We start from the raw sequence: 228392 nt of genomic DNA, 5'->3' as shown, positions 1-228392 counted from the left end.
GACCTGACGATCCCGGGGAACCTGATATGTCCGACCCAAATGCGCCGGCCCTGGAGCTGATCTCCTTCTGCATCGGCGAGCAGGAGTTCTGCATCGACGTGAAGACCGTCCGCGAAATCCGCGGCTGGACTCCGGCGACTCCGATCCCGCACGCGCCGTCCTATCTGCGCGGTGTCATCAACCTGCGTGGCGCGATCATGCCGGTCATCGACCTGCGCAACCGCCTCGGCCTGGGGGTCACCATCCCCGAGACCCGCCACGTGATCGTGGTGGTCGAGTGCCAGGACCGCCTGGCCGGCATTCTGGTCGACGCCGTCAGCGAGACCTTCACCGTCTCGCGCGAACACCTGCAGCCAGCCCCTGACCTCGGCGTCGAGGAGCTGCGCTTCATCCAGGCGATCATCTCGATGGAAAACCGCCTGATCACCTATCTGCGCATGAACGACGTCTTCCCGGCCCTGATCAGCGAAGCAGCCTAGGCGCTTTCGGTCTTCCGGTTTCGAAAAGCCGCCGTCCGCTCAGCGGGCGGCGGCTTTTGCGTTTCCTATCCCTTCCGCACGATCATCGCGGCCGCAGCGTGGAAGCCCGCCTCGGCCTCGGCTGCTGCGGCGACGCCGGCGTGGCGGTCGGCGGCGACGCTCATGGCGGCCCGGCCGGTCGTGGGGGCGGCATAGCTGGCCGAGACCTTGCGGGCACCTTCAGCGCGGAGGGTGGCGTTGGAGGCCTGGGTCTCGTGCCAGGTGGCCAGCTGCTCGGCGGTCAGCTTGGCTTCGGGCGAGGCGTCGGCATGGGGCATGACCTCGCCAAAGCCGATGGCCACGAAGCCGTGGATGACGCCGTAGTCCTCTTCCGAGAGCAGGAAGGTGATCTGCCGCTCTTCGACCTGGCCCGTATAGGTGTCGCTGTCGGGATCGAACTCGCGCAGGACCAGGATGTCGCCGACGGCGAAGTCGCGGTCATTGCGGCGGATCTCAAAGCGCTTCTTGCCCGAGCGGACGGCGGCGAAATACTGCGGCCAGGTCTTTAGTTCGTGGCGGTTCATGATCAGGGCCTTGGTCTGCGCGGCGAGTCGGGGGAGGTCAGGGCGCGGGTGTCGGACACCAGACCCTAGCGGAGGATTAACTCCACCGCACGCGACTGTGGACCGTCCTTGACGCAGGGGAGCCGTTTGACGGCCGGACCAAGGCTGATAGGCTTTCCTGAACAACGATAAGTCAGACGGGGCGGATATGGCGGGCAAGCTTCCCAAGGCGTGCATCATCGGCGCGGGCTGCAGCGGCTTCACGACCGCCAAGCGGCTGAAGGACTACGGCATCCCGTATGACTGTTTCGAGATCTCAGACGACATCGGCGGCAACTGGTACTTCAAGAACCCCAACGGCCTCTCGGCCTGCTACGAGAGCCTGCATATCGACACCTCCAAGTGGCGACTGGCCTTCGAGGACTTCCCGGTTCCGGCCGAATGGCCAGACTTCCCGCATCACGCCCAGCTCCTGCAGTACTTCAAGGACTATGTGGCCCATTTCGGCCTGCGCGAGACCATCACCTTCAACACCCGGGTCGAGACCGCCAGGCGCACGGATGACGGCCTCTGGGCAGTGACCCTCTCCACGGGCGAGACCCGGTTCTATGATGTGCTGTTCGTCTGCAACGGCCACCACTGGGACCCGCGCATCCCCGACTATCCCGGCGAGTTCGACGGGGCGGCCTTCCATGCCCACGCCTATAGCGATCCGTTCGACCCCATCGACATGCGCGGCAAGAACGTCGTGGTCGTGGGCATGGGCAATTCGGCCATGGACATCGCCAGCGAGCTGGCCCAGCGCCCGATTGCCAAGACCCTGTGGGTCTCGGCCCGGCGCGGGGTCTGGGTGTTCCCGAAATATCTTAACGGCAAGCCGGCCGACAAGTCGGCCCTGCCGGCCTGGATGCCGCGCAAGCTCGGCCTGGCCCTGACCCGCAAGGTACTCAAGAAGACCATCGGCAGGATGGAGGACTACGGCCTGCCCAAGCCCGACCACGAACCCCTGGAAGCCCATCCGTCGGTGTCCGGCGAGTTTCTGACCCGGGCCGGCTGCGGTGACATCAAGTTCAAGCCGGCCATCCAGGCCCTGGAGGGACCCAATGTGCGGTTCGCCGACGGCAGTGTGGAACAGGTGGACGCCATCGTCTTTGCCACCGGCTACAAGATCAGCTTCCCGTTCTTTGACGATCCGGCCATTCAGCCCGGGGACGATCATCGCTTCCCGCTGTTCAAGCGGATGATGAAGCCCGACGTGCCCAACCTGTTCTTCATGGGCCTGGCCCAGCCCCTGCCGACCCTCGTGAACTTCGCCGAACAGCAGGCCAAGCTGGCGGCGGCCTATCTGGCCGGGACCTATGCCCCGCCCCCGGCCGACGAGATGGACCGCATCACCACGCGGGACGAGGAGCGCCATCTGGGCCAGTTCTATGCCTCGGCCCGGCACACCATTCAGGTGGATTTCAACGTCTATTGCGCCGACCTGAAGAAGGAGATTGCAAAGGGCGAGAAGCGGGCGAAGGCGGCGGGTAACCGCCTGCCGGTAGCGGCGCGGGCGGCAGCGCCAGCCTGAACACTGGCCCCCTCCTGACCTGCTGCGCAGGTCGTCCTCCCCCATAGGGGGAAGATGGGTTCGTGCCGCCTCATCTTCCCCCTCCAGGGGAAGACGATCGCGAAGCGATCCGTAGGGGGCAAGTGGCTAGACTGTGCCCATCCAAAGAATCGGAGACCGCCCCATGGCCAAGATCGACCTCGACAAGGACACCCGGGCCAGGCTGACCGACGGCCTGTCGCGCTATCTGAAGGATGAGCTGGATCTGGAGGTCAAAGGCTTCGACGCCCAGTTTCTGCTCGACTTCATCACCGAGCGCCTGGGCCCCTTTTACTACAATCAGGGCCTCCATGACGCCCAGGCCCTGTTCGCCAGCAAGATCGAGAGCATCACCGACGCGGTGTACGAGCTGGAACAGCCGATCAAGGGGTTCTGAGGTCCATGGACCTCGAAGGCCTTGCCCCCTGCCGTGGAATGAGGCTCAAATCATGACGGGGCGTCACGATCGCCTGGTCCATGAGTCGCGTTTGATGTCGAATATCGCCTATTTTCCGAATTCGCCGGCTCAGGATGACCGGCCGGGCAAGCGGGAGCGGACCAAGGTCGCCAATCGGCAGGCCATTCTGGACGCGGCCCGGGAGGTGTTTGGGGACCTCGGCTACGACGCCGCCACGGTGCGCGACATCATCCGCCGCACGGGATTGGCCTCCGGCACCTTCTACAACTACTACAAGTCGAAAGAGGAAGTGTTCGACGCCCTGGCCGATGACGGGGCCCGCCGCTTCCGGCCCCTGCTGCGGGCCGAGATCGACAAGGCGGTCGATTTCCAGTCCTTCCTCAACGGGGCCATCCAGGCCTATTTCGTCTTTGCCGCCACCGAGCAGGAGACCTGGCGCCTGAACCGTCCGGCCGGGGAGCCGGTCCCCCAGGCGCGCGCCACGCCCGAGATCGTCGCGGTGTTCAATGAGGTCCGTGAGGGCTTTGCCAAGGTCCTCGAGCTGGAACATGCCCCGGCCGTCGATCTGGACTATCTGACGGCGGCCTGTATCGCCGTGGCCCGTGACGTCGGCGACAAGATGCTGGAGCGCCGGCCGGTCGATACGGCCGGTGCCGCTGACTTCGCCGTCAAACTGATCCTGGGCGGTCTGACCGCCCTCCCGAAACTCTAGTTCCCGCCAGGAGCCCCCATGGCCGACGTCGCCGTCCAGAAGTTCATTCTGAAGACCCTCCTGTCCCTGCCCAGTCCGATCCTGCGGACCCTGTCGGGGGGCGGTGTCGTCTATCGCGGCGGTCGCACCCTGGACCCGCGGTTCCAGTTCTTTACCCATGCGGCCAAGAAGATGCCGTCGATCACGACCCTGCCGGCGGACGTGGCCCGGGCGGCCAGCGCCCAGGGCCTGCTCGCCGTGTCCGGACCGTCAGAGCCGGGCGTGACCTCCGAGGCCCTGACCATCGACGGTCCGGGTGGATCCCTGCCCCTGAGGGCCTATCGTCCGACCGACCAGGACCCGTCAGCCCCCCTGATCGTATTTGCCCATTTCGGCGGCGGGGTGATCGGCGACCTTGAGACCTGCCATGCCTTTTGCGGCATCCTGGCGCGGGTGGCCCGCACGGCGGTGCTGTCCGTGGACTATCGCCTGGCCCCCGAGCACCGCTTCCCGGCCGGCCTGGATGACGTGCTGGCCGCCTACCGCTGGGCGCGCGACAATACCGGCAGGTTCGGGGCAGCGGCCCTGCCGCCCGCGATCGGCGGCGACTCCATGGGCGGCAATTTCGCGGCCATCATCGCGCAGGAACTGCAGCGGGCCGGCGAGCCGCAGCCGGCCCTGCAGCTGCTGATCTATCCCGCCGTCGACGTGGCCAGCGAGACGGCCTCGATGACCACCTATGCCGACGCCTATCCGCTGAGCCGTCCGATCATGGAGTGGTTCATGGGCCACTATATGGGCCCCGACGCCGATCCGGCTGATCCGCGTCTCTCGCCCAACAAGACTGCAGACCTGACGGGCCTGGCCCCGGCCGTGGTGATCACCGCCGGCTTCGATCCCCTGGTCGACCAGGGCGAGGCCTATGCCAAGCGCCTTCAGGCCGCCGGGGTGCCGGTGACCTATCGCTGCTATGACAGCCTGGCCCACGGCTTCACGGCCTTCACCGGCGCGGTGCCGGCCGCCGACGCCGCCTGCCGCGAGGTGGCGCGGCTGGTGCGGGCGGCTTTTGAGTCGGCAAAGGCCTAACCACTTTCCGTTCTCCCCGGCGAAAGCCGGGGCCCAGATTCAGTCTGAGCGTCTGGGGATGATGCGCCTTCGGTCTGAGTTAGGCGCGCCGACCGCTTCGGGTTCGATCTGGATCCCGGCTTTCGCCGGGAAGAGCGGGGAAAGAGAGTGCCGATGAGCCCTACCATGCGCGCCCTCGTCGTCGAGAGCCTCGCCCCGGACTATGCCGGCTGCACCGTGCTGGAAGTCCCGACGCCCACGCCTGGCCCGGGCCAGGTGCTGGTCCGCGTCTGCGCCGCCAGCGTCAACTTCCCCGACCTGCTGATGACGCGGGGCGAATACCAGTTCAAGCCGCCTCTGCCCTTCACGCCCGGCCTTGATCTGGCCGGCGAGATCGTGGCCCTGGGGCAGGGGGTCTCGGGCTTCTCCGTGGGCGACCCGGTCGTGGGCGGAGCGCGCCTGGGGGGCTTTGCCCAGTATGCGGTGCTCGACGCCGAGGCCCTGAAGCCCAAGCCCGACCGTCTGTCCTTTGCCCAGGCCGCAGCCTATGGCGCGGCCTATCTGACCGCCTATGTCGCCCTGGTGCGCCGGGCGCGGATCGAGCCAGGCGACTGGGTGCTGGTCCATGGCGCGGCCGGCGGGGTCGGGCTGGCGGCGGTCGACCTGGCCAGGGCCCTGGGCGCGCGGGTGATCGCGGCCTCGGCCTCTGACGACAAGCTGGCGGCCATCCAGGCGCTCTATGCCCCCGACGCGGTGGTCAATGTCACCGGCGGGTTCAGGGACCAGGTCAAGGCCATCACCGGCGGGCGCGGGGCCGACATCATCTATGATCCCGTCGGCGGCGACATCTTCGACGAGAGTGTGCGCTGCATCGCCTTTGACGGCCGGCTGCTGGTCATCGGCTTCACCTCGGGCCGGATCCCGACGGTCTCGGTCAATATGCCGCTGATCAAGGGCTTCTCGGTCATGGGAGTGCGGGCCGGGGAGTATGGCCGGCAGTTCCCGGAGAAGGGTCGCGAGAACGGCGAGACGGTGTGGCGGATGGCCGATGAGGGCGTGATCTCGCCCCATGTCCATGCCGAGCTGCCCCTGGAGCGCTGGCGCGAGGCGTTTGACCTGCTGGCGGAGCGCAAGGTGGTTGGGAAGGCCGTGATCGTGCCCTAAAACCCTCGGCATCCCCCGCTTCATGCGGAGGACCCAAGCCGCGTTGGTCGTGCCAGCCCTGGCCTTCAGCCTGGGTCGTCCGGATGAACCAGGTGAAGACGGGGGAGGGGACGGGTTTTAGCGAAACCCCTGAACCGACTCAGGTTGACAGCCGCAGCCCGTTCCCTTATCCACCGCCCCTCACTCGCGGAGGCCTTGCGGCCGTCGCGTCCCATTATTATCGGAGCCACCTCGTGAAGCGGACATTCCAGCCGTCGAAGCTCGTGCGAGCCCGCCGTCACGGCTACCGCGCGCGTATGGCCACCAAGAACGGCCAGAAGATCGTTGCGCGTCGCCGCGCCAAGGGCCGTAAGCGCCTGACGGCCTAGGAGCGGCTTACCCCGCTCTTTGCTCCCGCTCGCGGGAGGCTTGAGACCATGACAAAAGCCGCCCTTTCCAAAGACCTGATCCCAGGTTTTCGCCGGAAGGGCGGCTTTTTTCATGCCTGATCTCCAGCCGCTGAAGATCGAGCGCCTGAAAAAGCGCCCCGACTTTCTGAAGGCCGCCAAGGCCCCGGCCCTGTCGCGCGGGGCAGTCTTCATGCAGATGCGGGCCCGGTCCGACGATGACCCCCTGATCCGGGTGGGGTTCACCGCCACCAAGAAGGTCGGGGGCTCCGTCGAGCGCAATCGGGCCAAGCGCCGTCTGCGCGAGGCCGCGCGGCTGATGTTACCCCTTCATGGCCGCCCCATGTACGACTATGTATTCATCGCGCGCGGCGGCACCCGCACCCGCGAATGGGGGCGTTTGCTTGACGATGTGAAAACCGCGCTGATAAGCCTCGCGGCCGAACATGATCGCGCGGAGGCCCGGGCCAGACTGGCTCAATCCACCGATCTTCCTGAAGTCACACCCATCGACGCTAAACCTGCTAATCCAGGCGCGCCCGACCCCTCCGTTTCTGGTTAAGTCATCCATGCAGAACGACAACAAAAACACGTTGATGTTCATCGTCAGCGCGTTCGCGATCCTGATCGGGTACCAGTTCTTTATCCTGGGTCCGCAGCAGAAGAAGGCCGAGGCCGAACTGCGCGCCAAGAAGATCGTCGAGGCCCAGACGGCCGCGACCCAGCCGGGGATCGTGCTTGGCCCCGACGGCCGGCCTGCGCCCCTGAAGCTGTCGCGCGACGCCGCCAAGGCCCAGAGCCCGCGCCTTGTCGTTGATACGCCGGCCCTGTCGGGTTCGATCTCGCTGAAGGGCGGCCGGATCGATGACCTGTGGCTCAAGCAATATGCCCAGACGACCAAGAAGAATTCGCCGCCGGTCGAGCTGTTCCGCCCCGAGGGTGCCGAGCACGCCTGGTTCGCCGATTTCGGCTGGGCCGGTGCCAATCTGCCGGGCCTGCCCGACAGCCGCACGGTCTGGACCGCCGCCCCTGGTCAGGTCTTGCGTCCGACCTCGCCGGTCGTCCTGACCTATGACAACGGTCAGGGCCTGGTCTTCACCCGCACCATTTCGGTCGACGCCAATGCGATGTTCACCGTCGCCGACAGCGTCAGAAACCAGGGCACCCAGACCCTGTCCCTCGCCCCCTATGCCACCGTCCAGCGCCAGGGCATACCGGCCGACCTCGGCAAGAACCAGATCGTCCATGAAGGCGCGATCGGCGTCTTCGGCATCGACGGCGGCAAGAGCCACGAGCTGAAGCAGCAGAAGTACGGCAAGTGGAAAAAGGACAAGCCGCTTGAAAACTTCGTGTCCAAGGGTGGCTGGGCCGGCATCACCGACAAGTACTGGCTGACCGCCCTGATCCCGGATCAGGCCCAGGACATCACCGCCCAGTACCGCGTCACCCAGGCCGGCCCTGTCGACATCTATGACGTCAATTTCGTCGGTCCGGTGAAGGCCCTGGCACCCGGCCAGACCCTCGCCCAGAACACCCGCCTGTTCGCCGGTGCCAAGACCGTTCCGCTGCTGCGCAACTACGAGTTCGGCGGCCAGCCGCCGGCCTGGTGGAAGTTCTGGGACGAGAAGAAGGCCGAGGTACCGCGCTTCGACGACGCCGTCGACTGGGGCATGTTCCGCTTCTTCACCCGCCCGATCTTCAACATCATGGAGATGTTCTTCCAGCTGGTCGGCAACTTCGGCGTCGCCATCCTGCTGCTGACCGTCGCGCTCAAGCTCGTTCTCTATCCGCTGGCGGACAAGAGCTATGAGTCCATGGCCAAGATCAAAAAGATCGCGCCCGAGGTCGAGAAGCTGAAGGCCAAGTTCAAGGACGATCCGGCCAAGCAGCAGCAGGAGATGATGGGCCTGTACGCCAAGGAGAAGATCAATCCGATGATGGGCTGCCTGCCCATGCTGATCCAGATCCCGGTGTTCTACTCGCTCTACAAGGTGCTGACGGTGACCATCGAAATGCGGCATGCGCCGTTCTTCGGCTGGATTCAGGACCTTTCGGCCCGCGATCCGTCCACTTTCATGAACCTGTTCGGTCTGATCCCCTGGGATCCGGCGACCGCCCCGCTGATCGGCGCCTTCCTGTCGGGTCCTCTGCATATCGGCGTCTGGCCGCTGCTGTACGGCTTCACCATGTGGCTGACCACGGCCATGAACCCGCCGGCCGCTGATCCGATCCAGCAGAAGATCTTCCAGTTCTTCCCGATCATCTTCACCTTCACCCTGTCGCAGTTCTCGGTGGGCCTGGTGATCTACTGGTGCTGGAGCAACGTCCTGACGATCTTCCAGCAGTACATCATCATGCGCCGCTACAAGGTCGAGAACCCGATCGACCAGATCATCGCCCGGTTCCAGGGCAAGTCCGCAACGGCGACCTGATGACCGAACCCAACTTCGCGCCGCCTCCCGGTCCTGTCTTCAGCGAGGAAGAGATCGAGGCGGCGCGCGTGCTGTTTGCCCAGCCCGTGGCCTTCATGATGGGGGCCGTCAATATGGACGGCCTGCCCCATCCGATCGCCCCGGAAGTGTGCTTTGCCGGCCGCTCCAATGTTGGCAAGTCCAGCCTGATCAACGGGCTGGTGGGGCAGAAGTACCTGGCCCGAGCCTCCAATGAGCCGGGCCGCACGCGGGAGATCAACTTCTTCCTGCTGGCCGAGAAGCTGCGCCTGGTCGACCTGCCGGGCTACGGTTTTGCGCGGGCTTCGAAGACCACGGTCAGCAAGTTCCAGGACCTGGGCCGGGCCTATCTGCGCGGCCGGGCCACGCTCAAGCGCGTCTATCTGCTGATCGACGCCCGCCACGGCCTCAAGAAGGTCGACGGCGAGGCCCTGGATGCCCTCGATACGGCGGCGGTCTCCTACCAGATCATCCTGACCAAGGCCGACAAGATCAAGCCGCACGAGGTCGAGAAGGTCACGGCCGAGACCCTCAAGGCCATCGCCAAGCGTCCCGCCGCCTTCCCGCGCGTACTGGCCACCTCGTCGGAAAAGGGCCTGGGCATGCCGGAACTGCGGGCCGAGATCTCGCGGGTCTGCCTGGACGAATAGGGGGCGGGAAGGACGGGGCTCGCCCTCAGGATCCCTGCCGCCTGTAGGTCGCCGTACAGCGTGCCGTGCACTGGGCCCACTGGCTGGGGCAGATGTCGTCGTCGCCCGCCTTGCAGAAATAATAGCTTCGCGCGCAGGCGGCCCGGCACTGGCCCGCATCACCGCCCGGCCGGCTTGAGGCCAGCGGGATCAGCGGCTGCAGGGTGGTCTGCGGACCCACGGTCGCGGCAGCCGGCGGGGCCTTGGCCTTGGAGGCAGGCGTCGGGTCGGCACCGGCCGGTGAGGCCAGGGCGAGGGACACAAGCAGCAGGGTCAAAGCGCGGCGCATGGGCGTAGCCTAGGGCCTGGCGGTTAAGGTTTGGCTAACCATGTTTTGGCGGCCGGCGCCGGAACGCCCCCTCCGTCACGTCGCGTATCCGCGCCGCCTCCCCCGCAAGCGGGGCAGGAGGTTCCCGCTGCTCTTCTGCTGCGCCGTAGCGAAGCGTGCGGGGGAGGTGGCGCGCTGCGAACACGCAGCGTGACGGAGGGGGCGCTACGGGGCTTGCCGCGCTACTTCAGCTTACCGATCAGCGCCATCGCCGCCGCCGGGTTCCTGACCTTGGCCCCCGAGATGAAATAGGCGAACACGTCGCCGCGACGGGCCCAGGCGCGGGTCTGGTCGACCACGCCGTCCAGCTCCCCGGAGGTCATGCCGGTGGGTTCGTCCTCGCGGCTGCACATCAGCCGGGCATAGGTGAAGTCGGCGGTCGGCTGGTCGATACAGGGCCAGGTCGGCTCCTCGTCATCGACGGCATAGACGATGGCCGCGCCGTACCGCGCCGCGAGATCATAGAACTGCGTCGTGGCGAAGGTCGGGTTGCGAACCTCCAGGGCATGGCGGGCCGGGCGGCCGCCGATCTCGCGCGGCAGCAGTTTCAGGAAGCCCTCGAAGTCCTCCGGTTCGAACTTCTTCGTGCCCATGAACTGCCAGTTGATCGGTCCCAGCTTGTCGCCCAGCTCGGTCATGCCCTGGCCGAGGAACTTCTTCAGCGACTCGCCATTGGCCGACAGCACCTTGCGATTGGTGCAGAACCGGCTCGCCTTGACCGAAAAGACAAAGTCGCTCGGGGTTTCGTCATGCCACTTGCGCCAGCTGTCAGGCTTGAAGGTCGAATAGTAGGTGCCGTTGATCTCGAGGCTGGTCAGCCGGGACGACGCGTATCGCAGCTCGTCCTTCTGCTTGACCGTGTCGGGATAGAAAACGCCGCGCCAGGGCTCGAAGGTCCAGCCGCCGATGCCGGTTCGAATGACGCCTGCGGACATTTTTGTTCCCTTTTTGTTCAGGGTGAACCTAGGGGAGGTTTTGATGGGCGTCGAGAGGCGACTTGCCCCCTCCTGGCTGCTTCGCAGCCGTCCTCCCCCGTAGGGGGAAGACGAGATCATCTTCCCCCTACGGGGGAGGAGCGCCATCGGCGCGGAGGGGGCAAGTGATCAGCACTCCACCCGGTTGACCGACAGGCCCACAGCCAGGCCGCCCATCGAGGTTTCCTTGTAGATCTCGTTCATGTCCTCGCCGGTGCGCTTCATGGTGGCGATCACCTTGTCGAGGCTCACCGAGTGCTGGCCGTCGCCCAGCAGGGCCAGGCGGGCGGCGTCGATGGCCTTGATGGCCCCCATGGCATTGCGCTCGATGCAGGGGATTTGCACCAGGCCGCCGATCGGATCGCAGGTCAGGCCCAGATTGTGCTCCATGCCGATCTCGGCGGCATTTTCGATCTGGGCATTGGTCCCGCCGAGGGCAGCGCACAGGCCGGCGGCAGCCATGGAGCAGGCGACGCCGACCTCACCCTGGCAGCCGACCTCGGCCCCGCTGATCGAGGCATTGCGCTTGTAGAGGGCACCGATGGCGGCGGCGGTCAGCAGGAAGGTGCGCACCTGGTCCGGCGTGCCCTGATAGAAGCGGACGAAGAAGCGCAGCACCGCCGGCACCAACCCGGCCGCGCCATTGGTCGGGGCGGTGACGACGCGACCGCCGGCGGCGTTCTCCTCATTGACGGCCATGGCCCACAGATTGACGAAATCCATGGCGGCCAGAGGGTCACTGATCTGCCGCTCCATGCGCCCCTGCAGGGTCTGGTGGATCTGCCGGGCGCGGCGCTTGACCGAAAGCCCGCCGGGCAGGATGCCGTCCTGGCGCATGCCGCGGTCGATACAGGCCTCCATGGCCCCATAGATCCGGTCCAGGCCCGCATGCATCTCGTCCTGGCTCATGCGCGCCAGTTCATTGGCCCCCATCACCCCGGCGATGGTCAGGCCGGCATCGGCGGCGCGCTGCAGCAGGTCAGCCCCGCTCTCGAACGGAAACGGGATGGCGGGACCCTCCTCGGGCGGCGCGTTGCGGCCCATCTCGGACTCGTCGCGCACAAAGCCGCCACCGACCGAGAAATAGGTCCGTTCGGCGATCAGGGTGCCGGCGGCGTCGAAGGCGGAAAAGGTCAGGCCGTTGGGATGCTGGGGCAAACGCTCATGGCCCAGCCAGACGATGTCGCGGGCCTCGTCGAAGGCGATCCCGGTCTCGCCGCCCAGGGACAGCCACTGGCTGGCGCGCGCCTCGGTCAGGGCGGCTTCGCCTGCATCGGGATCGAGCTCGGCGGGGATGAAGCCCATCAGGCCCAGCACGACCGCCCGGTCGGTGGCGTGGCCGTGGCCGGTCAGGGCCAGGGACGCATAGAGGCGCGTCTCGACGCGGGCGACGTCGGCAAGCCTGCCACTGTCACGCAGCCGGCCGACGAACAGCACCGCCGCCGTCATCGGGCCCATGGTGTGGCTGCTCGACGGGCCTACGCCGAGTTTGAAGAGGTCGAAGACTGAGGCTGTCATGGGTGTATCCCGCTCGACCGCATCGCGGTCGGCGCTATCCGGTTCAAAACAGGCTTGTCATCACTGCCGCCCTCCGGCGAAGGCCGGGGGAAAGCCGGGACCCAGGGCGCAGCGCGATGCGCCGGCCCATGGGTCCCGGATAGCCTCTGGGAGGCTTCCGGGATGACAGGATTGAGCTGAGGCCTACTTGCGCTCTGCCTTCGAGGCGTCGCGGGTTCCCTTGAACTCCGAACCCTCGCCCCATTCGGGCCAGCGGGTGGAGTTGGCCAGATCCGCACCCAGGCCCTGGATCAGGCTGATGTCAGCGGTCATGCCATCCAGTCGCCAGCTGGCGTTCCACTCGTCGGCCGGCTGGTGATAGGCATTGATGCGGTAGGCGTCGGCGAAGGCCTTGCCGGCCGCCACACCGCCCTCGACCAGATCCTCGCCCGAGCCGAACGAGATGGCCGGCACGCCGCGCTTGGCGAACGGGAAGTGGTCCGAGCGATAGAAGTAGCCGGCTTCCGTGGCCGGGTCAGGCGTATAGGTGCGGCCGACCTTCTTGCCGTGGGCGATCAGGTCGTCCAGCAGGCCCAGCTTGGCGCTGCCCGAGATGGTGAAGTCCTTGGCCGGGCCGGCTGGATCCAGGGCGTCGGTGTTCAGCACGCCGACGGTCTTGGCCAGAGGATAGAGCGGGTTGGCCGCATAGTACTCCGAGCCCAGCAGGCCCTTTTCCTCGGCGGTCACGGCCAGGAAGACCAGGGTGCGGTCGGCGCGGGGGCTCTTGGCGAACACCCGGCCCATTTCCAGCATGGCCGCGATGCCGGTCGCGTTGTCGACGGCGCCGTTATAGATCGTGTCGCCCTTGGCATCGGCCAGGCCCACGCCCAGATGGTCCCAGTGGCCGGTGAAGAACACCGTCTCGTCCGGACGCTTGGCACCGGTCAGCTTGCCGACCACGTTCTTGGAAATGATCACCTTGGGCTCGACGGCATAGGCGGCCGAGAAGGTCGCGCCCTTCAGTTCCACCGGTTTGAAGTCGCGGCTCTGGGCCTGCTTCTTCAGGGCGTCAAAATCCAGGCCGGCCGCCTTGAACAGCTCCACGGCGGTGTCGCGCTGGATCCAGCCTTCCAGGGCCGGGTGCTGCTTGGTCGGCTCCTTGCGGACGATGTCGAACATCGTGTTGGTGTTGGAGTTCTTGACCGTGGCCCAGCCGTAGGAGGCGGGGGCCGTCTCATGCACGATCAGCAGGCCGGCCGCACCGAGGCGGGCGGCTTCCTCGAACTTGTAGGTCCAGCGGCCATAATAGGTCATGGCCTTGCCGCCGAAGTCACCGGACCCGGTCTCGAAGTCCGGGTCATTGATCAGGACGACGACGATCTTGCCCTTGACGTCCAGGCCTTTGAAATCGTCCCAGTTCCGTTCCGGGGCCTTGACGCCATAGCCGGCGAAGACGATCGGGGCGTTCTGGATCGACACCTTGTCGACATTGGTCATGGCCGCACGGATGGCGATCTGTTCACCCTGATTGAGGGCGATGTGGCTGTTGCCGACCATCATGTGGGCGCTGACCGGGCCCTTGATCTCGAACATGCCCAGCGGCACGTCCTGGGTCCAGGCGCGCTTGCCATCCTTCAGGTCGCCGCCGGGCTCCAGGCCCGCAGCCTTCATCTGTTCGACAATATAGGCGACGGTCTTGGTCTCGCCGGCCGTGGCGGGGCTGCGACCCTCGAAGGCGTCCGATGACAGGGTCTTGATGTGGGCGGCCAGATTGGCGGGGTCGATCTTCGGCGCATCCGCGGCATGGGCCAGCATGGGGGCCGTGAACAGGGCAGTGGCGAGCAGAAGGCGTTTCATCTTTGTCACTCTTTGGAGCAAATCTTGTCGTTGGGGCGGGACCGTATCCGGGGTCTTCCGTTAGGGGAAGGGGCCAGTGGCGTCAGGCCCTGGAGATCCGTCGCCCATCCACGGCCCAGCGCTCCAGCATCGCGCCATCCCAGACATGCAGGGCGTCATAGAGATTGATGGTCGGATCGCAGTGGCCCGGCTGCAGCCAGACGATGTCGCCCACCTTGGGGGCGTCGGGCGGGAAGGCCCGGGCCGGGTCGGCATCGGCCGCGCTGACCGCGCGGTCGAAGCCGAGCGGATCGCGGCCGGCGGCCTTCAGGACGTCGATCATGGCCGGGTGGGCGATCATGCCATGTTCGTCGCCCATCGGTCGCCACAGCGAGCCAGAGGCGGCACCGGAGACCATGCGCGCCGGCGGGCCGTCCATTGACACCGCCTTGAAGCCGGCATCGACGACGACATGGCTCTTGTGACGGGCCGAGACGACACTGGCGGCGATGAACAGGGACGGCTCGAACGGCCAGTCGCCGCCGCCCGGGGCCCCGCAGGCGTCGTACTCGACATCCATCACGCCATAGGAGCCGGCCTGCAGCTCGGTGAAGACGCCCGAGGCCAGGTCAAAGGCATGGGTGCCGGTGCCGCCGCCGGTGACCACGGGCGGCGGCAGGCCGGCGGCGGTCAGCTCGGCGACCAGGGTCTTGAGGGTGGCGAAGGCGGCCTCGTCGGCGGACCGGCGCAGGGCCCCGTCGTCCAGATGCTGCAGGTGGCCGAGATAGGCCTGGATCCCGGCAAAGCGCAGGCCCGGCGAGGCGTCGGCGGCCCGGGCCAGGGCCAGGGCCTCGTGCGGATAGGCCCCCGTACGATGGGTGCCCAAGTCCAGGTCGACGACCAGGTCCAGCAGGGTCCCGGCCGCCACGGCGGCGTCCGACAGGCGGTCGATCTGGCCGGCATCGTCGGCCGTGACGCCGATCCGGGCCCCGGATCTCGCCAAGGCCGCCAGACGCTGCGCAGCCCAGGGCGGTGGGGCGGCGGTGACGAGGATGTCGGTGATCCCGCCGGCCACGAAGGCCTCGGCCTCGCCGACAGTCTGCGCGCAAAGGCCGACCGCCCCGCGCTCGACGATCAGCCGGCCCAGGGTCGAGCACTTGTGGGTCTTGCCATGGGCCCGCAGCCGCACGCCGGCCGCGTTACAGAGGGCCTGCATGCGATCGAGATTGCGCAGCAGGGCGGCCTTGTCGACCACGAGGAGCGGGGTCTGGGGGAGGGCGTCTGCGCCTGGAAAGTTCATGCTGATCCCATTCCCGATCCAATCCGTCATCCCGCGCTTTATGCGCGGGACCCATCTGTCCGCCTTGGGGACGATGCCACGCTAGCGCGCACGTGCGAGCTGAACCATGGGTCCCGCGCATAAAGCGCGGGATGACGTGATGGGGCGTTAGATCTCGCCCGCCAGCACCCGCGCGAACAGGGCCGGATCGACATTGCCCCCCGACAGCACGATCGCTGCCGTCTGGCCCTTCAGGTCGATCTTGCCCGTCAGGGCGGCCGTCAGCGCCACGCAGCCGCCCGGCTCGACCACCAGCTTCAAGGTCGAGAAGGCGTAGCGCATGGCCTCGGCCACCTCGGCATCGGTGACCGCGACGATGCCGGCGAGGTTGGCCTGGTTGATCGGAAAGGTCAGCTCGCCGGGGATCGGGGTCAGCAGGGCGTCGCAGATCGAGCGGGCGTCCTTGTCGATGGTCTCGCGCTGGCCGCTTGCCAGCGACCGGCGGGTCTCGTCGAAGCCGGCGGGCTCGACGCCCCAGATCGCGGTGGCGGGCGACAGGGCCTTCACGGCCGTCGAGGTTCCGGCGATCAGACCGCCGCCGCCGACGCAGCAGATCAGGGTGTCCAGGCTTGCGCCAGCCGCCGTCGCCTGCTCGACGATCTCGAGGCCCAGCGTGCCCTGGCCCGCGATGATATGCGGATCATCATAGGACGGCACCACGACGCATCCGCGCTCGGCGGCGATCTCGTCGGCGATCGCGACGCGGTCCTCGGTGAAGCGGTCATAGAAGCGGATCTCGGCCCCGAAGCCCCGGGTGCCTTCGACCTTCACGGTCGGCGAGTCGGAGGGCATGACGATCAGGGCGGGGCAGCCGACGAGCTGGGCCGCCAGGGCCACGCCCTGGGCGTGGTTGCCGGATGAAAAGGCGACGACGCCGCGCCGGCGCTCATCGGCGGTCAGCTGGCTGAGCCGGTTATAGGCCCCGCGGAACTTGAAGGCCCCAGCCCGCTGCAGGGTCTCGGGCTTGAGCAGGACCCGGCCGCCCAGGCGCTCGTTGAGGGCCGGGCTTTCGAGGAGCGGAGTCACGACCGCCTGGCCCTTCAGGCGTTCGGCGGCGGCCTGGATATTGGAAAGCGTGACAGTCATGACCAAGGTCTAACCTGCGCGCGCCCGCATCGAAACCCTTTGCGAGGCTCGCTGTTCACGCCATAACCAGCGCGGGGTTGGGCTGTTGAGGGAATCCACATGAAGACCGCACTGTTTGCCGCCGCCGCTGTCGCGGTGCTGGGTTTCGCCGCGCCGGCCCTGGCGGGTGAGGTCTTTGTCGGGGCCTACAAGCATGATGTCACCTTCATCGGTGAGGCCGTGGGCCTGGGGGCCGCCGGTCGCGAGGACGGGGTCGACATCCATCTGGGCTATCGCACCGGCCGCATCGAGAGCCTGACCTGGCTGGGCAAGCCGCAGGTCCACACCTTCGTCTCGATCAACAGCGAGAACACCTCCAACTTCGTCGCCGCGGGCTTCAACTGGAAGCTGGATCTGGGCCAGTCGGGCGGCTTCTATCTGCGCCCCGGTATCGGTCTGGCCTATACCGACGGCGAGGCCGGTCTGCCGGCTGCCAATGCCCCGAACCTGACCCCGCAGGAACGCGCCCGCCGCACCAAGCTCTACTACACGCGGATCGACTTCGGATCCCAGGTGCTGTTCGAGCCCGAGATTGCCCTGGGCTACCAGTTCAATGACCGCTGGTCAGGTGAGCTCAGCTACACCCACCTGTCGAACGGCCAGATCTTCCACCAGGGCAAGAACCAGGGGCTTGACGACGTGGGGGTTCGGCTGGTCTACGCCTTCTGACTTCGCGGGGGCCGGCTTTGACCGCTCCCGTGTCGCCGCCCACAATCGACTAAGCGTCTGCGGCCGAGTCCTGTCGAAGGGCCGCGTGACGTCACCGGGCAGGTGACAAGGCATATCTCTACCATGGCCAATGTGACCGTCGTCGGCGCCCAGTGGGGCGATGAAGGCAAGGGCAAGATCGTCGACTGGCTGTCCAACCGGGCGGACGTCGTCGTGCGCTTCCAGGGCGGCCACAATGCCGGCCACACCCTGGTGGTCGACGGCAAGGTCTACAAGCTGGCCCTGCTGCCCTCGGGCGTGGTGCAGGGCAAGCTGTCGGTGATCGGCAACGGCGTGGTCGTCGATCCCTGGCACCTGCTGGGCGAGATCGCCAAGATCGCCGAACAGGGCGTGATCATCGGCCCGGACCTGCTGGTGCTGGCCGACAACGCCACCCTGATCCTGCCGCTGCACAAGGACCTGGACCAGGGCCGCGAAGCCCAGTCGACCCAGAAGATCGGCACCACCGGTCGCGGCATTGGTCCGGCCTATGAGGACAAGGTCGGCCGCCGGGCCATCCGCGTCGCCGACCTGGCCGACCCCGAGGCCCTGAAGCCCAAGATCGAGCGCCTGCTCAGCCACCATGGGGCCCTGCGCCGGGGCCTGGGCCTGCCGGAAGCCGACGGTGCGGCCCTGTTCGACCAGCTGATGGAGATCGCGCCGCAGATCCTGGCCTATGCCCAGCCCGCCTGGCGTCTGCTGGACCAGGCCCACAAGGCCGGCAAGCGGATCCTGTTCGAAGGAGCTCAGGGCGCCCTGCTGGATGTCGACCACGGCACCTATCCGTTCGTCACCTCGTCCAACACCGTCGCCGGACAGGCCGCCGCCGGATCGGGCATGGGTCCCAAGGGCCCGGGCTATGTGCTCGGCATCGTCAAGGCCTATACGACCCGGGTCGGCGAGGGCCCGTTCGCCTGTGAACTGGATGACGAGGTCGGCAAGCACCTGTCGACGGTCGGCCGCGAGGTCGGGGTCAATACCGGCCGCGCCCGACGCTGCGGCTGGTTCGATGCGGTGCTGGTGCGCCAGTCGGTGGCCATCAATGGCATCGACGGCATCGCCCTGACCAAGCTGGACGTGCTGGACGGCCTGAAGACCCTGAAGATCTGCGTCGGCTACAAGATCGGCGACCGTGAGGTCGACTATCTGCCGGCCGGCATGCGCGACCAGGCTGCCGCCGTGCCGATCTATGAAGAGATGGAAGGCTGGAGCGAAAGCACGGCCGGGGCCCGCTCGTTCAAGGATCTCAACGCCAATGCCATCAAGTATGTGCGCCGGGTCGAGGAACTGATCGGCGCGCCGGTGGCCTTGCTGTCGACAAGCCCCGAACGGGATGACACCATCCTGATGCGTGATCCGTTCCAGGGTTAGGGCACCGGCTAAGGTTGAGCCTAAAGGTTCCTGAAACCCGTCATGGCCTAGCGTGATACAGCTAGACGTTGCGAGGGTGTCGGCCTTGGGTCTGCGTGAGTTCCTGAATGACGGGTTGAACGGCGCGGCGCTCGAGATGAGTCGGCGCAGTGCCTCGGCTCGTCTGGCGGCAACAGGCCTGGCCGGCGGCCTGCTGGCCTTTCATTTCGGCCCTCTGGCCTGCCTCGCCTGGCTGGCGACGATCGGCGTCCTCGAAGGGCTGTTGCGGATCCTGCATCGCTTTATCCGGGCGCATCCCGGGAAGTTGGTCGTGCCGCTGCGGCTGGGATTCCCGGCGGCCTACAGCATGGCCTGGGCGACCATGGCGGGTCTGAGCTGGGCCCATGGTCCGCCAAGCATGAAGTTTGCGGCCATTCTCCTCCTGTTTGGCCTGATGCTTGACGCCCTGAAGTATTCGGCGATCAGCCGTTCGGTCATGCTGGCCATGGCCCCGCCGCCCTTCATTGCCTTGACGGCCGCCCCCCTGCTGACCGGCGGCTTCAAGGCCTGGGACCTGGTGATTGTGGCGGTCACCCTGGCCGCCCTGCTGGCCTATTTCCTGGATACGTCGCGCCGGGTGCGCGCCAATGCCGTGGCCCTGGAGCAGGCCCAGGCCGAGGCGACCGAGGCCAGCCGGGCCAAGTCAGCCTTCGTGGCCATGATGAGCCATGAGTTGCGTACACCGATGAACGGCGTGCTGGGTCTGGCCCACGCCCTGGGCTCGACCCGGCTGGATGCCCGGCAGGCCGACTATCTCGAGATGATCATCCAGTCCGGCGACGGCCTGATGACCATTCTCAACGACATCCTCGACCTGTCGAAGGTCGAGGCGGGCAAGCTGGAACTGGAGGCCGAGCCTTTTGAGATCCGTCGTCTGGCCAGCCAGATCCATCTGGTCTGGAGCCAGACGGCCCAGCAGAAGGGCCTGGCCCTGACGCTCGACGTCGCGCCCGAGACACCAGCCTGGCTGCTGGGTGATCCGATGCGGGTGCGGCAGATCCTGCTGAACCTTGTTTCCAATGCCCTGAAGTTCACCGAGGCGGGACGCGTGGAGATCCGCATTGCTCCGAGCGAGGCGGGCGGCGTGGACATCACGGTTGTCGATACGGGCGTCGGCCTCAGCGTCGAGCAGCAGCTCAGCCTCTTCAGTCCCTTCAGCCAGGGCGACCGGTCGACGGCGCGACGGTTCGGCGGCACGGGCCTGGGCCTGGCCATCAGCCGGCACCTCGCCCAGTTGATGGGCGGCGAGATCACCGTGACCAGCGCACCCGGGCAGGGTTCCGAGTTTCGGGTCCATCTGGCCTTGACCCCGACCCAGGCCCCCGTTGCCTCCGACCCTGCCGCCCCCGCCCTCAGCCTTGAAGGGATCCGGGTGCTGGTCGTCGACGACAACCAGGTCAACCAGGCCGTGGCCCGGGCCATCCTGGAATCGGTGGGCATTGTCATCGAGACCGCCAATGACGGCCGCCAGGCCCTGGCCCGTTTGCGGATCGAGGATTTCGACGTCGTGCTGATGGACGTCCACATGCCCGAAATGGATGGGGTCGAGGCCGTGCGGCGCATCCGGGCGGGGGAGGGCGGCCGGCCCGACATTCCCATCCTGGCCCTGACCGCCGATGCCATGGCCGGTGAGGCCGAGCGCCTGTTGGCCCAGGGCTTTGATGACGCCCATCCCAAGCCTATCCAGCCGGCCGGTCTGCTCGCGGCCGTGGCGCGGATGAGCCGGTCATCGGCAGGGCCTGGAGGCCGGGCCGGGCCGGTGCATTTCGCCCCAATCTGAGTTTTCTGACCAAGTATAGCCGCCGAATTAGCGAAGCCTTAGCTCTGGAGCCTTAGAGCCAACAAGGTCTCCAGAGGGTCCTGTTCTTGTCAGCGCGTCGAAACCTCAAGCCGGTGCGCACCAATGATCGGGTGACCCGTAGCCTGCGCGCGCTGGAACGGACGGCCTCGACCAGTCGGGTTCTGAACCTGCTGGCCATTCAGGCGGCCAGTGGCCATCGTCCGGAGCATGGCCAGCATCCGCTGTTTCGCAACCGCGTGCTCAACAACGCCTTGATCATCAAGCACCGCCTGCGCAGCGACGACATCTTCCTGTTCGACGACGCGCGGCCGATGGCCACCAAGATCATCATCCCCTTCGACCGCAGCGATCTGGGTCTGGGCGGTCAGTCGTTCTTTGTGGGCCAGCGTGGCTGGGCCGAACTGCTGCGGGAAGCCTGCAACGATACCACCGACATGGTGCGCGACACCGCCACCCTGCGCATGATCGACATGCTGCCGTCGCTAGATCCCTTCCTGCTGCGCGAGCACCTGCGTCGTCACGGCATGAGCGTCGCCGACTGCTATTTCGCCCTGTCGGCAGCCGATCTTGACCAGATGCAGGGCTTTGTCGGCTTCGAGATCTCGCGCCTGATCGAACTGGCCTATCGCGACACCGGACGCGCTTCGGGCGCTCACGCCGCCCGCCTGGTGGAAGCCCTGCTGTCGACCGATGTCGACGAGCGCCTGGAGCCGCTGCGCGAGACCCTGGTTCTGGAGGGCGAAAGCTTCAAGGAAGGCGTCTTCAGCTGGAAGGGCTTCCTCTACTACAAATGGATGCTGACCCACCTGTGGCCCCAGCTTTCGGCCGTCAGCGCCGAGATCGGTCAACTGCTCATTCCCGGGGTACGTGACAGCGAAACCTCGCGCTATCTCGACGAGACGCGCAAGCGACTCCAGGCGGGGATCATGGTCGAGCGCAGGGCGGTGCAGCGCACGCTCAAGGTCTATGACGATGCCTTCGAAGACCTGATCGAGAACGGAAAGCCCCAGGCTTTCCGGGCCTTCCTGCTGCGCGCGCCGGAGATGTTCCTCTCGCTCGGTGAAAAGGTCGGGGTGATCTCGCACATCTCAAGCTACTGGCGCTATCGCTTCCCGGAAGGGCGGCCGATATCGGCTCAGGTTGAAGAAGCTATTGATATATTTCAGGATTTCGAGAGTGGACTCAGTGTGGCCCCGACAATCTAAGTGGGTCGCTCCGCAATCGTTATCAAGCGGATTTTTACCAATGGTTGCTAGGCTCTTGGCCCAGTAGCCCAGTCAGGAGTCAGTTTTCCCGTGTTCGACGGCAATCCCCGCACCCTGCAGAGAGTGGCCGCGAAGATTCAGCGGGTGCTGGTCGTTGACCCCAATCCGGCCACGGCGCGGTTGCTGGCCGACCAGCTGAGGCAGCTGGGCAATGTGCAGATCTATCCGGCCCCGAACCTCGACAAGGGCTATGCCATGGCCCGCACGGTCGACCCGCAGCTGATCTTTGTCGAGCATGCCAGCGCCGGCATGGACGGCCTGCTGCTTACCCGCAAGATCCGTCGCAGCGAGCTGGTCTGCCGCCACGCACCGATCATCATGTGCACGAACGAGGCGACCGCAGAGACCATTTTCGGGGCTCGCGACGCCGGCGTGCATGAGTTCATGCGCAAGCCCTTCACCATGGGCGACCTGGAGCGCCGGCTGGAAGCGGTGACCCTGAAGCCGCGCGACTGGATCGAGGCCGTGCAATATGTCGGGCCGGATCGCCGTCGCTTCAACTCGGCCGAATACAAGGGCCCGCGCAAGCGCAAGGTCGACGCCGCCGGATCGGTAGCGGCGCGGCTCTCCCAGGCCCTACGCATTGTCCGTTCGGCCGCCCAGGCCCTGGACACCGATCCCGCCCAGGCCCGTCGCGCCCTGGCCGTTCAGGCCCTGGAACTGCGCAAGGTCGGCGAGGCGGTCAAGGAACCGCGTCTGGTCGCCGCCGCCGAGGCGCTTGAAGAGTGCATGGTCAGCAATGCGCCCGGCCCCCAGGCGCGCACCGACCTGCTGAAGCGTATCGACGCCCTGATGAGCTTCATGGCCCCCGAGGCCGACACTGGCCGCGGCGCCGCCTAGCCAGGCTAGACCGCGCCCGATCTGCCCGATCCGGGGTAGGGCGAAGGGCTTCCCGCCTGAATGGGTGTCGCCTGAGCGACAAGCTTCAGCATTCCGGCCGCTGTCACAATTCGACAATCTAACTCCTGAAAATATTTCACAGAGCGCCTCTAACCGTCCCCCCAGCTAACCGAGGGGACGACTATGAATTTCCGGGCTGTATTGATGGGTGCCGTTTCGGCGCTTGGACTGGCGTCGATGGCGAACGCCCAGACCGCCAACACCGAAACCGCCGAGGTCAGCGAGCTGGTGATCACCGCCCGTCGCCCCCTCGCCGAGAGCGAGGCGACCGCCCTGCAAGTGCAGCGCGCTTCGGACTCCCTGGTCAGCGTCCTGTCGGCCGATGCCGTCGGCGACCTGCCCGACCAGAACATCGCCTTTGCCATCGGCCGCCTGCCGGGCGTCGCCGTCCAGCGCGACCAGGGCCAGGCCCGCTATGTCAACCTGCGCGGCGCGCCGGTCTACTGGACGACCCTGTCGTTTGACGGCCTGAGCGTGGTCAGCCCGCAGGGCCGCGACTCGCGCTTCGACAACATCCCCTCGGCCATCGCCAGCCAGATCTCGGTGCAGAAGGCCATCGTGCCCTCGATGCCGGGCGACACGGTCGCCGGCAATGTCGACATCCGTACGCGCCGCGCCTTTGACCACAAGGGCCAGAAGATCACCGGCAAGATCGGCGTCGGCAAGGTCGAGCTGGGTGGCGGCACCGAGCTGGACACCAGCCTCGTCTATTCGAACATCTTCATGGACGGCAAGCTGGGTCTCGTGGCCCAGGGCTCGTACTACAGCCGCGACATGGTGACCAATAACTGGGAAACCGATCCCTACATCACCAATACGACCGATCCCAGCAAGCACTTCGCGCGCGAGCACGAGAACAAGCACTATCGTCTGAACCGTTCGAACTTCTCGGGCTCGACCCGGATCGACTACGCTTTCGACGACAACAACACGGTCTTCGCCAGCACGATCAACACCTTCTTCCGTGATGATGAGTGGCGCGACAACTTCATCTTCCGGCTTGATCAGGGTACGGATGCTGCGGGTAACGGCTACAACACGCCCGCCTTCATCAATGCCAACAACCCGACCTTCGGCACCGTCTACGGCGCCCGGATCAATGGCCGCGTCGACTATCGCGACACCAAGGAATTCATGACCACCAATACGGTGGGCGGCGAACACACCCTGTCGGGCTGGAACCTGTCCTGGCGCGCCAACTACACCTTCACCGACGACGGCCGCGACACCCCGGTCACCGCCGCCTTCCAGAGCCCGTCGACCTTCAGCCTGCGTCCGACCGTCGAGTATGATTTCCGCAACGGCGACGTGAACACCATCAAGCTGTTCACCACCGGCGGCACGACCACGGCCCGCACCAAGGGCGCCCAGGTCACCAATATCGAGGCCTTCCAGTTCCCGTCGACCTCGATCGGCAACGTCGAAGGCGGCGACATCACCAGCGCCTGGACCGGCAAGTTCGACCTCGACCACGAAGGCCAGCTGTTTGGCCTGCCGACCCGCTTCGAGTTCGGCGGCCTCTATACCGACCGCACCAAGAAGTCGCGCGAGACGGCCTACAACCGGTCCTTCACGTCCACCAACGCCGTGCCGTGGTCCTTCTTCGCCATCGACGACGCCTATATGGGCACCCAGAACCTGAACTACAGCTTCCGCTACACCAATGCGGGCGCGACCACGGCCTATATGGACAATCTGGTGGCCACCGGCGTCGCCACTCGCAGCGATACCCGCGGCAACTTCTGGAAGGTGTCGGAAAAGATCACCGCCGCCTACGGCATGGCCACCACGACCTTCGACTGGGGTAACCTGGTCTATGGTGCCCGCGTCGAGATGATCGAAAACACCGGCCAGGCCTATGTGAACTTCCCGGCCGTCGGTGCGACCCCGGCTGCGACCCGTCTGGTCAATACCTCCAGCGACGAGACCCTGGTCTATCCGAGCCTGCACCTGAACTGGAACGTCCGCGAAAACGTCAAGCTGCGGGTCGGTCTGACCACCTCGGCCTCGCGCGCTGACTTTGACGACCTGCGTCCCAACTTCTCGATCAATGACTCCAGCCAGACCATCTCGGGCGGCAACCCTCTGGCCAAGCCTGAGAAGCAGATCGGCCTCGACACCTATGTCGAGTGGTACATGACCCCCGAGGGCTTCTTCTCGGCCGGTCTGTTCTACAAGGACATCTCGGACGTGCTGGTCCAGAAGGCTGACACCTTCGGTCTCGACACCCTCGACGTGCCGGGCCTCGACCGCTCGAACTACCTGTTCACCAAGGTCGACAACGGCGGCGACGGTCACCTGCAGGGTGTGGAAGTGTTCTTCTCGGGCACCGCCAAGAAGCTGGTCAGCGACCTGAACCTGCCGGAATGGATGGAAGGCTTCGGTACCCGCCTGTCGGGCACCTGGACCTCGTCGGAAGTCACCCTGCCGACCGTCGGCGGCGTGCCGGCGCGCAAGATCAGCGTCCTGGGCACCTCGGACGCCGTCTACAACCTGCAGGCCATCTACGAAAAGTACGGCCTGACCGTTCGTCTCGCCTACCAGTACCGCACCCCCTGGGGCGAGTCGGTGGGCAGCTACCGGGTGACCAATGGCGTCGTTAATCCGGCCGACAACGGCGACATCTTCTGGGATGCCGACGAGGAACTCGACCTGTCGGTTCGCTACCAGGTCAACCAGCACTTCGAAGTCTATCTCGACGGCGTCAACCTGACCGACCAGGGTGCCCGTCGCTATGGCGATCAGAAGCGCTATCCGATCGAGTACGAGACCTTTGGTCGCCGCTATGTCGCGGGTGTCCGCTTCAACTTCTAAAGCTGGAGAGCTTGGGGTCGCTTCGGCGATCCGTGCGACGGGAGCCGGCTGAGCGATCAGCCGGCTCTTGGCCTTTTTTGCGATCCGTGGCCGGACTATCTCTCGCCGGCGGGGCGTTGTAGCCAGTGCCGCAAGGCCTCATTGACCGCTTCGGGGGCTTCCATCGGGGTCATGTGGCCGGCGCGGGGGATGACCACCAGCGGCGCGCCCCCGATCGCCTCGGCCATGGCGCGGTGCCCGGCGACCGGGGTGATCTGGTCGGTCTCGCCGCAGAGGGTCAGCAGCGGAACCTTCAGGGCCTTCAGGGCCGCCTCGCCGTCCTGGCGTTCCAGGCTGTTCTGGCGGATGAACACCTCGCGGCCCAGGCGCTGGGTCATGGCGACGATGCGGCCGGTCAGCTCGTGGTCGTTCAGGCGTGAGGGGTCGATATAGCTTTTCAGGATCGCTTGGCTGATGCCCAGAAAGTCGCCGGGCCGCCGGGCGGCCTCGGTCAGGGCCCGTCGCCGGGCGGCGCGCTCGGGGGTGTCGACGCGGATCGAGGTGTCCAGCAGGGCCAGGCGCTCGAGACGCCCGGGCGCGATCCGGGCGATCTCCTGGGCGACATAGCCGCCCATCGAAAAGCCCGCCAGGGCGAAGGTCGGTTCGGCCTGATCCAGAACGCCCTGCGCCAGGTCTCTGATGGAGTCGCCGCGCGTCAGATCGGGCACCCAGGGGCGGGCGACATCGGCCAGTCCGCTGATCTGGTCGCGCCACAGGCCGGCATCGTTCAGCAGACCGGGCAGGAGGATCAGCTGGGGGAGGGGCATGCCCGAACCTATAGCCCGTGATCCCTTACTCCGCTCTCCCCGGCGAAAGCCGGGGCCCAGATTCAGCCTGAGCGCTTGGGAATGATGCGCCAAACGCTGGAGGTCCGGCGTAATAGGCTCAGGGTTAGATCTGGGTCCCGGCTTTCGCCGGGAAGAGCGGATTTAAGGCGTCAGGCCTCGACCATGTTCTTGGCGATGGCCGCCTCGCGCATGGTCTTCTGCAGCTTCTCGAAGGCGCGGACCTCGATCTGGCGAACCCGCTCGCGGCTGACGCCATAGTGGCTGGCCAGGTCTTCCAGGGTGGTCGGGTCGTCTTTGAGGCGACGCTCGGTCAGGATGTGACGCTCGCGGTCGGTCAGTTCGACCATGGCCTCCTGAAGCAGCCCCATGCGCAGGGACTTTTCTTCATTCTCGGCGACCACGGTCTCCTGGCTGACCTGTTCGTCATCGGCCAGCCAGTCCTGCCACTCGCTTTCGCTGTCCGAGCGCAGGGGCGCGTTCAGCGAGGCGTCGGGGCCCGACAGGCGGCGGTTCATCGAGATGACCTCGCTGTCCAGCACGCCCAGCTTGGTGGCGATGGCGCTGACCTGATCGGCGCGCAGGTCGCCGTCCTGGAAGGCCTCGATCTGGCTCTTTGCCTTGCGCAGATTGAAGAACAGCTTCTTCTGCGCCGCAGTCGTGCCCATCTTCACCAGCGACCACGAGCGCAGGATGTATTCCTGGATCGAGGCGCGGATCCACCACATGGCATAGGTGGCCAGGCGGAAGCCCTTGTCGGGCTCGAACTTCTTGACGGCCTGCATCAGGCCGACATTGCCCTCGGAGATCACTTCGCCGATCGGCAGGCCGTAGCCGCGATAGCCCATGGCGATCTTGGCCACCAGGCGCAGGTGCGAGGTGACCATCTTGTGGGCGGCTTCAGAGTCCTGATGCTCCTTCCAGCGCTGGGCGAGCATGAACTCCTCGTCCTTCGGCAGCATCGGGAACTTGCGGATCTCGGTGAGGTATCGCGACAGGCCGCCGTCAGGCGACATCACCGACAAAGAGCTAGCGGCCATAAAAACACATCCCCTTGGGCCGGCGGATCGCCCGCCTCGTCCCATCACAACAGGTCAGATAGGAAGCGGTTGCGGTCAAGTTAAGGCCTATGACGCATTTGTAATCTCCCAGCCATCCACTCAGGTATTGTCCGGACCGGTCGAGGCCTTGAACGGGCGCCACTTCGCGGCGATCCTGCCGCTGTTATCTCACACAGGACTGGGTCCAGTATGCTCCGTTTCGTCTTTCGCGTCCTGTTCGCCGCGCTCGGCCTGTGGCTGGCCGATCGCCTGCTCGGCGGCATCTCGGCCGACGGCTGGCCGACCCTGATCCTGGCGAGCCTGCTGCTGGGCGTCGTCAATGCGGTGGTCAAGCCGGTGGTGGTGCTGCTGACCTTTCCGATCACCATCGTCAGCCTGGGCCTGTTCCTGCTGGTGGTGAACGCGGCCATGCTGGGCCTGGTGGCCTGGCTGCTGGATGGCCTGACCGTGCACGGCCTGGTGTCCGGTGTCCTCGGCTCGATCATTGTGGGTGTGGTCAGCTGGGCGGGGCAGGTGATGATCGGCGACGGCAAGGCGCGCGAGGACGCCTGATCCGCCTGCCGCAAAGGCAGCCTGCCCAGGACCGTGATCCTGCTCTAGTCTCTGCTCCATGACGCCCCGGCCACGGGACCGAGGCGCGGGAGGAGAGCAGCGATGAGCATCGCCGGCGTAAATCACCTGGCCCTGGTCTGCCGCGACATGGCCGAGACCACCCGGTTCTATACCGAGGTCCTGGGCATGCCGCTGATCAAGACCGTCCAGTTGCCGGACGGCGGCCAGCACTTCTTCTTCGACTGCGGCGGGGGCTCTAGCCTGGCCTTTTTCTGGTGGGCCGACGGGCCGCCGGCCGCGCCGGGGATCGCCTCGGTGAAGGCCTTCCCGCTGGAGGCCCGCACGGCGGTCGGCTCGATGAACCACATCGCTTTCTCTGTTCCTGAGGACGAGCTGGAAACCTGGCGGCAGCGCCTGGTCGAGGCCGGGGTCGAGACCTTTCCGATGGTGGTCAATCACGACGACAGCGAGATGGGCGTAGCCCGCAAGAGCCATGAGGGCGTCTTCGTGCGTTCGGTCTATTTCACCGACCCCAATGGGATCATGATGGAGCTGGCCGCCTTCACCCGACCCTTTACCCCCGCCGATGTCCGCCACGCGCCGGGCTCGGCGCGCACGCCGGCGGAGGTCTGAGCCATGCCGCGCCTGCGCCAGATCCCCAGGGCCGAGGTCTCTGATCCGAAGGTCCTGGCCCTCTATGACCAGCTGTTCGGCGACCGCGATCCGGTCAGCCAGCCCGGCACCGCTACCGGCACGCGGGGCGACTGGTGGACCGTGTTCGCCAACAGTCCCGACGTGCTGATGCATGCAGCCCGCGGCTTTGGGCTCTATCGCGATCCGGCCCGCAAACTGGATCCGGTCCTGCGCGAACTGGCCCAGACCCGGGCCGGCTGGGCGCGCGGCAGCCAGTTCGTCTATTCCCAGCACTGCAAGTCCCTGCGGGGTCTCGGCGTCTCCGAGGCCAGGATCGCCGCCGTGCCGGCCTGGCCGGTGTCGGACCTCTTCGATCGTCGCGAGCGCGCGGTCCTGGCCTATGCCGACGCCCTGGTCCTTGACGGCGGGCGGGTGGCTGACGGCGTGTTCGAGGCCCTAAGGGCCGAACTCGACGACGAGCAGATCCTGGAACTGACCTACATCACCTGTCTCTACGAGATGCATGCGGTGATGAGCCGGGCCCTGCGGCTGGAGTTTGATGACCGGCCCGAACCGGTCGTCGAGGTCGCGGCTCCGGAGGGCTTTGCGGCCCGCGATTTCATGGATACGGGCCGACCGGCCGATACCGCCGCGCCGCCGGCCAAGGGGCCTGAAAGCGCAGGGTAGAGGCCGGGAAGGGGAAGCTAAGTCCCTCTAAAGCTTGCGGTAATCACTGTGACGGCCGCGTGAAGTTTTCGCGAAATCACGCCCCTGAAGCGGCACCATTAGCCCGCTGTTAGGTCTGAAATGGTCCCTGCTTGCGCAGTGGAGGCGTATCCGATGTTCACCCTGCGAGACACCGTTTCATCCCTGCAGCCGGCGCGCGCCGACGATCTGGGCAAGACGCTCTATGAGCGGTTCCGCGAGGAGCCCGACAGCCTGATCATCCCCGTGCTCGATGCCGAGGACCGCCCCATCGGCCTGGTCGAGCGCAATGCCTTCTTCCTGCGCATGGCCGCCGAATATGGCCGGGCCCTCTATGCCAATCGTCCGATCTCCGTCCTGATGGATGTCGAGCCCCTGGTGGTCGAGGCCGACATGGCCCTGGCCGAGTTCACCAATGACAGCCTCTCCTACCGGGCCTCGGATCTGCTGCGCGGCTTCATCGTCACCGACGGCGGTCGCTATCTGGGCGTCGGTACGGTCCTGGCCCTGTTGCAGGCCGCCAGCGCCAGCAATAGCCGCGCCCTGGCCCAGCTGGCCTCGGCCAATGAAACCGCCGAACGGGCCGAAAACTTCATGACTGCGGTGGTCGAGGCCATGCCCTCGATGGTCTTCGTCAAGCGGGCTGAAGATCACCGCTATGTCCTGCTCAACCGGGCCGGCGAAAAGACCCTGGGCATGTCGCGCGAGGAGATGATCGGTCGGACCGACGCCGACTTCTATTCCCCGGAACAGGCCGAGATCTACGCCCAGCGCGACCGGGACCTGGTGGCTTCCGGCGAGGTCCGGGTGATCGAGGAAGACCTGGTGCCGCGCAAGGATGGGACCATGGCCATCCTGCGGACCAAGAAGATCGCCATCTTCGATTCCGAGGGCAAGGCCGAGTACCTGGTGGGCGTTTCCGAAGACATCGCCGACCGCAAGCGGGCCGAGGCCCAGATCGCTCGCCTAGCCCACTATGATCCCCTGACCGAACTGCCCAACCGGGTCCTGTTCCAGAAGGACCTGGGCGAGGCCCTGTCGCGCCGGGCGCGATCGGGTGACAAGCTGGCTGTGCACTTCATCGACCTGGACCGCTTCAAGTCGGTCAATGACACCCTGGGACACCCGCTGGGCGATGCCCTGCTGCGCATCGCCGCCGAACGCCTGCGTGGCTGCGTGCGGGATGGCGACACCGTGGCCCGCCTGGGTGGCGATGAGTTTGCCGTGGTCCAGACCGGTCTTGCCGACCTGACCGGGGCCACAAGGCTGGCCGAGCGGGTGGTCGAAGCCATGGCCGCCCCGTTCGACCTGCAGGGCCATCAGGTGATGATCGGGGCCAGTGTCGGGGTCTCCGTCGCGCCGTCGGACGGTGACGATGCCGACGAGCTGCTCAAGAAGGCCGACATGGCGCTCTATCGCGCCAAGGCCGACGGCCGCGGGGCCTTCCACTTCTTTGAACGGGCCATGGACGAGGAACTGCAGGCCCGGCGGGCCCTGGAGCTCGACCTGCGCCGGGCCCTGACCGCCGGCGAGTTCCAGCTCTACTACCAGCCGCTCTATCATCTGGGCGACGACCGGGTCACCGGCTGCGAGGCGCTGCTGCGCTGGAACCATCCCGATCGCGGCATGGTTTCGCCGGCCGACTTCATTCCGATCGCCGAGGAGATCGGCCTGATCGTCCAGCTGGGCGAATGGGTCCTGCGCCAGGCCTGTGCGGAAGCCGCGACCTGGCCCGATCATGTGCGACTGGCGGTCAATCTGTCACCGGCCCAGTTCCGCGACCGGGCCCTGGTCAGCACCGTGGTCTCGGCCCTGGCGGCCTCAGGCCTTCCGGCCCAGAGGCTGGAGCTGGAAATCACCGAGTCGGTCCTGCTGCAGGACAATGTCGCCAACATGTCGATGCTGCATGATCTGAAGGCCCTGGGCGTGCGCATCTCGATGGATGACTTCGGCACCGGCTATTCGTCCCTGAGCTATCTGCGCAGCTTCCCGTTCGACAAGATCAAGATCGACCAGACCTTTGTCCGCGACATCCTCGAGGACAGCGACGCCATGGCCATCATCAAGGCCGTTCTCGACCTCGGCTCGAGCCTCGGCATCGTCACCACGGCCGAGGGCGTCGAGACCGTCGAACAGCTCAACGCCCTGCGCGACCAGGGCTGCGCCGAGATCCAGGGCTATTTCATCAGCCGGCCCGCGCCGGCCAGCGAGATCGCGCGCCTGCTCGGCGTCGAGGCGCGGGATCTGCGCACGGGCGATCAGGCGATCCGCTTCAAGGCTGCGCCCAGGTCCTCAACCATTTCCGGGGTCGTGGCCCAGGAGCACATGAAGCGGGCCGTGCCGTCCAGGAAGCGGTAGACGAACCAGCCCTCGCCGCGCAGACGCTCCAGGGTCGGCTCGTCCATGTCGACGAAGACGCCGTTGGCCTCGACCGGGTGGCGGATCGGGAAGGGCATCAGGGCCGCCAGCTTGCGGGCCATGGCATTGGCGTGGGCGGCGCGCCGGGCCCAGGGGCCGCCGTCATTGGACTCGCCCAGCAGTCCCAGCCAGGGCGCGGCCAGGAAGCGGCCCTTGCTGACCAGCTGGCCGGCATGTTTCAGCCGCGCATCCAGCCGGCGGGCGTGGTCCGGATTGAGGAAGACCACGGCCTCGGTCGGGGTCGAACCGGCCTTGGTGCCGCCCATGACCAGAATGTCGACGCCCATCTTGGCGACGGTTTTCAGATCAAAGCCCGCCGCCACGGCATTGGCCAGACGCGCGCCATCCAGGTGGACGCCGTAGCCTTTTGCCTTCACGGGCGCGATCAGGGCGGCCAGGTGCGAGGCCTCATAGACCGTGCCGTATTCGGTGGCCGTGGTCAGGGACAGGGCCGCGGCCGGCTGGTTGTAGGACACCTCAGGCCGCGCCAGGGCTGCTTCCAGTCCGGTCAGGTCGATCTTGCCCGAAGCCCCCGGCAGGCCGATCAGCCCGACGCCCTGGCCGAAGAAGCCGGGCGCGCCGGTCTCGTCGGTGCAGATATGGGCATGCTCGTGGGCCAGGACCGCCTCGTGCGGCCGGGCCAGAACGGTCAGGGCAAAGGCATTGGCCGCCGTGCCCGAGGCGGTGAAGCGGACCTCGGCATCGGCATCCAGCAGGGCGCGGATCCGGTCAGCCGCGGCGGCGCTGACATGGTCGGTGCCATAGCCAGAGGCCGTCCCGGCATTGGCGGCGAGCATTGCCTCCATAACCTCTGGCATGGCCCCGGCGACATTGTCGGACGCGAAATCGTAGCGGGCAGAAGACATCAGAACGGCGGACTCTCTGGAAAGCCGGGCGTGGCAGGGTCGATCACATGCCATGCCGGGGCCGAGCGGGTCCAGATGCGGACGCCCGGCTTGAGGTCGGCGGACTCGTCCAGCCCGCCCAGCTTTACGGCCAGGAAGGGCGCGCCGATATCCGACAGCAGGGGCGTGCCGCAGTCCGGGCAGAACACCCGCCCGACATTGGCCCCGCTGCCGCCGGGGCGGTCATACTGGCGGGGCGTGCCCTCGACAAAGCGCACGCTGTCGCGCGGAGCCATAGCGATGAAGTTGGGCCCGCCGCCCGAGGCATACTGGCAGTCCCGGCAATGGCAGACGGCCACGCCCAGGAACTCGGCGTCGATCTCGTAGCGAATGGCACCGCAAAGGCAGCCGCCGGTCTTGAGGGTCATCACAGTGCTCCGTCTTGAGGATCAGGCCTGGCGGCCCCAGGCCCGTACGTCGTCGACAAACAGCCCGGGTTCTTCCATCGCCGCAAAGTGGCCGCCGTGCGGCATGTCGGTCCAGCGGGTGATGTTGTAGGCGCGGTCGCACCAGCTGCGGGGCGGGGCGGAATAGAGCAGCTCGCCGGGGAAGTTGGCGAAGGCGGTGGGGGTCTCGCAGCGGGTCCCGGCCGGCAGGACAATGCCGCCTTCCTCCATCAGGCCCCGATAGTACCAGGCCCCGGTCGTGAAGCTGCCGGTCATCACATAGAGCATGATGTTGGTCAGCAGCTGGTCGTCGCTGAACACCTGCTCGAAGGGCTTGCCGGACAGATCGGCCCAGTCATGGAAGCGCTCGAGGATCCAGGCGGCCTGACCGACGGGATTGCCCGCGCCCAACCAGGCTAGGGACTGGGGCTTGGAGGCCTGCAGCCGGAAATAGGCCCCCATGACGTCCATGGCAAAGCCGGTGCGCTGGATCCAGGCGATCTCGGCCTCACCCTGCGGCGGACCGGCCGGCCGGAAGCCGATCATGTTCAGGTGGATGGCCTTGACGTGTGCGGCATGGTCCAGCCCCAGCCACGATGTCACCAGCCCGCCCCAGTCGCCGCCCTGGGCGAGGTAGCGGTCATAGCCCAGCACCTCCGTCATCAGGCTGTTGAACAGCCTTGCGGTCGCCCGCTGGCCGATCGGGGCCCTGGGTTTTCCCGAAAAGCCAAAGCCCGGCAGGGACGGGATCACCAGATCGAAGGCGTCGGCCGGGTCGCCGCCATGGCGTGACGGGAAGGCCAGGGGCTCGATGGCCTCCCAGAACTCGAAATGGCTGCCCGGCCAGCCATGGGTCAGCAGCAGGGGCCGCTTGCCTCCCGCCTCGCCGACGACATGGACGAAGTGAAGGTCGAGGTCCCCGACCCTGGCGGTGAACTGCGGATGGCGGTTGAGGGTCTCCTGCGCCTTGCCGACATCGAAACCGTCGGCCCAGTAGGCAGTCAGGCGCTTGAGTGTGGCGGCGTCACAGCCATGGTTCCAGCCGCCGCCCTCCGGCGCAGGCGGGAACTCATAGGCCCGGACCTGGGCCATGACCCTTTCGACGGCTTCCTGGCTCCACTCGACCCTGAACGGCGTGGCCATGGCGTCCTCCCTGTTTTGCGGAGAGGGTCAGGCGGGTGACGTGGGGGAGGTCAAGACTAACTCCGCTCTCCCCGGCGAAAGCCGGGGCCCAGATCAAACCCTGAGAAGTGGGCGTCTTCACACCGTCCGCAGGCGCATCATCCCGAGACGCTCTGGCTGAATCTGGGCCCCGGCTTTCGCCGGGGAGAGCGGAAGTTTTGCTAGGCCTTCACCACCCCGATCCCCTCCCGCACCTTCGGCCACAGCACGTTCACCGCCAGCCCCGTCAGCACCAGGCCTGCGGCGATCAGCTTCCAGGCGGGCAGGCCCTCGTGCAGCAGCAGGGCCGAGGCCCCCATGCCGAACACCGGAACCAGCAGGGCCATCGGGGTGACCGTGGCGGCCGGGTGGCGGGCCAGCAGCCAGCCCCAGGCGGCATAGCCGAACATGGTATTGCCCACCGCCTGCCAGAGGACGGCCGCCCAGGTCAGAGCGTCGGCATTGCGAACACCCGCGACCATGGCCGGCCAGCCTTCCAGCCACAGCGACATCGCAAACAGCGGCGGGATCGAGAACAGGCTGGCCCAGACCACATAGCCGAGCATGTTCACGCTGCCGGCCTGACGGGCGACGATATTGCCGCCCGACCAGCTGGCGGCGGCCAGCAGCACCAGCCCGACGCCCAGGGGGGTAGCCGAGCCGCCGCCATGCGCCGCGATCAGCACGATGCCCGAAGCGGCCAGCAGCAGGGCGACGACCTGGAAGGGCTGCACCCGCTCGCCGTTGATCTTCATGGCCATGCCGATGGTGAAGAACACCTGGGTCTGCACCACCAGCGAGGCCAGGCCCGGGGAGATGTGGCCCTTCATGGCCAGGAACAGCATGCCGAACTGTCCGGCCCCGATCAGCACGCCATAGGCGGCCAGGTTGCGCCACGGCACATCGGGCCGCCTGACGAAAAACGCCATGGGCAGTAGCACCAGGGTGAACCTCAGGGTGGCGAACAGCAGGGGCGGCAAGTGATCCAGCCCGATGCGGATGACCACGAAATTGGTGCCCCACACCGCCACCACGGCCAGGGCCAGCAGCAGATGGCGCAGGGGCAGGGGCGCAGCGGTCATCGGCGGGTCCTTTTCGGGCGGGCCATCCGCCTTTGATCCCTGACGTGCGGCGCTGCAACGGAAACATTGTCCCGGTGACAATCCGGAGGCGATGCGGGCGGAATCAGGGCTCCGGCAGGCCGAGGCCGCGCAGCAGGGTGGCAAACATCTGTCGCCGCAGGGTCTGGGGATCGATGGTCGGGGCCAGCTTGCCGGTGATCTGCAGCATCAGCATGCCGTGCAGCACCGACCAGAACATGTGGCCGATCATCTCGGCGTCGCCCTCGAGCAGGCCAGCCCGGATCATGCCCTCGACGTGGACAGTCATGGTCCGGCGGGCCCGGGCGACGGCCGCCTGCAGGTCGGGATAGTCGGCCTCGGTCGGCTGGTTGAGGTCGAACATCAGCCGGTAGGCCTGGGGCTGGGCGAGGGCAAATTCGATATAGGCCATGCCGGCCTGGCGTGACCGGACGATCGGGTCGCCCGCCTGACCCATCCCGGCCTCGAGGGCTTCGGCAAAGCGGGTAAAGGCGGCGGCCCGCACGGCGGCGAGAATGGCGTCCTTGTCCTGGAAATAGCGATAGGGGGTCATGGGGCTGACCCCCATGGCGGTGGCCAGCTCGCGCATGGTCACCGCCTCGGGGCCGCGCTCGGCGAACAGGCCTTCGGCGGCCACGCACAGGCGACGACGGAAATCTTCGACGTCTTCGGAAGACAGGACGCGGGGCACTGACGAATCCCAGTTGACGAACTCATTTTCTTACAACATAAATTTACAACGTAAACAATAAGCCATCACGACCACAGCCCGGAGACCGACCATGGACGGCGAGGTTCGCATCAACCCCTATCTGACCGGCAATTTCGCACCGGTGCACAGCGAGGATGATTTCGAGCTGGTGGTGGAGGGGGTCCTGCCCCCCGGCCTGACGGGCACCCTGTACCGCAACGGGCCCAATCCCCAGTACGAGGCGCGCGACGGCAACTATCACTGGTTCGTCGGCGACGGCATGCTGCACGCCTTCACCCTGGACGCGGGCCGGGTGCACTACCGCAATCGCTGGGTCCGTACGAACAAGTGGACGGTCGAGCATGCGGCGGGCCAGGCCCTGTTCGGCAGCTGGGGCAATCCGATGACCACCGACCCTTCGGTCATGGGCACCGACAGCGGCGTGGCCAATACCAACATCGTCCAGCATGCCGGCCGGCTGCTAGCCCTGGAGGAGGCCCATGCGCCGTTCCAGCTGTCCGGACCCGAGCTCGACTCCATCGGGCCCTATGACCTGGGCGGCAAGGTCACCGCCCACCCCAAGACCTGTCCGCTCACCGGCGAGATGGTGTTCTTCGCCTATGCCGATGATCCGATGCCGCTGTCGAGCAAGGTCAGCTGGGGCGTGGCTGACGCCGCCGGCACCCTGCTGAAGCGCGAGACCTTCGAGGCCCCCTATTGCTCGATGATCCACGACTTCGCGGTCACCCGCGAACATGTGGTCATTCCGGTCCTGCCCCTGACCGGCAGCCTGCAGCGGGCCATGGGCGGCAAGCCGGTCTTTGCCTGGGAGCCCGAAAAGGGCGGCCAGCTGGCGGTGCTGCGCCGCGACCGGGGCGTCGAAAGCCTGCGCTGGTTCGAGGCCCCCAAGGGCTATGTCTTCCACGTGATGAATGCCTTCGATGAGGGCCAGACCGTCATCGTCGACGTCATGCGCTACGCCTCGGCCCCGCTGTTCCCCAGGGCCGACGGCACGCGGGGCGAAAACGCGGCGGCCTATCTGGTGCGCTGGACGATCGACCTGGCCAGCGGGTCGGTGACCGAAACCCAACTCGACGATCTGGCCGGCGAGTTCCCGCGCTTTGACGAGCGGCTGGCGGGCCTGCCCTATCGTCACGGTTGGTTTGTCGGCCAGAGCCTCAAGCCCGGAGACTTCCGCACCCACATCATCGCCCATATCGACCTCGAGACGGGCCGTCGCAGCGAATGGAGCGTGCCGGCTGGGGATGCGGTGTCCGAGGCGGTCTTCACCCCGGCCTCACCGACTGCGCCGGAGGGCGAGGGCTGGCTGACGGCGGTGGTCTATCGCGGCCAGCTGAACGCCAGTGAGCTGGTGGTTCTGGATGCCCAGGATGTGGCTGCCGGACCGGTGGCCACTGCAAAGGTGCCGAGGCGCGTGCCGTTCGGTTTCCACGGCAACTGGGTGAACGCCTAGCGTCCTTCTCCCGCAAGGGGAGAAGGAGGGCGAACAAGTGTTTGACTTGATCGCGGAAGCTCCTGTTACCTCACCGCCAACAACCAAGGGAGCGCCGCCATGGCCTGGGATTTTCTGGTCGCCAAGACCGACCTGAGACAGACACAGTTCCAGCCCGCGACCCTGCCGGACCTGGGCGAGGGCGAGGTCCGGCTGGCCGTCGACAGCTTTGCCCTGACGGCCAACAACATCACCTATGCCGTGTTCGGCGAGGCGATGCGCTACTGGGACTTCTTCCCGGCGGCCGAGGGTTTCGGCCGCGTGCCGGTCTGGGGCTTTGCGACCGTCGAGGCCTCGAACCACCCTGACATCAGCTTGGGCCAGCGCTTCTACGGCTACTATCCGATGTCCAGCCACCTGACGGTCCAGCCGCGCAAGACGCGGGGCGGCTTCGCCGACGCCGCGCCCCACCGGCAGCATCTGGCGGCGGTCTATAACCAGTATTCAGCCGTCGGCGCCGAGGATGACCTGGAGGCGGCCCGGGCGATCCTGCAGCCGCTGTTCATCACCGGATTCCTGATCGACGACTTCCTCGACGAGCACGCCATGTTCGGAGCCGGCTCGATCATCCTGTCCAGCGCCTCGTCCAAGACCGCGATCGGCCTGGCCTTCCTACTCAAGCAGCGGGGCGGGGCCAAGGTGGTCGGCCTGACCTCGTCGCGCAATGTCGCCTTCGTCGAGGCCCTGGGCTTCTACGACCAGGTGGTGACCTATGAGGATCTCGCCACCGCCCCGATGGCGACGCCGGCGGTCTTTGTCGACTTTGCCGGCGATGCGGCGGTGCTGGGCACGGTGCATCGGCGGTTCGGGGACGACCTGGCCTATTCCTGCCTGGTGGGCGGCACCCACTGGGAGGCGCCGCGCGGAGCCGGTGACCTGCCGGGCCCGCGTCCGATCCTGTTCTTTGCCCCCGACCGGGTGAAGAAGCGTCAGGAAGACTGGGGCCCCGGCGGCTTCGAGACCCGCTACGGCGCGGCCTGGAGCGCCTTCGTTGGCGATGCGCCGCGCTGGCTGAAGGTCGAGACCGGTCAGGGCCAGGCGGCCCTGGCCGAGACCTATCTGTCGGTCCTGGAAGGCCGGGCCACGCCGGAGACGGGGTGTATCGTCAGGCCCTAGGGCTCCGTCTTTCAACCGCTCTTCCCGGCGAAAGCCGGGATCCAGATCGATCCCAGAGCGGCTGTTGTTCTGGCTCCGTCAGAAGGCGCGCCATCCCCAAACGCTCAGGCTGAATCTGGGCCCCGGCTTTCGCCGGGGAGAGCGGAGATTTTTACCGCCCCGCCATCCGGTCGATCACCGCCACGATCCGCGGCCAGGCCGCCGAGGTCGGGTCGATCAGTTCAAAGTGTCCGGCCTCGGCGATCGTGATCTCCTCGACCCGGTCGCCGGACGCCTTTGCCCTGGACGCGAAGTCGACACCGAAGGTCGGCGGTACGATCGGGTCCAGCGCGCCGGAGATCACCGCCACAGGCGTCCTGATCGGCAGCAGGGCCGGCGGAGAGGTGTCGGCATAGCGGTCAGGAAGGGCAGAGCCGGCGGTCAGCCGGTCGATGGTCTCCGGCCCCCCGCAGGCGTCAGGCCCGGTGGCGCGATAGGCGGCCAGGTCATTGATGCCGGCCAGGCTGATCGCCCCCCGGATCTTCAGCGGCTTGCCCACGCGCAGGGGACTGGCCTTGGGCAGGCGGGGGCGCGCCGCGGCCCAGGTGGTCAGGTGGCCGCCGGCCGAGTGTCCGGCCACGACGACGCGCCGGAGATCCAGATTATGGACCGGTGCCAGGGCGCGCAGCCTGTCCAGGCCGTTCGCCACATCGACGAAGGTGCCCGGATAGCCGCCGCCGGGCTCGCCCAGCCGGCGATAGGCCAGGTTCCAGACTGCATAGCCGCGACCCTGCAGGTCCCTGGCCATATAGGCCATCAGCTCGACGCTGGGATATTTGGCCTGCCAGCAGCCGCCGTGGATCAGCACCACCACGGGATGCTTGCCGGCCCCGGCGGGCAGCCAGAGGTCGCCGAACTGCTCGGGCTCGGCCCCATAGGGGATGTGCGCCGTCGGCTGGGCGCGCGGCATGTCCAGCAGCTGGCGGAAGGTCTTGGGCGCGGCGGCGGCGGAGCTGGCCGTGATCAGGGCGACGGCAATGGCGAAACAGGCAAGGCGCATGAGTGGGCTTTCGTCGATCGGACCGCCAGCTAGCCCCGCGCCGGCGGGGCGCGTCAACGGTTCAGGCGGCGCGCAGGCGAGAGCAAGAAGTCGTGACCTATAACCTCCGCTCTCCCCGGCGAAAGCCGGGGCCCAGATCGAACCCACGATCACGTCCGCACGGGCAAGACTTTTGGCGGATCAGCCCCAAACGCACCGGATGAATCTGGGCCCCGGCTTTCGCCGGGGAGAGCGGATATCTTATAACCTTAGATTGAATTTAACAGAAAATCTCTTTAAGGTTACACCATGATGTTCCACGTCTACATCATGGCCAGCCGCCGCAATGGTACACTCTACACGGGCTATACCGACGACCTCGGCCGTCGCGTCTCAGAGCATCAGTCGCGTGAAAGCGGCTTCACCGGGCGATATGGCTGCACAATGCTGGTCTGGCATGAAGCCCATGAGACACGGGAAGGCGCTTGGCGGCGCGAGCGCCAGATCAAGGAGTGGCGACGGGTCTGGAAGCTGCAACTGATCGAGGCTGATAACCCGGAGTGGCGGGATCTGGCTCTGGAGTTTCTGGGTTAGAGGACCTCCAGCAAGCCGCTCTCCCCGGCGAAAGTCGGGGTCCAGATTCATCCAGTACGTTTGGGGCTGGCGCGCCTAGGACACAGCCAAATCAGCCACGCTCAGGGTTCGATCTGGGCCCCGGCTTTCGCCGGGGAGAGCGGGCTTTAGGGATCCAAAGCAAAGCGCCCGCCCCGGTTTCCCGGGACGGGCGCTTCAAACTCAGACTGCAGAGCCTGATCGCTAAACCAGCGACCCGTGGCACTGCTTGAACTTCCGGCCCGAACCGCAGGGGCAGGCCCCGTTGCGATTGGTGTTCTGCCAGCCGGCCGGCAGGGCCGAGGTCGGCAGGGCCTGGCGCTGGGCCGGGGTCAGGCCGGACGGAATGCCCCCGGCCACGGCGACATTTTCACCGGTCAGAGGATCGAGGTGGATCTCGATCAGCTCTTCCGGCGCCCGCAGCGGCTCGGGTTCGGCATAGGCGATCTCGACCGTCATCAGCCAGCGGGTGGTGTTGGTGCGCAGGTCGCCCAGCAGCTTTTCGAACAGGCTGAAGGCTTCGGTCTTGTACTCATTGAGCGGATCGCGCTGACCATAGCCGCGCAGGCCGATGACGTTGCGCAGATGGTCCAGGTGCATCAGGTGCTCGCGCCACTGCAGATCGATCATCTGCAGCAGGAAGCTCTTTTCCACCTGGCGCATCTGCTCGGGCGTGATGATCTCTTCGCGCTGGGCGGCATAGTCATCGGCGGCCTTGGTGATGCGTTCGCGCATCTCCTCGTCGGCGATGCCTTCCTCGGCGGCCCACTCGGCCAGGGGCAGGTCGAGCCCGAAGACCGACTTGACCCGTTCGGTCAGGCCCTCGATGTCCCACTGCTCGGCATAGGCCTTGGGCGGCAGGTGACGCAGGACGAGGTCGTCGACCACGTCGCGGCGCATTTCATGGATGATGTCCGAGAGGTCGCTGGACTCCATGAACTCCTGGCGCTGCTCGAACACGGCCTTGCGCTGGTCATTGACGACGTCGTCGTACTTCAGGAGGTTCTTGCGGATCTCGTAGTTGCGCTGCTCGACGCGCTTCTGGGCGGTGGCGATGGCGTTGTTGAGCCACTTGTGGGTGATCGCCTCGCCTTCCTGGACACCGAAGGTGCGCATGATCGCGTCCAGGCGCTCGCCGGCAAAGATGCGCAGCAGGTCGTCTTCGCACGACAGGAAGAACTTGGAGTGGCCCGGGTCGCCCTGACGGCCGGTACGGCCGCGCAGCTGGTTGTCGATGCGGCGGCTTTCGTGGCGCTCGGTGCCGAGCACGAACAGGCCGCCGGCCTCGAGGGCCTGTTTCTTGGCGGCGGAGATCTCGGCTTCGAGGCTGGCCCGCTGGGCGACTTCGTCCTCATGGGTCGGGACGATGCCCAGGCCCTTCTGCTGCTGCCGCCAGGTGGACAGGCGCATGTCGATATTGCCGCCGAGCTGGATGTCGGTACCGCGGCCGGCCATGTTGGTGGCGATGGTCACCGCGCCGGGCACGCCCGCATCGGCGACGATCAGGGCTTCCTGCTCGTGGAAGCGGGCGTTCAGCACCTGGTGCGGAATGCCGTTGTGCTTCTTGCCGTCATGTTCCCAGGCATAGGTGGCCAGGAGCTTGGACAGGGCTTCCGACTTCTCGATCGAGACCGTGCCGACCAGGATCGGCTGGCCGCGCATGTGGCAGTCGGCAATCTGCTTGAGGATCGACTCGTTCTTCTCGCGCTCGGTGCGATAGACCTCATCGTCGTCGTCGATGCGCAGGACCGGACGGTTGGTCGGGATCTCGCTGACGGCCATCTTGTAGATGTCGTCAAACTCCTGGGCCTCGGTCGAGGCCGTGCCGGTCATGCCTGACAGCTTGGTGTAGAGGCGGAAATAGTTCTGGATGGTCACCGAGGCCAGGGTCTGGTTCTCGGGCTGGATCTCGGCGCCTTCCTTGGCTTCGATGGCCTGGTGCAGGCCTTCCGACAGGCGGCGACCTGTCATCATGCGGCCGGTGAACTCGTCGATCAGCACGACCTCGTCGCCCTTGACGATATAGTCCTTGTCGCGCGTGTAGATCACATTGGCGCGCAGGGCCTGGTTCACGTGGTGGACCAGCGAGATGTTGGCGGCGTCATAGAGGCCGGCCGTGTCCTCGGCGAGATGACCGCCGGCCATCAGGATCTCTTCGATGCGCTCCTGGCCCTCCTCGGTGAGGATGACCTGCTTCTGCTTCTCGTCGAAATCGTAGGTGGCCTTGTCCTTGATGAGCTCCTTCACCAGGACGTCGATGGTCTTGTAGAGCTCGCTGCGGTCCTCGGTGGGGCCCGAGATGATCAGCGGCGTGCGGGCTTCGTCGATCAGGATCGAGTCGACCTCGTCGACGATCACGAAGTGGTGGCCGCGCTGGACCATTTCCTCGACGCTGTAGACGAGGTTGTCGCGCAGATAGTCGAAGCCGAATTCGTTGTTGGTGCCGTAGGTGATGTCGCTGCGATAGGCCCGCTGGCGCTCGCCCTGGCTCAGGCCGTTGACGATGACGCCATAGCTGAGGCCGAGGAAATTGTAGACCTGACCCATCCAGTCGGCGTCGCGCTTGGCCAGATAGTCGTTGACCGTGATGACGTGCACGCCCTTGCCGGCCAGGGCGTTCAGATAGGTGGGCAGGGTGGCGACCAGGGTCTTGCCTTCACCCGTGCGCATTTCCGAGATGCCGCCGAAGTGCAGCACCATGCCGCCGACCATCTGGACGTCGAAGTGGCGCATGCCCAGCACGCGCTTGGAGGCCTCGCGGACGGTGGCGAAGGCTTCATGCAGCAGGTCGTCGAGGGTCTCGCCCTTTTCCAGCCGGGCCTTGAACTCGGCGGTCTTGGCCTTCAGGGCCTCGTCGGAGAGCGCGGCGAGTTGCGGCTCAAAGGCGTTGATCTTCGCCACACGGGCGGTCAGCGTCTTGACCTTGCGGTCGTTGGAAGAGCCGAAGAGCTTTTTGGCGAAGCCGAGCATGAAGTCGAGATTCCGATGAAGTGTTAGGCGCAGCGGGCGTCGGAGTTCCTGCAAGGTAACGACCAGGCACGACGATTTCCGTCTTTACAGCGCGCGGGAGACTTAAGCAGCGACCCTTCCAGTGTCAACGCGAGGGCCCGCCATAGAGCCCGGCAAAGGTGTCGGTTTCAGGCCTTTTCAGCATTTCGAAGACGACTGCGCCAAAAATGCCGGAAACCCCTGCTGTGGAAGTGGCGGACTTGCATTCCCCTGATGCCGAAACCGCGCTAGAGCCGTCCCGAAGGTTCGCCGGAGGTTCGCCCCTTGATCAAGTTCCCTCACAGCCGGATCTGGGCCCTGCTGGCCGTCACGGTGGTGGTGGCCGCCTGCGGCCAGAACCAGAGCGCCGAGAAGCCGCCGGAGCCGGGTGATACGGCCGTGGCGCGGGTCAATGGCCATGCGGTCTGGGCGTCCGACGTCAAGCGCGAGGCGGTGGCCCAGGGCCTGATCAGCGAGGGGGAGCCCCTCGACATCTCCAGCGACCTGTTCCGCCAGCGCCTGGATGAGGTCGTCGACCAGAAGCTGCTGGCGGCCGAAGCCCTCAAGCGCAAGCTGGACAAGGACCCCGTCGCCCAGCGCCGCCTGGCCGCGGCCCGCGAGCGGATCCTCGGCGACATGCTGGTCGAGAGCGTGGTCGAGAAGGCCGTCAACGAAGACGCCATCCGCCGGCTCTATGCCGAGCAGCAGAAGCTGTCCAAGCGGTCGGAAGAGATCCGCGCCCGCCAGATCCTGGTCGCCAGCCAGGCTGAGGCCGAGAGCATCAAGAAGCTGCTGGCGACGGGCGCCTCGTTCGACGCCCTGGCCATGGAGCGCTCGACCGACCAGGCCACCCGCTTCAACGGTGGTGACCTCGGCTACTTCACCGTCGACGTCATGCCGGAGGCCTATGCCGGTGCCCTGAAGACGGCCCAGAAGGGCCAGCTGGTCGGTCCGTTCGCCACCGAAGGCGGCTGGGCGATCCTGCGGGTCGAGGACAAGCGCATGGAAGAGCCGATCACGCTGGAGGCGGCGCGCCCGCAGATCGTGCGCTTCCTGACCTATGATCAGGTCCGGGACCTGCTGGAAAAGCTGCGCGGCGGGGCCAAGGTCGACATGCTGACCAGCAAGACCCAGGACCTGCCGGGCGAGCCGGAGGAGCCGGCCTCGGCACCGCCGGTCGAGCTGCAGGGCTCGGCACCGGCCGCCGCGCCCCAGCCCGCGCCGGCCACGGCCAACCCAGCCCCCGGGGCCCCCGCGAAGAAGTAGTCGAGACGACCTGATGCCCCGCAAGACTGACAAGACCGACGCCCAGACGACCTCTGACGCGGAGGCTGCGGCCTCTGTGCCCGGTGCCGTCGAACGGGTGGGCCAGAGCCTGGAACGGGCCCTGGACCCGCTGGCCTCTGTCCTGAAGCGCGCCACTCGCAGGCTCAGCGAGGCCCCGGCCGCCTCGACCCCGGCCGCCGCGCCGGGCAAGCCGGGCTTGGCGATCTCGCCCTTGGCCGTGCCGTTTCCGCTCATCCCGCCGATCGCCGGTGTCGAGATCGCCACCGGTCGCGCAGGCTTCTACAAGCATGAGCGCGAGGACCTGCTGCTGATGCGCTTCGCCGAGGGCACCTCGGCGGCGGGCGTCTTCACGCGTCACGGCGTCGGCTCGGCCCCGGTCGACTGGTGCAAGCGCCAGCTCAACGCCTCGGGCGGCGCCGACGTGCGGGCCCTGGTGGTCAATGCCGGCTGCGCCAACAGCTTCACCGGCAAGCCGGGGGCAGACGCGGTCCGCCGGGTGGCCACCGCCGTGGGCAAGCGTTTCGACTGCCGCCAGCGCGACGTGATGATGGCCTCGACCGGGGTGATCGGCGTGATCCTCGACGATACCAAGATCACGGCCCGCCTGGCCGAGGTCGAGACCCGCCTGACCGAAGATGCCTGGGCCCAGGCCGGGGCGGCGATCATGACCACCGACACCTTCCCGAAAGGGGCCTATGCGACGGCCCTGATCGACGGCCACGAGGTGAAGATCGCCGGCATTGCCAAGGGCTCGGGGATGATCGCGCCCGACATGGCCACCATGCTGGCTTTCGTGGCCACCGACGCGGCCATCGCCCCGGCGGCCCTTCAGACCCTGGTCAGCCTCTATACCCGCACCACCTTCAACTGCGTGACGGTGGACGGCGACCGGTCGACCAACGACACCCTGCTGCTGTTCGCCACCGGCCAGTCGAGCGCGCCCAAGATCCACCGGGCCGGCGACCGGCGCCTTGCCGACTTCCGCGAGAAGCTGGAAGGCGTGCTGCTGGATCTGGCCCTGCAATTGGTCAAGGACGGCGAGGGCGCGACCAAGTTCGTCAAGATCACCGTCAATGGGGCCGAGAGCCCGGCCAGCGCCCGCAAGATCGCCCGCACCATCGCCGAGAGCCCCTTGGTCAAGACCGCCTTCGCCGGTGAGGACGCCAACTGGGGCCGGATCGTCATGGCCGTGGGCCGGGCCGACGAGCCGGTGGCCCGCGAGAAGATCAATGTCCGCTTCGGCGAGCTCTATGCCGCCCGCGACGGTCTGGTCTCGGCCGAATATGACGAGGCGGCGATGAGCGCCTACGTCAAGAACCAGGCGTTCGAGGTCAGTGTCGATGTCGGAGTCGGCAAGGGCTCGGCCACGGTCTGGACCTGCGACCTGACCAAGCAGTATGTGGCGATCAACGGGGATTACCGGAGCTAGATCCTCCCCCATCGGGGGGAGGATTTGAACATGGACTTTCAGCCTCATGGCCGACGAAACGCACGCCCTCTCCCTTAACCTCGCCGAAATCGCCGAGGCCTGCCGCGAGGCCGGTTATGTCGTCAGCGAGATCGACAACGGCCTGGAGGTCTCCGGCGGCGACGACGGCGGGGCCTTCTATCTGCTGCCGGAAGGCGGCTGGCTGCAGGTGCGCTGCCAGGTGCTCGACCCGCAGGACCTGGATCAGGCCCGCGACCTGACCGCCCTGTTCGAGACCGTGGCCCGGGCGCAGTTTCGCCTGATCGGCTGCCGGTTCGGCTTCGATGTCCTGACCGGCCTGTGGCTGATCGAGGACGCCTATCCGGGCTTCGACCCCGAGGCTGTTCCGGCCCTGCTGGAACAGCTGGCCTTTGTCTGGGGTGCCCTGCAGGCCGTGCTGGAGGCCGCTCTGCGGGGGGAGGTGCCTACGGACGACGGGCTGGATGCGGCGTTTGAACTCGAGGCGATCGCGCCCCCGAACTAGAGCGCTTTCTGGAGCCGAAGGGGCTCTGGAATGGAACCTGCGGCGAGGCTTGCCGTTCCGGTCCGGCGGTCTGTCGACCGGAATCTTGAGGATGAAACATGGACGGATCGGGTTTTCGGTTTGGCTGTCTGGCCCTGCTCGGCGGACTGCTGCTGACCGGCGTCGCCCAGGCGCAGACCGGGCGTAGCGACGACAAACCCAAGGCCGAAGCCCCGGCTCCGAGCCGCTGGGGCGAAACCCGCAAGCGGGCCCTGGATATCGGGGCCCAGCCTGTCCGCGATGTCGGGGTGATGCGGCGCGAGGCTCCGGCCATCCTCGAACAGGCCCTGGCTGATCCCTATTCGCTGAAGGGCCTGAAGACCTGCACCCAGCTGGCCGCCGAGGTCCGCAGGCTCAATGAGGCCCTGGGTGCCGATTTCATCGTCGGCAATGAGGTCAAGGAAAGCCGGGTCGGCAAGCTGGCCGAGGCCGGCGGCAAGACGGTGATCAATTCGATCATCCCGTTCCGCGGTCTGGTCCGCGAAATCTCAGGTGCCGCCCCAGCCGAACGCCACCTGGACGCGGCCCTGGACGCGGGCCTGGCACGGCGCGGTTTCCTGCGCGGGGTGCACTACAAGCAGGGCTGCAAGACGAAGTTCTGAGGGGGCGGTTCGGACGTGGCGAATGGCGGCTTAGGGTGGTGAGCGGACATTGGCTCCGCTGATCCTCCCCCTCTGGGGGAGGTGGCCCGGAGGGCCGGAGGGGGCAAAGCGGCGCTGACCCAGATAGAGATCTGGTCAACGCCCGCCGGTGCCGCCCCCTCAGTCGCTCCGCGACAGCTCCCCCAGAGGGGGAGCATCTGACGTCTGCTCAGGGTCGAAAGCGGTCTTTGGCTTCCTTCCAGAAAGCGGACGCCCCGCGTCCCGCTCATCCTTAAATCTCCTGGAGGCTGCAGCGTGCCTGTCTGACCAAGTTGGTCAAGGACTGGCCTGCGGCCAGCCGCTTGGCGGCGGCGCGGAGCGCCGTCCTTGAGCAACCTGGACAGACAGGCGATCGTCTCGCCGTGAGACTTAAGGATGGCTCCCTTCGGCGCGAAGGCGGGCGCGACGCCTTTCCAGCAAATCACCGTCATTCCCGCCCTTGTGGCGGGAACCCCTCGCACCGCCGCAGGTGCGGGAGAGGCGAAGTGCGTACGCACTTCGCTTGCGCTTCACGTGTCAGCTGAACCAGGGGTTCCCGCCACAAGGGCGGGAATGACGGGCGGTATGGGGATTGGCCGTCCTGAATCCCCGTTGATCCCAGAACAGACCTAAGCGAAATCAACCGCTTGTAAGAAACTTGATCGCGCCAATCCGACGCGCTGAATCCACCCGCATAATGGTCCCACCTGACAGCACGGGAAGGGCGTCCGGCCGGCGACTGAGGCGGCTGTCAGGGGTGATCGAGCGGGCTACCGTTCGGGCGACTGCCCGGGCGGCGGTTAATGCGAGGGCAGGGGACGTAAACCTGCCCATCGGGGGTCTGCCAGGGCCTCCGCCCGTCCGAAGGTTCGCTCCGGGTCCCTCCGGAATCGGCGTGGCTTGCAGCCCAAGGCTCAAGTCCGTCGCGAGGAGGACAAGGCCCGGGTGGGGTGAAGGGTTGAACCAGACCCGCGCGCCCCGGCCAGAGGGATAACGGTCACGCGGAGCGTCTGTCTTCGTCGAAACGGTACTTGCACATCCCCTCATCCGGGCGAGGCCCGGACGCTCTGCGACCCTTCCCATCCCCATCGCAGCGAAAGCGCGAGGCTGTGAAGCCGTGTTCGCCAGACTTGCCCCCTCCGCGCCTGCGGCGCTCCTCCCCCGGAGGGGGAAGATGAAGCGCGCAGCAGCCCGCAGGGGGCCAGTGCGGCGCTTGCCACAGGTCTCCCAATCAAGTTCACATGCCGGCCTTGCGTCGTGACCCGGGGACAGACTTGACCGAAGCCTTGATCGTGCGGGGTCTGAACAAGACCTTCGCCAAGCCTGCCGTGGCCAATCTCGACCTGACGGTTCGGGCCGGCGAGCTCTATGCCCTGCTCGGGCCCAATGGCGCGGGCAAGACCACCACCCTGCGGATGGTGGCGGGCCTGACCAAGCCCGACAGCGGCGAGATCAGCATCTTCGGCGTCGATGCCCGCCGCGACCCGGCCGGAGCCAAGGCCCTGGTGGCCTGGGCTCCTGACGAGGCGATGATCTATGACCGCCTGACGCCGCTCGAATATCTGGAATTTGTCGCCGGCCTGTGGAGTGTCGATCCCAAGCTGGCCAAGACCCGGGCCGAACAGCTGCTGGCCCAACTGGGCCTGGCGGATGAGGCCCGCCGCCGTTGCGAGGGCTTTTCGCGGGGCATGAAGCAGAAGGTCGCCCTGGCCGGGGCCCTGATCCATGATCCGCGCCTGCTGATCCTTGACGAGCCCCTGACCGGCCTGGACGCGGCGGCCGCCCGGCTGGTCAAGGACATGCTGCAGGCCAGGGTCGATGCCGGCGGCACGGTGATCCTGACCACCCATATTCTCGAGGTCGCCGAGCGCATGGCCGACCGTATCGGCATCATCGCGGGGGGGCGCCTGCTGGCCGAGGGGCAGCTGGAGGACCTGCGGGCCCAGGCCGGTGGGGCAGGCGGCAGCTCGACCCTCGAAGATGTCTTCCTGCAGCTGACCGCCGAGAGCCAGCCCGCGTGAGCCTGCTCCCTCCTGGTTCCACCCCTTGGCTCCTGGCCCACGAGATGCGTCTGGCCTGGCGCGGCTTTCGCGCCGGTCGCTCCGGCAAGGGGCCTGGGGCCCTGATCGGCCTGGCCATTCTGTTCGCCTTCGCCAGCATAGCCGGGGTTTTTCTGGCCCTGGCCGTGCATGGCCATGAGGTCCCGATCCATCCCCTGGCCGTGCTGATCGCCGACATCATCTGTGCGGTGACCCTGACCCTGATGCTGTCCCAGACCCTCAGCGCCTCGGCCGAGGCGCTGTACGAGCGGGGCGATCTGGATCTGCTGTTCTCGTCACCGATCGCGCCGCGCAAGGTGCTGCTGGTCCGGTCGCTGGGCATCGCCACCGGGGTCGCGACCATCTTCATGGCCTTCGCCGCCCCCATCCTGCTGCCGCCGATCCTCTATGGTCATCCCGGCTGGCTGGGCGTGTTCGGCGTGCTGTTTGCCCTGGCCCTGACGGCCACGGCCGTGGGCCTGGTCCTGGCCATGGTGCTGTTTGCCCTGATCGGACCGCGCCGGACCCGCACCGTGGCCCAGGTGCTGGCCGCCCTGGTGGGCGCAGCCTTTTTCCTGGCCAGCCAGTACCGCAATCTGATGGGCAAGGCCGCCAGTGAGAGCCTCTATGCCACGATCGTTCGTGAGGCGATGGACGGCCGACTGACTCCGCCGCCCTGGGCCAGCCTGCCCCTGCGCGCCATGCTGGGTGAGCCCCTGCCTCTGGCGGCCATGATGGCGGCGAGCGTGGTCCTGTTCTGGCTGGCGACGACCGCGCTGGGCCGGCGGTTCTCCGACTCCGCGGCGGCGGCCCAGGGCGCTGCCTCGAAGCGGTCGCGCGGCCCGGTCAAGCCCGCCAGGGCCTTTGCCGCCGGGGCTTTCCGCGCCACCGTGCGCAAGGAGCTGCGCCTGATCGGTCGCGACGCCGCCCTGCTGTCGCAGGTGCTCCTGCGGGTGCTCTATCTGATCCCGCTGGCCCTGGTTCTGGCCCGCTCGGCCGCCAAGGTCGATGCCATAGCCCTGGCGGGCGGGGCCGGGATCGTCGCCTTCATGGCCGGGCAGGTGGCCGGCAGCCTGGCCTGGATCACCCTGTCGGCCGAGGACACCCCCGACCTGCTGGCCGTTTCGCCGACGCCCATGGCCACCCTGCGCCGGGCCAAGCTGGCGGCCGCCCTGATTCCCGTTGCCATCCTGCTGGTCGGCCCGATTGCGGCCCTGACCTGGTTCCAGCCCCTGACCGGCCTGATCACCGCCGTGGGTGCCGGACTGGCGGCCCTGTCCAGCGGCCTGATCAATATGTGGCATCAGAAGCCGGGCAAGCGCGCCGACTTCCGCCGGCGGGGCAGCTCGTCCTGGCTGGCGACCCTGATCGAGCTTTTGATCGGCAGTCTGATCGCGGGTGCCACCACCCTGACGGTGATGGGTCTGGCCGGCTGGGCCGCCCCCCTGCTGATCATCGCCCTGACAGCCTTGATGCTGATGCGGCGAACCGACGAGCAGATCACCCGGACGCTGAGAACGGCGGCGGCCTAGGTGTCGAAGCTATGAAGGTTGTTCACCCGGGGAGCGGCTGAGAAGCTGGGGTTGCGAAGCACCAACCTTGGCCGGAGGTCTCCCCGGATGAACGTCCACAAGAATGCGCGGCTGACACCTGTCGGTCGAGCCCTGATGATCAGCCGCATCGAGCAGGAGGGCTGGTCGGTGTCGCGGGCCGCTGAGGCGTCGGGAGTTTCACGGCGCACGGCCAGCAAGTGGCTGCAACGGTATCGGCGGGGCGGCGAGCGAAGGCATCACGACCGCAGCTCGGCGCCGCGCCGATGTCCGCGCCAGACGCCAGGCGGGGTGATCGACCAGATCCAGTTGCTGCGTCGCCAGCGAATGACCGGGCCGGCCATCGCCCAGGCGCTGGGCCTGGCCCGCTCGACAGTGGGGCTGATCCTGCGTCGTCTGGGCTTGGGCAAGCTGTCGGCCCTGGATCCCAAGATCCCGATCGTCCGCTACGAACGCGCCGCGCCCGGCGAGATGATCCACCTGGACATCAAGAAGCTGGGCAAGTTCAACGTCGAAGGCCATCGGATCACCGGCGATCGCCGCATGGGCCGGTCGCGCAAGGCCGGCTGGGATTTCCTGCACGTCTGCGTCGATGACGCCTCGCGCCTGGCCTATACCGAGATCCTGCCCTCCGAAGGCCAGAGCGATACGACCGCCTTCCTGGAGCGCGCCGTGGCCTGGCTGGCCGGTCAAGGCGTCGCCGTCCAGCGGGTGATGACCGACAATGGCTCGGCCTATCGCTCCAGGCTCTTTGCCAAGGCTCTGCAGGCGGTCGGTGCCCGCCATGTGCGAACCCGGCCCTATACGCCACGCACCAACGGCAAGGCCGAACGCTTCATCCAGACCAGCCTGCGGGAGTGGGCCTATGGCCAGCCCTATGCCTGCTCGGATGATCGCGCCAAGGCCATCAAGCCTTGGACCGACAGCTACAACCTCACCCGACCTCACTCCGGCATCAAAGGCCTCACGCCCTGGCAGCGTGTGAACAACCTTCTTGGAAACGACACCTAGGCCTCCAGCAGGGCCCGGATGTGGCAGACCACCCCGCCCGGGTCGAACTGGATCGAGGCTTCGCCCGAAAGTTCCGCGGCCAGGCCCCGTTCGATCAGGCGTGAGCCGAAGCCCCTCTGGGTCGGCGGACTGACCGTGGGTCCATCGCGCTCGGTCCAGGTCAGGTCGAGGCGCCCGGCACCGGGGCTCGGTGCCTGGGCCCAGTGGATCGTGATCCGGCCTGAGGACGTGGATAGAGCGCCGTACTTCACCGCATTGGTGGCCAGTTCGTGCAGGGCCATCGACAGGGACAGGGCCGTGCGGGGGGACAGCCGGATGGCCGGGCCCGCCAGATCGAACCGGGCCGGACCGCCGTACAGGGTCGCGACGCGGTCAGCGACATCGTGCAGGTCGGCGCCTTCCCAGTTCTCCCGGGTCAGAAGGTCGTGGGCCTCGGACAGGGCGACGATCCGGTTGGTGAAAGCCTCCTGGGCCTCGGCGAGGGGACGGGAGGCATTGAAGCTCTGGGAGGCTAAGGCCTGGATGGTGGCCAGGGAGTTCTTGACCCTGTGGTTCAGCTCATTGACCAGCAGCCGCAGGTGGGTTTCAGCCCTTTTGCGCTCGGTGATGTTGACGGTGGCACCGAGCAGCCGTGTTGGCTTGCCCTCGGGCGAGAAAAAGGCCTGGCCCTTGGCGGCGATCCAGCGCTCCTGACCGTCGTCACCGCCCAGGGCGCGGAACTCGATGGCATAGTGGCCGCCCTTTGTCGGGTCCAGAGCACGGCTTATTGCGGCGCGGGTCGGCTCAAGATCGTCGGGGTGGAGGCGCTCGTAAAAGGTATCGATGTTGACCGGCTTGCCAGGGGCCACGCCGAACATCGCATAGCAACGATCCGACCAGGTCAGCAGGCCCGACTTGACCTGCAGCTCCCAGATCCCGACATCGGCGGCATCGACGGCCAGGCGCAGGGTTTCTTCCTGTAACTGCAGATGGGCCTCGGTCTCCTTGCGGGCCGTGACGTCCGAGACCACACCGACGAAGCGGACGCACTTGTCGTCCTCGAAATAGGCCCGGCCGAAAGTCTCGAGCCAGCGCAGCGCGCCGTCGCTGGCCCGCCGGATGCGGTATTCGTGATTGATGCGGCCTTCACCGGCGGGGTCCAGGGCCGCCTTGATCGCGGCGCGAACGCCGGCGACATCATCCGGATGAACCCGTTGCTCGAAGGATTCGAAAGAGTTCAGGCCCTCCTCAGGGAGTCCGAAAATTTGTCGGGCCCGGGCATCCCAGTAGCGCAGGCCGATGCGCATGTCGTGATCCCAGCGCCCCATCCGGGCGGCATCGACAGCCAGGTCCAGATCAGACTGGGCTGCCTGCAGGGCGGCGGCGACCGCCTTGCGTTCGGTGATGTCGACGACGACACCGGAATTGCGCAGAGGCCGGCCGTCGGCATCGAGGTAGCAGCTGCCGCGCGTATAGACCCAGCGGATGGAACCGTCGCTCTGCACGAGCCGATACTCGTCCTCGAAGTCACCGCCCGTCTTCATGGCCGCCAGGCTGATCTGGCGGACCCGTTCCCGGTCCTCCGGGTGGACGGCGGGCGTGAAGCTGTGGACCGGCAGACCGGCTTCGGCGTAGTCCGGCGAGAGGGAATGCAGGGCGGCATAGCCGGCGTCGGCATAGACCTTGTCGGCCTGGATATCCCAGTCCCAGGCCCCCATACCGCCGGCCGCCTCGATGGCGAGGCGATAGCGGCGCTCGGTTTCGCGCAGGGTCCTTTCGGTTTCCACCGCCTCGGTCAGCTCGACCGCGGTGATCATCACCCCGCCGACGCCGGTTGGAGCGCTGGTGTCGGGCACGGGGCTGAAGCTGATATTGAAATGGCCGGTCCGCGTACCGGCCTCGCCGTCGCGCTTGAGACTCAGGGGCAGTTTTTCAAGGGCATAGCCACCGCTCTGTCCGGACAGAATGCTCTCGTGCATCGACCGCAGGCTGGCCTGGTACTCCTGGGAGTGCTGGTTGAAAACCATGCCGAGGGCCGACGGGTGCAGGTCGTGCAGGGCCGGCGCATAGGCGTCATTGTAGATCAGGCAGAGCTCGGGACCCCAGCGCAGGGCCATCGGAAAATTGGTCGCCAGGATCATGTCGACGGCCAGACGCAGGCTCGGTGACCAGGCCTCCATCGCGCCGATCGGTGTCTGGGCCCAGTCGAAGGCCCGGACCCGCCGGCTCATTTCGCCGCCCGCGATCCGGGTTGGCATAGGCATGGCGCGCGGCTCTTGCTCCGCCATCGCGGCTGTCCCCTCCCACCGGCCATTGACCGGTCCCTTAACCAAGGTGAACCCATAGCCGAGCTTGATTCAAGGCCTCTCTGGCCGGAACCGGTTGCGTTAGGCCGGGAAAGCCCCGACCAACGAAAAAACGGCCGCTTTCGCCCCGTGGAGGGTGAAAACGACCGTCGATTCAGTCAGATGCCCGAAGGTCTCGATACCCGTTATGGGGATCAGTCGATCGGGTTCCAGCGCTTTTCAGCGGGGGCCGCCGCGCTGTTGCGCTTGGGCCCGCGATAATCGCCGCCGGCCGGCTTGGCCGAGGCGTTGCCGCCGCCGTTGCGACCACGGGCCTGGCCCTGGCCGCCACCCTTGGCCTGTTCGCCATTGCGCGACGGACGGTTGCGCTGGCGGCGCAGTTCGGCCGGGACGTTGTTGCGCGGGTCGGCGCGACGCGGATCGACGTACTTCTCAGGCGGGGCCAGCTTGTCGGCCACAGCGGCCGCAGCGGCCAGGCTCTTGTCATTGCGACGATCGAAGGTCGGGATCGTCTGGCGGGTGGCCTTCTGGATGTCGCGCAGCAGGGTGCGTTCGTCATCAGCGCAGAAGCTGATGGCGATGCCGTCCTTGCCCTTGCGGGCGGTCCGGCCGATGCGGTGGACATAGGACTCCGGCACATTGGGCAGTTCGAAATTGAAGACGTGGCTGACGTCGTTGACGTCGATGCCGCGCGCCGCGATGTCGGTGGCGATCAGGGCCTTGACCTCGCCGGCCTTGAAGGCGGCCAGGGCGCGTTCGCGCTGCCCCTGGGTCTTGTCGCCGTGGATGGCGGCCGCTTCGATGCCGCTGGCGACCAGATACTTGGCCACCCGGTCTGCGCCGCGCTTGGTGCGGGTGAAGACGATGGAGCGTTCGACGGCGCTGTCGGCCAGTAGTTCGGCCAGAAGCGGGCGCTTGCGCTGGGCTTCGATGAAGATCAGCGACTGTTCGATGCGCTCGACCGTGGTGGCCTGGGGCGTGATCGAGACCTGGGCCGGGTTCTTCAGCAGTTCACCGGCCAGCTTGCCGATTTCGCTGGGCATGGTGGCCGAGAAGAACAGGTTCTGGCGTTCCTTGGGCAGCTGGCTGGCGATCTTGCGGATCGGCACCACGAAACCCAGGTCCAGCATCTGGTCGGCTTCGTCGAGCACGAAGATCTCGACACCGTTCAGGTGGGCGGATTTTTCACCCAGATGGTCCATCAGGCGGCCCGGGGTGGCCACGACCACGTCGACGCCGGCGGCGAGGGCCTTCATCTGCGGGCCGTACTTCACGCCGCCGAACACGGTGGCGACGGTCAGGCCCATATGCTTGCCATAATCCCGGAAGCTGTCGGCGATCTGGGTGGCCAGTTCGCGGGTCGGGGACAGGACGAGGCAGCGGAAGCCGCGGCGCGGGGCCGGCTTCCTGTCTTCGGCCAGGCGGTGCAGGATCGGCAGGGCGAAGGCGGCCGTCTTGCCGGTGCCGGTCTGGGCGATGCCCAGCAGGTCGCGGCCGGTCATGACGGTGGGGATGGCCTGGGCCTGGATCGGGGTCGGGGTGGTGTAGCCCTTGTCGGCCAGAGCCTTGAGGAGCGGCTTGGCCAGGCCAAGGTCAGTAAATTGAGTCAAGTGGGCTGTCTTTCAGACAAAGCCGCATGACGGCGCGCGCGGTCCTCGCGCGGCTCGCCCATGAGGCGGGTCGGTTGGGGAGCGCCCCGCGTGGCCCGGGCGGTCTATGGACGTTTTCAGGGCGCTCGACAGGCTGATCCGAAATCGGACCTTCACGCGGCTGGAGCACCGATAGCGCCTAGGGGCGCAGGCTCCATATCCTTTGTTGCAGGTGCGAAGTCAAGGGGCGCGGGGACGCACCCCCCGCGCAGAGCCCTTTGGTGTCTGGATTTCAGGGCTTGGGCTTGGGCCTGGAGTCGACGATCTTGTTGACGATTCTCCAGCCCTCGGGCGTCTTCAGCAGCTGCATGTAGTCGGTCAGGACGGCGTTGGGATAGTCCAGGACGATCTTGGCGCTGGCGGCCGACCCGGTGACGTCGATCGACTCGATCCAGCGCTTGCGCAGAGGCTCGTCCGCGGCAGGCTTGCCGCTGGCCCCTGCGATGTAGTCATCGTCGCTGCGCTGTCCATAAACGCCGTCACGGATCCACTGAAGACGCGCCTCGTCGTGGAAGGCCTGACGAAATTCCTGGGGCTGGCCGGTAGCATGGCCGGCCAGATAGTGCTCCAGCGTCGCGCGGACGGCGGCTTCCTCAGGGTGTGCCTGGGACTGGGCGAGGGCGGGGGCAGCGGTCAGCAGGCCAAGCCCGGCAACGACGGTCGCGATCAGTCGATACATATAGTCTTCTCCGGCTTCTTTGGTGAAGCTAGGGGTGCAATATGGCGACGATGCGACCGAGGCCTTGCCAGCCGCAGCGCCCCGCGTCAAACCCAGCGTCATGAGCAAACCCACCGTCCTTGTTGCCGCCGCTGCCATGATCGATGTCGATGGTCGGGTGCTGATCTGTCAGAGGCCCCAAGGAAAATCGTTGGCAGGTCTGTGGGAGTTTCCCGGCGGCAAGGTGGAGCCGGGCGAGACGCCTGAAGACTGCCTGATCCGTGAGCTTCAGGAAGAACTCGGCATCAGGGTCGCCCAGTCCTGCCTCGCGCCCTTTGTATTCGCGTCGCACAGTTACGAGTCTTTTCACCTCCTGATGCCACTCTACCTGCTGCGCCGCTGGGAAGGCCTGGTTACGCGCAAGGAGCATGAGGCGCTGGCATGGGTGAAGCCGGACAAACTCGCGGACTATCCGATGCCCCCGGCGGACGTCCCGCTGGTGGCCTGGTTGCGCGATCTGCTCTGAAACGCTTTGCCCGCAACCAGAGCGGCGCCACCGCCATTGAAGTGGGCCTGCTCGTTGCCTGCATCTGCATCGCCATCATCAGTGCCGTTTCCATGCTGAGCGGCAGCATCAAGACCAGCTTCGACAAGACCTCGACTGCCGTTGCATCGACGCAGGGCAGCTAAGGCCCCTTGCGATCCGAAAGAGACTTCACACCCATCGGATAATGCTCCAGTCAAGCCCAGCCACCCAGACCGATGCTGCGGCGAACATGGTATGGCGGGGTCTTGAAGCCAGTTCTGCGTTCGAGTGTTAAATGTCTCACGTCGTTTACTGTTTTGACGCGAACTACCAGCAGCATTTTGCGGCCTCTATATCCTCTCTGGTCGATCACTATGGCGCTGATCCGGCGTCACTCACCGTGCATGTCATAACGGACTCTCCCGATCCGACCCTCGATGCTTTTGCTGAGGATTTCTCCACACGAAAAGGCGTCAATGTAAGAATTAATCGCATATCAGACGATCAAATCTCGTTTCTGGAGCTCGTTCCGAGAAAGTACAGAGACGTAAAAGACTATATAAATATATCAACATATTTCAGAATTTTAATACCTCAGGTTATTTCTGAGGATATTGATAGGGTTGTATATTTAGATTCAGACACCGTTATTTTAAGTGATTTGTTGGAATTATTCTCATATCAGATGAATGGCAAATCGATCGGCGCTGTCCTCGACATCGATGATAAAATTAATGCGACGCGCCACGGGTTGAGTCATTATTTCAATGCTGGCGTGTTGTTGATGGACCTTTCGGCTTTGAGGGCCAAGAAATTCACCCAGAAATGCATTGAGTATATGTCCTCTGAAGACTGCGATGCTATCATGGGGGATCAGTGCGCCATCAATATTGTCATGCAAGGCGACATTAAACCCCTGCCACGGCGATGGAATCGCTACGTTACAAACTTCGACGACTCGATTTCCCGCGCCAGGGACGTCTTCGCGGATGCGGCGATCATCCATTTCATCACCGGCCAGAAGCCGTGGCACGCCTGGTACGAGAATGAACTCGGCGAACACTACTGGAGCAGCCTCAGGGCCTCGCAGTGGCCCAATCCCGTCCTTAAAACGCCGCGGTCATTCGGCGAGCACCACAGGATGGCGCGAAAACTGACGAACCAGGGCCAGTATCCGGATGCTGTCTCAATCTATGAGACCCTGGTGGGGCATCTGATGAAAAAGGCCGGGGATCTCCCGCCATCCTCTTGATTAGGTGCGGCCACAGTCGGGCTTGGCTTCGAAGAGGATGAGTGGACGTCAGGGGGCTGCACAAGGTCCGCAAGGCGTGAACCCACCCGGCGCAGCTTTTCGCTGTAGCGGCCTTTTCACGCCGGCTGGAAAATGCTCTTGCCTGTGCGAACGGATCTCTGAGGCCTGCCATGCACCATGTCGCCTATTGTTTCGATGCGAACTATCAGCAGCATTTTGCGGCCTCCCTTTCGTCACTTGTCACGACTTACGGTGGAAAATCATCAGACCTGAAGGTCCATGTCGTTACTGATGTCGCCAATGACAAGCTCGAACAGTTTCTAAGAGATTTTTCAGCGCGAACCGGCATTGCCTATGAGATTCACTATCTGACGATTGAACATCGGTCCCTGCTGGCGAAAATTCCCGCCAAGTTCCTGAACTCGAAAGGCTACCTGAACCTGGCGGCCTATTTCAGGATCATGTTGCCGATCCTGGTCGGGGATAAGGTTCAGAGAATCCTCTATCTCGACTCCGACACCATCGTCATGTCTGACGTGTCAGAGCTTTTTGACCTCGATCTCGGTGGCCTGGCCCTTGGCGCGGTGCTTGATGTCGACAACGAGGCCATGTGCCGAGACCATGGCTACAAGGCGTATTTCAACTCGGGGGTCATGATCCTGGATCTGGCCCTCTGGCGTGCGCAAGACCTGGCGCAGAAATGTCTCGACCATGTCTGGGACGAAAACAGCAATCTCCTGATGGCTGATCAGTGCGCCATCAACCGAGTCCTGTCGGATAACATCTTCATTGTTGACGCCAAGTGGAATCGGTTTGTTTCGAACACGCCTTTTTCCCAAAGTCAGTCTGACGAAGTCATTCAGAATGCGGCCGTGATTCACTTCATTACGTCGCAAAAGCCCTGGTTCGCCTGGTACGAAAACAAGGTCGGCGATCTCTATTTGAGCAGTTTGCGGGCTTCGCAATGGCCAAGCCCGGTTTCCAGGATGCCCAAGACGGTCAATGAGCACCTGTGGACGGCCCGCAAGCTGAACAAGCAAGGCAAGCACAAGGAAGCCATCTCGTTTTACGAGATTCTGGTTGGGCATTTGCTCAAGAAGGTCGACGGGCCGGCGAGCGGTGCCTGACTGCCCCGGTCAGCCGCCGGCGGCATCCCCCGCAGACTGTTCCTGAACACCGAGGGCGTCGGCCAGACGCATCTTGGCCGAGCCGGGGCGCAAGGGCTTTTGCTGGCTTTCGTGCGGTGCCCAGCCGGTGACGGCAACGATCTCGAAGGTTGCCGGGATACGGCCGTCGGCCTCGGCGAAGCGTTCGACATAGATTTCCATGGCGCGGGTGAGCACCCGTCGTGTCAGGGGCTTGCGCGACCGGTCGAGCAATACGCTGGTCTCGCCCATCCGCCTCAGGTCACGCAGCAGTTCGATAGGGTGGCCATAGCGGACCTTGACCCGGTCCACGTCCGCCACCGGCAGGGCAAACCCGGCCCGCTGCAGCAGGCCCGCCGCGTCAATGGCGTCGGCGAAGGGCGAAACGCGGAAGGAGGCGCCGCCGCTGACCTCGTCTTCGGCCTGCAAAAGCGCCTGGCGAAGTTCGGTCAGGGTGGCCCCGCCGAACAGGGCCCCGATGAACAGCCCGTCGGGCCGCAGGGCGCGGCGGATCTGGATCAGGGCTCCGACCAGGTCATTGGTCCAGTGCAGGGACAGGGTCGAGACGGCCAGGTCCAGCGTCGCGTCGCCGAACGGCAGGCGCTCCTCGTCGGCCACAGCCTTGAGCCCATCACCGGCCGCCAGCATGCGCGTCGACAGGTCGGTCTGGAACAGCACGTCGATATTGGCCGCCGCGTCGCTGGCGGCCAGGGCCTGCGAGAAAGCGCCGTTTCGCGCTCCGAGATCGACGGCGACCGGAAAGCGTCGCAGGATCGTCTCCAGCCGCATGACCACATCCTCGGCCGCGCGGCGCTTGAGGAAGTCAGCGTTACCGTAGTCTGCGGCGGCGCGATCGAGGCGGGCCCTGAGCAGGGCGCGGTCAAAGAGGAGGGGTGGGGTGGTCATGCCGGCGGACCATGGCGATTTCGGATGGAAATGGAAAGCCGGGCCTCATCTGGCCGGTCTGGCCAGAGGGCTGCTCGACATTGCCCTGCCGCCGCGAACCTTTGACGGCGTTCCGGCCCTGTCCCGCGGCCTGTCGGCCGAGCGCTGGGGGCACATCACCTTCCTGGATGACCCGGTCTGTGATGGTTGTGGCCTCGCCATGCCCTTTGACAGTGGCGGGCCCCAGCACTGTCCGGCCTGCCAGGCCCGCCCGCGCGCCTATTCCCGGGCCCGGGCCGCCTGCGTCTATGATGAGCATTCCCGCGACCTGATCCTGCAACTCAAACATGCCGATCGCAGCGACCTGGCCGGGCTGATGGCCCTGTGGCTGTCGCGGGCGGCCATGCCGCTGCTGGACCAGGCCGATGCCCTGGCTCCCGTACCCATGCATCCGGGCCGCCTGCTGCGTCGACGCTACAACCAGGCGGCCGAGATCGCCCGCCCCCTGGCCCGGCTCAGCGGCCTGACCTATCTGGCCGATGCCCTGGTCCGCCGTCGCGACACCGACAGCCAGGGTGGCAAGTCGGCCTCCGGCCGTCGGCGCAATGTCGCGGCCGCCTTTGTTGTCCCCGAGTCGCGGCGACACCGTGTGATCGGGCGCAGGATCGTGCTGGTCGATGATGTTCTGACCACGGGGGCCACAGCCGAGGGCTGCGCCCGGGCCCTGAAAGCAGCCGGGGCGGCGGAAGTGACCCTGGCGGTCGTGGCGCGCGTTACAGAAATGCAAGCGCGCCCTATATGAGGTTCATCAGGAGAGAGTCGTCACCCCCATGGCCAAGGTCACCATCTATACCCGCCCGTTCTGTGGCTACTGCGCCCGAGCCCTGAAGCTGCTCGGCGAGAAGAGCGCTGATTTCACCGAGATCGAAGCCGGCATGGACCCGAAGCTTCGACAGGAAATGATGGAGCGGTCAGGGCGCAGCACCTTTCCGCAGATCTTCGTGGGCGACCAGCACATTGGCGGCTGTGACGACATGATGGCCCTCGAGCGCGACGGCAAGCTGGACGCCCTGCTGACCGCATGACCTCTTCGTCGTCCCTCAGGGTCGGCCTGGTCCAGACCCGAACCCCTGCCACCCACGCGGCGGCCTTGGCCCATGTCGCCCCGCTGGTGCGTGAGGCTGCCGCCCAGGGTGCCCGGTTCATCCTGACGCCCGAAGGGACCAATGTCCTGCAGAAGGACCGCGCCCGCCTGCTGCCGGCCCTGCAAAGCCTGGAGGACGACGTCGTCGTGCTCGGCCTTCGCGACCTGGCCGCCGAACTGGGTGTCTGGATCGATATCGGCTCGGCCCTGGTGCTGCGCGAGGACGGCAAGGCCGCCAATCGCCAGGCGGTGATCGATCCGACCGGGGCGATCGTGGCGACCTATGACAAGCTGCACATGTTCGATGTCGATCTCCCGACCGGTGAGACGGCGCGGGAATCGGCAACCTATGAGCCCGGCGACCGGGCCGTGACCGTCGAGACCCCGCTGGGCGTTTTCGGCCTGACGATCTGCTACGACATGCGCTTTCCGGCCCTGCACCGGGCCCTCGCCCTGAAGGGCGCGACGATCCTGACCGTCCCGGCCGCCTTCACCCGTCCGACGGGAGAGGCCCATTGGGAGATCCTGCTGCGGGCCCGGGCCATCGAGACCGGCTCCTTCGTGCTGGCCGCCGCCCAGGGCGGGTTCCACGAGGACGGACGCGGCACCTGGGGGCGCACCCTCGCCATCGGGCCCTGGGGCGAGGTCATCGGCCTGCTTGACCATGACGAGCCCGGCGTGCTTGTGGCCGACCTCGACCTGGACGCCGCCCCGAAGGCGCGCGCGGCCATCCCCGCCCTCAAGAACGCCCGCGCCTTTACCGGGCCCTGACCGTCCCCATCTTCAGATCATGATCAAGTACGCCCTCCAGTGCGATGCCGCCCATGCGTTCGAGGGCTGGTTCGGCTCGTCGTCCGACTATGACGATCAGAGCGCGCGCGGTCTGGTCGCGTGCCCGATCTGCGGGTCCAGCGGTGTGACCAAACAGATCATGTCGCCCGCCATTGCCGGCACCAAGGCCCAGAAGGCCGCGCCGGCTGTGGATCCGAAGATGCGCGAGATGATGATGACGGCCATGGGTGAGGTCCGCCGCCATGTCGAGGACAACTTCGACAATGTCGGCGACGCCTTCGCCAAGGAGGCCCGTGACATCCACGAGGGCAAGTCCGAGGAACGCGGCATCTATGGCCAGGCCACGCCGGCCGAGGCCAAGGCCCTGATCGAAGACGGCATCAAGGTCGCGCCCCTGCCGCCGGCGGTGCCCAAGAAGACGGACGTGAACTGAGAACCTGCCTCGGGCTCAGCGCTCGGCAGGGTCGGTGTGAGGGGGCGGCCTGTTGGCGGCCTGGCCCTCGCCTAGATGGCGTTGATCGGCAGCTTCAGAAACACGCGCCCACTTGCCGAGGCCGGGGGCAGGGCGCCAGCGCGAATATTGACCTGCAGGGCCGGCAGAATCAGAGTCGGGGCTGGCAGAGTGGCGTCACGGGCCTGCCGCATGGTGACGAAGTCGGTCTCTTTCACCCCGTCATGCACGTGGACATTGGCGGCACGCTGTTCGCCAACAGTCGTTTCCCAGGCGAAGGCTTGCCGCCCGGCCGGGAGGTAGTCGTGGCCGACGAAAATGCGGGTCTGCGGCGGCAGGGCCAGGATCTTGTGGATCGAGCGATAGAGGGTCGCCGCGTCGCCTCCCGGAAAGTCGGCCCTCGCCGTGCCGTAGTCCGGCATGAACAGTGTGTCGCCGACAAAGGCGCAATCCTCGATCAGGTAACTCACGCAGGCGGGGGTGTGACCCGGCGTTTGCATGATCCTGATCACGCGATGGCCCAGGGCGATCTGGTCGCCTTCCGCCACCAAGAGATCGAAATCCCCGCCGTCAGGCGCGATGTCCTCGGCCTCGAACAGGTTGCCAAAGCCCTTCTGGACCTCCGTGATTTGCTGACCAATCGCAATCTGGGCCCCGGTGAGATTTCGGAGATGATGCGCCGCCGACAGGTGGTCGGCATGGGCGTGTGTTTCCAGGATCCAGGTCAGGGTGAGCGCCTCAGCGGCGATGGCCGCGAGCACGCGATCGGCGGACGTCGTCGACAGCCGCGCCGACCTGGGATCGAAGTCCAGGACGGGATCGATGATCGCTGCCGCGCCTGTGTCAGGGTCGGCCAGCAGATAGGTCACGGTGTTGGTGGCTTCATCGAAGAAGGCTTGCACCGAGAGCGGCGACGGCGTGTGCTGGGCTTGGATCATGGCTATATATTAGACTTTGTTATATTAGTATCAACTGATATATGGTTCCGCTGTTCGATCCGGGTCCTGCCGGCCTCACCCCGCTTATGGTCAGTGCGGCAGGCATCCATGGGAGGGCGCGGCCCCTGGCGATCTTGCCCTTGAACCAGACGGAAAAGCGATAGGCACCAGAGGATGGAACCGAGCGCTCTGCTGGCCGCCGCCATGGGCGGTGCCCTGATTGGTCTGCTGCTGGCCGTCTTCGGCGGCGGCGGATCTGTGCTGGCCACGCCCTTGCTGCTCTATGTGGTCGGCGTCCGTGATCCGCATGTCGCCATCGGCACCTCAGCCGCAGCGGTCAGCGTCAACGCCCTGGTCGGCTTGAGCCTTCAGGCCAGGACGGGTGCGGTCAAGTGGCCCTGTGCCCTGACCTTTGCCGGGGCCGGCCTGGCCGGTGCCCTCATCGGGGCGGATCTGGCCAAGCGGCTCGACGGCGGCATCCTGCTGCTGGGCTTTTCTGGCGTCATGGCGGCCATCGCGGTCTCGATGCTGCTGCCGCGCAAGACGGCCGGAAATCCGGATGTACGGCTTACGCCCGCCATGACCCTCAAACTGGCTCCTCTGGGCCTGGGGACAGGCCTGGCCGCAGGCTTCTTCGGGATCGGCGGCGGCTTTCTGATCGCGCCGGGCCTGATGGCGGCGACCGGCATGACCCTGGCCAATGCCGCGGCCTCCTCGCTGGCTTCGGTCGCCCTGTTCGGCGCAGCGACCAGCTTCAGTTACGCCCTGGCCGGTCTGGTCAACGTGCCGCTGTTCCTGACGCTCATTGCAGGTGGTGCGGTCGGGTCGGCCGCGGGCGTGCCGATCGCCAGGATTCTGGCCGGGCACGCCAACCTGGCCCGACGCGGATTCGCCATTATGGTGTTGCTGACCGCGGTCTATGTGGCGCTCAAGGCGCTGGGGCGGGTCTGATCAAATTGAAAAAACGCCCCGGCTTTCACCGGGGCGCTCTGGTCGGCCGCTGGGTTAGAGCCTAGCGGCGATAGCGGTATTCGTAGTGGCACTTCTTCTTCTTGGCGATCTGGTTGCCGGCAATGGCGCCGACCACACCGCCGAGGACGGCCCCTTCGGTCTTGTTGCCGCCGCCGGCGACGGCGGCACCGAGCGTGCCCCCGGTCAGGCCGCCGATGACGGTGCCCTTGCCGCCCTTGGTCTTGCTACAGATCTTGACGCGATAGCGGGTGCCGGAATGGGCCTCAGCCGCTGTGACGGCGAGGGTGGATGTGGCAAAGCCGAGCGAGAGGGCAAGGATGAGGGCTTTGGTATGGGCGCGCATGGCGGGCTCCGATGGTTTGTCTGATGTCCCTGTCCTGCACAGCGTCTGGGACGCGTGCCGGGTCTAAGGCGTCGGTCGGGCGTGCGACGCTGAAGCGGCGACGGGGGGCTTCAGCCCTCCGCCGCCCGCCGGAGCCCTAGCCTTCGACGCGGAAGCGGCCGTCGGCGTCGGGACAGACGCGGATGTAACGCGTCTCGGTGCGGCCATCGTATTCCGCAGGCGCTGGGGCCAGCCGGCAGCGTTCGTCGCTGCGGCTGCTGTAGGTGCCGCCGTTATAGACCGCCTCGCGATAGGGCACCGTCTCGTCATAGGTCCAGTAGGAACCCCGGGTGTCGCATTTGGACTTGGCCGAGGCATTGCCGATGGCCGCGCCTATGCCGGCCCCGACCAGGGCACCGAGGACCGTGCCTTCCGGCCTGGCATTGCGGGCGGCGGCATTGGAGCCGATCACGCCGCCGGCCAGGGCTCCGATGACACCGCCGACCGTGGCGTTGCGCTTGGCGTCCTGACGGCAGGGCTCGGTATAGGCGGTATTGGTCCCATACTGGCCGCCGGCATAGGGCGCGTTGAACCGCGTTCCGGAGTCGGGATAGCGACGATCGTAAGACCCGCCGCCATAGCGACGGTCATAGTCAGCGCGGGCCTGGTCGTAAGCGGTATGGTCGCGATCCCATTGGGCGCGCTGGGCGTCATACGAACCGTTGCCGGCATAGGCCGGGCCGCCGTAGTTGAAGCGTGCGGCGATCTGCGGGTAGCGGCGATCATAGCGCCCGGTGCCATAGCGGCGGTCGTAGTTGCGGCGGTTACGCTCATAGGTGTTGCGCTCGCGCTGGAAGGCGGCCTGCTCGGCATAGTAGGCGCTGCTGGTCTGATAATTGGCCGAACCATAGCGGGTCGCATATTGCGGGTAGCGACGGTCATAGGCCCCTGCGCCATAGCGGCGATCATAGTTCAGGCGCGAGCGTTCATAGGCGGCGCGGTCATTTTCATAGGCGCGCTGCTTGGCGTCATAATCGGCGATCTGGCTGCGGTAGTCGGCCCGCTGGTCCTGATAGGTGTCCATGCGTTGCTGATAGGTCGTCTGGGCACTGGCGCTCTGGGCCAGGGCTGGAGCGACGGTGCCGAAGGCGACAGTGGTCGCCAGCAACACGGCGATGGATCTTGAGGTCATGGGTGGTGGTCTCCGCTCATTCGAACGGATCAACGGCCTCCCCCGAGGGGGTCGCCAATCCTTCACAGGGTCCCTGTGCCGAACATAAGTCCCGGCGACGCCACAGGTTCCGAGTCTCAGGCCTTGGTGACGGTCATCATGTAGTTGATGTCGCTGTCGCTGGACCGGCTCCAACGGCCGGTCAGGGGGTTATAGGTCACGCCGAACGGGCCCTGCATCTGCACCGGTTCGCCGGCCAGGAAGGCGCGCAGCTCGTCGGGTTTCAGGAACTGTTTCCAGTCGTGGGTGCCCGGCGGCACCCAGCGCAGGACATATTCCGCGCCGATCTTGGCCAGGGCGAGGGCCTTCAGGGTACGGTTGAGGGTGGCCACGATCATCAGGCCCCCCGGCTTGAGCAGCCGCGAACAGGTGCGCAGGAACTCGCCCGGATCGGCCACATGCTCGATCACCTCCATGGTCAGGACCACGTCGAACGGACCGGCCCCTTCGGCCAGCAGCTGTTCGGCCGTGGCGGGACGGTAGGCGATTTCCAGGCCCTGTTCGGCCGCATGGGTGGCGGCGGTCTTGATATTGCGTTCCGAGGCGTCGATGGCCGTGACCGCAAAGCCGAGCCTGGCCATGGGCTCGCTGAGCAGACCGCCGCCGCAGCCGATGTCCAGCAGGGTCAGGCCCTCGAACGGGGCGCGGCCATTGGGATCACGCTCGAACCGCGCCACGGCCTGCTCGCGGATAAAGGCCAGCCGGCAGGGATTGAACACATGCAGCGGCGCGAACTTGCCGCGGGGGTCCCACCATTCGGCCGCGATGGCCGAGAACCGCGCCACATCGGCGGGGTCGATGGACCAGGAGGGGGCAGGGGCGTCGGGCGAAGCGGCTTGGGTCATGTCGCCTCTCTACCACGACCCTCGCCCTGCAGCATCGTCGCCGAAAAAAGACACGGTCGCGACATTGCCGTTGCGCCTTTGCGCCGCTAGAAGGCCGTGGCTTGCGCGCCGGATGCGATCTCGCTGCAGGGGCGCAAGAAAAAACCGCTATCGTTCGAGGGTTAGAAGACGTGTCTCGTCTGGTGATGAAGTTCGGCGGCACCTCCGTGGCCGACCTGGAGCGCATCGCGCGGGTGGGCCGTCTGGTCGCCGCCGAGGTGGCGACCGGCAAGCAGGTGGCGGTGGTCGTTTCGGCCATGTCCGGCAAGACCAATGAGCTGGTCGCCTGGACCGACGGGGCCGGACGCGCTGCACCGGGCCTGCCCGAGTCCGATGACGAGTATGACGCCATCGTCGCGTCGGGCGAGCAGGTCACCGCCGGTCTCCTGGCCATGACCCTGCGCCACATGGGCCTGAACGCCCGCTCCTTCCTGGGCTGGCAGGTGCCGATCCTGACCGACACGGCCCACGGCCGGGCCCGGATTGAAGACATTCCCCCCGCCAATCTGGAAGCCTGTTTCGCGGCCGGCCAGATTGCGGTGATCGCCGGCTTCCAGGGCGTGACCGACGACGGCCGCATCACCACGCTTGGTCGCGGTGGTTCGGACACCAGCGCTGTCGCCATCGCCGCCGCCATCAAGGGGGCCTGCGACATCTATACCGACGTGGACGGGGTCTATACGACCGATCCCCGGATCGAGCGCAAGGCCCGCCGCCTGGCCAAGATCTCTTACGAAGAAATGCTGGAAATGGCCTCTCTGGGGGCCAAGGTGCTGCAGACCCGCTCGGTCGAGATGGCTATGGCCCATCGCGTCCCGGTGCGGGTTCTGTCGAGTTTCGTCGAGCCGGGCGAAGCCCCCGGCCAGGGTACGATCGTCTGCGACGAGGAAGAAATCATGGAAAAGCGCATCGTCTCGGGCGTCGCCTATAGCCGCGACGAAGCCAAGATCACCCTGCTGGGCCTGCCCGATCATCCGGGCGTCTCCTCGCAGATCTTCGGCCGTCTGGCCGACGCCAATGTGAACGTCGACATGATCGTGCAGTCGCGCGCCCGCAGCGCCGACACTGCCAACATGGAGTTCACGGTCGGCAAGCGCGACGCCGAGCGCGCGGTCGAGATCGTCAAGGCTGCCCAGAAGGAGATCGGCTTCGAGGACGTGGCGATCAACGAGGACGTCTCGAAGGTCTCGGTGATCGGCGTCGGCATGCGCAGCCACGCCGGCGTCGCCCAGTCGATGTTCCAGGCCCTGGCCGAAAAGAACATCAACATCCAGGTCATCTCGACCTCGGAGATCAAGATCAGCGTCCTGATCGATGCGGCCTATACCGAACTGGCCGTGCGCGCCCTGCACTCGGTCTATGGGCTGGACCAGCTTTAGGCACGAGACGTCCCGCGAGCCTCACCTGCGGTCTGCCCTCAGGTGAGGACGGCAGGTTGCAGGGCTCATCCTGAGGCCCCTGTCCGTGCCGTAGCCAAAACGTCGTGTTCTGACGTTAAGTAGGGTCTGCATCGCCGCCACGAGCTTCCCATGCCCGACGTCTTCAAGTTCGATCCCGCCGCCAAGACCGTCACCTTCGAGGGGGATGAGGGGCTGGAGCTGCTCTACGACCTGCTGCTGCGGGCCAAGTTCGGCGACGGCTACGAAAAGCCCCTGCTGGTCAGCCCCTGGCTGGCGGCCCTGCTCAAGCGCCTCGACCAGGCCCTGCCGGACGACGGCCAGTGGTTCCCGGAACGGCCCGGCCAGCCGATCTTCGATACCGACGACCTGCTGGCCATGGGCGACGCGGTGATCGAGGAAGGTCACACCGTCGGCTGGTGGACCATGACGCCGCTGGAAAAGCGCGCCTATCTGCGTGAGACCGTGGCCGCCCCGCATCCCCTGACCGACCTGGAAGTCGCCTTCATCGAGGACGATATCGACGCCGCCCTCGAACAGGCCCGCCGTCTGGTCCAGGACGCCGACGAGACCCTCGCCCTGCCGGGGCACGGCTAGGATCTAGTCCCGCCGGTACCGCGACACGAAGGCCCAGAGGGCGTCATTGTCGGCCAGCCAGACATGGGTGCCGCCGACCGTCATGCGGCCCACCACATCGGCCTCGCCGCGGCAGCCTGAATAGCGTTCCTCATAGATGCCGGGGGTCATCCAGGCGGTGGTCGGGGCGGTCTGGCAGCCATTGAGGGCGGCCCAGCGCTGCTCGGCGGCATGCATCGTATATTGCCAGTAGCCCGCCCCGCCGCCCTGGGTGGGATTGGTCGCGTCGTTGTCGCCGGCGAAGGCGATGACCGGAACGGGCAGGGCGGGTGTGCAGGTGGCCGGATCAGGCTCCTGCGGATTGTCCGCCCGGGGATTGCCGGCCCTCAGACCGACCACCGGGGCGATGGCGGCATAGCGGCCAGACTCCACGCAGCCCAGCCAGGATGCCATGCGGCCGCCGCCCGACAGGCCGGTGATATAGACCCGGGCACGGTCAACGCAGCCCTCGGCCACCAGACTGTCGACCACCCCGGCCAGATAGGCGACGTCGTCGGGGTCGTTCGCGTCCGGGATCCTGCCCGCTGTGGTGGGCACGCCGGGGATGTTCCAGACGAAGCCCTTGCCCGCCGGAATGCCCGCGTCGGGCGCGACCAGAATGAAGCCCGCGCGATCGGCGGTCGCCTCCAGCTTCGAGGTCTTGAGGATGTGGGCTCCGGTCCCGCCGCTACCGTGCAGCAGGATCAGCAACGGGGCGGGTGTGTCGGGGTCCAGGGTCGCAGGGCGGCGCAGCAGCAGCAGGCGACCTGTCGGGCCGATATCAATCTGCGCGGTGGCGTCCGGCGCGCCGACGGCGCAGGCGGCCTGGACCGGGACGCTCCAGCCCAGCAGAAGCAGGGGCGCACCCAACCGGAGTAGCCATCGCGCCAAGGCAAACTCAGACATGATGATCCCCCGGTATCCTGCGGGCGAGCTTAGCGGGTCGATCACGTGAGTAAATCGACGGATCGGCAGGGGCACCGTCGCGCGCTTTGGCCAAGCCAAGCCGTGTCGTGCCTGCTAATTCGCCCCCATGACCGAGCCCCGCCGCCTCACCCTGGGCCTGCTGTGCGGCCTGATCGCCGGCGCCTTCTGGGGCGGGGTGTTTCTGGCGCCGTTGCTGCTGGCCGACTTCACGCCGCTGCAGATGACCGCCGGGCGGTATCTGGCCTATGGCCTGGCCTCGCTGGTGCTGCTTGCCCCCACGGCCCTGGCGGTGTTCGGACGGATGACGGCCCGCGACTGGCGGGATCTGGCCCTGCTGAGCCTGCTGGGCAACCTGATCTACTATGTCGGCCTGGCCGTGGCGGTGCAGAACGCCGGGGTGGCGGCGGCCTCGCTGATCATCGGGCTATTGCCGGTGACCGTGACACTGGTGGGCGCAAAGCCGGGCGAGGGCGTACCGATCCGGCGTCTGGCCGCGCCACTGGCCCTGCTGGCGGCGGGGGTGGTCTGTATCAATGTCGACGTGTTCAGGAGCGGAGAGGGCGCGCCCGCGCCGCATCTGGTTCTGGGCGTGCTGGGCGCCGTGCTGGCCCTGGCCTGCTGGACGCTCTACGCCGTCTGGAACGCCCGGCGGCTGGCGGTCACGCCGAGCTTCAGCAGCCATGAGTGGTCCCTGCTGACCGGAGTGGTCACCGGCGCGCTGTCGCTGGTGCTTGTCGTCCCGGCCTTCCTACTCGGCGGGGCGGGGCATGTCTCCAGCGCCTGGACCCTCTTCTGGGGCGTCAGCCTGGCCGTGGCCCTGGGGGCCTCGGTGATCGGCAACGGCCTGTGGAACGCCGCCAGCCGCCTGCTTCCGCTCAGCCTTTCGGGCCAGCTGATCGTGTTCGAGACCCTGTTCGCCCTGCTCTATGGTTTCCTGCATGAGGGCCGCTGGCCGCGTCCGCTGGAGAGCGCTGCCATCGCCCTGATGCTCGCGGGCGTGCTGTGGTCGGTGTCGCTGCACCGGCCGGGGGTTCCGGTCGAGCCGGCAACATGACTGCCACCTGAACAGTACCGTTCAGATCGGGTTCAAGCGCTGTTTGCGACAAAGGTCCCAACAGCGCCGCACCGGAAAGCTTTCGGACCTGGCGACGCTTCTCGAATGGAGAACCGCCATGAAGACCATTTCCAGGATCCTCGTCGCCGGTGCCGTCACGGCCGCCCTCGTCGTGCCTGCCTCGGGTGCCTTTGCCGGTGAAAAGACCAAGAAGGCCGTCATCGGTGCCGTGATCGGCGGCCTGGCCGGCGCGGCCCTGGGCGACGGCGACAAGGGCGCGATCGCGATCGGTGCCGTCGCCGGTGCCGCCATCGGTGCCTCAACGGCCAAGGACAAGGACGACCGCCGCTACAGCAGCGGCTATCGCACCCGCCCTGCCTATAACGGTTACCAGCAAGGCTATGGGCAGCACGGTTACGGGCAGCAAGGCTATGGCCAGTCCTACGGCCAATCCTACGGCCAGTCTTATGGACAGTCCTATGGCCAGCAGACCTATGGCCAGCAGGGCTATCAGAGCCGCGACCAGCGCTACGCCCGTGACACCCGTGACACCCGTGACAGCCGTGACAACCGTTATGGTCGGGGAGATCGTTACGACGCTCGCTACGACAGCCGCTACGCCTACGACGACCGCCGCTAGGCCCCCGTCGACCGCCGTCAGGCCCTGATCCTGACCCTGACGGCGAGGACTGGCGCCGCTCTCCAGGCCGGAGGGCGGCGCTTTTTTAGGCCTCTCTGAGGACAATCTTGCCCCAAGGTCGCCGTGGCCGCTGTCAGGCGCGTGAAATCTGCTATAGCCCGCAGAAGTTCGCAGCGGCATTTTAACCCATCGCGCTTTCAGTCGGGTTAGACCGCTCCGGACAGAGGGAGAGCGCATGGCGGCAACCGGCATCGCCGTTCGGGGACCACGCAGTCTGCTGAGGCAGATTCGCGAGGCCATGGCCGGGGCAGGCCCCGCCCAGGGCAAGCTCGACATGGTGGTGCGCACCATCGCCATCTCGATGGTCGCCGAGGTCTGCTCGATCTATCTGCGCCGCGCCTCCGGCGATCTGGAACTGTTCGCCACCGAAGGCCTGGCCCCCGAAGCCGTCCACGTCACCCGGCTGAAGCCCGGCGAGGGCCTGGTCGGCGAGACCATGCGCATTGGCCGGCCGCTGAACCTGTCGGACGCCCCCAACCATCCGGCCTTCGCCTACCGGCCTGAAACCGGCGAAGATCCCTACCATGCCTTCATGGCCGTACCCCTGCTGCGCGGCGGGCGGGCGATCGGCGTGCTGGTCGTCCAGAACCGCACCGAGCGCACCTATGGCGACGAGGAGGTCGAGGACCTCCAGATCATCGCCATGGTCCTGGCCGAGATGGTGTCGTCCAGCGAACTGCTGGGCATGGACGAACTCAAGGACGTCGAGATTGCGCCCCACAAGCCCGAGCGGCTGAAGGGCGCACGCTTCGCCGAGGGCCTGGCCTATGGGGTGGCGGTGCTGCACGAGCAGCCGGTGGCTCCCGAGCAGCTGCTGTCGGAGGACTCGGCCGCCGAGGAGATCCGCCTGAAGACGGCGGTCACGGCCCTGCAAAGCCAGATCGACGAGATGCTGGAAGGCCAGGGCGGGCTGGTCGGTGCCTCCTATGAGGTGCTCGACACCTACAGGCTGTTTGCCCATGACCGCGGCTGGAACCGGGGCCTCGAAGAGGCCGTGCGTTCGGGCCTGACCGCCGAAGCCGCCGTCGAGCGCGTGCGCTCCGAGCACCGCGCCCGGCTGGGCCAGGCCCGCGACCCCTATCTGCGCGAGCGCCTGCACGATCTGGAAGACCTCAATGACCGGCTGCTGCGACACCTGTCGGGGGATGTCCATGCCGTGCGTCAGTTGCCGGACGACGCCATCCTGATCGCCCGCAATCTCGGCCCTGCCGACCTGCTGGAATATGATCGCACCAAGCTGAAGGGTATCCTGCTCGAGGAGGGGTCGGCGGCCAGCCATGCCGGTATCGTGGCCCGTGCCCTGGACATTCCCTGCGTCGGTCGCCTGGCCGGCCTGCGCGACCGGGTCAGCGAAGGCGACCCCGTGGTGGTCGACGCTGAAACCGCCGAGGCCTGGCTGCGGCCGCGTCCCGATGTGGTCAAGGCCCTGCGGGCCCGGATGGAGGTCCGCGCCCAGCGCAAGGCCGAGTTCGCCCGCCTGCGCGACACGCCCGCGTTCACCAAGGACGGTGCCAAGGTCACCCTGCTGATGAACGCCGGACTGGCGGTGGATCTGGACATTCTGGGCGAGACCGGGGCCGAAGGCATCGGCCTGTTCCGCACCGAATTCCAGTTCATGGTCGCCGAGGAAATGCCCCGGCTGGAAGCCCAGACCGCACTCTATGAGAAGGTGCTCGAGGCCGCCAACGGCATGCCGGTGACCTTCCGGACCCTCGACCTGGGCGGTGACAAGCTGCTGCCCTACATGGAGATGGAGCGCGAGGACAATCCGGCCCTGGGCTGGCGCGCCATCCGCATGGGGCTGGACCGTCCGGCCCTGCTGCGCATGCAGATCCGGGCCCTGATCAAGGCGGCCCATGGTCGGGCCCTGCGCATCATGTTCCCGCTGGTGGCCAATGTGGACGAGTTCCGCGCCGCCCGGGCCTATGTCGACCAGGAAGTGGCCTGGGCCCTGAAGCGCGGTCGGCCGGCTCCGGCCCGCCTCGATGTCGGGGCGATGATCGAGGCACCGTCCCTGCTCTGGCATCTGGACGCCCTGCTGCCGATGACCGATTTCGTCTCGGTCGGCACCAATGACCTGATGCAGTATCTGTTCGCCGCCGACCGTGGCAATCCGCGCATGGCCGATCGGTACGACCCGCTGTCGCCGGCGGCCCTGCGGGCCCTGAAGACCATCCAGCAGGCCTGCGAGGATACCGGGACGCCGGTTTCGGTCTGCGGAGAGATGGCGGGCCGGCCGCTGGAGGCCTTCGCCCTGGTGGCCCTGGGCTTTGATCGACTGTCGATGCCGCCGGCCGGGATCGGACCGGTCAAGCAGATGGTTCTGTCGTGCGATCGCGAGGCCGCGCGGCGCAATGTCGAGGCCCTGCTCAAGACCTCGGCGGGGTCGCTTCGGGGAGAGATCGAAACCCTCGCCCGCAAGCTTTATGTCGCCGTCTGAGCCAAAGGCCCGTTAACCATGCTTGCACGTTTAGTGTATTGAATCCGATAACTTAGTTTGATATCCACAAAGAACTGTTAAGAACTTCGTTTGAAGCGAAGTCGGGTGGGGCACGGCGCTCTCGCGCCGCGCGAATTTTGGGGTGATATTGCCGCAATGGCGCTGGATACGGGCAGTGTAAGGCACTTGCATCTGGTTTCCGACGCTGAGTCCGACGAGGGCTTCGCCGCCGTCGGGCAGCCGTCGGTTGATGAGGGTGTCGATATCGGCATCGCGCTCCGCGCCGCCCGGACCTTCCGCGGACTGACCACCCAGGACGTGGCGGACGCCACCCGTATTCGCCTGAGCTATATCGACGCCCTCGAGGACCTGCGGCTGGAAGACCTGCCGTCGCGGCCTTTCACCATCGGCTATGTCCGGGCCTATGCCCAATTGCTCGGCCTGGACGGCGAAGCCGCCGTTCTACGATTCAAAAGCGATGTGCCCGACGATGGCGGCGAGCTACGGGCCCCGGTCGGCGTGCGCCACGAAGGCGATCCGCGCCTGGCCCTGGTGCTGATCGCCGGTCTGCTGATGGTCGGTGCCATCCTGCTGTGGAACGTCGCTCAACGGGCCATGTCCAAGGACGCGCCGACCGCCCAGGTCGCCGCCGAGACGACGGCCGTTCGTCCGGCCTCGGCACCGGCCGGTTCGGCCGTGGCCCTGGGCGCGCCCCTGCCGGCCCCGGTCGAGTCCACCACCCCCGAGCCCTACAAGACGCCGGGTCTCGACGACGCGGCCGCCAATGGCGGTTCGGCCGACGCGGCCAATGCCGCGTCAAAGGCCCGTGCCACGGCCCTGGCGGCGGGCGAGGGCGAGATCGATCTGGCCCATGTCGCTGCCCTGGGCTCAAGCTTCAAGCCGCGTGGCGTGGTCCACGGTGCAAATGAAGCTGACAGTTCGGGCGTGATCCTGCTGGCCCGCAAGGCCGCCACCTTGGTGGTGCGCGGCGCGGATGGTTCGGTCTATTTTGCCCGTCAGCTCAATGCCGGTGAGGCCTTCCGTGCGCCCCGCACGGCCGGTTTGACGGCCGATGTCTCCGATCCCGCCAATTTCGATGTCTATTCGGGCGGTGTGCTGACGGGGCGGCTGACCGCCAAGCAGACCTGGCTGAGCAAGCTGGGCAAGCCGGCGGCCTGATCCGGCGTTAAGCCTCCAGGACGGCCTTGGGTTCCGCGTTCAAAAGCCCTAGATTGTCGCCATGGCCGCTGACCACACTCACCTTCGTCCCTGGCGCTCGATCGAGCGTCGCAAGTCGCGCAAGATTCGCGTTGGCTCCGTCGAGGTGGGCGGCGATGCGCCCATCACCGTCCAGTCGATGACCAATACCCTGACCAGCGACGCTGCGGCGACGCTGGAGCAGATCCGTCAGCTGGAAGAAGCCGGGGCCGATATCGTGCGGGTCTCGTGCCCGGACACAGACTCGACCGCGGCCTTCAAGACCATCGCCCGGGAGAGCCGGGTGCCGCTCGTGGCCGACATCCATTTTCACTACAAGCGCGGCATTGAGGCAGCCCAGGCCGGCGCGGCCTGTCTGAGGATCAATCCGGGCAACATCGGCAGCCCCGACCGCGTGCGGGACGTCATCCAGGCGGCCCGCGACCATGGCTGTTCGATGCGGATCGGCGTCAATGCCGGCTCGCTGGAGCGGGAGCTGCTGGAAAAGTACGGCGAGCCGTGCCCGGACGCCATGGTCGAGAGCGCCCTCAACCATGCCCGCATCCTGCAGGATCACGACTTCCACGAGTTCAAGATCAGCGTAAAGGCGTCCGACCCGTTCATGACGGTGGCGGCCTATTATCAGCTGGCCGAGCGCATTGATTGCCCGCTGCACCTGGGCGTTACCGAGGCCGGCGCCCTGCGCACCGGCACGGTGAAGTCCTCCATCGGCATCGGCGCAATGCTGTGGGCCGGCATTGGCGACACCATCCGGGTCAGCCTCGCAGCGGATCCGGTCGAAGAGATCAAGGTCGGCTTCGATATTCTCAAGTCGCTGGGTCTGCGCCACCGCGGTGTCAACATCATCGCCTGCCCGTCCTGCGCCCGGCAGGGCTTCAATGTCATCAAGACGGTTGAAGCCCTGGAGGAGCGTCTGGCCCACATCAGCCAGCCGATGTCGCTGTCGATCATCGGCTGCGTGGTCAATGGACCGGGCGAGGCCCTGATGACCGACCTCGGCTTCACCGGCGGCGGTGCCGGTTCGGGCATGGTCTATATGGCCGGCAAGCCCGATCACAAGCAGTCCAATGACGGCATGATCGAGCACATTGTCGAGCTGGTCGAGAAGCGCGCGGCCGAGCTGAAAGCGGCAGAGGCAACCGGCTCGATCGCGGCCGAATAGGCCGTCAGGCTCAGATCACCGCCCGCAGTCGCTCATTGACGTCCGTCACGGCCGCCGAGACGATCCGCAGGCCCTGTTCGAGGGTCTCCAGGTCGGCTGCAGCCCCCAGGCACAGCCGTACCCCGGTGGTCAGTCCTGCAGCGACGACCGGCGCGGCCGGCGGGGTGACCTCGACGCCCCGGCGCAGGGCCCGGCCTGCCAGCCGTTCAGCCTCCAGATCCGACATCGGCAACCAGACATGCGGCGCGCTGTCTGACATCGGGGCCTCGACGGCTGGCCCCAGGATCTCCCGCGCCAGGGCCAGTCGGGCGGTCATGTCTGCGCGGACTTCGCTGACGATGGCGTCGGCTGTGCCATCCTCGATCCACTGGGTTGCAATCAGGCCACCAAGGCTGGGCGGCGCATAGGTCAGGGCGCGGACGGTGCGCAGGACCCTGTCCTGCAGATCGGCCTGGGGCACGATCAGGAAGCCTGTGCGCAGGCCCGGGGCCAGGGACTTCGAGACGCCCGAGACATGAAAGGTCCGCTCCGGTGCCAGGACCGCAAAGGGCGGTGGCGCGTCCGGCGCATAGACGGCGTAGATGTCGTCCTCGATGATCCAGAGGTCGTGCCGCCGGGCCACGGCGACGATCTGGTTGCGGCGGTCCTCGCTCATGATCCGGCCGGTCGGGTTCTGCAGGGTGGGCTGGATCATCACGACCTTGAAGTCGCCGGTCGCGGCGGCCTCGGCCAGGGCGTCCGGGCGCAAGCCCTCGGCATCCATGGCCAGGCCCCGGAGGCCATAGCCCATGTGTTCGGCCAGGGCCTTGACGCCATAGAAGGTCGAGGCTTCGCAAAGGACGCTGTCGCCCCACCGCGCCACAGCGCCGAAGGCCAGGGCCAGGCCCTGCTGCGCTCCGGCGGTGCAGACCAGTCGGGTCCAGTCCGCCCCGACCACCCCGCCGCTGCGCGCCAGCCACGCCGCGCCGCTTCGCCTCTGGGCCTCGTGGCCGGCGGAGGGGGCATAGTCGAGGTGATCGGCCAGGTCGGAGCGCCGACGCAGGCGGGTCATGGACTCAGCCAGTCTGGCCCGGGCGGGTCCACGCGGCGCGATGTTATGGGCCAGGTTGATCGGGCCGCTCTCGGCGCGTTCCGCCATGGCCCGGGTGGCAGCGCCGCGGACGAAGCTGCCCCGGCCCACATGGGCCTCAACCAGCCCCGCCTTCTCGGCCTCGACATAGGCGCGGGTGACGGTGCCCAGTCCCAGGCCCAGCCGGTGGGCCAGGTCCCTTTGCGGCGGCAGGCGCGTTCCGGCCGCCAGGGCACCGGCGGTGATGTCGGCGCGCAGGGCGTCCAGCAACCGCTCATAGATCGGGGCGTCGCCGGGCGGCAGGGTCGGGGTCCAGATCGTCATCCGAAATCTCTATATTGTTCCAGAGACAATACTCCTTTTGACTCATGGATCAATCTTGAACATCCCTGTGACATTCTCCCGTCTGGAGCGTCACATGACCCACGACCTGCTGCTTGCCTTTGTCCTGTTCGCCTTCGCCACGGCAGGAACCCCCGGCCCCAACAACATGATGTTGCTGGCCTCGGGGGCGAATTTCGGCTTCCGGCGGACGATCCTGCACATCCTCGGGATCAGCGCAGGGCTGGGGCTGATGGTGGTTGCCATGGGCTGGGGCCTGTCCGGTGTGTTCAGGGCCTATCCGGTCCTGCACGAGATCCTGAAATGGGTCGGGGCCGCCTACATGCTGTGGCTGGCCTGGAAGATCGCCACGGCAACGGGGTTCAATGACCGATCGGCCGGTGGCGAGCCGATGACCTTCCTGCAGGCTGCCGGCTTTCAGTGGCTCAATCCCAAGGCCTGGGCCATGGCTCTTGGTGCCGCCACCACCTACATGCCGGAAGGCGGCGGCCGCCTGACGGTGTTGATCCTGGCCGGAACCTTCATGCTGGTCGGCGCGCCGTGCAGCGCCGCCTGGGCCGGTTTCGGCCAGGGGCTCAGGCGATTTCTCGACCGGCCGGCCATTCTGCGGACTTTCAATGTCAGCATGGCCGTCTTGCTCGTGGCCTCGCTCTATCCCTTGCTGGGCAAGTTCCAGGCGTGACAGGCCGGGGCAGGGGCGCCACCCTGCGAGGATGCGCATCCTCCTCGCCCTCACGGCCGCCATCGCCGCCATCGCCTTGCCCGCTGCGGCTGCCCCCGAAGCGAGCGGGAATCTCAAGGTTACGGTGGCCGGACGGGACACGATCGTCCTGACGCCCGCGGAGGTGAAGGCCCTGCCGCGCGGCCGGGCGACTATCCAGGTCAAGGGACAGCCAGTGGTCTATGAAGGTGCCGTCTTGCACGACGCCCTGCTGAAGGCGGGCGTGATTTCGGGTGAGCGCCTGATGGGCCGCTACCTGAACCAGATTGTCATCCTGCGCGCGGCCGATGGCTTTAGCAGCATCCTGTCGCTCGCCGAGACCGATCCGGTCTATCGCGCCAATCCGGTGATCCTGGCTGATACGGTCAATGGCCAAGACCTTGACGCCCGCGAAGGGCCCTATCGGGTGGTGGTCGATGGCGACCTGCGCCCGTCGCGGTCGCCGCGGGGTGTGGTGTCCATTGAGGTCAGGCCGGCCTTCTGACCTGGATCCAAAGGCGAGGCCGGGCGATCAGGTCTTGGCGGTCAGGTCTTGCGGCTTGACCTGCCCGCCTCTGGCGACGATGGCGTCCACGGCCTCTGGATCGACCGCCGCGCTGAACAGGAAGCCCTGCGCATCGGTGCAGCCCATGTCGCGCAGCTGACTGCGCTGCTGGTCGGTCTCGACCCCTTCGGCGATCACCGACAGATTGAGGGCCTTGGCCAGGCCGACGATCGAGGCGACCAGGGCGCCGGCCTCGCTATCCTCGCCCAGGGGCGTGATGAAGCTGCGGTCGATCTTGATCTTGTCGATGGGATAGCGGCGCAGATAGCTGAGGCTGGAATAGCCGGTGCCGAAATCGTCGAGGGCCAGTGAGAAGCCCATCGCCCGCAGGCGTCCGATGGCCAAGTGGGTGGTTTCATCGTCGCCCAGCAGCGCGCCTTCGGTGATCTCAAGTTCGATCGAGCGCGGATGGGCTCCGGTTTCGATCAGCAGCGTGGCGACCTCACTGGGGAAGTCCTCCTGGCGCATCTGCAGGGCCGAGACGTTGACGGCCACCTTGATCCCCGGCCACCGGCGGCTGTCGGCGAACGCCTGGCGCATGACCAGCCGGCCGAGGTCTTCGATCAGGCCGCAGTCCTCCGCCAGGGGAACAAAGGTAGCCGGCGAGATCAGGCCCCGCGTCGGGTGAGCCCAGCGGGCCAGGGCCTCGACGCCGGTCATCTGGCCCGTGGTGTCGACCTGGGGCTGATAGACCAGGTGGACGCCGCCGTCGCTCAGGGCCCGCCTCAGATCAACCTCGAGACCTCGGCGGGCCTTGAGGGCCGCATCCATCTCGATTTCGAAGAAGCAGTAGCGGTTCCGGCCCTGCTCCTTGGCGCGATACATGGCGACATCGGCCCGACGGGCAGCCTCTTCCGCACCAATATAGGCCTCGGCGGCGTCGATCATGGCGACGCCGACCGACCCGCCGACAAAGACCTGACCGCAACTGAGATCGGCCGGCTCGCTCAGCGCCTTGACCAGCCGTTCGGCCAGGGCCGCCGCTCCGGCGGGATCGATCTCGGGAACGATCAGCGCAAATTCATCGCCGCCCAGGCGCGCGACGCTCTCGTTGGTGCGGCACAGGCCTGCCAGCCGGTCGGCCATCAGCCGGATCAGTTCGTCGCCGGCATTGTGGCCATGGGTGTCGTTGACGGCCTTGAAGCGGTCCAGATCGATTCCGAGCACCGCCATGGCTCCGCGCCTGCGGTCGAGGCCGGCGAGCGCCTGGTTCAGGCGCGCTTCAAACAGGCTCCGATTGGGCAGGCCGGTGAGGCTGTCGTGATGGGCCATGTGCTTGGCCCGCGCCTCGCTGGCGACCAGGCCCTTGGCGATGCGCCGGCTGCGCGAGGCGAAGATCACGACGGCGGCCGCCAGACAGCCGACCACCAGCAGGATGGGCACGACGGCCTTGCGCAACAGGGCCTGACCTGGACGGGTCGGTGTCCAGTCCATCGTCGCCACGATCCTGCCGGTCATGCTGCGAATGGACACCCGCGCATCCTGGGCCTTGGGTGTGGCGGCTCCCGGGTGAAGATGGATGCCGTCCAGCAGGAAGCGGCTCGACATGGTCTTGAGGAAGGACGCGTCCAGTTTCAGGGCGGTGATGATGATCGGGGCGCGACGCGCCTTCAGGGTGGCGCGGCCAAAGTCTGACTGCACCAGGCTGGCGGTCACTAGATAGGCCTCGCCGTTGATCAGTTCGTAGGAGCTCGTCTGCACCGGGGCGGACACCAGACCGCCATCGGCTCTCGGTGCGGTCACCCGCTTGATCCGGGCTTCCCGATCGCGGACGGCGCTCAGGACCGGAGCGAAGCTTTCGCCATGGGCCGAAAAGAAATCCGGGCTCAGTTCGCCGCCGACCTTTTGACCGAACACGCTGCGATTGTCGCTGTCGACGACGAAAATCAGGTCGAAACTGGACTGGGCCAGCAGATAGGACCCGACATTTTCCCGTGCCCACGACGGGTTGAAGCGGTTGCCGAGGTTCTCCACCGCATCGTCCCAGACCGATTGGGGGGCAATCGACCGTTCCAGATCCCGGGTCTTGGTCAGCAGGCCGCGTTCGACCATCGACTGGTCGTGAAGCATGGCGCTCTGGTCGACCCGGGCAGCGATCAGCAGCAGTACGGCGACCAGAACACCAACCATCAGCAGGCCCAGGGCGACCAGAGGCGTCGATAGGCGGGTCTCCAGACGGGTCATCAGGTGCAGGTCTCGGTTCGGCTCGGACAGGAGTCCGGTTTCACCGATCAATGGGGGGACTTGGCTAAGCTTGACCTAATGGCCGGTGGTCATTTTGTCGCAGGGGCGGCAGAGGCCACATGACCTCTTTGTAATTTGCCATTCGATGCACTTTGCAAATAAAAGTACTTCATCGGCAATCAAGCCGAGGGAGAAACAGACATGCAACGCCTTGCCGCCGCCGCCCTGATCGCCGCTGTTGCCTTTGCCGGCACGGCCTCGGCCGGAACCGTCAACCTCACCCTGGACGGCGTCCAGCCCCGGGGCGGCAGAATCCTGGTCACGGTCCAGAGCCGCGATCAGTTCATGAAGCCGGCCCAGACCAGCGGTGCGGTGCTGGACGGTTCGTCGAGCGGTCAGCTGAAGGTGGCCCTGCCCAATGTTCCGGCCGGCGACTATGCGATCTCGGTCCTGCACGATGCCGACCAGAGCTGGGGCATGACGATGGGTGCCGATGGCAAGCCTGCCGAAGGCTGGACGATGAACAAGGCCGGCGATCTGCGGTCCAAGCCGACCTTCGATCAGGTCAAGGTGTCGCTGGATGGCGATGCCTCGCTGACCCAGACCATGATGTATCCGAAGTAGTCGTTTTCACGCCGGGGTGACGTCAGGCCGCTCGGGGGGTACAGAGACCGCCCGTTCCCCTCAAAGCACGTGACGTCACCCTTGCGACTGCCCCAGGCCCGACTCGACCAGGTTCTCGACCGTTTCCGCGAAGTGGAGGCCCGCATGGGCGCCGCTACCGACGGGACCGAGATCGTCAAGCTCTCCAAGGAGTACGCCGAACTGCGTCCGGTGGCCGAGGCCGTTGAGACCCTGGCCAAGCTGGCCGCTGAGCGCACGGGCCTGGAAGAGATGGCCGGCGATCCGGACATGGCCGAGATGGCCCGCGACGAGATGGCTGCTCTGGATGAGAAGCTGCCCGTGCTCGAGCGCGACCTGGCCCTGATGCTCGCCCCCAAGGACAAGGACGAGAACGCCTCGGCGATTCTGGAAGTCCGGGCCGGAACCGGCGGTGACGAAGCGGCGCTGTTCGCCGGCGACCTGTTCCGCATGTACCAGCGCTATGCCCAGAGCCAGGGCTGGCGGGTCGAGGTCGACAGCATCTCGGAAGGCGAGATGGGCGGCTATAAGGAAATCATCGCCTCGATCACCGGCGACGGCGTCTTTGGCCGTCTGAAGTTCGAGAGCGGCGTGCACCGGGTGCAACGCGTTCCGGAAACCGAAGCCCAAGGCCGCATCCACACCTCGGCCGCCACCGTCGCGGTGCTGCCCGAAGTGGAAGATGTCGAGATCGAGATCAACGAGGCCGACATCCGGATCGACACCTACCGTTCGTCGGGGGCCGGCGGCCAGCACGTCAACAAGACAGACTCGGCCGTGCGGATCACCCACATCCCGACCGGCGTGGTGGTCACGTCGTCGGAAAAGAGCCAGCACCAGAACCGCGCCCGGGCGATGAAGAACCTCAAGGCGCGCCTCTACGACATGCAGCGCGAGGCGCTCGACACCGCCCGCTCCGATGCCCGCAAGAGCCAGGTCGGCAGCGGCGACCGTTCGGAGCGCATCCGCACCTACAACTTCCCGCAGGGCCGGGTCACCGATCACCGCATCAACCTGACCCTCTACAATCTGGGCAAGGTGATGGAGGGCGAGGCCCTGGATGATGTGATCAAGCCGCTGATCGCCGAGGACCAGGCCGCCCGTCTGGCCACCCTCGAAGATGGCTACAACTGATGGCCTTCACCCGGACCTATGACGAGGAAGAGCCTCAGCGGGTCAACAAATGGCTGGCCCAGGCCGGGGTCTGCTCGCGCCGCGAGGCCGAGGCCCTGATCGCCGATGGCCTGGTCTCCATCGACGGCGAGACCGTCGAGGATGTCGGCCGCAAGATCCTGCCCGGTCAGACCCTGGTCCTGGCCGACCGTGCGACCGACAAGCTGGATTCCAGCCTGACGATCATGATCCACAAGCCGGTCGGCATCGTCTCGTCCCAGCCCGATCCCGGCCAGATCCCGGCTGTGCGTCTGCTGAAGCGCGAGACGCTCTGGGCACACGAGGCGATCATTCCGAATTTCAGCAACCGCCTGGCCCCGGTGGGGCGGCTGGACATGGACTCGCGCGGTCTGCTGATCCTGTCGGAGGACGGGGTGGTGGCCAAGGCCGTGATCGGCCCGCAGTCCGAGCTGGAAAAAGAATACCGCGTCGCCATCATGGGCGAGATCACCGAAGAGAAGCTGGAGCTGATGCGCTTCGGCCTCGAACTGGACGGTCGCGAGCTGCGCCCGGCCCATGTGGAGGTGATCTCCGACCAGCGCCTGCGCGTCATCCTGCAGGAGGGCCGCAACCGCCAGATTCGCCGGATGTGCGAGCTGCTGGAGTGGAAGGTCGTCGACCTGTTCCGCGTCCGCGTTGGCTCCCTGACCCTCGGCGACATGCCCGAGGGCTATTGGCGGCCCCTGACCGCCGAAGAGCGGGCGGGCCTGATCGCGGGCTGATAGCCAGCGTTCGCCACATCATCTTTTGAGTTCCAGGGTTTGGTTTGAATTTTCGGTCTAGATCAACAAGCATGCTGCACCTGTGGCAGAGCTTAAGTCATCTCGTTTCAGTGAAGCTCTACGGTGTTTTCCGCGATCATGACGTGGCAAAAGGCGGCGGGAAGTGCGCCATGTCTTTGCCATGTACGGAACATACACAGTCGCAACGGTCGAAATCGGAATTCGATCCGGACGTCACTGAAGGCAATTTCATGAACTTGACCGTCGCAAAGACCATCAGGCCCGCTATGCGGTGCGTCATCGGGCTGGCGACGATCTTTGCGCCCATGGTGGTCGCGGCCATGGAGCATCCTGACGCAGCCCGAAACAGGCCGGCCCCGATGGTTCGACGGCTGCTAGACGGGATCGCTGCCCGGCCCCAGCAACCCGTGCGGCAGGAACTGGTCTGGAGCGGCACGGATGTTGACGGCGACGGCGCGGCCGACTTCGCCAATCCCACCGGCGGGATGCCGCGCGGGCATGACGAGTTTGGCGAAGGCCAGTTCGGTGCCCGCCGTGACGGCGGTGCGCGCAGCCATGAGGGCGTCGACTACGTCGCCGTCGCCGGTCAGGACGTCAGGGCTCCCATCTCGGGCTATGTCACCAAGATCGGCCTGGCCTATGCCGGCTCGCCCGACCTGCAGTTCGTCGAGATCACCAATCCGGCCCTCGGCTATGTCGCCCGCGCCTTCTATGTGTCGCCCGAGGTCAAGGTCGGAGAGGTCGTGCGCCTGGGCGAGGCCATCGGCCGCGTCGAGAGCCTGCAGCGGCACTATCCCGGCATTACCGACCACGTGCATCTGGAAGTCCTGCAGCCCGGTGGCGAGCGGGTGAATGCCGCCCGGCTGATCGTGACCAAGCTGGTCGCCAAGGCCTAGGCCTGCAGGAGGCCCGGGGCGGGGCAGGCCACAATCCCAAAGTCTCGCGGAACTTCACCGTGCCCTGGCCATTATGCCCATGCGCCGGCCTGCGAGCCAGGGCGGCAGGTTTAGATACCGTCGTCACGACGGCCATCGCCGGGTCCAGGCCCGGAAGGGTCGGAGCGGCTTGCAGGAAAGACCAAGGGCATGACCGAGCGAACAGGCAGCCGGACAGGCAAGACCCTGATGATCGTCGAGGACGAGGTCCTGGTCGCCATGATCCTTCGCGATGAACTGGCCGACGCCGGCTACGAGGTCCTTGACCTGACCGATCGTCATGCAGAGGCTCTGGAGGTCGCGCGGACCAGTCGGCCGGATCTGGCCCTGGTCAATATCCAGCTTGCCGGCCGCGATGACGGCATCGCCCTGGCGGAAAATCTCAAGACCCTGGGGATCCCCGTCCTGTTGATCAGCGGACAGATCAGCCGGGCGCGTTCGGCCCAGACCGTGGCGATCGGATCGCTGCCCAAGCCCTATGACGCCGCCGACATGGTGCTGGCCGTGAACTATCTGCTGGCCCGACTGGCCGGCGATGCATCCCTGCCGAGACCGGAGCGGCTGGAGGTGTTCGAACATGCCGGCTTCGATCTGTCACCGGCCGCCTAGAGGGCTTTCTTCAGCACCAGGAATCGCAGGCCTTCGACCTTAGGCGCGCCAAAGCGCGGGTCACCATAGGGGAAGGGCTCGGTCTCGCCGGTCGGGGCATAGCCCCGTCGGCCATACCAGGCGATCAGGCTGTCGCGTCCCTCGATGACGGTCATCTTGCCGGTCTTGCCGCCCTTGGCGCGGGCGTGGCTTTCAGCCGCCTCCAGCAGGGTTCGGCCGAGGCCCCCGGCCTGACGCTGCGGATCGACCGTGACCATGCCGATCATCCAGACATCGCCCGGCAGGGGTTCGACCCAGACGCAGCCGAAAGGCGCGGCCTCGGGGGCCTCGCGCAGTGTCAGGACGGTTGAGCCCGGCTTGTGGGTCAGGTCTTCGCTCAGGGTTTGCAGGTCGGTGCGCTGTCCGCCGAGAATATGGGACTCGCTGGTCCAGCCGCGCTCTGCGCTCTCGCCGCGATAGGCCGAATTGACCAGGGCGACGATGGCGGGAAGGTCGTGGTCCTGGGCGGGGACGATCAGCATGCAGGGCTCCGGTCAAATCGAGGCGGACCTAGCCACGACCGGCGGGGTTTTCCAAGCCGGTTCAACGCGGGCAGGACGCTCCGGGGAATGGTCCTCCTGCCGCGCTTGTTTTCGCGTCCGGACTGGTCGATTCTGGCCAGCATGGAAGCCCGCATCGCCGCCGTCTATCGCCATCCCGTCAAGGGGTTCACGCCCGAGCGCCTTGAGGGTGCCGATCTGGTCGCCGGGGCCTGTTTTCCCTGCGACAGGCTCTTTGCGGTCGAGGACGGGCCAAGCGGCTTTGATCCGGCCGCCCCGGTGCATATCTCGAAGATGAAGTTTGCGGTCCTGGCCAAGATTCCGGCCGTGGCCCGGGCCCGTACGGCCTTTGATGAGGCGACGGGCATTCTGCGGGTTCAGGCCGAGGGGCGGCCGGACTTCGCCGGCGACCTGAGGTCGGCGCAAGGCCGCGCGGGACTGGAGGCCTGGCTGACCGGCCTGCTCGGGGCGGACCTGTCAGGTCCCTTGCGGGTGGTCGAGGGGCCGGGTGCCTACCGGTTCATGGACAGCCGCTCGGGCTATGTCTCGGTGGTCAACCTGGCCAGCGTGCGCGATCTGGAAGCGCGGCTCGGCCGCCCCGTCGACCCGCTGCGCTTTCGGGCCAATCTCTATGTCGAGGGCTGGCCCGCCTGGATCGAGAATGACTGGACGGGTCGCACCCTGAAGCTCGGCGAGGCCTCGGCCGAGGTGCTCAAGCCCATCGTCCGTTGCGCGGCGACCCACGTCGATCCCGCGACGGCCGAGAAGGACATCGAGGTGGTGAAGGCCTTGTTCGACCTCTATGGCCACATGCACTGCGGCCTCTATCTGAATGTCACCCAGGGCGGGCGGGTCAGGCAGGGGGATGCGCTGGTCCTGGTCTGAGCCGCGCACTCTTGCATCCGCTCGCACTCGGGAGCATTCAGCCGCCCATGACCCTGACCCTCGTCAAAGCCTGGACCGCCGCCAAGGAGCGTCTGAAGGACGCCGGTATCGATCAGCCCGCCATCGATGCGCGCCTGATGCTGGAGGTGGCCGCTGATGTCACCCGCACCGAGATCGTCACTGATCCCTACCGCATGCTGACCGCCGAGCAGTGGGCGACCCTCGATGACTATCTGACCCGCCGCGCCCGTCGCGAACCGGTCAGCCACATCATCGGCCGCAAGGGGTTCTGGAAGATCCTGCTGCAGGTCAACAAGAACGTCCTGACGCCGCGTCCCGAGACCGAGGTGATCGTCGACGAGGTCCTGAAGGCCTTTCCCGAGACCATGGCCTTCAACATGCTGGACCTCGGCGTCGGGTCGGGCACCATCCTGCTGGCAGTCCTGGCCGAGCGGCCGGCGGCCAAGGGGCTCGGGATCGATGTCTCGGATGAGGCCCTGGCCGTGGCGCGCGAGAACGCCGCCAGCCTTGACCTCAATAACCGGGCCGCCCTGCTGCGCGGTGACTGGACGGCCGGTCTCGGCGACGACAGCTTTGATCTGGTGGTCTCCAACCCGCCCTATATCGCCAGCCACGTGATCGAGACCCTGGAGCCCGAGGTCCGTGACCACGAACCGCGCCTGGCCCTGGACGGTGGTCCGGACGGGCTGGACGCCTATCGCGAGCTGGCACCCGAGATCCTGCGGGTGCTGAAGGCCGGCGGCCTGTTCGCCGTTGAAATCGGCTACGACCAGTCAGCCGCTGTCGAGGCGCTGTTCCGGCAGGCGGGTGCCAGCAATGTCCGGACGGTCAAGGATCTGTCGACCCATGACCGTGTCGTGACCGGGGTGAAAAATCCCTTGGAAAGCCTCGCGTGAGAGGCTAGACGGAAAGGGTCTCCTTCCAAAATGCCGGGTGATGGGAAAAGCGGTCGTCGATGACGGTTGCAAAGCTCCTCCGGCAGGCGCGCACGGTCCAAAGCCGGTCGCCGCGCCAGAACCAGGGCGGGGGCTCTACGGAAACCAGTGTCTCTAGAACTTCCAGGGGTTCGACCCCGTCTAGAGGCCAACAAGGCCGGATGCTCAGCTCAGACTGACTTCCGGACAGGTTCAGAAGAAGACCATGAGAGATTTCAAGGGCATGAAGCGCCAGCGCGGCCGCAATAATCGCGGCGGCGGCAATTCCGGCGGTAAGCCTCAGCAGCACAATGCCAACCGGGCGTTCGATTCGAACGGCCCCGAAGGCGTCAAGGTGCGCGGCGCGGCCCAGAGCGTTTATGAGAAATACCAGCAACTGGCCCGGGACGCCTCGTCGTCCGGTGACCGGGTTCTGGCCGAGAACTACCTGCAGCACGCCGAGCACTATTTCCGGGTGCTGCGCGCCATCCAGCCGAATCGCCCCGTCAGCGACATCATCGGCAAGGACGCCTATTCGGCTTACGAGATCGACTTTGAGGCCGAACCCGAGGACCAGCCGGAGGTCACCGAGACGCCGACCACCGAGTCGAGCGAAGGCGGTGAGGGCGAAGGCCAGCGCGACGAGCGTCCGCGCGACCGCTTTGAGGGCCGCCAGCGCGACGACCGTCCCCGTGAGGACCGTCCCCGTGACGATCGCCCGCGCTACGACAATCAGGGTCAGGGCCAAGGCCAGGGTCAGGGGCGGCGTGACCGTTGGCGCGACCGCGATGATCGCCCCAGGGATGACCGCCCGCGTGATGACCGGCCCCGTGATGACCGCCCTCGCGACGATCGCCCTCGTGACGACAGGCCCCGTGACGATCGGCCCCGCGACGACCGTCCCCGTGATGATCGCCCCAGGGATGATCGTCCGCGTGATGACCGTCCGAGGGAGGACCGCTTCCGTGATGACCGTCCGCGCGAAGATCGTTTCCGGGATGACCGGCCTCGTGAAGATCGGCCCAGGGATGATCGTCCGCGCGAAGACCGTCCTGCGGTCGCCGCCGAGGCCGCACCCGAAGTGGCGGCCGAGGGTCGCCGCGAGCGTCCGCCGCGCCGTGAACGCGCGCCCCGTGACCGTGGCGATCGCGATCCGATGGCGGTGATCGAGCCCCAGTCGACTCCCCTGACCGAGTCAGCCGGCGAGAGCTCGCCGATGCTGCGCGGCCAGGACGGAGCCGTCAGCCATGCGCCGGCCTTCCTCGGCCGATCGACGGCCCCTGCCGAGGCTCCGGCCGCAGCCGAGGGCGAGGAGCTCAAGAAGCCCCGTCGTCGCCGGGCACCGCGCAGCTTTGACGGTGGTGAGGGCACCCCGGCCCCATCTGAGTCCGACGAAGGCTAAGGGTCCGTCGCTTCCGACTGAGTTCAAAAGGAGCCGTGAAAACGGCTCCTTTTTTATGTCCCGATGGAGCGGTGCCGTCCCGGGCCGACAGAACTCCAGATTGCACGGGTCCGCCGGCGCAGTTTTGTGTAAATAGCCTCGGTTTGTCGTTCACCGGAGCCCCGACGTGCGCCGTTCCGTCCTTGCCGCCCTTTGCGCCATGATCTTGGCCGCGCCGCTGGCCGGCTGCGCCTACAATGCCGATCTGGGGCGCGACCAGCTGCTGATCGTTCAGGACTCCGGCCTGGCCGCCCAGGGGGAAAAGGCCTGGACCCAGACCCTGCGCGCCGGTCGTCTGTCCCAGGATGAACGCAAGAATGCCCGGGTCCGGGCTGTCGGCGGACGGGTGGTGACCGCCGCCGGACTGAACAACCGGCCCTGGGACTATGCGGTCCTGATCGACGAGGCCCCCAATGCCTTCGTGCTGCCCGGTGGCCATGTCGGAGTAACCGTGGGCCTGCTCGATCTGGTCGAGAACGACGATCAGCTGGCCGCCGTGATCGGCCATGAGGCCGGCCATGTGGTCGCCCAGCATGCCGCCGAGCGATACTCCCAGACCATGACCTCCAAGCTGCTGCTGAGCATGGCCGGTGCGGCGGCCGGAACCTCGACCGATCTGGGTCGCGGGCTGAAGTCCTATGGCGACGACGCCAGCCAGTACCTGTTCCTGCTGCCGTTTTCGCGCAAGCACGAGCTGGAGGCGGACCGTCTGGGTGTCGACTACATGCAGCGCGCGGGCTATCGGCCCCGCGAAGCCGTCACCCTGTGGCGAAAGATGAAGGCCCAGGCCGGCGGATCCGGCAAGCCCGAGATCGCCTCGACCCACCCTTCGGATGCTTCACGCATCGCCGCCCTCGAGGCCTATATTTCCAGCAAGGGCTGGTGACACCTTGTGTGGCAATGCGGCCACACCTAAATCCCCCTTGGGAGGCGTTGTGCTTGATCAAGGCGACGCACCCCGATCCGCCTAAGAAGGGGACATCATGAATATCGACCTCTATTCCGACCGCGCCAAACAGGCCGTCCAGTCCGGCCAGAGCCTGGCCCTGGCCCGTGGCCACCAGCAGTTTGCGCCTGAACACCTGCTCAAGGTCCTGCTCGAGGAAAAGGACGGCCTGAGCCGGGCCCTGATCCAGAGCGCCGGCGGCCGCCCCGAGGCGGTCGATGCCGCCACCGAGGCCCTGCTGGCCAAGACCGCCCGTGTCGACGGGGCCGGCGGCCAGCTCTACATGAAGCCGGACACCGCCCGGGTCTTTGCCGAGGCCGAGAAGGGCGCGAAAGCGGCCGGCGACGCCTTTGTCACCACCGAGCGCCTGCTGATCGCCATCGCCAAGGAAGGCGCTGAAGCGGCCAAGGTCCTGAAGGACGCCGGGGCCTCGCCCAAGGCCCTGGAAGATGCCGCCAATGCCATTCGCAAGGGCCGCACCGCCGACAGTGCCAATGCCGAGGAAGGCTATGAGGCCCTCAAGCGCTATGCCCGCGACCTGACCGCCGCCGCCCGCGACGGCAAGCTGGATCCGGTGATCGGTCGCGACGAGGAGATCCGTCGCACGATCCAGGTGCTGAGCCGCCGCACCAAGAACAACCCCGTCCTGATCGGCGAACCGGGCGTGGGCAAGACCGCGATCGTCGAGGGCCTGGCCCTGCGCATCATCAATGGCGATGTGCCGGAAAGCCTGAAGGACAAGAAGCTGCTGTCGCTTGACATGGGCAGCCTGATCGCCGGCGCAAAGTACCGGGGCGAGTTCGAGGAGCGCCTGAAGGCTGTCCTCAACGAGGTCACGGCCGCCGAGGGCTCGATCATCCTGTTCATCGACGAGATGCACACGCTCGTGGGGGCCGGAAAGAGCGAGGGGGCGATGGATGCCTCCAACCTTTTGAAGCCCGCCCTGGCGCGCGGCGAGCTGCACTGCGTGGGGGCCACCACGCTTGAGGAGTACCGCAAGCATGTCGAGAAGGACGCGGCCCTGGCTCGCCGCTTCCAGCCGGTCTTCGTCAGCGAGCCGACGGTGGAAGACACCGTCTCGATCCTGCGCGGCCTGAAGGAGAAGTACGAGGTCCACCACGGGGTGCGCATTTCGGACTCGGCCATCGTCGCGGCCGCCACCCTCAGCAACCGCTACATCGCCGACCGCTTCCTGCCCGACAAGGCCATCGACCTGATCGACGAGGCCTCCAGCCGTGTGCGGATGGCGATCGACTCCAAGCCCGAAGAGCTGGACGAGATCGACCGCCGCTTGGTGCAGCTGAAGATCGAGCGTGAGGCCCTTTCCAAGGAGACCGACCCGGCCTCCAGACAGCGTCTGGAAAAGCTGGAAGACGAGATCGACGATCTGCAGGGCCAGTCTGACGAGATGACTGCCCGCTGGAAGGCGGAAAAGGACAAGGTCGGTGGCGCGGCCCAGGCCCGTGAAGCCCTCGACCGTCTGCGCGCCGACCTGGCGACAGCCCAGCGCGCCGGCGACTTCGCCCGCGCCGGCCAGATCCAGTATGGCGAGATCCCGGCCCTGGAAGCCCGCCTGGCCCAGGCCGAGTCCGTCGATGGCGCGGCCCAGAAGTCCCTGACCCCCGAGGTCGTGGATGCCGAGCAGATCGCCGCCGTGGTCAGCCGCTGGACCGGAGTGCCGGTCGAGAAGATGCTGGAAGGCGAGCGCGAAAAGCTGCTGCAGATGGAACTGGCCCTGCGCGCCCGCGTGGTCGGCCAGGACGAGGCCCTGGAAGCCGTCTCCGACGCGGTGCGCCGCGCGCGGGCCGGTCTGCAGGATCCCTCGCGCCCGATCGGCAGTTTCCTGTTCCTGGGCCCGACGGGCGTCGGCAAGACCGAGCTGACCAAGGCCCTGGCCGAGTTCATGTTCGCCGATGAACACGCCATCACCCGGATGGACATGAGCGAGTACATGGAAAAGCACTCGGTCAGCCGGCTGATCGGGGCTCCTCCCGGCTATGTCGGTTATGATGAGGGCGGTGCCCTGACCGAGGCCGTGCGTCGGCGGCCCTATCAGGTCGTGCTGTTCGACGAGGTCGAGAAGGCGCACCCCGACGTCTTCAACGTGCTGCTGCAGGTGCTGGACGATGGCCGCTTGACTGACGGTCAGGGCCGCACGGTCGACTTCCGCAATACCCTGATCATCATGACCAGCAATCTCGGCTCCGAGTACCTGGCCAATCAGGAGGACGGGGAAGATGTCGACGCGGTGCGGCCGCAGGTGATGAACGTGGTGCGCGGTCACTTCCGGCCCGAGTTCCTCAACCGGATCGACGAGATCATCCTGTTCAAGCGGCTGGGCCGGGCCAACATGGCCGACATCGTCCGTATCCAGCTGCAGAGGGTGGAAAAGCTGCTGGCCGACCGCCGCATGACCCTGGCCATCGATGCCGAGGCGCTACTGTGGCTGGGTGAGAAGGGCTATGACCCGGTCTATGGAGCCCGTCCGCTGAAGCGCGTGATCCAGAAGGATCTGGTCGACCCGATCGCCCGGCTGTTGCTGGCCGGCGAACTGGAAGACGGCGGGGTCATTGCTGTCGGCGTCCAGGCCGGCACCCTGAGCATCGGCAAGGCCGTGCTGCAGTAGCCAAGGTCTCGAAGTCCTCTTCCGGTGGCTACCGGGAGAGGGCTCTCGAGCCCAGAATGGCCTGAGACAATTTGTCGCCATTACCCATTTTGAGAAGCGGTTGCAGACCAAGCTTAGCGATCCATTAAAGGCTGTCAGCCCAATGGATTGACCAAGAGTCGATTGATCCATGATCGCTCGGGAGGTCCCATGTCCGATTCTCAGGCCCCGCAATCGATATCATCGCGCAAGCTTGAGCGGTTCATCACCTTTCTGATCGCCGGACTGAGTCTGTTCTGTATCGCCGCCGCAGTCAGCGGGGCGGTCTCGATGGAAGCCCAGCGCAGCGCCCGCGCCGCGGAAAGCGCGCGGGACGAAAACAGCAATTCCCGGATCCTCGAACTGGCGGTCCTGGCCAAGCAGATCCAGCTCGAAATCGTGCAGGTCCAGCAGTTCCTGACCGATGTCTCGGCCACCCGCGGCCAGGACGGTCTCGATGACGGCTGGGCCGAAGCCCAGGCCAATAGCGAGGCCTTCAAGACCGATATCGCCCGGGCCCATGTCCTGGCCAAGGAACTGAATGCGCCGGGTCTGAACACCGCTCTGGACGAGGTCGAGGCGGCCTTTCCGGCCTTCTACTCCAATGGCAAGGCCATGGCCCAAGCCTATGTCGACACGGGCACGGCGGCCGGCAACGCCCTGATGGGTCCCTTCGATGAGGCCAGCAGCACCCTGGCCCGCAAGATGGATGCGGCGCAGGTCGCGATGGCCACCATCGAAAAGGATCAGGAAGCCCGCGACTTCGCTATCGAGAAGAAGCTGCGCGACCAGCAGATCCTCGGCATCGTCGTGACCAGCCTGATGGCCCTGGGCGGGGTGGTGATGGGCGTTGTTGTGGTCTTTTTGACCCGGGCCCGCCTGCTGCGCCCGCTGTCGCTCATCGGCGATTACATGGGCAGGCTGGCGGAAGGCGACTATGAGCGCGAGCCGCCGTTCGGGAAGCGTCAGGACGAACTGGGGGCCATGGCCCGCTCGATCATGGTGTTCCGCGAGGCTGCCCTGGAGCGGCGTCAGGCGCGCCTCGAGCAGGAATCTGCTCGTAGTGCTACCGAGACCGAGCGCCGCCAGGCCGAGCGCGAGCGCACGGCTGCCGACGCCGAGCGTCGCGCCGTCATGGAGCAACTGGCCGCAGGTCTGGGCCGTCTGGCCGAGGGCGATCTGGCCAGCCCGATCACCCAGCCCTTCCCGCCAGCCTATGAAGAGCTGAGAGCCGATTTCAACAACGCCCTCAGCCGGCTGACCCAGACCATGGGGGCCATCGCCCGCACCGGCATGTCGATGCGCGCCGGCTCCGAAGAAATCGCCTCGGCCGCCGACGATCTGTCGCGCCGCACCGAGCAGCAGGCTGCCAGCCTGGAAGAGACCGCTGCCGCCCTCGACGAGATCGCCGCCACGGTCGGCCGCGCCACCGAGGGAGCCCGCGAGGCCGCTTCGGTGGTCGCCCAGGCCAAGAAAGAGGCCGAGCAGTCGAGCGCCGTCGTGGCCCGCACTGTGGCCGCCATGGGCCAGATCCAGCAGTCCTCGGCCAAGATCAGCCAGATCATCGGGGTGATCGACGAGATCGCCTTCCAAACCAATCTTCTGGCCCTGAACGCCGGGGTCGAGGCCGCCCGCGCCGGCGAAAGCGGTCGTGGTTTTGCGGTCGTGGCCCAGGAAGTTCGCGCCCTGGCCCAACGCAGCGCCGATGCCGCCAAGGAGATCAAGACCCTGATCTCCGAGTCCGGCAGCCAGGTGGCGTCGGGCGTGGATCTGGTCGGACAGACGGGTGAGACCCTTGGTCGCATCGTCAGCGAGGTCATCCGTGTCCACGGCCTGGTCGACGGCATTGCCCGCTCGTCCGAGGAACAGGCTGTCGGCCTGCGCCAGGTGAATACGGCCGTGAACCACATGGACCAGGTGACCCAGCAGAACGCAGCCATGGTTGAGCAGACAACGGCAGCGACCCATTCCCTGCGCACCGAAGCGCTCGACCTCGAACGCCAGGTTTCGGGCTTCAAGTTCCAGGGCCAGGGCGACGCTGGCAGACGGGCCGCCTGATGCCCAAGAAGTTGGTTAATAGCTAATAAATCAGTGACTTAACCGCCTGTAAGCCCTTCTCTGTCATAGTCGTCTGACACAGAGATCCATCCAGGATCCAGGGGTGACGACAATGACAAGGACCGGTATCGGCCGCACGGCGGCTGGCCTGCTGATGACTGCCGCTGCTGCGGTGTCGATGACCGCCCCGGCCTATGCGGCGGATGGCCCTCTGACCTACAGCCTGGAATACACCGCCGACGTGGTCGGGGTGCTGGACGGAGGCCTGGCCCGCCGCGGGCGGGTGCTCGACAACCTCCTGCTCAGTGCCGACCTGGACCTCGGTGCGGCGGCCGGATGGTCGAACACCAAGGCCCATGTCTCCCTGCTGAACAATACCGGCGGCATGCCCAATGAGGATGTCGGCTCCCTGCAGGGCGTCGACAATATCGAGGTCGGCCAGCAAAGGGCGCGACTGTTCGAGCTGTGGGTCGAGCATGAATTCGCCGACGGCAAGGGCGCGGTCCTGGCCGGGCTCTATGACGTCAACAGCGAATTCTACGCCAATGACAGCGCCGGTCTCCTGCTCGGCCCGGCCTTTGGCATTGGCTCGGAACTGGCCGCCACCGGACCCAATGGACCGTCGATCTTCCCGTCCACGGCCCTGGCCGTGCGCGCCCGCTGGACCCTGGCCAACGGCGGCTATGCCCAGGCGGCCGTGCTGAACGCCCAGGCCGGGGTGCTGGGGGATCCCGGCGGCATCGACACCGAGTTCGACAACGGCGTCCTGATGATCGGTGAAATCGGCTGGGTCGGCGAGGGCAAGCTGGCGCTCGGCACCTGGCGCTATAGTCAAAAGCAGGATGATATCCGCCTGGTCACGGCTGCCGGGGATCCTGAGCGCCAGACCGCCGGCGGCGTCTATCTGCTGGCTGAGCGCCGGATCTTCGGTGAAGCCGAGGCACCCGGTCGGACCACGGCCTTCCTGCGGGCGGGGCTGTCGGACGGCACGACCTCGGTCTTCGAGGGCGGCTGGCAGGCCGGCATCCTGGTCGAGCAACCCTTTGCCTCGCGGCCGGACAGCCAGTTTTCGGCGGGCATGAACCAGGGCTTTATCACCGGTCGTGAGCGCGCCAACGGCGTCGATGCGGGCCGCAATATCGGGCGCACGGAAACGGCGCTGGAGCTGACCTATGCCGACACCTTCGGCCGTCTGACCGTGCAGCCGGACCTGCAATACATCATCCGGCCGGCCGGTGATCGCGACATCGACAATGCCCTGGTCGCGACGATGCGGTTCTCGATCGCCTACTGAACCGTGGCCCGGCGCGTTCAGGCGCGCTGGGCGCTCGGCGAGTCGCCGATCAGCAAAGCGCAGGCGGCTTCTGCGGCGGCAGGGTCGCGCAGGGCGATGGCCTCGGCCAGGGTGCGATGCAGGGTGACGTCCCGCATCTGGTCTTCCGGCGACTGCTTTTCCATCTGCCAGATCCAGTAGCGGGTCGCGGTGTTCTGCAGGGCGATCACGAAGCGGGCCAGGGTGGCGTTGTGGGTCGCAAAGGCGACGGCCCGGTGGAATCTGTGGTCCATGGCCAGCATGGCCCGGAAGTCACTGGCGGCAATCGCCGCCTCGGCACCATCGAAAGCCCCGGTAATGGCCGGCAGGTCTTCAGGGCGGTGATTGCGGGCGGCCAGGGCCGCGGTACGACCTTCCAGCATGCGCCGGACCTCGAAAGCCTGCTCGATCTCCGTGATGTCCATGGGGGCGACGATCGTGCCGACCCGCGGGCGGCGCAGAATGAGGCCCTCGATCGCCAGGCGACCGAGCGCGTCGCGGACACCTGAGACGCCCCCCGCATAGCGTGCGGCCAGGGTCTTTTCCTCCAGCACCTGCATGGGCGGCAGCTCACCCAGGATGATGTCCATCAGAATAAGCTCATAGAGCCGAGCCTTCTGAAGGCCTTGAGCCCAGTCGCCGGAAGGATCGACACTGTTGAGTGGGCCCTTCATGGGCAAACCGGAAGACAGGACTGCATGGCGATGGTCCTAGAGCCAAAAGGCCCGAAGGTCATTCTCATGGACTCTAACATGTTACAGTTTCGAAAAAGACTGAACGCTTGAAGGCGGCTGACTGGCGGCCCTAGAGCTTCGGCATGACGCCCGAGACCGAGCCTCCGATCCATTTTGTGCTGCAGGGGTTTCACCTTGCCCTGACGATCGCCGAGGTCTTTGCCGGAGCGACGGCCCCCAATCCACCCGTGGGCTGCGTGGTGCTGGATGCCAAGGGCAATGTTCTCGCTGTCGGTGCCCACGAGAAGGCCGGCGGCGACCATGCCGAGGCCGCCGCCCTGGCTGCCTGCCGCGAGGCCGGGACCTTTGACCGCATCCATACAATCCTGGTTACCCTGGAGCCCTGCAATCACCACGGTCGGACACCGCCCTGTGTCGACTCCGTTCTGGCGAGCCCAGCCAAAGCCATCTGGATCGGGGCACGCGATCCCAATCCGGCGGTTGCCGGTGGCGGCGCGGCGCGCCTGGCGGCCGAGGGACGCCGGGTCATGGACCTCGCCAGTCTTGACCGTCCTGAGGCTGCGTATCTGCACGCCAGGGCCCAGCGCCTGATTGCGCCTTTTGCCTGCTGGTCAACCCGGGGCCGGCCCTGGCTGACCCTGAAACAGGCCCTGACAGTGGATGGCGGGATGATCCCCCCCACGGGTTTGAAGACCTTCACGTCCCAAAAGTCCCTGACCCTGGCCCATGGCCTCCGGCGGCGGGCCGACGCCATCATTACCGGTTCGGGGACCGTTCTGGCGGACAGCCCCCTGTTTACGGTGCGACGGGTGGCGGATCCGCGCCACGGGCCGCGCCGGCTGGCCATTCTGGACCGACGCCGCCGTACGCCTGACGCCTATCTGCACGCGTCACGGGCCAGGGGCTTTGAGCCCAGCCTGCACGATGACATTCCGATGCTTCTCGAAGGCCTCGCCGCCGAGGGCGTGCTGGAGGTCCTGGTCGAGTGCGGGCCGACCCTGATGGCGCACTTCCTGGAGTCTGGGCTCTGGGACGAGCAGGTCGTGATCCGCCAGGCCTCCGGGCCGGGGCAGGCTGACCAGGTCGACATTCTGACCCGCATTCCGTTCCGGGCCTGAAGGAGCACTGATGTTTTCAGGAATCATTGAGCAGGTCGGCCGGGTCGAGGCTGTCGCGCCGGAAGGGGACGGGGCCTTGCGCCTGACCCTCGGGACCGGCTTTCCGGACCTGGAACTGGGGGAAAGCGTCGCCGTCAACGGGGTCTGTCTGACGGTCGTGCGGCATGATGCTCGCGGCGTGGCGGACTTCTTCGTCAGCCCGGAAACCCTGGCTCGTACCAATCTGGAGCGGGCGGAGGCGGGGGCTGCTGTCAATCTCGAGCGGGCCGTGACCCTGGCCACCCGCCTTTCGGGCCATCTGGTCCAGGGCCATGTCGATGGCCAGGCCCGGCTCGATCAGGTGATCGACGATGGCGGATCCTGGAGGATCGGGCTGAGCCTTCCTGCGGTCCTGCACCGCTTCTGTGTCGAGAAGGGCTCGATTGCCCTGAACGGCATTAGCCTGACCCTCAACAGTGTCGCAGCCTGTGATGCTGACGGCCGGTTCCAGATCGGCCTGACCCTGATCCCGCACACCTGGGCCCATACCAACCTTCAGCACGCCATGATCGGAGATCCGATCAATGTCGAGGTCGACGTGCTGGCCAAATATGTGGAGCAGCTATGTCACGCCTATCTGAAGCCCTCGACCGTCTGAAGCAGGGCGGCATGATCGTCCTCGTCGATGACGAGGATCGCGAGAACGAGGGCGATCTGGTCATGGCGGCCGAGTTCGCCGATGCCGCAGCCATCGCCTTCATGGCGCGAAAGGCGAGCGGGCTGATCTGTCTGACCCTTGAGCCTGAGGCGGTCGACCGGCTCGGTCTGCCCCCGATGGTGAGCGATAACCGAACCAGCCGGCAGACCGCCTTTACGGTCTCGATAGAAGCTGCCGAAGGCGTCGATACCGGCATTTCGGCTTTCGATCGTGCGCGGACTATTTCGGCTGCCGTTGCACCGGATGCAGGTGCGCAGGACCTGGTCTCGCCGGGCCACATCTTTCCTCTGCGGGCCCGGCCGGGCGGTGTGCTGGAGCGCGAGGGCCATACCGAGGCCTCGGTCGACCTGATGCGCCTGGCCGGTCTTCGACCCGCGGGCGTCATCTGTGAGATCATGAAGGATGACGGCACCATGGCCCGGATGCCGGACCTGGAAGTCTTCTGTCGGGACCATGACCTTCCGCTTCTGACCATTGCCGAACTGGTGGCCCATCGCAGGGCGACGGAGCTCCAGGTCGAAGAGGTGGCCTCGGCCCGATTGCCGTCCGAGCATGGCGGGACCTTCGAGGTGCGGGCCTTCCGCAATCGGGTCGATGGTGTCGAGCACCTGGCCATGATTGCCGGCCCCCTGACCGGCACGCCCCTGGTGCGGGTCCATTCGGAGTGCCTGACCGGGGATGCTCTCGGGTCGCGGCGCTGCGACTGCGGAGCCCAACTTCAGGAAAGCCTCAGGCAGATCAGCGAAAGCGGCAATGGCTGCGTGCTCTATCTTCGCGGCCACGAGGGACGGGGCCTGGGTCTGGCCAACAAGATCCGTGCCTATGCCTTGCAGGATGAAGGGCTCGACACGGTCCAGGCCAATCATGCCCTCGGCTATGCCGACGACCTGAGGGACTACAGCGTGGCCGCCCAGATGCTCCGGGCCATGGCTGTGGAGCGCGTGAACCTGCTCAGCAATAATCCGCGCAAGGCCGCGGGCCTGCGGGCCAGCGGCATTACGGTCAGCCGGGAGCTCCCGCTGGCCATCCCCGCCAATCCCCACAATGCCGCCTATCTCGACACCAAGCGCGACAAGCTTGGCCACAGCCTGGCCCGCGCGTCCTGATCCGCAGAGAGCCTCTCATGACCCATGCCCCACTTGCACCGCGTATCGCGATCGTCGTCAGCCAGTTCAATCCCGAGGTCACCGGCGGCCTGCTCAAGGGCGCATTAGACCTGCTGCAGGAGCGCGGTGCGCCGGTGGCGGCCAAGGACATCATTGATGCGCCCGGCGCCTTTGAACTGCCTCTGATCGCCCAGACCCTGGTGCGAACGGAGCGCTTTGAGGGCGTGGTCTGTCTGGGATGCGTGATCAAGGGCGACACGGCGCACTTCGAGTTTATCAGCCTGGGGACCAGTCTGGGCCTGATGACGGCAAGCCTGTCGACCGAGACGCCGATCACCTTTGGTGTGCTGACCACCTATACCGACGAGCAGGCTCTGGTGCGCAGTCGGGACAATGCGGAGAACAAGGGGCGTGAAGCGGCCGAGGCCTGCTTTGCCACCATCCAGACCCTGAAGCGGATCCGGTCCGAAGCCTGGGGCGACTAAGCCATCCATCGAAGGGACGCGAAGCTAACGCCGTTATTCGGCGTTTGCTTTGCCCCTGATTTACGGCAGTCTTCACCCCTGCTTTAGCCGGTAGGCTTTTCCCGGGGGGGAGATGATGACGAGTTTTGCCGCGAGCGATACGCCGCCGGCCGCCAGCCCGAACTTCAAGCCCAGGCATCCCTGGGACGCCTGGTTCTTCCCGCTCAGCCTGGCGATCTACTGGGTCGGCCTCGTCATGGGGTTTGGCGGCGACATGATGCACAGGGCCAAGCTGGGCCAACTGTCCTTCCCGCTGATCGTCCACGTCCACGCTGCGGTCTATGTCGCCTGGATGGTGCTGCTGACCACCCAGGTGGCGCTGATCCGCAAGGGGCGCTCGGACCTGCACCGCAAGCTGGGCGTGGCCAGTCTGGGCTTCGTGCCGGTAATGCTGCTGGTGGGCCCGATGGCGGCCTTCACCACCCAGACGGCGCGCTTTGGGACGCCGGCCAGCGATCCGGCCTTCCTGGCCATTCAGCTCGGCGGCCTGGTCAGCTTCGCGATCCTGATCGTGGCGGCGCTGCTGTGCCGCAAGCAGGCCGCCCTGCACAAGCGGCTGATCCTGCTGTCCACCCTGACCCTCGTCGACGCCGGTTTCGCGCGCTGGGTCGGCCCCATCTGGGGTCCGGTGCTGGGCCCGGCGCTGGGGTCGCCGTTCTGGACCAACTATCTGATCCTCTATGGCTGCACGGCCGCCCTGATGCTGAGCATTGGCTTCTATGACCTGGTGACGCGCCGCCGGCTGCTGCCGGGCTATGTCCTGGGCCTGGCCCTGGCGATTTCGGGGCATGTCATCATTGTCACCGCCTATCTGAATCCGGCCTGGGGAGCTTTCTGCAAGGGCTTGATCGGCGGGCTCGCCGGCCACTGACGCGGCTTGCGGCGCGCGCTTTGGGCAGGCAACGTCGCGGCCTCGCATTTCCGGAGTCGCCATGCGCCTGCCCCTCGTCCTCGCCACCGCCCTGACGGCATCAAGCCTGCTGCTGGCTTCGCCCACCCAGGCCGCTGAGGCTGCAGCCCCGTCGACGGACCAGCCCCTGCTGCGGACCCTGGCGGCCGATGTGGATGCCAAGGCGCTGGAAAGCACGATCCGCTCGCTGGTCGGGTTCGGAACCCGTCACACCCTGTCGGAGACCAAGTCCGAAACCCGGGGCATCGGGGCGGCGCGCCGCTGGACGCAGAAGCGCTTCGAGGCCATCAGCAAGGACTGCGGCGGCTGCCTGACCATCGAGACTCCCTCGGATGTCGTCACCGGCCGGCGCGTGCCCAATCCGACCGAGGTGGTCAATGTCCTGGCGATCCAGAAGGGCACCAGCGACCCCGACCGGGTGATCCTGATTGCCGGCCATATCGACAGCCGCGTCAGCGACGTGATGGATTTCACCAGCGACGCTCCCGGGGCCAATGACGATGCCTCGGGCGTGGCCGCGGTTATCGAGGCCGCGCGCGTGCTGTCCAAGCACAGGTTCCCGGCCACCCTGGTCTTCGCCGTCCTGTCGGGCGAGGAGCAGGGACTGCTGGGCGGCAAGATCCTGGCCAATCACGCCCGCGCCAAGGGCTGGAAGATCGAGGCCGATCTCAACAACGACATCATCGGCAACAGCCGCGGCCAGAGCGGGGTGATGAACAACACCCAGGTGCGGGTGTTCTCGGAGGGCACCAAGGCCGTCGAGACGCCGGAGCAGGCCAATAGCCGCCGCTACAATGGCGGCGAGGTCGACAGCCCCTCGCGCAATCTGGCGCGCTATCTCGACGGGCTGGCCGATCGCTATCTGAACAATTTCGACGTGGTCATGGTCTATCGCACCGACCGCTATGGCCGCGGCGGTGACCAGGTGCCCCTGCTCGAGGCAGGCTATCCGGCCGTGCGGGTCACCGAAGCCGCCGAAAACTATGACCGCCAGCACCAGAACCTGCGCACCGAAGGGGGCAAGGCCTATGGTGATGTGATCGAGGGCGTGGATTTCGCCTATCTGTCCCAGGTCACCCGGCTGAATGTGGTGGCTATGGCCAGCCTCGCCTCCGCCCCGCCGCCGCCCTCGGGCGTCAAGATCGAGGGCGCGGTCAGCCCCGACACCAAGGTCTCGTGGACGGCGACGCCGGGCGCGGCCGGCCATCGCGTCTGGTGGCGGGTGACGACCGACCCGCAATGGCGCCTGAACCGCTGGGTCGCCGGTCCGGCCACAACCGCCACGCTCAAGGATGTGGTGATCGACGACTTCTTCTTCGGCGTCTCGGCGATCAGCCCCGACGGCTGGGAAAGCCCCACGGTGTTCCCGGGTCCAGCCGGCAGTTTCGAGAGCCCGCCGCCGGTGGCGAAACCGGCCGGAAACTAGGGCGCGGCGTTGGTGCGTCGGTTTAGGATCACCGGCACCTCGTCAGCGGAATTTTCGATAACAGGGGAGCTGTTCATGATGTCCTCGGCCCATCGTCGTCTCGGCTTGGCGCTCGCGTCGATCGTACTTCTGGCCGCCGGCGGTGAACTGCGGGCGCAGACCGTTCCGCAGGCCGGCGATGGGTTACGCTCAGGCCCGCTCTACGAAGAATTGGCCAGCCTGGACAAGGCCTTGTTCGACGCCTCGTTCGTGACTTGCGACGCCGCCAAGGCTAACGCGATCTTTGCGGACGATGTCGAGTTCTTTCACGACAAGGATGGCCTATCGGTGGGCGAGCAGGTGCGCGAGAACACCCGAAGGCTCACCACCTCGTGCCCAGGCAAGCACGGGGTCACGCGGACGGTGGTTCCAGGGACGCTACGCCTCTACCCCATCGCCGGATATGGCGCGATGCAAGTCGGGGCGCATCGGTTCGATGAGCGCGGCGCAGCGACCAGCACGCTGGCGCAATTCATCAGCATGTGGCGGCTTCAGGACGGCAAATGGCGTCTCGCGCGCGTGATCAGCTTTGACCATCGCCCGGTCGACGCCAAGCCATAAGCAGCCCTCCCGCCACCTCTTGGAGGGAAGGCAGATGCCTGTACATTCCCCTCGGCGTCGCGGCGGCGTGACCCGCTAAGCCGTCAACCCCGGATCGTTGCGCTTCAGCCACGCTGCCGCGTAAGAGCAGATCGGGACGATCTTGCGGTCCTCGGCCCTCGCGAGCTCGGCGACCTTCGCCATCAGGCGACCGGCCGCGCCCTGGCCGCGCAAGGCTGGGTCGCTCTCGACATGGGGGATGATCAGTCGGCCGGGCTCGCGACGGTAGTCGGCGATCGACAGAAGGCCGCCGGTCTCCAGCTCAAAGCGGCCGAGGTCGGGATTGTCGCGGAAGGCGTCGGTCATGACAGCGGGACCTAAACCAGCTCGATCGCCATGGCCGTGGCTTCACCGCCGCCGATGCACAGGCTGGCCATGCCCTTCTTTCCGCCGCGCGCCTGCAGGGCGCTGATCAGGGTGCAGAGGATCCGCGCGCCCGAGGCGCCGATCGGATGGCCCAGGGCGCAGGCCCCGCCATTGACGTTCAGCCTGTCGGCCGAAAAGCCCAGCTCCTGCTGGGCGATCATGGCGACCACGGCGAAGGCTTCATTGACCTCCCAGAGGTCGACATCGGAAACCTCCCAGCCGGCCTTCTTCAGCGCTTTGCGCATGGCCGGAACCGGGGCGGTGGTGAACAGGCCGGGCTCATGGGCGTGGGCGGCGTGGGCGGCGACGCGGGCGACGACCTTCAGGCCCAGGCGGTCGGCCACGCTCTGGCGGGTCATGACCAGGGCGGCGGCACCGTCACTGATCGAACTGGAGTTGGCGGCCGTGATGCCGCCGTCGCGGCTGAAGGCCGGGCGCAGGGTCGGGATCTTGGCGGGATCGGCCTTCAGGGGCTGTTCGTCCTGCTCGACCACCTCGGTTCCCTTGCGGGTGGTCACCGTGACCGGGGTGATCTCGGCCTTGAAGGCCCCGCCCTCGATGGCGGCCTTGGCCTTCATCAGGCCCCGGGTCGCATAGTCGTCCATGGCCTCGCGGCTGAACTGGTAGGTGGCGGCCGAGTCCTCGGCGAAGGCCCCCATCAGCTTGCCCGGCGTATAGGCGTCTTCGAGGCCGTCCAGATACATCGAGTCCCACATCTGGTCGTGACCGATACGGGCCCCGGCGCGGTGCTTGGACAGCAGGTAGGGCGCGCCGGTCATGCTCTCCATGCCGCCGGCCACGATCAGGTCGGCGCTGCCGGCCGCCAGGGCGTCATGGGCCATGATCGCCGCCTGCATGCCGCTGCCGCACATCTTGTTGACCGTGGTGGCCTCGACCGACAGCGGCAGGCCCGCGCCGACGGCCGCCTGGCGGGCAGGCGCCTGGCCGAGGCCGGCCGGCAGCACGCAGCCCATGAAGATCTGCTCGACCAGATCGCCCGACACGCCGGCCCGCTCAATGGCCGCCTTCACCGCAGCCGCACCCAGCTCGGTCGCCTTGACCCCGCCGAGCGCACCCTGAAAGCCGCCCATCGGCGTGCGGGCGAACGAGACGATGACGATGGGATCGGCGGCCTGGGACATGGATGGTCTCCGGATTTGAGAATTTCGGGGCGGAATAGACCCTGTGATGCCTGTGGCGCGCAAGTGAATTGCAGAAAGGGGAGGCGAGGTCGGAAACGGATCGGCGATCCTCGCCTCCAAGGGGGCAACCGAGGTGGTAAGTTGTGATAAAAAACCTACCTCCGTTCATCCTCAAACGCAACGCTCTCTTGCATTCCCCCAAGGAACGCAGCAACCTCGTCCCATGGGCCGGACCGCCGACTATACCAACGAACGCTGCAGCATCGCCGCCACCCTTGAGGTCGTGGGCGATCCCTGGACACTCCTGATCCTTCGCGATGCTTTCGGCGGCGTGAAGCGGTTCGAGCAATGGCAGGAACGCCTGGGCGTTGCCCGCAATGTCCTGGCTTCGCGATTGAAGAGCCTGGTCGCCCACGGGGTGATGGAAGCGCAGCGCTATTCGGAGCGGCCGCCCCGCCAGGAATATGTTCTGACCGCCAAGGGGCTGGATCTCAGTCCCGTGCTGTTGACCATGGCCGAATGGGGCGATCAGCACGTCTATGGCCTGGGCAATGGCCCGGTGCATTTCGTGCACAAGACCTGCGGCCATGATTTCCATCCCCGCATAGCCTGTCAGGCCTGTGGCGAGGTGATCGACAGCGCGGACCTGAAGCGGGTGGTCCATGACACATCCCAGACCGTCGGCGAGGCCCTGGAGGCCGTAAAGGTCGCCGCCGAATAGCCCAGGCTTGGGCCAATTTGTCGCATGTGACGTCCGGCCCCGGGCTTACCGAATATTCAGGGCTTGTCCTGCATCCTGACCGGCAGTCCGGGGGCAGGCATTGATGGCGACCGTCAAGACTATCGCGCGTATCTTCTCGGTCCGTCAGGACCGTCCGGACCTGCTGATGGCCCAGGCGGCGGCCTTCACCCGCCAGGTGCCGATGATGTACCTGGTGCTGCTGGTCAATGCTTTCGCCCTGGCCGCCACCCATTTCAAGTCCGCGCCGCTCAGCCTGACTGTCGGTGGCCCGATCTGCCTGACCCTGATCTGCGCCTGGCGCATGGTCGGATGGATGCGCCTGCGCCACCACGGCTTTGACGCCGCCCGGGCCGGCAAGATGCTGCGCGGGACGGTCGTGGCTGCCGGGGGGCTATCGGTTTGCTTCAGCGCCTGGTCGCTGTCGCTCTATCCCTATGGCGACGCCTATCAGCAGAGCCATGTGGCCTTCTACATGGCCATCACCGTCATCGCCTGCATCTTTTCCCTGATGCACCTGCGGGCGGCCGCTCTCGTGGTCACCCTGGTTGTCCTGGGGCCCATGGCCCTGTTCTTCGGCCTGAGCGGCAAGCCGGTGTTTGCCGCCATCTCGGTCAATGTGGTCGTGGTCGCGGCCGTGATGATCGTGATCCTGCTGATCCACTATCGCGAGTTCTCCGACCTGGTGGCGTCGCGCAGCGCCCTGATCGAAAAGGCTGCTCAGACCCAACAGTTGAGCGATGAAAATGACCGTCTGGCCAATCTCGACAGCCTGACCGGCCTGCCCAATCGCCGCCGGTTCTTCGCCGAGCTGGACGCCCATGTGGCCCGGGCTCGTCGTTATGACCGCAGTCTGCTGGTCGGGGTCATCGACCTGGACGGTTTCAAGCCGATCAATGACGCCTTTGGCCATGCCACGGGCGATCGACTGTTGACCGAGGTCGGTCGGCGTCTGGAGGCCTTCGGCGCGCCCCCGCTTTTCGCGGCCCGGCTCGGCGGCGACGAATTCGGCCTGATCATCGATGCCCATCTGACGCCGGACGCCGTTCGGGCACTCGGACGCGATCTCTGTGACCTGCTACGCGCGCCCTATCGCCTGCCGGGGGTCACCGCCCAGGTCGGCGGCTCGGTCGGATTCTGCGCCTTCCCGGCCGGAGGCCAGACCAGCGAGCAGCTGTTCGAGCGGGCCGACTACGCCCTCTATCACGCCAAGCAGAACCTCAAGGGCACGGCCGTCGTCTTCGACGAGCGCCACGAGGCTGACATCCGCGAACTGAGCCGGGTCGAACAGGCGCTTCGCCGGGCCAATCTCGAGTCAGAACTGCACATCCATTTCCAGCCGATCGTCGACACCAGTGCCAAGCGCACGGTTGCCTTCGAGGCCCTGGCGCGCTGGTCCAGCCCGGAGCTGGGCGATGTGCCGCCGAGCGTCTTCATCGACGCGGCGGAACGCTCGGGCCAGATTGTCGAGATCACCCGCATCCTGGTGGCCAAGGCCCTCAGCGCGGTGCGCAGCTGGCCGATGGACATGCGGGTTTCAATCAATCTGTCGGCGCGTGACATCGCTTCGATGGAGTCGGTCGCCCGTCTTGTCGACATCGTGCAGGAGAGCCAGGTCGCCCCGCACCGCATCGATTTCGAGATCACCGAAACGGCGATTGTCTGTGATTTCGACCAGGCCCGCGCCGCCCTGATGACCTTCCATGCCCTGGGGGTCCGCACGGCCCTGGATGACTTTGGCACCGGCCATTCCAGCCTTAGCCATGTCCGACTGCTGCCGCTGGACAAGCTGAAGATCGATGCCAGCTTCATTGCCGACATCGACCACCACGCCGCCAGCGAAGATATCGTCAAGACCGTGCTGCAGCTGTGCCGCAACCTGCGGATCGACTGTGTCGTCGAGGGGGTGGAGACCGAGGACCAGCTGGCCAAGGTGGTGTCTCTGGGCGGGGTGGTCATGCAGGGCTATCACTTTGCCCGTCCGATGCCGGCCTCCAGCGTCGCGACCTATCTGTCGGAGGAAGCCGCCATCGCGATCGCCCGCAATGGCGTGCGTCCGACCGCCGCCCAGCGTGCTGCGCGCCTCTGGTTCGACGAGGACGGCCTGCAGGGCCTGGGTTAGGGCTTCCCCGCTTCTCGCGCCTAGGCCGGAACCAGCCCTGCCAGGGCGGCGGCGTGGGGTGACATGGCCTCGGCGGTCTGGCGGAGCTCGCGACGGATCTGTTCGAATTCGGCGGCCACACGGTCGATGTCATGCAGGTCCACAAGCGGGTCGTAGGCGCGGGGGCGTATGCCCTGGCCCTCGAGGACTGCCTGCCAGCTGGTGGCGGTGAACATCTCCTCGGGATGCTGGGAGAGCCGACCGCAGGCCCGGAACAGGGCCAGCCTGCGGGTCAGGGTTTCCGGCAGGGCCATCGCCCGCCGGTCCCGCCAAAGCGGTTCGTCCCTATGGTTGGCGTGATAGTGCAGGACGATGAAATCGCGGATGCGCTCGAAATCGAGCTGGATGCGGTCGTTGTAGTCGTCGGCCTGTACCGGATCCCAAGCCTTGCCGGGAAAGGCCGACAGGAACTTCAGCAGTCCGGCCTGGATCATGTGGATGCTGGTCGATTCCAGGGGCTCGATGAAGCCGCTGGCCAGTCCCAGGCTCAGTACGTTCTTGTTCCAGGCCTTCTTGCGCCGCCCGGTGACGAACCGCAGGCGGTTGGGTTCGGCCAGGACGGTTCCGCCCAGGCCGGCGCGCAGGGTCGCCTCGGCCGTGTCGTCGTCGATATAGCGGCTGGAATAGACATAGCCATTGCCGTCGCGGTGCTGCAGCGGGATGTTCCAGATCCAGCCTCCGGCCTGGGCCGTTGAGCGCGTAAAGGGCGGCGGCGCGCCGTCCCGGGTGCAGGGCATGGCCATGGCGCGGTCGCAGGGCAGCCAGTGGGACCAGTCCTCGTAGCCGGTCTTCAGGGCCTCCTCGATCAGCAGACCGCGAAAGCCCGAGCAGTCGATGAAGAAGTCACCGGCGACACGGCAGTCGCCGTCCAGCCTCAGGGCCTCGATGAAGCCGTCCTCGCCGCGCTGATCGACGCTGACGACCTTGCCTTCGATGCGGTTGACGCCCAGGCGCTCGGCATAGGTCCTCAGATATCGGGCATAGAGGCCGGCATCGAAGTGAAAGGCCGAGCCGAAGGTCGACAGGGGCGAGCGCGGATCCTGGCTCTGCTGGCCAAAGCGGCCCCGCCGCGCGGCCTGGGCGCAGAGCGAATAGTCTTCCAGCGCGCCCGCCTTGCCCAAGCCTGACAGCTTCAGCCAGTACTGATGGAAATAGCCGGGGTCGGGGGCGGTCCCATAGACGCCGAAAGGATGGAAGTAGGCTTCGCCGGGCCGGGTCCAGCCGCGGAACTCGATCCCCAGCTTGTAGGTACCCTTGGTTTCGCGGACGAACTCGGCCTCGTTCAGGCCCAGGGTCTGGTTGAAGCTGCGAATGGGCGGAATGGTGGCTTCGCCGACTCCCACCGTGCCGATCTCGGCGGACTCGACGAGGGTAATCGCGCAGCGCCGGCCCAGGGCGCGGGCCAGCAGGGCCGCCGCCATCCAGCCGGCCGTGCCGCCGCCCAGAATGGTGATGGCGCCGGGCAGGTTGTCGGTCTGGGGATTGATCACGGGCTAGCTCCTCAGGCGCTGGCGATCATGATCGGCCACGCGCCGGACACAAGTCCGGGACCGCCTCGCAGGAAGGCGGCCCCGGTGAAGTTTAAACGGAGGGTGGGGGAGACCAAAGCCCTCCGTCAGTACAGGTTACATTCCGAGCTTGAACCGGGCGCCGATCGAGACGCGACGGTCGCCGCCGACAAAGCGGAACGGCAGGCCCGGGAACTGCAGGTAGGTTTCGGCGTCCTGCTTGGTCAGGTTCGACCCTTCCAGGGTGAGCTTGAGGGCCGGGGTCACCTCAAAGGCGACCTGACCATCCAGCTGGCCATAGGCCTTGTTGTAGATCCCCAGGGTGTGGACGTCGTTGCCCGAACCGAAGCCGAAGTTGCCCAGATAGGCCTTGTCACGCCAGGCATAGGAGAGGCGCGACGAGAACGGACCGGCTTCATAATAGCCCTGCACGTTGAAGGCCGACTTGGACACGCCCGGGATCGGCAGGCTCTTGGAGTAGTCGTTGCTGTAGGGCGACTTGGAGTCCGAGTAGGTATAGTTGGCCGTGAAGCCGAACCCGAAGTCGAAGGCGTATTGCGCCTGGAGTTCAACACCCTTGATGGTGCCGCCCTGGCCGTTGACCACCGATGAGAACGGCCCGACCGAGCTGCCCGCCACCGACTGGTCCTTCACCGAGACGCTGTAGGTGTTGGAAACGATGAACGAGTCCACGGTCTTGTAGAAGAAGCCGCCCGAGATCAGGCCCTGGGGACCGAAGTAGCGCTCATAGGCGACGTCGAACTGCGAGGCCCGGAAGGGGTCGAGGTTCGGATTGCCGCCGCTGCCGTTGGTGTAGAGGAACTTGTCCAGGTTCGGGCCCGGATTGGACGAGCGCGTGAAGTTGTACGAAGCGCCCTGGCCGAGGTCGAACAGGTTCTGGGACGAGACCACACGGGCCGCGCTGGCGCGGACCTTGTCGGTGTCGTTGATCTCGAACACGCCCGACAGGCTGGGCAGGACGTCGGTGTATTCACGAACCGTACGCGAGGCGTCCGGGTTCTTGAGAACGCCGTTCCAGCTGTCGGTACCCCACCACAGTGGCGTGACCGGTGTGTTGGAGGCTTCGATGACCAGCTTGGTGTGAACGATCCGGACGCCGGCATTGATGTGGTAGGCGTCGTCCGCGTCGCCCAGGTCGGCCATGGCATAGGACGACGTGGTCTTGTCGCTGATCTTGAAGGACTCGATGGGGTCCTTGTAGAAGCCGAACTTAGTCGAGGGGTAGAGCGACTGGATCCAGTCGACCGGATTCTTCATCTGGCCGTAGTCCTGGAAGATCGCCGTCACGCCGTTGACGTTGGCCGTGACCGCGCGCGAGGGATTGGTCGCTGCCGTCTGGTAAGGCGTGATGACGGCCGGCGAGTTGCCGAAGCGCGAGCAGCCAAAGGTGGCGATGTCGCACTTCTTCAGGCCGATGGCACCGTCCTGGAAGTAGCCGAGCGGCGTCCAGTCCACGAAGGTGCCGCCCACGGTCGTGCCCTGGGCCGTTGCCGGCAGTTCGCCCTTGGCCGAGTAGTCGGCGAGATAGCGGCCATAGGTCGAGTCGATCTTGCGGTCGGAGTAGCGAGCTCCGAAGCTGAAGACCAGGCCGGCCTCTTCGGCGAAGCTCGGCGTGTACTTGAAGTCGCCGGTGAGCGCCGTGTCCTTGATCTCGGTCTTGTCACCGAAGGCCCAGTGCGACTTGAAGAACACCGAGGTCGGTGTCGCCATCGCCGTCGCCAGCGCCGCCGAAGGCGTGAACGTGGGATAGGCGCCGTTGGTGAAGCCGTAGGTCGCAACCAGCGGGGCAGTGGCATTGGGCGCGAAACCGCCGAGGCCGTTGCGCACACCGTACTGCGTGTAGCGCGTGTCGACCTGGCCGGAGTTCGAGGCGTAGTCCGACTTGGACACTGCAGCGCGGACCTTGCCGGTCAGCGGGCCGCCATTGTCCCAGTTGGCCACAACCTGGAAGTTGTCGGTCTTGGCTTCGGCGTCCTTGGCGAAGGTGTCACCTTCCGACGAGTTGGCCGTGACAGTGCCCGACTGCAGGATGCCGTCGTTGATGACCAGGCCCTGGGTATTGTAGGTCGCGTTTTCGTTGGCGTAGGCCCACTTCAGCGAGTGCTCGCCGGTAAAGATCTTCAGATCCGAGTGGAACCAGTCGGCCTGGACCGACAGCGAGTCAGAGACGCGCAGGTCGGCGTTCAGCGAGAAGGCTGTCCGTTCACGCTCCTGATGGCGGTTGTTGGTGTAGCGATATTCGGGCGACCAGACATTGGCGGTGCCGGAGGCCACCTGGGTGTTGCCGTTCGCCGTGTTGCGCGACTTGAAGGCCCAGTTGCCACGGTTCTCGCCGCTCAGGATCTCGGTATCGACATTGGTCTGATCCCACGAGAAGCTGCCGAGCAGGCCGAAATTGTCGCTGAACTTGTGGCCCAGAACGACCGAAACCTGGGGCTTGGCCTTGCCCTTGAAGGAGCCCTGATTGTAGCGCAGGTCGGCCGAGAGGGTGGTGTCATTGCGCAGGTCGAGTGCGTTGCGGGTCTTCAGGTTGACCGTACCGCCAAGGCCGCCTTCGATCACGTCGGCACGAGGCGACTTGATGACGTCCACACCGGCCAGCAGATCGGACGGGATGCCTTCCAGGGAGTTGGTCTGCTTGGCGTTGCCTTCGCCGAGACGGAAGGCTTCAAGGCCGGACAGGAAGGTGTCGCCGTTCAGCAGGGTGACGTTCTGGTCGAGGCCGCGGATGCGGACCTTGGTACCCTGGCCATTTTCCCGGTCGATCTGAACGCCGGGCAGGCGCTGCAGCGACTCCGAGATGTTCTGGTCGGGGAACTTGCCCATGTCCTCGGCGGTGACCGACTCGATGATCAGGTTGGAGTTCTTCTTGACGTTCAGCGCATTGGCCAGCGACGCCCGGAAGCCGGTCACCACGACGGCGTCGACCTCGGTCGAGGCCGGAGCGGGGGCCTGCTGCGCATAGGCGTGGCCTGCCGTGATCATGGCTAGAGCCGATGTCGCCGTGAGCAGTGTCGCCCGGGACCTGTTGAATGAGTTTTTCAAGACCTTGTACCCCTCTGCCTAGTTGACGCGTGGAGCCGCACGCCCTGAGGGATGCCCTCAGGGTGGAACCACGCTTGCTGTTGGGATGCCTGACGCACCCTCCCTCTGCTGATCCCGGCATCTCTTCGGAGCCGGTGACTTGAGCCGCGTGGCCCAAAGGCAGCGCTGTCTATTGATGGAGACAGCGCTGTCAGCAAAAGCCAAATAGCATTGTTCAAATTCTTATTGCAAGTTGTTTTAATTGGTCTGACTCGGATCTGTCCGGCCAAACGTTCCGGGGACAGGGTCGCCGGGTGGATTTGCGGGAGACGTCGTAACTTGGTCAGTCAGATCGCCCCAGGCCGAACCATGCGGCGGCGAAGTGTCGGGGCAAGTTTCTCAGGCACCAATCTGGAGCGGGCCGGCGACCACAACCAACGTGTGACCCTGCAAGCCATCCGCGCCCGTGGACCGGTCACCAGGATTGATCTGGCCGAAGTCACGGGCCTGACCCCTCCCGCAGTGGCCAATATCACAAAACGTCTCATGGACCTGGGATTGGTGAGCGAGGCCGGCCGGCTTTATGGCGGGCGTGGACAGCCTGCCATGACCTTGATCGCCAATCCGGAGGGGTGTTTCGCGATCGGAGTTCATATCGACCGCGACCACATCACCGCCACCCTGGTGGACTTTGCCGGAGAGGTTCGCGCCCGGGCCAGCCAGGAAATCGCCTTCCCCTTGCCGGAGGACGTGTCGCGCTTCTGGGCCGGTGAGGGCGGTCGTGGCCTGCTGGCGGCCTTGCCCTATCCCGACCGCCTGCTCGGGGTCGGCGTCGCCTTGCCGGATGATTTCGGCAAGGTCGCCCTGCCCAATCGGCCGGCCAGTTTCGAGGCCTGGAATACCCTTGAACCGGCCAGCCTGTTTGCCCTGCCTGGCGGTCCTCCGGTGTTTGTCGAAAACGATGCCGCCGCCGCCGCCTTGGCCGAGCTGCAGTTTGGCCATGGCCTACGCAAGCCGAGCTTTTTCTACATCCTGATCGCCGCCGGTCTGGGCGGCGGCATGGTGATCGAGGGCGAACACTTCCGCGGTGCCGACGGTCGCAGCGGCGAACTGGGCTTTCTGCCCATGCGCAACGCGCCTGCAGGGGCGTCAGTGCAGTCGGTGGTTTCGATGTCGGCCCTCTTTGCGCGCCTTGAGGCCGGGGGCTTTTCGGTGGTGGATCCCGGCGCTCTGCTCGACCTGCCGGCTCAGGGGCAGGCGCTCATTGGCGCGTGGATTGAAAGCGCGGCCGACGCCCTGATCGACCCCATGGTCAATATCAGCTGCCTGATCAATCCCGAGGCGGTCTATCTGGGCGGACGGCTACCGGCCGAGATCGTCGACCGGCTCGCGGCGGCACTCAACAGCCGGCTGGATGCCCTGACCGGTATCCCCGCCATGGCCAAGGCGCGGCGGGCGGCGACCTCGGCGGATGGCCCCGCCATTGGCGCGGCCATCCTGCCGATTATCGATCAACTCCTGCCTTCGCGCGCGACCCTGCGGAAGGTCGCCACGCCCTGATCACGGCAGTGAGGCCGAAGTCGGCGTGACGTTCCAGCCCCGCAAGGCCAGATCAAGTTTGTCGTTCGCCGCCCTGACCGGATAACGGACCTCGACGGTGCGCCGCTCCCCGGGCGCGAGGGTCAGGTAGTTGTCGCTGTAATAGGCCGGCAGAACCGCTCGTCCGTCGCGGGTCTTCAGGGTGAGTTTCAGATTCAGGACGGGGGCGGGGCTGGTATTGGTCACCTCGGCGACGGCCACGGCCTCGGCTCCCTCGACGCGGCGGCGGATCTTCAACGACACCGCCTGGGACGGCATGGCCGAGAGCTTGCGCGACCCGGCGGCGTCTCCTGCGATCCAGTAGGCATTGTTGGCCAGGGCCTGGCCTTGGGCCGAGGCAAGGTCGAGGCGGACGATGACCGCACCCTCGGTGGCCAGGGTGGCCTTGAGCTCCAGGGCCTTGCCGACGCTGACGCTGTCTGCCCCGGCGGACAGGATGACGACATGGTCCGACAGCAGGCGACCGTCGAGCGCAAACACCCTGACCCGCGTCCTGGCGTTGCCGAGATTGATCGCGCCATTATTGACCAGGGCCAGGCGGTGATCGGCCAGGCTCATCTGGATATGGACGGTCTCGGCGGCCTTCTTCACCCCATAGAAGGAACCGTGGGTGTCGTAGTCATGGCTGTAGATCTGCCACATGGTGCTCGGCCAGGCGGCGTGGGTCATCCACAGCAGCCGTCCGGACGATTTGGTCCACAGCTCGGCATTCATCCCTTCGAACATCGCCCGGTGGGTCTCGTAGTTCATCAGCTGGGCTTTGCGCTCGAAGTCCTCAAGGCTGGTCGCAGGGCCGAGCTTGGCGGCCATGGCGTCCTGGAAGCTCTTGACCGCGCCGTTCCCGGTCGGATGCCAGTCGTGATAGGCCCAGCTGTCGCTGATCGGCCAGAGATCCGCTTGCGGTACAGCGGCCTTGAAGGCCTCCAGCGTCGGGAAGGACGGCGTACCGACCTCCACTGAAAAGCCCTTGGCGTGCTCGCTGAAATAGGTGTCTGGCTCGCGGTAATTGTAGGGGCCGCTGTTCTGCAGGTTCACCCGATTGGAGCTGCCCGTGTACCAGCGGGTGCCGTCCAGATCGTGGACCAGGGCTTCCAGCCCCTCATTGAGGATCGGATGCGGCACGCCTTCGTTGCGGCCGAACCAGAGGGCGATCGAGGGGTGGTTGCGGAACCGCTTGATGACGTCGGCCGCATTGGCCAGGAACAGCGGAACATCCTGTGGCTCAAGCTGATAGTCCTGGGTCGAGGCCCAGAAGTCATTGAGGATCAGCAGGCCGTACTCATCCGCCAGATCGTAGAACACCTCTTCGGTGTTCTGGCCGACCCAGTTCCGGATGACGTTGAGGTGAGCCTCCTTGTGCAGCCGGAAGTAAGGTTCCAGCCGTTCGCGCTCGACCCGCTTGCGCCAGTCGTCCATGCCCCAGTTGCCGCCGCGGGCCGCGATCCGCCGGCCGTTGACCTTGATCACCAGATGGGGCGACAGGCCGGTTTCCGGGACGTCGCGCACTGCCGGGGACCGGTCGCCTTCGGCGGTCAGTGACGTGGCCCAGCCATCAGGCACCTTGCGGATGCCCTCGTGGCTGCCGTCGGTGACCTTCTGACCCAGTTGCCGGGCCTTGGCGAAGTCCACCTCCACCCGTCGCAGCTGTCCGCCGGGGTTCATCAGCGACAGGTCATAGGTGATCTGGCGCATGCCAAAGCGCAGGGTTTTCCTGTCCGAGTCCTGTCCCTCCGCGCTGGCGGTCAGGGTCAGGGCGTGCAGGGTAGGATCACCATAGCCGTTGGGCCACCACAGCTTGGGATTCCGGACCGACAAGGCCGGAAAGTCTGCCGGTTTGAAGAGGATCTCGGTCAGGCCGGGCGCAGCGAGTACGGTCTTGGCCACGCGCACATCGTCAAAGGTCGCGGTGACGGTGATCTGGGTGGGCTGGTCGCTCAGGTTCTCGACCGGGACGGTGATCTCGACATCGGCCTGGCTATTGTCTGGCCTGGGCAGGGTCGTGACGACCTGGGCGTCGCCAAGCCGGGCCGGGCCGGTCGCGCGCAGGGTGATGTCCTGCCAGAGGCCGGTGTTGCGATCCCGGACGCTGGGGATCCAGTCCCACCCTTCGGAGGCGACGAAGGTCGGGCCGTCCAGGGCCATCATGCCACCGTTCTCGCCGACCCCTGCCGTCAAGGATTCTTCATGGGCAATGCCGGGATGAGGGGGCGGAGACACCCTGACGGCCAGCACATTGGCCTTGCCGGGGACCAGGGCACCGGTCACATCGAACTGCCCGCGGATGAAGGCCCCCTTGGTCGACCCCAACCTGTGGCCGTTCAACCAGACCTCGCCGGCATAGTTGATGCCCTTGAAAGTCAGGAGGAGCTGCTTGCCGGACAGGTCCGACGGTGCGTCGAAGGCCGATCGGTACCAGTAGTCCTGCTTGTTGAGGCTTTCCGGGATCAGGGTGTTGTTCAGGCCATGATCGGGATCGGCATAGACGCCGCGATCGACCAGGGTGGTCAGAACAGTGCCCGGCACGGTGGCCGTCCGCCAGGCGGCGGCGTCGAAGTCGGGCTTTGAAATCGCCGCACCGCCGGCGGTCACGCTGGGCGCATCGATCAGCGACCAGCGCTTCAAGGTCCACAGGCCAGGACCGTCGGAGACCAGGGCGGGGCCGGCATAGGCAGGCTTGGCCACGGGCGAGGCCTTTGGTGCCAGGCTCTTGGGCAGCGTCCAGGGGTCCTGTGGCGCGATCTGGCCGTACATCTGTTTCACCTGGACTGGCCAAGTTGGGCTGCCGGTGTCGAACACCGTCAGGGCATCGTCGGGCGGTGAAGCGGCCATGGACGCGATCGCGTCCGGCGTCCGGGCCGTTCCGTCATAGCGGAAGCCCGCCAGATGGCCGGCATAGGGCGAGAAGCCGGGCACCTTGCGCGGAGCAAGGCGCAGGCGCGCCTTAACCGCATCATCCGGCAGGGCACCCGATGCGACCGGCTTGCCGTCGACAAACAGTCGCACTGTGCCCTCGGCAAAGACTGCCGCAACCTGTCGCCATTGGCCCGGGGTCCAGGTCACATCCATCCGCACGGTCCGTCCACCGCTGGTCACTCCCAGGCCTGCAGCGTCGATCGTCAGGTAGCGCCCCTTGCCCACGGGATCGCCGACCCCGGCGATCAGGGCCGGTGCTCCAGGCCGTTCAGATGGCCTAACCCAGGCGCTGAGCGTCCAGGCCTGATGGGCCGGCAGGACCGTGTCCGGCGCGACGCCGGGAAGGTCGCGGGCAATTTCGTCGCCCCCGGCCGGGAAGGTCACATTGAATGGTCCGACCGCCTGCCGGGCCTGACCGGCTGTTGACGAGGCGATGATGACCGACGCCGTCAGCGCTGTGGCGCGCGCAAATCTGGAGAGCTTGCCCATGATCGTGTCTTCCTCCCTGCGCCGGCGGTGCCTTGCCCGCCCGGCTGCTTTTTGTTGTTCAGGCCAGGCCCGCGGCCAGTTCGGGGATGCCCGCAACCGGCGGGCTGAGGCCCCGGTCGGGCTGTGACCAGAGCATGGCGGCCCCCCGCACGCCGGAGGCGTCGCCCCAGTGCGCGGGGGCCAGCTTCGCGCTCCAGCGATCGGAAAAGACGTGTGGCGCGATCAGGCCGGGCAGGCGCTGATAGAGCGACTCCACCCGCGAAAGCCCGCCGCCAAAGACAAAGATCTCCGGATCGAGAATGTCGCAGATGACCGCCAGGCCACGGCCCAGGCGGTCGAACAGGCGGTCCAGGGCCTCCATGGCCTCGGCCTCACCCGCCTCGGCGGCGGCGACAATCTCCTCACCCTTCAGGGTTCGGCCTGTACGGGCCTCATAAGCGCGCCGGAGGCCGGACCCGGACACCCAGGTTTCCAGGCACCCTCGTCGTCCGCACCAGCATTCGGGGCCAGGGGTCTCGTCGGCAGCGGCCCAGGGCAGGGGCAGGTGGCCCCATTCGCCGCCGATCCCGTTGGAGCCTTCGATCAGGCGTCCATCGACCACCAGTCCACCGCCGCAGCCCGTGCCCAGGATCACCGCGAAGGCTGTCCTGGCCCCGGCGGCCGCGCCATCGACCGCTTCCGACAGGGCCATGCAGTTGGCGTCATTGGCCATGCGGATTGGACGGCCAAGGGCCTCCGCCAGATCCTGGCTCGGCGCGCGATCATTGAGCCAGAGGGTGTTGGCATTGCGGACTCGTCCCGAGCTCGGCGAGATCGAACCGGGCGCGCCAACGCCGACGGAGCCTAGAGATCCCACAGCGATCTCGGTTGCGATCACGAGGTCCCGGATGATTCTGATAGCGCTGTCATAGGAATCCGGCGTCGGGGCACGCAAACGCGAAAGATAGCGGCCGTCGGGGGCGAGGGCGGCGACTTCGATCTTGGTGCCCCCGAGGTCTACGCCGATGCGTAGGCCACGACTGTCCGGCCCGACGCCGCGCGCGGCCGTGCTCTCCCCATCCACCGTTTCGCTCCTCGATATTTTGGACTCAGTCAAACCACGCCGCCTATATAAAAACAATTTGTTTTATTATTCCTGGTGCCCGTATCGAGGAGGACCTGTTCAACCCGTGAAGCGTATGCCTTCGCCGCTGCGAGCGGGCAGAGGTCTTGGCGACCGGGTGACGTCATCGAGTTCGGGCCGGGCGGAGGCGGTGAGGGGACTCCGGGTCATGGTGTCCGCGAACAGAGCGACCTCGGCGTGCCGTTGAAGTCCTGGTCCAGGGAAACAATCGATCCGGACGCGGACCACGAAGACCTCGGCAAGGGTCTTGGCTGGGCGCTGAAAACAATCCTGAATTGAGACCGGTGGGCCAAAATGTCACAGCCCGGTGCCTCGCCCGCTAGATCCTGTGATGGATCAGACCAGTGCCCCAAGGTCTAGACAAGCTGGTGAGCGCCCGCGTTAATCTGCCGCACGACACCTTATGACTTGGGAAATAGGCGCGCGGGTTCCGCCAGAAATTTTCGAAATACTTGAGGGGTGTTTTTCAGAATTCAGCAGCGTTGTCGTTTTCGGTACCCAATTCGTGCCCGTTAACCATCACGGTTCATACGGCATAAACTGCATGGCGCAAAAACTGCAGGCAGGCAAAAGCCCACCGGCAGTCAAAATGACGTCGGATCTCCTCGAATAGGAACCATTCGCAATGGCGCTGAATAGCATCAACACGAACAGCGGCGCGCTTATCGCGCTGCAAAACCTGAACACCACCAACTCGGAACTGTCGAACGTCCAGCAGCGCATCAACACCGGCAAGAAGGTGGGCAGCGCCAAGGACAATGGCGCGATCTGGGCTACGGCCAAGAACCAGTCTTCGATGGCCTCCTCGCTGAACTCGGTGAAGGACTCGCTGCAACGCGGTCAGTCGACCATCGATGTGGCCCTGGCCGCCGGCGACACCATCACCGACCTGCTGGGCAAGATGAAGGAAAAGGCCCTGGCCGCTTCCGACACCTCGCTCAACACCGCCAGCTTCAACGCTCTGAAGTCGGACTTTGAGTCCCTGCGCGATCAGGTGACCAAGGCCGCGACGAACGCCAAGTTCAATGGCGTCAGCATCGCTGATGGCACCACCACCAAGCTGACCTTCCTGGCCAACCAGGACGGCTCGGGCTTCACCATCAACGCCAAGACCCTCTCGCTGGCCGGTATCGGCCTGACGACCACCTCGACCTTCGCTGACGCTACCGCTGCCAAGACCATGATCGCCACGGTGACCACGGCCCTGCAGACGGCGACCAACAAGCTGGCCTCGCTGGGCACCAGCTCGGTCGGCCTGGACACCCACCTGACCTTCGTCGGCAAGCTGCAAGACAGCCTCGACGCCGGCGTGGGCAACCTGGTCGACGCTGACCTGGCCAAGGAAAGCGCCAAGCTGCAGTCGCTGCAAACCAAGCAGCAGCTGGGCGTGCAGGCGCTGTCGATTGCCAACCAGGCATCGTCCTCGATCCTGAGCCTGTTCCGCTAAAGACAAGCGGATAAGAGACGGAAAGGGCGGGTCCTCGGACCCGCCCTTTTTCGTTCAGGGCAGCAGGTTGCGTCGGAGCGCCGGAAACAGCCCGGCCAAGGCCTTTGCCACTTCGGACGAGACCTGATCGGCCCCTGCCGGCCCCAGATGGGTATAGTCGAAGGCGAGCTTGGGCGTGCCCATGGGTTCGTCGGCAGCGGTCGGCGGCGGGGCAGGTGGAGCAGGGGGGGCAGGTGGAGGCGGAGCGGTTCCGGGGACCACCGGCTCATAGGCCTTGACGCTGATCGTCGTCCCACTGCGCGCCGCCTCGACCACGGCGACCGGCGGCGGGACCTGGGCCAGGTCCAGGGCCGCGACAGGGCCCATGGCCTGGACGGCGGCGAAGCTCTGGGCATGCAGATCGATCAGCGGCACGTTCAGGGTTGCAGCCACCTCTCGGATAGCCTGCGCCCAGGGGCCCAGGTCGTCGAGCAGCTTGCCATCCTTGAACTGGCGCCGGGTCAGGGGCGTGACCAGAACCGGCTGGCCGCCCGCCGCGCGGACCTCCTCGACATAGCGCTTGAGATTAGCCGGAAACTCGGTGGCCAGGTCCGTGGATCGTCCGGGCTTGCCGGGCTGATCATTGTGACCGAACTGGATCAGCACATAGGTGTCCGCAAACCCCCCGGAGCGGATCTCGTGCAGGGCGAGGGCCCAGGAGCCTTCGGTCCTGTAGCTGCCGCTGGAACGGCCCCCGCGCGCCAGGTTGATGCAGCCGATCACCGAGGTCACGTGCCGCGCACAGAAGCTGCCGCCCCAACCGCTTTGCACAGCGGTCGTGGAGTCGCCGATCAGCACGATCTTGGCGGCCTTGAAGACGGAAGGATCGACCTCGGTCGCCGCCCGGGCGTGAGCGGCCGGGGCGGCAAGGACGAGGGCGGTCGCGAAAAGAAGGGGTCTGAAGCGCATTGTCGGCTCCGAAAAGCGAGGCAGTGACTGGCGATGCCCCCTTGGGGGGCAGGTGATCTGCAGATTAGCCGCTATGAAAGTTGTCATCCCGGACAAGCTCCGGCGAAGCCGGGCCCCGATCCGGCACCGCCGGAAGCTCCGAGTTCAGGCGTCGGTCCCGGATCTTCGCGCTGAGCGCTCGTCCGGGATGACAACCGTGTTCAAGTCAGCGGGGCCCGCTCCCCGAAATGGGAGGATCTCTCAATCCAGGGCGCGATAGCTGAAGTTCCTGAACCGCGCCGAGCCCTTGCCGGCGGCATAGAGCCCCGGCTTCAGCATCAGGAAGCCGCCGCGGACATTGTGGTGGTAGCCACTGACCTCCATGCCCCGGTCGAACCGTTTCCAGGTCGCGCCACCGTCGCCACTGGTGTGGAAGCTGACGATGTGGCGGGTATTGCGCAGCCGCATCAGCATCTTCGACCCGTGCGGATTGGCCGGCCGACCGCGCTCGATGCCATACTGGTGGGTCACGAAGTTCTTGGCGTCGAACCCCAGGCCGCAATAGAGCTGGCGGTCATAGAACAGGATCAGTCCTGCACGCGTGTCCGGGTCGATGTCGATCTCGCATTCGATCTCATAGGCCTGGTCGCCATTGACGAAGATCAGGGGCGAACCGCTGGACGGGGCCTCGCCTGCGCCCTTCAGGGTCAGGACGCCGTCCTTGCGGCTGATGCGGTCGGCCTCGCCCGGCTTGGGGTCGAAGAAGTTCCACTGCACGCCCAGCTTGTCGGTGGTGAAGTCGTCTGACAGGGCCATGCCGTGCGGGCCAGGCTTGCCGCCTTTTGGCTTGCGCATGGGCTTGGCCAAATCGCCGCCGCCGATGTCGAACCAGCCGTCCTTCGTCCAGGTGACCGGAGCCAGCAGGGTCTGACGGCCCAGGGTATAAAAGCCGTTTTCATAGCCGTGATAGACGGTCCACCAGTCGCCGCCGGGGCCCTCGACCAGGGTGGCGTGGCCGCGCGACCACCATGTCTCGGCATTGTCGACGGTACGGACCAGCGGGTTGCGCGGATGGTCTTCCCAGGGACCTGCCAGGGATTTGGCGCGGGCGACAATGACCATATGGCCGGTCGGCGGGCCGGCGGTGCCGCCCACGGCGGTGACCAGGTAGTAGTAGTCGCCCTTCTTCATCACCTTGGGGCCTTCGGGCGAGAAGCCCTCGACGTCCCAGTCGTCAGGATAGCGCCACGGATCATAGACGTGCTCGGGCTTGCCGACGGTCGACAGGCCGTCGGGAGCCAGCTGGATGCGGTCGCCGCCGGACAGGAACAGCCAGCGCACGCCCTGCTCGTCGACCACATGGCCGGGATCGATATAGCGGGGCAGTTTCAGGTCGATCGGCTCGGACCACGGCCCCTCGATCCGGTCGGCCCAAATCACATAGCTGGTGTTGTTGCCCGGAAACTTGGCCGGAATGTAGATGTAGTAGCGGCCCTGGTGCTTGCAGATTTCCGGGGCCCAGACCGAGCCGATATTGGTCTTCAGGCTGGCCACCACCGGGGTCCAGTTCACCAGGTCGCGGCTGTGCCAGATCAGCAGGCCCGGATAGGCGTCGAACGAGCTGTGGGTCATGTAGTAGTCGTCGCCGTCCTTGAGGATCGACGGATCGGGCCGGTCGCCGGCCAGGATCGGGTTGAGGAAGGTCCCGTTACCCAGATCGGCCTTGCGCTGGCCCTCTATGCCGCGGGCCCAGGTCGGCACACCCGCAGGGGCTGGACCGGGCAGGGTTCCCATCTGGGCAGCCTGGCCGGCAGCGGGAACGGCGCTGACGGCGGCTCCGGTCAGGAGGGAGCCCAGCGCTCCCCGGCGGCTGATCTGAACCATCGGCGTATCCTTCCCAAGCTCTACAGGGCTGCGCGAACTGAGGCCGCGCTGGCGGTGTTACCGGTCACTAGGCGGCAGGAATCTCGTCTTGTCTACCGGTGTCATCAGCGAGATTCATCGATAACGCTGTCATGGCCGGACTGGGCAGTGAAGGTGGCGACCATAGAAAAACGCCCGGAAGCGGGGCCTCCGGGCGTTCAGTGTGGGGCTCGCCCCCGCAGGGTGGTGGGTTACCCCACCATGTCTTCCAGCTCGGTGCCGCGGGTTTCCTTGATCAGCTTCTGGACCAGGAAGAACGAGACCACGGCGCTGACCGCATAGAAGCCGTAGGTCAGGGGCAGGCTGAGGGCGGCCAGGGCCGGAAAGCTGACCGAGATGGCGAAGTTGGCGATCCACTGGGCGAAGCCGGCGACGGCCAGGGCCGAGCCGCGCATCTGGTTGGGGAACATCTCGCCGAGCATGACCCACATGACCGGGCCCCAGCTGAGGTTGAAGAACACGACATAGGCATTGGCCGCGACCAGGGCGATCAGGCCGACATTGTCCGCCAGCTGCAGCGACCCATCCACCGTGGTGGCGGTCGAGAAGCACCAGGTCAGGACACCAAGGGTTACGGCCATGCCCGCCGAGCCGATCAGCAGCAGGGGCTTGCGGCCGATCTTGTCGATCAGGGCGATGGCGGCCAGGCAGGCCACGATCGACAGGGTGCCCGACAGGATGTTGATCTTCAGGCTGTCGTCCTCGGTGAAGCCGACCGACTGCCAGAGCACCGAGCCGTAGTAGAAGACGATATTGATGCCGACCAGCTGCTGGAACACGGCCAGGACCAGGCCGGCCCAGACAATCGCGCGGATCTTGCGGGTGGCGGGGTCCAGCAGGTCCGAGAAGGTCGGCTTGCGGTCAGCCGACAGGGAGGCGCGGATCTCGGCCACCTTGCGGTCGCCCTGGCCTTCGCCGAACAGGCGCGACAGGATTTTCGAGGCCTCGGCCTCCTTGCCCTTGGCCACCAGATAGCGCGGGCTTTCCGGGATCGAGAGCAGGCTGAAGAAGAAGATCGCGGCCGGGATGACTTGCATCCAGAACATCCAGCGCCAGGCCGGGAAGCCGAGCCAGAACTCGGCGGTCGAGCTGCCGGCGGTATGGGCCAGCACATAGTTGGCCACGAACGCGCCGGTCAGGCCGGTGATGATCATGATCTGCTGCACGGACGACAGGCGGCCACGAATATTGGCCGGGGTCACTTCCGAGATATAGACCGGGCACAGCACGCTGGCCGCGCCGACGCCCAGGCCGCCGATCAGGCGGAAGGCGATGAAGACCAGCGAGGTATCAGCCGCGCCGGTGCCGATCGCGCTGACCAGAAACAGCAGGGCCGAGATCAGCATCACCGTGCGGCGACCCCAGACGTCGGCGAGGCGGCCGGCGGCAAAGGCACCGATGGCGCAGCCGATCAGGATGGCGCCAACATTCAGTCCGGTCCCTAGCTTGCTGAGATTGAAGGCGCTTTCCAGACCCTCCTGGGTGCCGTTGATGACGCCGCTGTCGTAGCCGAACATGAAGCCGCCGATCGTGGCGACGGCCACGATCGCGGCGATGAAGGTCATGTTGACCTTGCCGCCATCGGCGCTCATGCCCGGGCTTGGGCCCGCGCTGGTTACTGAAGCCATTGTTTCCTCCCCGTGGCCCGAGGGCCGTGTTCAACCCCGGAGCGGCCTTGATGAAGCGCTCCTTGCCGGCGACCTTAGTGTTACCGGTATCAGCACGCAAGCGGCGGCATGGGATCACACCGACCGCGACTCGCGCTGACGAAGGGTCAGCCTAGTGCGTTTGTCCGGCGTACCGAAGGCGCGGGTCTTGGCGTGGGCGGTTGTGTCCAGGGCGCCGCATAAACCCGCAGAAACGAAACATTGCCGAAAAGACATTTGCTACCATTTGAAGCTCAGGCTTTAGCCGGGCGTCCTGCACCGGCGCGTCCGCGACGGCGGGCCAAATGGGATTTTGCCTTGCGCTTGAACACTAAGCTCCTCGCCGCCGCCGCTGCGCTCGTCCTGCCTGGTACGGCCCTGGCCCAGGCCCCCGCCAGCCCGGGGGCCCGTCCACCCGCCAAGCCTGAAGCCGCCACCGCCGTCGAGGGCGTGACCGTGACCAGCGATGCCACGGCCATGCGCACCTCGATCGACCGCCGCAGCTACAGCGTCGCCAATGACCTGTCGGCCCGCACCGGATCCATCGCCGATGCCCTGCGCAACATCCCCTCGGTCGAGGTCGATGTTCAGGGCAATATCAGCCTGCGCGGCGATGCCAATGTCACCATCCTGATCGACGGCAAGCCGTCGGGCATGTTCAGCGGCGACGGCAAGGCCGATGCCCTGCAGCAACTGCCCGCCGACCAGATCGACCGGGTCGAGGTGATGACCAATCCCTCGGCCGCCTTCCGTCCGGATGGCACGGCCGGGATCATCAACCTGGTGACCAAGAAGACGCGCAAGGCCGGCGGCAATGGCTCGGTGCGCCTCAATGCCAGCAGCGACGGTCGCTACAACGGCGGGGTCAGCGGGTCCTTCAACCAGGACAAGCTGAGCCTGTCGGGCGATGTCGGCTATCGGCATGACGCGCAGAAGTTCCGCTCCAGCAGCGAGCGTGCGACCCGCGCCCTCGCCACGGCCCCCTGGCTGGAAAGCATTCAGAAGAGCCTGGCGGAAGGGGACGGCGACTCGCTGAACCTGCGCGGGAATCTTGACTACGACCTCGACGCCAAGACCCGGGTCAGTGGCGAGCTCCGCTACCGCGGCATGGCCATGGACATGGACAGCACCGAGACCTTCCAGGGCAAGTCCGCTGCGGGGATCGTCAACCGCAGCTACCAGCGTGCGTCGAACTTCAAGATGGATCGGGACAATGCCGAGGCCAAGGCTACCTGGCGCCGCCAGTTCAAGGGCTCGGAGCATGAACTGGTCGCCTCGGTCGGATATGAGGTCACCAACAGCGGGCGTGACCTGCGTGCCTTTACCGACAACAGCTTCACGGCCGACGAGTACGAAACCTCGTCCTTCTCCATCGATCAGTCCCAGACCAATGTCGCTCTGGACTATTCCCGCCCTCTGGGCGGCAACGCCAAGCTGAAGACCGGGTTCGACCTCGATCTTGGCCAAAGCAACGACTATGACAATCGCGGTGCGCGGGGCCCCACCCCCGGTGGGCTGACGGTGGATCCCAGCCGCACCAACCGCTTCGTCTATGATCAGAGCGTCTATGCGGGCTATGTCACGCTCGAGCGGCCGTTCGGCGACGTGACGGTGCAGGGCGGTCTGCGGGTCGAGCAGGTGCAGATCGACACCGACCAGATCACCAGCCGGCTGAAGAACAGCAATGACTATCTGCGCGCCTATCCGTCGCTGTTCGTCAGCTACTCGCTCAGCGATGACCAGCAGCTGAGAGCCAATTTCAGCCGCCGCGTTCAGCGCCCCCAGGCCCAGGACCTCAATCCCTACCGGGTCTATCAGGACCCGTTCAACTTCCGGGCGGGCAATCCCGACCTCAAGCCCCAGGTCACCGACTCCTATGAACTGGGCTGGCAGTACCGCAAGGGTCAGGCCTACTACCTGGCGACGGCCTATTACCGGCAGAGCACCAAGGGTGTCACCGATGTGGTGCGCGACCTGGGCGGCGGCGTGTTGCTGACCACCAAGGAAAACCTCGGCGAAAGCCGCAATGGCGGCCTGGAGCTCGTGGCCAATGGTCGCCTGACCTCCACGCTCACCTACAGCCTCAGCGGCAACCTGTTCTGGAACGAGATCGACGCGGCCAATCTCGGCTTTGCCAAGACGCGCTCGGGAACGGCGCTCTCGGGCCGCGGCAGTCTGAACTGGCAGGTCACACCGGCGGACTTCGTCCAGATCAGTGGCTTCACCTCGGGCAAGCGCCTGACGCCCCAGGGCCATCGCGAACCCGTGCAGATGCTGAACCTGGGCTACCGCCGCAAGGTCAGCGACAAGCTGTCGTTCGTGGTGACCGCCCAGGACGCCCTGGATACCTTCCGCGACGCGGTGATCACGGACACGCCTACCCTGCGTGACCGCACCGAACGCTTGCCGCGTATCCGGGCGCTGTTCTTTGGCCTGACCTACAATTTCGGCGGCGGCAGGCCGCGGCCGCAGGGCTTCGACTTTGATACCGGAGCAACGCCGGTCGGCGGGTAGGGACCTGTCGGTCAGGAACCGGGGCGGCGCGACTGTGACGCCGCCCGGTTCCATGCCATAGGGCGACCCTCAAGACAGGTGCGGGAGCGTGCATGAGCGTCGTTGCGGCCATCGCCTATGTGGACGGACTCAGGTCGCGCGAACTTGGCCTCGACACCCCGCAGGATCTCGTCCCGCGCGACGGCGAGTTCGTCTGGATCGGTCTGGTCGAGCCGGAAGCGGCCGAACTCGTGACCTTGCAGAAGGTGTTTGGCCTCCATCCTCTGGCGGTCGAGGACGCCCTTCACGCCCGTCAGATGCCCAAGGTGAATCTCTATGGCGACGAGCTGTTCGTCGTCGCCAAGACCGCCCAGCTGGTCGAGGGCCGTATCGAGTACGGCGAGACCGACATCTTCGTAGGCCCCAATCACCTGATCACCGTGCGGCACGGCTCGGCCCGGGCCCATACCGAGCTGCGCCAGCATCTGGAGGCGACGCCCCGGCTGCTGGCCCATGGCGGTGACTATGTCCTGCATGCCGTGCTCGACTTCATCGTCGACGGCTATCTGCCGATCGTCGATGCGATCGACGACGAGATGGCCGAGATGGAACGGCGGGCCTTGGACGCCTTCCTCAGCCGCAATGAGGTGGCCCGGATCTTCACCCTGCGGCGCGAACTCATGCGGTTCCGCAAGCTGCTCGGCCCCATGGAACAGGTGGCCAGCGAGCTGGAGAACCACGAGATGCCGTGCATCGATGCCGAGGTGAAACCCTATTTCCGCGACGTGCGCGACCACATCGCCCGGGTCGCTTCCTTGGTTGAAGGCCTGCGCGATGTGCTGACTTCGGTGTTCGAGGTCAGCTCTCTGCTGGAGCAGCAGCGCCAGGGCGTGATCACCCGCCAGCTGGCGGCCTGGGCCGCCATGCTGGCTGTCCCGACCGCCATTGCCGGCATCTATGGCATGAACTTCGAGCACATGCCCGAGCTGAGCTGGACCTACGGCTATCCCCTCGCGCTCGGCGTGATCGTCGGGGTCTGCCTGCTGCTCTACTGGCGCTTCAAGCGCGCCAGGTGGCTTTGACAAGCAGGCCTGTACCCCGGGATCAGGTCGCCGGATTGAGCTTGTCGGCCGTCCGCAGCTCGAAGTCGCTGGCGTCATGGCGTTCCGGCAGTTGGCTGGAGGGCTCACCAAAGACGCGATTGACCATCCGGCCGCGCTTGACGGCCGGGCGTTCGGCCAGCAGGTCGGCCCAGCGCTGAACGTGCTTGTAGTCCTGCACAGACAGGAACTCGCCGGCCTCATACAGCACGCCCTTGGCCATGCCGCCGTACCAGGGCCAGATGGCCATGTCGGCGATGGTATAGTCCTCGCCGGCCACATAGGTCGTCTCGGCCAGCCGGCGGTCCAGAACGTCCATCTGGCGTTTGACCTCCATGGCATAACGGTCGATGGCATATTCGATCTTCACCGGGGCATAAGCATAGAAGTGGCCAAAGCCGCCGCCCAGGAAGGGCGCGCTGCCCATCTGCCAGAACAGCCACGACAGGCACTCGGCCCGCGCCGCCGGCTCGGTCGGCAGGAAGGCCCCGAACTTTTCCGCTAGGTGCATCAGGATGGCCCCGGACTCGAAGATCCGGATCGGGGTCTCGCCGCTATGGTCGACCAGGGCCGGGATCTTGGAATTGGGATTGGCGTCGACAAAGCCGCTGCCGAACTGGTCGCCCGCGCCGATGTTAATCAGCCAGGCATCATACTCGGCGCCAGCATGGCCCAGGGCCAGCAGTTCCTCGAGCATGATCGTCACCTTGACGCCATTGGGCGTGCCCAGGGAGTAGAGCTGCAGGGGATGCTTGCCGATCTGCAGGGGCTTGTCCTGGGTCGGGCCGGCGATCGGGCGATTGATCGCGGCGAAGCGACCGCCATTTTCCTTGTTCCAGGTCCAGACCTTGGGCGGCACATAGGCGGGGGTGTCGGACATGGGGGCTCCTGAGGGCGATCCCGCGCTGGCGCGATACGGGCTAGGGTTCAATGTGGCGGCTTGCGGCGTTCTGCGCCAGAGGGGGTTGCAATTTGATCGCGAGGCGGCGCGGCCTCATTGCATGATCGACCCACCGTTCAGAACCAGCCAGGCGATCAGCAGGGTCGGGACGATGACCCGGTGCAGGATCATGCGCTGCACGGCAATGAGCAGGACCAGGGGGACGCAGTAGATCGGCAGTTCCCAGCCCCATTCGAAGAACCATGCGACTATGCGCTCGGCGCTGCCCAGCCGGTTGAGGATGGCGGCCGCCGCAAAGGCGAGGATCATGCCGATCAGGGCGCTCCAGACATAGCGGTTCGAGGATCGGTAGTGTTCCATCATGTCCAGGTCGAGGGCTTCACCCTCGTCCGGCAGGACGGCCTTGGCCGCCAGGAACATGCAGATCAGCTGGATCAGGATCAGCAGGAATTGCCACAGCGGCGTATTGGTCCAGTCGGTGTACCAGGCAATCCACCAACTCCGGACGATCACCACAAAGACCAGACTGGCGGCCGCCATGGGAAGCCAGTCCCAGCGCGTGCGGCCAAAGCGCCGCAACAGGGCGTGAACGCTGACGACCATGTCGCTGATCGCCAGGCCGGTAATGATGGCCAGAAGGCCCAGAAAGTATTCCTTGATCTCCACAGGCCATCCCCCGCCGCCTCTTGAAGCCAGTCGCAGCATGATTCCGGCCACCCCGGGAACCCGCTCGTAATGGGCAGGGCGGGCGGTCAGGTTTCGGGGGTGACAGGGCCTGCAAACAAATGGCATGCTCATTGCCATATTATCCGCCCGGAACGGTTCGGGCGGTGGATCCCGGAGCTTTCCGATGCAGGTCACCAATGCCCACGGCCCGACTTCGGCCCAGCAGCTCGCCGCGTTTCAGCGGGACGACGGCCAGCCGATCTACATGCTCAACCTGCTGAAATTCCGCGACCGCGCCGTCTATCCCGACGGGCGCGAGACCACGCTGACCGGCGCTCAGGCCTACGCCCTCTATGGTCGGGCCGTCAGCAAGATGATTGCCGAGGCCGGCGGCAAGCTGGTGTTCAGCGCCCAGGTGCGCGGCCTGCTGATCGGCGAGGTCGAGGGGCCGTGGGATTCGGTGGCGGTGATGATGTACCCGTCCTTCAAGGCCATGGCCGAGATCCTCAGTTCGCCGGGCTATGCCGAGATCCACGTCCATCGTGACGCCGGCCTTGAAGGTCAGGTGCTGATCGAAACCGTGATGGGCTGAAGCCCGCAGGGCTTTCGGGAGGGTCTGCAAGATGTCGAGTTTCTGGGTCTGGGGCGTCGCCCTCGCTCTCTATGCCGTGTTCCTGGCCTGGTATGTGAACTGGCGCGGGCCGCTGTCCACCGCCGAGGTCGCCCACCTGATCGGCCGGATGAAGGCCGCGGGCATCGGCCACGGCGGGCCGGACGAACTGCTGACCCTGGAGCGCTTTCTGGCCGAGGACGACGGGCGCGAGTTCTTCATGCTCAACGTCATCCGCATGGCCGACGGGCCGGTGGCTGATCCGGCGACCGGCGCGCTGAAGCCCGCTCGGGAGGTGATGGAAGGCTATACCCGAATGTTCCTGCCGGCCCTGTTCCGGCGCGGCGGCCATCCGGCCCTGGCCGCGCGCAAGGTCGGGGGACTGGTCGATACCTGGGGGATCGAGAACTGCCCCAAATGGTCGATGATGGGCTATGTCCGCTATCGCAGCCGGCGGGACCTGGCCCAGCTGGTCTGCGATCCACGCTTTGGCGGGGCCCACGCCTTCAAACACGCGGCCATGCCCCAGACCTTCAACTTCCCGACGCGGCCAATGATCATGACCCTGGCAGGCCCCCGGCTGTGGGTCGGCCTGGTCCTGGCCCTGCTTGCGGCCCTGGCCCAGGTGGGGCTGCTGCTGTCGGCTTTGGCGGGCTGAGCCTCCGCTCGACCGAGCTGTTGCCCGGTCGAGCGGAGACGGAGGTCAGTGGTTGTGCCGGGGCAACTTCGCCGCCAGGTCCTGGTACTTGACCGCAAATTCCAGCACCCCGCCGGTCTCCAGCTGGCCGGTATGGGCCCGGTAGATCTCCTGCCAGGGGGTCATGGTCTCGGGGACGGCCGGGATCCCTTCCTTGCGGCGCTCGGCGATCGTCGCCTCATCCACCAGGGCGTCGCAGCGGCCGGTATTGAGGTCGATGCGGATGGTGTCGCCGGTGCGCAGCCATGACAGCCCGCCACCGATGGCGCTTTCGGGCGAGGCATTGAGGATCGAGGGACTGTCGGCGGTGCCCGACTGGCGGCCGTCGCCGAGGGTGGGCAGGCTCATGATCCCCTTCTTCAGCAGGTGATCCGGTGGCTGCATATTGACCACCTCGGCCGAGCCGGGCCAGCCGATCGGACCCGCGCCCCGGATCACCAGGATGCAGTGCTCGTCGATGTTCAGGGCCGGGTCATTGATGCGGGCGTGATAGTCGCCGGAGCCGTCGAACACGATGGCCCGGGCCTCGAAGATGTCTTCCTTGCCCGGATCGCTCAGATAGCGGGCCCGGAAGTCGGCCCCGATGACGCTGGACTTCATGATCGCGAAGTCGAACAGGTTGCCCTTCAGCACCAGGAAGCCGGCCTTCTCGGCCAGGGGCTCGGCATAGGGGAAGATCACCTCACGGTCCCGGGTTTCGCGACCCTCGAGGTTCTCGGCCATGGTCTTGCCGGTGACGGTCAGGACGTCGCCGTGCAGGCGGCTGTTCTGCAGCAGCTCCCACAGCACGGCCGGCGCGCCGCCGGCCCGGTGGAAGCGCTCGCCCAGATACTTGCCGGCCGGCTGCATGTTGACGATCAGCGGGATGTCATAGGCCTTGCGCCAGTCGTCGGCGGTGATCTCCAGACCGGCATGACGCGCCATGGCGGCGATGTGCGGCTGGGCATTGGTCGAGCCACCGGCCGCCGCCACCAGGGCAATGGCGTTCTCGAAGGCCTTCCGGGTCAGGATGTCCTTGGGCTTGATGTCCTCATAGGCCAGGTCGACGATCCTCTGGCCGGTGCGATAGGCCATCTGGCCACGCTCGCGATAGGGGGCCGGAATGGCCGCGCAGCCGGTCAGGGACAGCCCCAGCGCCTCGGCCACGGCGTTCATGGTCGAGGCCGTGCCCATGGTGTTGCAGTGACCGGCCGAGGGGGCGCTGTCGGCGGCGCGCTGGATGAACTCGTCCTCATTGATCTCGCCGGCCGCCAGCTTGCGACGCGAGCGCCAGATCACCGTGCCCGAACCGACCAGCTCGCCGTCATGCCAGCCATCCAGCATCGGTCCGCCCGACAGTACGATGGCCGGGATATTGACCGTGGTGGCGGCCATGATGCCGGCCGGGGTGGTCTTGTCGCAGCCGGTGGTCAGGACCACCGCGTCGATCGGATAGCCATGCAGGGTCTCGACGAGGCCGAGATAGGACAGGTTCCGATCCAGGGCCGCCGTCGGGCGCCGGCAGTTCTCGAAGATCGGATGGACGGGGAACTCCATCGGAATGCCCCCGGCGTCCCGGATGCCGTCCCGGACGCGGCTGACCAGGTCCAGGTGGATGCGGTTGCACGGCGAGATGTCGCTGCCGGTCTGGGCGATGCCGATGATCGGCTTGCCGCTGCGCAGTTCCTCGGGCGTGATCCCGTAGTTCATGAACCGCTCCAGATAGAGGGCGGTCATGTCGATATGGTCGGGATTATCGAACCAGTCGCGCGAACGGAACCGGCGGGGCTGACGGTCAGGGGAGGTCAAGGCGCACCTCGTACTGGGGCTGGCCGGCGACATCGACATCGACGGCGAACAGGCCGCCGGCCTCGGGCCAGGCGGCGAGGGTCTCGTCGCTCAGACCCTTGCGGGCGGTGGTGAAATAGAGGGTCTTCAGATTGGGGCCGCCGAAGCACGGCTTGGTCACATTGGGGACGGGCAGGGGGATCTTGTCGACGATCTGGCCCTCGGGCGAGATGCGCAGGACCCCATAGCCGCCCCACAGGGCTGTCCACAGATAGCCCTCGCTGTCGACCACCGAACCGTCGGGCCAGGCGTTCTCGATCTCGACCCGGGCGAAGACCCGCTTGTTAGAGGTCGAGCCGTCTTCGGCCACGTCAAAGGCCCAGATGGTCTTTTCCAGGGTGTCGGTGTGATAGAGCGTCCGGCCGTCGGGGCTGAGCGCCGGTCCGTTGGTGATGCATATGCCGTCGTCGATCCTGACTTGCGCGCCACCTGCATCCATGCGGTAGAGCGCGCCAGAGGGGGCTTCTTCTTCGTCATGCATGGTGCCGAACCAGAGGCGGCCTTGGGCATCTACGGTAGAATCATTTGGCCGGTTGTTCAGTTCCGGCGCTTCGATGTGACTGAAATCGTTGTAAAAAGTGAAGGTGCCGCTCACCGGATCAAAGTGATGCCAGCCGCTTTTCAACCCGGCCAGGAATCCTAGGCCATCATCGGCGGGGGCGATGAAGGTCACCTGGTCGGGGGCCTCGAAGCTTTGGGTCGCGCCCGTGACGGGGTCGAAGCGATGGACACGGTGGCCCTTGATGTCGACGAACCACAGGGCGTCGCCGTGCCAGATCGGGCCTTCACCGAGGGTGGCCTTCAGGTCCCAGACGCAGGTGGGGGTCGGCATACGCATAATCTCCTTAGCCCTCCCCATTGATGGGCAGGGTGATCGCAGTCAGCAAAAGCGGGTGTCATCCCGGACAAGCGAAGCGCAGATCCGGGACCGCCGGAAGCTCTGAGTTCACGCGTCGGTCCCGGATCTTCGCGCTGCGCGCTTGTCCGGGATGACAACCGTCTTTGCCCATGTGCGATAGCGCTCTCCCCTTTCAGGGAAAAGGGAGCAATCCCGGCTACCGCCAGCCGGCGTCGATCCAGTATTCGTGACCCGTGCACAGGGCCGCGTCGTCCGAGGCCAGGAACAGCACGAGTGAGGCGATGTGGTCGGGGACCAGGCGGCCCTTCAGGCACTGGGCCCTGACGATCTCGGCCTCGCCCTCGGGCGTGTACCATTTCTCCTGGCGCTTGGTCTTGACGTTGCCGGGCACCGCGCAGGTGACGCGGATATCGTCGGGGCCCAGCTCGCGGGCCAGGGCCCGGGTCATGCCCTCGATCCCGGCCTTGGCGGTTTCGTAGAGCACGAGATCTTCCAGGCCCAGGTGCCAGCTGATCGAGCCGAAATTGATAATCGCTCCGCCGCCGCGCCGGGCCATGCCGGGGGCGACCGCCTGGGCCGCGAACAGCATGTGGCGCAGGTTCACGCCGATGCGGTTGTCCCAGTAGGCGGGGGTGATGTCGGCCAGCTTGTGGCGGTCGTCATTGCCGGCATTGTTGACCAGCACATCGACGTCGCCGATCTGCGCCAGGGTAGCCTTGAGGGCCTCAAGGTCCATCAGGTCGCAGTGCCGGTAGACCGGAACAATGGCGGCGTTCGGCGTCAGTTGCTCGACCAGGGCCTTGGAATCCTCATCGACGATGTCGAGAAAGATCACTTCCGCGCCCTGGCGGACGAAGCCGGCGGTCAGGCCCGCCCCGATGCCGCTGCCGCCACCGGTGATGACGACCCGTTTGCCCTTCAGGCTGGGATAGATGGCTGAGGACATGCGGCTTACGACCACGAATACGAGGTTTTGGTCTGGGTGAAGAACTCGACCGCCGCGAAGCCCTGTTCGCGGGCTCCGTAGCTGGAGCTCTTCGAGCCGCCGAAGGGCACGTGATAGTCGACGCCGGCTGTGGCCAGATTGACCATGGTCATGCCGGCCTTGGCATGGCGCTGGAAGTGGCGGGCATATTTCAGCGAGCTGGTGGCGATCCCCGCCGACAGGCCGAACTCGACGCCATTGGCGACCTCCAGGGCTTCCTCATAGTCCTTGACCCGGATGGTCGAGGCGACGGGGCCGAAGACCTCCTCGTTATTGATCCGCATGTTGCGGTCGGTGTCGGCGATCAGGGTCGGCTGGACGTACCAGCCGGGATTGTCGCGCTTCAGACGCAGACCACCGGTGACGATCCGGCCGCCTTCGCCGGAGGCTATGTCGATATAGCGGTAGCTGGTCTCCATCTGGTCTTCGGAGACGGCCGGGCCGATCTGGGTGTTGGGGTCGAGCGCGTCGCCCACCCGCAGGGCGGCGACCTTCTCGGCCAGAAGGGCCACGAAGCGGTCATGGATGCCGTCGGTGACGATCAGGCGCGAGCTGGCGGTGCAGCGCTGGCCGGTGGCGAAGAACGAGCCGTCCAGGGCGATGGCGACGGCGCGTTCCAGGTCAGCGTCGTCCAGCACGATCAGCGGGTTCTTGCCGCCCATTTCCAGCTGAACGCGGGCCTGGCGGGCCACGGCGGCCGCCGCGACCTGGGCCCCCACGCCCTGTGAGCCGGTGAACGACACGCCGTCGACGTCCTTGTGCTTGACCAGGGCATCGCCCATCGCACCGCGGCCAAACAGCATGTTGAACACCCCGGCCGGAGCCCCGCATTCAGCCATGATGTCGGCCAGGACCGAGGCGGTGGCCGGGGTCGGGCCGGCGGGCTTGATCACCACGGTGTTGCCGAAGGCGAGGGCGGGAGCCGCCTTCCAGGCCGGGATGGCGATCGGGAAGTTCCAGGGCGTGACGAGGCCGAAGACGCCGACAGCCTGACGATAGGTCTGGATCTCGACACCGGGACGGGTGCTTTCCAGGTTCTGGCCGTGGCGGCGAAGGGCCTCGCCGGCGAAATACTTGAAGATGCGGCCGGCGCGGACGGTCTCGCCGATGCCCTCGGCCAGGGTCTTGCCCTCTTCGCGGGCCAGCAGGCGGCCGATGTCCGCGCTGCGGGCGATGATGGTGCTACCCACCTTGTCCAGCAGGTCCGAGCGGACCTCCGGCGAGCTTTCCGACCAGGCCGGGAAGGCCTTTTTGGCGGCCTCGACGGCGGCGTCGACTTCAGCGGAACCGCCGTTCGGGACCATGGCGACCACGTCGCTGGTGTTCGACGGGTTCAGGCTTTCGGTCGGGGCGTCGGAGGCGACGCGTTCGCCGCCGATATAGTGGCGCAGGGTGTCGGTCATGGGACGATGTCCTCGAAAAACAAGAGTTAGAGCAGGCCTCGGCCGGCCAGATTGCGGATCAGGGCGCTGATCCCGAACGTCCAGGGTCGGGCCTGGTCGCAGGTGGTCACCTCATTTTCGAGCACGCCGAGCTTGGGCGTGGACACCCGCACGCGATCGCCGACCTTGTGGGTGAAGCCCTGGCCGGGGGTGTCGCGGTCCTGGATCGGGGCGAACATGGTCCCCAGGAACAGGGCAAAGCCGTCGGGATACTGGTGCTGCCTGCTGAACGCCTGGCCGGCGATAACGGCCGGATCGCGGCTGATCAGGCCCATATTGGAGTGTCCGTTCAGGACGAAATTGTCGCGCCCGGTGATCTGCAGCTCGACCTCGGCCGAGCGCACGTCGTCCAGGCTGAAGCCGTCGTCGAACAGGCGGAAGAACGGGCCGATGGCGCAGCTGGCATTGTTGTCCTTGGCCTTGCTGAGCAGCAGGGCGCTGCGGCCCTCGAAGTCGCGCAGATTGACGTCATTGCCCAGGGCCGCTCCGCGGATCTGGCCTGAGCCGTCGCACAGCAGCACGACCTCCGGCTCGGGGTTGTTCCAGTGGCTGTCGGATCGCACGCCGACCTGGTCGCCCCAGCCCATCGACGACAGGGTGGGGCCCTTGGTGAAGATCTCGGCGTCGGGACCGATGGCCACTTCCAGATACTGCGACCACAGGCCGTCCTGGATCAGGGTCTGCTTGAGGCGCGCGGCACCCTCCGAGCCCGGATCGACGCTGCGCAGATCGCCGCCCATGCTGTCGGACAACTGCTCGCGGATTTTCAGGGCGGCTGCTGCGTCGCCGCGGGCGCGCTCCTCGATCACCCGCTCCAGGGTCGAGACGGCAAAGGTGACGCCGGCGGCCTTGAGGCAGTGCAGGTCGACGGGAGCCAGCAGCTTGGCGGCGGCTTCGCCGTTGGGGTCCTCCCAGACCGGGCGCAGGTCGAGGGCCTCCAGCGGCCCCCGGTCTTCGCCACGGGGAATCGCCGTGCCGGGCCCAAAGGCGTTCATCAGGTCGGAGACCGTCGGGGCGATCTTCGACACGTCCTCAACCCGACCGCCGCGCACCAGCACAGGAGTCGGACCGTCGCCGAAGTCGATGCGGCCCAGCAAGGTCGCGTCCTGCCAGTCTTCTGGAAGGCTCTGAGTCAGGCCCACGGCGTCGTCTCCCCGTTCGAGCGTCTGGGCCTCACCAAACCCTGGGGGCTGCGCTCGTTGTTACCCGAACACTTGTTAGCGCTAACATATGGCGACATGCAACCGCATATGACCCTCTCCCCCAGGGAGAGGGCGAATTACTTCGGGGCGGGTCCGGTGGAATCCCGCACGATCAGCGTGTGGGGATGCATCAGCTGGCGGGGCTCGCCGGCACCGTCGCGCTTGCGGCGGATTTCCTCCAGCACCAGGTCGACGGCCGCGCGGGCCATGGCGGCGATGGGCTGGTGCACCGTGGTCAGGGCCGGCCAGATATTGGCCGCGATCGAGGTGTCATCGAAGCCGACGATCGACAGGTCGCCGGGCACATCCAGGCCCAGACGGTGGGCGAGCCCGGCGGTGGCCGCCGCCATGTCGTCATTGGCGGCAAAGATGGCGGTCGGTCGCTCGTCACTGGCCAGAAGCCGCTCGGCGGCCTCCAGGCCGGAGCGATAGGTGAAATAGCCCTGCTCGACCCGAACAGCCTCCTGCGGAATGCCGGCGGCCTTGAGGGCGGTCATGAAGCCGTCCAGGCGCTGCTGGCTGACCGTCTGGTTGGGATGGCCCTTGATGACGCCAAAGCGCCTGTGACCCAGACCGAGCAGGTGCTGTGCCAGCTCAAAGGCGGCGGCCTCGTTGTCGATGCGGATCGTGGCCATGTCGGGACTTGTCATGCCCGGTGCCACGCCGACGGCGGCCGCACCGGCGGCTTTCACCTCGGCCAGGACCTGGGGCGACTCGCACAGGGGCGGCGGCAGGATCAGGCCGTCGACCCCGGTGCGCAGCAGCCGGGTCAGGGTGGCCCCGGCCAGTTCGGGCTCGGCGCATTTCTCGATCACCACCTGGGCACCGGTGCGGCTGCTTTCGTCGAGCGCCCCGACCAGGAACTCCGACAGATAGCCGGTCGAGGGATTGTCATAGAGCAGGCCGATCCGGAACGGGGCCGAGCCGGCCAGGCTGCGGGCCGCCGGATTGGGCGCATAGTTCAGGTCGGTAATGGCCTTCTCGACCAGGGCCCGGGTCTCTTCCTTGACGGTGGTCTCACGATTGATCACCCGCGAGACGGTCATCGGCGACACGCCGGCGCGCGCCGCGACATCGCGGATGGTCGCGCTCTGGGTCGTGCGACGCCTCTGACGTTCCGTCGGCTCTCTCATGCAGGGTCCTGTCCGTTTGGCCGAGGAGACTAGACCGGTTCGTGGCCGGAGTGAAAGCGGGGCGGAGGAGGGGGCTTTCCGGGCCTGGGAAGAAGGCGGTAGGGAGGGCCATGACATCCTTTGGTGCCCTGATCCTCACTGGCGGCGGCTCACGTCGCATGGGCGTCGACAAGGCGTCGCAGGACTGGGGCGGGGCGCGGGCCGTGGACCTGCTGGCCGCCCTGGCCCAGGCCGTGGGCGCAGGGCAGGTCCTGACCGTCGGTGCCGATCACGGCCTGTCCTTCGTGCCGGATCCGCAGCCGGGGGCCGGACCGGTGGGCGGCGTCCTGGCGGGGGCGGCGGCGCTGGCCAAGGCCGGGCTTGCCCGGGCCCTCGTCCTGGCCGTGGATGCCCCGACCCTCACGCCGGACGATCTCGCTCCCCTGCTAGCGGCACAGAGTCCGGGTGCAGCCTTCGAAGGCCTGCCCCTGCCCATGGCCCTGAGCCTTGAGGCCCTGCCGGCCGAGGCAGAAGCCGGCTGGCCCCTGCGGCGACTGGTCGAAAGGGCGAGTCTGACCATCCTGCCGGTGCCGATCGGGGCCCAGGCCCGATTGCGCGGGGCCAATACGCCGGAGGAGCGGGTGGGGCTGTTGCGGCCCTAGGGCTGCGGCCTAGTAGACGTCGCGTCGATAGCGCCCCGCCTCGGCCAGGGCGTCCAGCGCCGGCGCGCCCAGGATGTCGGTCAGGGCTGTATGGACATCCTGCGACATGCCCTCCAGCGATCCGCAGACCAGGACTGTCGCCCCTTCGGCCACCGAGGCGCGAACCTCATGCGCAGCGGCCCGCAGGCGGTCTTGGACATAGATCCGCTCCGCCTGGTCGCGGGAGAAGGCCAGGTCCAGCCGCTGCAGGACCCCGGCCGTCGTCCAGGCCTCGAGCTCCTCGCGATGGAGATAGTCGTGGGCGAGGGTGCGTTCGCCGAACAGCAGCCAGTTGCGATGGCGGCCCTGGGCGGCGCGGGCCTTGATATGGGCGCGCAGGCCGGCGAGGCCGGTGCCGGCCCCGATCAGGATCAGGGGGGCGTCGCCATCGGGGGCATGGAAGCTGCGGTTGGTCCGGACCCGGCCCTGCAGGACCGCGCCTTCGGCGGCCAGCCGGCACAGCCAGCCCGAGCCCAGACCCAGTAGGCCGTCTTCGGTCTGGACCAGCCTGACGATCAACTCGACCCCGCCATCTTCGGGCACGGACGCGATCGAATAGTCCCGGGTCGCATCGCCCGTCTCGGTCACCAGTTCGAAGAGGTCGCCGGCCGACCAGTCGACCGGTCCCTCAACCGGTTCCAGCCGCACGGACCAGGCCTCGCCGCCCGGACTGCCGGGATTGAGATGGCGACGCTGGGCCAGACGCCATGCGCCATGGGCCGGTTCCGTCCAGGCCACAGCCTCGCCCTGGCCGGTCAAGGCGGCCAGTTGCTCGCGCCAGGTCTGCAGGGCCGCGGCGTCGCCGTCATCCACCTCGACCCGGTCGAACAGGGGCTGGGCCCCGCAATCGGTCAGCCATCCGTCGAGGCTGCGGCCAAAGGCGCAATACTGGGCATAGCTGGAATCGCCGAGGGCCAGAACGCCATGCTTCAGGCCCGAGAGGTCGGGCCGGGTGCCGATCACGTCGCGGATGAAGGCCCGGGCCGTATCGGGGGCGTCGCCCTCGCCGGTGGTGCTGACCACAAAGAGGGCCCGCCGCGCCGCCGTCAGGTCGTTGGCCGTGACCTCTGACAGGTCGCGCAGGGTAACCGGCGTGCCGCTGGCGGTCAGGGCCGTGGCCGTGGCCTGGGCAAGGTCCTCGGCAAAGCCGGTCTGGCTGGCAAAGGCGACCAGGACCGGTTCCCCCGTGCCGCGTGCCAGGTCGGCCACCGCGCGGAGCCGGGCCCGCCGGCGCAGGACCTCGCGGCCTGCGATCAGGGCGCACAGGGCCAGCCAGGCCAGGGCCACCAGCCCTGCGGCAAGGATGCGGCGGGTTTGCGGGTCCAGGGCCTCGATCATGGGTCGAGCATGGCCGCCAGGGCCGGCGAAAGCTGTTCCTCAAGCCCGGTTCCGGAACGGCTGATGATCAGGGCAGCGAGGTCGTGATCGGTGGCAAAGGTCAGGGCGGCTTCGGGACCCATCACCGTCAGGGCCGTGGCCCAGGCATCGGCGTCCATGCAGGTCTCGGCCAGGACCGTGACACTGACCACGCCCCGGTCGGCGGGCGCGCCGGTGGCCGGATCCAGGGTGTGGGCATAGCGGCGGTCACCATGGTCGAAATAGCGGCGATAGTCGCCCGAGGTCGCCACGGCCAGGCCGTGCAGGGCGACCACGGTCTGAAGTCCGTCCTGGCTGGCCGGGGGGCGTTCCAGCTCGACCCACCAGGGCTGGCCGTCGGGCTTGGCACCGATCCCGCGCAGTTCGCCGCCCACCTCGACCAGGCAGGATTTCACTCCGGCCCGCGCCAGGGCGGCGGCGGCCTGGTCGACGCCGAAGCCCTTGGCAATACCATTGAGATCGAGATGGAGGCCGCCGGGCTGCAACAGGGCGTCGCCGTCCAGGACCAGTTGCCGCCAGCCGCTGGCCTCGCGCGCCCTACCGGTCTCGGCCGGTGAAGGCGGCGCGCCGTCGAAGGGGAGGGGACCAAAGCCCCACAGGTCGGTCAGGGCCCCTAGGGTGGGGTCGAAGGCCCCGTCCGAGGCCTCGGCAATGGCCAGGGCCCGGCGCAGGACGGTGGCCATGCCCGCCGGCAGGGTGGTCCAGGTCCCGGCGGCGCTGCGGTTGTAGCGCGACAGGTCCGACAGGGGCTCCCACGGACTCATCTGGGCCACCACGGCGTCCAGGGCCCGCTGGACCCTGTCGCCCAGGCCCGCAAGATCGGCGCCGGGCTGGGCCAATAGTCTGGCAGACCAGGTTGTGCCCATGGTCTCGCCCGCCAGGGCGTGGACCACACCGCCGAGCGGGCGGGCGGGGGGCTCTGTGAGCCGGGGGACGAGGACGCGGGTCAAGACGGAGCGATTCTGGATCGAAACGGCCCTTCCCCCGCCGGGAGGGAAGGGCCAGGGCCTCAGGGCCGCTGGGCTTCAATCACGGCGGTGTAGCTGGCCGAGAAACCGTCGCCGGCCAGGGCCGTCACCTGGGCCGGGGCGGCGGGGGCCGCGCCCATGCCGCCGGCCTGACCGCGCGGCACGCTTTCGCCGCCCCGGGCCGTGGCGTTCAGCCAGTACATGCCGGCGTCCGGCAGGGTGAAGGTCACGGCACCGTCAGGGCCGGTCTTGACCTTGATGTCACCCGGGGTGGCGCGCCAGCGTGAGCCGCCGGGCACCAGGGTGATCTCCAGCCCGGCGGCCGGCTTGCCGTCGAGCAGGAATTTGACGGTCGCTGGCTCGCTGGCGACGATGTCGGTCGGATGGGTCACCGGAACCAGTTCCAGACCCTTGCCGGTCGGCTTGAAGACCTCGGTGCTGGGCTTGTCGCGCGAGACGAAGGTTTCATTGCGATTGCTGCCCCTGATGGTCTTCAGATCGGCGGCGCCGGCCGGAACCGCCTTGGCGAAGTCGTCGGCGGTGCCGCGGAAGCGCTTGATCTCGCCGTTCTCGCTCCAGCTGGCCGTGACGGTGTTGGAGGCCGAGACGATCTTCCAGGTGCCGGCCTGGTTCAGCTGCACGTCGAACACCGAGCGGTACTGACCCGTCGAAGCGTTCTGCAGCTTCTGGGTGGTGCCGTCAGGGGCGATCGCCACTACACCGTCGAGGCGCATGGCGCGGTGGTCTGGAAAGAACAGCGTGTTGGAGATTGCGGCATCGACCGTCACCCACGAGCCGTCGCCCGACAGCACGGTGAACGAGGGCACCATCCAGGCGCGGTGGGCGCTGGCCGACAGCGGCAGGGCCAGGGCGAGGCCGGCGGCCGCGACGGCGAGGAGGCGGGTCTTCAGGGACATCGGGGTTCTCGCTTACTTGACGGAGACGGTGACGGCGCCGAGCTCGGCCGCGCCCTTGGCCGAAGCCGGCTTGCCCGGCTTGCCCCAGACGAAGGGCACGCGGACGGCCTCATGGCCGCCGACCTCGCGGGCGGCCTCGACCACCAGATTGTACGAACCGGGCTTGAGGGTCTTCAGCGCGCCCCTGGCTCCGCTGAACACCAGCTTCTGCGGGCCGGGCGCGCGGGTGGCGCCGCTGACCCCGTCGGCGGGGAACTTCATCTCGCGGCCGGCCTTGCGCCACCACTGGCGCATATCCTTCAGCCACTTGGTGCCGTGGTCTTCCTTGGTGTCGGGATCATACCAGACGGCCAGGGTGCCGGCGGCGGTGGCGTCGGGGTTCTCGATCCAGATGGACACATAGGGCCGGTGATACTCGGCCACCGACAGGCGGGGGATCTCGACCGTGACATTGAGGTCGGCGGCCAGGGCGGGCGTGGCGGCGGCCCCGACGGCGGCACCGACAAAGGTCAGCAGGGATACGGAAGGCTTCACGACTTCACCTCAGAGGTGGACAAACAGGATGACGAGAATGACTGGCGCGGCCAGACCGGCGGCGACCAGGGGCCAGGTCAGGGGGCGGGCCCGGGCGTGGAACTGCAGCAGGATCAGGCCGGTGAGCGTGAACACGATGGTCGCGGCCGCGAAGATGTCGATGAACCACGACCAGGCCTCGCCGGTATTGCGGCCCTTGTGCAGGTCATTGAGCAGGCTGATCGCGCCGCGCGTGGTCTTTTCGTGCTCGACGGCCCCGGTCTCGCGATCGATCGACAGCCAGGCATCGCCACCGGGACGCGCCAGGGCGACATAGACCTCCGCCTCCGACCACTCGGCCTCGCGGCCGGCGATGTCGGTCCCGACCGCCTTGTCCAGCCAGTGCTGCAGCTTCAGCGGCAGGGGGCGCTTGCCCTCGACCGGACCCCGGGCCAGGTCAGAGACCAGATCGGCCGGCAGGGTGGCCTTTCGGCTGACCACGACAGGCTCAGCCTCGATCTGGCCCGCATGGTTCAGGGTAATGCCGGTGATCGAGAACAGCAGCATGCCGATCAGGCTCAGGGCCGCGCTGATCCAGTGCCACTGGTGCAACTGCTTCAGCCAGAACGAGCGGCGATGCTGGGCGGTGGCGGACGACACGAGGCGACAGAAACCCTGGGCAGGAACGGTTCCCGTCCATACTTGAGAACGACTTTCAATATCAAGCGGGGATTTGTGGCTTGGCCGCCGGTTTTCGGGAAGACAGGAAAGCCCACGCCCGGTGTCGAAAACTTGCAGCAGGAGAGCGGGGGTGGCCCGGCCTAGGGCCCACTCGATAACTTCAAGCGCCCGGGAGGCCTGCCCCGTTTGCGATGCGTTTCGGACTCGATCGCCAGAAAGCAGAGCACCTTGCCGACATCATCGAAGATCGGACGGATTTCGATATCGCAGAGATAGGGTTCGCCATTCTTGCGGTAATTGACCAGTACGGTCCGGTGCGTAACGCCCGCTCTTATCGCTCGGCGCAGCACAGCGAGCGCAGCCTTGGATGTCTTCGCGCCCTGCAGCATCGAGGGTTTGCGCCCGATCAGCTCCGACGCATCGTAGCCGGTCATTTTCTCGAATTCGGGGTTCACCCACCTGATGGTGGGGCCCGCGGGCCCCAAACCGGCATCCGTGATCAGCATTGCCGGGTGCGACATGTTGCCTCGTACGCCCCAGGGCGACGACCATCACAAGATGGGGGCTCTTTGGCCAGGAGATCAATGTGCTCTCAAATTAATGAACTGGCAATGAATTTTGAAACCTCGCAAGTCATTGTTATGTGCAGACTTCCCGTTGCGTGCGGCCCTGCAATTTCGGGCCAATGTTTTATTCATTCAAAATTAATCGGCTGAAAATTTTCAAATAATTCAAAGGCAACTACAGGTTAACGTTGCGGGGAGGCAGGAGAATTTCATGTTTAATTGTTGTTAGGATTTGCGGCTCTTTCCTCCATCTCCGCAGGATCGAGGAGACCGACATGGGATTTTTTGACGGAGAGAAAATTCGCAAAGCTTCCTCTGAAAAGCTGACCGAGCTTGAGCACAAGCTGTCCGCCATCGACCGGTCTCAAGCCGTCATCGAGTTCAATCTCGACGGCACAATCATCACAGCGAACAACAACTTCCTGACGGCGATGGGATATAGCCTGGCTGAGATCCAGGGCTGCCACCACAGCATGTTCATGGATCCGGCTGATGCGAACCACCCTGACTATCGGGCGTTCTGGCAGGACCTGAACAATGGTGCCTTTGTCGCCAGAAAGTTCAGGCGCATGGCCAATGGAGGCCGCGAGGTCTGGCTGCAGGCGTCCTATAATCCGGTGCTCAATGAGACGGGCAAGGCCTACAAGGTGATCAAGCTGGCCGTTGATATCACCAAGGCCGAGCTGGCGTTCCAGCAGGTCGAGTTCGAGCGCGTGAAAAGCGCGGAAGAGCAAAGCGAAGTCGTTTCCAGGCTGGCTGTCAGTTTGCAAAGCCTCTGCGAAGGCGACCTGACTTGCCAGATCGACGCCGATTTCAAGGGCGCTTACCTGGCGATCAAGACCGACTTCAACAAGGCCGTCACCTCGCTGCGTGAGGCCTTGAGCGCGATCGCCGTTTCGTCCGAATCCATGCGTGGCGGATCTGACGAGATCGCCTCAGCCTCCGACGACCTCTCACGACGTACCGAACAACAGGCCGCCAGCCTGGAGGAAACCGCTGCGGCGCTCGACGAGATCACGGCCACCGTCAAGCGCAGCGCTGAAGGCACCACGAAGGCGTCCTCGGCGGCAAGCTCGGCCAAGGCCGGTGCCGAAGCGTCCGGTGAGGTTGTGCGCGAAGCGATCCTGGCCATGGGCGAGATCGAGCAGAGCTCCGGAAAGATCACGCAAATCATCGGGGTGATCGATGAGATCGCTTTCCAGACGAACCTGCTGGCGCTCAACGCCGGCGTCGAAGCGGCCCGCGCCGGCGAGGCAGGCCGGGGCTTTGCTGTCGTCGCACAGGAGGTCAGAGCCCTGGCCCAACGCTCGGCCGAGGCCGCCAAGGAAATCAAGGCGCTGATCTCGGCTTCGACCGCCCAGGTGGGCAAGGGCGTGAAACTGGTCGGAGAGACCGGGACCGCCCTGACGGACATCGTGGCCAGGGTTGCCGAAATCGACTCCCTGATCTCCGAAATCGCCTTGTCGTCTCAGGAGCAGGCCACCGGCCTGAACCAGGTGAACAGCGCGGTAAACCAGATGGATCAGGTCACCCAGCAGAACGCCGCCATGGTGGAGGAGGCGACAGCCGCCGCCGCCAGTCTGCAGTCCGAAGCGCAACAACTGGCCCGTCACGTCGGAAGGTTCCAGCTCGGCGGCAATGGGCGGAGCGCTGCAACACGACAACCTGCTGTCGCCGATCAATACACCCCGGGCCGTGGCGCGCTGGCTGAAGATCGCCCCAGGCTCTTGAAGGCTGTCGGGGGTGGTGCGGCCTCAAGCGCCTGGGAAGATTTCTAGAATGGTCGCGCCCGACATCCGTTTCGTCGACGCCATCATCCCCCTGGAGGGGCGGATGCTCGGCCGCCTGCGGGTCTCTGCCCTGATGGCGGCCGAGACGCCCCTGGCCGCATAGGTGTCCGCCTTCAGGAGCCTGCAAAATGGCCGTCGTTCAGTTCCCCCGCCCTGCCAAGCCTGGCGAGATCTATCATCCGGTCCCTGAGGATCTGATCGAGATAATCTCGGCGGTTCAAGTCCTGGGCGAGCCGGTGACGGCCGGCGAGATCCAAATAATACTAACTCTGCGTGCCGTCCCTATATGTCTTAACGAACTCAACGATCACCTCAATACGCATTGCTCGCCTCGGGATGTATTTGACCAGCAAGTCATTTTTCGGAAGATCAGGATCAAACAACAGGAATACTGGGCCTTCACACGTGAATTCAGGGCCATACTGAACCAGGTCAGCCTGGGCCCTAGTTTAAGGTGACAGTGCACGAATTGACGGAATGCGGTCCAGAACGCTCGCTCAGTCCCGCCAAGCGGGGGGCGCAAGCCGAAGCGTAATCAAGTGCACGGTCATCTTAGTCCGCCGTAATCCACCTTAAACCCGCAAGTTTGCAGCTCGGGTCCGGTCCGTTCCGGAAATTGAAATAGGCTTGCTCTGACAGCCCCCGGTTTCCGAACATCATTCAAGGCCAGCGGAATGAACGGGTTTGAAAATCTCTGCTCAACTGTAGTGTCTAGCTGAACCGAAAGGGATTCTGGATGTATCAGCACAACGACACAGACCCTGGTACCGCTTTTGGCTTTACGCGTCGTCGCCTTGTCGCGGCAGGTCTTGCGGTGGGAGCCACGGCTTGCGTCAAGCCGGCCTGGGCGGCCTCGAAAGGGGACGCTGCGTTCATCCTGTCGGCCGGAGAGTATCAGGCTACCGTCAGCAAGATGGCCTCCAGGGGGCTGCGGCCGGTGCATATCAATGTCGCCAGTATCGCAGGCGAGCCGCGCTTCTCGGCGATCTTTACTGAAACCGATGGGCGCGCCTGGGAGGCGCGCCATGATCTGACGTCCTCAGCCTATCAGGCTGCTTTCGTTCGGTTTCTGGAGCAGGGGTTTCGCCTTGTGAGGGTCTGTGGCTACGACAAGGGTGGTGAGACCCGCTACGCCGCCCTCTGGGAAAAGGTCCGTGGCCCGGCCTTTGAGGCCCGCCATGACATGACGGTGTCTCAGTACCAGAACACATTCAATGATCTGGTTGCCCGTGGCTATCAGCCTCGACAGGTGAGCGGCTTCACGGTGCGCGGCGAAATCCTGTTCGCGGCGATCTTCGAAGCTGACAGCGCGACGCCCTTTTCCGCCCGCCACGATCTGACCAGCCGAAGGTACAGTGCGGCCTCAAGCTACATGACCGAAAGGGGTTATGGGCTTCATCAGGTCAGTGCTTACGCCGGTGGATTGGCCCCGCGCTTCGCGGCGATCTGGACAAAGACGCAAACGCCGCCTCAGGACGCGCGGTTCAATCTGACCCTTGCCGATGTGCAAATGGCCAAGACCCTTTCGCCGGCGTCACGGCTCGCGGACATTGCCGCCTACGACGTCAATGGCGAGGCGCGCTTCGCCGCCATGTGGTTCACGGACTGATCGCCGGGCGAGCCCGCCAGCGCAGGCTTGGCAAGGGAACAGGATGCCGCCACAGCCGTAAGCCGGGACTGCGGGGTGAATAGCTGTGCCGGTGCCTTTCCCGGCCGCCGTTGACTGCAATCCAACCTCTCGACAAGCGCCGTCCAGGAGGTGAAACATCCCGCCTCTTGAACGCGAGGCGCACGCTCGCGGTTGGCCTTGGGGTGTTTTGTGAGAGCCTTGTTCTTTTCCGTTTCGCTGATGGCCCTGGCTGCCACGACCGCTGTCGCCCAGACCCTGCCGCAGCCTTCGGCCCCGACCCCGGCCATCGCCGCCGCCCAGGACATCCCCTATCCCGGCACCCTGAAACTGTCGGTCGACGCCACCGATCTCGCCCGCAAGATCTTCGACATCCGCCAGACCATCCCGGTGGCCAAGCCCGGCAAGTTCACGATCTTCTATCCGCAGTGGGTTCCGGGCGGCCACTCGCCGCGCAATGACATCGACAAGCTGGCGGGCCTGGTGATCACCGCCAAGGGCCAGCGCCTGGCCTGGACGCGCGATCCGGTGCAGGTCTTCGCCTTCCATGTCGAGGTGCCCGAAGGCGTTTCGGAGCTGGAGCTCAGCTACCAGTTCCTGTCGCCGGTCGAGACCCGCGTGGGCCGGGTGGTGATGACGCCCGACATGCTGAACCTGCAATGGCTGCAGATGGGCTTCTATCCGGCCGGCTATTACACCCGCCAGATCCCGGTCGAGGCCAGCGTCAAGCTGCCCGAGGGCTTCAAGTTCGCCTCGGCCCTCGAGGTCGCCAAAACCGAGGGTCAGGTCACGACCTTCAAGGTCACGCCGTTCGAGACCCTGGTCGACTCGCCGATGTTCGCCGGCCGCTACTTCAAGTCGGTCGATCTCGATCCGACCGGCCCGGCCCCGGTGCGCCTGAACATGGTGGCCGACAAGCCCGAACTGCTGGAGTACAAGCCCGAGCAGATCCAGGCCCACAAGGATCTCGTCCAGCAGGCCTACAAGCTGTTCGGCTCCTACCATTTTGACCGCTATGACTTCCTGGTCGCCCTGTCCGACCAGTTGGGCGGTATCGGCCTGGAGCATCACCGCTCCAGCGAGAACCGCGTCGCGCCCAAATATTTCACCGAGTGGGACAAGACCTATGTCGGCCGCGAACTGCTGCCGCACGAGTTCACCCATTCCTGGAACGGCAAGTTCCGCCGCGGGGCCGATCTGTGGACCCCGACCCTGAACGAGCCCATGCGCGACAGCCTGATGTGGGTCTATGAGGGTCAGACCCAGTACTGGGGCAATGTGCTGTCGTCGCGCTCCAACTTGCTGACCAAGCAGCAGGGCCTCGATTCCCTGGCCATGACCGCAGCGCTCTTTGACAACCGTCGGGGTCGCGACTGGCGCAGTGTGGCCGACACCACCAATGACCCGATCATCGCCAACCGCAGGCCCCTGTCCTGGGTCAGCTACCAGCGCAGCGAGGACTATTATTCGGAAGGCCTGCTGGTCTGGCTCGACGCCGACACCCTGATCCGGGAGAAGACCGGCGGCAAGAAGTCGCTCGATGACTTCGCCAAGGCCTTCTTCGGCGTCGACAACGGCTCCTTCGTGCCGCGCACCTATACCTTCGAGGATGTGGCCGCGACCCTGAACGAGGTGGTCGCCCACGACTGGACCGGCTTCCTGAAGACCCGGATCGAGGGCCTGTCGGAAAGGGCCCCTCTGGATGGCCTGACCCGTGGCGGTTACCGGCTGATCTATACCGAGACCCCGACCGACTACTTCAAGGGCTCCGAGACCCGCGGCCGGACCACCAACCTGGCCTATTCCCTGGGTCTGACCGTGGCGGCCGCCGGCCTGGTGTCCGAGGTGCAGTGGGGCGGTCCGGCCTTCAAGGCGGGCCTGACCCAGGGCGTGACCCTCGTGGCGGTCAATGGCGAGACCTATGACGCCGACAAGCTGAAGGACGCGATCAAGGCGGCCGCCAAGCCGGACGGGGCGCTGGTCGAGCTGCTGATCAAGGACGGCGACCGCTATCGGATGGTCAAGATCGACTGGCGTGGCGGCCTGCGCTATCCGCGCCTGGAGCGGATCGCCGGCACGCCGGCTCGCCTCGATGACATCCTGGCGGCGCGAAAATAGGCGAATACGGCGCCTTCAGGGGCGTTGCGCGCAATTCCGTCCCCCGCGACAATATGGGACGGTGTTTCGCGCAAAGGTTGGGAGTAGGGTCTGGTTGTTCAGGTCCTCCACCTCGAACGATCTCCAAAGTCGAAGGGTCCGTCTTGCCCAGGCGGGCCCTTTTTCTTGGCCGCTCGGCAGGCCCTGAGCCGCCTTGACGACGCCCCCCGGCCGGGTGACTGATTTGCCCCGGCCCAGCGTCTCGGCGGGCAGGATGTTTCAGTCTCAGGGGCAATGGATGTCGCAGTTCGATCGTCGCCAGGTCATGATGGGGGCGGCCGCAACCGCTCTGGCCACCGGCCTTCCGGCCCATGCGGCTGAGGCCAGGGCAGAGCTCTACAAGCTGTTTGACGCCTTCTTTGACGAAGACCTGACTGACAGTCCCGAACAGGCCACCAATCTGGGTCTGGACACCGGTGCCCATGCAGGGGCGCGCAGCAAGCTCGGCGATCGCTCGATCGCGGGCTGGATCAAGGACCGGGCCCAGCCCGGCCAGCGGGTGAAGCGGCTGAAGGCCATCGACCGCAAGGCCCTGAGCGGCGATGACGCCGTCAACTATGACACGGCCCTGTTCCAGTACGAAAGCCGCGCCAGGGCCGGAGTCTTCGACTATGGCGCGGTCAGCCGGCCCTATGTCCTGACCCAGTATTACGGGGCCTATTCCTCGACACCGAGCTTTCTGGATACCAAGCACAAGATCGAGTCGGCCGCCGATGCCGAGACCTATCTGGCCCGCATGGCCGCCTTCGCCACCGTGCTGGACCAGGAAAGCGAGCGCTTCGCTGCCGATGCCGCCAAGGGCGTGATCCCGGCCGACTTCATGCTCGACAAGGCCATTGCCCAGCTCGGCAAGTTCCGGGCCCTGCCGGCCGACAAGAACGTGCTGGTCGCCTCCCTGACCCGTCGCGGCAAGCCCTATGGCGACTATGAAGGCAAGGCGAGCGCCCTGCTGGCCGGGACCGTGCATCCGGCCCTCGACCGCCAGATCGAAGTGTTGAAGGCCGCCCGCGCCAAGGCCACCCACGACGCTGGCCTCAATCGCCTGAAGGACGGCGACGCCTATTATGCGGCCCTGCTGAAGATCTACACCACCACCGACATGACCGCTGACCAGGTCCACCGCCTCGGACTGGAGGAGGGGGCCGAGATCAGCGCCAAGATGGACGCGATCCTGAAGAAACGCGGCCTGACCCAGGGCAGCGTCGGGGCGCGGGTGGCCTCGCTGAACACCGACCCGACCCAGACCTATCCCAATACCGACGAGGGCCGGGCCCAGATGCTGGCCTATTGCAACCAGCTGATCGCGGATCTGGCCCCCAAGCTGCCCCAGTGGTTCGGGGTCACGCCCAAGACCCCGGTCGAGGTGCGGCGCATCCCGGCCTATACCGAGGCCGGTGCGGCGGGCGGCTATTATGAGCGGCCGGCCCTGGACGGCTCGCGGCCGGGAGCCTTCTACATCAATCTGCGTGACACGGCCGATCGTCCGCGTTGGTCCCTGCCGACCCTGACCTATCACGAGGCCGCGCCGGGCCATCACTTCCAGCTGGCCCTGGTGGCGGAAAGCACCCTGCCGCGCCTGCGCCAGAACATGGGCTTCTCGGCCAATACCGAAGGCTGGGCGCTCTATGCCGAGCAGGTGGCCATGGAAATGGGCGTCTATGAAAACGATGAGCTGGGCCTGCTGGGCATGTACCAGGCCCGGCTGTTCCGCGCGGCCCGCTGCGTGGTCGACACCGGCATTCACACCAAGGGCTGGAGCCGCGAAAAGGCCATCGCCTACATGATGGAGACCGGTGGCGAGCCGGAGGGCCGGATCACCAGTGAGGTTGAACGCTACTGCGCCAATCCAGGCCAGGCCTGTTCCTACAAGGTGGGCCATACCGTCTGGGCCAAGGCCCGCGAGCGCACCAAGGCGCGTCTGGGGGCGAAGTTCGACATCCGCCGCTTCCACGATGCGGGGCTGCTGGTCGGGCCGGTGCCGCTGACGGTGCTGGACCGGGTGCTCGACGGTTGGGCGGGTTGATCCACGCTTGAACCGTTAGCTCCCTCAAGGGTTGCGTATCATAAAATACAACAATAGATAAACCTCCTTGGGCTGTAACGCCCAAGGAGGAGTAATGTCGGCTGTTTTCGTTTGCACTCAACTGTCTCCCATGGGAGACAGTTGAGTTGATCGAGGTCATTGAAACCGAGGACTTCGTGCGCTGGATGGCAAACCTGCGCGATCCGGTCGCCAAGGCGCGGATTGCGGGGCGATTGCGCCAGGTGGCGTTTGGGCTGCTGGGCGACGTCAAGTCTGTCGGCGGGGGGATTAGCGAACTGCGGGTCCATGTTGGCCCGGGGTATCGCGTCTACATGGTCCAGCGAGGCCTAGTGCTGATCGTTGTTCTGTGCGCGGGCGACAAGGGTTCTCAAGCTCGGGACATCGCCAGGGCAAGAATCCTGGCGCGGGACCTTTAGCAAAGTGTGAGGCCATGACTGTCGAGTCCCGTTCATTCGATCCGGCCATCTATATCGAAACCCCTGAAGCGGCCGCCGCCTATATGGATGATGCCCTGGCCACGGGCGATGCGGCGTTCATCACTGATGCGCTGGGCGTGCTGGCTCGGGCGAAGGGCATGACCGAGATCGCTGAAGCTGCCGGACTGGGGCGTCAAAGCCTCTACAAGGCGTTGGCCGCTGACGGCAGTCCCAAGTTCGAGACCGTCCTGAAGGTGATCCGTGCGCTGGGGCTGCGACTTTCAACCGTGCCAGCAGGTGAAGCCGTCCGTCCCCAGTGCGAGCAATGAGACCGGTACCATTCTTTTCTTGAGTGGTCTGACAAGCTCCCCCATAGTGCGCGCCAAGGCGGCTCCAGGTCGTCAGGACAAGATGCGACCTCCGGGGAAACGAACCAGATGACCCAAGCTGTCACCCGCCGCCTGTTCGGCGCGAGCCTTGCCGCGATTGCCGCCGCAACCACCCCCGGCCTGGCCTTCGCGGCCCCCAAGGCTTCCGCCGACAGGCCGCTCTACAAGGACCCGACCCAGCCGGTTGACGCACGGGTCAAGGACCTGCTGGGCCGCATGACGGTCGAGGAGAAGGCCGCCCAGCTGATCGGGATCTGGCTGACCAAGGCGGCCATCCAGACACCGGAGGGCGAGTTCTCGGCCGAGGCGGCGGGCAAGAGCTTCCCCAACGGCCTGGGCCAGATCTCGCGGCCTACCGATCGCCGGGGCCTCAAGCCGGCCAAGGTGGTCGACGCCGCCGCCGGGGCCGAGGACGGCAGCAAGGGCCGCAATGCCCGCGACACCGCCCGCTACACCAATGCCGCCCAGAAGTGGTCGGCGGAGAAGACCCGCTTGGGCATTCCCCTGCTGATGCATGACGAGGCCCTGCACGGCTATGTGGCCCGCGAGGCCACCAGCTATCCCCAGGCCATCGCCCTGGCCTCCAGCTTCGACACCGAGCTGGTCGAGAAGGTCTTCTCGATGGCAGCCAGGGAGATGCGGGCGAGGGGTTCCAACATGGCCCTGGCCCCGGTGGTCGATGTGGCCCGCGATCCGCGCTGGGGCCGCATCGAGGAGACCTATGGCGAGGATCCACACCTCTGTGCCGAGATTGGCCTCGCCGCCATTCGCGGCTTCCAGGGCAAGACCCTGCCGCTGGCCAGGGACAAGGTGTTCGTCACCCTCAAGCACATGACCGGCCACGGCCAGCCCGAGAACGGCACCAATGTCGGGCCGGCCCAGATCGCCGAACGCACCCTGCGCGAGAACTTCTTCCCGCCGTTCGAACGGGCGGTGAAGGAGCTGCCGGTCCGCTCGGTCATGCCCTCCTATAACGAGATCGACGGGGTCCCGTCGCACGCCAGCCACTGGCTGCTGACCGACATCCTGCGCACCGAGTGGGGCTATCAGGGCTCGGTCCAGAGCGACTATTTCGCGATCAAGGAACTGGCCAATCGTCACAAGATGACCGACAGCCTGGCCGACACCGCCGTCATGGCACTCAAGGCCGGCGTCGATGTCGAACTGCCCGACGGCGAAGCCTATGCCCTGCTGCCCCAGCTGGTGAAGGAAGGCCGGGTCTCCATGGCCCAGCTCGACACCGCCGTCGCCCGGGTGCTGAAGATGAAGTTCGAAGGTGGCTTCTTCGAAAACCCCTATGTCGACGAGAAGGCCGCCGAGTCTCTCAACAACACGGCCGAGGCCATCGCCCTGGCCCGGGAAGCGGCCCGCAAGTCCGTGGTGCTGCTCAAGAACGACAAGGGCCTGCTGCCCCTGAACGGCAAGGCGATCAAGCGCATGGCCCTGCTGGGCACCCATGCCCGCGACACGCCGATCGGTGGCTATTCCGACGAGCCCAAGCATGTGGTCTCGCTGCTGGAGGGCCTGACCGCCGAGGCCAAGGCCCAGGGCTTTGCCCTGGACTATGCCGAGGCCGTGCGCATCACCGAACGCCGCGTCTGGGCCGCTGACGAGGTCAAGCTGGTCGATCCGGCCGTCAACGCCAGGCTGATCGCCGAGGCCGTCGAGGTGGCCAGGAAGGCCGATGTGGTGGTCATGGTGCTGGGCGACAACGAGCAGACCAGCCGTGAGGCCTGGGCCGACAATCACCTGGGCGACCGCAATGACCTGGACCTGATCGGCCAGCAGAATGATCTGGCCCGGGCGATCTTCGACCTCGGCAAGCCGACCGTGGTCTTCCTGCTCAATGGCCGCCCGATGTCGATCAACCTGCTGGCCGAACGGGCCGATGCCATCGTCGAGGGCTGGTATCTGGGCGAGCAGACCGGTACCGCCGGTGCCGACATCCTGTTTGGCCGGGCCAATCCGGGCGGCAAGCTGCCGGTCAGCATCGCCCGCAATGTCGGCCAGCTGCCGATCTTCTATAACCGCAAGCCGACCTCGCGCCGGGGCTATCTGTTCGACCAGAAGACCAGCCCGCTCTATCCGTTCGGTTTTGGCCTGTCCTACACGACCTTCGACATCTCGGCCCCGCGCCTCGCCAAGGCCAAGATCAGCCAGGGCGAGACGGTCAGGGTCGAGGTCGATGTGACCAACACCGGCAAGCTCGCGGGTGATGAAGTCGTCCAGCTCTATGTCCATGACGTCGCGGCCTCGGTGACCCGTCCCTTGCTGGAGCTGAAGCACTTCAAGCGTGTCACCCTGGCGGCCGGTGCCAAGACCACCGTGGCCTTCGAGGTGGCCCCTTCGGACCTGTGGTTCTGGAACCTGGAGATGCAGCGCGTCGTCGAACCCGGGGCCTTCGAGATCCTGGTCGGGCCCAATTCCGTGGACCTGAAGTCGGCCACCCTGACGGTGGTCTAGGTTTTAGCGCAGGCAACAAACACCCGCTCTCCCCGGCGAAAGCCGGGGCCCAGATCGAACCCGCGAGTAGCAGTGGACTTGGCTCCGCCAGCAGGCGCGTCAGCCTCAAAGGCTCAAGATGAATCTGGGCCCCGGCCTTCGCCGGGGAGGGCGGAAATAATAGGTATCCGCTCTTGGAGGCGGACGGAGGATATCACCATGCGTCGTCTCACCTCGGGCCTGCTGGCCGCCGCCCTGCTGGCCGGCCCCGCTGCCGCCCAGGATCTGCTGAACGCCCTGTTCGCTGACCATGCCGTGGTCCAGCGCGATCGGCCGTTGCCGGTGTTCGGGACCGCCAGGCCCGGCGAAACCGTCACCGTGGCCTTTGCGGGCAAGACCGCAACGACCACCGCAGGGGCCGACGGTGCCTGGCGTCTCGACCTGCCGGCGACCCCGGCCGGCGGTCCCTATGACCTGACGGCCAGTACGCCCTCCAGAACCCAGACGGTCCGCGATGTGCTGGCCGGGGAGGTCTGGCTGTGCTCGGGCCAGTCCAACATGGAATTGTCGGTCGACCGGGCCAACGACGCCTGGAACCAGGTCAATAACATCGCGGCCAATGACAGCCTGCGCATGGTGACCATCGAGAAGGCCGATGCCCGCGCCCCGAGGGCCGGCTTCGGCAAGCCCCCGGTCTGGAAGCCGACCAGCCGTGAAACGGTCGGGTCCTTTTCGGCCAGCTGCTACTATTTCGCCCGCGAGCTGCAGAAGACCCGCGCGGTACCCTTCGGTCTGATCCACGCTTCCTGGGGCGGATCGGGGATCGAGGCCTGGATGAGCCCGGCCGCCCTGCGCAAGGTCGGCGGCTATGACGAGGCCATCGCGACCCTGAACCTGTCCCTGACCGACCCGGTCGCCGCCAACCGTCGCTGGGGCGAGACGATCAAGGCCTGGTGGACCGCCAGGCACCCGACCGAGACCGCCACCGCGCCCTGGACCGGTTCGGGTCCCTGGACGCCCGCGCCCAAGGGGCTTGGGGTCTGGGAGCGCTGGGGCGTGCCGGACCTGGCCAGTTTCAACGGTGTGGTCTGGTTCAAGGCGGAGGTCACCCTGACCGCCGCCCAGGCCCGCCAGGCGGCAGTCCTGGGCCTTGGCCAGATCGACGAGATGGACGCCACCTATCTGAACGGCGTGGGCGTCGGCGCCACCTCCGGGGCCTGGCTGGACCGGTCCTATCCTCTGGCCGCCGGGTCGCTGAAGGCCGGCCGGAACACCCTGGTCGTGTCGGCCTATGACACCTATGCCAATGGCGGATTATACGGTGATCCCTCGAAAAGGGCCCTGACGCTGGCGGACGGCACCCGCGTGCCTCTGGAGGACTGGACCTATCGGATCGAGCCCCGGATCGGTGCCGATCCGCCCCGGGCTCCCTGGGATACCCTGGCCGGGGTCTCGACCCTCTATAACGGCATGCTCGCGCCGATGGGGCCCTATGCCCATGCCGGCCTGGCCTGGAACCAGGGCGAGACCAATGTCGGCCGCGACCAGACCTATGCCCCTTTGCTGACCGCCTTCATGGCCGAGCGCCGGGCCGGCCAGGCGGCGGACCTGCCGGTGGTGGTGGCCCAGCTGGCCAGCTACGGGGCCTTTGCCACGACGCCCTCGGCCTCCGGCACGGCCGCCCTGCGCGAGGCCCAGCGCCGCGCCGTGACCGCTGATCCCCATGCCGGCCTTGCGGTGACCACGGACATTGGCGACCCCTTCGACATCCATCCCGGCAACAAGCAGGAGGTCGGCCGCCGCCTGGCCCTGGCCGCTCGGCGCATCGCCGGGGAAGCGGTGACCACGGGCCCGGCACCGGTCTCGGCCCGGCGGGTCGGGGACACGGTGATCGTCGCCTTCGACCAGATTGGCGGGGCCCTGGTGTCGCGCGGCTCGGACCGGGTGATCGGTTTCGAGCTCTGCGACCCGGCCGGAACCTGCCGCTGGGCTGACGGCCGGATCAACGGATCAAGCGTCATCCTGACCGTTCCGCCGGGATCGACCCCGGCCAGGGTCCGCTTCGCCTGGGCGGACAGCCCGACCTTCAACCTCTTTGACAGTGCCGGCCTGCCGGCGGTGCCGTTCGAGCTGGAGCTGCGGTAAGCCTGTCAAGTCTTGCAGGACCCCGCCCTGGCTTCAGCACGCGAGGCCGCCTTGCCCGCCGAGCGGCCGCTATCCAGGGCGGGTCCTGATCCTGAAGCGCTATGAGCCAGGCACCGCAGACCAGGAACCCTGAGTGCGGAAATCAGGGGCTTTCGCCGGAGGGAAGGTCAAACAGGCGGTTGGCGCTTTTCAGTTTTGGAAAAAAGCGGGACAGATCGACCGAGATAGCGAAGGTGTCGTCATGGCCACCGGCGTGAAGCCTGGTCCGGGTCCAGACCAGATTAAGCGGCAGACCCGAGATATCGAGCGGCGTGCGGACAAGGGCCCCATAGCCCCAGTCTTTGGCATCGTTCCGATCACGATAGGCGGCGACGGCCGACAGGCCCCATTCGTTGGTGCGGGCATAGGTGTCGCGGTCATAATCCCAGCGGCTCCAGCCCACGACTTCAACAAGGTTCATGACGGTGTCAGTGCCGTGAACATCCTTCAGGGCCAGGCCCGTCGAAGGGTGCAGCAGAGTGACGGCATGACCGGGCGGTTCGCGCCAGCCCGGGCTTGGGTCACGACTCTGGGCATAGATGACGCTGTTCAGCGCCAGTTCCCAGGGCAGTTGCGCGCGGCCCTTGCCGCCGCCGAAGTGATAGGCGTCCCAGCGACCGACAAGGCCTTCAAGCCGGGTGATGGCGGTGTCGAAATTGCCGCTCGTCGCTGCCATGAAGCCGCGTTCCAGCCCATCGAACAGCGGCCAGAGCGAGATGACCCGCGCCACCTCGTCCTCGCAGGCCGTACAGGGCGCATTGGCACCGAGCACCTCGGCCTCGATGTCGCGATAGGGCGTTTCGGCTTGAACCCTTCGGGCCAGGGCTGAATCGGGGGCCGATGCGTCAAGCACCAGCCGCATGAGGCTGACTCCGACCCCGGTCTTCACCCCGAAGCTGCTGTTCTCCGGCTTCCACCAATAGGCGTTGGCGCGACTGTAGTGGTCCTTGGGGATCAGGCGAATGGCGTCCGTCTTGCCCAGCTTGAACAGCTTGAGTTCGCTGTAGCGCGTTTCAGCTGCCAGGAGCCCCCGGCAGGACGGCGCGTCGGACTGCGGGGCGCATCCATAGGCCGCCTGTGTTTCGGCAAGTCCGACTTCGAGGGCCGCCAGTATGGCATCGAGACCCGGCGGCGGTTCTGGCAGGGCAAGGGGTGCACACCGACCACCAAGTTCCCCGGCTTCGTCACGCAGGGCCTGCACGGCCTGATTGGGACTTGGCGGCGAGGGCAGGGCCGTCATGGCGGCCGCCAGACAGTCCTCCCGCGCCTTGGTCAAGGTCGCGCCGGTAAAGGTTGTGGTCTGGGCGAGGACCGGAGTCGCAAGGCTTCCGCAGGCCAGCAGAACCGCCAGCAGCAGACGGGTGGTGAGCGACCTGATCATCCTCAAAACCCCTTCAGCTTGCCGAGCAGGGTCGGCAGAAGCTTGGCGACCTCTTCCTTGGTGGTTGGCAGGGCCATATCCCCGAGCGCGCCCTCGAGCCTTTGCCGGACTTCCTGTTGCAGCTTCTGGCGCAGGTGATCGCCAACGGTCTCGCGAACCAGTTTTTCGTTGGCCTCACGCACGGTGCTCTCAAGATCAGGCGACTCGGAGGGCAGGCGGCCCCGCAGCCTGGGCCACAGCTCGGCCACAACCCTCGGCTGGCGCATATAGTGGCTGAAGCCGTGCGGTACGACCGAGGCCAGCTTGTCGAAGTTGTTCCAGTCCTGGACCCAGTCGATGAACTCGTCGGCGAGGTAGTAGCCGGACAGTCCCGTCAGCGGCACATAGCCCGCAGCCTTTACCCATTTCGGATCCGACGGCTGGAACGGTCGAATTCGGCAGAACGGGTCAAGGGTGTGGCTGCAGTTCAGATAGTGCCCCACGTTCAGGGGGCCGTCGGGAACCAGGCGGTCGCTATAGGCGGCGGCCGGTGGCGACAGAGCGCGCGCCACATTGGCGACCATGCCGATCACCTTGGGCGGGATCAGCGCCGCATCCAGCTCAGGATCCTGCTTGGCTTCAGCCATCAGTGCCGGGATGGCGTTGTTGATGACGGCCGTGCCCAGCGAGTGCGCCAGGATACTCCAGTTATCCAGCCTCAGGGCCTGATGATGCCTGCGCAGGGCCTCGAGGATCTGCCTGGCCACGTGGGGGTGGATCGCATCCTGCAGCAGAGGCGAGGTATAGAGGAGCACATCGGCGACATGCGTCCAGAGAAAGGACTTGTCGGTATTGCCCTTGAAGAAGTCGGTGATCTTCCCGGCGACGCCGTCGTCGAGATCGAACGCTTTCCAGGTCCCGGCCTGGTATTCCCAGTCAGTCCGGTAGCGCTCCAGAAAGCTGTCGAATTCGATGGTTTCGACCACGAAGCGATCATCGAAATCGACACCCTTGCCCAGCTTGGGGTCGTTCTTGATGAACGTGTCATAGACCTCGACGAGGCTTTTTCTGGCTTCGGCAAACCAGCCCTTGGTGTCCTGAACCCACTTGCCGTCCTTGAACGCGCCGTAAGAGCCCATGCCGTGCACAAGGAACAGGATGTGCTTGCCCATAGCGTTCCCCCGATGCGCCCCGCTCATTGGCTGAACGGCGTTCGGTGAAAGCTCTCACAAGGTTTGGCTTGCTGCAAGTAAAACGATAGTCGACCCGACCTTCGATTGTGTCGGGCCGGCGCGGCAGGCCCTAGATCGACACCCGCTTGGCGAGCGCGTCGCGGCGGGCGCTGGTTTCTTCCCGGGCGCGCTGGACGGCCTCGGTCTCGGTGGCGTGCAGCAGATGCTCGATCACCCGCTCCAGGTGGTCGCGCATCGCTTGCCGCGCCGCGGCGGGATCGCGGGCCTGCAGGGCCTCGAACACCCGGCGGTGTTCGTTGATCCGCGGCTCCAGTCCCATGCCGCGGGCGCGGGCCAGGATGTTGCGGGCCAGGGGCGAGCGGTTTCGCCAGTCCCAGAGGGTCTCGATGGTGGCAATGATCGCGCCATTGCCGGTGGCCCGGGCAATGATCATGTGGAATTCGCGGTCGGCCTCTTCGCCGGCGATTTCCTCTTCCTCATGCATCCGGACCATGGCCGCTTCCAGCTGGGCCAGTTGGGCCTCGTCGATGCTGGTGGCGGCGAGGGCGGCGGCTTCGCCCTCGAACAGGCGGCGGGCCTCGATCAGCTCGAAGGCTCCGACGTCGACATCGACTTCCGACGAGGGCACGACGGGGCGGACATTGCCGGTGACATAGATCCCCAGGCCGTGGCGGGCCTCGATCATGCCGAGCATTTCCAGGGCAATCAGCGCCTCGCGCAGGGTCGGTCGGCTGACCCCGAACTGTTCGGCCAGTTCGCGCTCGGTCGGCAGGCGGTCGCCCAGCCTGTACTCACCGGCCTCGATGGCCTCGGCCAGGCTGTCGGCGATGCGGCGATAGAGCTTGACGTTGTCAGCCATGGGCGGTGCTTCAGGTCTCGCACGGTAGGGGTGCCGGGTCGCGGCGGTCCGGCTGCGAGTATCGCGCAGATTCTCGACCATGGCTCACCCTTTTACCAAAGGCCGGAGCGCCGGTGGCGCGGTTCACCAGTCATGCATCGACCCGTCTTCGCGCCTGGCGACCGGCAGGTAGGCGCGCCGGTAGGGATAGGTCGCGGCCAGGTCCTCATCGATGTCGACCCCCAGGCCCGGAGCCTCGCCCGGATGCAGCATGCCGTCGGCAAAACTGTAGGCATGCGGGAAGACCGCGTCGGTTTCGGCCGTGTGGCGCATATATTCCTGGATGCCGAAATTGGGGATCGACAGGTCGAAGTGCAGGGCGGCGGCCATGCTGACCGGCGACAGGTCGGTGGCCCCGTGACAGCCGGTCCGGACATGGTGCAGGTCGGCGAGGCTGGCGATCCGGCGCAGGTGGCTGATCCCGCCCGCATGGACGACGGTGGCGCGGATATAGTCGATCAGCTGCTCCTGGATCAGGGTCTTGCAGTCATGGATCGAGTTGAACACCTCGCCCACGGCCAGGGGGGTGGTGGTATGCTGGCGGACCAGACGGAATCCGTCCTGGTTCTCGGCCGGGGTGCAGTCCTCCATCCAGAACAGCCGGTAGGGTTCGAGATCCTTGCCCAGCCGGGCGGCCTCGATCGGGGTCAGGCGGTGGTGGACGTCGTGCAGGAGGTGGATGTCCCAGCCCAGACGTTTGCGGGCGGCCCTGAACAGGTCCGGGGCGGACCGCAGGTATTTCTCGGTCGACCACAGGGTTTCCTTTGGCAGGTCGCTGTCGGCCGGCTCGTAGAAGAACCTGTCCTTGGAGACGCCATAGGTCCCCTTCAGGCCGGGCACGCCCGACTGCAGGCGGATGGCCTTGTAGCCCTGCTCGACATAGTCGGCGGCATTGGCCAGGGTCTCGTCGATGGTCTCGCCATTGGCATGGCCATAGACCATCACGCCCGTGCGGCAGGCCCCGCCCAGAAGCTGATAGACCGGCAGGCCGGCGACCTTGCCCTTGATGTCCCACAGCGCCATGTCGACGGCAGCGATGGCCGACATCGTCACCGGCCCGCGACGCCAGTAGGCTCCCCGGTAGAGGAACTGCCAGACATCCTCGATCTGGTGCGCGTCACGACCGATCAGGCAGGGAATGACATGTTCGGTCAGATAGGCCTCGACCGCCAGTTCCCGACCGTTCAGCGTGGCATCGCCGATCCCGTAGGTTCCGTCCTCGGTCATGATCTTCAGGGTCACGAAGTTGCGGCCCGGGCAGGTCACGATGGTCTTGGCGGCGATGATCTTGGACATGGGGCGCTTTCGTCGGGGGCGGTCCGGCAGGACACCCTGGCGCGACGCGGCCAGGCGGCGCGCCGGTGTGATAGGTTTCCTCCCGCCCAAAGGTTTAGCGGCGAGGCATGGGTTGTCAATCAAGTGGTATGACCAATAAGAGAGTGGTGTCCCGACCTCTTTCCTGCCGGGGCGTACACGACCTGCGGGTGCCGGCCAGGGCCGGGAGCACGGGCAGACTGATCTGGGAGTTAAGTGGATGCGGCTTTCTGCGATCCTTGTCGGCCTGGTCCTGCTGGTCGCTCCGGCGGCCCGGGCCGAGGACGGCCATGACCTGTGGCTGCGCTACCGGCCGGTCGAGGCCGGGGCGGGTTATGTCCCGACCGCCATCGCCCCTGTCGCCGACACCCCAACCCTCAGGATCGCCCGCGCCGAGCTGGAGCGGGGCCTGCGGGGTCTGGTGGGTGCGGCTACGGCGGGCGCGGATCGTGTCATCCTGATCGGCACGCCGGCGAGCTCGCCCGCCATAGCCGGCCTGGACCTGCCGCTGAAGGCGGCGGGGGAGGAAGGCTATCTGATCCGGACCGTCAGCCTCGACGGCCGCTCTGCCACGGTGATCGCCGCCAATCGCGACATCGGGGTTCTGTACGGCGTCTTCCGCTATCTGAGCCTGATCCAGACCCGCCAGCCTGTGGATAACCTGGCGATCGTCTCGGCCCCGAAGATCAAGCTACGGATGCTCAATCACTGGGACAATCTGGATCGCACCGTCGAGCGCGGCTATGCGGGCCAGTCGATCTGGGACTGGTGGAAGCTGCCGGACTACGCCGACCCCCGCTATGCCGACTATGCCCGGGCCAATGCCTCCCTGGGGATCAACGGGACGGTCCTGAACAATGTCAACGCCAAGGCCCTGAGCCTGACGGGCCCCTGGATCGCCAAGGCCGGTGCCCTGGCCACCGTGTTCCGGCCCTATGGGATCAGGGTCTATCTGTCGGCCCGCTTTTCCGCCCCGATCGAGATCGGCGGCCTGAAGACGGCCGATCCGCGCGACCCGGCTGTCAGGGCGTTCTGGAAGGCCAAGGCGGACGAGATCTACAAGGTCATTCCCGACTTCGGGGGCTTTCTGGTCAAGGCCAATTCCGAAGGGCAGCCGGGTCCGCAGGACTATGGGGCCACCCATGCTGACGGGGCCAACATGCTGGCCGATGCCGTCGGCCCGCATGGCGGCGTCGTCATCTGGCGCGCCTTCGTCTATTCGCACGAGCAGCCCGACGACCGCGCCAAGCAGGGCTATGCCGAGTTCAAGCCGTTCGACGGCCAGTTCCGCGACAATGTGGTCATCCAGGTCAAGAACGGCGCGATCGACTTCCAGCCCCGCGAGCCGTTCCATCCGCTGTTCGGAGCCATGCCGAAGTCGAACCTCGGCATGGAGTTCCAGATCACCAAGGAATATCTCGGCTTCGCCACCCATCTGGCCTATCTGGGCCCCCTCTACGAGGAGACCCTGCGCGCCGACACCCAGGCCCGGGGCAAGGGCTCGACCGTGGCCCGGGTGATCGACGGAGACCTGGACGGCCGCAAGCTGACCGCCATGGCCGGCGTCGCCAACATTGGGACAGACAGAAGTTGGAGCGGCTCGCATTTCGACCAGGCTAACTGGTACGTCTTCGGCCGCCTCGCCTGGGACCCTGACGCCTCGAGCCGCGACATCGCCGCCGACTGGGCGAAGATGACCTTCAGCCCCGATCCGCGCTTCGTCGGTCCGGTGGTCGACCTGATGATGGGCTCGCGCGAGACGGTGGTCGACTACATGACCCCGCTGGGCCTGCACCACCAGATGGGCCGCAGCCATCACTATGGCCCGGGGCCCTGGGTGGCCGGAGGCGAGCGCGCCGACTGGACCAGTGTCTATTACGCCAAGGCCGGGCCGGACGGGATCGGCTTTGACCGCACGGCCCGGGGCAGCAATGCCGTGGCCCAGTACGCTCCCGCCGTCGGCGCCTGCTTCGCCGACCTCCGCTGCGTCGATGAAAAGGACCTGCTGTGGTTCCACCACCTGCCCTGGGACTATCGCCTGAAGTCGGGCCAGACCCTGTGGGAGGGACTCGTCACCCGCTATTCGCGCGGCGTGGCCGGGGTGGACGCCATGGGCAAGACCTGGGGCGACCTGGCACCCTATGTCGATGCCGAGCGCCACGGTCAGGTCACCGCCTTCCTGAAGATCCAGCGCCGCGAGGCCCAGTGGTGGCGTGACGCCTCGGTGTCCTGGTTCCAGACCTTCTCGCAGCGCCCCCTACCGGCGGGAGAAGCGCCGCCGCCCCAGTCCCTGGACTATTATCAGGGGCTCAGCTTTCCCTATGCGCCAGGGATCTGACCGGGTCGTGCAGGCTCAGGCCGCAGCGACCTTGACCGCCAGGGCCGCGTCGATGCCGGCATAGAGCGTGTCGGGGGTGACCGGCTTGGTGATGAACCCGTTGGCCCCGGCCGCGATCGCCTGATCGCGATGGGCGGGCGAGGCATTGGCCGTCATCATGATGATCGGGGTAGGGGGCCTTTGCTGCGCCGCTTCCCATGTGCGGATGTCGGCGGTGGCCGAAAGTCCGTCGAGGACCGGCATCTGCATGTCCATCAGCACCAGGTCAAAGGGCGACTGGCCAAACCGCTCCAGGGCCTCGGCCCCGTTCTCGGCCATCACCAGTTCGACCTCGAGAGGTTCCAGCAGGAGCTCAACGACCCGGCGGTTCACCGGATGGTCCTCGGCCAGCAGGACGCGCAGGCTTTGGCCCAGCTTCGGCGTCGACACATCGGACCACAGGGTTGGAGCGGCGGCCGTGCCCTCGGCCTGGGCGCGCTTGAGCGGAATGCTGAAGGTGAAGCTGCTGCCCTGGCCGGGCAGGGCCTGCGCATCGATCTCGCCGCCCATCAGGGTGACGAGGTTCTTGCAGATGGCCAGGCCCAGTCCTGTGCCGCCATAGCGCCGGGTGATGGTGTCATCACCCTGCACGAACCGTTCGAAAAGCCGCGGCAGAACGGCCTCGTCGAGGCCCACTCCCGTGTCATCGACAGTGATGGTCAGCCGGCAGTCATCGCCGGATGTGGGGGTCACCTCGACCTGGATCGTGACCTTGCCGGAGTCGGTGAACTTGATGGCATTGGCGGTCAGATTGCCCACGACCTGCCTCAGTCTCAGGGCGTCGCCGAGGAACAGGCCGCCGGCCGCCGGCGAGAACTGGACATCAAAGCCGATGCCCTTGCCGTCAGCCCGCAGGCGCATCAGATCGGTGCAGGTCAGGATCTCGGCCTTCAGGTCGAACGGCGCGATCTCCAGTTCCAGGCGAGAGGCCTCGATCTTGGCGATGTCGAGCAGGTCATTGAGGATGCGCTCCAGCGTCTCCCCTGACGAGACGATGATGTCGACCATCTCGCGCTGCCGATCGGGCATGTCGAGTCGCGATAGGGCCTTGGCCAGGGCAATGACGCCATTCAGCGGCGTGCGGATCTCGTGACTGACATTGGCCAGGAAGGTCGACTTGGCGGCGCTGGCCCGCTCGGCGGTATCGACCGCCTCGATCAGGGCCGCTTCTTGCAGCTTCAGCTGGGTGATGTCGACAAAGGTGGTCAGGGTCTGGGTCGGGGTCGGGTCATCCCCGTCATGCAGCGGCAGGGAATTGACGTTCAGCCAGCGCCGCTCGTCATGGGGCAGGTTCACGCCCAGCATGAAGTCCAGAACCGGCTTGCCGGTGCTCAGGCACTGCATCGAGGGTTGCTGGTCGACGGGCAGGGGCATGCCGTCGCCGTCGATCAGGCTCCAGTCCGAATCGACCGAAGAGCGACCGGCAAGCTGGTCCTCGGTCATGCCCAGCAGGCGCGCGGCATGGGCATTGTGCTCGACAATGACGCTGGCCCGGTCCTGCAGCACCACGCCTTCGCGCATGGCCGCAATGATCGTGCGGTAGCGCTGATCACTGCGCCGCATGTCCTCTAGGGTCTGGATCTGGGCGGCGGCGATCTGCGCCCCGGCCCGCGCCTCCATCAGGGCCATGGCCACACGGGACAGGCGCTCCAGGCAGCGAAGCTCGCGCGGTGTCCAGACCTTGGGTCGAGTATCGATGGCGCAGAGCGTGCCGATCCTCAGGCCGTCGACCGTGGTCAGGGGCGCTCCGGCATAGGCCTTGATCCCGGTGACGCCGGTGACCAGCGGATTTTCGGAAAAGCGCGGATCCTGGGTTGCGTCCTCGACGACGAAGACGGACGGGGTCTGGATGGTATGGCTGCAGAAGGCGACGTCGCGCGGGGTTTCCTGATCTTCGATGCCGACCCGCGCCTTGAACCACTGGCGATCAGCATCGACCAGGGAAATCAGGGAGATCGGGGTGCCGCAGGTCTCGGAGACCTCGGTCACCAGGTCATTGAAGCCCTCTTCCTCGATCGTATCGAGGATATCGAGCGCCCACAGCGCCGCCAGCCGCCGTTGCTCCAGATCTGGCACACTGTCGAGGATCACCATGCCGAGTCGCCGAAGGCCCCTGATTTTCCAATTGGATCATGGGTTAGCGCATCCTGTAGTGCAATAGATCCCAGGGGACGATATGACACAGGGTCTGGTTGCAGGCCTTGGCGACAAGACCCGAGAGGCCCTCGAGATAGGTGGCGAAGGCCTTGCGATCGAATAAGGGTCCTTCGGCCCGGTCGCGCCCTACCGCATCGCGTCACAGTTCGCCCGGATGAAGTCAAAGTGGTCCGGCATCACCTCGGCCGAGCGGGCGATCACGGCCTTGATGTCGGCCATGCGCCGGACCAGTTCCTCCTCGGCCATTACCTCGACCATCGGGTCATAGCCCCCGGGCAGCAGGCCCTGACCAACCATGACGGCGAACCAGGAGGTGTCGTTGAACAGCTCCTCGTTCTCGCGGAAAATCCGGCCATGGCTCTCGAACAGGGCGATCTTGTCGGCCAGGTAATCGGGGATCGGCATTTCCCGCAGATAGTCCCAATAGGGCGTGTCGTTCCGCTGCGTGGCCTTGAAGTGCAGGATGATGAAGTCGCGGATCTTCTCGTATTCGAAGGCCATCACCCGGTTGTAGCGGTCGATGTCCGGCTGGTGGAAATCGCGGTCGGGGAACATGGCCAGCAGGCGGGCGATACCGACCTGGATCAGGTGGATCGACTGGCTCTCCAGAGGCTCCATGAAGCCCGCAGACAGGCCGATGGCGACCACGTTCCGGTTCCAGCTCTTCTTGCGCCGGCCGGCGGTGAAGCGGATCTGGTTGGGCGCGGCCAGGGGCTCGCCGTCGAGATGGGCCAGCAGATAGGCCGTGGCCTCGTCCTCGCTGATGTGGGCGCTGGAATAGGCATAGCCATTGCCCAGCCGATGCTGCAGCGGGATCCGCCATTGCCAGCCGGCCGGCCGGGCCGTGGCGCGGGTCACCGGGGCGTTTGATCCGCCGAGGGTGCAGGGTACGGCGACGGCGCGGTCATTGAGCAGCCAGTTCGACCAGTCCTCATAGCCCGTCTGCAGGGTCTGTTCGATCAGCAGGCCGCGGAAGCCCGAGCAGTCGATGAACAGGTCGCCCTCGATGACCGCGCCGCTCTCCAGGGTCACCGAGGTCACGAAGCCGGTCAGGCCGTCCTGCTGGACCGTGGCGATCTTGCCCTCCTGCCGCACGATCCCGCGCGCTTCGGCATAGTCCCGCAGGTAGCGGGCATAGAGCCCGGCATCGAACTGGAAGGCATAGGCGATCGCGCCCAGAGGCGAGTTGGCCTGTCCGTTGGGACGCATGAACCGGCTCTGCTGGGCCGCCACGGCATTGAGCGAATAGGCCCCGAGATCAGGCTCCAGGCCCATGCCATGCAGCTTCAGCCAGTAGGCGTGGAACGACACGGCCTCCATGTCGACGCCATAGGGACCAAACGGGTGATGGTAGCTGTGACCGATCGCCTTCCAGTCGACGAACTCGATGGCCAGCTTGAAGGTGGCCTTGGTCTTGCGGACGAAGTCGTTCTCGTCGAGACCCAGCATGCGGTTGAAGATATTGATCTGCGGAATGGTCGACTCGCCGACCCCCACCGTGCCGATGGCCTCGGATTCGACCAGGGTGACCTCCGTCTGACCGTCGCGGGTCAGGAAGCGGCCCAGGGCGGCGGCGGTCATCCAGCCGGCGGTGCCGCCGCCGACGATGACGACCTTGCGAAGACGGTTGACGCGGGTCATCGGGGTTTCTCGATTTCGCTCGCCGCGCAGTAGCGGGCGATAAAGGCTTCATGGGTGGGCAGGGCTTCGGCGGTCTGGCGCACCAGGCTGGCGAGGCGCTGCATCTGATTGCGGACCAGGGTCTCGTCCAGGGTATCGACCAGAGGGTCATAGGCGCGCGGCCGGATGTTCTGGCCCAGCAGCACCGCCACCCAGCTGGGCTCGGCGAACAGGTCATAGTCGGTCGGGAACAGCCGGCCCCGGGCGGCGAACAGGTCGATCCGGTGTTGCAGACTGTCGGGGATCGCCATGTCGCGGGCCTGCTGCCAGTAGGGCTCGGATCGCTCATTGGCCTTGAAGTGCAGGATGATGAAGTCCCGGATCAGCTCGGTCTGCAGGATGGTTAGGCGGTTGTACTCGGCGATCTCGACGGGGTCGAAACCCCGGTCGGGAAACAGGGCCAGCAGCTTGGTGATCCCGGCCTGGATCATGTGGATGCTGGTGCTTTCCAGCGGTTCGAGGAAGCCCGAGGCCAGGCCGATGGCGACGCAGTTCTTGACCCAGATCTGCTTGCGCCGTCCGGCCCGGAAGCGGATGAAATTGGGCTCGGCGCGGGCCGGCCCGTCCAGGGTGGCGCGCAGACGCGCTACGGCCTCGTCGTCGCCGAGATGCCGGCTGGAATAGACATAGCCATTGCCGGTGCGGTGCTGCAGCGGGATGCGCCAGCGCCAGCCGGCCGTATCGGCCGTGGCGCGGGTATAGGGGGTCAGGCCGTCACCACCGGTCTCGCAGGGCATGGCCACGGCCCGGTCATTGGGCAGCCAGTGGCCCCAGTCCTCGAAGCCGGTGTCGAGGGCCTGTTCGATCAGCAGGCCCCGGAAGCCCGAGCAGTCAATGAACAGATCCGCCTCGAGCACGGTGCCATCATCGGTCGTGACCGACGTGATGAACCCGTCCTCGCCCCGCAGGCTGACGTCCACGACCTTGCCCTCGCGCCGGACCACCCCGCGCGCCTCGGCATAGCGGCGCAGGTAGCGGGCATAGAGCCCGGCATCGAAATGGAAGGCGTATTTCAGGCTCGACAGCACCTGGCCGGGGTCCTTGCTGGGCAGCATGAACTTGCCCATGCGTGCCGCCGTGGCCGACAGGTTGAAGTCGTCGAGGGGCTGGGTCGACCCCTGGGCGCGGGCCTTCAGCCAGAACTGGTGAAACTTGATGGCCTCGATATCCAGGCCATAGGCCCCGAACGGGTGCAGGTAGCGCGAGCCGGGCCTGGTCCAGTCGACGAACTCGATGGCCAGTTTGAAGCTGGCCTGGGTCGAGCGCATGAAATCGGCTTCGTCGATGCCCAGCATCTGGTTGAAGGTGTTGATCGGCGGGATGGTCGCCTCGCCCACCCCGACGGTGGAGATGGCGTCGCTCTCGATCAGGCTCACCTCCACGCCGCGCAGGACCTTGGCCAGGGCGGCCGCCGTCATCCAGCCCGCCGTGCCGCCGCCGACAATCAGAACCTTGCGGACCGGGTTGGTGTTCATGGGCGACTTCCGGAAGGTCGTGGAAACGGACGCGCGGCGACGCCCCCTCCGTCACGCCGCGTATTCGCAGCGCGACACCTCCCCCGCAAGCGGGGCAGGAGGGTGAAGCTACTCTTCTCCTGCCCCGCAGCGAAGCGCCCGGGGGAGGTGGCGCGGCGCCGACAGGCGACGTGACGGAGGGGGCGTTCAGGCATGGGCCGTTCGCGCCAGCGCCTCTGTATGGGTCGGCAGGCGGTCGGCCGTCTGGCTGAAGATCGTCCGCATGCGTTCGGTCGTGGCCTTCAGGCGCTCCAGCGGCATCCGGTCGGCCAGCGGATCATGCCGCCGGGGCAGTACGCCGTGGCCGATCAGGGCGGCGATCCAGCTGGGTTCAAGGAAGGTCTCCTCGTCATACATCACCACCCGGCCGCGGCTCTCGAACTGGGCGATCCGGTAGGCCAGGGCGTCGGGAACGGGCGCGTCTCGCCCCAGATCCCAGATCGCTCCATCGCGCCGGCCGGCCCGGCGATAGTGCAGGATGGCCATGTCGCGGACCCTCTCGAAGGTCTCCGCGCCCAGGCGATTATATTCCTGCGCCGCCACCGGCGAGCCGCCCGGACGCGGAAACAGGGTGATCAGCCGGGTTATCCCGCTCTGGATCAGGTGGATTTCGGCGGTGTCGAGCGCCTCGACCATGCCGGCCGCGCCGCCGATCGCGACACAGTTGCCGACCATGGCCCGCTGCCGCCGTCCGTTGCGCAGGGTGCGGAATTCCGGCTGGGAGAGGCCCTCCTTCGGCAGGCCCGTGGCGGCCGCTCTGACGGCCACCTCGTCGCGGGTCAGGTCTGAGCGATAGGTCAGGCCGCCGTCGAGGCGACCGCGCAGCGGGACGCGCCAGCGCCAGCCCTCTGCGGCGGCCTCGATTTCCGTCAGGGGCGGCGAGTCCCGCCGCGTCGGTGCCGAAACCCGGACTGTCCGGTCGGCGGGCAAAAGGCCTGACCAGTCCTCAAAGGGCTCCTCGCCGATCAGCAGGGCCGCCGGTCCGGTGCAGTCGATGAAGAGCTCGGCCTCGACCCGCTCGCCGTCCCTGAGAACGACGGCCTGGATGTCGCCCGTCAGGCCGTCGCGGATCACGTCAGCGACCTCGCCCGGGCCGCCCATGACGCCGCCCTGCACGGCCAGGGTCCGCAGCACCGCCGTGTAGAGGCCGGCATCCAGATGCAGGCCATAGGCCAGTGTCGAGAGCGGCGACCGCGGATCTCCCGAAGGGCCGGAGAACCGGCCCTGCCGGGCCATGACCGCCGCCAGGCTGTAGTCGTCCAGCGGCTTCCGGTCGCCGGTCTGGCGAAGCCGGGTCCAGTAGTGGTGGAAGCCCACCCCGTCGAGATTGGCTCCGATCTCGCCGAAGGCATCACAGAACTGCGTGCCCGGCGTCCAGCCACTGAACTGGGTGCCCAGCCGGAAGGTCGCCTGGGTGGCTTTCATCAGCGCCGCCTCGTCCAGGCCCAGCAGGCCGTGAAACGACCGCAAGGCGGGCAGGGTGGAGAGGGCCCCGGTTGCCGGCGGGCCGGTCTCGACGACCCGGATCTGCGCCTGCCGGCCGGTGGCGCGGGCCAGGCCTGCGGCGGTCATCCAGGCTTCGACACCACCGCCGATGATGGCGATCCGTCCGAGAGGGGGAGGGCTCATGCCGCTCCCCGCGCATCACAGAACCGCTCGAGAAAGGCCTGGTGATCGGGCATGGCCTCGGCGGTACGCTGCACGGCGGCCTTCAGTTCGGCCAGCTTGCGGGCCGCCTCGGCCGGATCAATGGCGTCGGCCATGGGGTCGTAGCCGCGCGGCAGGATGTTCTGGCCCAGATAGACGGCCAGCCAGGAGGGCTCGAGGAAGAAGCCGTCGCGATACTTCACCACCACGCCCCGGTCGCGGAACAGCTCCATCTTGTAGGCCAGGCTGTCGGGGATCGGGGCGGCGGCCTTGTCGCGCCAGAAGGCCGAGTCGTCGCGCTGGGTGGCATGGTAGTGCAGCACCAGAAAGTCGCGGATGCGCTCGAACTCCAGGTCCATGACCCGGTTATACTCGTCCTGGTCGGCGGCGGCGCAGCCGCGCTCGGGGAACAGTTCCAGCAGGGTCGAGACGGCCAGCTGGATCAGGTGGATGCTGGTGCTTTCGAGCGGTTCCAGGAAGCCCGAAGCCAGGCCGATGGCCACGACGTTGCGGTTCCACTGTTTCTTGCGGCGGCCGGTGGTGAAGCGCAGGAAGCGCGGATCCTGCTGCGCCTTGCCGTCCAGCTTGGAGACCAGCACCCGGGCCGCCTCGTCATCGCTGATATAGTGGCTGCAATAGACATAGCCGTTGCCGACCCGGTGCTGCAGCGGAATGCGCCAGCGCCAGCCGGCATCATCGCTGGTGGCGCGGGTATAGGGAGTCGGAGGTTCGACCGAGTCGCAGGGCACGGCGGCGGCGCGGTCGCACGGCAGCCAGTGGGTCCAGTCCTCGTAGCCGGTCTTCAGGGCCTGTTCGATCAGCAACCCGCGGAAGCCCGAGCAGTCGATGAACAGGTCACCCTCGATCCTCTGGCCGCTCTCCAGGATCACGGCCTGAACAAAGCCGGTCTCGCCGTCCAGGCTGACGTCCTGGATCTTGCCTTCGGTGCGCTTGACGCCGCGCGCTTCGGCATAGGCCCGCAGATACTGGGCATAGAGCGCCGCATCGAACTGGTAGGCATAGGAAAAGGTCGATCCGAGCGAGCGCGGGTCGGTAGCCGGCGGAGCGTACTTCTTCAGCCGGGCGGCGATGATCGGCAGGCTGTAGGCCTCGATCGAGTCGGCCTCGCCCCTTTGCCGCGCCCGCAGCCAGTGCTGGTGGAAGGCCACGCCGCCCAGCGGCTGACCGAAGGCCCCGAACGGGTGGATGTAGCTCTCGCCCTTGCGGCCCCAGTCGCGAAACTCGATGCCCAGCTTGTAGGTCGCCTGGGTCTTGCGCATGAAGTCGGCCTCGTCGAGGCCGAGCTTGGCGTTGAAATTGCGGATGTGGGGCACGGTGGCCTCGCCCACGCCGACGGTGCCGATCTCGGCCGATTCGACGAGGTCGATGGCAATCCGGGTGCCATCCAGAACGGCGCTGAGCCCGGCTGCGGTCATCCAGCCCGCCGTTCCGCCGCCCACGATGACGATCCTGCGGATCGCCTCGCCCGTCCTGCCGTTCTCATCCATTCCGGCTTCCCTCCACCCTGTCTCCGCAGGGCTGTTTCTCAATGTGACCGTAGGGACAAAGTCGAAATTGACAACGCTGTCTTTAAGCGTCATCGTAACTTCATCCGGACGGCAAGATCCGGTTCAGGTGGTCAAACCATCGGGGGGAAACGGTAGGCCGAGCTAGCCTGGGATCATGTGTCGTGCAGGCGACAAGGCCCCCAAGGCGCTCGTTCAAGATCTCTCCCCTTTGCACAGCTACGTGAGCCGGGCCTGTGTGGCAACGCTTGACAGCCGGTGATCTGTCATATGATCTGACCAATAATGGTCACGGTAACATGACCAATGGTAGCGCTAACGTTGCGCTGCTGAAAAACGGGGAGGTGAGACGCATGGGCTCTGTTCAGAGGCCGTCCGCGCAGCGCGGGCAAAATTCATTGATGTCGGGTCTGAAGTGCGGCGCATCCGCCGTGGCGCTGGGTGCGGCGATCTTCGCCGGGCCGGCCTTCGCTCAGACCGCGGCCAAGGCTGACGATCCTGTCGCAGTCGATACGGTGGTGGTGACCAGCATCCGCCAGAGCCTGAAGAGCTCCCAGGCGCTGAAGCAGTCGTCCGAGATCATCGGCGACTCGATCACCGCTGAAGACATCGGCGCCCTCCCGGACCGCTCGGTCACGGAAGCCCTGCAGCGCGTGCCCGGCGTGTCGATCAACCGCTTTGCCGCCGGCGTCGACCCTGACCACTTCTCGGTCGAAGGCTCGGGCGTCGTGGTGCGTGGTCTGAACTTCGTGCGTTCCGAGTTGAACGGCCGCGACACCTTCTCGGCCAATAACGGCCGCATCCTCAGCTTCGCCGACGTTCCCTCGGAACTGATGGGCGGCGTCGACGTGTTCAAGAGCCCCTCGGCCGACATGATCGAGGGCGGCATCTCGGGTACCGTCAACCTGCGCACGCGCCTGCCGTTCGACAGCAACAAGCGCCTGCTCTCGCTCTCGGCCGAGGCCAGCTATGGCGACATGGTCAAGTCGTGGAAGCCGACCTATTCCTTCCTCTACAGCGACCGTTTCGACACCAATGTCGGCGAGTTCGGCCTGCTGCTGAGCTACGTCAATTCCGAGCTGTCGACCCGCAGCGATGCAATCCAGGTGTCGAACTTCGGCTGCCGCACCAATCTGGGCGTCACCAGCGGTGACTGCGGCAACGGCACCAAGGGCGTGTGGTTCCCGCGCGGTGCGGCGTTCCGCTCCACCAACACCGATCGCGAGCGCCAGGGCGCTGCGGCCGCAGTGCAGTGGAAGAGCACCGACGGCACCATGGAAGCGGCCTTCCAGTACCTGCGTTCAGAGTCCAATTCGGCCTGGACCGAGCACGCGATGGAAATCGCCACTGACAACGTGACCAGCAATGGCGACTCGCGCGCTGTCGCCGGCACGACCTTCAGCTATGACGGCAGCGGCGTGTTTACCAACGGGGCCATCACCGGCACCACCGGCTGGCGTTCGGACCAGTTCTCCGATCCGCGCACGCCGATCGACGGTCTGCAGTCGAACAACATCCGCCGCGACGTTGCTCAGACCTACCTGACCAGCGACTACGGCTTCAATTTCAAATGGACCCCGAACGACAACTGGGGCTTCCAGTTCGACGCCCAGCACGTCGACTCCAAGGTCGACAATATCGATGTCGGCATCTGGACCTCCAGCTTCCAGAACGCCGCCATCACCCTGAACGGCAATGATCTGCCGACGGTGGCCTTCTCGCTGCCGGGCAATGGCCTGACCCCGTCGAACTGCCTGCCGATCAACAACAACTGCCCGTCCTATGGCCGTGGCACCCATGCCAATCTGAGCGATCCGTACAACCACTTCTGGCGCTCGGCGATGGACCACATCGAGCAGTCCGAAGGTACCGAGGACTCGCTGAAGGTCGACGTCGAATACAAGTTCAACGACGACACCTGGTTTGACTCGGTTAAGGCCGGCGTGCGCTGGGCTGAACGCGACCAGACCACGCGCTTCTCGACCTATAACTGGGGCGTGCTCAGCGAAATCTGGGGCAATAACGGCCCGGTCTGGCTCGACGACAAGGTCGACGGCATCGTCGACAGCAACCCGCTCGGCGCAGCCGGTTCGACCACCGCCAGCGCTGCGGAACTGTGGGGCTTCCCCAACTTCATGCGCGGCCAGACCCCGCTGCCGACCGGAACCGACGCGCGTCTGTTCTATGCCGGCAATGCGGCGACCGACTACAAGACCCTGTCCGACTTCGCCCTGCTGGTCGGTGATGAATGGCAGCCGCGCAATGGGGCCAATGGATGCCCGCAGCACTGGGTGCCCCTGGCCAAGCGCTGTAACACCATCGCCGGAACACCGTTCCTTCCGCAGGAAATCAACCCGGTCAACGAAGTCAACAAGGCGGCCTATGTGGTGACGCGCTTCAAGGGTGACCTTGGTGCGGCCCGGGTCAGCGGCAATATCGGCCTGCGCTACACCTCGACCACCCGCGAGGCCGACGGCTTCCTGGCCTTCCCGAACACCAATTTCACGACGGATGCCCAGTGCGCCATCGTGCCGATTGGCCAGGCTCCTACCCCGTTCTGTCAGCTGGCACCGTCGGTGCGCGCTGCGGCCCGGGCCTGGGCCAACGGGGCTGTCACCCCGACCACCGAAAGCAAGGACTTCAACTACTGGCTGCCCAGCTTCAATGTGAAGGTGGTCATGCCCAATGGTCTGCAGTACCGCCTCGGCGCGTCCAAGACCCTGGCGCCGCCGGATATCGGTCTGACCCGCAATTATTATAACCTGTCGTTGAACACCAATGCCGACGGCATTTCCAACGGCCGGCCCAGCGGCAATGTCACCGTCGGCAATCCTGGCCTGAAGCCCACCCAGTCGACCAATCTGGATGCTTCGGTGGAGTGGTACTTCGCCTCGGTCGGCTCGCTGACCTTCGCGGCCTTCTACAAGGAACTGACCGACGTCGCGACCAACACGACCCAGCGCGTGCCGTTCACCAACAACGGCGCAACCTTCGATGTCGTCACGACCACGCCGGGCAATTCCGACAAGAAGGCCAAGGTCAAGGGCTTCGAGATCGGCTACCAGCAGTTCTACGACTTCCTGCCCAAGCCGCTGGACGGGTTCGGCATCAATGCCAACTACTCCTACATCGAGAGCAATGGCGTGCCGCAAAGCACGCTGTCGGCCACCGATCCCGACGTGGCGGCCGGCCGTGTGACCACGGTCGACACCAGCAAGCTGCCGCTGCAGGGTCTGTCCAAGCACAATGCCAACTTCGCGGCCATCTATGAGAAGGGTCCGATCTCGGCCCGTCTGGCCTACAACTGGCGCTCGGACTTCCTGCTGACCGTCCGCGACGTGATCGTGCCCTATGCGCCGATCATGAACGAGGCGACCGGCCAGCTGGACGGCTCGTTCTTCTACACCGTCAATCCGAAGGTGAAGATCGGCGTCCAGGGCGTGAACCTGCTGAACGAAACCACCATGACCAGCCAGGTCCTCAACAGCAGCCTGCTGAAGACCGGTCGTTCCTGGTTCATGAATGATCGCCGCTACACCTTCGTGATGCGCGCGAGCTTCTAGGTTTCCGCGAGCCGCGCCGGTCGGGTCTCCTCTGGGCCGGCGCGACTTTCGGAAATGGGCTCTGTCAGAGCCCGGATACACTTGCAGCTCCTCCTTTCCGCGCATCGTCTCTGGCGGTGCGCGGTTTTTTCTGAAGGCTCCGTCGATGCGCCCAAACTCTCCGGCCCCTTCGCGCCGACAGGCGCTCGGCCTGGGCCTCGCCGCCGGTGCCCTGTCCGGCTTTCCGGCCTTCGCCGCCACCGGGCCCTCCCTGGCCAGCCTGGCTCGCGACAAGGGACTGCAGTTCGGCAGCGCCGTCGGTGCCGGACCGGTCGGTGCCCTGACCGGCTCCTTCGAAGACCGCCGCTACCGTCAGATCCTGGCGGAGGAGTGCGGCCTGCTCGTCCCCGAAAACGAGCTGAAGTGGTATGTCGTCCGCGCCGCCGGACCGGCCAGTTTCGCCTTCGAACGCGCCGACCGGATCGCCGCCTTTGCCAAGGCCAATGGCCAGGCCCTGCGCGGTCACACCCTGCTGTGGCACCATCCGCAATGGTTCCCGGCCTGGATCAAGACCCATGATTTCGGGGCCCAGCCCAAGCTCGCCGCCGAAGCCCTGTTGACGGAACACATCACTCGACTTTGCCAGCGCTATCCGCAGATGATCTCGTGGGATGTCGTCAACGAGACCGTAGACCCCGCCGACGGCTCGGTGCGCAACACGGTCCTGTCCGACATCCTGGGCCGGGAGCCGACCCTGGACCTGGCCTTCCACACGGCCCGTGCGGCCGCGCCCAAGGCTCGCCTCGTCTACAACGACTATATGAGCTGGGAGGTCGGCAACGAGAAGCACCGCTACGGCGTGCTCAAGCTGCTGGAAGGGTTCCGCAAGCGCGGGACACCCGTGGATGCCCTGGGCGTCCAGGCCCATATCGGCGCCGAAAACGCCGACAGCTTCACCGGTTTCGGCAAGCCGCAGGAGCAGGAATGGCGCGCCTTCCTCGATGAGGCCACCGGTATGGGCTATGACCTGCTGGTCACCGAATTCGACGTCCACGACAAGGGGCTGGTCTATGACTTCGCCCCGCGCGACGCCGCCGTGGCGGCCTATGCCAAGGGCTATCTCGACCTGATGCTGTCCTATCGTCAGACCAAGGAGGTTCTCGCCTGGGGCATGGTCGACAAGTACTCCTGGCTGCAGGGCCAGTGGCCGCGACAGGACGGCAAAGCCAAACGCCCGACGCTCTATGACGACAACTACCAGCCCAAGCCCCTGCGCGAGGCTGTTGCGGCAGCACTGAAGGCGGCGCCGGCGCGATAGAGGCCAATGCTGCAGACCCCCTCCTGACCGCTATCGCGGTCGTCCTCCCCCGGAGGGGGAAGGCGCTCTCATCTTCCCCCTCCGGGGGAGGAGCGCGCAGCGCGGAGGGGGGCAGTGACAACCCAGTGGAGTTCTTGAATGATCCGCCCGACCCTGACCGCACTCGCCCTGGCCCTTTCGGTGAGCGTCGCCCAGGCCGCGCCCAAGCCCGGCCAGGCCGAGTTTCGCAACTTCACCTATGAAGGCGCAGACCCGGTAGACGCCCAGGTCGTCCTGGCCCCAGGCCAGTACCGCAATCCGATCCTCAAGGGCTTCTATCCCGACCCCAGCATCACGCGGGTGGGCGGCGACTATTATCTGGTCAACTCGACCTTCGCCTGGTTCCCCGGCCTGCCGGTCTGGCACTCGACCGACCTTGTCCACTGGACGCAGATCGGCAACGCCATCGGCCGTCCCGGCATGCTCGACTTCAAGCGCCTGGGCCTGTCGCGCGCCGTGTTCGCCCCGGCCATCGAGGAGCACGAGGGCACGTTCTACATCCTCAACACCTGCGTCGACTGCCAGGGCAATTTCCTGATCACGGCCAAGGATCCCAAGGGCCCGTGGTCGGATCCGGTCTGGCTGCCGACGGTCGGCGGCATCGACGCCTCGATCTTCTTCGACGAGGATGGTCGCGCCTGGATCCTCAACAATGACGCGCCGCCAGGACCCGCCGAGTATCAGGGCCACCGCGCCATCTGGATCCAGGAATACGACCCCAAGGCCAGGGTCACGATCGGCCCGCGCACCGTGCTGCTGGACAAGGGCGTAGACCCATCGACCAAGCCGATCTGGCCCGAGGGGCCGCACATCACCAGGAAGGACGGCTGGTACTATCTGACCGCCGCCGAGGGCGGCACGGCCGAGGGCCACAGCCAGGTCGCCCTGCGGTCCCGGAGCGTCACCGGCCCCTACACGCCCTATGCCAACAACCCGATCCTGACCCAGCGTGGCCTGCCGAGGGATCGTCCCCTGCCGATCACCTCGGCGGGTCATGCCGATCTCGTCGACACCCCGGACGGCCGGTGGTGGGCGACCTTCCTGGCGGTGCGGCCCTATGGCGACGACCTCTACAATACCGGCCGCGAGACCTTCCTGCTGCCCGTCGAGTGGAAGGACGGCTGGCCGGTGATCCTGGAGAATGGCAAGACCATCCCCTATGCGGCGACGGCCCCGAACCTGCCCGCGCCCAAGGTCCTGCCGCCCCCCACGACCGGGGCCTTCCAGGCCGCGGAGACCTTTGCGGGTCCCGAACTGCCTCTGAACTGGATGACCCTCCGCATTCCGACCGAACGCTGGTGGAGCGTGGGCCAGGGGGCCCTGACCCTGAAGGCCCGCCCGGACAAGCTGACCGACCAGCCCTCGTTCTGGGGCCGCCGCCAGCAGCACATCAACGCCACCGCCCAGGTGACGGTGGACTTCGCGCCGACCGCTGACGGTGATCGCGCGGGCCTGACCGCCCTGCAGAGCGATGAGTTCTTCTACTTCCTGGGCGTGGTGCGCTCGGGCGGCAAGCCGGTCCTGCGGCTGGAGCGCAGGGCCGGCGCGGGAGAACCCGTCGACGGCATGGTGGTCGCCGAGGCGCCCCTGACCGGAACCGGTCCTGTCGATCTGAAGATCACGGCACGGGCCGGCGAGTACGACTTCGCCTATGCCGCAAAGCCGGGGGACTGGAAGGTCCTCAAGGCCGGAGCGGACGGGACGATACTGTCGACCAGGAAGGCCGGCGGGTTCGTGGGGGCCATGTTCGGGGTCTACGCGAACGGGGCGAAGTAGGACCTCAATCGCTCTTCTCCTGCCCCGCTTGCGGGGGAGGTGGCACGGCGCGAAGCGCCGTGACGGAGGGGGCGTGCTGAGCCGCCCGTCGTCGCATCAGGTCGATGCAGGTATCCCAGATTCCATCGGCCACGCCGGTAGGGTCCGCAAGTACCGCGGAGGCCGGATACCGCACCACGGTCAGTCCTCGAGCCGCCATCCAGGCATCGCGCCGAACGTCGTGCTCAGGCTGGTCGCCCATGTTGTGACACCAGCCATCGATCTCGATCACCAGGCGCGCGTCGGAGCAGTAGAAGTCGGCGATATAGGGCCCAACCGCATGCTGACGCCGAATGCGTGGGCCGCCGGGTTGGCGTGATCTCAGGCGCGACCAAAGGAGGGTCTCGGGCGGCGTCATGACCTTGCGTAGAGCCTTGGCTTTGGTGTGGGCGTCTTTCTTGGGCCTCATAGGTTGAGTTTGGCGCCGAACGCCCCCTCCGTCACGATGCGTATTCGCATCGCGCCACCTCCCCCGTTTCACGGGGCAGGAGGGTTGCGCTGTTCTTCTCCTGCCCCGTAGCGAAGCGTGCGGGGGAGGTGGCGCGGCGCCGATAGGCGACGTGACGGAGGGGGCGCTGCTGAGCCGGCCGCCTCAATACCGATAAAGCTTCACCCTCTGGATCTGGAACCGGCGCGGCTCCAGCCGGACGTGCCGGCCCTGGTGGGTCTCGTCGCCATTCAGCCAGCGACCTTCGACCCACTGGCCGTCGACGAAATGGCCCTCGGTTACCTTTTCAAGGCCTACGCCGTCTCCGAAGGTCAGGGTGAGGCCCGAGCCGGCGACGAGAAACTCGTCGTCAGACAGGCGGATCACCAGACCCCCATGGGTCTCGAAGGCCTGCCTGTCCTTCGGTGTCCAGGGGTCGACGAACGAGACCTTCAGCGTCCAGTCGCCCATTGCCACGCTCTGCGGTGCCGCATCGACCACGCCCTCGAAGCTGACCGGTGGGCGGAAGCCGCGCATCACGCCCTTGCCCTGGTGCGCCAGGATCGTCGGGGTCAGTTCGCGGAGCAGTCGATAGGCCCCGGCGAGCGGATTGGCAGACGGGTCGCTCACGGTCTCGATCGCGAAGGGAGAAAAGCCGATGGCATCATGCTCGCCGATCGCCCAGAAGGCATTGGCCGGAGCCTCGGCCTTGCCCGCCCGGTCCGCCTCCGGGAGGAACAGAGGATTGCCCGGCCGGTCGTACCGGGCCGCCCAATGTGTGAAGTCGGGATAGTAGATGTCGGGGGCCTGGAACACCGACGGTGCCGCCGCCTTCCAGACCTCATGGAGGTGGGGCAGGGGCCCGGCGCTGGGATAGCCGCCAGGGGCGACACCGGGCTTGTTCAGCGCCGCATTGACATACATCGGCAGCGGGTAGGCCTTCTGGCCCGCGCTCGCGAGCCCTTCGACAAAGCGCCCGAACGACCAGGCCTGCCACAGCTCGTCGGTCGCGTCGCTCTTGCCGAACACCTGCTCCCAGCTGCCCGAGCCGGTCTTTCCCCCCTCCGTCTTTCCAAGGGCCTTGAGAACGGCGGCCGGCACAGGTTTGCGGAACTCGGCCTCCGCCAGCGGCGAGTGATCCCGGGCCGAGGGCAGCATGCCGATCTCGTTCTCGACCTGGACCATGATCACTGTCCGCCGGTCGCCATCCACCGCCTTCAGGTGGGCCATCATGGTCGCGAAGGCTTTGGTGTCGGCGGCCAGGGTCGCCGGGCTGGCGGGCGAGAGGATCTCCTGGACCTTGCCCTCGGCCGAGCGCGCCAGGGGGAAGCGCTTGCCGTCGCGCTTCACCCAGGCCGGCGCATAGGTCGACATGCTGTTCTTCCAGGCGCCGAACCACAGCAGGACCAGCCGGGTGTCATGGGCGCGGGCCTGGGCGATCACCCCGTCGATCACGGTGAAGTCGAAGCGCCCCTCCTCGGGCTCGATCTGGTCCCATTCGACCGGGGCCAGAACAGTGTTGAGCCCCAGAGCGTTGAGGGTGGGCCACTGCTTTTCCAGATAGGGCAGGCTTGAGGCCGTGGAATTGCCCAGCTCTCCGCCCAGGATCAGGAACGGCTTGCCGTCGACCAGCAACTGGGTCGCATCGCCCTGCGAGGCCAGGCGGGGGATCTCTTCGGCCCGGATCGGGCCGGCGAAAACTGCGGCGGCCAGGGCGAGGGCAACGAGGTGGAACTTGGAGGTTTGGAGCAGGGTGCGCATGAGTGGTCAGATGACTTCATTGGACTTGTAAGATCAATCCGGAACCGCATCGGGCCTGGATTTCGGGCGCCTGGTCGCGCTGCGCCCTTCGCTCCGCTTGCCGGCAAGGGCACCCATGCTAGGCTGCCGGGATGATCCGTCGCATCGTCGCTCTCGCCCTCGTTCCCCTCCTGGCGGCTTCGCCGGGCCTGGCCCAGACGGTGGTCATCGTCCGCCACGCCGAAAAGGCCGCGCCCAGCGGTGACCCGGACCTGTCGCCGGCCGGTCAGGTGCGGGCCCAGGCCCTGGCCCAGGCGCTCTCGGGCGGACAGGTCGTCCGGGTGCTGGTGACGCCGCTCAAGCGTACGGGCCAGACGGGTCAGCCCACTGCCCAGGCTGCCGGGATCGAGCCTGTGGCCGTGCCCTTTGACGGCGGCGATCAGGTCCATGCCGGCCGGGTGGCCGATCTGGCCCGCGCGGTACCGGTCGAGGCCACAGTGCTGATCGTGGGTCACAGCAACACGGTCGGCAATATCGCCAGGGCCCTCGGCGACCCCGCTCCCGAGGCGATTACCGACTGCGACTACGACAAGATGACCGTCATCCATCTGCACGGCACAGCGCCGCCGACGGTGATCCATACGCGCTATGGCGCACCAACGGCGGCGTGCTGACGGGGCAAGGGATTCCTGCGCGGCACCGAATGCGATCTGACTTGCCAAGGCAAAAGGCTTGGCCGACCCTCCGGATCTGTCGCGACCGCCCTTGACCCTGTGTGCCCTGGGCGCGGCGCCTGGAGGACGTCATGGTGGATCAGATCAATCTTGTGCCCATAGCCCATGTGCGGGGCGGTCGCGCCGAGGTCATCGATGACGACTGGGGCGGCAGCCGGGCGACCCTCGAGCTCGACCCGGATCGCTTTTCCGCCGAGGCGCTGGCCGGGCTTGAGGACTTTTCCCACATCGAGGTCATCTTCGTCTTCGACCGGGTGCCGGACGAGAAGATCGAGTTCGGCGCGCGGCGGCCGCGCGGTCGCCCGGACTGGCCTCTGGTCGGGATCTTTGCCCAGCGCGGCAAGAACCGGCCAAACCGGCTGGGCCTCTGCACCTGCAGGCTCATCAGCGTGAAGGGGCTGTCGGTCGAGGTCGAGGGGCTGGACGCCGTGGACGGCACACCGGTCCTCGACATCAAGCCCGCCATGCAGGGCTTCCTGCCGCGTGAACCCCTGCGCCAGCCGCCCTGGGCCGCCGAAATCATGGCGGGCTACTGGTAGGGGCTGAGGCGGCTCAAGCGGCTGATTGGGTGGCGACCTGGCAGGCCCGGGCCAGCCGGGTCGGCGAAACAGGCTTTTCGACCACCTGGTTGCTGCCGCCGCTTGAGACCGAGGCGGCATTGCCGGTGACATAGACCACCGGAATGGGTCCCAGATGGGCCATGATCGCCGAGACCGCATCCACGCCGGTGCCGCCGACAATGCGGTAATCGGCCGTGATCAGGTCTGGCCTGTGGCGAAGGGCCAGGTCGAGCGCGTCGCGGGCATTGTCCGCCACGTCGATCGAGGTGAAACCCTGGTCGCGAAGCAGGACCTCGACTTCCAGGGCGATCAGGATTTCGTCTTCGATGATCAAAGCGTGACGCAACATGTTTTCAAGCAACCCAATTCGCGCAGTCCCCAGGATCACATGGCCGAATGATTCCCGGTCCCGACAAGCGGTCGGCGGGCCTCAATCGCCTTCAGGGACTGCGGCTTAAGGTCACCGCAGCGCGTTACTTCTTCCGGTCGCCACCCCAGGGCAGGCTTTGCTTGACCTGATCGAGAGGCGTCTTGGTCACCACCACGGGGGGCGGGACATAGACCGTGGGGGCCTTGATCGGATAGGCCCGCCAGCCGGACTGGATCAGGGCGGAGAAGCCCTGGCATCGCGGCATGACCCGCACGGCACCGGTGCGAGGCTTGGGGAAGGGCTGAGGCTGCCGCATCTCCTGCCGCTTGGGGTCGACGAACCACCAGTCGCCGGGCAGGCCATAGCCCTTTTCCCCGCCGGTCCGGACCGCCTGATAGGCGATGTTGGCCTGGAAACTGGGCACGCCATAGCGGAGCATGGCCCGCAGGAAGATGGCGTCTGCCTCCTCGCGCTTGCCCGGTTCGCCCACGGCATAGAGCCAGTCATGGACGATGGCGGCGCGGGCCGTCGGCCCTTGGGGATCGACAAAGCCCTGGCCGTACCAGGGCACGCTGGCGAAGTCGGTGACATACCAGCGCGGGACGACGATGACCTTGCCGGTCTCGACGTCGCAATAGGGGAACTCGGCGTCCAGGGTGAACAGCTTGCGGCCGGCCTTGGTCTGGTTGAACAGCACGACGGGCTGGGGCGTCAGCGAACTCGGCGGCGTGGGGGCAACCACCGGGATATAGACCGTCTCGTGGGTCTGGGTGGCGCAGCCGGCGACTGTCAGGGTCGACACCAGGGCGGCGATGGCAAGGAGAGGAGTTCTGAGCGGGCGCAAGACGGTCATCGGGCAGGGGAGGTGAGGGAGAGCCTATAGCACTGCTTCGATGGCGCTTTCGAGGCGGCACCTTCGCGCGGTTGAGTCAGGCCTTGGCCGGGCGGCGGCGGCGTGGCACGCGGACGGTGGCATCGCCGTCCATGACCAGGTCGTCGCCGACATAGGCCTCGCAGCGCAGGACCACCCGTGCGCCGGCTTCGTCGATCGCCGCCACCGTGACCCGGGCTGAAACTGTATCGCCGATCCGCACGGGCCTGTGGAAGGCCAGGGTCTGGCCTAGGTAGATCGCACCGGCCCCGGGCAGAATGGTGCCGACCACGGCCGAACCGAACGAGGCCGACAGCAGGCCATGGGCGATACGGCCGCGATAGGCGGTCCGTGAGGCGAAGGCCTCGTCCATGTGGACGGGGTTGAAGTCGTCGGACGCTTCGGCAAACCGCGCGATACGCTCTTCGGTGACGACGACCAGCTTTTCGGCGACCATGCCGACCACAAGCTCGTCGAGGATGTAGCCGCCAGAGGGATGAGGTTGGATCATAACGCGCGGTTAGCGGTCATGTGGCTGCAAGGCCAGCGAAAATGCGACCGTCAGGCGACAGGGGTGGGTGGTCTGGACGCGTCTGCCGGGTTAACACCCGGCTATGGCAAGAACCAAGCAAAGCCCGGAATTCGATATCGTGGTCGAGGGCGAGCCCTATGTCTGGCGGCTGCATCGCCAGCCGGGCTGGTCAAGCGACTCTGCGGTCAGGCATGGCATGGCCATCGCCGCGCGGCACAAGGAGGCCCAGCGCGAGGTTGTCATGGAGTTCCCGGCAGGGCCGGAGCCGCGTTATGGGGCCCCGCTGCTGAAGCCGGCCCATATCGCAACGGCCCTGGTCGCCAAGGCCATCGCTTCGGCCATCGCGGCCGGATGGGATCCGCACTCGCGCGGCAAGACCATAACTATTGTGGTGGATTCGACCGGCGGGTGACGCGCTGGAGCGACCCGGTGGTGCCGTGAGACTAGATGCGCAGCTGCGAGACGCCGGCCATCATCACGGCCCCGATCATCACCCAGCCGGCGGCCAGGGCGAACATCGGATAGCGCTGCCACCAGTGGCGCTGGGCGGCGCAGGCGCCGGTGTGTCTGGGCATGTCGAACCTCCCTATCCAGCCTTGATGCTGGTCAATTACGATCATGACCCAAGTAGGATCTTAAAACTTGGTTAACAGGGGTCACAATCTCGACATAAGGGCGTGAAATCAGATCGAACATGTTATCCGAATTCGCCCGGCGGGCGAATTTCTAGGTTAACTAATTGATATATCTAGGTTTTTTGTAAAACTTGCTTGCCTTGGCCTTTAGAGGGCCTATTCTCAGGCGTAGAAAAAAATTTCTTGTTCAGGACTTCGAATGCTTCGCTTTGCCTGTTTGACCCTTGGTTTGGCGCTTTTTGCAGGAGGAATGGCCTCCGCCCAGACCCCTGCCGCGCCACCAGCCAGCCGTCCCGCCATGACCGCCGGCGATGCCTTTCTGGCGACCAACGCCAAGGCTCCGGGGGTGGTCGTTCTCCCGTCGGGGCTGCAGTACAAGGTCCTGACCTCGGGCCCCAAAACGGGCCCGTCGCCCAAATCGGGTGACCTGATCAAGGTGCACTACGAAGGCAAGCTCCTGGACGGCACGGTCTTCGACAGCTCATTTGAGCGCAAGCAGGCGGCGATCATGCCGCTGGAGGGTCTGGTCCAGGCCTGGCTCGAAGCCCTGCCCCTGATGAAGGTCGGCGACGAATGGATCCTCTATGTGCCGCCGGCCCTGGGCTATGGCGACCGCGACGTCGGCCCGATTCCCGCCGGCAGTGTGATGACGTTCCGCCTGCAGCTGCTGGGCATGCTGGCGGTGGATTAAAGGCGGAGAGCTGCTCCCCTCTGGGGGAGCTGTCGCGGAGCGACTGAGGGGGCCATTTGGGCTTAGGCCGCGCTGCCCCCTCCGGCCCTCTGGGCCACCTCCCCCAATGGGGGAGGATCTACCCAGCCTAGTTCCGGCTCGTCATCAGCGGCTGGATCCTCGTGCCGAAATCCTCGACCCCCTGCACGAAGTCATCGAAGGTCAGCAGGACCCCGGCCGTGCCCGGAACCGCCGCGACCTCGTCCAGCATCCGCGCCACGCTTTCATAGGACCCGACCAGGGTGCCCATGTTCAGGTTGACGGCCGATTCCGGCGCGGCCAGCTGGGTGGTGTTGGTCGTGGCCCCTGCCTGGGCATTGGGAGCCGCCTGCTGGGTCAGCCAGGCCAGGGCTTCCTGGTCGGCCCCGTCGCGATAGAGCTGCCATTTGGCCATGGCCTTCTCGTCGGTTTCGTCGGCGATGATCATGAACAGAAGGAAGCTGGCGACATCCCGGCCGGTCTTGTCGGCGGCGGCTTTCAGGCGGTCATTGACCGAGCCGAAGGCCGTCGGGGTGTTGACGCCCTTGCCGAGGGCAAAGCTGTAGTCGGCATACTGCGCGGTGAAGGCCAGGCCCTCATTGGATGAGCCCGCGCAGATCAGCTTGGTCTCTTTCGGGTGCGGGCTGACCCGGCAGTCATCCATCTGGAAGTACTGGCCCTTGAAGTCGCTGACGCCGGTCTCCAGCAGGTCCTTCAGCACGGTCGTGTATTCGGCCAGGTAGTTGTAGCGGTCGGTATAGTGGGCCTCGCCGGGCCACAGGCCCATCTGGCTGTACTCGGCCTTCTGCCAGCCGGTGACCAGGTTGAGGCCGAAACGGCCCGGGGCGATGGAGTCGATGGTCGAGGCCATCCGCGCGGCGATGGCCGGCGGGATGGTCAGGGTGGCGACGGTCGCGAAGATCTTGATCTTGGTCGTCACGGCCGCCAGGCCCGCCATCAGGGTGAAACTCTCCAGATTGTGCTCCCAGAACTGGGTCTTCCCCCCAAACCCGCGGAGTTTGATCATCGAGAGCGCGAAGTCGAAGCCGTACTTCTCGGCCTTGAGGGTGATCTCCTTGTTGAGCTCGAAACTGGGCCTGTACTGCGGCGAGGTCTCGGAGATGAGCCAGCCATTGTTGCCGATGGGAATGAAGACGCCGACCTGCATGGGTGGGGTTCCTTGGGCTTGTTAAATCCGCTCTCCCCGGCGAAAGCCGGGGCCCAGATTCATCCTGAGTGTTTGGGGTGTTCGCGCCTTGCGACCGATCCGGATCCGAGAGGCTGCGGGTTTGATCTGGGCCCCGGCTTTCGCCGGGGAGAGCGGGATCGGAGGCGAGCGATCATCCGTTCCCCTCCAGAAAGTCCAGCAAGGCCGCATTGAAGGTTTCGGGATCGGTCACCGTGAATCCGTGCCCGCCCCAGGGGGCGACCTCCAGCTGGCCGTTGGGCAGGCCTTCGGCCAGGCGCATGGAGCAGCCGACGGGGACCAGCATGTCGTCGGCGCTGGCACTGACCAGAACCGGATGCAGAATCTCGCCAAGGCGGTCGTCGATGTCGAAGTCGAGCAGGGCCTGGATCCGGGCCAGCATCACCTCTTCTGGCGGGAAGCCGGCCACGTGGTGTGGTTCCTCGGCCTGCAGCCGGTCATGGTTCTCCGACAGCCATGTCGCCGGATAGAGGAAGATCGGCTGGGCGTGGACATAGGCCTCGATCCCGCTGTTCTTGAGCAGGCAGATCCGCGTGTCGAAACAGCGTTTGATGTGCGGATCAGGCCGCGACCAGCCATTGACCACCACCAGTTTGGCCAACCGGTCGGGGTGCGACAGCGCCAGGGCCAGCCCCGCATTACCGCCCGCGGCGTGGCCCACGACATGGGCGCGGGCCAGGCCCAGGGCGTCCATCACCTTGACGATGTCGTCGGCCATGGCCTGCACCGCGTGCGGCTGGGTCAGCTGCCGGACGCTGCGGCCCGTGCCCCGGTGGCCGTACAGGACGACCGGGAACTTCGCGCGCAGGGCATCCATCTGCGGTGCCCAGAAGGCACCCGAGCCGCCCAGGCCCGAGGACAGCAGCACGACCTCACGCCCGGCGATGGGGCCGCCGTGCAGTTCATAATACAGGCCGTCGACCGTGCCCGAGACGATCATCGGCTAGCGCTTGCCGATATGGGCGACGCTGGCGATCTCGACCAGGAAGTCAGGTCGCACCAGGCCGCACTGGATGCAGTAACGGGCCGGCTTTTCGCCCGGGAAGTACTCGGCATAGACCTTGTTTATGGTCTGGTAGTCGGCCCAGTCCTTGAGGAAGATGTGGTTCATGGTCACGTCGTCCATCGTGCCGCCGGCGGTCTCGATGACCGATTTGATGGTCTCCAGCACCTGCCGGGTCTGGGCCTCGGCATCGCCGACATGGGCGACATTGTTGTCCTTGTCGAAGGCCAGGGTGCCCGAGACATAGACGATCCCGTCGGCCAGGGTGCCGGGCGAGAAGGGGGCGATCGGGGTTCCCGTGCCGGGCGGGGTGATGACGGTCTTGGGCATTTTTCGTGTCCTCTTGCTCTTCAAACCCGCTCTCCCCGGCGAAGGCCGGGGAGAGCGGAGTTTATGCGGTCGGTGCCAGCTGTCCGAAGACTCCCTTGAAGTCCGCCGTGGTCGAGACCCAGCCGAAGAAGGTCTCGATATTGAACAGGGCCGCCTTCTGGACGAAATCCGGGCCGGCCTGATGGGTGGCGTCCTCCAACACGGTGCCGAAATATTCCAGCATGAAGCCATCCCTAAGGGTCGACTCGACGCAGACATTGGTGGCGATGCCGACAAAGACCAGATGGCGGATGCCGCGCGCCCGCAGGACGCTGTCCAGCTGGCTGTTGAAGAAGCCGCTATAGCGGGTCTTGTGCAGGCAGATGTCGCCCGGTTCTGGCCTCAGGGCATCGACCAGCTCATAGTCCCACTGGCCGCGGGCCAGTAGCTTGCCCTGCAGTTCGGGCTTGGCGCGCATGGTCTTCAGGGCGTTGGACTTCCACCAGTTGGGCGAGCCGGGGCCGCCGGCCTCGACATACTGGTCGTCCCAGCCGTTCTGGAAAAAGATCACCTGCATTCCGGCCGCACGGGCCACGGGCAGGACGGCCTGGATCTGCTCGATTACTGCGGCCGCGCCGCTGATGTCGAACCCGGCCAGATCCAGATAGCCGCCGGGCGAGGCATAGGCGTTCTGCATGTCGATGACGATCACGGCCGTGGATCTGGGATCGACCGGGATCGGCTCGGGCCTTGCCGGCAGCATGATCGCCTCGGGCGACAGGGGCGCGATCCGTGCACCGGTCTTGTCGGGATCGAAAGCCATGCCATACCATCCTGGGCGCACTGCGCAGCGAGATCGGGCAGATGATGACGACCCCCTGCAACCTGTTCGTCAAGCCCGGGCGGGGCGATTAGGGGCCATGCTGGCGCGATCCGTTCGAAACCTCATCGAAACCCCCGGCGGGCCGCGCATCGACTTCACCATGCCGGCCGGCGAGCCAGCCTTGGCCGCGCCTGATTCGGTGTCCTGGCGCGTGTTCAAGAACCCGGTCGCCCTGTTTGTCGGCGGGGTGACGGCGGTCATTCTGGAACTGGCCGAGCCCCGTGTGCGGACCGGCGTCTGGGAGCATTCCAGCTTTCGCAGCGATCCCCTGACCCGGCTGAAGCGGACAGGGCTGGCGGCCATGGTCACCGTCTATGGCGCGCGGTCGGTTGCCGAGACCATGATCGCCGGGATCGGCCGCCAGCATGCCCGGGTGGCGGGGGTGACTCCCGGCGGAGAGGCCTATCGCGCCTCGGATGTGGCGCTGCTGGACTGGGTGCAGGCCACGGCCAGTTTCGGCTTTCTGGAAGCCTACAGCGCCCTGGTCTCGCCTCTGGGTGCCGCCGAAAAGGACCGGTTCTATGCCGAGGCCCAGCCTGCCGCGCGGCTCTATGGCGCGACCGGTGCCCCGACCTCGCGGGCGGCTTGGGAGGCCCAGCTGGCGGCCATGCTGCCGCGTCTCGAGGCCTCGGACATCGTGCTGGAGTTCCTGACCCTGATGCGGGAGACCAAGATCGCGCCGGGGCCCGTCAGCCTGCTGCAACGCCCCCTGATCCGGGCGGCGGTGGGGCTGGTTCCGGCGGAAGTGCGTGGGGTGCTCGGTCTGGGCGCGGAATGGCTGCCGAGGCCGTTGGAGTTGCCGATGATCCGGCTGGCGGCGGGCCTGGCCGATCGCCTTCCCGTGCCGGGTGCGCCGCCCGGCGATGCCTGTCTGCGGATGGGGTTGCCGGGGGACTGGCTGTACCGAAAGCTCTAAAGCGACTGGCCGTCATCCACCGTGAACACCCCGCCTGTGATCGTGGCCGAGGCATCCGAACAGAGGTGCAGGGCCATGGGCGCCAGGTCGCTTTCGGCCATCAGGCGCTTGCGCGGAAAACTGGCGACCAGCTTCTGACCGCCTTCCTGGTCGAACCAGTCGCTGTTCAGCTCGGTGCGGATATAGCCGGGGCAGAGGACATTGACGTTGATCCCCTTGCGCGCCCATTCGCGGGCGAGGCTCTTGCCCATCATCGCCGTGCCCGCCTTTGACGTGCAGTAGGGCGTCAGGCCGGGCAGTACGGTATGGGCCCCGATCGAGGCGACCAGCAGCACCCGGCCCCGGCCGCTGGCCGGTGATCCCGCCGCGATCATCCGTCGGGCCCCCTCGCGGGCGGTCAGGAACATGCCGCGGGTATTGACCGCCAGCACCTTGTCGAAGTCGTCGATGGCGATGTCGAGGGCCGAGCCCTGGATGCTGATCCCGGCATTGGCGATCACCGCGTCCGGGGTCCCCAGACCCGCCTCGACGGCGTCATAGGCCGCGATCACCGAGGCTTCGTCCTCGACATCCATGGCCACGGCCAGGGCCTTGCCGCCGGCGGCCTGGATCTGCTCGACCAGATCCGCCAGACGGTCGGTGCGCCGCGCCGCCAGGGCCACGCCGGCCCCCGCTTGGGCGGCCGCCAGGGCCAGGTGGGCCCCGATGCCGGACGAGGCTCCGGTCACCAGCACAATACGGCCGGCAAGGGTCTGGTCGGTCATGCTCTGTCTCCCCGCAGTCTGGCGCGACCGTGGCGAGGCGAGGGCAGGTTGTCGAGGGCGCCGTTGCGTCGCCCCGTCAGTAGGGCAGGTTGTCCGGACCGGGCTGTTCTGGCCCCGGCGGGGCGACGGCGGCTGCCTCCAGTTCCGAGGCCACGCGGCCAAACTCGGCCGCCAGGGTCTCGTAATAGCCGTTGCGGGGGTCGGGTTCACTCTCCGGGGCCGGATCGGGCAACAGCCAGGGGAAGTCGCGCACGGCCAGGTTCTGGTGGGCGCTGAGCATGAACCGTCGCCAGATGCTGGCCGGGATGTCGCCGCCGACCACCTTGTTCATCGGCTTGTCGTTGTCGTTGCCGACCCAGACGCCGGTGACATAGTCGGGGGTGAAGCCCACGAACCAGGCATCGCGCCAGTTCTGGCTGGTGCCGGTCTTGCCGGCTGCCGGACGGCCGAAGGCGGCGCGCTTGGCGGTGCCCTCGGTCACGACCTTCTTCATCATCTTGACCATCATCGAGGCCCGGGCAACGTCATAGACGGCCAGGGGCGTTGATGGACCCTGGCGGGCAAAGATCGGATTGCCGCCCTGGGTGACGATGCTCTCGATCACATAGGGTTCGATCCGGTTGCCGCCCTGCTGGAACACCTGGAAGCCCGAGGTCAGCTGCAGCAGGTTTACTTCATACGACCCAAGCGCCACCGAAAGATCCGGGCTGGGGGGCAGGCTGGTGATGCCAAAGCGCCGGACCAGTTCGCCGATCGCCGGACCGCCGGCTTCCTGGCCCAGTTTCACGGCGATCGTATTGGTCGAATTGACCAGGGCCTGTTCCACGGTCATCGGACCGCGATAGCCGCCGCCATAGTTTCCCGGTTCCCAGTCGCCGAACTTGACCGGGCCGTCGATGCGGATGTCGGTCGGCAGCACGCCCTTGTCGAGGGCGGCGGCATAAATGAAGGGCTTGAAGGTCGAGCCCGGCTGTCGGCGGGCCTGGACGGCGCGGTTGAAGGGGCTTTCGATATAGTCGGTGCCGCCGACCATGGCCCGGATCGCGCCGTCGGCGGACAGGGACAGTAGGGCCGCCTGGCTGGCTCCGGCCCGCTCGCCGTCAAAGGCTATGGCCTGGCGCACGGTCTCGGAGCCCAGCTTCTGCAGGCCCGGATCGATGGTCAGGCGGACCACCAGATCGGGGGCGTTCTGGCCGGCGATGCGCACGGCCTCGCTGGTGGCAAAATCCAGCACCCAGCCGTAATTGCCCTCGTCCTGCACGGCCAGGGGCGACAGGCGCGGGGTGTCGTCGAGGGCGCGGCTTTCCTGCTCGGCGGTGATCCAGCCCTCCTTGCGCATATTGGCCAGGACCAGGCGCGAGCGGGCCAGGGCTCCGCTCATGTCGCGGGTCAGGGCCAGGCGCGAGGGGGCCTTGGGCAGAGAGGCCAACAGGGCGGCTTCCGACAGGGTGAGCTGGCTGGCGGGCTTGCCGAAATAGGTCCGGCTGGCCCCGTCGACCCCGAAGGTATTGGCCCCGAAGAACACCCGGTTGAGGTACAGTTCCAGCACCTCGTCCTTGGTCAGGACCTTTTCCAGCTCATGGGCCATGAGCATTTCCTGCAGCTTGCGCTTGACCGTGCGGTCGGGCGTCAGGAACAGGCCCTTGGCCAGCTGCTGGCTGAGGGTCGAGGCCCCCTGGACGGTGCGGCCGGCCTTCCAGTTGACCACGGCCGCGCGGGCGATGCCGCGCAGGTCGATCGGCCCGTGCTGGTAGAACCGCCGGTCCTCGGCGGCCATGAAGGCCAGGGGCACATAGTTGGGCACGGTGGCCAGGGTAATCCGTTCGCCATAGCGCGGGCCGCGGGTGGCGATGACCTGGCCGTTCTTGTCCTCGAAGCGGATGCCGGGCGCGCGATTGACCGCAAACAGGGCCTCGCGGGTCGGCAGTTTCGGCGTGTCGCGCAGGTATTTCCACCAGACATAGCCGGCCCCGCCGCCAGCGGTCAGGATGCCCAGCAGCAGGCCGACCAGCAGGGTCTTCCAGACCCAGCCGAAGCGTTTGGCCTTCTTGCGGGCCTTCTGATGGGCGAGATCGGCACGGAATGGCTCTTCCGGCGGGAGCTCGGGCTCGGGCGTGGGCGGCGGCTGAGGCGCAGGGTCCGGAGACAGGCGGAACGGGTCTTCGGGCGGCGGTGGCGGCGGCGGGGGCGACGCGCCAAAGGTCGTCTCCGGCTTCTGCGGAGGACGGCCGCCTTCTTCGAAACGGTACGGGGGAAGCGTCCAGTCGTTCACGGTTTCGATACGGCCCTGTTTGGTCTCAGCCTAAATCCGGTTTAGGACGCCCGCATGATGGCGCGCAAACCTTTCTGGGAGACGAAATCCCTGCAGCAAATGACCGTCCCCGAGTGGGAGAGTCTATGCGACGGCTGCGGTCTTTGCTGCCTGGTTCGCTTCGAAGACGAAGATACCGGCGAGGTCATCCCCACGCGTGTGCACTGCCAGCTGTTTGATGAGCATCTTTGCAGCTGCAAGGACTATGCGAACCGCCGCAAGACCGTGCCCGACTGCATCAAGCTGACCCCTTACAATATCGAGGACCTGGAGTGGATGCCCTCCTCCTGCGCCTATCGCCGCCTGCATGAGGGCAAGACCCTGCCCCAGTGGCACCCCCTGGTCACCGGCGACCCCGACAGCACCCACAAGCAGGGCATTTCGGTCCGCGACCAGACCGTGACCGAGCTGGCCTTCGAGGACGCCGAAGACGCCATGGACTTCGTGGCCCTGGACCTGATGAAGGACCGCGGGGACGAGTTCTACGATCCGGACGAGGGGTAGGGGCGACCGACACTCGCCCCCTCCGCGCTGACGCGCTCCTCCCCCGGAGGGGGAAGATGGGGTCCGCGCGTTTCATCTTCCCCCTCCGGGGGAAGACGGCTGCGCAGCAGCCCGTAGGGGGCCAGTACGCCGCCCCCTGAAGTTATCCACAGGCTCCCAGCGCCCGGAGGCCCCGTGCCGCCGGTCCCACCACGGGGATTGGCTGCCCTCGATCCCCGGCGTTCCGCGCCTGGAACCCAGCAAAATCAACACCCTGAAACTTTCTCGCGTCCCTGGATCAGAGGCGCCCGCTGGTCCCGTATCTTTGTGTCATGGCCCAGAGAAGCGAAGAGATCGAAGCCGCCCTTGCCTATGTGCAGGACCTGGTCACCGCCTACTATGTCGAGGCGGCCAAGGCGGCGTGTGAGACGACCGCGAGTGACCCGCCCGTCGCTCGCCTGCAGACCGCCGGGCAGATGGCGCGGGCCGGTCGATCCCTGAAACTGTTCCGCGATGCCGGACAACGCGCGGTGGCGGCGATCACCGCCCTGCCGTCGCGCCCGGCCCCGTCGGATGCCGAGGAGACCCCGATGAATGACCGATCTGAATGGACAGTCGAGCGCATCGCAGACCTTCATGCCGAAGTCCGTCGGCGGATGGCGAAGCTTCTCGACGATCGCGAAACTAAACAAATGGCTGGAGACGACACCGCCGGACCTGGTGGCGGCGTGCCTGCCGAGCCTGCGGCCGCCGGAGTGCCATCAGCGCCCCCCGGCTGATCCCTGGTCGACCTGGCTGTTATTGGGCGGACGCGGTGCCGGCAAGACCTTCGCCGGGGCCCGCTGGGTGGCCGACCGCATCGCCCAGCCCAAAAGCATTGCCCTGGTCGGCCCCACCTTTCATGACGTGCGCGAAGTGATGATCGAGGGGCCGTCGGGCCTCAAGGCGTTGTCGCCGCTGGACGACCGGCCCCGCTGGGAAGCCACGCGCAAGCGGCTGGTGTGGAAGAGCGGCGCCGTCGCCCATGCCTTCTCGGCCGAGGACCCAGACAGCCTGCGCGGACCGCAGTTCCACGCCGCCTGGGCCGACGAGTTCTGCGCCTGGTCCAGACCGGCCGAGACCCTGGCCATGCTGCGGTTTGGCCTGAGGCTGGGCGAGGATCCCCGGCTGGTGATTACCACCACGCCCCGGCCGATCCGGGCGCTGAAGACCCTGATCGCCGAGCCCGGTGTCGCGATGACCCGGGCCGGTACGGCGGCCAATGCCGACAACCTGGCCCCGGCCTTTCTCTCGACCCTGCAGGGCCTCTATGGCGGCACCCGCCTGGCGGCCCAGGAGCTGGACGGGGTCATTGTCGAGGACGAGGGCGGCCTGTTCCGGGCCGAAGACCTGGCCCGCTGTCGCGGGGCCGTCCCCGCGCAGTTCGATCGGGTGGTGGTGGCGGTCGACCCGCCGGCCACGGCCGGCGGCGATGCCTGCGGGATCGTGGTGGTAGGACGGGTCGACGGCCGCGCCTTCGTGCTGGCCGACCGCTCGGCCAAGGGCCTGTCGCCCCATGGCTGGGCCCGCCGCGCCGTGGAGGCCGCCAAGGCTTTCGATGCCCAGGCCCTGGTGGCCGAAGCCAACCAGGGCGGCGACATGGTCCGGGCGGTCCTGGCCCAGGCCGATCCGCCCTGCGCGGTGAAACTGGTCCGGGCCACCCTGGCCAAACGCGCCCGCGCCGAGCCGGTGGCCGCCCTCTATGAGCAGGGCCGCGTGGTTCACTGCGGCACCTTCACGGCCCTGGAGGAGGAACTGATGGCCCTCGGCACCACCGACCTGACCCACAGCCCCGACCGCGCCGATGCCCTGGTCTGGGCGGTGACCGAACTGATGCTGGGGGTGGAGCGGGTGCCGCGGGTGAGGGGGCTGTGACACTTGCCCCCTCCTGGCTGCTGCGCAGCCGTCTTCCCCCTACGGGGGAGGAGCGCGTCAGCGCGGAGGGGGCAAGGGGTCCAGATGCCCCCTGATCACCTCAAGCACGCCGTCCACTGATGCCATCACATCATGCGCCGGAATCCGCAGGGTTCTGATCCCCTGATCCCGCAACCACCGGTCCCGCGCCAGATCCCGCGCTGGACGCCCGTCAATACAGTGGAAGTAGCTGTCGATCTCCACGTCCAGCCGCGCTGCCGCGCAAAAGAAGTCCAGCACATAGGGCCCGATCGGGTGCTGGCGCCTGAACTTTAAACCGTCCAGCCCGCCGCGTCGGAGGGCGAACCACAGCATCACCTCGGGCGAGGTCATGACCTTCCGTAGCCGACGGGCGTTGGCGACGGTGGGTTTGGGCTGGGGCATTGGCGGATCCTTTCTTGGCTGGCCACTTGCCCCCTACGGACCGCTTCGCGGTCGTCTTCCCCCGGAGGGGGAAGATGAGATCGCCGCCCTTCATCTTCCCCCTCCGGGAGAAGACGGCCGCAGGCCAGTAGGGGGCAAGTGACGATGAACAACCCTAACATGTTCCCCATTTGTTCTCAACCGGAGCGTCCCATGCCCCTGTTCCGAAAACCCCGTCCGCCCCAGTCCGGGCGTGAGCAGAAGGACTCCCGCGCCGCCCGGCTGATTGCCCTGACCACCGGAGGGCGGCCGCAGTGGACGCCGCGGGACTATGCCGCCCTGGCGTCCGAGGGCTTTGCCAGGAACCCGGTGGCCTATCGCTGTGTGCGGATGATCGCCGAGGCCGCCGCCGCCACGCCGCTCGTGGTGTTTCACGATGGCAGGCGCGCGCCCGACCATCCGCTGCAGCGCCTGCTGCACAGGCCTAATCCCGAACAGGGCGGGCCTGATCTGATGGAGGCCTTTTTCGGCAACCTGCAGACCGCCGGCAATGCCTATCTCGAGGCAGCGGGGGAGGGCGAGCAGCCGGCCGAGCTCTATGCCCTGCGGCCCGACCGCATGACCCTGGTTCCCGGTCCGCGCGGCTGGCCCCTGGCCTATGACTACCAGGCCGGCGGGCGCAGCGTGCGGATCGGGCGCGACGCCGGCGGCTGGCTGCCGGTGCTGCACCTGAAGCTCTTCAATCCGACCAGCGACCATTATGGCCTCTCGCCGCTGGAGGCAGCGGCCTTCGCCATCGATGTCCACAATGCCTCGAGCGCCTGGAACAAGGCCCTGCTGGACAATTCGGCCCGGCCGTCCGGGGCCCTCGTTTATGCCAATCGCGACGCCGGCGACCGGTTGTCGGAGGAACAGTTCGACCGCCTGAAGGCCGAGCTGGCCGGGGTCCATTCCGGCGCGCTGAACGCGGGCAGGCCCCTGCTGCTGGAGGGCGGGCTCGACTGGCGGGCCATGTCCCTGAGCCCGGCCGAGATGGACTTCACCGACGGCAAGCATGCCGCCGCCCGCGAGATCGCCCTGGCCTTCGGGGTGCCGCCCCAGCTGCTCGGCATTCCGGGGGATGCGACCTATGCCAATTACCGCGAGGCCAATGCCGCCTTCTGGCGCCACACCGTGGTGCCCCTGGCCGAACGGGCGGCCCGCGCCCTGACCGCCTGGCTGGGCGTCAGGTTCCCCGGTACCCGCATCGCCCCCGACCTCGACGCCGTCCCCGCCCTCTCGACCGAACGCGACGCCCTCTGGGCCCGGCTGGAGGCGGCCAGCTTCCTGACGCCGCAGGAGCGGCGAAGGCTGGCGGGGCTGGACGGCTGACTCAGCAGGGCCCCCTCCTGGCTGCTGCGCAGCCGTCCTCCCCCTTTCAGGGGGAAGATGAGGTGGGCGCTTTCATCTTCCCCCTCCGGGGGAAGACGACCGCGAAGCGGTCAGTAGGGGGCAAGTGCCCCGATCAAGGACCCACCCCCATGCCCACCACCACCACCCCCTGGCGGCTCGACCGTCAGGTACCGCTCGCCCTGATCGTCACCCTGATCCTCCAGGCCGCCGCCGCCCTGCTGTGGGCCGGCCGCGCCTCGGCCCGGATCGACGAGATGCGCACCCGCCTCGACGCCCAGACCCCGGTCGCTGAACGCCTGGCCCGGCTGGAGGAGCAGGCCGCCGCCACCCGCGCCGCCCTGGACCGCATCGAGGCCAAGCTGGACTGAGCGATCCCGTCACTCGCCCCCACCTGACCGGCTGCGCCGGTCGTCCGCCCCCGGAGGGGGCAGATGGGATCATCTTCCCCCTCCGGGGGAGGAGGGCCGCAGGCCCGGAGGGGGCAAGTCCGCCAGACAAAAGGACCCCCCATGACCGACGACCTGCCCATCCAGGGCCATGCCTCGCTGTTCTGGACCCGCGACCTCAATGACGACGTCACCGCCGCCGGGGCCTTCGCCGAGAGCCTGGCCGAGAGCGGCGCGGCGGGCGTCAAGATGCTGCACCAGCACGACGACGCCGAGCCCGTCGGCGTCTGGGACGAGATCACCGAGGACGCCAAGGGCCTGTTCGTCCGTGGCCGGATTTTGCGCGCGACGCCGCGCGGAAGGCTGGTCGCCGCCCTGGTCGAGGCCGGGGCGCTGGACGGCCTGTCGATCGGCTTTCGTCAGGTCAAGGCGCGGCAGGACGGCAGCTTGCGGGTGCTGACGCGGGTGGAGCTTTGGGAGGTGTCGGTGGTGACGTTTCCGATGCTGCCGGGGGCGCGGCTAGGCGTCGTTCTGGATCAGTCTTAGCAGCGTCCCGTCCGGGTCGATCAGGGCGGCCATGATGATCGGGCCCATGTCGCGGGGCGGGTGCAGGCGCGGCCAGCCGGTGGTCTTTTCGGGGACACCGCTGGCCTTGCAGACTGCATAGAAGCCGTCGAGGTCGTCGAGCCTCAGGCAGCAGCCGAACGAACTCTGGGCCGGGTCGAGGTCCGGATAGGGAAAGAATTCCAGCGTCAGCGACCCGCGCTCCAGGATCATCCAGCCGGCGTCGCGCCAGCCCTGTTCGAACCCCAGCGCCGCATAGAAGCGCGCGGTGGTCTCGAAGTCGCGCGACGGCAGGTTCGGCGTGGCGTGGTCGGTCATGTCGCCAGCCTGGCCTGAACCTGCGGACAAGCCAAGTTCCCTTCTCCCCTTGCGGGAGAAGGTGGCCGCGTCAGCGGCCGGATGAGGGGTCGCACGGCGACGTCGGCGCGACCCCTCATCCTCCCACCGGCCGTGTGGCCGGCAGGTCCCTCCTTCTCCCGCAGGGGGAGAAGGGTAATCCTCTTCGGAGACCCCCATGAAAGAGACCAAACAGGCCCCGGCCACGCCGGAGGCGCGTGCCATGCTGCATGAGGTGCTGGCCGCCTTCGAGGGCTTCAAGGCCGCCAATGACCAGAGGCTGGCGGCCCTGGAGACCAAGCGGGCCGATGTGCTGCTGGAGGAAAAGGTCGGCCGCATCGACGAGGCCGTCACCCGCGCCCAGGACCGGCTGGACCGGATGCTGGCCGAGGCGCGGCGGCCGTCCCTCGCCGGCGACGTGCCGCTGGCCCGGGTCGACGAGCGCAAGGCCGCCTTCGAGCGCTATGTGAAGACCGGCGAGACCCCGGCCCTCCTGCTGGAGGCCAAGGGCCTGTCGGAAGGCGTGGCCACCGCCGGCGGCTATGTGGCCCCGCCCGAGCTGGAGCGGGCCATCCTGCGTCGTCTGGCGGCCACCAGCCCGATGCGCGAGATCTGCCAGGTCCGCACCATCAGCGCCGGCACCTTCCGCAAGCCGGTCTCGCCCACGGGCCTGGCCGCCGCCTGGGTGGCCGAGACCGCCGCCCGGCCCGAGACCACGGCCCCGACCCTGGACGTGATCGATTTCCCAGCCGGCGAGCTCTATGCCAGCCCCGCCGCCACCCAGGCCCTGCTCGACGACGCCTATGTCAGCATCGACGAGTGGCTGGCAGAAGAAGTGCAGGACGCCTTCGCGGCCCAGGAGACCAGTGCCTTCGTCGCCGGTGACGGGGTCAACAAGCCCAAGGGCCTGCTGGCCTATACGGCTGCGCCGGACGCGTCCTACACCTGGGGTCAGGTCGGCTATGTGGCCACCGGCGTGGCCGGCGGTTTTGCGGCGAGCAATCCGACCGACAAGCTGATCGACCTGATCTATGCGACGAAAAGCCAGTACCGGCAGAACGGCCGGTTCGTGCTCAACCGCCGCACGGTCAGCGCGGTGCGCAAGTTCAAGGACGCGCAAGGCAACTATATCTGGAACGCGGCCCTGCAGCCGGGCCAGTCGGCGAGCCTGCTGGGCTTCCCGGTCACCGAGATCGAGGCCATGCCCGACGTGGCGGCCAACGCCCTGGCCATCGCCTTCGGCGACTTCGAGAAGGGCTATCTGATCGTAGACCGCGCCGGGGTGCGGGTCCTGCGCGACCCCTATTCGGCCAAGCCGCACGTCCTCTTCTACACCACCAAGCGCGTCGGCGGCGGGGTGCAGAACTTTGATGCGGTGAAGCTGCTGAAGTTCGCGGTCTCGTAAGTTCGACCCCTTGCCCCCTCCGGGCCGCTTCGCGACCCTCCTCCCCCGGAGGGGGAGGAGCGCCGCAGGCGCGGAGGGGGCAAGTCACCCACCTTCCAGAAAGCCCCCATCCCATGCCCAACGCCCTCACCCTGAGCGAGGCGCGCGCCTTCCTGCGCGTGGCCGACGCTTCGGAAGACACCACGGTCAGCCTGCTGATCGACGCCGCCGAGGCCCGCGTCGCTGCGGCGACCGGCCTGACCCTCACCCCCGCCAGCCCGGCCCCGCTGCGGCTGGCGGTCCTGACCCTGGTCGCCCACGCCTATGAGCACCGGGACGGGGCCGAGCCGCCCTTTGCCCTGGTCGAGCCGTGGCTGGCCCCCTACCGAAAGGCCCGCCTGTGAGCGATCAAGCCCTCGCCGACAGTCTCGTCGCTGCCCTCAGGGCCGCGCCCGCCGTCACCGCCATCCTCGGTCAAAGAGTCTATGCCCGCGCCCCGCGGGTGCCGACCTATCCCTGCCTGGCCGTCAGCCGCACCGAGAGCCGCATCGTCGAGGGCGAGGTGGTCGAGCACCTGCTGACCCTGACCTGCGTCTCGCGGTTCGGTGGCCCCGAAGAGGCGAGGGCGGTGGTCGCCGCCGTCCGCGCCGTGATCCACGACGCCCGCCCGACCATTGCCGGCCGCCGGCTGGTCAATCTGCGCGTCGCCTATGCCGACGTCTTCCCCGCCGCCGACCGCGAACTGACCCTCGGCATCGTCCGCGTGCGGGCGGTGACCGAGCCCCTCTAGAAACGGAGCCCACCCATGGCCGCTCAAGCCGGCAAGGATATCCTGCTGAAGATCAGCGACGGGGCCCCGACCCCGACCTTCGTGACGGTCGCGGGCCTGCGGACCCGGACCCTCAGTCTCAATGCCCGGACCATCGACACCACGGACAGCGACAGCGCCGGCCGCTGGCGCGAGCTGCTGGCCGGGGCCGGGGTGCGGACCTGCGCGGTGTCAGGGGCCGGCGTGTTCCGCGACGCCGCCTCCGACGCCCAGGTGCGCCAGAGCTTCTTCGACCAGTCGGCCCGCATCTGGCGGCTGGTGATCCCCGATTTCGGCCAGCTGGAGGGGCCCTTCCTGGTGGCCGCCCTGGACTATGCCGGCGACCACGACGGCGAGGCGGCCTTCGCCCTGAGCCTGGCCTCGGCAGGGGCGGTGACGTTCACGGCGATTTAGAGCGGCCGGCACTGGCCCCCTCCGCGCCTTCGGCGCTCCTCCCCCGGAGGGGGAAGATGAAGGGCGGCGATCTCATCTTCCCCCTCCGGGGGAAGACGATCGCGAAGCGATCCGTAGGGGGCAGGTGACGACAAAGGAAAACCCCACATGACACCCCCCAACCCCGCCCGAGGCGAGGCCACCGTCCGCCTCGCCGGAACCCCCCATTGCCTGTGCCTGACCCTCGGGGCCCTGGCCCGGATCGAGGGCGCTCTGGGCCTGACCGACTGGCGCGAGCTGCCGGCCCGAATGGAGACCCTGTCGGCGCGCGAGCTGATGGCCGTGCTGGCGGCCCTGATCGCGGGCGAGCCCGCCGATCTCGGGGCAGTCACCGTGCCCGAAGCCGTCGCCGCCGTGGCGGCGGCCCTGGCAGCCGCCGCATGACCGGCTGGAGCCAGGCCCTGCGGCTGGCCGTGTCGCTGCAGATCCCGCCCGAGGCCTTCTGGCGGCTGTCTCTGCGCGAGTGGCGGATGCTGACGGCGACCGCTCCGGTCACGGGCCTGACCCGGCCGGGGCTGGAGGCCCTGATTGCCCGCTTTCCCGATGAGGAGACCCCGCCATGAGCGATTTCGACCTTGAGGGCCTGGGCTCCGTCCCGGCCCGGGCCGCCGAGGCCTCGGCCTCGCTGGAGGCCCTGAAGGCTCCGGCCGAGCGGGCGGCGCGGTCGATCGACGTGGCCTTTGCCCGGGCCGGTTCCAGCCTGGCCAGGTCCCTGGCCCAGGCGGCCGCAGATGGTGAGGTCTCTCTGGCCGAACTGGCGCGGGCGGTGATCGGGGCCGCCGGCGCGGCGATCCGGGGCGGGGGACTGGCCCAGGCCCTTTCGGGCGCGGTGTCGGGCAGTTTCGCCGGGACCCGGGCCGAGGGCGGTCCGGTGCTGCCGGGCGGGGCCTATCTGGTCGGCGAGCGGGGCCCGGAGGTGTTTCGCCCGGCCGGGGCCGGTTCGGTCGAGCCGCTGTCGGGCGGCGGGGTGTCGGTGACGGTCAATGTCCAGGGCGGAGACAGGGCGGGCCTGGCCCGCTCGGATGCCCAGCTGGCCCAGGCCCTCGCCCGGGCGGTGAGCCTGGGGGCGAGGGGGCTTTAGGCCGGAGACTTGCCCCCTCCGCGCTTCGCGCTCCTCCCCCGGAGGGGGCAGATGGCTGCGCAGCAGCCAGGAGGGGGCCCTTGACTAGATCGCCACCGCCGTATTCGGCGCGGTGCCGTACTTGTTGTCGCCGGGCTGGCCGGTGCTGCAGCCGACCCACAGGGTGAAGGCCAGCCAGACCGCGAAGGCCACGAACAGCGAGATGAAGAAGCCGCCCAGGGCGGTCAGGGCCGCGAGATCCGGCTCGCCGTTGCCGATCGCCGCCAGGGCTGCCGACACGCCGATCGAGATGGCCGAGCCGAACACCAGGACCGGGCCGAACACCCAGGGCAGGACCTGCCACCAGCCGGTCTGACCCATGTCATGCAGGCGCTTGGAGTGGATGCAGATCGAGCACCAGATCGAGGCCAGGGACAGGGCCCAGCCGAAGAACGGCACCCAGCCGGCCACGACATTGGCACCCAGCAGGCACAGCCAGCCGATCCAGAAGGCCTGGCGGCCGATGCGGCCCTCAGCCGAGAAAAACAGGTTCTTCCAGTCCATGACGGTCTCCAGTTCGTAGCCAATACCTACGGGCTGGCTCGCCGCAAACGAAGTGAAAACCAGGTCATGACGCAGACTTAATCGCGGTCTGCTCCCCAGCCGTCCTGTCACTCGCCCCCTCCGCGCCTGCGGCGCTCCTCCCCCGGAGGGGGAAGATGAGAGCGTCTTCCCCCTCCGGGGGAGGACGACCGCGCAGCGGTCAGGAGGGGGCCTGCGGCGCTGGCCGCGTCCATCCACACCCCAAAATCCAGGAGCCGCCGATGAGCGCCTTCCACGAGATCCGTCTGCCGGCGCGGCTGGCCTTCGGCTGTACCAGTGGCGTCGAACGGCGCACCGAGGTGGTCACCCTGGCTTCGGGGCACGAGCGCCGGTCCAGCCCCTGGGATCAGGGACGGCGGCGCTATCTGATCGCCACGGCCGCCCGGCCGCTCGACGAGCTGGCTGAGCTGGTCGCCTTCTTCGAGGCCCGGCGTGGACGGCTGCACGGCTTTCGTTTCCGCGATCCGGCCGATTTCAAGTCCTGCGCCCCCTCCACCCAGCCCGCCGCCGGCGATCAGCCGATCGGGCTTGGCAACGGCACCCGCCGGACCTTTCAACTGACCCGGACCTACGGGACCGGACCCGAGCCCGTGGTCCGGCCGATCGCCAAGCCGGTCGCCGGCACGGTCAAGGTCGCCGTCGGCGGGGTCGTCCTGGCCCCGCCGGCCTATGGGGTCGATGCGGCAACCGGCCTTGTCACCCTGGCGGTCGCGCCCGCCTCGGGGGCAGCGGTGACGGCGGGGTTCGAGTTCGACACCCCGGTACGCTTCGACATCGACCGGCTGGACCTGCAGATGGAGGGCTTTGCCGCCGCCCGGATCGCCGCCTGTCCCCTGGTCGAGGTCCGGCTCTGATGCGCGCCGTCCCCACCGACCTGGCCGAGCGCCTGGACAGCGACGCGGCCAGCCTGTGCCACGCCTGGATCCTGACCCGCGCCGATGGCCCGATGCTCGGCTTTACCGACCATGACCGCGACCTGGTGGTCGACGGCGTCACCTGTCGTGCGGCCACGGGCTGGACCGCCGGAGCCTTCGAGACCGCCGCCGGCTTCGCGCCCGGCCTGTCGGCCGCCCTCGGCGCGCTCGACGACGGGGCTCTGAGCGAGGCCGATATCGCGGCCGGACTTTATGACGGGGCCAGGGTGGCTTGCCTTCGCGTCGACTGGCGACGACCGGACCTGGTGGTTCGATTATGGACGGCCCGCATCGCCAGCCTGCGCCGTGAAGGGTCAGCCTTCACTGCGGCGCTCGCAGGTCCCCTGGCCGATCTCGAGCGGGTGGCGGGCCGCACCTATGGCCGCCTCTGCGACGCCGTGCTCGGCGACAGCCGCTGCGGGATCACCGTCGCGCCCGGGGCCGAGTGCGACAAGCGCTGGACGACCTGCGTCCAGACCTTTGCCAATGGCCTCAACTTCAGGGGCTTTCCGACCCTGCCGGGCGAAGACTTCCTGACCCTCTACCCGACCGAAGGCGAACGCCATGACGGGGGACGGCGGTGAGGGAGGGTGGGGATAGCTGCTCCCCTTCTGGGGGAGCTGTCGCGGAGCGACTGAGGGGGCCATCCGGGCGGACGCCGCGCTGCCCCCTCCGGCCCTCCGGGCCACCTCCCCCGGAGGGGGAGGATCGGGTCCTCGCTGCCGCCCGCCTGTGGCTCGGCACCCCCTACCGGCACCAGGCCAGCCTGCGCGGCGTCGGCTGCGACTGTCTCGGCCTGGTCCGTGGCGTCTGGCGGGCCCTTAAAGGCGAGGAGCCCGAGGTTCCGCCGCCCTATCGTCCCGACTGGGCCGAGATCGGCGAGGGCGAGGTCCTGCTTGAGGCCCTCGGCCGCTGGCTCCTGCCCCTGGCCCTGTCCGAGGTCCTTCCCGGCGATGTTCTGGTGTTCCGCATTCAGCCCGGGGCCATGGCCAAGCACTGCGCGATCCTGTCGGCGCCGGACCGGATGATCCACGCCTATTGGGGCCGGGCCTGTGTCGAATCCTGGCTCGGACGCTGGTGGCGCGAGCGCCGGGTCGCGGCGTTCCGGTTTCCAGGTCGACAATCTCAATATCCCGCTCTCCCCGGCGAAGGCCGGGGCCCAGCTCGAGACCTGAACGGTTGCGATTTCGGGTCCGGCCGTAGGCACGTCATCCCCAACCGCTGTGGATGACTCTGGGTCCCGGCCTTCGCCGGGAAGAGCGGTTGAATTGATGTTTCAAGGGAACCCCCAAGATGGCCCAGGTGATCCTCTCTTCCGTCGGTGCGGCCCTGGGCGGGCCGGTCGGCGGTTTTGTCGGTGCGATGCTGGGGCGAGCGGCGGACACCGCCGTGATCAACGCCCTGTCGCCCGCTCGCCAGCTGGGACCACGGATCCCGGAACTGCGCATCACCGGCGCTGCCGAGGGCGCGGCCATGCCCTGCGTCTTCGGCCAGGGACGGGTCGGGGGCCATGTGATCTGGGCGGCGCGCTTTCGCGAGACCCGGATCGAAGGCCGGGTCGGGGGCAGCAAGGGTCAGAAGACCACGAGCTATGGTTACAGCCTGTCCTTCGCCGTGGCGGTGGCCGAGGGACCGATCGACGGGATCGGCCGGGTCTGGGCCGATAGCCGGGTGATGGACCTGACCGGCGTGACCATGCGCGTCCATCTGGGCAGCGAGGACCAGACCCCAGATCCGCTGATCGAGGCGATCGAAGGCTCGGCCCCGGCCTATCGCGGTCTGGCCTATGTGGTGTTCGAGGACCTGCCGCTGGAGCCCTATGGCCATCGGCCGCCGCAGCTGTCGTTCGAGGTCTTTCGCCGGCCCGGGTCGCCGACCGGTCTGGAGGCGCGGCTGAAGGGCGTCTGCCTGATCCCGGGCGCGGGGGAGTTTGTCTATGCCACCGAAGCCGTGCTGCGGCGCGACGGCCTGACCCGCACCACGGCCGAGAACGTCAACAATACCGAGGGCCGGCCCGATCTGCTGGTGTCGCTCGACCAGTTGCAGGCGCAATTGCCGGCTGTGGATCACGTCACCCTGGTGGTTTCGTGGTTCGGCACCGACCTGCGCTGCGGGGCCTGCGAGATCCGGCCGGGCGTCGACCAGCCGGCCAAGGCGACCCTGGCCTTCGACTGGCGGGCGGGCGGGGTGGGGCGCAGCGAGGCCCACCTCGTTTCGACCCATGACGGCGGGCCGGCCTATGGCGGCACGCCGTCCGATCGGGCGGTGCTGCAGGCCATTGCCGAGCTGAAGCGACGGGGACTGAAGGTCAGTCTCTATCCCTTCGTGCTGATGGACGTGCCGCACGGCTCTGGCCTGCCCGATCCCCATGGCGGCGGCGGGCAGGGGGCCTATCCGTGGCGGGGGCGGATCACCTGCCATCCGGCGCCGGGCCAGGCGGGCTCGCCGGACGGGACCGCGACCGCCGCCGCCCAGGTCTCGGCCTTCTTCGGGACCGCGACCCCCGGCCAGTTCGGCGACAGCGACGGCCTGCCCAGTTTCTCTGGCAGCGGCTGGGGCTTTCGGCGGATGATCCTGCACTATGCCCGGCTGGCGGCCCTGGCCGGTGGCGTAGACAGCTTTCTGATCGGATCGGAACTGCGCGACCTGACCACGGTGCGCGGACCGGGCGGGACCTATCCGGCCGTGACCCAGTTACAGGCCCTGGCCGCCGATGTGCGCGCCATGGTCGGGCCCGGCACCCGTCTGGGCTATGCCGCCGACTGGAGCGAGTATTTCGGCCACCAGCCCCGCGACGGCTCGGGCCATGCCGTGTTCCACCTCGATCCGCTCTGGGCTGACCCGGCCATCGACTTCGTCGGCATCGACTACTATCCGCCGGTCAGCGACTGGCGGGACGGCGAGGGCCATCTGGATGCGGCCGCGGGCTTTCTGGGTCCGCACGATCCCGCCTATCTGCGGGCCCGCCTGACCAGCGGCGAGGGCTTTGACTGGTTCTATGCCAGTCCCGCCGACCGCGACGCCCAGACCCGCACCCCGATTACCGACGGGGCCCATGGCGAGGCCTGGATGTTCCGGCCCAAGGACCTGAAGAGCTGGTGGTCGCAGCCGCATCATGACCGGCCCGGCGGGGTGCGATCGGCCGCGCCGACCGCCTGGGTCCCGCGCTCCAAGCCGATCCGCCTGACCGAATTCGGCTGTCCCGCCGTCGACCGGGGTGCCAATGCCCCCAACCTGTTCGTCGATCCCAAGAGCGCGGAAAGCCGCCTGCCGCCCTATTCCAGCGGCGCGCCGGACGCCTTTGGCCAAAGGCTGATACTGGAGGCGGTACTGGACTGGCTGGCCGACCCGACCGCCAATCCGCTCTCGCCGGTCTATGGCGGTCCGATGATCGAGGCGGCCAGCGCCTGGTGCTGGGACGCCCGGCCCTTTCCGGACTTCCCGGCCCGCGACACCGTCTGGCGCGATGCGGCCAACTGGGCCCTGGGCCACTGGCTGAACGGCCGGGCCGGGATCGCGCCCCTGGCCCAGCTGGTCGTCGCCCTGGCCGCGCGTGCCGGGGTGACGCTCGATCCGGGCGAGGCCGGCGGGGCGGTGGCCGGCTATGTGGTGGACCGGCCGATGCGGCTGCGCGACGCCCTCGCCCCCCTGACCGCCGCCTTCGGTCTCGACGCGGTTGAGCGGGGCGATCGGGTGCGGCTGGTGTCCCTGACCGGTGCCGTCCAGCAGGTCCTGGGTGAAGCCGACCTGGCCTGGCCCGAGGATCGTCCCGCCGCCACGGCCGCCAGCCGTGCGCTGGTCGCCTCCGCCCGCGCCCTGCGGCTGCGCTTCATCGATGCAGGCCGCGACTACCAGACCGGCGCGGTGATCGTGCGCCGCTCCGACGGGGAGGGGACGGCCGACGCCGACGCCCCGATCGTCATGTCCCCCGCCGAGGCCCAGGCCGTCGGGCGTCGCCTGCTGGGTCGCTCGGCCGCGACCCAGACCGAGACGGTCCTTCACCTGGCCCCCCTGGCGGCGCTGCGGCTGGAGGCCGGTGATCGCCTCGGTTTCGACGGCGAGGCCTGGCGGGTGGTGCGGGTCGATCTGGACGAGCATCCGCGCGCCACCCTGGCCCCGCTTCCGGCCGTGACCGCAGTCGCGGCGGGGCCGGACTGGAGCCCGGCCCCGCCGCGCGAGCCGGTCGGGCCACCGGTCCTGCAGGTGCTGGACCTGCCGGCCAGCCGCGACGACGCCCGGCCTCTTGTCGCGGTCGCGGCCGAGCCCTGGCGACCGTTCGATCTCCATGCCGGCGGCGACCGGACCGGTCTGAGCCTGCGCGGCCGTGCAAGCACCCCGGCCACGGTCGGGGTGACCCTGACGGACCTGCCGCCGGCCTCGCCCCATCGACTGGACCGGTCCGGCCGCCTGACCGTGCGGCTGGAGGGGACGAGCCTGATCAGCCGCAACCTGTCGGCCGTCCTGGCCGGCGACAACGGCCTGTCGGTGCTGGCCCCTTCGGGCGACTGGGAGGTGATCGGCTTCACCACGGCCGAGGCGGTGGCCGAGGATGTCTGGACCCTGTCGGGCCTTCTGCGCGGCCAGAGGGACGGGGCGGCCAGCGACGTCGTGCTGGCGGCCGGATCCCCTGCCGTCCTGCTCGACTCCGCCCTGGTCCGGCTAGAGGTCGCGCCGTTCGAGCGGGGCATGCCCCTGTGGATCCGCGCGGCCCCGGCGGGCGGGCCACCGGCCGGTTCGTCGATGACCCAGGTCGAGGCCGTCTGGCGCGGTCGGGCGCTCAGGCCCCTGGCCCCGGCCCATCTGAGGGTCACGGCGGCCGGCGGGGATCGCCGGATCGGCTGGATCCGCCGCGACCGGCTGGGCGGCGACGTCTGGGCCGGCGAGGTTCCGCTCAGCGAAGCCCGCGAGGCCTGGCGACTGCGGGTACTGAACGGCGCGGTCGTGGTCCGCGAGGTGGAACTGGCGACCCCGAGCTTCGTTCACACGGCTGCCATGCGGGTCACCGATCTGGCGGCCGGATCCGCCGGTCTGCTGACGGTAGAGGTCGCCCAGGGCTCGGCCGTCGTCGGCTGGGGCGCGCCGGCCAGCAAGTTGCTGTGATAATAATGCCACATTGCGCTTGTGTGCTGCCGCGAAAGGCCTAATTGAGGGCGGGCTATCCAATCACTCTCGAGGACTCTCCTTGGCGCGCGACCCCTATCAGGAACTTGGCGTTTCCCGCACCGCGACGCCGGACGAGATCCGCAAGGCCTTCCGCAAGCTTGCCAAGCAGTTTCACCCGGACACCAATCCGGGCAACAAGGCGGCCGAGGATCGCTTCAAGCAGGTCAGCGCCGCCTTCGACATTCTCGGCGACCCGGCCAAGAAGAAGAAGTTCGATGCCGGCGAGATCGACGCGGACGGTCGCGAGACCACGCGCGGCTTCGGCGGGGCGGGCGGCAGTCCGTTCGGCGGCGGGGGCTTCAATCGCGGCGGCTTCCAGTCGCGCGGCGGCAGCGCGGACGGCCCCGAGATCGATCTGGGCGACCTGTTCGGCGACATCCTCGGGCGTGGCGCCCGGGGCGGCGGCGGCTTTGGTGGCGGTTCGGGCGGCGGCTTCTCTCCGCGCGGCGCAGACGTCAAGGCCCGCCTCGACATCGACCTGGAAGAAGCCATCCGGGGCGGCAAGAAGCGGGTGGCCTTTTCGGACGGCCGCACCATCGACGTCACCATCCCGCTTGGGGCCCAGGACGGCCAGACCCTGCGCCTGAAGGGCCAGGGCAGTCCGGGCCGCGGCGGCCAGGGCGACGCCCTGATCGAACTGGCCATCAAGCCCCACCCGGTCTATCGCCGCGAGGGCGAGACCCTGGTCATGGACCTGCCAGTCTCGGTGCCCGATGCGGTGCTGGGCGGCAAGATCGAGGCCCCGACCCCCGACGGCAATGTCATGCTGGCCGTGCCCAGGGGCTCCAACAGCGGGGCCACCCTGCGCTTGAAGGGCCGCGGCCTGGCCGACGCCAAGGGCAAGCGCGGCGACCTGCTGGCCAGGCTGGTCGTGACCCTGCCCGACGAGCCCGACAGCGACCTCGAAAAGTTCGCCCAGGCCTGGCGCGACCAGAAGCCCTACGCGCCAAAGCGGAAATAGAGGGGCGGGCAGTCCTGATGCTCTCCCGTACCGGCCAACGGCCCTTTTCGCCTCCGAGCGTTCCCGCCCGTGACAGAACGCCACACGCCGTTCATAAGCGGCTTGTTCAGTCTCCATTCAGCCGCCGGACATTACACCCGTCAGCATGAAACCGATCCGCGCCCTTCTCGTCGCTGTCGCCGTCGCCGCCGCCCTGCCGGGTGCGGCCCTGGCCCAGCGTGACCGCGACTCGCTTGGAGCCGGCTGGCGTGCCCAGTCCGACCAGGCGCGGGGCGGCGTGCAGTCCGGCCGACTGGTGCCTCTGTCGCGGGTGATCGACCAGATCAGCCGCCGGACGCCCGGCCGGGTGCTGGATGCCGGGCTTGAAGGCCGCAACTATCGGGTCCGATGGGCCACAGACGACGGCCGCCGTATTGACTTCATCGTCGACGCAGAGACCGGTCAGATCCTCAGCGCCAACTAGGGACTTCCTTGCATGCGTATCCTGCTCGTCGAGGACGATCCCGACCTGTCGCGTCAGCTGAAACTGGCCCTGGCCGATGCCGGCTATGCGGTCGACCATGCGCCGGACGGCGAGGAAGCCCAGTTCCTCGGCGAGACCGAGCCCTATGACGCCGTGATCCTGGACCTCGGTCTGCCCAAGGTGGATGGGGTTTCGGTGCTGGAGCGCTGGCGGCGGGGCAATGTCAGCACGCCGGTCCTGATCCTCACCGCCCGCGCGGCCTGGAGCGACAAGGTCGCCGGGTTCGACGCCGGGGCCGATGACTATCTGGCCAAGCCCTTCCACACCGAGGAGCTTCTGGCGCGGCTGCGCGCCCTGCTGCGCCGGTCGGCCGGCCATGCCGCGCCCAGCCTGTCCTGCGGCGGGCTGCGGCTGGATCCGCGCGCCGCCCGGGCCAGCGTCAATGGCGAGCCCCTGCGTCTGACCTCGCTGGAATACCGCCTGCTGCACTACATGATCATGCACCAGGGGCGGGTGATCGGGCGCACCGAACTGGTCGAGCATCTGTACGACCAGGACTTCGACCGCGACTCCAACACCATCGAGGTGTTCATCGGTCGGCTGCGCAAGAAGCTCGGCTCCGACCGCATCGAGACCGTGCGCGGCCTCGGCTATCGCCTGACTCCGCTGGAGGGCGAGGCGACCGAGTGACGGCTGCGGCGGGCGCCTAGCCGTGTTTGACTTTCGTCGTCCTTCTCTGGTCCGCCGGCTGGTCCTGCTGGCCGTCGTCTGGAACGCCGTGGTCCTGATCGTGGCCGGCGTCTTTCTGACCGCCCAGTTCCGCGACGCCGCCATCCGCCGCTTCGACCAGTCACTGGCGGTCCTGACCGACGATCTCTATGCCGGTTCGACGGTCGAGGAGGGGGTGCTGAAGGCCCCGTTCCTGACCGATATCCGGGCCACCCGCACCTATTCCGGCCGCTACTGGATCATCGCGCGCCATACGGCCGACGGCGCGATCAAGGTCGTCGAGCGGTCACGCTCGCTGTTCGACAGCGACCTTATGGTGGCGTCGCGGCAGATCGACCTGCTGGATGCTGCTCCGGGCAAGACCCTGTACTTCGACATGCAGGGGCCGCAGGACAAGCCGCTGCGGGCCGCGGCCATCCAGGCCCGCCTGCCGGGCTATCCTGATCCCGTGGTGTTCATCGCCGCCGAGGACCGCTCGCCGATCGACGCCGACGCCGACCGTTTTGGCCGCATCACCGCCGTGGCCCTGCTACTGCTGGGCGGCGGCCTGATCCTGGCGGTGGTCGTGCAGGTCCGGGTGGGCCTTGCCCCCCTGTTCCAGCTGCGGCGCGAGGTGGCCTCGGTGCGGCGCGGCAAGAGCGAGCGCCTGACCCGTGCCTATCCCGACGAGCTCGAGCCTCTAGCCGTCGAACTGAATGCGCTGCTGGCCCACAACCAGGAAGTGGTCGAGCGGCAGCGAACCCATGTCGGCAATCTGGCCCATGCCCTGAAAACCCCGCTGTCGGTGATGATCACCGAGGCCAGCCAGCAGCCGGGATCCCTGGCCGATGTCGTCAGCCGCCAGGCCGATGTGATGCGCGAGCAGGTCGACCACCATCTGCGACGGGCCCGAGCGGCGGCCCGTTCCCAGACCAGTGGCGAGCGCACGCCGGTCGAGCCGATCCTCGACGAGCTGGCGGTAACCCTGGAGCGGATCTTTCAGGACAAGGCCGGCGGGCAGGGCATCGAGATCGACTGGCGCTGTCCCGAGGACCTTTGCTTCCAGGGCGAGAAGCAGGATCTGATGGAACTGGCCGGCAATGTCATGGAGAACGCCGGCAAGTGGTGCCGGGGCCGTATCCGGGTGATCGCCGCGCCGGGCGCGACCGGTCGCTGGACCCTGGTGGTCGAGGATGATGGTCCGGGCCTGCCGCCCGAACGCTGGGTTGATGCCCTGAAGCGGGGCCAGCGCATGGATGAGCATACCCCGGGTTCAGGTCTGGGCCTGTCCATCGTCGACGAACTGGCCAGGGCCTATGGCGGATCGGTGACACTTGGTGAATCGCCCATGGGCGGATTGCAGGTCCGGCTGGATCTTCCGAGCGCCGAAACCTAGCGGCGTTCTGTCGCACCCTACGGGTTGCCAGCCGCCCCGATGAAGGCCCCTAAGCCTCGCGAAGCCCTCGGCTTTCCTCGACTTTCCCATCAGCGCGCCTCAGCGACTTTTTTGGCGGATTTGGGAAAGTCTTAACCTCGTTGCCAACATGGTTGACGCTGTCGGTCTTTGGGATCCGGCGGGGGATCATGGCCGCAATCGCTGCGCACAAATTGCAGATCGTACGGATGCTGGTGGAAACCGCGCCGGACGCTGCCTTGCGCAGTCTGGAAATGGCCCTGGCCGGCGTCGGGACAACGGGTGGGCTCGCCCAGGTGCGGGGCCTGGTTGAGGACGAGACCGCCGACCGATTCGTTCGCAACAATGTTCTCGCGCCGATCGTGCCGATGTGCGCCACGCGCGGTGCAGGCCAGATCAGCTTCTCGCCGCGGGTCCTGCCGTCCCTGTGGAAAGCGTTGAAGGTCGTTACGCCTCAGCGCGTCGAGGAAGCTGCCGCCAAGTGCAGTCCCTGGGACCTGGAGCAGGGGGCCCCGGAGGTCTTTGACGACCTCTGCCGGATGGCGGCGCGCTGCCTGCGCGACGCCGAGCAGGACGCCTTTGATGCGACCCGCAGCCTCGGCAACACCGACGAATTGATCGCCTGCCTCGAGATTGGACACATCGTCCGGGCCTCCCTGCCCAAGCTGTCGGACTGGGTCAGCCGGATGAGCGGTGAACGGGCTGCGGCGGCGCGCCTGGCCTATCGCGACGCCTGCGCGATCCGTGAGGACTCCGGTGCCCGGCTGTTTGATATGCTGGCTGCGCACCTGCCCGACGACTGGCGGATCCTGCGGGTCATTTCGGCGGTCATGGACCGGCCCAATGACCGCTATCTGGCCTCATCGGAAGTCGGCTCGTTCGGCGAGCGCGTGCTGGCCGAGATCGACGAAGCGATTGCCCTGATCCGTGATTTCAGCCTCGACAAGGGCGAGAAGCTGGGACGCGAGGCCGCCCTGGCCGCCCAGCGCGTGTCCCTTCAGATCACCGAGTTCGAGCAGACCGTGAACATCGCCAAGGACGGCCCCTGGGGGCGTCGTCTGGCCAAGTACAAGCAGGAAATCGCCCAGGTCGCCGAACTGCGGATGAACGCCGCCGAAAAGGAACTGGCCGAGGCCCTGCCGACCAAGCCGATCTCGATCCTGGGCAAGAAGGGCGGCAAGGGCATTGCCAAGCTGAATGCCGAGCCGGACCCGACGGCGGTGCGACGCGCCACGGCGATCCTGGTCTTTATCGAACAACTTCGACCCTGCGCCGCCCAGAGCGGCTATGGGGCCACCCGGACCAAGGTCCTGGACAAGCTCAATACCCGCCTCGATCAGTATATCGAGGACGTGCTCTATGCCGCCCGCACCGGCGAAGGCGGCGATCCGGTCCTGGCCCAGCAGTATCTCGATGTTGCGGCGACCTTCATCGCCCATACGCGCGACGACAAGACCGCTGAAATCGTCCGCCGCCGGGCCGCCGCCGCGATCGCGGCCTGATCCATCCCTTAAGCGCTTTTTTCGCTAACGGCGGCGCGCATTCCCGGCTAACAGGCGAAGCATGATCGCTTTCTGGATCTCGGCGGCCGGGCTGTCGGCTGCGGCCGGTGCCCTGGTTCTGCGCAGCGCCGCGCGGGCCGGTGCCGTCGACGGCACCGCACCGGGCCTTGACGCCCATCGCCGCCAGCTCGGCGAAATCGACCGCCTGGCTGCCGGCGGCCTGCTCGACGATGGCGAACGCAAGGCGGCCCGGGCCGAGGCGGGGCGTCGCCTGCTGGTCGAGGCCGACCGCGCCGAGGTCTGGTCGCGCGATGGTCTGGGATCGCGTCGCCTGGCGGTGACGGCCGCCGCCGTTGCGCCGCTTCTGGCCCTGGCCATCTATCTGGTGATTGGCTCGCCCGGCTTTTCTGACCAGCCCTATGGCCGGCGGGTGGCCGAATGGCGGGCGACGGACCCGGCCCAGCTGGATCCGCCCCGCATCGCCGCCGTGCTGGAAACCATTGTCGCCGAACGGCCCGGAGACGCCGAGCCGCTGAAGCATCTGGCCATGGCCCGAAGCGCCTCGGGCGACCTCGGCGGGGCCGAACAAGCCCTGCGCCGCGCGGTAAGCCTGGCTCCCGGCCGTGCCGACCTGTGGATTGGTCTGGGCGAAACCTTCGTGGCGGAAGCGGATGGCGAAGTCGGGACCGATGCCCGACTGGCCTTCCGGCAGGCCCTGAAGATCGATCCGGCCAGCCTCTCGGCCCGCTATCATCTGGGCCTTGCCCGGATCAGCGACGGCGATGTCGCCGGGGGTCTGGCCGACTGGCGCGCCGTGGCCGACAGCCTGTCGCCGACGGATCCGCGTCGAACGGCGATGAATCGTGAAATCGCCCAGGTCCAGGCCGCCGGCGGCCTGCCTGCCCGTCAGGCCGCGCCCGAGGACAACGCCCAGGTCCAGGGCATGATCGCCGGCATGGTCGAGGGCCTGGCGGAGCGACTGAAGACCGCGCCTGATGATCCCGATGGCTGGGTTCGACTGGTCCGGGCCTATGCGGTTCTGGGCGACACGGCCCGGCGGGATGCTGCCCTCGCCACGGCGAACCAGCGCTTCGGCGATCAGCCCAAGATTCTGGCGGCCCTGAAACAGGCCGCCCAGACCCCGCCGCAATCCCAGTCCGGCACCGAGGGGGGACGTCCGTGAGCTTCTGGCCGAAATCCCGCAAGGCGCGCCGGCGCCTGACCATTCTGCTGGCCATTGCCCCGGTCCTGGCCCTGGCCGTGGGCCTGGCGCTGTACGGCATGCGGGACGCCATCTCGCTGTTCTACACCCCGGCCCAGGCCCAGGAGGCCAAGGTTCCGGCCGGCCGCAAGGTCCAACTGGGCGGTCTCGTCCAGAAGGGCAGCGTCATCAAGCACCCCGGCGGCGACGTCGAGTTCGTGATCGCCGACCAAAAGTCCACCGCCAGGGTCAAGTTCCACGGCGATCTGCCCGACCTCTTCCGCGAGGGCCAGGGCATCGTCGCCCAGGGGGTCTTCGACGACCGTGGCGTGTTCATGGCCACGGAGGTGCTGGCCAAGCACGACGAGCGCTACATGCCCCGCGAGGTCTCCAAGGCCCTCAAGGAGCAGGGCGAATGGCGCGGCGAGGGCGCAGGCCCTCCCGCCTATGAAGGGTCCTCTCCCGCTGAGGGCAAGGATCGCAAATGATCATCGAACTGGGCGCCTTTGCCCTGATCCTGGCCCTGGTCCTGTCGGTCGCCCAGACCGGCCTGTCCGCCGTCGCCGGAGCCCGGCGCGCGCCGATGCTGGCCGGGGCCGGACGCGGCGCGGCCCTGGCGGCCTTCGGGGCCACGGCCGTCACCTTTGCCTGTCTGGTCTGGGCCTTTGTCAGCTCGGACTTCTCGGTGGCCAATGTCGCGGCCAATTCCCACACCGCCAAGCCCATGCTGTTCAAGGTGGCGGGGGCCTGGGGCAGCCACGAGGGCTCGATGCTGCTGTGGTGCCTGGTCCTGACCGGCTATGGCGCGGCCATGGCCCTGTTCGGCGCCAGCCTGCCGCCGCGCCTTCGGGCCTATGCGGTCGCTGTCCAGGGGGCCCTGGGCGTGATGTTCCTGGCCTATACGGTCTTTGCTTCCAATCCGATGGTCCGCCTGACCGAGGTCCCGATCGAGGGGCGTTCGCTCAATCCCCTGCTGCAGGACTGGGCCTTGGCGGTGCATCCGCCCTTCCTCTATGCCGGCTATGTCGGGTTCTCGGTCGTCTACAGCCTGGCCATGGCTGCCCTGATGGACGGGCGGGTCGACGCGGCCTGGGCCCGCTGGGTGCGGCCCTGGACCCTGGCGGCCTGGAGCCTTCTGACCATCGGGATCACCCTGGGCGCCTTCTGGGCCTATTATGAACTGGGCTGGGGCGGCTGGTGGTTCTGGGATCCGGTCGAGAATGCCAGCTTCATGCCCTGGCTGATCGGCGCGGCCCTGCTGCACTCGGCCATCGTCATGGAGAAGCGCGGGGCCCTGCCGGGCTGGACGGTCTTCCTGGCCCTGGCGGCCTTTACCTTCTCGATGCTGGGGGCCTTCCTGGTGCGCTCGGGCGTGCTGACCTCGGTCCACGCCTTTGCTGTCGACCCGACCCGGGGCGTGCTGCTGCTGATCATGATGGGCCTGGCCGCCGGGGCCGGGTTCCTGCTGTTTGCCCTGCGCGCGCCCTCGCTCAATTCCGGAGGCCTGTTCGCCCCGGTCAGCCGTGAGAGCGCCATTGTCCTCAACAATATCGTGCTGTCGACGGCGACGGCCACGGTGCTGCTGGGCACGCTCTATCCACTGATCCGTGAAGCGTTCGACGGCGAGGCGGTGTCGGTCGGCCCACCGTTCTTCAACCTGACCTTCACGCCGATCATGCTGCTGGCCCTGGCCATCCTGCCGGCCGGACCCCTGCTGGCCTGGAAGCGCGGCGATGCCTCGGCCGTGATGCGCCGCCTGTGGTTGGCCCTTGCCGCCGCCGCCCTGCTGGGCCTGCTCACCTATGCCCTGATCACGCCGCGCAAGGCGCTCGCCAGTGCCGGCGTCGCGCTCGGGTTCTGGCTGATCGGCGGGGCCCTCGCCGAACTGGCCGAGCGCCTGAAGCTCCTGCGTGCCCCTCTGGCCGAGGTCTGGCGCCGGGCCGTCGGCCTGCCGCGCGGGGCCTGGGGCACGACCCTGGCCCATGCCGGCATGGGGGTCTTTGTGCTGGGCGCATCGTTCGAGACCGCCTGGCGGGTCGAGCAGGCCCAGGCCCTGAACCTGAACCAGTCCTTCAAGCTGGGGCATTATGAGGTAACCCTGACCGGCGTCGGCTCGGTCGAGGGCCCCAACTATCTGGCCGAGCGCGGCCTGGTGCGGATCACCGACCCATCCGGTCGCATCGTCTGCCAGGCCAAGCCCGAGCGGCGCTACTATCCGACCGGCGGACAGACGACCTCGGAGGTGGCGATCTGCCCCAAGGGGCTGGACGACCTCTATGTGGTGCTGGGCGAGCGCCGGGGCAGTGAGAGCGGCAAGCCGGCCTGGCTGGTCCGGGCCTATGTCAATCCCTGGGTCCGGCTGATCTTCCTCGGCCCCCTGCTGATGGCGCTGGGCGGGGCCATATCAGTGTCGGATCGCCGGCTGCGGCTGGGTGTCGGTCGCAAGGCCTCGGAGGCCCAGGCATGAACCGGCTCAGGGCTGTGCTCGTCACCCTGGCCGCCGTGGCGTGCATGGCCGCAGCCTCGGAGCCCAGTGAGCGTCTGCCTGATCCGGCCCAGGAGGCCCGCGCGCGGGTGCTGTTCCGCGAGGTGCGCTGCCTGGTCTGCCAGAACGAGTCGATCGATGATTCCCAGGCTGAGCTGGCCGGGGATCTGCGCCGGGTGGTCCGTCAGGAGATCGCCGGCGGCCGCAGCGATGCGGAGGTTCGCAGCTTCCTCGTCGCCCGCTATGGCGAGTTTGTTCTGCTGAAGCCGACCTTCTCGGCCGGTAATGCCGCGCTCTGGCTGGCTCCGTTGGGTATTCTGGCGGCCGGCGGTGGCCTGCTGGTGGCGCTGCTGCGCCGGCGGCGGGCTGATGGCGCGGCCGAGCCGGACGAAGCTCCGGGTCTCTCGCCCGAAGAAGAAGCCCGCCTGGCGCTACTGCTGGAAGACCTCGGCCACGATTGCGCCGAAAAGCGGCCGCAAGAAACACCTTCCGTGTGACGGAAAGATAATTCGAGAACCATTGCGCGTTACGCCATCGCGATTAGGTTCTCGTATGACAGGTCCCGGCGCGATGCGTCGTGGGTGAGGAAAGACAAGAGATGACCGCTAGGAAGTCGGGTTTCATTGTGGGCGCCGTTGCCGGCGCGGGCGTCGCCGCCGCGGCTCTGGCCGGCATGGGCATGCGGATGGGGACGGCCGATGCCGCCGAGGCCCCGGCCGCCATCCGTGTCTCGACGGCCGCCGCCCCGTCCTTCGCGCCGCCGCCCGGTGCCCCGATGTCGTTCGCCGACATCTTTGAAAAGGTCTCGCCGGCCGTCGTCCAGATCGATGTGACCTCCAAGGCCAGCCCCGCCCGCGGCCTGCGAATTCCGGGCCTCGAAGGCTTCGACATCGTGCCGCGCGGCCAGAAGCCGGGCGCCGAGGGCGAGGAGGACACCCCCGCCGCACCGAAGCAGCAGTCCTCGGGCTCAGGTTTCTTCATCTCGGCCGACGGTTACATCGTGACCAACAACCACGTGGTCGCCGACGCCGACGAGATCAATGTCGTCATGAAGGACGGCCGCCAGCTGAAGGCCACCGTGGTCGGTCGCGACGAAGGCACCGACTTGGCCGTGATCAAGGTCACCGATCCCAAGGCCAAGGGCGCGGACTTCCCCTATGTCGACTTTGAGAACCAGGCCAAGCCGCGGGTCGGCGACTGGGTCATCACCATCGGCAACCCCTTCGGTCTGGGCGGCACCGCCACGGCCGGCATCATCTCGGCCTATAACCGCGACCTGGGCGACAGCTCGTCGCGCTTTGTCGACTACATCCAGATCGATGCGCCGATCAACCGGGGCAATTCCGGTGGTCCCAGCTTCGACATCTTCGGCCGGGTGATCGGCGTCAATACGGCGATCTTCTCGCCGACGGGGGGGTCGGTCGGTATCGGCTTTGCCATTCCGGCCGACGTGGCCGAGGCTACCGCCAAGCAACTGATCGCCGGCGGCAAGGTGGTCCGCGGCTATATCGGGGCCAATATCCAGGACTTCTCGCAGGAAATGGCCGAGGCCCAGGGCATGCCCGACGTCAAGGGGGCCATCATCGCCGAACTGGTGGCCGGTGCCCCCGCCGCCAAGGCCGGCCTGCTGCCCGAGGACATCGTAACGGCCGTCAATGGCACCAACGTCAAGAGCGGCTCGGAACTGACGCGCGAAGTGGCCAAGGCCAAGCCGGGCGACACCATCCGTTTGTCGATCCTGCGCGGCGGCAAGCCCCGCACGGTCGAGGTCAAGTCCGGTGTGCGTCCGTCCGAAGGTGCCCTCGGCGTCAATGACAACACCAACGAGGACGGCGGCGCGCCCGATACCCCGGACAAGCCCCAGACCCAGAAGTTCGAAGCCCTGGGTCTGACCCTGGCCCCGCTCGATACGGCATCCCGCGCGACCTACAAGATCGCACCGGACGTGCGTGGCGTGCTCATTGCCGGGGTCAAGTCGGACTCCGACGCCGGCGAGAAGGGCCTGGTCAAGGGCGACGTCCTGTCCAGCGTCAACGGCGTCGCGGTCAATGCGACCGGTGAGGTCGCGGCCGCGATTGCCTCGGCCCAGAAGGGTGGCCGCACCAGTGTTCTGGCCAAGATCATCCGCCAGGGCCGTCCGGTCTTCGTCCCGCTGAAGATCGCACCCTAACCTCAGGGTCGGCCAAACTGCTCTGCAAGCGCCCCGCTCCGGTTCCTCCGGGGCGGGGCGTCCTGTATCTGTCCAAGGTTTAAGGGACGGGCCCGGTCAAAACCGGTATCCATCAGCAAGGATCGCGTCCTAGGGTCGAATCGGGAGACCGTCAGTCTTCCTATTGGCGGGCGCATGAGGGACGGGCTGATGCGTATTCTGATCATCGAAGACGATATCGAGGCGGCGGGCGCAATGAGCCACGGCCTCACCGAAGCCGGCTATGAGTGCGTCCACGCCCCAGACGGCGAGGCGGGACTCAAGGAGGCCGGCAAGGGCGGTTTTGACGTGCTGATCGTCGATCGCATGATGCCCAAGAAGGATGGTGTCGAGGTCGTCGAGACCCTGCGACGCGAAGGGGACAATACCCCGGTCCTGTTCCTGTCGGCCCTGGGCGAGGTCAGTGACCGCGTGGTGGGTCTGAAGGCCGGTGCCGACGACTATCTGGTCAAGCCATATGCCTTTCCCGAGCTGATGGCCCGGGTCGAGGCCCTGTCGCGCCGTCGCGAGACGGGCGCGGTCGCCACCACCCTGAAGGTCGGCGAGCTCGAGATGAACCTGATCAACCGGACCGTCCATCGGGCGGGCAAGGAGATCGATCTCCAGCCCCGTGAGTTCCAGCTGCTGGAGTTCATGATGCGCCACGCCGGGCAGTCGGTCACCCGCACCATGCTGCTGGAGAAGGTGTGGGAATATCACTTCGACCCGCAGACCAATGTCATCGACGTGCACATCTCGCGCCTGCGCAGCAAGATCGACAAGGGCTTCGACCGGGCCATGCTGCAGACCGTGCGCGGCGCGGGCTACAGGCTCGATCCTTAGGAGATAGGGCGGTCCGCCGCCGAGAGCCCCCATGCGCCTGCCGCGCCTTTTCCGCACCACGCCGTTCCGGCTGACCCTGCTGTTTCTGGCCCTGTTTGCAGCGGCGGCCAGCGCCTTCCTGGGCTACATCTATGTGGCCACGGCCGGCGAGGTGAACCGCCGCGCCGACGCCGAGATCAACCGCGAGATGGAAAGCCTCGAGGCAGCCTACCGGCAGGGCGGCGTCAATGCCCTGAACCAGACGATCGTCGAACGGGCGAGCGGCGAACGGCCCTTCCTCTATTTCCTGGCCGACAAGACCGGCAAACGGATCTCGGGATCGATCGAGGCCTCGCCCCTCGACGACTTCGAAGGCGACGGCCCCAGCTGGTCCAGTTTCAAGGTCACCGAGGTCGACCTCGACGGGGCCGAGATGCGCAATCCGGCCCGCGGGGTGCAGGAGCGCCTGGCCGGCGGCGAGGTGCTGTTCGTCGGTGCCGATGTGGCCGCGTCCGAAGGCTATGTGCGCAAGATTGTCCGGGCCCTGTGGGGGGCCGGGGCCCTGGTGATTCTGCTGGGCCTTGCGGGTGGCGTGCTGATCAGCCGCAATGTCTCGCGCAGCATGCAGGGCCTCGTCGACCTGGTGGCTGCGGTGCAGGCCGGGGACCTCCAGGCCCGCGCCAAGGTTCGCGGGGCGCGCGACGAATATGACGAGCTGGCCGAAGGGCTCAATGACATGCTCGACCGCATCGAGCGGCTGATGGGCGGTCTGCGCCATGCCGGCGATGCCATTGCCCATGACCTGCGCTCGCCCCTGACGCGCCTGCGGGCCCGTATGGAAGTGGCCCTGATCGACGCCGAGAATGGCAAGGGCGATCCGGTCGCGGCGCTGGAAACGGCCCTGCAGGACGCCGATGGCGTGCTCAAGACCTTCAATGCCGTCCTGGCCATTGCCCGCCTGCAGGCCGCCGGTCAGGCTCCCGACCAGCAGAGCTTCGACTCCTCGGAACTGGCCCGCGACATGGCCGAACTCTATGAGTTTTCCTGCGAGGACAAGGGGCTGGACTTCAAGGCCGAGATTACACCGGCCCTGCACATCCGGGGTAATCGCGAGTTCATCGCTCAGGCCCTGGCCAACCTGCTCGACAACGCCATCAAATATACCCCGTCGGGTGGGGCGATCATGCTGCGGGCGCGTCGGCGCTCGTCCGGCGAGCTGGAGTTCTCGATCACCGACACCGGTCCGGGCGTTCCCGATGAGGACCGGGCCCGGGTGGTGCAGCGCTTCGTGCGGCTGGAAAACAGCCGCAGCGAGCCGGGTGCAGGCCTGGGCCTGTCCCTGGTCCAGGCCGTGGCTGCCTCGCATGGTGGCCGGCTGGAACTGGCCGAAGGTCCCGGGGAATACAACGGCATGGGTCCGGGTCTGCGGGTCGCCCTGGTGCTGCCAAGGGTGGAATAGCGGGCGTCCGTCCCAGCGGTTCCGGCAAGGCTTCTTCTTGTCGCGCGATGCGGCCCGGGCCACGGTGGTGCCATGACTCGCCTGCTCGAACGTCTCGCCCCGTGTGGTCCCATCGTCGATCCGAAGGCGGCCGAGCGCGCCCATGAGGCGATCCTCAAGCGGGTCGGCGAGGCGTCGGATCTGGTTGAAGCCGCCTGGCCGGCCCTGGCCCCGGTGTTTGCCGCCTCGCCCTATCTGACCGGCCTGGCCCGTCGCGACGCCCGCCGTCTGCCGACGATTCTGACGTCCGAGCCCGGCCAGCGCCTGGACGACATCCTCACCCGGGCCAGGGCGGTCGGCGAAGAGCCGGATTTCGAGACGGCGCGCAGGGTGCTGCGCGAGCTGAAGGCAGACCTGCATCTGCTGACCGCGCTCTGCGATCTCGGGGGCGTCTGGGATCTCGACGCGGTCACCGGGGCCCTGACCCGCTTTGCCGATGCAACCCTGGGGGCCGCCCTGGCCCAGGCCGTCCGGCTGGAGGTCGATCGCGGTGCCCTGACCCATCTGGGCGATACGGAGGCTGGTCCTGCGCCGGGCCTGTTCTGCGTCGCCATGGGCAAGCACGGGGCCTTCGAGCTCAACTATTCCAGCGACATCGATTTCTCGATCTTCTACGCGCCGGAGAAGCTGCCGGTCGCCGAGGGCGTCGAGCCCCAGGGCGTGGCCGTGCGGATCGCCAACCATCTGGGCCGGATCCTGCAGGAGCGCACGGCCGACGGCTATGTGTTCCGCATCGACCTGCGCCTGCGTCCCGATCCGTCCTCGACCCCGCCCGCCATGCCGCTTGATGCGGCCATGGATTACTATGAAAGCGTCGGCCAGAACTGGGAGCGGGCGGCGCACATCAAGGCCCGCATCGCGGCCGGCGACCGCCGCGAGGGCGAGGCCTTTCTGGCGGCCCTGCAGCCCTTTATCTGGCGGAGGAACCTCGATTTCGCGGCCATCGCCGACATTCACTCGATCAAGCGGCAGATCCATACCTACAAGGTCGATGACCGCCTGACCGCCAAGGGGGCGGATCTCAAGCTGGGGCGCGGCGGGATCCGCGAGATCGAGTTCTTCGTCCAGACCCAGCAGCTGATCCTGGGCGGTCGGCAGCCGGACCTGCGCAGTCCTCGCACGCTGGACGCCCTTAGGGCCCTGGCAGGCGCCGGCCATGTGACGGTCGAGGATGCGGACTGGCTGACCACCGCCTATCAGGACCTGAGGGCCCTGGAACACCGCGCCCAGATGATCGCCGACGACCAGACCCACAAGCTGCCGGAGTCTGACGCCGACCGAAAGAAGGTCGCGGCGCTGTGGAACCACGACGCCCTGCGCAGCTTCGACGCGGCGGTCGGCCGGATCCTGAAGGGGGTCAACCAGCGTTATGGCCGGCTGTTCGCGGGCGAGGAGGAACTGTCCTCACGGTTCGGCAGTCTGGTCTTCACCGGCGTCGAGGACGATCCCGAGACCCTGGCCACCCTCAAGCGCATGGGCTTTTCCAGCCCGGAGCGCGTCGCGGCCACGATCCGCAGCTGGCACCATGGCCGGATCGCCGCCACGCGGACCGAACGCGGCCGCGAGCTCTTTACCCGCCTGGCCCCCCGTCTGCTGGACGCCGCCAATGCCTCCGGCGCGCCCGACACGGCCTTCAACCGCTTTGCCGACTTCTTCGCCAGCCTGAGTTCCGGGGTTCAGATCCAGTCGCTGTTTCTGGCCCAGCCACGCCTGTTCGAGCTGATCGTCGAGGTCATGGCCTTCGCCCCGCGGCTGGCCGCCACCCTGGCGCGGCGACCGACCGCCCTGGATGCCCTGCTGGACCCGGCTTTCTTCGGTCCGATGACCGTGCCGGAAAGCCCGCCCTGGGATCCCGGTGATTTCGAAGGGGCGATGGATGCCGCCCGCCGGCTGTTTCGCGACCAGAGCTTCCGGATCGGCGTGCGGGTCATGAGCGGCACGGCCGGGGCGCGCGATGCGGGCGCGGCCTTTGCCGGCCTGGGCGACCTGATCGTCCGCGGCCTGGCGCCGGCGGCCCTGGCCGAAACGGTCCGTCTGGGCGGTGAATTCCCTGGCGAGGTTGCGGTGGTGGCCCTGGGCAAGGCCGGCTCGCGCGAGATGACCGCCAAGTCCGACCTGGATCTGATGACCCTTTATGCGGCCGACGACCCGACCGCCCAGTCGGCCATCAAGGGCTGGGGCGCCGAGAGCTTCTATGCCCGCTTCACCCAGCGCCTGACATCCGCCCTGTCGGCCCCGACCGGGGAGGGGACCCTCTATGAGGTCGATCTCAAGCTGAGGCCCTCCGGGACCAAGGGACCGGTGGCGGTCAGTTTCGCCGCCTTCGAGGACTATTATGCCCGCGAGGCCGAGACCTGGGAGCTGCTGGCCCTGACCCGGGCCCGGGTGATGTGGGCCAGCTCGCCGGCCTTTCAGATCCGGGCCGAAGCCGCCATCGAGGCCGCCCTGCGGCGTCCGCGCGACCCGGGCAAGACCGCCGTTGACGTGCTCGAGATGCGCGAACTGATGGAGCAGGAGCGTCCCGGCAAGGGGGTCTGGGATCTGAAACTGTCACCCGGCGGTCTGGTCGATATCGAGTTTGTCGCCCAGTATCTGCAGCTCAAGCATGCGGCGGCGGGAGGGCCCCTGGCCCAGAATACCGGCGAGGCCCTGGCCGCCCTGAAGACGGCCAACCTTGCCGACCCGGCCGGCCTGTCCAGTCTCGAGGCGGCCTGGCGGCTGGAACAGGACCTCTCGCAACTGATCAAGGTCGCCCTCGAGGACGGGGCCGATCCGGAGGCTGAGTCCCGGGCCTTCCGGGTCTTGCTGGCCCGTGCCGGTCATGTGCGGGAGTTCCGGTCCCTGAAGACCAAGCTGGCCCGGGCCAAGACCGAGGCGCGGGCGGCCTTTGAGGCCATTGTGCGCCGCGACGGAAACGCCGGGGTCTGACGTTCAAGAGGCATGGGACGGGCGCACAACGTCTTGGAGACGAAGTCTTATGTCGAAAGAAATTCTGATCGCCGCTGCTGCCGTGATGCTGCTCGCAGGCCCGGCCCTGGCGGCACCCAAGGGGCCGGCCTCGCTGGATGCCAATGCCGACGGAAAGGTCACCCTGTCCGAGTTTCAGGCCGGGCGAGGCGGCCAGATGATGGGCCGGCTCGATGCCGACAAGAACGGCAAGCTGTCACGCGCGGAGTTTGCCGCCATGCGCAAGCCGGCCACGGACGCCTCTGCCCCGGACGCTGACAAGCCCGGCAAGGGCGCTGACCGCCTGTGGTCGCGCGTCGACTCTGACAATGACGATGCCCTGACGCGCGGCGAACTGGATAGCTTTCTGGCCGGCCGCTTCAAGCGCATGGATGCCGACAATGACGGCACGCTGTCGACGGCGGAGTTGAAGCCCCGGGCCGGCAAGGCCAAGGTCGGGATCTGATTGATGTGGTCGCGCGCGGCGAGGTGAGATTTGGTGGCCGGGGGGAGCGATCCCGACGAGGCCCTGCTGACGGGGGTGGGCCGGGGCGACCCGGCCGCCGTTCGCCAGCTGCTGGACCGACGCCTGCCGCGCGTTCTCGCCCTGGCGCGGCGGATGCTGAACGACGCCGGCGAAGCCGAGGATGTGGCGCAGGAGACCTTCCTTCGGGCCTGGAAACAGGCGCGATCCTGGCGGCCGGGTGCGGCGAAGTTCGATACCTGGCTGCACCGCGTGGCGCTGAACCTCTGCTACGACCGCCTGCGTCGCCGTCGCGAGGTGGTGACGGCCGAGCCGCCGGAGCAGGTCGACACCGGGCCCGCGCCCGATGCCGGGTTGATCGGGGCCGATCTTTCACGACGGGTCGAGGCGGCGTTGGCGGCCCTGCCGGCGCGCCAACGCGAGGCCATAGTTCTTTGCCATCATCAGGGTCTGGGCAATATCGAGGCTGCGGCCCTGATGTCGATCACCGTCGAGGCGCTGGAAGGACTGCTGGGTCGGGGGCGACGAACACTGCGCTCGGCTCTGGCCGACCTCGCGGCCCCGGGACCCTGAAGGAGATGGTGGGATGACCATGACCCTCGAACGTTTCAAGGCCCTGGCGGAAAGCCATGGCGGCGACCTGGCTCGCTGGCCCGAGTCCGAGCGTGAGGCGGCGCGCGCCCTGCTGATCTCGACGTCCGGAGCCCTGGACGCTGTGCTGGTCGAGGCGGCCCAGCTGGATCGCCTTCTCGATCTCGCGCCGGCCCAGGCGGTGGACTCAGCCCTTCTGGGACGCCTGATTGCAGCTGCGCCTCAACCCCTGAGACTTGCCCGCCTTTGGCTGGCGGGAGCCGGGGCCGCCCTGGGCCTGGGCGCTGCGGCCATGGCCGGCGTGGCGGTCGGCATCTCGATCGGCCAGGCAAATCCGCCTCGCGCGCCTCAGGAAGAGGCCCTGATCGCGGCCGATCTCGCAACCGACCTGTCAGACGCCCTCGAGGAGCCCGCAGCCCTATGATCGCCAATCGCCCCTTGCTGATCGGCCTGATCGTGTCGGCGGCGCTCAACCTGTTCCTGATCGGGGGCATAGCGGGGGCCCTGTGGATGCGTCCGTCTGCCCCCTCCGCCGTTCAGAAGGCCCCGGGCCCCATGCCGATGGAGCGCCCTGTCGAGACAGGAACCGCCTCTGATCCGGCCCCGGTGCTTCAGGATCGGCCCCAGGCGGATCCTGCCGTGTCGAGGCCGGTGGCGCGCCCCTCCGACCCGCCCGCCCGGCCGGCCCTCTGGACCGCCGGCAAGGATCTTTCCCCCGAGACCCGGCAGGCGCTGCGGCGCACCCTGAGGGACGCCAACCAGCGCAACCGGGCCCTGACGCGACAGGCCCAGGCCGAGCGCCAGGCGGCCATTCAGCTGTTCCGGTCCGGATCCTATGACCCAGCCGATGTCAGCAAGCGGCTGGGGGCAGCCCGGGCTCTGGATCTGGAGGCGCGGGGCAATGTCGAGAGCGCTGTGGCCCGCTTTGCCGCCACCCTTTCACCCACCGAGCGGGCCACCCTCGCTGACGGCCTGGCCCGGGTCTATGCGCCGCGCCAGAAGGGGGCAAAGCCGCAAGAGGACTGAAAATCAGCTTTTGGCGTAACCAAAAGGCCGGGTGATGCGTATCTTGCTGGTGAACCTCCTTCGGAGCCTGCCATGCTGATCCGCAACGCCCCCGACCTGACTGAAAACGACGTCACGGATCACGGGCTCTATCTGAGGCGGCGCGAGTTCATCGGCGGAGCGGCGGGCCTGGGCCTGGCCGGTCTGGCGAGCACCGCCGACGCCGCCCCGCTGCGCTTTTCCAAGGGATTTTCCACCACCGAGAAGCTGACGTCGCGCGAAGATGTCACGACTTACAATAACTTCTACGAGTTCGGGGTCGACAAGGCCGATCCGGCCGAGAACGCCGGCAAGCTGAAGACCCGCCCCTGGACCGTGCGGATCGACGGCGAGTGCGAAGCCCCGCGCACGGTCGGGATCGACGACCTGATCAAGCAGAACAAGCTGGAGGAGCGCATCTATCGCATGCGCTGCGTCGAGGGCTGGTCGATGGTCATTCCCTGGGTCGGCTTTCCGCTCCGGGACCTGATCGCCTCGGTCAAGCCGACCTCCAAGGCCAGGTTTGTCGCGTTCGAAACCCTGATGCGGCCGTCCGAAATGCCCGGCCAGGCCTGGAACGTCCTGGAATGGCCCTATCGCGAAGGTCTGCGCATCGATGAGGCCACCCACCCCCTGACGCTGATGGCCGTGGGTCTCTATGGCGAGACCCTGCCCAACCAGAACGGCGCGCCCCTGAGGCTGGTCGTGCCGTGGAAATATGGCTTCAAGGGCATCAAGTCGATTGTCCGGATCAGCCTGACCGAAAAGCAGCCGCGCACGGCCTGGAATATCTCGGCACCCCGCGAGTACGGCTTCTATTCCAACGTCAATCCGGCCGTGGACCATCCCCGCTGGTCGCAGGCGACCGAGCGCCGGATCGGCGAATTCAAGCGCCGCGAGACCCTGCCGTTCAACGGCTATGGCCAGTATGTCGCCGACCTCTATCGCGGCATGGATCTGAAGGCGAACTACTGATGGTTCGCGACCAGGGGTTCGTCCCTGCAGCCCTGCCGGACCTTCGGATCGGGGCAACGGCATGAG

At 66.9% G+C, this 228392-nt stretch carries 204 protein-coding genes and 1 pseudogene (1 of these 205 running past the window's edge); 129 read left to right on the top strand and 76 right to left on the bottom strand.

The window, feature by feature from the left end; translation table 11 throughout:
- The first annotated feature begins 26 nt into the window (after positions 1-26).
- Entirely contained in the window at positions 27-479 is a 453-nt protein-coding gene (locus tag ACW17U_RS13820) for a chemotaxis protein CheW (RefSeq protein ID WP_378109265.1), read from the top strand.
- Positions 480-544: 65 nt separating this feature from the next.
- Here the strand turns inward: ACW17U_RS13820 and ACW17U_RS13815 are convergent, their stop codons facing one another.
- Entirely contained in the window at positions 545-1042 is a 498-nt protein-coding gene (locus ACW17U_RS13815) for an ASCH/PUA domain-containing protein (RefSeq protein WP_062144098.1), read from the bottom strand.
- Positions 1043-1229: 187 nt separating this feature from the next.
- On the opposite strand from ACW17U_RS13815, the gene ACW17U_RS13810 reads away from it, so the two are divergent.
- From ACW17U_RS13810 to yihA, 9 genes are all read left to right on the top strand, one after another.
- Entirely contained in the window at positions 1230-2594 is a 1365-nt protein-coding gene (locus ACW17U_RS13810; protein WP_492053177.1) for a flavin-containing monooxygenase, read from the top strand.
- A gap of 163 nt (positions 2595-2757) precedes the next feature.
- The gene (locus tag ACW17U_RS13805; RefSeq protein ID WP_492053175.1) at positions 2758-3009 is read left to right on the top strand and encodes a DUF2164 domain-containing protein; all 252 of its coding nucleotides are present in this window, start codon (positions 2758-2760) and stop codon (positions 3007-3009) included.
- A 94-nt stretch (positions 3010-3103) separates the two neighbouring features.
- The gene (locus tag ACW17U_RS13800; RefSeq protein ID WP_492055742.1) at positions 3104-3742 is read left to right on the top strand and encodes a TetR/AcrR family transcriptional regulator; all 639 of its coding nucleotides are present in this window, start codon (positions 3104-3106) and stop codon (positions 3740-3742) included.
- An 18-nt stretch (positions 3743-3760) separates the two neighbouring features.
- Complete coding sequence (locus tag ACW17U_RS13795) at positions 3761-4807, top strand: alpha/beta hydrolase (RefSeq protein ID WP_492053173.1); 1047 nt, start codon at positions 3761-3763, stop codon at positions 4805-4807.
- A 153-nt stretch (positions 4808-4960) separates the two neighbouring features.
- Positions 4961-5950, top strand: coding sequence for an NADPH:quinone oxidoreductase family protein (locus tag ACW17U_RS13790; RefSeq protein ID WP_492053171.1), 990 nt, complete (start codon positions 4961-4963; stop codon positions 5948-5950).
- A 233-nt stretch (positions 5951-6183) separates the two neighbouring features.
- Positions 6184-6318: a 50S ribosomal protein L34 gene (gene rpmH / locus ACW17U_RS13785; RefSeq protein WP_012284717.1), complete on the top strand. Its 135-nt coding sequence runs from the start codon at positions 6184-6186 to the stop codon at positions 6316-6318.
- A 112-nt stretch (positions 6319-6430) separates the two neighbouring features.
- The gene (gene rnpA / locus ACW17U_RS13780; protein WP_084745728.1) at positions 6431-6898 is read left to right on the top strand and encodes a ribonuclease P protein component; all 468 of its coding nucleotides are present in this window, start codon (positions 6431-6433) and stop codon (positions 6896-6898) included.
- A 7-nt stretch (positions 6899-6905) separates the two neighbouring features.
- On the top strand, positions 6906-8768 hold the full coding sequence (yidC, locus tag ACW17U_RS13775) for a membrane protein insertase YidC (protein ID WP_062144111.1): 1863 nt from the start codon (positions 6906-6908) through the stop codon (positions 8766-8768).
- Positions 8768-9436 carry a ribosome biogenesis GTP-binding protein YihA/YsxC gene (yihA, locus tag ACW17U_RS13770; RefSeq protein ID WP_492053168.1) on the top strand — a complete coding sequence of 223 codons (669 nt, stop codon included), beginning with the start codon at positions 8768-8770 and terminating at the stop codon, positions 9434-9436. The genes yidC and yihA overlap by 1 nt, the downstream gene beginning before the upstream one ends.
- 25 nt (positions 9437-9461) lie before the next feature.
- On the opposite strand, the gene ACW17U_RS13765 is transcribed toward yihA, so the two are convergent.
- The 6 genes from ACW17U_RS13765 to ACW17U_RS13740 all read right to left on the bottom strand — a co-directional run bounded on the left by ACW17U_RS13765 (position 9462) and on the right by ACW17U_RS13740 (position 16535).
- Positions 9462-9764 carry a hypothetical protein gene (locus ACW17U_RS13765; protein WP_492053166.1) on the bottom strand — a complete coding sequence of 101 codons (303 nt, stop codon included), beginning with the start codon at positions 9762-9764 and terminating at the stop codon, positions 9462-9464.
- 221 nt (positions 9765-9985) lie between these two features.
- Positions 9986-10738: a DUF72 domain-containing protein gene (locus tag ACW17U_RS13760; protein ID WP_492053164.1), complete on the bottom strand. Its 753-nt coding sequence runs from the start codon at positions 10736-10738 to the stop codon at positions 9986-9988.
- 168 nt (positions 10739-10906) lie between these two features.
- Positions 10907-12295 (bottom strand): L-serine ammonia-lyase, encoded by a 1389-nt coding sequence (locus ACW17U_RS13755; protein WP_492053162.1) that lies wholly within the window; start codon positions 12293-12295, stop codon positions 10907-10909.
- A gap of 183 nt (positions 12296-12478) precedes the next feature.
- Positions 12479-14131, bottom strand: a complete 1653-nt coding sequence (locus ACW17U_RS13750; RefSeq protein WP_492053160.1) for a M28 family metallopeptidase — start codon at positions 14129-14131, stop codon at positions 12479-12481.
- 82 nt (positions 14132-14213) lie between these two features.
- Positions 14214-15440, bottom strand: a complete 1227-nt coding sequence (locus ACW17U_RS13745) for an alanine racemase (RefSeq protein ID WP_492053158.1) — start codon at positions 15438-15440, stop codon at positions 14214-14216.
- 117 nt (positions 15441-15557) lie between these two features.
- Complete coding sequence (locus ACW17U_RS13740; protein ID WP_492053156.1) at positions 15558-16535, bottom strand: threonine ammonia-lyase; 978 nt, start codon at positions 16533-16535, stop codon at positions 15558-15560.
- Between the two features lie 99 nt (positions 16536-16634).
- Between ACW17U_RS13740 and ACW17U_RS13735 the strand changes: the two genes are divergently transcribed.
- The 6 genes from ACW17U_RS13735 to ACW17U_RS13710 all read left to right on the top strand — a co-directional run bounded on the left by ACW17U_RS13735 (position 16635) and on the right by ACW17U_RS13710 (position 25472).
- Positions 16635-17243: an acyloxyacyl hydrolase gene (locus tag ACW17U_RS13735; protein WP_492053154.1), complete on the top strand. Its 609-nt coding sequence runs from the start codon at positions 16635-16637 to the stop codon at positions 17241-17243.
- A 123-nt stretch (positions 17244-17366) separates the two neighbouring features.
- On the top strand, positions 17367-18653 hold the full coding sequence (locus tag ACW17U_RS13730) for an adenylosuccinate synthase (protein WP_062144132.1): 1287 nt from the start codon (positions 17367-17369) through the stop codon (positions 18651-18653).
- An 85-nt stretch (positions 18654-18738) separates the two neighbouring features.
- Positions 18739-20472, top strand: a complete 1734-nt coding sequence (locus tag ACW17U_RS13725; RefSeq protein WP_492053152.1) for an ATP-binding protein — start codon at positions 18739-18741, stop codon at positions 20470-20472.
- An 86-nt stretch (positions 20473-20558) separates the two neighbouring features.
- Complete coding sequence (locus ACW17U_RS13720; protein ID WP_492053150.1) at positions 20559-21698, top strand: hypothetical protein; 1140 nt, start codon at positions 20559-20561, stop codon at positions 21696-21698.
- Between the two features lie 90 nt (positions 21699-21788).
- Complete coding sequence (locus ACW17U_RS13715; protein ID WP_492053148.1) at positions 21789-22598, top strand: response regulator; 810 nt, start codon at positions 21789-21791, stop codon at positions 22596-22598.
- A gap of 183 nt (positions 22599-22781) precedes the next feature.
- Positions 22782-25472, top strand: coding sequence for a TonB-dependent receptor (locus ACW17U_RS13710; RefSeq protein ID WP_492053146.1), 2691 nt, complete (start codon positions 22782-22784; stop codon positions 25470-25472).
- 95 nt (positions 25473-25567) lie between these two features.
- Here ACW17U_RS13710 and ACW17U_RS13705 read toward each other — a convergent pair whose 3' ends face one another.
- On the bottom strand, positions 25568-26278 hold the full coding sequence (locus ACW17U_RS13705) for an alpha/beta fold hydrolase (protein WP_492053144.1): 711 nt from the start codon (positions 26276-26278) through the stop codon (positions 25568-25570).
- Positions 26279-26448: 170 nt separating this feature from the next.
- Positions 26449-27336 carry an RNA polymerase sigma factor RpoH gene (gene rpoH, locus ACW17U_RS13700; RefSeq protein WP_492053142.1) on the bottom strand — a complete coding sequence of 296 codons (888 nt, stop codon included), beginning with the start codon at positions 27334-27336 and terminating at the stop codon, positions 26449-26451.
- Positions 27337-27546: 210 nt separating this feature from the next.
- On the opposite strand from rpoH, the gene ACW17U_RS13695 reads away from it, so the two are divergent.
- The 4 genes and pseudogenes from ACW17U_RS13695 to ACW17U_RS13680 all read left to right on the top strand — a co-directional run.
- The gene (locus ACW17U_RS13695; protein ID WP_492053140.1) at positions 27547-27909 is read left to right on the top strand and encodes a phage holin family protein; all 363 of its coding nucleotides are present in this window, start codon (positions 27547-27549) and stop codon (positions 27907-27909) included.
- A gap of 102 nt (positions 27910-28011) precedes the next feature.
- Positions 28012-28542 (top strand): VOC family protein, encoded by a 531-nt coding sequence (locus ACW17U_RS13690; protein WP_492053138.1) that lies wholly within the window; start codon positions 28012-28014, stop codon positions 28540-28542.
- Positions 28543-28545: 3 nt separating this feature from the next.
- Positions 28546-29229, top strand: coding sequence for a carboxymuconolactone decarboxylase family protein (locus tag ACW17U_RS13685; RefSeq protein ID WP_492053136.1), 684 nt, complete (start codon positions 28546-28548; stop codon positions 29227-29229).
- A 153-nt stretch (positions 29230-29382) separates the two neighbouring features.
- Positions 29383-31488 (top strand): annotated as a pseudogene (locus tag ACW17U_RS13680) (putative bifunctional diguanylate cyclase/phosphodiesterase); the annotation flags it as partial.
- Between the two features lie 17 nt (positions 31489-31505).
- Here the strand turns inward: ACW17U_RS13680 and ACW17U_RS13675 are convergent.
- The 5 genes from ACW17U_RS13675 to ACW17U_RS13655 form a co-directional block, all read right to left on the bottom strand.
- Positions 31506-32531 carry a threonine aldolase family protein gene (locus ACW17U_RS13675; protein ID WP_492053134.1) on the bottom strand — a complete coding sequence of 342 codons (1026 nt, stop codon included), beginning with the start codon at positions 32529-32531 and terminating at the stop codon, positions 31506-31508.
- Entirely contained in the window at positions 32531-32938 is a 408-nt protein-coding gene (locus ACW17U_RS13670) for a GFA family protein (RefSeq protein ID WP_492053132.1), read from the bottom strand. Before ACW17U_RS13670 ends, ACW17U_RS13675 begins: the two co-directional genes overlap by 1 nt.
- A gap of 21 nt (positions 32939-32959) precedes the next feature.
- Entirely contained in the window at positions 32960-34099 is a 1140-nt protein-coding gene (locus ACW17U_RS13665) for an epoxide hydrolase family protein (RefSeq protein WP_492053130.1), read from the bottom strand.
- A 200-nt stretch (positions 34100-34299) separates the two neighbouring features.
- A complete protein-coding gene (locus ACW17U_RS13660) occupies positions 34300-35199 on the bottom strand; it encodes an EamA family transporter (RefSeq protein ID WP_492053128.1) in 900 nt (299 codons plus the stop codon).
- A 103-nt stretch (positions 35200-35302) separates the two neighbouring features.
- Positions 35303-35908 (bottom strand): TetR/AcrR family transcriptional regulator, encoded by a 606-nt coding sequence (locus ACW17U_RS13655; RefSeq protein WP_492053126.1) that lies wholly within the window; start codon positions 35906-35908, stop codon positions 35303-35305.
- A gap of 91 nt (positions 35909-35999) precedes the next feature.
- Between ACW17U_RS13655 and ACW17U_RS13650 the strand changes: the two genes are divergently transcribed.
- The gene (locus ACW17U_RS13650) at positions 36000-37382 is read left to right on the top strand and encodes a carotenoid oxygenase family protein (protein ID WP_492053124.1); all 1383 of its coding nucleotides are present in this window, start codon (positions 36000-36002) and stop codon (positions 37380-37382) included.
- Positions 37383-37481: 99 nt separating this feature from the next.
- Positions 37482-38537 (top strand): DUF2855 family protein, encoded by a 1056-nt coding sequence (locus ACW17U_RS13645; protein ID WP_492053122.1) that lies wholly within the window; start codon positions 37482-37484, stop codon positions 38535-38537.
- 151 nt (positions 38538-38688) lie between these two features.
- On the opposite strand, the gene ACW17U_RS13640 is transcribed toward ACW17U_RS13645, so the two are convergent.
- Positions 38689-39576 (bottom strand): alpha/beta hydrolase family protein, encoded by an 888-nt coding sequence (locus ACW17U_RS13640; protein ID WP_492053120.1) that lies wholly within the window; start codon positions 39574-39576, stop codon positions 38689-38691.
- A 288-nt stretch (positions 39577-39864) separates the two neighbouring features.
- Here ACW17U_RS13640 and ACW17U_RS13635 point away from each other — a divergent pair, with 288 nt between their 5' ends.
- Positions 39865-40149, top strand: a complete 285-nt coding sequence (locus ACW17U_RS13635) for a GIY-YIG nuclease family protein (protein ID WP_492053118.1) — start codon at positions 39865-39867, stop codon at positions 40147-40149.
- Positions 40150-40371: 222 nt separating this feature from the next.
- Here the strand turns inward: ACW17U_RS13635 and secA are convergent, their stop codons facing one another.
- On the bottom strand, positions 40372-43137 hold the full coding sequence (secA, locus tag ACW17U_RS13630; RefSeq protein WP_492053116.1) for a preprotein translocase subunit SecA: 2766 nt from the start codon (positions 43135-43137) through the stop codon (positions 40372-40374).
- A gap of 303 nt (positions 43138-43440) precedes the next feature.
- Between secA and ACW17U_RS13625 the strand changes: the two genes are divergently transcribed.
- The 7 genes from ACW17U_RS13625 to ACW17U_RS13595 all read left to right on the top strand — a co-directional run bounded on the left by ACW17U_RS13625 (position 43441) and on the right by ACW17U_RS13595 (position 51653).
- Complete coding sequence (locus ACW17U_RS13625) at positions 43441-44421, top strand: peptidylprolyl isomerase (RefSeq protein WP_166504132.1); 981 nt, start codon at positions 43441-43443, stop codon at positions 44419-44421.
- Between the two features lie 13 nt (positions 44422-44434).
- A complete protein-coding gene (gene argJ, locus ACW17U_RS13620; RefSeq protein WP_492053114.1) occupies positions 44435-45871 on the top strand; it encodes a bifunctional glutamate N-acetyltransferase/amino-acid acetyltransferase ArgJ in 1437 nt (478 codons plus the stop codon).
- A 46-nt stretch (positions 45872-45917) separates the two neighbouring features.
- On the top strand, positions 45918-46394 hold the full coding sequence (locus ACW17U_RS13615) for a hypothetical protein (RefSeq protein ID WP_492053113.1): 477 nt from the start codon (positions 45918-45920) through the stop codon (positions 46392-46394).
- Positions 46395-46492: 98 nt separating this feature from the next.
- Complete coding sequence (locus ACW17U_RS13610) at positions 46493-47035, top strand: hypothetical protein (protein WP_492053112.1); 543 nt, start codon at positions 46493-46495, stop codon at positions 47033-47035.
- Between the two features lie 1259 nt (positions 47036-48294).
- Positions 48295-49074 carry an ABC transporter ATP-binding protein gene (locus ACW17U_RS13605; RefSeq protein ID WP_492053110.1) on the top strand — a complete coding sequence of 260 codons (780 nt, stop codon included), beginning with the start codon at positions 48295-48297 and terminating at the stop codon, positions 49072-49074.
- Positions 49071-50624: a hypothetical protein gene (locus tag ACW17U_RS13600; protein WP_492053108.1), complete on the top strand. Its 1554-nt coding sequence runs from the start codon at positions 49071-49073 to the stop codon at positions 50622-50624. Before ACW17U_RS13605 ends, ACW17U_RS13600 begins: the two co-directional genes overlap by 4 nt.
- 87 nt (positions 50625-50711) lie before the next feature.
- Positions 50712-51653 carry an IS481 family transposase gene (locus tag ACW17U_RS13595; RefSeq protein WP_492053106.1) on the top strand — a complete coding sequence of 314 codons (942 nt, stop codon included), beginning with the start codon at positions 50712-50714 and terminating at the stop codon, positions 51651-51653.
- Here the strand turns inward: ACW17U_RS13595 and ACW17U_RS13590 are convergent.
- The 3 genes from ACW17U_RS13590 to ACW17U_RS13580 all read right to left on the bottom strand — a co-directional run bounded on the left by ACW17U_RS13590 (position 51650) and on the right by ACW17U_RS13580 (position 56266).
- A complete protein-coding gene (locus ACW17U_RS13590; RefSeq protein WP_492053105.1) occupies positions 51650-53896 on the bottom strand; it encodes a PAS domain-containing protein in 2247 nt (748 codons plus the stop codon). The two genes, ACW17U_RS13595 and ACW17U_RS13590, sit on opposite strands and share 4 nt — an antisense overlap.
- Positions 53897-54132: 236 nt before the next feature.
- Entirely contained in the window at positions 54133-55548 is a 1416-nt protein-coding gene (locus tag ACW17U_RS13585) for a DEAD/DEAH box helicase (RefSeq protein WP_062144233.1), read from the bottom strand.
- A gap of 271 nt (positions 55549-55819) precedes the next feature.
- The gene (locus ACW17U_RS13580) at positions 55820-56266 is read right to left on the bottom strand and encodes a nuclear transport factor 2 family protein (protein WP_492053104.1); all 447 of its coding nucleotides are present in this window, start codon (positions 56264-56266) and stop codon (positions 55820-55822) included.
- Between the two features lie 100 nt (positions 56267-56366).
- On the opposite strand from ACW17U_RS13580, the gene mutT reads away from it, so the two are divergent.
- From mutT to ACW17U_RS13560, 4 genes are all read left to right on the top strand, one after another.
- Positions 56367-56771: an 8-oxo-dGTP diphosphatase MutT gene (gene mutT, locus ACW17U_RS13575; protein WP_492055741.1), complete on the top strand. Its 405-nt coding sequence runs from the start codon at positions 56367-56369 to the stop codon at positions 56769-56771.
- Positions 56687-56935 (top strand): Flp family type IVb pilin, encoded by a 249-nt coding sequence (locus tag ACW17U_RS13570; protein WP_166504134.1) that lies wholly within the window; start codon positions 56687-56689, stop codon positions 56933-56935. The genes mutT and ACW17U_RS13570 overlap by 85 nt, the downstream gene beginning before the upstream one ends.
- Positions 56936-57066: 131 nt before the next feature.
- The gene (locus ACW17U_RS13565; protein WP_492053102.1) at positions 57067-58023 is read left to right on the top strand and encodes a glycosyltransferase family 8 protein; all 957 of its coding nucleotides are present in this window, start codon (positions 57067-57069) and stop codon (positions 58021-58023) included.
- 170 nt (positions 58024-58193) lie between these two features.
- Complete coding sequence (locus ACW17U_RS13560) at positions 58194-59150, top strand: glycosyltransferase family 8 protein (RefSeq protein WP_492053100.1); 957 nt, start codon at positions 58194-58196, stop codon at positions 59148-59150.
- A 9-nt stretch (positions 59151-59159) separates the two neighbouring features.
- Here the strand turns inward: ACW17U_RS13560 and ACW17U_RS13555 are convergent, their stop codons facing one another.
- Complete coding sequence (locus ACW17U_RS13555; RefSeq protein WP_492053098.1) at positions 59160-60074, bottom strand: methyltransferase domain-containing protein; 915 nt, start codon at positions 60072-60074, stop codon at positions 59160-59162.
- Between ACW17U_RS13555 and ACW17U_RS13550 the strand changes: the two genes are divergently transcribed.
- Genes ACW17U_RS13550 through ACW17U_RS13535 form a run of 4 tightly spaced genes read left to right on the top strand, consistent with a single transcriptional unit; the run spans position 60073 to position 62422 of the window.
- On the top strand, positions 60073-60855 hold the full coding sequence (locus tag ACW17U_RS13550) for a ComFC family protein (RefSeq protein WP_492055740.1): 783 nt from the start codon (positions 60073-60075) through the stop codon (positions 60853-60855). The genes ACW17U_RS13555 and ACW17U_RS13550 overlap by 2 nt on opposite strands.
- 28 nt (positions 60856-60883) lie before the next feature.
- Complete coding sequence (grxC, locus tag ACW17U_RS13545; RefSeq protein ID WP_492053097.1) at positions 60884-61138, top strand: glutaredoxin 3; 255 nt, start codon at positions 60884-60886, stop codon at positions 61136-61138.
- Positions 61135-61968, top strand: a complete 834-nt coding sequence (locus ACW17U_RS13540; protein WP_492053095.1) for a carbon-nitrogen hydrolase family protein — start codon at positions 61135-61137, stop codon at positions 61966-61968. Before grxC ends, ACW17U_RS13540 begins: the two co-directional genes overlap by 4 nt.
- A gap of 19 nt (positions 61969-61987) precedes the next feature.
- Positions 61988-62422, top strand: a complete 435-nt coding sequence (locus ACW17U_RS13535) for a DUF1178 family protein (RefSeq protein ID WP_492053093.1) — start codon at positions 61988-61990, stop codon at positions 62420-62422.
- Positions 62423-62493: 71 nt separating this feature from the next.
- On the opposite strand, the gene ACW17U_RS13530 is transcribed toward ACW17U_RS13535, so the two are convergent.
- The gene (locus ACW17U_RS13530) at positions 62494-63378 is read right to left on the bottom strand and encodes an MBL fold metallo-hydrolase (protein WP_492053091.1); all 885 of its coding nucleotides are present in this window, start codon (positions 63376-63378) and stop codon (positions 62494-62496) included.
- A 174-nt stretch (positions 63379-63552) separates the two neighbouring features.
- Between ACW17U_RS13530 and ACW17U_RS13525 the strand changes: the two genes are divergently transcribed.
- The gene (locus ACW17U_RS13525) at positions 63553-64329 is read left to right on the top strand and encodes a sulfite exporter TauE/SafE family protein (RefSeq protein ID WP_062144265.1); all 777 of its coding nucleotides are present in this window, start codon (positions 63553-63555) and stop codon (positions 64327-64329) included.
- A 61-nt stretch (positions 64330-64390) separates the two neighbouring features.
- Here the strand turns inward: ACW17U_RS13525 and ACW17U_RS13520 are convergent, their stop codons facing one another.
- The 3 genes from ACW17U_RS13520 to ubiG all read right to left on the bottom strand — a co-directional run bounded on the left by ACW17U_RS13520 (position 64391) and on the right by ubiG (position 66748).
- Positions 64391-64693, bottom strand: coding sequence for a glycine zipper 2TM domain-containing protein (locus tag ACW17U_RS13520; protein WP_062144268.1), 303 nt, complete (start codon positions 64691-64693; stop codon positions 64391-64393).
- 136 nt (positions 64694-64829) lie between these two features.
- Positions 64830-65864 (bottom strand): glycine zipper 2TM domain-containing protein, encoded by a 1035-nt coding sequence (locus ACW17U_RS13515; RefSeq protein WP_492053089.1) that lies wholly within the window; start codon positions 65862-65864, stop codon positions 64830-64832.
- 116 nt (positions 65865-65980) lie between these two features.
- The gene (gene ubiG, locus ACW17U_RS13510) at positions 65981-66748 is read right to left on the bottom strand and encodes a bifunctional 2-polyprenyl-6-hydroxyphenol methylase/3-demethylubiquinol 3-O-methyltransferase UbiG (protein ID WP_492053087.1); all 768 of its coding nucleotides are present in this window, start codon (positions 66746-66748) and stop codon (positions 65981-65983) included.
- Between the two features lie 170 nt (positions 66749-66918).
- Here ubiG and ACW17U_RS13505 point away from each other — a divergent pair, with 170 nt between their 5' ends.
- Complete coding sequence (locus ACW17U_RS13505) at positions 66919-68166, top strand: aspartate kinase (protein WP_492053086.1); 1248 nt, start codon at positions 66919-66921, stop codon at positions 68164-68166.
- Between the two features lie 150 nt (positions 68167-68316).
- On the top strand, positions 68317-68781 hold the full coding sequence (locus ACW17U_RS13500) for a hypothetical protein (RefSeq protein ID WP_062144279.1): 465 nt from the start codon (positions 68317-68319) through the stop codon (positions 68779-68781).
- 3 nt (positions 68782-68784) lie between these two features.
- Here ACW17U_RS13500 and ACW17U_RS13495 read toward each other — a convergent pair whose 3' ends face one another.
- On the bottom strand, positions 68785-69705 hold the full coding sequence (locus tag ACW17U_RS13495; protein WP_492053084.1) for a CE1 family esterase: 921 nt from the start codon (positions 69703-69705) through the stop codon (positions 68785-68787).
- A gap of 127 nt (positions 69706-69832) precedes the next feature.
- Between ACW17U_RS13495 and ACW17U_RS13490 the strand changes: the two genes are divergently transcribed.
- From ACW17U_RS13490 to ispG, 5 genes are all read left to right on the top strand, one after another.
- Positions 69833-70780, top strand: a complete 948-nt coding sequence (locus ACW17U_RS13490) for a DMT family transporter (RefSeq protein ID WP_492053082.1) — start codon at positions 69833-69835, stop codon at positions 70778-70780.
- A 118-nt stretch (positions 70781-70898) separates the two neighbouring features.
- Positions 70899-71420 carry a glycine zipper 2TM domain-containing protein gene (locus ACW17U_RS13485; RefSeq protein ID WP_492053080.1) on the top strand — a complete coding sequence of 174 codons (522 nt, stop codon included), beginning with the start codon at positions 70899-70901 and terminating at the stop codon, positions 71418-71420.
- A gap of 235 nt (positions 71421-71655) precedes the next feature.
- Positions 71656-73920 carry a phosphoenolpyruvate--protein phosphotransferase gene (ptsP, locus tag ACW17U_RS13480; protein WP_062144287.1) on the top strand — a complete coding sequence of 755 codons (2265 nt, stop codon included), beginning with the start codon at positions 71656-71658 and terminating at the stop codon, positions 73918-73920.
- A 156-nt stretch (positions 73921-74076) separates the two neighbouring features.
- Entirely contained in the window at positions 74077-75099 is a 1023-nt protein-coding gene (locus ACW17U_RS13475; protein ID WP_492053078.1) for a helix-turn-helix domain-containing protein, read from the top strand.
- A 61-nt stretch (positions 75100-75160) separates the two neighbouring features.
- Positions 75161-76300, top strand: a complete 1140-nt coding sequence (ispG, locus tag ACW17U_RS13470) for a flavodoxin-dependent (E)-4-hydroxy-3-methylbut-2-enyl-diphosphate synthase (protein ID WP_062144293.1) — start codon at positions 75161-75163, stop codon at positions 76298-76300.
- A 10-nt stretch (positions 76301-76310) separates the two neighbouring features.
- Here the strand turns inward: ispG and ACW17U_RS13465 are convergent, their stop codons facing one another.
- Positions 76311-77693, bottom strand: coding sequence for an aminotransferase-like domain-containing protein (locus ACW17U_RS13465; protein WP_492053076.1), 1383 nt, complete (start codon positions 77691-77693; stop codon positions 76311-76313).
- Between the two features lie 94 nt (positions 77694-77787).
- Between ACW17U_RS13465 and ACW17U_RS13460 the strand changes: the two genes are divergently transcribed.
- Positions 77788-78393 carry a LysE family translocator gene (locus ACW17U_RS13460; RefSeq protein WP_492053074.1) on the top strand — a complete coding sequence of 202 codons (606 nt, stop codon included), beginning with the start codon at positions 77788-77790 and terminating at the stop codon, positions 78391-78393.
- Between the two features lie 31 nt (positions 78394-78424).
- Positions 78425-78916, top strand: coding sequence for a molybdopterin-dependent oxidoreductase (locus tag ACW17U_RS13455; RefSeq protein ID WP_492053072.1), 492 nt, complete (start codon positions 78425-78427; stop codon positions 78914-78916).
- A gap of 27 nt (positions 78917-78943) precedes the next feature.
- On the opposite strand, the gene ACW17U_RS13450 is transcribed toward ACW17U_RS13455, so the two are convergent.
- Positions 78944-81160: a putative bifunctional diguanylate cyclase/phosphodiesterase gene (locus tag ACW17U_RS13450; RefSeq protein ID WP_492053071.1), complete on the bottom strand. Its 2217-nt coding sequence runs from the start codon at positions 81158-81160 to the stop codon at positions 78944-78946.
- A gap of 201 nt (positions 81161-81361) precedes the next feature.
- Between ACW17U_RS13450 and ACW17U_RS13445 the strand changes: the two genes are divergently transcribed.
- The 5 genes from ACW17U_RS13445 to ACW17U_RS13425 all read left to right on the top strand — a co-directional run bounded on the left by ACW17U_RS13445 (position 81362) and on the right by ACW17U_RS13425 (position 85262).
- The gene (locus ACW17U_RS13445) at positions 81362-81784 is read left to right on the top strand and encodes a DUF2141 domain-containing protein (protein WP_492053069.1); all 423 of its coding nucleotides are present in this window, start codon (positions 81362-81364) and stop codon (positions 81782-81784) included.
- Between the two features lie 81 nt (positions 81785-81865).
- Complete coding sequence (gene prfA / locus ACW17U_RS13440) at positions 81866-82936, top strand: peptide chain release factor 1 (RefSeq protein WP_062144307.1); 1071 nt, start codon at positions 81866-81868, stop codon at positions 82934-82936.
- On the top strand, positions 82936-83697 hold the full coding sequence (locus tag ACW17U_RS13435) for a pseudouridine synthase (RefSeq protein WP_062144310.1): 762 nt from the start codon (positions 82936-82938) through the stop codon (positions 83695-83697). Before prfA ends, ACW17U_RS13435 begins: the two co-directional genes overlap by 1 nt.
- Positions 83698-83948: 251 nt before the next feature.
- Positions 83949-84614 carry a M23 family metallopeptidase gene (locus ACW17U_RS13430; protein WP_492053066.1) on the top strand — a complete coding sequence of 222 codons (666 nt, stop codon included), beginning with the start codon at positions 83949-83951 and terminating at the stop codon, positions 84612-84614.
- 189 nt (positions 84615-84803) lie between these two features.
- Positions 84804-85262, top strand: coding sequence for a response regulator (locus ACW17U_RS13425; RefSeq protein ID WP_492053064.1), 459 nt, complete (start codon positions 84804-84806; stop codon positions 85260-85262).
- Here the strand turns inward: ACW17U_RS13425 and ACW17U_RS13420 are convergent.
- The gene (locus ACW17U_RS13420; protein WP_492053062.1) at positions 85259-85783 is read right to left on the bottom strand and encodes a GNAT family N-acetyltransferase; all 525 of its coding nucleotides are present in this window, start codon (positions 85781-85783) and stop codon (positions 85259-85261) included. The two genes, ACW17U_RS13425 and ACW17U_RS13420, sit on opposite strands and share 4 nt — an antisense overlap.
- 141 nt (positions 85784-85924) lie before the next feature.
- Here ACW17U_RS13420 and ACW17U_RS13415 point away from each other — a divergent pair, with 141 nt between their 5' ends.
- From ACW17U_RS13415 to ACW17U_RS13385, 7 genes are all read left to right on the top strand, one after another.
- Positions 85925-86686 (top strand): MOSC domain-containing protein, encoded by a 762-nt coding sequence (locus ACW17U_RS13415; RefSeq protein ID WP_492055739.1) that lies wholly within the window; start codon positions 85925-85927, stop codon positions 86684-86686.
- A gap of 47 nt (positions 86687-86733) precedes the next feature.
- Complete coding sequence (gene prmC, locus ACW17U_RS13410; protein WP_062144321.1) at positions 86734-87603, top strand: peptide chain release factor N(5)-glutamine methyltransferase; 870 nt, start codon at positions 86734-86736, stop codon at positions 87601-87603.
- Between the two features lie 244 nt (positions 87604-87847).
- Positions 87848-89023, top strand: a complete 1176-nt coding sequence (locus ACW17U_RS13405) for a DUF4167 domain-containing protein (RefSeq protein ID WP_492053060.1) — start codon at positions 87848-87850, stop codon at positions 89021-89023.
- A 199-nt stretch (positions 89024-89222) separates the two neighbouring features.
- Positions 89223-89948 carry a M48 family metallopeptidase gene (locus ACW17U_RS13400; RefSeq protein ID WP_492055738.1) on the top strand — a complete coding sequence of 242 codons (726 nt, stop codon included), beginning with the start codon at positions 89223-89225 and terminating at the stop codon, positions 89946-89948.
- 97 nt (positions 89949-90045) lie between these two features.
- A complete protein-coding gene (clpB, locus tag ACW17U_RS13395) occupies positions 90046-92634 on the top strand; it encodes an ATP-dependent chaperone ClpB (RefSeq protein ID WP_492053058.1) in 2589 nt (862 codons plus the stop codon).
- Positions 92635-92823: 189 nt separating this feature from the next.
- Positions 92824-94710, top strand: a complete 1887-nt coding sequence (locus tag ACW17U_RS13390; protein WP_492053057.1) for a methyl-accepting chemotaxis protein — start codon at positions 92824-92826, stop codon at positions 94708-94710.
- A 112-nt stretch (positions 94711-94822) separates the two neighbouring features.
- Positions 94823-96004 (top strand): carbohydrate porin, encoded by a 1182-nt coding sequence (locus ACW17U_RS13385; RefSeq protein ID WP_492055737.1) that lies wholly within the window; start codon positions 94823-94825, stop codon positions 96002-96004.
- Positions 96005-96021: 17 nt separating this feature from the next.
- On the opposite strand, the gene ACW17U_RS13380 is transcribed toward ACW17U_RS13385, so the two are convergent.
- Complete coding sequence (locus tag ACW17U_RS13380) at positions 96022-96696, bottom strand: GntR family transcriptional regulator (RefSeq protein WP_492053055.1); 675 nt, start codon at positions 96694-96696, stop codon at positions 96022-96024.
- Between the two features lie 143 nt (positions 96697-96839).
- Here ACW17U_RS13380 and ribD point away from each other — a divergent pair, with 143 nt between their 5' ends.
- The 7 genes from ribD to ACW17U_RS13345 all read left to right on the top strand — a co-directional run bounded on the left by ribD (position 96840) and on the right by ACW17U_RS13345 (position 103098).
- Complete coding sequence (ribD, locus tag ACW17U_RS13375; RefSeq protein WP_492053054.1) at positions 96840-97835, top strand: bifunctional diaminohydroxyphosphoribosylaminopyrimidine deaminase/5-amino-6-(5-phosphoribosylamino)uracil reductase RibD; 996 nt, start codon at positions 96840-96842, stop codon at positions 97833-97835.
- A 10-nt stretch (positions 97836-97845) separates the two neighbouring features.
- Positions 97846-98472, top strand: coding sequence for a riboflavin synthase (locus ACW17U_RS13370; protein WP_492053052.1), 627 nt, complete (start codon positions 97846-97848; stop codon positions 98470-98472).
- Complete coding sequence (gene ribB / locus ACW17U_RS13365) at positions 98439-99638, top strand: 3,4-dihydroxy-2-butanone-4-phosphate synthase (protein WP_492053050.1); 1200 nt, start codon at positions 98439-98441, stop codon at positions 99636-99638. The genes ACW17U_RS13370 and ribB overlap by 34 nt, the downstream gene beginning before the upstream one ends.
- 17 nt (positions 99639-99655) lie before the next feature.
- A complete protein-coding gene (ribH, locus tag ACW17U_RS13360) occupies positions 99656-100123 on the top strand; it encodes a 6,7-dimethyl-8-ribityllumazine synthase (protein WP_492053048.1) in 468 nt (155 codons plus the stop codon).
- 115 nt (positions 100124-100238) lie between these two features.
- The gene (locus ACW17U_RS13355) at positions 100239-101033 is read left to right on the top strand and encodes a hypothetical protein (RefSeq protein WP_492053046.1); all 795 of its coding nucleotides are present in this window, start codon (positions 100239-100241) and stop codon (positions 101031-101033) included.
- A gap of 61 nt (positions 101034-101094) precedes the next feature.
- The gene (locus ACW17U_RS13350; protein WP_492053045.1) at positions 101095-102498 is read left to right on the top strand and encodes a M20/M25/M40 family metallo-hydrolase; all 1404 of its coding nucleotides are present in this window, start codon (positions 101095-101097) and stop codon (positions 102496-102498) included.
- 78 nt (positions 102499-102576) lie between these two features.
- Positions 102577-103098: a nuclear transport factor 2 family protein gene (locus ACW17U_RS13345; protein ID WP_492055736.1), complete on the top strand. Its 522-nt coding sequence runs from the start codon at positions 102577-102579 to the stop codon at positions 103096-103098.
- Between the two features lie 75 nt (positions 103099-103173).
- Here ACW17U_RS13345 and ACW17U_RS13340 read toward each other — a convergent pair whose 3' ends face one another.
- Positions 103174-103443 carry a GNAT family N-acetyltransferase gene (locus ACW17U_RS13340; protein WP_492053043.1) on the bottom strand — a complete coding sequence of 90 codons (270 nt, stop codon included), beginning with the start codon at positions 103441-103443 and terminating at the stop codon, positions 103174-103176.
- 11 nt (positions 103444-103454) lie between these two features.
- Entirely contained in the window at positions 103455-104645 is a 1191-nt protein-coding gene (locus ACW17U_RS13335) for an acetyl-CoA C-acyltransferase (RefSeq protein WP_492053041.1), read from the bottom strand.
- Positions 104646-104868: 223 nt separating this feature from the next.
- Here ACW17U_RS13335 and ACW17U_RS13330 point away from each other — a divergent pair, with 223 nt between their 5' ends.
- Together ACW17U_RS13330 and ACW17U_RS13325 are read left to right on the top strand one after the other, a co-directional pair.
- Positions 104869-105366, top strand: a complete 498-nt coding sequence (locus ACW17U_RS13330; protein ID WP_492053039.1) for a winged helix-turn-helix transcriptional regulator — start codon at positions 104869-104871, stop codon at positions 105364-105366.
- 103 nt (positions 105367-105469) lie between these two features.
- On the top strand, positions 105470-107506 hold the full coding sequence (locus tag ACW17U_RS13325) for a putative bifunctional diguanylate cyclase/phosphodiesterase (RefSeq protein ID WP_492053038.1): 2037 nt from the start codon (positions 105470-105472) through the stop codon (positions 107504-107506).
- 20 nt (positions 107507-107526) lie between these two features.
- On the opposite strand, the gene ACW17U_RS13320 is transcribed toward ACW17U_RS13325, so the two are convergent.
- Together ACW17U_RS13320 and ACW17U_RS13315 are read right to left on the bottom strand one after the other, a co-directional pair.
- The gene (locus ACW17U_RS13320; protein ID WP_492055735.1) at positions 107527-108966 is read right to left on the bottom strand and encodes a tryptophan halogenase family protein; all 1440 of its coding nucleotides are present in this window, start codon (positions 108964-108966) and stop codon (positions 107527-107529) included.
- Between the two features lie 204 nt (positions 108967-109170).
- On the bottom strand, positions 109171-112059 hold the full coding sequence (locus ACW17U_RS13315) for a TonB-dependent receptor (protein WP_492053036.1): 2889 nt from the start codon (positions 112057-112059) through the stop codon (positions 109171-109173).
- A gap of 408 nt (positions 112060-112467) precedes the next feature.
- Here ACW17U_RS13315 and ACW17U_RS13310 point away from each other — a divergent pair, with 408 nt between their 5' ends.
- On the top strand, positions 112468-113658 hold the full coding sequence (locus ACW17U_RS13310; protein WP_492053034.1) for an ROK family transcriptional regulator: 1191 nt from the start codon (positions 112468-112470) through the stop codon (positions 113656-113658).
- On the opposite strand, the gene ACW17U_RS13305 is transcribed toward ACW17U_RS13310, so the two are convergent.
- Positions 113659-117099, bottom strand: coding sequence for a glycosyl hydrolase 2 galactose-binding domain-containing protein (locus ACW17U_RS13305; protein WP_492053032.1), 3441 nt, complete (start codon positions 117097-117099; stop codon positions 113659-113661).
- Positions 117100-117157: 58 nt separating this feature from the next.
- Positions 117158-118162 (bottom strand): ROK family protein, encoded by a 1005-nt coding sequence (locus ACW17U_RS13300; RefSeq protein ID WP_492053030.1) that lies wholly within the window; start codon positions 118160-118162, stop codon positions 117158-117160.
- 685 nt (positions 118163-118847) lie between these two features.
- On the opposite strand from ACW17U_RS13300, the gene ACW17U_RS13295 reads away from it, so the two are divergent.
- Positions 118848-119669 (top strand): flagellin, encoded by an 822-nt coding sequence (locus ACW17U_RS13295; RefSeq protein ID WP_062144374.1) that lies wholly within the window; start codon positions 118848-118850, stop codon positions 119667-119669.
- A 54-nt stretch (positions 119670-119723) separates the two neighbouring features.
- Here the strand turns inward: ACW17U_RS13295 and ACW17U_RS13290 are convergent, their stop codons facing one another.
- The 3 genes from ACW17U_RS13290 to ACW17U_RS13280 all read right to left on the bottom strand — a co-directional run bounded on the left by ACW17U_RS13290 (position 119724) and on the right by ACW17U_RS13280 (position 124147).
- Positions 119724-120617 (bottom strand): rhamnogalacturonan acetylesterase, encoded by an 894-nt coding sequence (locus ACW17U_RS13290; RefSeq protein ID WP_492053028.1) that lies wholly within the window; start codon positions 120615-120617, stop codon positions 119724-119726.
- 240 nt (positions 120618-120857) lie between these two features.
- Complete coding sequence (locus ACW17U_RS13285; protein WP_492053026.1) at positions 120858-122480, bottom strand: family 43 glycosylhydrolase; 1623 nt, start codon at positions 122478-122480, stop codon at positions 120858-120860.
- 230 nt (positions 122481-122710) lie between these two features.
- Positions 122711-124147, bottom strand: coding sequence for a sugar porter family MFS transporter (locus ACW17U_RS13280; protein ID WP_062144383.1), 1437 nt, complete (start codon positions 124145-124147; stop codon positions 122711-122713).
- Between the two features lie 336 nt (positions 124148-124483).
- Between ACW17U_RS13280 and ACW17U_RS13275 the strand changes: the two genes are divergently transcribed.
- Together ACW17U_RS13275 and corA are read left to right on the top strand one after the other, a co-directional pair.
- The gene (locus tag ACW17U_RS13275; protein ID WP_492053024.1) at positions 124484-126679 is read left to right on the top strand and encodes a TonB-dependent receptor domain-containing protein; all 2196 of its coding nucleotides are present in this window, start codon (positions 124484-124486) and stop codon (positions 126677-126679) included.
- Between the two features lie 92 nt (positions 126680-126771).
- Positions 126772-127740: a magnesium/cobalt transporter CorA gene (gene corA, locus ACW17U_RS13270; protein WP_492053022.1), complete on the top strand. Its 969-nt coding sequence runs from the start codon at positions 126772-126774 to the stop codon at positions 127738-127740.
- 22 nt (positions 127741-127762) lie between these two features.
- Here corA and yghU read toward each other — a convergent pair whose 3' ends face one another.
- Both yghU and ACW17U_RS13260 read right to left on the bottom strand, forming a co-directional pair.
- Entirely contained in the window at positions 127763-128638 is an 876-nt protein-coding gene (gene yghU / locus ACW17U_RS13265; protein WP_062144394.1) for a glutathione-dependent disulfide-bond oxidoreductase, read from the bottom strand.
- Between the two features lie 114 nt (positions 128639-128752).
- Complete coding sequence (locus ACW17U_RS13260) at positions 128753-129325, bottom strand: hypothetical protein (RefSeq protein ID WP_492053020.1); 573 nt, start codon at positions 129323-129325, stop codon at positions 128753-128755.
- 184 nt (positions 129326-129509) lie between these two features.
- Between ACW17U_RS13260 and ACW17U_RS13255 the strand changes: the two genes are divergently transcribed.
- Together ACW17U_RS13255 and ACW17U_RS13250 are read left to right on the top strand one after the other, a co-directional pair.
- Entirely contained in the window at positions 129510-129917 is a 408-nt protein-coding gene (locus tag ACW17U_RS13255) for a DUF1330 domain-containing protein (protein ID WP_492053018.1), read from the top strand.
- Positions 129918-129948: 31 nt separating this feature from the next.
- Positions 129949-130593, top strand: coding sequence for a hypothetical protein (locus ACW17U_RS13250; RefSeq protein WP_492053016.1), 645 nt, complete (start codon positions 129949-129951; stop codon positions 130591-130593).
- 45 nt (positions 130594-130638) lie between these two features.
- Here the strand turns inward: ACW17U_RS13250 and xylD are convergent, their stop codons facing one another.
- The 6 genes from xylD to xylR all read right to left on the bottom strand — a co-directional run bounded on the left by xylD (position 130639) and on the right by xylR (position 138080).
- A complete protein-coding gene (gene xylD / locus ACW17U_RS13245; protein WP_492055734.1) occupies positions 130639-132453 on the bottom strand; it encodes a xylonate dehydratase XylD in 1815 nt (604 codons plus the stop codon).
- The gene (locus ACW17U_RS13240) at positions 132407-133291 is read right to left on the bottom strand and encodes an SMP-30/gluconolactonase/LRE family protein (RefSeq protein ID WP_492053014.1); all 885 of its coding nucleotides are present in this window, start codon (positions 133289-133291) and stop codon (positions 132407-132409) included. The genes xylD and ACW17U_RS13240 overlap by 47 nt, the downstream gene beginning before the upstream one ends.
- Before the next feature lie 223 nt (positions 133292-133514).
- Positions 133515-134264: a D-xylose 1-dehydrogenase gene (gene xylB / locus ACW17U_RS13235; protein ID WP_492053013.1), complete on the bottom strand. Its 750-nt coding sequence runs from the start codon at positions 134262-134264 to the stop codon at positions 133515-133517.
- A gap of 5 nt (positions 134265-134269) precedes the next feature.
- Complete coding sequence (locus tag ACW17U_RS13230; protein WP_492053011.1) at positions 134270-135706, bottom strand: aldehyde dehydrogenase family protein; 1437 nt, start codon at positions 135704-135706, stop codon at positions 134270-134272.
- Between the two features lie 26 nt (positions 135707-135732).
- Positions 135733-136887: a fumarylacetoacetate hydrolase family protein gene (locus tag ACW17U_RS13225; RefSeq protein WP_492053010.1), complete on the bottom strand. Its 1155-nt coding sequence runs from the start codon at positions 136885-136887 to the stop codon at positions 135733-135735.
- A 137-nt stretch (positions 136888-137024) separates the two neighbouring features.
- On the bottom strand, positions 137025-138080 hold the full coding sequence (gene xylR, locus ACW17U_RS13220) for a transcriptional regulatory XylR (RefSeq protein WP_492053008.1): 1056 nt from the start codon (positions 138078-138080) through the stop codon (positions 137025-137027).
- Between the two features lie 110 nt (positions 138081-138190).
- On the opposite strand from xylR, the gene mobA reads away from it, so the two are divergent.
- The gene (gene mobA / locus ACW17U_RS13215) at positions 138191-138721 is read left to right on the top strand and encodes a molybdenum cofactor guanylyltransferase (protein WP_492053006.1); all 531 of its coding nucleotides are present in this window, start codon (positions 138191-138193) and stop codon (positions 138719-138721) included.
- Between the two features lie 9 nt (positions 138722-138730).
- Here mobA and ACW17U_RS13210 read toward each other — a convergent pair whose 3' ends face one another.
- The 6 genes from ACW17U_RS13210 to ACW17U_RS13185 all read right to left on the bottom strand — a co-directional run bounded on the left by ACW17U_RS13210 (position 138731) and on the right by ACW17U_RS13185 (position 143737).
- Entirely contained in the window at positions 138731-140098 is a 1368-nt protein-coding gene (locus ACW17U_RS13210; protein ID WP_492053004.1) for a sulfite reductase subunit alpha, read from the bottom strand.
- Positions 140095-141087 carry an FAD:protein FMN transferase gene (locus ACW17U_RS13205; RefSeq protein WP_492053003.1) on the bottom strand — a complete coding sequence of 331 codons (993 nt, stop codon included), beginning with the start codon at positions 141085-141087 and terminating at the stop codon, positions 140095-140097. The genes ACW17U_RS13210 and ACW17U_RS13205 overlap by 4 nt, the downstream gene beginning before the upstream one ends.
- Positions 141088-141146: 59 nt before the next feature.
- A complete protein-coding gene (locus ACW17U_RS13200; RefSeq protein ID WP_492053001.1) occupies positions 141147-142022 on the bottom strand; it encodes a DUF4198 domain-containing protein in 876 nt (291 codons plus the stop codon).
- A 12-nt stretch (positions 142023-142034) separates the two neighbouring features.
- Entirely contained in the window at positions 142035-142556 is a 522-nt protein-coding gene (locus ACW17U_RS13195) for a DUF2271 domain-containing protein (RefSeq protein WP_492052999.1), read from the bottom strand.
- A gap of 9 nt (positions 142557-142565) precedes the next feature.
- Positions 142566-143195, bottom strand: a complete 630-nt coding sequence (locus tag ACW17U_RS13190; protein WP_062144439.1) for a PepSY-associated TM helix domain-containing protein — start codon at positions 143193-143195, stop codon at positions 142566-142568.
- Positions 143196-143356: 161 nt separating this feature from the next.
- A complete protein-coding gene (locus ACW17U_RS13185) occupies positions 143357-143737 on the bottom strand; it encodes a PAS domain-containing protein (protein WP_492052997.1) in 381 nt (126 codons plus the stop codon).
- 320 nt (positions 143738-144057) lie between these two features.
- On the opposite strand from ACW17U_RS13185, the gene ACW17U_RS13180 reads away from it, so the two are divergent.
- The 9 genes from ACW17U_RS13180 (at position 144058) to ACW17U_RS13140 (ending at position 156792) form a co-directional block, all read left to right on the top strand.
- Positions 144058-145560, top strand: a complete 1503-nt coding sequence (locus tag ACW17U_RS13180; RefSeq protein WP_492055733.1) for a methyl-accepting chemotaxis protein — start codon at positions 144058-144060, stop codon at positions 145558-145560.
- Positions 145561-145700: 140 nt separating this feature from the next.
- Entirely contained in the window at positions 145701-146030 is a 330-nt protein-coding gene (locus ACW17U_RS13175) for a hypothetical protein (RefSeq protein ID WP_492052995.1), read from the top strand.
- Between the two features lie 278 nt (positions 146031-146308).
- The gene (locus tag ACW17U_RS13170; protein ID WP_062144449.1) at positions 146309-147181 is read left to right on the top strand and encodes a hypothetical protein; all 873 of its coding nucleotides are present in this window, start codon (positions 146309-146311) and stop codon (positions 147179-147181) included.
- Between the two features lie 198 nt (positions 147182-147379).
- Positions 147380-149317 carry a M61 family metallopeptidase gene (locus ACW17U_RS13165; protein ID WP_492055732.1) on the top strand — a complete coding sequence of 646 codons (1938 nt, stop codon included), beginning with the start codon at positions 147380-147382 and terminating at the stop codon, positions 149315-149317.
- Positions 149318-149594: 277 nt separating this feature from the next.
- Positions 149595-151379 carry a DUF885 domain-containing protein gene (locus tag ACW17U_RS13160; protein ID WP_492052993.1) on the top strand — a complete coding sequence of 595 codons (1785 nt, stop codon included), beginning with the start codon at positions 149595-149597 and terminating at the stop codon, positions 151377-151379.
- Positions 151380-151525: 146 nt separating this feature from the next.
- Positions 151526-151816: a type II toxin-antitoxin system RelE/ParE family toxin gene (locus tag ACW17U_RS13155; RefSeq protein WP_492052991.1), complete on the top strand. Its 291-nt coding sequence runs from the start codon at positions 151526-151528 to the stop codon at positions 151814-151816.
- 14 nt (positions 151817-151830) lie between these two features.
- Entirely contained in the window at positions 151831-152145 is a 315-nt protein-coding gene (locus tag ACW17U_RS13150; RefSeq protein WP_492052989.1) for an addiction module antidote protein, read from the top strand.
- Positions 152146-152253: 108 nt separating this feature from the next.
- Complete coding sequence (locus ACW17U_RS13145) at positions 152254-154668, top strand: glycoside hydrolase family 3 N-terminal domain-containing protein (protein WP_492052987.1); 2415 nt, start codon at positions 152254-152256, stop codon at positions 154666-154668.
- 198 nt (positions 154669-154866) lie between these two features.
- Complete coding sequence (locus ACW17U_RS13140) at positions 154867-156792, top strand: sialate O-acetylesterase (protein ID WP_492052985.1); 1926 nt, start codon at positions 154867-154869, stop codon at positions 156790-156792.
- A 142-nt stretch (positions 156793-156934) separates the two neighbouring features.
- Here ACW17U_RS13140 and ACW17U_RS13135 read toward each other — a convergent pair whose 3' ends face one another.
- From ACW17U_RS13135 to manD, 4 genes are all read right to left on the bottom strand, one after another.
- Positions 156935-158212, bottom strand: a complete 1278-nt coding sequence (locus ACW17U_RS13135; RefSeq protein ID WP_492052983.1) for a hypothetical protein — start codon at positions 158210-158212, stop codon at positions 156935-156937.
- 2 nt (positions 158213-158214) lie between these two features.
- On the bottom strand, positions 158215-159363 hold the full coding sequence (locus tag ACW17U_RS13130; protein ID WP_492052981.1) for a hypothetical protein: 1149 nt from the start codon (positions 159361-159363) through the stop codon (positions 158215-158217).
- A 130-nt stretch (positions 159364-159493) separates the two neighbouring features.
- A complete protein-coding gene (locus tag ACW17U_RS13125; protein ID WP_062144470.1) occupies positions 159494-160243 on the bottom strand; it encodes a FadR/GntR family transcriptional regulator in 750 nt (249 codons plus the stop codon).
- Positions 160244-160366: 123 nt separating this feature from the next.
- Positions 160367-161578: a D-mannonate dehydratase ManD gene (gene manD / locus ACW17U_RS13120; protein ID WP_492052978.1), complete on the bottom strand. Its 1212-nt coding sequence runs from the start codon at positions 161576-161578 to the stop codon at positions 160367-160369.
- Positions 161579-161816: 238 nt separating this feature from the next.
- On the opposite strand from manD, the gene ACW17U_RS13115 reads away from it, so the two are divergent.
- Positions 161817-163934: an alpha-glucuronidase family glycosyl hydrolase gene (locus tag ACW17U_RS13115; RefSeq protein ID WP_492052976.1), complete on the top strand. Its 2118-nt coding sequence runs from the start codon at positions 161817-161819 to the stop codon at positions 163932-163934.
- Between the two features lie 15 nt (positions 163935-163949).
- On the opposite strand, the gene ACW17U_RS13110 is transcribed toward ACW17U_RS13115, so the two are convergent.
- From ACW17U_RS13110 to ACW17U_RS13090, 5 genes are all read right to left on the bottom strand, one after another.
- Complete coding sequence (locus ACW17U_RS13110) at positions 163950-166067, bottom strand: hybrid sensor histidine kinase/response regulator (protein WP_492052974.1); 2118 nt, start codon at positions 166065-166067, stop codon at positions 163950-163952.
- A gap of 189 nt (positions 166068-166256) precedes the next feature.
- Positions 166257-167771, bottom strand: coding sequence for a tryptophan halogenase family protein (locus tag ACW17U_RS13105; protein WP_492052972.1), 1515 nt, complete (start codon positions 167769-167771; stop codon positions 166257-166259).
- The gene (locus tag ACW17U_RS13100) at positions 167768-169285 is read right to left on the bottom strand and encodes a tryptophan halogenase family protein (RefSeq protein WP_492052970.1); all 1518 of its coding nucleotides are present in this window, start codon (positions 169283-169285) and stop codon (positions 167768-167770) included. The genes ACW17U_RS13105 and ACW17U_RS13100 overlap by 4 nt, the downstream gene beginning before the upstream one ends.
- Positions 169286-169471: 186 nt before the next feature.
- Complete coding sequence (locus ACW17U_RS13095) at positions 169472-170953, bottom strand: tryptophan halogenase family protein (RefSeq protein ID WP_492052968.1); 1482 nt, start codon at positions 170951-170953, stop codon at positions 169472-169474.
- Complete coding sequence (locus tag ACW17U_RS13090; RefSeq protein WP_492052966.1) at positions 170950-172479, bottom strand: tryptophan halogenase family protein; 1530 nt, start codon at positions 172477-172479, stop codon at positions 170950-170952. Before ACW17U_RS13090 ends, ACW17U_RS13095 begins: the two co-directional genes overlap by 4 nt.
- A gap of 371 nt (positions 172480-172850) precedes the next feature.
- Between ACW17U_RS13090 and ACW17U_RS13085 the strand changes: the two genes are divergently transcribed.
- From ACW17U_RS13085 to ACW17U_RS13075, 3 genes are all read left to right on the top strand, one after another.
- Positions 172851-176060, top strand: a complete 3210-nt coding sequence (locus tag ACW17U_RS13085) for a TonB-dependent receptor (protein WP_492052964.1) — start codon at positions 172851-172853, stop codon at positions 176058-176060.
- 145 nt (positions 176061-176205) lie between these two features.
- On the top strand, positions 176206-177357 hold the full coding sequence (locus ACW17U_RS13080; RefSeq protein ID WP_492052962.1) for an endo-1,4-beta-xylanase: 1152 nt from the start codon (positions 176206-176208) through the stop codon (positions 177355-177357).
- A gap of 138 nt (positions 177358-177495) precedes the next feature.
- Positions 177496-179172: a glycoside hydrolase family 43 protein gene (locus ACW17U_RS13075; RefSeq protein ID WP_492052960.1), complete on the top strand. Its 1677-nt coding sequence runs from the start codon at positions 177496-177498 to the stop codon at positions 179170-179172.
- A gap of 4 nt (positions 179173-179176) precedes the next feature.
- On the opposite strand, the gene ACW17U_RS13070 is transcribed toward ACW17U_RS13075, so the two are convergent.
- Both ACW17U_RS13070 and ACW17U_RS13065 read right to left on the bottom strand, forming a co-directional pair.
- Complete coding sequence (locus ACW17U_RS13070; RefSeq protein WP_492052958.1) at positions 179177-179620, bottom strand: endonuclease domain-containing protein; 444 nt, start codon at positions 179618-179620, stop codon at positions 179177-179179.
- Positions 179621-179803: 183 nt separating this feature from the next.
- Entirely contained in the window at positions 179804-181399 is a 1596-nt protein-coding gene (locus tag ACW17U_RS13065; RefSeq protein WP_492052956.1) for a GH35 family beta-galactosidase, read from the bottom strand.
- A gap of 131 nt (positions 181400-181530) precedes the next feature.
- On the opposite strand from ACW17U_RS13065, the gene ACW17U_RS13060 reads away from it, so the two are divergent.
- Both ACW17U_RS13060 and ACW17U_RS13055 read left to right on the top strand, forming a co-directional pair.
- Positions 181531-182052: a SixA phosphatase family protein gene (locus ACW17U_RS13060; RefSeq protein ID WP_492052954.1), complete on the top strand. Its 522-nt coding sequence runs from the start codon at positions 181531-181533 to the stop codon at positions 182050-182052.
- Between the two features lie 131 nt (positions 182053-182183).
- Positions 182184-182651, top strand: coding sequence for an SAM-dependent methyltransferase (locus tag ACW17U_RS13055; protein WP_492052952.1), 468 nt, complete (start codon positions 182184-182186; stop codon positions 182649-182651).
- Positions 182652-182664: 13 nt separating this feature from the next.
- On the opposite strand, the gene ACW17U_RS13050 is transcribed toward ACW17U_RS13055, so the two are convergent.
- From ACW17U_RS13050 to ACW17U_RS13040, 3 genes are all read right to left on the bottom strand, one after another.
- On the bottom strand, positions 182665-183021 hold the full coding sequence (locus ACW17U_RS13050; RefSeq protein WP_062144511.1) for a response regulator: 357 nt from the start codon (positions 183019-183021) through the stop codon (positions 182665-182667).
- 124 nt (positions 183022-183145) lie between these two features.
- Positions 183146-183895 (bottom strand): DUF1353 domain-containing protein, encoded by a 750-nt coding sequence (locus ACW17U_RS13045; protein ID WP_062144514.1) that lies wholly within the window; start codon positions 183893-183895, stop codon positions 183146-183148.
- A gap of 76 nt (positions 183896-183971) precedes the next feature.
- Positions 183972-184424 (bottom strand): MaoC family dehydratase, encoded by a 453-nt coding sequence (locus tag ACW17U_RS13040; protein ID WP_492052949.1) that lies wholly within the window; start codon positions 184422-184424, stop codon positions 183972-183974.
- A 103-nt stretch (positions 184425-184527) separates the two neighbouring features.
- Here ACW17U_RS13040 and ACW17U_RS13035 point away from each other — a divergent pair, with 103 nt between their 5' ends.
- Positions 184528-184857: a hypothetical protein gene (locus ACW17U_RS13035; RefSeq protein ID WP_492052947.1), complete on the top strand. Its 330-nt coding sequence runs from the start codon at positions 184528-184530 to the stop codon at positions 184855-184857.
- Positions 184858-184888: 31 nt separating this feature from the next.
- Here the strand turns inward: ACW17U_RS13035 and ACW17U_RS13030 are convergent, their stop codons facing one another.
- The gene (locus ACW17U_RS13030; RefSeq protein WP_492052946.1) at positions 184889-185020 is read right to left on the bottom strand and encodes a hypothetical protein; all 132 of its coding nucleotides are present in this window, start codon (positions 185018-185020) and stop codon (positions 184889-184891) included.
- A gap of 259 nt (positions 185021-185279) precedes the next feature.
- Here ACW17U_RS13030 and ACW17U_RS13025 point away from each other — a divergent pair, with 259 nt between their 5' ends.
- Complete coding sequence (locus ACW17U_RS13025) at positions 185280-185771, top strand: FKBP-type peptidyl-prolyl cis-trans isomerase (protein WP_492052944.1); 492 nt, start codon at positions 185280-185282, stop codon at positions 185769-185771.
- Positions 185772-185898: 127 nt separating this feature from the next.
- On the opposite strand, the gene rutA is transcribed toward ACW17U_RS13025, so the two are convergent.
- From rutA to rutB, 4 genes are all read right to left on the bottom strand, one after another.
- Positions 185899-186957, bottom strand: coding sequence for a pyrimidine utilization protein A (rutA, locus tag ACW17U_RS13020; protein WP_062144526.1), 1059 nt, complete (start codon positions 186955-186957; stop codon positions 185899-185901).
- A 172-nt stretch (positions 186958-187129) separates the two neighbouring features.
- Entirely contained in the window at positions 187130-187936 is an 807-nt protein-coding gene (rutD, locus tag ACW17U_RS13015) for a pyrimidine utilization protein D (RefSeq protein WP_492052942.1), read from the bottom strand.
- A gap of 3 nt (positions 187937-187939) precedes the next feature.
- Positions 187940-188329 (bottom strand): pyrimidine utilization protein C, encoded by a 390-nt coding sequence (rutC, locus tag ACW17U_RS13010; protein WP_062144532.1) that lies wholly within the window; start codon positions 188327-188329, stop codon positions 187940-187942.
- Positions 188330-188390: 61 nt separating this feature from the next.
- Positions 188391-189131 (bottom strand): pyrimidine utilization protein B, encoded by a 741-nt coding sequence (rutB, locus tag ACW17U_RS13005; protein WP_492052940.1) that lies wholly within the window; start codon positions 189129-189131, stop codon positions 188391-188393.
- Between the two features lie 97 nt (positions 189132-189228).
- Between rutB and ACW17U_RS13000 the strand changes: the two genes are divergently transcribed.
- The gene (locus ACW17U_RS13000; RefSeq protein ID WP_492052938.1) at positions 189229-190107 is read left to right on the top strand and encodes an oxygenase MpaB family protein; all 879 of its coding nucleotides are present in this window, start codon (positions 189229-189231) and stop codon (positions 190105-190107) included.
- Here the strand turns inward: ACW17U_RS13000 and ACW17U_RS12995 are convergent.
- Positions 190104-190871 carry an SDR family NAD(P)-dependent oxidoreductase gene (locus ACW17U_RS12995; protein WP_492052936.1) on the bottom strand — a complete coding sequence of 256 codons (768 nt, stop codon included), beginning with the start codon at positions 190869-190871 and terminating at the stop codon, positions 190104-190106. The genes ACW17U_RS13000 and ACW17U_RS12995 overlap by 4 nt on opposite strands.
- Positions 190872-190947: 76 nt before the next feature.
- The gene (pbpC, locus tag ACW17U_RS12990; RefSeq protein WP_492052934.1) at positions 190948-193143 is read right to left on the bottom strand and encodes a multimodular transpeptidase-transglycosylase PbpC; all 2196 of its coding nucleotides are present in this window, start codon (positions 193141-193143) and stop codon (positions 190948-190950) included.
- 54 nt (positions 193144-193197) lie between these two features.
- Here pbpC and ACW17U_RS12985 point away from each other — a divergent pair, with 54 nt between their 5' ends.
- Entirely contained in the window at positions 193198-193686 is a 489-nt protein-coding gene (locus ACW17U_RS12985) for a YcgN family cysteine cluster protein (RefSeq protein ID WP_492052932.1), read from the top strand.
- A 573-nt stretch (positions 193687-194259) separates the two neighbouring features.
- A complete protein-coding gene (locus tag ACW17U_RS12980; RefSeq protein ID WP_492052930.1) occupies positions 194260-195579 on the top strand; it encodes a DNA-packaging protein in 1320 nt (439 codons plus the stop codon).
- A 57-nt stretch (positions 195580-195636) separates the two neighbouring features.
- Here ACW17U_RS12980 and ACW17U_RS12975 read toward each other — a convergent pair whose 3' ends face one another.
- Positions 195637-196002 carry an endonuclease domain-containing protein gene (locus tag ACW17U_RS12975; RefSeq protein WP_492052928.1) on the bottom strand — a complete coding sequence of 122 codons (366 nt, stop codon included), beginning with the start codon at positions 196000-196002 and terminating at the stop codon, positions 195637-195639.
- A 144-nt stretch (positions 196003-196146) separates the two neighbouring features.
- On the opposite strand from ACW17U_RS12975, the gene ACW17U_RS12970 reads away from it, so the two are divergent.
- The 3 genes from ACW17U_RS12970 to ACW17U_RS12960 all read left to right on the top strand — a co-directional run bounded on the left by ACW17U_RS12970 (position 196147) and on the right by ACW17U_RS12960 (position 198305).
- Positions 196147-197352: a phage portal protein gene (locus ACW17U_RS12970; RefSeq protein ID WP_492052926.1), complete on the top strand. Its 1206-nt coding sequence runs from the start codon at positions 196147-196149 to the stop codon at positions 197350-197352.
- A 149-nt stretch (positions 197353-197501) separates the two neighbouring features.
- On the top strand, positions 197502-197741 hold the full coding sequence (locus ACW17U_RS12965) for a hypothetical protein (RefSeq protein WP_492052924.1): 240 nt from the start codon (positions 197502-197504) through the stop codon (positions 197739-197741).
- 141 nt (positions 197742-197882) lie between these two features.
- Complete coding sequence (locus ACW17U_RS12960) at positions 197883-198305, top strand: HK97 family phage prohead protease (protein WP_492052922.1); 423 nt, start codon at positions 197883-197885, stop codon at positions 198303-198305.
- Here the strand turns inward: ACW17U_RS12960 and ACW17U_RS12955 are convergent.
- Positions 198279-198641 carry a bleomycin resistance protein gene (locus ACW17U_RS12955; RefSeq protein ID WP_492052920.1) on the bottom strand — a complete coding sequence of 121 codons (363 nt, stop codon included), beginning with the start codon at positions 198639-198641 and terminating at the stop codon, positions 198279-198281. The two genes, ACW17U_RS12960 and ACW17U_RS12955, sit on opposite strands and share 27 nt — an antisense overlap.
- 196 nt (positions 198642-198837) lie before the next feature.
- On the opposite strand from ACW17U_RS12955, the gene ACW17U_RS12950 reads away from it, so the two are divergent.
- From ACW17U_RS12950 to ACW17U_RS12920, 7 genes are all read left to right on the top strand, one after another.
- Complete coding sequence (locus ACW17U_RS12950; RefSeq protein ID WP_492052918.1) at positions 198838-200064, top strand: phage major capsid protein; 1227 nt, start codon at positions 198838-198840, stop codon at positions 200062-200064.
- Between the two features lie 113 nt (positions 200065-200177).
- Positions 200178-200447, top strand: coding sequence for a head-tail connector protein (locus ACW17U_RS12945; RefSeq protein ID WP_492052916.1), 270 nt, complete (start codon positions 200178-200180; stop codon positions 200445-200447).
- Positions 200444-200833 (top strand): DUF3168 domain-containing protein, encoded by a 390-nt coding sequence (locus tag ACW17U_RS12940; protein ID WP_492052914.1) that lies wholly within the window; start codon positions 200444-200446, stop codon positions 200831-200833. Before ACW17U_RS12945 ends, ACW17U_RS12940 begins: the two co-directional genes overlap by 4 nt.
- Before the next feature lie 15 nt (positions 200834-200848).
- Complete coding sequence (locus tag ACW17U_RS12935) at positions 200849-201265, top strand: phage major tail protein, TP901-1 family (protein ID WP_062144568.1); 417 nt, start codon at positions 200849-200851, stop codon at positions 201263-201265.
- A gap of 147 nt (positions 201266-201412) precedes the next feature.
- Positions 201413-201688: a GTA-gp10 family protein gene (locus ACW17U_RS12930; RefSeq protein ID WP_492052912.1), complete on the top strand. Its 276-nt coding sequence runs from the start codon at positions 201413-201415 to the stop codon at positions 201686-201688.
- Positions 201685-201867, top strand: a complete 183-nt coding sequence (locus tag ACW17U_RS12925) for a phage tail assembly chaperone (protein ID WP_492052910.1) — start codon at positions 201685-201687, stop codon at positions 201865-201867. Before ACW17U_RS12930 ends, ACW17U_RS12925 begins: the two co-directional genes overlap by 4 nt.
- A complete protein-coding gene (locus tag ACW17U_RS12920; protein WP_492052908.1) occupies positions 201864-202385 on the top strand; it encodes a phage tail tape measure protein in 522 nt (173 codons plus the stop codon). The genes ACW17U_RS12925 and ACW17U_RS12920 overlap by 4 nt, the downstream gene beginning before the upstream one ends.
- An 84-nt stretch (positions 202386-202469) precedes the next feature.
- Here the strand turns inward: ACW17U_RS12920 and ACW17U_RS12915 are convergent, their stop codons facing one another.
- The gene (locus ACW17U_RS12915) at positions 202470-202928 is read right to left on the bottom strand and encodes a DUF805 domain-containing protein (RefSeq protein WP_062144578.1); all 459 of its coding nucleotides are present in this window, start codon (positions 202926-202928) and stop codon (positions 202470-202472) included.
- Positions 202929-203188: 260 nt separating this feature from the next.
- On the opposite strand from ACW17U_RS12915, the gene ACW17U_RS12910 reads away from it, so the two are divergent.
- The 23 genes from ACW17U_RS12910 to msrQ all read left to right on the top strand — a co-directional run.
- The gene (locus ACW17U_RS12910; RefSeq protein WP_492052906.1) at positions 203189-203821 is read left to right on the top strand and encodes a phage distal tail protein, Rcc01695 family; all 633 of its coding nucleotides are present in this window, start codon (positions 203189-203191) and stop codon (positions 203819-203821) included.
- Positions 203821-204465, top strand: a complete 645-nt coding sequence (locus tag ACW17U_RS12905; RefSeq protein WP_492052904.1) for a phage/gene transfer agent baseplate hub protein — start codon at positions 203821-203823, stop codon at positions 204463-204465. Before ACW17U_RS12910 ends, ACW17U_RS12905 begins: the two co-directional genes overlap by 1 nt.
- On the top strand, positions 204462-205112 hold the full coding sequence (locus ACW17U_RS12900; RefSeq protein WP_492052902.1) for a C40 family peptidase: 651 nt from the start codon (positions 204462-204464) through the stop codon (positions 205110-205112). The genes ACW17U_RS12905 and ACW17U_RS12900 overlap by 4 nt, the downstream gene beginning before the upstream one ends.
- A 62-nt stretch (positions 205113-205174) precedes the next feature.
- Complete coding sequence (locus ACW17U_RS12895) at positions 205175-208981, top strand: baseplate multidomain protein megatron (RefSeq protein WP_492052900.1); 3807 nt, start codon at positions 205175-205177, stop codon at positions 208979-208981.
- An 82-nt stretch (positions 208982-209063) separates the two neighbouring features.
- A complete protein-coding gene (locus ACW17U_RS12890) occupies positions 209064-210005 on the top strand; it encodes a DnaJ C-terminal domain-containing protein (protein WP_492052898.1) in 942 nt (313 codons plus the stop codon).
- A gap of 145 nt (positions 210006-210150) precedes the next feature.
- Positions 210151-210468 carry a PepSY domain-containing protein gene (locus tag ACW17U_RS12885; protein WP_062144594.1) on the top strand — a complete coding sequence of 106 codons (318 nt, stop codon included), beginning with the start codon at positions 210151-210153 and terminating at the stop codon, positions 210466-210468.
- 12 nt (positions 210469-210480) lie between these two features.
- Positions 210481-211158, top strand: a complete 678-nt coding sequence (locus ACW17U_RS12880; RefSeq protein WP_062144597.1) for a response regulator transcription factor — start codon at positions 210481-210483, stop codon at positions 211156-211158.
- A 22-nt stretch (positions 211159-211180) separates the two neighbouring features.
- Entirely contained in the window at positions 211181-212572 is a 1392-nt protein-coding gene (locus ACW17U_RS12875) for an ATP-binding protein (RefSeq protein WP_492052895.1), read from the top strand.
- Between the two features lie 188 nt (positions 212573-212760).
- Positions 212761-214092: a hypothetical protein gene (locus ACW17U_RS12870; RefSeq protein ID WP_492052893.1), complete on the top strand. Its 1332-nt coding sequence runs from the start codon at positions 212761-212763 to the stop codon at positions 214090-214092.
- Positions 214093-214153: 61 nt separating this feature from the next.
- Complete coding sequence (ccmI, locus tag ACW17U_RS12865) at positions 214154-215275, top strand: c-type cytochrome biogenesis protein CcmI (RefSeq protein ID WP_492052891.1); 1122 nt, start codon at positions 214154-214156, stop codon at positions 215273-215275.
- Positions 215272-215781: a cytochrome c maturation protein CcmE gene (gene ccmE, locus ACW17U_RS12860; RefSeq protein ID WP_492052889.1), complete on the top strand. Its 510-nt coding sequence runs from the start codon at positions 215272-215274 to the stop codon at positions 215779-215781. The genes ccmI and ccmE overlap by 4 nt, the downstream gene beginning before the upstream one ends.
- Positions 215778-217760 carry a heme lyase CcmF/NrfE family subunit gene (locus tag ACW17U_RS12855; protein WP_492052887.1) on the top strand — a complete coding sequence of 661 codons (1983 nt, stop codon included), beginning with the start codon at positions 215778-215780 and terminating at the stop codon, positions 217758-217760. Before ccmE ends, ACW17U_RS12855 begins: the two co-directional genes overlap by 4 nt.
- Positions 217757-218275 (top strand): cytochrome c-type biogenesis protein, encoded by a 519-nt coding sequence (locus tag ACW17U_RS12850; protein WP_062144612.1) that lies wholly within the window; start codon positions 217757-217759, stop codon positions 218273-218275. Before ACW17U_RS12855 ends, ACW17U_RS12850 begins: the two co-directional genes overlap by 4 nt.
- Positions 218276-218376: 101 nt before the next feature.
- Complete coding sequence (locus ACW17U_RS12845; protein WP_062144615.1) at positions 218377-219948, top strand: trypsin-like peptidase domain-containing protein; 1572 nt, start codon at positions 218377-218379, stop codon at positions 219946-219948.
- Between the two features lie 189 nt (positions 219949-220137).
- On the top strand, positions 220138-220809 hold the full coding sequence (locus tag ACW17U_RS12840) for a response regulator transcription factor (RefSeq protein ID WP_062144617.1): 672 nt from the start codon (positions 220138-220140) through the stop codon (positions 220807-220809).
- Positions 220810-220840: 31 nt separating this feature from the next.
- Positions 220841-222247 (top strand): sensor histidine kinase, encoded by a 1407-nt coding sequence (locus ACW17U_RS12835; RefSeq protein WP_062144620.1) that lies wholly within the window; start codon positions 220841-220843, stop codon positions 222245-222247.
- Between the two features lie 72 nt (positions 222248-222319).
- The gene (locus tag ACW17U_RS12830) at positions 222320-225214 is read left to right on the top strand and encodes a bifunctional [glutamine synthetase] adenylyltransferase/[glutamine synthetase]-adenylyl-L-tyrosine phosphorylase (RefSeq protein ID WP_492052884.1); all 2895 of its coding nucleotides are present in this window, start codon (positions 222320-222322) and stop codon (positions 225212-225214) included.
- 49 nt (positions 225215-225263) lie between these two features.
- On the top strand, positions 225264-225698 hold the full coding sequence (locus ACW17U_RS12825) for an EF-hand domain-containing protein (RefSeq protein ID WP_492052882.1): 435 nt from the start codon (positions 225264-225266) through the stop codon (positions 225696-225698).
- 30 nt (positions 225699-225728) lie between these two features.
- Positions 225729-226289 (top strand): RNA polymerase sigma factor, encoded by a 561-nt coding sequence (locus ACW17U_RS12820; protein WP_492052880.1) that lies wholly within the window; start codon positions 225729-225731, stop codon positions 226287-226289.
- 13 nt (positions 226290-226302) lie between these two features.
- The gene (locus ACW17U_RS12815) at positions 226303-226731 is read left to right on the top strand and encodes a hypothetical protein (protein ID WP_492052878.1); all 429 of its coding nucleotides are present in this window, start codon (positions 226303-226305) and stop codon (positions 226729-226731) included.
- On the top strand, positions 226728-227333 hold the full coding sequence (locus ACW17U_RS12810; protein ID WP_492052876.1) for a periplasmic heavy metal sensor: 606 nt from the start codon (positions 226728-226730) through the stop codon (positions 227331-227333). The genes ACW17U_RS12815 and ACW17U_RS12810 overlap by 4 nt, the downstream gene beginning before the upstream one ends.
- 72 nt (positions 227334-227405) lie before the next feature.
- Entirely contained in the window at positions 227406-228326 is a 921-nt protein-coding gene (msrP, locus tag ACW17U_RS12805) for a protein-methionine-sulfoxide reductase catalytic subunit MsrP (protein WP_062144640.1), read from the top strand.
- A 61-nt stretch (positions 228327-228387) separates the two neighbouring features.
- Positions 228388-228392, top strand: the beginning of a protein-coding gene (gene msrQ / locus ACW17U_RS12800; RefSeq protein ID WP_492052874.1) for a protein-methionine-sulfoxide reductase heme-binding subunit MsrQ. It continues 610 nt past the right edge of the window; the window shows 5 of its 615 coding nt (coding positions 1-5); its start codon is at positions 228388-228390; its stop codon lies beyond the right edge, outside the window.

The sequence above is a fragment of the Caulobacter sp. AVps16 genome, assembly GCF_058681455.1.
The sequence above is the reverse complement of the archived record's forward strand: the minus strand, read 5'-3'. Positions and strand labels throughout refer to the sequence as shown.

Bases quoted from the DNA above. Each gene is read 5' to 3' on its own strand.
- manD (WP_492052978.1), bottom strand. From the start codon at position 161,578: ATGTCCAAGATCATCGCCGCCAAGACCATCGTGACCTGCCCGGGCCGC.
- xylD (WP_492055734.1), bottom strand. From the start codon at position 132,453: ATGTCGCCGGCCAGCCCCAGTACGAGGTGCGCCTTGACCTCCCCTGAC.
- ACW17U_RS13755 (WP_492053162.1), bottom strand. From the start codon at position 12,295: ATGACAGCCTCAGTCTTCGACCTCTTCAAACTCGGCGTAGGCCCGTCG.
- xylR (WP_492053008.1), bottom strand. From the start codon at position 138,080: ATGAGAGAGCCGACGGAACGTCAGAGGCGTCGCACGACCCAGAGCGCG.
- prmC (WP_062144321.1), top strand. From the start codon at position 86,734: ATGACCCTGACCCTCGTCAAAGCCTGGACCGCCGCCAAGGAGCGTCTG.
- ACW17U_RS13370 (WP_492053052.1), top strand. From the start codon at position 97,846: ATGTTTTCAGGAATCATTGAGCAGGTCGGCCGGGTCGAGGCTGTCGCG.
- ACW17U_RS13610 (WP_492053112.1), top strand. From the start codon at position 46,493: ATGGACGGATCGGGTTTTCGGTTTGGCTGTCTGGCCCTGCTCGGCGGA.
- ACW17U_RS13135 (WP_492052983.1), bottom strand. From the start codon at position 158,212: ATGATCAGGTCGCTCACCACCCGTCTGCTGCTGGCGGTTCTGCTGGCC.
- ACW17U_RS13095 (WP_492052968.1), bottom strand. From the start codon at position 170,953: ATGAGCCCTCCCCCTCTCGGACGGATCGCCATCATCGGCGGTGGTGTC.
- ACW17U_RS12810 (WP_492052876.1), top strand. From the start codon at position 226,728: ATGATCGCCAATCGCCCCTTGCTGATCGGCCTGATCGTGTCGGCGGCG.
- mutT (WP_492055741.1), top strand. From the start codon at position 56,367: ATGAGCAAACCCACCGTCCTTGTTGCCGCCGCTGCCATGATCGATGTC.
- ACW17U_RS12945 (WP_492052916.1), top strand. From the start codon at position 200,178: ATGCCCAACGCCCTCACCCTGAGCGAGGCGCGCGCCTTCCTGCGCGTG.
- ACW17U_RS13670 (WP_492053132.1), bottom strand. From the start codon at position 32,938: ATGACCCTCAAGACCGGCGGCTGCCTTTGCGGTGCCATTCGCTACGAG.
- ACW17U_RS13635 (WP_492053118.1), top strand. From the start codon at position 39,865: ATGATGTTCCACGTCTACATCATGGCCAGCCGCCGCAATGGTACACTC.
- ACW17U_RS13000 (WP_492052938.1), top strand. From the start codon at position 189,229: ATGCTGGCGCGATCCGTTCGAAACCTCATCGAAACCCCCGGCGGGCCG.
- ACW17U_RS12830 (WP_492052884.1), top strand. From the start codon at position 222,320: ATGACTCGCCTGCTCGAACGTCTCGCCCCGTGTGGTCCCATCGTCGAT.
- ACW17U_RS13200 (WP_492053001.1), bottom strand. From the start codon at position 142,022: ATGTCCCTGAAGACCCGCCTCCTCGCCGTCGCGGCCGCCGGCCTCGCC.
- ACW17U_RS13090 (WP_492052966.1), bottom strand. From the start codon at position 172,479: ATGGATGAGAACGGCAGGACGGGCGAGGCGATCCGCAGGATCGTCATC.
- ACW17U_RS13795 (WP_492053173.1), top strand. From the start codon at position 3,761: ATGGCCGACGTCGCCGTCCAGAAGTTCATTCTGAAGACCCTCCTGTCC.
- ACW17U_RS13055 (WP_492052952.1), top strand. From the start codon at position 182,184: ATGGTGGATCAGATCAATCTTGTGCCCATAGCCCATGTGCGGGGCGGT.
- ACW17U_RS13520 (WP_062144268.1), bottom strand. From the start codon at position 64,693: ATGCGCGCCCATACCAAAGCCCTCATCCTTGCCCTCTCGCTCGGCTTT.
- ACW17U_RS13280 (WP_062144383.1), bottom strand. From the start codon at position 124,147: ATGGCTTCAGTAACCAGCGCGGGCCCAAGCCCGGGCATGAGCGCCGAT.
- ACW17U_RS13175 (WP_492052995.1), top strand. From the start codon at position 145,701: ATGGCCGTCGTTCAGTTCCCCCGCCCTGCCAAGCCTGGCGAGATCTAT.
- ACW17U_RS13330 (WP_492053039.1), top strand. From the start codon at position 104,869: ATGGGCCGGACCGCCGACTATACCAACGAACGCTGCAGCATCGCCGCC.
- ACW17U_RS13820 (WP_378109265.1), top strand. From the start codon at position 27: ATGTCCGACCCAAATGCGCCGGCCCTGGAGCTGATCTCCTTCTGCATC.
- ACW17U_RS13150 (WP_492052989.1), top strand. From the start codon at position 151,831: ATGACTGTCGAGTCCCGTTCATTCGATCCGGCCATCTATATCGAAACC.
- ACW17U_RS13170 (WP_062144449.1), top strand. From the start codon at position 146,309: ATGTATCAGCACAACGACACAGACCCTGGTACCGCTTTTGGCTTTACG.
- ACW17U_RS13240 (WP_492053014.1), bottom strand. From the start codon at position 133,291: ATGCCGACCCCCACCTGCGTCTGGGACCTGAAGGCCACCCTCGGTGAA.
- ACW17U_RS12965 (WP_492052924.1), top strand. From the start codon at position 197,502: ATGCCCACCACCACCACCCCCTGGCGGCTCGACCGTCAGGTACCGCTC.
- ubiG (WP_492053087.1), bottom strand. From the start codon at position 66,748: ATGACCCAAGCCGCTTCGCCCGACGCCCCTGCCCCCTCCTGGTCCATC.
- ribH (WP_492053048.1), top strand. From the start codon at position 99,656: ATGACCCATGCCCCACTTGCACCGCGTATCGCGATCGTCGTCAGCCAG.
- ACW17U_RS13535 (WP_492053093.1), top strand. From the start codon at position 61,988: ATGATCAAGTACGCCCTCCAGTGCGATGCCGCCCATGCGTTCGAGGGC.
- ACW17U_RS12880 (WP_062144597.1), top strand. From the start codon at position 210,481: ATGCGTATCCTGCTCGTCGAGGACGATCCCGACCTGTCGCGTCAGCTG.
- ACW17U_RS13605 (WP_492053110.1), top strand. From the start codon at position 48,295: ATGCCGGCCTTGCGTCGTGACCCGGGGACAGACTTGACCGAAGCCTTG.
- ACW17U_RS13570 (WP_166504134.1), top strand. From the start codon at position 56,687: ATGGGTGAAGCCGGACAAACTCGCGGACTATCCGATGCCCCCGGCGGA.
- ACW17U_RS12975 (WP_492052928.1), bottom strand. From the start codon at position 196,002: ATGCCCCAGCCCAAACCCACCGTCGCCAACGCCCGTCGGCTACGGAAG.
- ACW17U_RS13810 (WP_492053177.1), top strand. From the start codon at position 1,230: ATGGCGGGCAAGCTTCCCAAGGCGTGCATCATCGGCGCGGGCTGCAGC.
- ACW17U_RS12825 (WP_492052882.1), top strand. From the start codon at position 225,264: ATGTCGAAAGAAATTCTGATCGCCGCTGCTGCCGTGATGCTGCTCGCA.
- ACW17U_RS13685 (WP_492053136.1), top strand. From the start codon at position 28,546: ATGCCGCGCCTGCGCCAGATCCCCAGGGCCGAGGTCTCTGATCCGAAG.
- ACW17U_RS12960 (WP_492052922.1), top strand. From the start codon at position 197,883: ATGACCGACGACCTGCCCATCCAGGGCCATGCCTCGCTGTTCTGGACC.
- ACW17U_RS13675 (WP_492053134.1), bottom strand. From the start codon at position 32,531: ATGTCTTCTGCCCGCTACGATTTCGCGTCCGACAATGTCGCCGGGGCC.
- ACW17U_RS13140 (WP_492052985.1), top strand. From the start codon at position 154,867: ATGCGTCGTCTCACCTCGGGCCTGCTGGCCGCCGCCCTGCTGGCCGGC.
- ACW17U_RS13425 (WP_492053064.1), top strand. From the start codon at position 84,804: ATGACCGAGCGAACAGGCAGCCGGACAGGCAAGACCCTGATGATCGTC.
- ACW17U_RS13540 (WP_492053095.1), top strand. From the start codon at position 61,135: ATGACCTCTTCGTCGTCCCTCAGGGTCGGCCTGGTCCAGACCCGAACC.
- ACW17U_RS13460 (WP_492053074.1), top strand. From the start codon at position 77,788: ATGACCCACGACCTGCTGCTTGCCTTTGTCCTGTTCGCCTTCGCCACG.
- ACW17U_RS13450 (WP_492053071.1), bottom strand. From the start codon at position 81,160: ATGACCCGTCTGGAGACCCGCCTATCGACGCCTCTGGTCGCCCTGGGC.
- ACW17U_RS13760 (WP_492053164.1), bottom strand. From the start codon at position 10,738: ATGTCCGCAGGCGTCATTCGAACCGGCATCGGCGGCTGGACCTTCGAG.
- ACW17U_RS12840 (WP_062144617.1), top strand. From the start codon at position 220,138: ATGCGTATTCTGATCATCGAAGACGATATCGAGGCGGCGGGCGCAATG.
- ACW17U_RS13315 (WP_492053036.1), bottom strand. From the start codon at position 112,059: ATGATCACGGCAGGCCACGCCTATGCGCAGCAGGCCCCCGCTCCGGCC.
- rutB (WP_492052940.1), bottom strand. From the start codon at position 189,131: ATGGCTTTCGATCCCGACAAGACCGGTGCACGGATCGCGCCCCTGTCG.
- ACW17U_RS13310 (WP_492053034.1), top strand. From the start codon at position 112,468: ATGCGGCGGCGAAGTGTCGGGGCAAGTTTCTCAGGCACCAATCTGGAG.
- ACW17U_RS12970 (WP_492052926.1), top strand. From the start codon at position 196,147: ATGAACAACCCTAACATGTTCCCCATTTGTTCTCAACCGGAGCGTCCC.
- ACW17U_RS13640 (WP_492053120.1), bottom strand. From the start codon at position 39,576: ATGCGCCTTGCCTGTTTCGCCATTGCCGTCGCCCTGATCACGGCCAGC.
- ACW17U_RS12895 (WP_492052900.1), top strand. From the start codon at position 205,175: ATGGCCCAGGTGATCCTCTCTTCCGTCGGTGCGGCCCTGGGCGGGCCG.
- ACW17U_RS13400 (WP_492055738.1), top strand. From the start codon at position 89,223: ATGATCTTGGCCGCGCCGCTGGCCGGCTGCGCCTACAATGCCGATCTG.
- ACW17U_RS13130 (WP_492052981.1), bottom strand. From the start codon at position 159,363: ATGGGCAAGCACATCCTGTTCCTTGTGCACGGCATGGGCTCTTACGGC.
- ACW17U_RS13420 (WP_492053062.1), bottom strand. From the start codon at position 85,783: ATGCTGATCGTCCCCGCCCAGGACCACGACCTTCCCGCCATCGTCGCC.
- ACW17U_RS12925 (WP_492052910.1), top strand. From the start codon at position 201,685: ATGACCGGCTGGAGCCAGGCCCTGCGGCTGGCCGTGTCGCTGCAGATC.
- ribD (WP_492053054.1), top strand. From the start codon at position 96,840: ATGACGCCCGAGACCGAGCCTCCGATCCATTTTGTGCTGCAGGGGTTT.
- ACW17U_RS12885 (WP_062144594.1), top strand. From the start codon at position 210,151: ATGAAACCGATCCGCGCCCTTCTCGTCGCTGTCGCCGTCGCCGCCGCC.
- ACW17U_RS13445 (WP_492053069.1), top strand. From the start codon at position 81,362: ATGCAACGCCTTGCCGCCGCCGCCCTGATCGCCGCTGTTGCCTTTGCC.
- ACW17U_RS13145 (WP_492052987.1), top strand. From the start codon at position 152,254: ATGACCCAAGCTGTCACCCGCCGCCTGTTCGGCGCGAGCCTTGCCGCG.
- grxC (WP_492053097.1), top strand. From the start codon at position 60,884: ATGGCCAAGGTCACCATCTATACCCGCCCGTTCTGTGGCTACTGCGCC.
- ACW17U_RS13390 (WP_492053057.1), top strand. From the start codon at position 92,824: ATGTCCGATTCTCAGGCCCCGCAATCGATATCATCGCGCAAGCTTGAG.
- ACW17U_RS13805 (WP_492053175.1), top strand. From the start codon at position 2,758: ATGGCCAAGATCGACCTCGACAAGGACACCCGGGCCAGGCTGACCGAC.
- ACW17U_RS13485 (WP_492053080.1), top strand. From the start codon at position 70,899: ATGAAGACCATTTCCAGGATCCTCGTCGCCGGTGCCGTCACGGCCGCC.
- ACW17U_RS13100 (WP_492052970.1), bottom strand. From the start codon at position 169,285: ATGAACACCAACCCGGTCCGCAAGGTTCTGATTGTCGGCGGCGGCACG.
- ACW17U_RS13105 (WP_492052972.1), bottom strand. From the start codon at position 167,771: ATGACCCGCGTCAACCGTCTTCGCAAGGTCGTCATCGTCGGCGGCGGC.
- ACW17U_RS13580 (WP_492053104.1), bottom strand. From the start codon at position 56,266: ATGTATCGACTGATCGCGACCGTCGTTGCCGGGCTTGGCCTGCTGACC.
- ACW17U_RS12950 (WP_492052918.1), top strand. From the start codon at position 198,838: ATGAAAGAGACCAAACAGGCCCCGGCCACGCCGGAGGCGCGTGCCATG.
- ACW17U_RS13405 (WP_492053060.1), top strand. From the start codon at position 87,848: ATGAGAGATTTCAAGGGCATGAAGCGCCAGCGCGGCCGCAATAATCGC.
- ACW17U_RS13590 (WP_492053105.1), bottom strand. From the start codon at position 53,896: ATGCCTATGCCAACCCGGATCGCGGGCGGCGAAATGAGCCGGCGGGTC.
- ACW17U_RS13050 (WP_062144511.1), bottom strand. From the start codon at position 183,021: ATGTTGCGTCACGCTTTGATCATCGAAGACGAAATCCTGATCGCCCTG.
- ACW17U_RS13815 (WP_062144098.1), bottom strand. From the start codon at position 1,042: ATGAACCGCCACGAACTAAAGACCTGGCCGCAGTATTTCGCCGCCGTC.
- ACW17U_RS13745 (WP_492053158.1), bottom strand. From the start codon at position 15,440: ATGACGGATTGGATCGGGAATGGGATCAGCATGAACTTTCCAGGCGCA.
- clpB (WP_492053058.1), top strand. From the start codon at position 90,046: ATGAATATCGACCTCTATTCCGACCGCGCCAAACAGGCCGTCCAGTCC.
- ACW17U_RS13735 (WP_492053154.1), top strand. From the start codon at position 16,635: ATGAAGACCGCACTGTTTGCCGCCGCCGCTGTCGCGGTGCTGGGTTTC.
- ACW17U_RS13615 (WP_492053113.1), top strand. From the start codon at position 45,918: ATGGCCGACGAAACGCACGCCCTCTCCCTTAACCTCGCCGAAATCGCC.
- ACW17U_RS13070 (WP_492052958.1), bottom strand. From the start codon at position 179,620: ATGAGGCCCAAGAAAGACGCCCACACCAAAGCCAAGGCTCTACGCAAG.
- ACW17U_RS13555 (WP_492053098.1), bottom strand. From the start codon at position 60,074: ATGACCACCCCACCCCTCCTCTTTGACCGCGCCCTGCTCAGGGCCCGC.
- ACW17U_RS13530 (WP_492053091.1), bottom strand. From the start codon at position 63,378: ATGATCCAAGCCCAGCACACGCCGTCGCCGCTCTCGGTGCAAGCCTTC.
- xylB (WP_492053013.1), bottom strand. From the start codon at position 134,264: ATGTCCTCAGCCATCTATCCCAGCCTGAAGGGCAAACGGGTCGTCATC.
- ACW17U_RS13040 (WP_492052949.1), bottom strand. From the start codon at position 184,424: ATGATCCAACCTCATCCCTCTGGCGGCTACATCCTCGACGAGCTTGTG.
- rnpA (WP_084745728.1), top strand. From the start codon at position 6,431: ATGCCTGATCTCCAGCCGCTGAAGATCGAGCGCCTGAAAAAGCGCCCC.
- ACW17U_RS12910 (WP_492052906.1), top strand. From the start codon at position 203,189: ATGAGCGCCTTCCACGAGATCCGTCTGCCGGCGCGGCTGGCCTTCGGC.
- ACW17U_RS13305 (WP_492053032.1), bottom strand. From the start codon at position 117,099: ATGGGCAAGCTCTCCAGATTTGCGCGCGCCACAGCGCTGACGGCGTCG.
- ACW17U_RS13500 (WP_062144279.1), top strand. From the start codon at position 68,317: ATGCCCGACGTCTTCAAGTTCGATCCCGCCGCCAAGACCGTCACCTTC.
- ACW17U_RS13250 (WP_492053016.1), top strand. From the start codon at position 129,949: ATGTCGAGTTTCTGGGTCTGGGGCGTCGCCCTCGCTCTCTATGCCGTG.
- ACW17U_RS12845 (WP_062144615.1), top strand. From the start codon at position 218,377: ATGACCGCTAGGAAGTCGGGTTTCATTGTGGGCGCCGTTGCCGGCGCG.
- ACW17U_RS13085 (WP_492052964.1), top strand. From the start codon at position 172,851: ATGGGCTCTGTTCAGAGGCCGTCCGCGCAGCGCGGGCAAAATTCATTG.
- ACW17U_RS13380 (WP_492053055.1), bottom strand. From the start codon at position 96,696: ATGAAGGGCCCACTCAACAGTGTCGATCCTTCCGGCGACTGGGCTCAA.
- ACW17U_RS13045 (WP_062144514.1), bottom strand. From the start codon at position 183,895: ATGACCGTCTTGCGCCCGCTCAGAACTCCTCTCCTTGCCATCGCCGCC.
- ACW17U_RS13560 (WP_492053100.1), top strand. From the start codon at position 58,194: ATGCACCATGTCGCCTATTGTTTCGATGCGAACTATCAGCAGCATTTT.
- ACW17U_RS13565 (WP_492053102.1), top strand. From the start codon at position 57,067: ATGTCTCACGTCGTTTACTGTTTTGACGCGAACTACCAGCAGCATTTT.
- ACW17U_RS13255 (WP_492053018.1), top strand. From the start codon at position 129,510: ATGCAGGTCACCAATGCCCACGGCCCGACTTCGGCCCAGCAGCTCGCC.
- ACW17U_RS13065 (WP_492052956.1), bottom strand. From the start codon at position 181,399: ATGCGCACCCTGCTCCAAACCTCCAAGTTCCACCTCGTTGCCCTCGCC.
- ACW17U_RS13325 (WP_492053038.1), top strand. From the start codon at position 105,470: ATGGCGACCGTCAAGACTATCGCGCGTATCTTCTCGGTCCGTCAGGAC.
- ACW17U_RS13030 (WP_492052946.1), bottom strand. From the start codon at position 185,020: ATGCCCAGACACACCGGCGCCTGCGCCGCCCAGCGCCACTGGTGGCAG.
- ACW17U_RS12870 (WP_492052893.1), top strand. From the start codon at position 212,761: ATGGCCGCAATCGCTGCGCACAAATTGCAGATCGTACGGATGCTGGTG.
- ACW17U_RS13705 (WP_492053144.1), bottom strand. From the start codon at position 26,278: ATGCCCCTCCCCCAGCTGATCCTCCTGCCCGGTCTGCTGAACGATGCC.
- rutC (WP_062144532.1), bottom strand. From the start codon at position 188,329: ATGCCCAAGACCGTCATCACCCCGCCCGGCACGGGAACCCCGATCGCC.
- ACW17U_RS13075 (WP_492052960.1), top strand. From the start codon at position 177,496: ATGATCCGCCCGACCCTGACCGCACTCGCCCTGGCCCTTTCGGTGAGC.
- ACW17U_RS12985 (WP_492052932.1), top strand. From the start codon at position 193,198: ATGATGGCGCGCAAACCTTTCTGGGAGACGAAATCCCTGCAGCAAATG.
- ACW17U_RS13550 (WP_492055740.1), top strand. From the start codon at position 60,073: ATGCCGGCGGACCATGGCGATTTCGGATGGAAATGGAAAGCCGGGCCT.
- ACW17U_RS13290 (WP_492053028.1), bottom strand. From the start codon at position 120,617: ATGCGCTTCAGACCCCTTCTTTTCGCGACCGCCCTCGTCCTTGCCGCC.
- ispG (WP_062144293.1), top strand. From the start codon at position 75,161: ATGGCCGCTGACCACACTCACCTTCGTCCCTGGCGCTCGATCGAGCGT.
- ACW17U_RS13475 (WP_492053078.1), top strand. From the start codon at position 74,077: ATGGCGCTGGATACGGGCAGTGTAAGGCACTTGCATCTGGTTTCCGAC.
- yihA (WP_492053168.1), top strand. From the start codon at position 8,768: ATGACCGAACCCAACTTCGCGCCGCCTCCCGGTCCTGTCTTCAGCGAG.
- corA (WP_492053022.1), top strand. From the start codon at position 126,772: ATGAGCGTCGTTGCGGCCATCGCCTATGTGGACGGACTCAGGTCGCGC.
- ACW17U_RS12995 (WP_492052936.1), bottom strand. From the start codon at position 190,871: ATGACCGACCAGACCCTTGCCGGCCGTATTGTGCTGGTGACCGGAGCC.
- ACW17U_RS13465 (WP_492053076.1), bottom strand. From the start codon at position 77,693: ATGACGATCTGGACCCCGACCCTGCCGCCCGGCGACGCCCCGATCTAT.
- ACW17U_RS13210 (WP_492053004.1), bottom strand. From the start codon at position 140,098: ATGATCGAGGCCCTGGACCCGCAAACCCGCCGCATCCTTGCCGCAGGG.
- ribB (WP_492053050.1), top strand. From the start codon at position 98,439: ATGTCACGCCTATCTGAAGCCCTCGACCGTCTGAAGCAGGGCGGCATG.
- ACW17U_RS12905 (WP_492052904.1), top strand. From the start codon at position 203,821: ATGCGCGCCGTCCCCACCGACCTGGCCGAGCGCCTGGACAGCGACGCG.
- ACW17U_RS13765 (WP_492053166.1), bottom strand. From the start codon at position 9,764: ATGCGCCGCGCTTTGACCCTGCTGCTTGTGTCCCTCGCCCTGGCCTCA.
- yghU (WP_062144394.1), bottom strand. From the start codon at position 128,638: ATGTCCGACACCCCCGCCTATGTGCCGCCCAAGGTCTGGACCTGGAAC.
- ACW17U_RS13525 (WP_062144265.1), top strand. From the start codon at position 63,553: ATGGAACCGAGCGCTCTGCTGGCCGCCGCCATGGGCGGTGCCCTGATT.
- ptsP (WP_062144287.1), top strand. From the start codon at position 71,656: ATGGCGGCAACCGGCATCGCCGTTCGGGGACCACGCAGTCTGCTGAGG.
- ACW17U_RS13790 (WP_492053171.1), top strand. From the start codon at position 4,961: ATGAGCCCTACCATGCGCGCCCTCGTCGTCGAGAGCCTCGCCCCGGAC.
- ACW17U_RS12815 (WP_492052878.1), top strand. From the start codon at position 226,303: ATGACCATGACCCTCGAACGTTTCAAGGCCCTGGCGGAAAGCCATGGC.
- ACW17U_RS13710 (WP_492053146.1), top strand. From the start codon at position 22,782: ATGAATTTCCGGGCTGTATTGATGGGTGCCGTTTCGGCGCTTGGACTG.
- ACW17U_RS13295 (WP_062144374.1), top strand. From the start codon at position 118,848: ATGGCGCTGAATAGCATCAACACGAACAGCGGCGCGCTTATCGCGCTG.
- rutD (WP_492052942.1), bottom strand. From the start codon at position 187,936: ATGATCGTCTCGGGCACGGTCGACGGCCTGTATTATGAACTGCACGGC.
- ACW17U_RS13350 (WP_492053045.1), top strand. From the start codon at position 101,095: ATGCGCCTGCCCCTCGTCCTCGCCACCGCCCTGACGGCATCAAGCCTG.
- ACW17U_RS13355 (WP_492053046.1), top strand. From the start codon at position 100,239: ATGACGAGTTTTGCCGCGAGCGATACGCCGCCGGCCGCCAGCCCGAAC.
- ACW17U_RS13650 (WP_492053124.1), top strand. From the start codon at position 36,000: ATGGACGGCGAGGTTCGCATCAACCCCTATCTGACCGGCAATTTCGCA.
- ACW17U_RS12920 (WP_492052908.1), top strand. From the start codon at position 201,864: ATGAGCGATTTCGACCTTGAGGGCCTGGGCTCCGTCCCGGCCCGGGCC.
- ACW17U_RS13285 (WP_492053026.1), bottom strand. From the start codon at position 122,480: ATGGTTCAGATCAGCCGCCGGGGAGCGCTGGGCTCCCTCCTGACCGGA.
- ACW17U_RS13320 (WP_492055735.1), bottom strand. From the start codon at position 108,966: ATGGCGGCGGCCCTGCTGGCCCGCGCCCTGGGCCGGCGCTGCGCGATT.
- ACW17U_RS13490 (WP_492053082.1), top strand. From the start codon at position 69,833: ATGACCGAGCCCCGCCGCCTCACCCTGGGCCTGCTGTGCGGCCTGATC.
- ACW17U_RS13695 (WP_492053140.1), top strand. From the start codon at position 27,547: ATGCTCCGTTTCGTCTTTCGCGTCCTGTTCGCCGCGCTCGGCCTGTGG.
- ACW17U_RS13665 (WP_492053130.1), bottom strand. From the start codon at position 34,099: ATGGCCACGCCGTTCAGGGTCGAGTGGAGCCAGGAAGCCGTCGAAAGG.
- ACW17U_RS13385 (WP_492055737.1), top strand. From the start codon at position 94,823: ATGACAAGGACCGGTATCGGCCGCACGGCGGCTGGCCTGCTGATGACT.
- ccmI (WP_492052891.1), top strand. From the start codon at position 214,154: ATGATCGCTTTCTGGATCTCGGCGGCCGGGCTGTCGGCTGCGGCCGGT.
- ACW17U_RS13740 (WP_492053156.1), bottom strand. From the start codon at position 16,535: ATGACTGTCACGCTTTCCAATATCCAGGCCGCCGCCGAACGCCTGAAG.
- ACW17U_RS13800 (WP_492055742.1), top strand. From the start codon at position 3,104: ATGTCGAATATCGCCTATTTTCCGAATTCGCCGGCTCAGGATGACCGG.
- ACW17U_RS13515 (WP_492053089.1), bottom strand. From the start codon at position 65,864: ATGACCTCAAGATCCATCGCCGTGTTGCTGGCGACCACTGTCGCCTTC.
- ACW17U_RS13415 (WP_492055739.1), top strand. From the start codon at position 85,925: ATGGAAGCCCGCATCGCCGCCGTCTATCGCCATCCCGTCAAGGGGTTC.
- ACW17U_RS12935 (WP_062144568.1), top strand. From the start codon at position 200,849: ATGGCCGCTCAAGCCGGCAAGGATATCCTGCTGAAGATCAGCGACGGG.
- ACW17U_RS13435 (WP_062144310.1), top strand. From the start codon at position 82,936: ATGGCCTTCACCCGGACCTATGACGAGGAAGAGCCTCAGCGGGTCAAC.
- ACW17U_RS12855 (WP_492052887.1), top strand. From the start codon at position 215,778: ATGATCATCGAACTGGGCGCCTTTGCCCTGATCCTGGCCCTGGTCCTG.
- ACW17U_RS12850 (WP_062144612.1), top strand. From the start codon at position 217,757: ATGAACCGGCTCAGGGCTGTGCTCGTCACCCTGGCCGCCGTGGCGTGC.
- ACW17U_RS13035 (WP_492052947.1), top strand. From the start codon at position 184,528: ATGGCAAGAACCAAGCAAAGCCCGGAATTCGATATCGTGGTCGAGGGC.
- ACW17U_RS13495 (WP_492053084.1), bottom strand. From the start codon at position 69,705: ATGTCTGAGTTTGCCTTGGCGCGATGGCTACTCCGGTTGGGTGCGCCC.
- ACW17U_RS13730 (WP_062144132.1), top strand. From the start codon at position 17,367: ATGGCCAATGTGACCGTCGTCGGCGCCCAGTGGGGCGATGAAGGCAAG.
- ACW17U_RS13115 (WP_492052976.1), top strand. From the start codon at position 161,817: ATGCGGCTTTCTGCGATCCTTGTCGGCCTGGTCCTGCTGGTCGCTCCG.
- ACW17U_RS13160 (WP_492052993.1), top strand. From the start codon at position 149,595: ATGTCGCAGTTCGATCGTCGCCAGGTCATGATGGGGGCGGCCGCAACC.
- ACW17U_RS13110 (WP_492052974.1), bottom strand. From the start codon at position 166,067: ATGGTGATCCTCGACAGTGTGCCAGATCTGGAGCAACGGCGGCTGGCG.
- ACW17U_RS12835 (WP_062144620.1), top strand. From the start codon at position 220,841: ATGCGCCTGCCGCGCCTTTTCCGCACCACGCCGTTCCGGCTGACCCTG.
- secA (WP_492053116.1), bottom strand. From the start codon at position 43,137: ATGCTCGGCTTCGCCAAAAAGCTCTTCGGCTCTTCCAACGACCGCAAG.
- ACW17U_RS13660 (WP_492053128.1), bottom strand. From the start codon at position 35,199: ATGACCGCTGCGCCCCTGCCCCTGCGCCATCTGCTGCTGGCCCTGGCC.
- ACW17U_RS12915 (WP_062144578.1), bottom strand. From the start codon at position 202,928: ATGGACTGGAAGAACCTGTTTTTCTCGGCTGAGGGCCGCATCGGCCGC.
- ACW17U_RS13060 (WP_492052954.1), top strand. From the start codon at position 181,531: ATGATCCGTCGCATCGTCGCTCTCGCCCTCGTTCCCCTCCTGGCGGCT.
- ACW17U_RS13335 (WP_492053041.1), bottom strand. From the start codon at position 104,645: ATGTCCCAGGCCGCCGATCCCATCGTCATCGTCTCGTTCGCCCGCACG.
- ACW17U_RS13750 (WP_492053160.1), bottom strand. From the start codon at position 14,131: ATGAAACGCCTTCTGCTCGCCACTGCCCTGTTCACGGCCCCCATGCTG.
- yidC (WP_062144111.1), top strand. From the start codon at position 6,906: ATGCAGAACGACAACAAAAACACGTTGATGTTCATCGTCAGCGCGTTC.
- ACW17U_RS13080 (WP_492052962.1), top strand. From the start codon at position 176,206: ATGCGCCCAAACTCTCCGGCCCCTTCGCGCCGACAGGCGCTCGGCCTG.
- ACW17U_RS13595 (WP_492053106.1), top strand. From the start codon at position 50,712: ATGAACGTCCACAAGAATGCGCGGCTGACACCTGTCGGTCGAGCCCTG.
- ACW17U_RS13645 (WP_492053122.1), top strand. From the start codon at position 37,482: ATGGCCTGGGATTTTCTGGTCGCCAAGACCGACCTGAGACAGACACAG.
- rpoH (WP_492053142.1), bottom strand. From the start codon at position 27,336: ATGGCCGCTAGCTCTTTGTCGGTGATGTCGCCTGACGGCGGCCTGTCG.
- ACW17U_RS13125 (WP_062144470.1), bottom strand. From the start codon at position 160,243: ATGGCTGACAACGTCAAGCTCTATCGCCGCATCGCCGACAGCCTGGCC.
- ACW17U_RS13455 (WP_492053072.1), top strand. From the start codon at position 78,425: ATGCGCATCCTCCTCGCCCTCACGGCCGCCATCGCCGCCATCGCCTTG.
- ACW17U_RS13430 (WP_492053066.1), top strand. From the start codon at position 83,949: ATGAACTTGACCGTCGCAAAGACCATCAGGCCCGCTATGCGGTGCGTC.
- ACW17U_RS12930 (WP_492052912.1), top strand. From the start codon at position 201,413: ATGACACCCCCCAACCCCGCCCGAGGCGAGGCCACCGTCCGCCTCGCC.
- argJ (WP_492053114.1), top strand. From the start codon at position 44,435: ATGCCCCGCAAGACTGACAAGACCGACGCCCAGACGACCTCTGACGCG.
- ACW17U_RS13230 (WP_492053011.1), bottom strand. From the start codon at position 135,706: ATGACCGACACCCTGCGCCACTATATCGGCGGCGAACGCGTCGCCTCC.
- ACW17U_RS13180 (WP_492055733.1), top strand. From the start codon at position 144,058: ATGGGATTTTTTGACGGAGAGAAAATTCGCAAAGCTTCCTCTGAAAAG.
- ACW17U_RS12980 (WP_492052930.1), top strand. From the start codon at position 194,260: ATGACCGATCTGAATGGACAGTCGAGCGCATCGCAGACCTTCATGCCG.
- ACW17U_RS12955 (WP_492052920.1), bottom strand. From the start codon at position 198,641: ATGACCGACCACGCCACGCCGAACCTGCCGTCGCGCGACTTCGAGACC.
- mobA (WP_492053006.1), top strand. From the start codon at position 138,191: ATGACATCCTTTGGTGCCCTGATCCTCACTGGCGGCGGCTCACGTCGC.
- ACW17U_RS13185 (WP_492052997.1), bottom strand. From the start codon at position 143,737: ATGTCGCACCCGGCAATGCTGATCACGGATGCCGGTTTGGGGCCCGCG.
- rutA (WP_062144526.1), bottom strand. From the start codon at position 186,957: ATGCAGGTCGGCGTCTTCATTCCCATCGGCAACAATGGCTGGCTCATC.
- ACW17U_RS13345 (WP_492055736.1), top strand. From the start codon at position 102,577: ATGTCCTCGGCCCATCGTCGTCTCGGCTTGGCGCTCGCGTCGATCGTA.
- ACW17U_RS13690 (WP_492053138.1), top strand. From the start codon at position 28,012: ATGAGCATCGCCGGCGTAAATCACCTGGCCCTGGTCTGCCGCGACATG.
- ACW17U_RS13340 (WP_492053043.1), bottom strand. From the start codon at position 103,443: ATGACCGACGCCTTCCGCGACAATCCCGACCTCGGCCGCTTTGAGCTG.
- ACW17U_RS13025 (WP_492052944.1), top strand. From the start codon at position 185,280: ATGCTTCGCTTTGCCTGTTTGACCCTTGGTTTGGCGCTTTTTGCAGGA.
- msrP (WP_062144640.1), top strand. From the start codon at position 227,406: ATGCTGATCCGCAACGCCCCCGACCTGACTGAAAACGACGTCACGGAT.